The organism is Pseudomonas sp. NFACC45, from assembly GCF_900113505.1.
GTDB classification, from domain to species: Bacteria; Pseudomonadota; Gammaproteobacteria; order Pseudomonadales; family Pseudomonadaceae; genus Aquipseudomonas; species Aquipseudomonas tehranensis.
This window is the reverse complement of sequence record NZ_FOPO01000012.1, coordinates 56,441-283,142: the sequence shown is the minus strand read 5'-3', so window position 1 is coordinate 283,142 and position 226,702 is coordinate 56,441. Positions and strand designations below refer to the sequence as shown.

General features: G+C 59.5%; 224 protein-coding genes, 5 tRNA genes and 9 pseudogenes (2 of these 238 cut by a window edge). 81 read left to right on the top strand and 157 right to left on the bottom strand.

Features of this window, described 5'->3' with window-relative positions:
- On the top strand, positions 1–58 hold the 3' portion of the coding sequence (gene rhtA / locus BM132_RS22675) for a threonine/homoserine exporter RhtA (protein ID WP_092399853.1). The gene continues 830 nt to the left of window position 1, outside the view; only the last 58 of its 888 coding nucleotides appear in the window; its start codon lies off the left edge, out of view; it ends in the stop codon at positions 56–58.
- 166 nt (positions 59–224) lie between these two features.
- Positions 225–506, top strand: a complete 282-nt coding sequence (locus tag BM132_RS22670) for a hypothetical protein (protein ID WP_092458872.1) — start codon at positions 225–227, stop codon at positions 504–506.
- Between the two features lie 8 nt (positions 507–514).
- Here the strand turns inward: BM132_RS22670 and BM132_RS22665 are convergent, their stop codons facing one another.
- Positions 515–1,084, bottom strand: a complete 570-nt coding sequence (locus BM132_RS22665; RefSeq protein ID WP_092399857.1) for a TetR/AcrR family transcriptional regulator — start codon at positions 1,082–1,084, stop codon at positions 515–517.
- 90 nt (positions 1,085–1,174) lie between these two features.
- Between BM132_RS22665 and BM132_RS22660 the strand changes: the two genes are divergently transcribed.
- Together BM132_RS22660 and BM132_RS22655 are read left to right on the top strand one after the other, a co-directional pair.
- Complete coding sequence (locus BM132_RS22660) at positions 1,175–1,903, top strand: SDR family oxidoreductase (protein WP_092458870.1); 729 nt, start codon at positions 1,175–1,177, stop codon at positions 1,901–1,903.
- Positions 1,904–1,934: 31 nt separating this feature from the next.
- Positions 1,935–2,525, top strand: a complete 591-nt coding sequence (locus tag BM132_RS22655; protein WP_092458868.1) for a 2-hydroxychromene-2-carboxylate isomerase — start codon at positions 1,935–1,937, stop codon at positions 2,523–2,525.
- A gap of 9 nt (positions 2,526–2,534) precedes the next feature.
- Here BM132_RS22655 and BM132_RS22650 read toward each other — a convergent pair whose 3' ends face one another.
- The 4 genes from BM132_RS22650 to BM132_RS22635 all read right to left on the bottom strand — a co-directional run bounded on the left by BM132_RS22650 (position 2,535) and on the right by BM132_RS22635 (position 5,917).
- On the bottom strand, positions 2,535–4,343 hold the full coding sequence (locus tag BM132_RS22650) for an aminopeptidase P family protein (protein ID WP_092458866.1): 1,809 nt from the start codon (positions 4,341–4,343) through the stop codon (positions 2,535–2,537).
- 108 nt (positions 4,344–4,451) lie between these two features.
- The gene (locus tag BM132_RS22645; RefSeq protein WP_047228293.1) at positions 4,452–5,066 is read right to left on the bottom strand and encodes a LysE family translocator; all 615 of its coding nucleotides are present in this window, start codon (positions 5,064–5,066) and stop codon (positions 4,452–4,454) included.
- A 102-nt stretch (positions 5,067–5,168) separates the two neighbouring features.
- Positions 5,169–5,435 (bottom strand): hypothetical protein, encoded by a 267-nt coding sequence (locus BM132_RS22640; RefSeq protein ID WP_092399865.1) that lies wholly within the window; start codon positions 5,433–5,435, stop codon positions 5,169–5,171.
- Between the two features lie 116 nt (positions 5,436–5,551).
- A complete protein-coding gene (locus tag BM132_RS22635; protein WP_047228291.1) occupies positions 5,552–5,917 on the bottom strand; it encodes an antibiotic biosynthesis monooxygenase in 366 nt (121 codons plus the stop codon).
- 96 nt (positions 5,918–6,013) lie between these two features.
- On the opposite strand from BM132_RS22635, the gene soxR reads away from it, so the two are divergent.
- The 10 genes from soxR to BM132_RS22585 all read left to right on the top strand — a co-directional run bounded on the left by soxR (position 6,014) and on the right by BM132_RS22585 (position 13,465).
- On the top strand, positions 6,014–6,466 hold the full coding sequence (soxR, locus tag BM132_RS22630; protein ID WP_092399869.1) for a redox-sensitive transcriptional activator SoxR: 453 nt from the start codon (positions 6,014–6,016) through the stop codon (positions 6,464–6,466).
- A 105-nt stretch (positions 6,467–6,571) separates the two neighbouring features.
- Complete coding sequence (locus BM132_RS22625) at positions 6,572–7,033, top strand: VOC family protein (RefSeq protein ID WP_092458864.1); 462 nt, start codon at positions 6,572–6,574, stop codon at positions 7,031–7,033.
- Between the two features lie 276 nt (positions 7,034–7,309).
- The gene (locus BM132_RS22620) at positions 7,310–8,524 is read left to right on the top strand and encodes a PepSY-associated TM helix domain-containing protein (RefSeq protein ID WP_092458862.1); all 1,215 of its coding nucleotides are present in this window, start codon (positions 7,310–7,312) and stop codon (positions 8,522–8,524) included.
- Positions 8,521–9,063, top strand: a complete 543-nt coding sequence (locus tag BM132_RS22615; protein ID WP_092458860.1) for a thiamine pyrophosphate-binding protein — start codon at positions 8,521–8,523, stop codon at positions 9,061–9,063. The genes BM132_RS22620 and BM132_RS22615 overlap by 4 nt, the downstream gene beginning before the upstream one ends.
- Positions 9,060–9,386, top strand: a complete 327-nt coding sequence (locus tag BM132_RS22610; protein ID WP_092399877.1) for a hypothetical protein — start codon at positions 9,060–9,062, stop codon at positions 9,384–9,386. Before BM132_RS22615 ends, BM132_RS22610 begins: the two co-directional genes overlap by 4 nt.
- Positions 9,383–9,958: a DUF6162 family protein gene (locus BM132_RS22605; protein WP_092458858.1), complete on the top strand. Its 576-nt coding sequence runs from the start codon at positions 9,383–9,385 to the stop codon at positions 9,956–9,958. The genes BM132_RS22610 and BM132_RS22605 overlap by 4 nt, the downstream gene beginning before the upstream one ends.
- A gap of 35 nt (positions 9,959–9,993) precedes the next feature.
- Entirely contained in the window at positions 9,994–10,923 is a 930-nt protein-coding gene (locus BM132_RS22600; protein ID WP_092399881.1) for a metal ABC transporter substrate-binding protein, read from the top strand.
- Positions 10,920–11,672, top strand: a complete 753-nt coding sequence (locus BM132_RS22595) for a metal ABC transporter ATP-binding protein (RefSeq protein WP_092458856.1) — start codon at positions 10,920–10,922, stop codon at positions 11,670–11,672. The genes BM132_RS22600 and BM132_RS22595 overlap by 4 nt, the downstream gene beginning before the upstream one ends.
- Positions 11,672–12,571: a metal ABC transporter permease gene (locus BM132_RS22590; protein WP_092458854.1), complete on the top strand. Its 900-nt coding sequence runs from the start codon at positions 11,672–11,674 to the stop codon at positions 12,569–12,571. The genes BM132_RS22595 and BM132_RS22590 overlap by 1 nt, the downstream gene beginning before the upstream one ends.
- Positions 12,572–13,465 carry a metal ABC transporter solute-binding protein, Zn/Mn family gene (locus BM132_RS22585; RefSeq protein WP_092458852.1) on the top strand — a complete coding sequence of 298 codons (894 nt, stop codon included), beginning with the start codon at positions 12,572–12,574 and terminating at the stop codon, positions 13,463–13,465.
- A 250-nt stretch (positions 13,466–13,715) separates the two neighbouring features.
- On the opposite strand, the gene prpF is transcribed toward BM132_RS22585, so the two are convergent.
- From prpF to BM132_RS22555, 5 genes are all read right to left on the bottom strand, one after another.
- Complete coding sequence (prpF, locus tag BM132_RS22580; protein ID WP_092458851.1) at positions 13,716–14,909, bottom strand: 2-methylaconitate cis-trans isomerase PrpF; 1,194 nt, start codon at positions 14,907–14,909, stop codon at positions 13,716–13,718.
- A gap of 45 nt (positions 14,910–14,954) precedes the next feature.
- Positions 14,955–17,546 carry a Fe/S-dependent 2-methylisocitrate dehydratase AcnD gene (gene acnD, locus BM132_RS22575; protein WP_092458849.1) on the bottom strand — a complete coding sequence of 864 codons (2,592 nt, stop codon included), beginning with the start codon at positions 17,544–17,546 and terminating at the stop codon, positions 14,955–14,957.
- Positions 17,547–17,746: 200 nt separating this feature from the next.
- Positions 17,747–18,874: a bifunctional 2-methylcitrate synthase/citrate synthase gene (gene prpC / locus BM132_RS22565; RefSeq protein WP_092458845.1), complete on the bottom strand. Its 1,128-nt coding sequence runs from the start codon at positions 18,872–18,874 to the stop codon at positions 17,747–17,749.
- Positions 18,875–19,003: 129 nt separating this feature from the next.
- Positions 19,004–19,888, bottom strand: coding sequence for a methylisocitrate lyase (gene prpB / locus BM132_RS22560; protein WP_047228278.1), 885 nt, complete (start codon positions 19,886–19,888; stop codon positions 19,004–19,006).
- Positions 19,885–20,598, bottom strand: coding sequence for a GntR family transcriptional regulator (locus BM132_RS22555; protein WP_092458843.1), 714 nt, complete (start codon positions 20,596–20,598; stop codon positions 19,885–19,887). The genes prpB and BM132_RS22555 overlap by 4 nt, the downstream gene beginning before the upstream one ends.
- Before the next feature lie 283 nt (positions 20,599–20,881).
- On the opposite strand from BM132_RS22555, the gene BM132_RS22550 reads away from it, so the two are divergent.
- The 4 genes from BM132_RS22550 (at position 20,882) to pabB (ending at position 25,558) form a co-directional block, all read left to right on the top strand.
- The gene (locus tag BM132_RS22550; RefSeq protein WP_092458841.1) at positions 20,882–21,418 is read left to right on the top strand and encodes a retropepsin-like aspartic peptidase RloA; all 537 of its coding nucleotides are present in this window, start codon (positions 20,882–20,884) and stop codon (positions 21,416–21,418) included.
- Positions 21,419–21,423: 5 nt separating this feature from the next.
- Positions 21,424–22,956, top strand: a complete 1,533-nt coding sequence (locus BM132_RS22545) for an osmotic stress tolerance membrane protein RloB (protein ID WP_092458839.1) — start codon at positions 21,424–21,426, stop codon at positions 22,954–22,956.
- The gene (locus BM132_RS22540) at positions 22,956–23,942 is read left to right on the top strand and encodes an alpha-L-glutamate ligase-like protein (RefSeq protein ID WP_092399901.1); all 987 of its coding nucleotides are present in this window, start codon (positions 22,956–22,958) and stop codon (positions 23,940–23,942) included. Before BM132_RS22545 ends, BM132_RS22540 begins: the two co-directional genes overlap by 1 nt.
- A 272-nt stretch (positions 23,943–24,214) precedes the next feature.
- A complete protein-coding gene (gene pabB, locus BM132_RS22535) occupies positions 24,215–25,558 on the top strand; it encodes an aminodeoxychorismate synthase component I (protein ID WP_092458837.1) in 1,344 nt (447 codons plus the stop codon).
- Between the two features lie 43 nt (positions 25,559–25,601).
- Here pabB and thrH read toward each other — a convergent pair whose 3' ends face one another.
- Positions 25,602–26,219: a bifunctional phosphoserine phosphatase/homoserine phosphotransferase ThrH gene (gene thrH, locus BM132_RS22530; RefSeq protein WP_092399905.1), complete on the bottom strand. Its 618-nt coding sequence runs from the start codon at positions 26,217–26,219 to the stop codon at positions 25,602–25,604.
- Positions 26,220–26,551: 332 nt separating this feature from the next.
- Here thrH and BM132_RS22525 point away from each other — a divergent pair, with 332 nt between their 5' ends.
- A complete protein-coding gene (locus tag BM132_RS22525; RefSeq protein WP_092458835.1) occupies positions 26,552–27,292 on the top strand; it encodes a phosphoadenylyl-sulfate reductase in 741 nt (246 codons plus the stop codon).
- 40 nt (positions 27,293–27,332) lie between these two features.
- Positions 27,333–28,061 (top strand): aspartate/glutamate racemase family protein, encoded by a 729-nt coding sequence (locus BM132_RS22520; protein ID WP_092458833.1) that lies wholly within the window; start codon positions 27,333–27,335, stop codon positions 28,059–28,061.
- A 144-nt stretch (positions 28,062–28,205) separates the two neighbouring features.
- Here BM132_RS22520 and BM132_RS22515 read toward each other — a convergent pair whose 3' ends face one another.
- Positions 28,206–29,129: a LysR family transcriptional regulator gene (locus tag BM132_RS22515; protein ID WP_092458831.1), complete on the bottom strand. Its 924-nt coding sequence runs from the start codon at positions 29,127–29,129 to the stop codon at positions 28,206–28,208.
- A 126-nt stretch (positions 29,130–29,255) separates the two neighbouring features.
- On the opposite strand from BM132_RS22515, the gene BM132_RS22510 reads away from it, so the two are divergent.
- Positions 29,256–30,002, top strand: a complete 747-nt coding sequence (locus tag BM132_RS22510; protein WP_092458829.1) for a 3-oxoacyl-ACP reductase family protein — start codon at positions 29,256–29,258, stop codon at positions 30,000–30,002.
- Between the two features lie 69 nt (positions 30,003–30,071).
- On the opposite strand, the gene BM132_RS22505 is transcribed toward BM132_RS22510, so the two are convergent.
- The 6 genes from BM132_RS22505 to BM132_RS22480 all read right to left on the bottom strand — a co-directional run bounded on the left by BM132_RS22505 (position 30,072) and on the right by BM132_RS22480 (position 35,577).
- A complete protein-coding gene (locus BM132_RS22505; protein ID WP_092458827.1) occupies positions 30,072–30,767 on the bottom strand; it encodes an HAD-IA family hydrolase in 696 nt (231 codons plus the stop codon).
- Between the two features lie 196 nt (positions 30,768–30,963).
- Complete coding sequence (locus BM132_RS22500; protein WP_092458825.1) at positions 30,964–31,335, bottom strand: hypothetical protein; 372 nt, start codon at positions 31,333–31,335, stop codon at positions 30,964–30,966.
- A 90-nt stretch (positions 31,336–31,425) separates the two neighbouring features.
- Positions 31,426–31,629, bottom strand: coding sequence for a hypothetical protein (locus BM132_RS22495; RefSeq protein WP_092399919.1), 204 nt, complete (start codon positions 31,627–31,629; stop codon positions 31,426–31,428).
- Positions 31,630–31,698: 69 nt separating this feature from the next.
- The gene (locus BM132_RS28530; protein WP_171061338.1) at positions 31,699–31,866 is read right to left on the bottom strand and encodes a hypothetical protein; all 168 of its coding nucleotides are present in this window, start codon (positions 31,864–31,866) and stop codon (positions 31,699–31,701) included.
- Positions 31,867–32,192: 326 nt separating this feature from the next.
- Positions 32,193–32,615 carry a glycine zipper domain-containing protein gene (locus BM132_RS22490; RefSeq protein WP_092399921.1) on the bottom strand — a complete coding sequence of 141 codons (423 nt, stop codon included), beginning with the start codon at positions 32,613–32,615 and terminating at the stop codon, positions 32,193–32,195.
- A 772-nt stretch (positions 32,616–33,387) separates the two neighbouring features.
- Positions 33,388–35,577, bottom strand: a complete 2,190-nt coding sequence (locus BM132_RS22480; RefSeq protein ID WP_092458823.1) for a GAF domain-containing hybrid sensor histidine kinase/response regulator — start codon at positions 35,575–35,577, stop codon at positions 33,388–33,390.
- Positions 35,578–35,828: 251 nt separating this feature from the next.
- On the opposite strand from BM132_RS22480, the pseudogene BM132_RS29005 reads away from it, so the two are divergent.
- The 3 genes and pseudogenes from BM132_RS29005 to BM132_RS22470 all read left to right on the top strand — a co-directional run.
- Positions 35,829–35,981: pseudogene (locus tag BM132_RS29005) on the top strand (hypothetical protein); the annotation flags it as partial.
- Positions 35,911–36,099 carry a hypothetical protein gene (locus BM132_RS22475; RefSeq protein WP_225248464.1) on the top strand — a complete coding sequence of 63 codons (189 nt, stop codon included), beginning with the start codon at positions 35,911–35,913 and terminating at the stop codon, positions 36,097–36,099. The pseudogene BM132_RS29005 and the gene BM132_RS22475, both read left to right, overlap by 71 nt.
- A 487-nt stretch (positions 36,100–36,586) precedes the next feature.
- Positions 36,587–36,865: a short-chain dehydrogenase gene (locus tag BM132_RS22470; protein ID WP_092458893.1), complete on the top strand. Its 279-nt coding sequence runs from the start codon at positions 36,587–36,589 to the stop codon at positions 36,863–36,865.
- A gap of 150 nt (positions 36,866–37,015) precedes the next feature.
- On the opposite strand, the gene BM132_RS22465 is transcribed toward BM132_RS22470, so the two are convergent.
- The 7 genes from BM132_RS22465 to glcD form a co-directional block, all read right to left on the bottom strand.
- Positions 37,016–37,507, bottom strand: coding sequence for a GNAT family N-acetyltransferase (locus tag BM132_RS22465; RefSeq protein ID WP_092458819.1), 492 nt, complete (start codon positions 37,505–37,507; stop codon positions 37,016–37,018).
- 91 nt (positions 37,508–37,598) lie between these two features.
- Complete coding sequence (locus BM132_RS22460; RefSeq protein ID WP_092399927.1) at positions 37,599–39,296, bottom strand: L-lactate permease; 1,698 nt, start codon at positions 39,294–39,296, stop codon at positions 37,599–37,601.
- 253 nt (positions 39,297–39,549) lie between these two features.
- A complete protein-coding gene (locus tag BM132_RS22455; protein WP_092458817.1) occupies positions 39,550–41,727 on the bottom strand; it encodes a malate synthase G in 2,178 nt (725 codons plus the stop codon).
- A 94-nt stretch (positions 41,728–41,821) separates the two neighbouring features.
- Complete coding sequence (locus tag BM132_RS22450; protein WP_092399931.1) at positions 41,822–42,223, bottom strand: heme-binding protein; 402 nt, start codon at positions 42,221–42,223, stop codon at positions 41,822–41,824.
- A 12-nt stretch (positions 42,224–42,235) separates the two neighbouring features.
- Positions 42,236–43,453 (bottom strand): glycolate oxidase subunit GlcF, encoded by a 1,218-nt coding sequence (glcF, locus tag BM132_RS22445; RefSeq protein WP_092458815.1) that lies wholly within the window; start codon positions 43,451–43,453, stop codon positions 42,236–42,238.
- A gap of 2 nt (positions 43,454–43,455) precedes the next feature.
- Positions 43,456–44,514, bottom strand: a complete 1,059-nt coding sequence (glcE, locus tag BM132_RS22440; RefSeq protein WP_177218207.1) for a glycolate oxidase subunit GlcE — start codon at positions 44,512–44,514, stop codon at positions 43,456–43,458.
- A 5-nt stretch (positions 44,515–44,519) separates the two neighbouring features.
- Positions 44,520–46,019, bottom strand: coding sequence for a glycolate oxidase subunit GlcD (gene glcD / locus BM132_RS22435; protein WP_092399935.1), 1,500 nt, complete (start codon positions 46,017–46,019; stop codon positions 44,520–44,522).
- Between the two features lie 250 nt (positions 46,020–46,269).
- Here glcD and glcC point away from each other — a divergent pair, with 250 nt between their 5' ends.
- Both glcC and BM132_RS22425 read left to right on the top strand, forming a co-directional pair.
- Positions 46,270–47,043: a transcriptional regulator GlcC gene (glcC, locus tag BM132_RS22430; protein ID WP_092458813.1), complete on the top strand. Its 774-nt coding sequence runs from the start codon at positions 46,270–46,272 to the stop codon at positions 47,041–47,043.
- Between the two features lie 102 nt (positions 47,044–47,145).
- Positions 47,146–47,307, top strand: a complete 162-nt coding sequence (locus BM132_RS22425) for a DUF2986 domain-containing protein (RefSeq protein ID WP_076383854.1) — start codon at positions 47,146–47,148, stop codon at positions 47,305–47,307.
- Positions 47,308–47,454: 147 nt separating this feature from the next.
- On the opposite strand, the gene BM132_RS22420 is transcribed toward BM132_RS22425, so the two are convergent.
- Both BM132_RS22420 and BM132_RS22415 read right to left on the bottom strand, forming a co-directional pair.
- Positions 47,455–48,753, bottom strand: coding sequence for an SLC13 family permease (locus BM132_RS22420; RefSeq protein ID WP_092458811.1), 1,299 nt, complete (start codon positions 48,751–48,753; stop codon positions 47,455–47,457).
- Between the two features lie 34 nt (positions 48,754–48,787).
- Positions 48,788–49,612: an amidohydrolase family protein gene (locus BM132_RS22415; protein ID WP_092458809.1), complete on the bottom strand. Its 825-nt coding sequence runs from the start codon at positions 49,610–49,612 to the stop codon at positions 48,788–48,790.
- 166 nt (positions 49,613–49,778) lie between these two features.
- Between BM132_RS22415 and BM132_RS22410 the strand changes: the two genes are divergently transcribed.
- The gene (locus tag BM132_RS22410) at positions 49,779–50,516 is read left to right on the top strand and encodes a GntR family transcriptional regulator (protein WP_092458807.1); all 738 of its coding nucleotides are present in this window, start codon (positions 49,779–49,781) and stop codon (positions 50,514–50,516) included.
- A 97-nt stretch (positions 50,517–50,613) separates the two neighbouring features.
- Here BM132_RS22410 and BM132_RS28750 read toward each other — a convergent pair.
- The 6 genes and pseudogenes from BM132_RS28750 to BM132_RS22385 all read right to left on the bottom strand — a co-directional run.
- Positions 50,614–50,754 (bottom strand): annotated as a pseudogene (locus BM132_RS28750) (diaminopimelate epimerase); the annotation flags it as partial.
- Complete coding sequence (locus BM132_RS22405) at positions 50,745–51,110, bottom strand: VOC family protein (RefSeq protein ID WP_092399951.1); 366 nt, start codon at positions 51,108–51,110, stop codon at positions 50,745–50,747. The pseudogene BM132_RS28750 and the gene BM132_RS22405, both read right to left, overlap by 10 nt.
- Before the next feature lie 107 nt (positions 51,111–51,217).
- The gene (locus tag BM132_RS22400; RefSeq protein ID WP_092458805.1) at positions 51,218–51,619 is read right to left on the bottom strand and encodes a PaaI family thioesterase; all 402 of its coding nucleotides are present in this window, start codon (positions 51,617–51,619) and stop codon (positions 51,218–51,220) included.
- Positions 51,620–51,705: 86 nt separating this feature from the next.
- Positions 51,706–52,269, bottom strand: a complete 564-nt coding sequence (locus BM132_RS22395) for a GNAT family N-acetyltransferase (RefSeq protein ID WP_092458803.1) — start codon at positions 52,267–52,269, stop codon at positions 51,706–51,708.
- Positions 52,270–52,314: 45 nt separating this feature from the next.
- Positions 52,315–52,914, bottom strand: a complete 600-nt coding sequence (locus tag BM132_RS22390; protein WP_256244299.1) for a hypothetical protein — start codon at positions 52,912–52,914, stop codon at positions 52,315–52,317.
- Between the two features lie 130 nt (positions 52,915–53,044).
- A complete protein-coding gene (locus tag BM132_RS22385; RefSeq protein WP_092458801.1) occupies positions 53,045–53,500 on the bottom strand; it encodes a GNAT family N-acetyltransferase in 456 nt (151 codons plus the stop codon).
- A 92-nt stretch (positions 53,501–53,592) separates the two neighbouring features.
- Here BM132_RS22385 and BM132_RS28745 point away from each other — a divergent pair.
- Positions 53,593–53,762, top strand: a pseudogene (locus BM132_RS28745) (GNAT family N-acetyltransferase); the annotation flags it as partial.
- A 308-nt stretch (positions 53,763–54,070) separates the two neighbouring features.
- Here the strand turns inward: BM132_RS28745 and BM132_RS22380 are convergent.
- Positions 54,071–54,571 (bottom strand): nuclear transport factor 2 family protein, encoded by a 501-nt coding sequence (locus BM132_RS22380; RefSeq protein WP_256244298.1) that lies wholly within the window; start codon positions 54,569–54,571, stop codon positions 54,071–54,073.
- Between the two features lie 849 nt (positions 54,572–55,420).
- Complete coding sequence (locus tag BM132_RS22375) at positions 55,421–56,545, bottom strand: DUF3800 domain-containing protein (RefSeq protein ID WP_092458797.1); 1,125 nt, start codon at positions 56,543–56,545, stop codon at positions 55,421–55,423.
- Positions 56,546–57,311: 766 nt separating this feature from the next.
- On the opposite strand from BM132_RS22375, the gene BM132_RS22370 reads away from it, so the two are divergent.
- Positions 57,312–59,330: a hypothetical protein gene (locus BM132_RS22370; RefSeq protein ID WP_092458795.1), complete on the top strand. Its 2,019-nt coding sequence runs from the start codon at positions 57,312–57,314 to the stop codon at positions 59,328–59,330.
- A gap of 225 nt (positions 59,331–59,555) precedes the next feature.
- Here the strand turns inward: BM132_RS22370 and BM132_RS22365 are convergent.
- A pseudogene (locus tag BM132_RS22365) lies at positions 59,556–60,035 on the bottom strand (DUF4113 domain-containing protein); the annotation flags it as partial.
- A gap of 2 nt (positions 60,036–60,037) precedes the next feature.
- Here BM132_RS22365 and BM132_RS22360 point away from each other — a divergent pair.
- The 5 genes and pseudogenes from BM132_RS22360 to BM132_RS22340 all read left to right on the top strand — a co-directional run.
- A pseudogene (locus BM132_RS22360) lies at positions 60,038–60,741 on the top strand (GPO family capsid scaffolding protein); the annotation flags it as partial.
- Positions 60,742–60,760: 19 nt separating this feature from the next.
- A complete protein-coding gene (locus tag BM132_RS22355) occupies positions 60,761–61,540 on the top strand; it encodes a phage major capsid protein, P2 family (RefSeq protein ID WP_092458793.1) in 780 nt (259 codons plus the stop codon).
- A gap of 10 nt (positions 61,541–61,550) precedes the next feature.
- Positions 61,551–62,249: a phage terminase small subunit gene (gene gpM / locus BM132_RS22350; RefSeq protein WP_092458791.1), complete on the top strand. Its 699-nt coding sequence runs from the start codon at positions 61,551–61,553 to the stop codon at positions 62,247–62,249.
- Between the two features lie 92 nt (positions 62,250–62,341).
- Positions 62,342–62,506 (top strand): phage virion morphogenesis family protein, encoded by a 165-nt coding sequence (locus BM132_RS22345; protein ID WP_092458789.1) that lies wholly within the window; start codon positions 62,342–62,344, stop codon positions 62,504–62,506.
- 162 nt (positions 62,507–62,668) lie between these two features.
- Positions 62,669–63,097 (top strand): hypothetical protein, encoded by a 429-nt coding sequence (locus BM132_RS22340; protein WP_143092385.1) that lies wholly within the window; start codon positions 62,669–62,671, stop codon positions 63,095–63,097.
- 85 nt (positions 63,098–63,182) lie between these two features.
- Here BM132_RS22340 and BM132_RS28265 read toward each other — a convergent pair whose 3' ends face one another.
- Positions 63,183–64,115, bottom strand: a complete 933-nt coding sequence (locus tag BM132_RS28265) for a M48 family metalloprotease (RefSeq protein ID WP_143092384.1) — start codon at positions 64,113–64,115, stop codon at positions 63,183–63,185.
- 345 nt (positions 64,116–64,460) lie between these two features.
- Between BM132_RS28265 and BM132_RS22330 the strand changes: the two genes are divergently transcribed.
- Positions 64,461–65,033 (top strand): hypothetical protein, encoded by a 573-nt coding sequence (locus tag BM132_RS22330; RefSeq protein WP_092458783.1) that lies wholly within the window; start codon positions 64,461–64,463, stop codon positions 65,031–65,033.
- 57 nt (positions 65,034–65,090) lie between these two features.
- Here the strand turns inward: BM132_RS22330 and BM132_RS22325 are convergent, their stop codons facing one another.
- Complete coding sequence (locus BM132_RS22325) at positions 65,091–65,462, bottom strand: hypothetical protein (protein WP_092458781.1); 372 nt, start codon at positions 65,460–65,462, stop codon at positions 65,091–65,093.
- Positions 65,463–65,678: 216 nt separating this feature from the next.
- Here BM132_RS22325 and BM132_RS22320 point away from each other — a divergent pair.
- From BM132_RS22320 to BM132_RS22300, 5 genes and pseudogenes are all read left to right on the top strand, one after another.
- Positions 65,679–65,936, top strand: a pseudogene (locus BM132_RS22320) (phage baseplate assembly protein V); the annotation flags it as partial.
- Positions 65,933–66,052: pseudogene (locus tag BM132_RS22315) on the top strand (baseplate assembly protein); the annotation flags it as partial. The pseudogenes BM132_RS22320 and BM132_RS22315, both read left to right, overlap by 4 nt.
- Before the next feature lie 239 nt (positions 66,053–66,291).
- The gene (locus tag BM132_RS29000; protein WP_371264152.1) at positions 66,292–66,555 is read left to right on the top strand and encodes a hypothetical protein; all 264 of its coding nucleotides are present in this window, start codon (positions 66,292–66,294) and stop codon (positions 66,553–66,555) included.
- Positions 66,556–66,902: 347 nt separating this feature from the next.
- Positions 66,903–67,196 carry a type II toxin-antitoxin system TacA family antitoxin gene (locus BM132_RS22305; protein ID WP_092458779.1) on the top strand — a complete coding sequence of 98 codons (294 nt, stop codon included), beginning with the start codon at positions 66,903–66,905 and terminating at the stop codon, positions 67,194–67,196.
- Positions 67,187–67,675 (top strand): hypothetical protein, encoded by a 489-nt coding sequence (locus BM132_RS22300; RefSeq protein ID WP_092458777.1) that lies wholly within the window; start codon positions 67,187–67,189, stop codon positions 67,673–67,675. The genes BM132_RS22305 and BM132_RS22300 overlap by 10 nt, the downstream gene beginning before the upstream one ends.
- A 207-nt stretch (positions 67,676–67,882) precedes the next feature.
- On the opposite strand, the gene BM132_RS22295 is transcribed toward BM132_RS22300, so the two are convergent.
- Entirely contained in the window at positions 67,883–68,281 is a 399-nt protein-coding gene (locus tag BM132_RS22295; RefSeq protein ID WP_092458887.1) for a hypothetical protein, read from the bottom strand.
- A 53-nt stretch (positions 68,282–68,334) separates the two neighbouring features.
- Between BM132_RS22295 and BM132_RS22290 the strand changes: the two are divergent.
- Positions 68,335–69,502: pseudogene (locus BM132_RS22290) on the top strand (Arm DNA-binding domain-containing protein).
- A 112-nt stretch (positions 69,503–69,614) separates the two neighbouring features.
- Here BM132_RS22290 and BM132_RS22285 read toward each other — a convergent pair.
- Together BM132_RS22285 and BM132_RS22280 are read right to left on the bottom strand one after the other, a co-directional pair.
- Entirely contained in the window at positions 69,615–71,318 is a 1,704-nt protein-coding gene (locus BM132_RS22285) for an ATP-dependent nuclease (RefSeq protein WP_092458775.1), read from the bottom strand.
- 530 nt (positions 71,319–71,848) lie between these two features.
- Positions 71,849–71,938 (bottom strand) — tRNA-Ser (locus tag BM132_RS22280).
- Between the two features lie 307 nt (positions 71,939–72,245).
- Between BM132_RS22280 and BM132_RS22275 the strand changes: the two genes are divergently transcribed.
- From BM132_RS22275 to BM132_RS22265, 3 genes are all read left to right on the top strand, one after another.
- Entirely contained in the window at positions 72,246–72,935 is a 690-nt protein-coding gene (locus BM132_RS22275) for a crotonase/enoyl-CoA hydratase family protein (RefSeq protein WP_092458773.1), read from the top strand.
- A gap of 214 nt (positions 72,936–73,149) precedes the next feature.
- On the top strand, positions 73,150–73,872 hold the full coding sequence (locus BM132_RS22270) for a 1-acylglycerol-3-phosphate O-acyltransferase (protein ID WP_092458771.1): 723 nt from the start codon (positions 73,150–73,152) through the stop codon (positions 73,870–73,872).
- A 176-nt stretch (positions 73,873–74,048) separates the two neighbouring features.
- The gene (locus BM132_RS22265) at positions 74,049–75,020 is read left to right on the top strand and encodes a magnesium and cobalt transport protein CorA (protein WP_092399965.1); all 972 of its coding nucleotides are present in this window, start codon (positions 74,049–74,051) and stop codon (positions 75,018–75,020) included.
- 99 nt (positions 75,021–75,119) lie between these two features.
- Here BM132_RS22265 and BM132_RS22260 read toward each other — a convergent pair whose 3' ends face one another.
- The 3 genes from BM132_RS22260 to BM132_RS22250 form a co-directional block, all read right to left on the bottom strand.
- Positions 75,120–75,854, bottom strand: coding sequence for an amidotransferase (locus BM132_RS22260; protein WP_092458769.1), 735 nt, complete (start codon positions 75,852–75,854; stop codon positions 75,120–75,122).
- A gap of 88 nt (positions 75,855–75,942) precedes the next feature.
- Positions 75,943–78,087: a 3-hydroxyacyl-CoA dehydrogenase NAD-binding domain-containing protein gene (locus BM132_RS22255; protein ID WP_092458767.1), complete on the bottom strand. Its 2,145-nt coding sequence runs from the start codon at positions 78,085–78,087 to the stop codon at positions 75,943–75,945.
- A 25-nt stretch (positions 78,088–78,112) separates the two neighbouring features.
- Entirely contained in the window at positions 78,113–79,318 is a 1,206-nt protein-coding gene (locus tag BM132_RS22250) for an acetyl-CoA C-acetyltransferase (RefSeq protein WP_092399971.1), read from the bottom strand.
- 616 nt (positions 79,319–79,934) lie between these two features.
- Here BM132_RS22250 and BM132_RS22245 point away from each other — a divergent pair.
- Complete coding sequence (locus BM132_RS22245; RefSeq protein WP_092458765.1) at positions 79,935–80,747, top strand: c-type cytochrome; 813 nt, start codon at positions 79,935–79,937, stop codon at positions 80,745–80,747.
- Between the two features lie 95 nt (positions 80,748–80,842).
- On the opposite strand, the gene BM132_RS22240 is transcribed toward BM132_RS22245, so the two are convergent.
- The 11 genes from BM132_RS22240 to BM132_RS22190 form a co-directional block, all read right to left on the bottom strand.
- Positions 80,843–81,184 (bottom strand): ribonuclease E inhibitor RraB, encoded by a 342-nt coding sequence (locus BM132_RS22240; protein WP_092458763.1) that lies wholly within the window; start codon positions 81,182–81,184, stop codon positions 80,843–80,845.
- Between the two features lie 203 nt (positions 81,185–81,387).
- Positions 81,388–81,624, bottom strand: coding sequence for a hypothetical protein (locus tag BM132_RS22235; protein ID WP_092458761.1), 237 nt, complete (start codon positions 81,622–81,624; stop codon positions 81,388–81,390).
- Positions 81,625–81,762: 138 nt separating this feature from the next.
- The gene (locus tag BM132_RS22230) at positions 81,763–82,371 is read right to left on the bottom strand and encodes an START domain-containing protein (RefSeq protein WP_092399979.1); all 609 of its coding nucleotides are present in this window, start codon (positions 82,369–82,371) and stop codon (positions 81,763–81,765) included.
- Positions 82,372–82,409: 38 nt separating this feature from the next.
- The gene (locus BM132_RS22225; RefSeq protein WP_092399981.1) at positions 82,410–82,664 is read right to left on the bottom strand and encodes a YkgJ family cysteine cluster protein; all 255 of its coding nucleotides are present in this window, start codon (positions 82,662–82,664) and stop codon (positions 82,410–82,412) included.
- A gap of 138 nt (positions 82,665–82,802) precedes the next feature.
- Positions 82,803–83,279 carry a translation initiation factor 2 gene (locus tag BM132_RS22220; protein WP_092399983.1) on the bottom strand — a complete coding sequence of 159 codons (477 nt, stop codon included), beginning with the start codon at positions 83,277–83,279 and terminating at the stop codon, positions 82,803–82,805.
- Between the two features lie 90 nt (positions 83,280–83,369).
- Positions 83,370–84,809, bottom strand: a complete 1,440-nt coding sequence (locus BM132_RS22215) for an aminotransferase-like domain-containing protein (RefSeq protein ID WP_092399985.1) — start codon at positions 84,807–84,809, stop codon at positions 83,370–83,372.
- A gap of 201 nt (positions 84,810–85,010) precedes the next feature.
- A complete protein-coding gene (locus BM132_RS22210) occupies positions 85,011–85,820 on the bottom strand; it encodes an OmpA family protein (RefSeq protein WP_092458759.1) in 810 nt (269 codons plus the stop codon).
- Complete coding sequence (locus BM132_RS22205) at positions 85,817–86,176, bottom strand: DUF4398 domain-containing protein (protein ID WP_047228227.1); 360 nt, start codon at positions 86,174–86,176, stop codon at positions 85,817–85,819. Before BM132_RS22205 ends, BM132_RS22210 begins: the two co-directional genes overlap by 4 nt.
- Before the next feature lie 9 nt (positions 86,177–86,185).
- A complete protein-coding gene (locus BM132_RS22200) occupies positions 86,186–87,010 on the bottom strand; it encodes a substrate-binding periplasmic protein (protein WP_092458885.1) in 825 nt (274 codons plus the stop codon).
- 90 nt (positions 87,011–87,100) lie between these two features.
- Positions 87,101–88,030, bottom strand: a complete 930-nt coding sequence (locus BM132_RS22195) for an electron transfer flavoprotein subunit alpha/FixB family protein (protein WP_092458757.1) — start codon at positions 88,028–88,030, stop codon at positions 87,101–87,103.
- A gap of 2 nt (positions 88,031–88,032) precedes the next feature.
- Positions 88,033–88,782 (bottom strand): electron transfer flavoprotein subunit beta/FixA family protein, encoded by a 750-nt coding sequence (locus tag BM132_RS22190; protein ID WP_014339477.1) that lies wholly within the window; start codon positions 88,780–88,782, stop codon positions 88,033–88,035.
- 544 nt (positions 88,783–89,326) lie between these two features.
- Between BM132_RS22190 and BM132_RS22185 the strand changes: the two genes are divergently transcribed.
- The gene (locus tag BM132_RS22185) at positions 89,327–90,991 is read left to right on the top strand and encodes an electron transfer flavoprotein-ubiquinone oxidoreductase (RefSeq protein ID WP_092399993.1); all 1,665 of its coding nucleotides are present in this window, start codon (positions 89,327–89,329) and stop codon (positions 90,989–90,991) included.
- Positions 90,992–91,174: 183 nt separating this feature from the next.
- On the opposite strand, the gene BM132_RS22180 is transcribed toward BM132_RS22185, so the two are convergent.
- On the bottom strand, positions 91,175–92,065 hold the full coding sequence (locus BM132_RS22180; RefSeq protein ID WP_092399995.1) for an AraC family transcriptional regulator: 891 nt from the start codon (positions 92,063–92,065) through the stop codon (positions 91,175–91,177).
- A gap of 179 nt (positions 92,066–92,244) precedes the next feature.
- On the opposite strand from BM132_RS22180, the gene BM132_RS22175 reads away from it, so the two are divergent.
- Positions 92,245–93,297 carry an NAD(P)-dependent alcohol dehydrogenase gene (locus tag BM132_RS22175; RefSeq protein ID WP_092458755.1) on the top strand — a complete coding sequence of 351 codons (1,053 nt, stop codon included), beginning with the start codon at positions 92,245–92,247 and terminating at the stop codon, positions 93,295–93,297.
- Between the two features lie 6 nt (positions 93,298–93,303).
- On the opposite strand, the gene BM132_RS22170 is transcribed toward BM132_RS22175, so the two are convergent.
- The 5 genes from BM132_RS22170 to BM132_RS22150 all read right to left on the bottom strand — a co-directional run bounded on the left by BM132_RS22170 (position 93,304) and on the right by BM132_RS22150 (position 98,479).
- Positions 93,304–94,107, bottom strand: a complete 804-nt coding sequence (locus BM132_RS22170; protein WP_013693986.1) for an IclR family transcriptional regulator — start codon at positions 94,105–94,107, stop codon at positions 93,304–93,306.
- Between the two features lie 59 nt (positions 94,108–94,166).
- Complete coding sequence (locus BM132_RS22165) at positions 94,167–95,471, bottom strand: MFS transporter (protein ID WP_092458753.1); 1,305 nt, start codon at positions 95,469–95,471, stop codon at positions 94,167–94,169.
- A gap of 188 nt (positions 95,472–95,659) precedes the next feature.
- Positions 95,660–96,808 carry a galactonate dehydratase gene (gene dgoD, locus BM132_RS22160; protein ID WP_003179439.1) on the bottom strand — a complete coding sequence of 383 codons (1,149 nt, stop codon included), beginning with the start codon at positions 96,806–96,808 and terminating at the stop codon, positions 95,660–95,662.
- A 49-nt stretch (positions 96,809–96,857) separates the two neighbouring features.
- On the bottom strand, positions 96,858–97,478 hold the full coding sequence (locus tag BM132_RS22155) for a 2-dehydro-3-deoxy-6-phosphogalactonate aldolase (protein ID WP_092458751.1): 621 nt from the start codon (positions 97,476–97,478) through the stop codon (positions 96,858–96,860).
- Between the two features lie 17 nt (positions 97,479–97,495).
- Complete coding sequence (locus BM132_RS22150; protein ID WP_092458749.1) at positions 97,496–98,479, bottom strand: 2-dehydro-3-deoxygalactonokinase; 984 nt, start codon at positions 98,477–98,479, stop codon at positions 97,496–97,498.
- 186 nt (positions 98,480–98,665) lie between these two features.
- Here BM132_RS22150 and BM132_RS22145 point away from each other — a divergent pair, with 186 nt between their 5' ends.
- On the top strand, positions 98,666–99,298 hold the full coding sequence (locus BM132_RS22145; protein WP_092400005.1) for a glutathione S-transferase family protein: 633 nt from the start codon (positions 98,666–98,668) through the stop codon (positions 99,296–99,298).
- A gap of 5 nt (positions 99,299–99,303) precedes the next feature.
- Here BM132_RS22145 and BM132_RS22140 read toward each other — a convergent pair whose 3' ends face one another.
- The gene (locus tag BM132_RS22140; RefSeq protein WP_092400007.1) at positions 99,304–99,786 is read right to left on the bottom strand and encodes a GNAT family N-acetyltransferase; all 483 of its coding nucleotides are present in this window, start codon (positions 99,784–99,786) and stop codon (positions 99,304–99,306) included.
- 176 nt (positions 99,787–99,962) lie between these two features.
- On the opposite strand from BM132_RS22140, the gene BM132_RS22135 reads away from it, so the two are divergent.
- Positions 99,963–100,304: a hypothetical protein gene (locus BM132_RS22135; RefSeq protein WP_092400009.1), complete on the top strand. Its 342-nt coding sequence runs from the start codon at positions 99,963–99,965 to the stop codon at positions 100,302–100,304.
- Between the two features lie 65 nt (positions 100,305–100,369).
- Complete coding sequence (locus BM132_RS22130; RefSeq protein WP_092400011.1) at positions 100,370–100,750, top strand: Rho termination factor N-terminal domain-containing protein; 381 nt, start codon at positions 100,370–100,372, stop codon at positions 100,748–100,750.
- Positions 100,751–100,986: 236 nt separating this feature from the next.
- Here BM132_RS22130 and araH read toward each other — a convergent pair whose 3' ends face one another.
- The 23 genes from araH to BM132_RS22015 form a co-directional block, all read right to left on the bottom strand.
- Positions 100,987–101,955, bottom strand: a complete 969-nt coding sequence (araH, locus tag BM132_RS22125; protein WP_076383836.1) for an L-arabinose ABC transporter permease AraH — start codon at positions 101,953–101,955, stop codon at positions 100,987–100,989.
- Positions 101,956–101,964: 9 nt separating this feature from the next.
- Complete coding sequence (araG, locus tag BM132_RS22120) at positions 101,965–103,509, bottom strand: L-arabinose ABC transporter ATP-binding protein AraG (RefSeq protein WP_092458747.1); 1,545 nt, start codon at positions 103,507–103,509, stop codon at positions 101,965–101,967.
- Between the two features lie 75 nt (positions 103,510–103,584).
- The gene (locus tag BM132_RS22115; protein WP_092400015.1) at positions 103,585–104,589 is read right to left on the bottom strand and encodes a substrate-binding domain-containing protein; all 1,005 of its coding nucleotides are present in this window, start codon (positions 104,587–104,589) and stop codon (positions 103,585–103,587) included.
- Positions 104,590–104,764: 175 nt separating this feature from the next.
- On the bottom strand, positions 104,765–105,583 hold the full coding sequence (locus BM132_RS22110; protein WP_092400017.1) for an SDR family oxidoreductase: 819 nt from the start codon (positions 105,581–105,583) through the stop codon (positions 104,765–104,767).
- A 226-nt stretch (positions 105,584–105,809) separates the two neighbouring features.
- Positions 105,810–106,685: an SMP-30/gluconolactonase/LRE family protein gene (locus BM132_RS22105; protein ID WP_092458746.1), complete on the bottom strand. Its 876-nt coding sequence runs from the start codon at positions 106,683–106,685 to the stop codon at positions 105,810–105,812.
- On the bottom strand, positions 106,682–107,428 hold the full coding sequence (locus BM132_RS22100; protein WP_092458883.1) for a FadR/GntR family transcriptional regulator: 747 nt from the start codon (positions 107,426–107,428) through the stop codon (positions 106,682–106,684). The genes BM132_RS22105 and BM132_RS22100 overlap by 4 nt, the downstream gene beginning before the upstream one ends.
- 177 nt (positions 107,429–107,605) lie before the next feature.
- Positions 107,606–108,166: a DUF1285 domain-containing protein gene (locus tag BM132_RS22095; RefSeq protein WP_047228208.1), complete on the bottom strand. Its 561-nt coding sequence runs from the start codon at positions 108,164–108,166 to the stop codon at positions 107,606–107,608.
- A gap of 15 nt (positions 108,167–108,181) precedes the next feature.
- A complete protein-coding gene (locus tag BM132_RS22090) occupies positions 108,182–108,787 on the bottom strand; it encodes a DUF4823 domain-containing protein (protein WP_092458744.1) in 606 nt (201 codons plus the stop codon).
- Positions 108,788–108,976: 189 nt separating this feature from the next.
- Positions 108,977–109,945: a GTP 3',8-cyclase MoaA gene (locus BM132_RS22085; RefSeq protein ID WP_092458742.1), complete on the bottom strand. Its 969-nt coding sequence runs from the start codon at positions 109,943–109,945 to the stop codon at positions 108,977–108,979.
- A 138-nt stretch (positions 109,946–110,083) separates the two neighbouring features.
- A complete protein-coding gene (locus BM132_RS22080) occupies positions 110,084–110,722 on the bottom strand; it encodes a TetR/AcrR family transcriptional regulator (protein WP_003204240.1) in 639 nt (212 codons plus the stop codon).
- 384 nt (positions 110,723–111,106) lie between these two features.
- Positions 111,107–111,901 carry a TatD family hydrolase gene (locus BM132_RS22075; RefSeq protein WP_092458740.1) on the bottom strand — a complete coding sequence of 265 codons (795 nt, stop codon included), beginning with the start codon at positions 111,899–111,901 and terminating at the stop codon, positions 111,107–111,109.
- A gap of 11 nt (positions 111,902–111,912) precedes the next feature.
- On the bottom strand, positions 111,913–112,269 hold the full coding sequence (locus tag BM132_RS22070; protein WP_092458739.1) for a PilZ domain-containing protein: 357 nt from the start codon (positions 112,267–112,269) through the stop codon (positions 111,913–111,915).
- A gap of 42 nt (positions 112,270–112,311) precedes the next feature.
- Positions 112,312–113,298, bottom strand: a complete 987-nt coding sequence (locus BM132_RS22065; protein ID WP_092458737.1) for a DNA polymerase III subunit delta' — start codon at positions 113,296–113,298, stop codon at positions 112,312–112,314.
- The gene (tmk, locus tag BM132_RS22060; protein ID WP_092458735.1) at positions 113,291–113,923 is read right to left on the bottom strand and encodes a dTMP kinase; all 633 of its coding nucleotides are present in this window, start codon (positions 113,921–113,923) and stop codon (positions 113,291–113,293) included. The genes BM132_RS22065 and tmk overlap by 8 nt, the downstream gene beginning before the upstream one ends.
- A gap of 19 nt (positions 113,924–113,942) precedes the next feature.
- On the bottom strand, positions 113,943–115,037 hold the full coding sequence (mltG, locus tag BM132_RS22055) for an endolytic transglycosylase MltG (RefSeq protein WP_092458733.1): 1,095 nt from the start codon (positions 115,035–115,037) through the stop codon (positions 113,943–113,945).
- A 3-nt stretch (positions 115,038–115,040) separates the two neighbouring features.
- Positions 115,041–115,856, bottom strand: a complete 816-nt coding sequence (pabC, locus tag BM132_RS22050; protein WP_092458731.1) for an aminodeoxychorismate lyase — start codon at positions 115,854–115,856, stop codon at positions 115,041–115,043.
- Complete coding sequence (fabF, locus tag BM132_RS22045; protein ID WP_047228200.1) at positions 115,856–117,100, bottom strand: beta-ketoacyl-ACP synthase II; 1,245 nt, start codon at positions 117,098–117,100, stop codon at positions 115,856–115,858. Before fabF ends, pabC begins: the two co-directional genes overlap by 1 nt.
- A 109-nt stretch (positions 117,101–117,209) precedes the next feature.
- Positions 117,210–117,446 (bottom strand): acyl carrier protein, encoded by a 237-nt coding sequence (gene acpP, locus BM132_RS22040; protein ID WP_092400037.1) that lies wholly within the window; start codon positions 117,444–117,446, stop codon positions 117,210–117,212.
- Positions 117,447–117,637: 191 nt separating this feature from the next.
- Positions 117,638–118,381, bottom strand: coding sequence for a 3-oxoacyl-ACP reductase FabG (gene fabG, locus BM132_RS22035; protein WP_047228198.1), 744 nt, complete (start codon positions 118,379–118,381; stop codon positions 117,638–117,640).
- A gap of 15 nt (positions 118,382–118,396) precedes the next feature.
- Positions 118,397–119,335 carry an ACP S-malonyltransferase gene (gene fabD, locus BM132_RS22030; RefSeq protein ID WP_092458729.1) on the bottom strand — a complete coding sequence of 313 codons (939 nt, stop codon included), beginning with the start codon at positions 119,333–119,335 and terminating at the stop codon, positions 118,397–118,399.
- Positions 119,336–119,458: 123 nt separating this feature from the next.
- Positions 119,459–120,469 carry a phosphate acyltransferase PlsX gene (gene plsX, locus BM132_RS22025; protein ID WP_092458727.1) on the bottom strand — a complete coding sequence of 337 codons (1,011 nt, stop codon included), beginning with the start codon at positions 120,467–120,469 and terminating at the stop codon, positions 119,459–119,461.
- 3 nt (positions 120,470–120,472) lie between these two features.
- On the bottom strand, positions 120,473–120,655 hold the full coding sequence (gene rpmF / locus BM132_RS22020) for a 50S ribosomal protein L32 (RefSeq protein ID WP_003179396.1): 183 nt from the start codon (positions 120,653–120,655) through the stop codon (positions 120,473–120,475).
- Between the two features lie 13 nt (positions 120,656–120,668).
- Complete coding sequence (locus BM132_RS22015) at positions 120,669–121,196, bottom strand: YceD family protein (protein ID WP_003204262.1); 528 nt, start codon at positions 121,194–121,196, stop codon at positions 120,669–120,671.
- 105 nt (positions 121,197–121,301) lie between these two features.
- On the opposite strand from BM132_RS22015, the gene BM132_RS22010 reads away from it, so the two are divergent.
- Entirely contained in the window at positions 121,302–121,880 is a 579-nt protein-coding gene (locus BM132_RS22010) for a Maf family protein (RefSeq protein WP_092400043.1), read from the top strand.
- A 77-nt stretch (positions 121,881–121,957) separates the two neighbouring features.
- Here BM132_RS22010 and BM132_RS22005 read toward each other — a convergent pair whose 3' ends face one another.
- Genes BM132_RS22005 through rluC form a run of 3 tightly spaced genes read right to left on the bottom strand, consistent with a single transcriptional unit; the run spans position 121,958 to position 124,577 of the window.
- Positions 121,958–122,947 (bottom strand): S49 family peptidase, encoded by a 990-nt coding sequence (locus tag BM132_RS22005; protein WP_092458725.1) that lies wholly within the window; start codon positions 122,945–122,947, stop codon positions 121,958–121,960.
- Between the two features lie 21 nt (positions 122,948–122,968).
- Positions 122,969–123,631: an HAD-IA family hydrolase gene (locus tag BM132_RS22000; protein WP_092400047.1), complete on the bottom strand. Its 663-nt coding sequence runs from the start codon at positions 123,629–123,631 to the stop codon at positions 122,969–122,971.
- Positions 123,621–124,577 carry a 23S rRNA pseudouridine(955/2504/2580) synthase RluC gene (gene rluC, locus BM132_RS21995; RefSeq protein WP_047228192.1) on the bottom strand — a complete coding sequence of 319 codons (957 nt, stop codon included), beginning with the start codon at positions 124,575–124,577 and terminating at the stop codon, positions 123,621–123,623. Before rluC ends, BM132_RS22000 begins: the two co-directional genes overlap by 11 nt.
- A gap of 699 nt (positions 124,578–125,276) precedes the next feature.
- Between rluC and rne the strand changes: the two genes are divergently transcribed.
- Positions 125,277–128,468 carry a ribonuclease E gene (gene rne / locus BM132_RS21990; protein WP_092458724.1) on the top strand — a complete coding sequence of 1,064 codons (3,192 nt, stop codon included), beginning with the start codon at positions 125,277–125,279 and terminating at the stop codon, positions 128,466–128,468.
- 198 nt (positions 128,469–128,666) lie between these two features.
- Here rne and BM132_RS21985 read toward each other — a convergent pair whose 3' ends face one another.
- The 12 genes from BM132_RS21985 to BM132_RS21930 all read right to left on the bottom strand — a co-directional run bounded on the left by BM132_RS21985 (position 128,667) and on the right by BM132_RS21930 (position 140,149).
- Positions 128,667–129,257 carry a nucleotidyltransferase family protein gene (locus tag BM132_RS21985; RefSeq protein ID WP_092458722.1) on the bottom strand — a complete coding sequence of 197 codons (591 nt, stop codon included), beginning with the start codon at positions 129,255–129,257 and terminating at the stop codon, positions 128,667–128,669.
- A gap of 21 nt (positions 129,258–129,278) precedes the next feature.
- A complete protein-coding gene (locus tag BM132_RS21980) occupies positions 129,279–130,250 on the bottom strand; it encodes an XdhC family protein (RefSeq protein ID WP_092458720.1) in 972 nt (323 codons plus the stop codon).
- Positions 130,250–132,565: a xanthine dehydrogenase family protein molybdopterin-binding subunit gene (locus tag BM132_RS21975; protein ID WP_092458718.1), complete on the bottom strand. Its 2,316-nt coding sequence runs from the start codon at positions 132,563–132,565 to the stop codon at positions 130,250–130,252. The genes BM132_RS21980 and BM132_RS21975 overlap by 1 nt, the downstream gene beginning before the upstream one ends.
- Positions 132,562–133,032, bottom strand: coding sequence for a (2Fe-2S)-binding protein (locus tag BM132_RS21970; protein WP_047228187.1), 471 nt, complete (start codon positions 133,030–133,032; stop codon positions 132,562–132,564). Before BM132_RS21970 ends, BM132_RS21975 begins: the two co-directional genes overlap by 4 nt.
- Before the next feature lie 254 nt (positions 133,033–133,286).
- Positions 133,287–134,306 carry a UDP-N-acetylmuramate dehydrogenase gene (gene murB / locus BM132_RS21965; protein ID WP_092458716.1) on the bottom strand — a complete coding sequence of 340 codons (1,020 nt, stop codon included), beginning with the start codon at positions 134,304–134,306 and terminating at the stop codon, positions 133,287–133,289.
- Positions 134,303–134,767 carry a low molecular weight protein-tyrosine-phosphatase gene (locus BM132_RS21960; RefSeq protein WP_092400061.1) on the bottom strand — a complete coding sequence of 155 codons (465 nt, stop codon included), beginning with the start codon at positions 134,765–134,767 and terminating at the stop codon, positions 134,303–134,305. The genes murB and BM132_RS21960 overlap by 4 nt, the downstream gene beginning before the upstream one ends.
- The gene (kdsB, locus tag BM132_RS21955; protein ID WP_092458714.1) at positions 134,767–135,531 is read right to left on the bottom strand and encodes a 3-deoxy-manno-octulosonate cytidylyltransferase; all 765 of its coding nucleotides are present in this window, start codon (positions 135,529–135,531) and stop codon (positions 134,767–134,769) included. Before kdsB ends, BM132_RS21960 begins: the two co-directional genes overlap by 1 nt.
- A complete protein-coding gene (locus BM132_RS21950; protein ID WP_003179363.1) occupies positions 135,528–135,713 on the bottom strand; it encodes a Trm112 family protein in 186 nt (61 codons plus the stop codon). Before BM132_RS21950 ends, kdsB begins: the two co-directional genes overlap by 4 nt.
- Before the next feature lie 22 nt (positions 135,714–135,735).
- Positions 135,736–136,746, bottom strand: a complete 1,011-nt coding sequence (gene lpxK, locus BM132_RS21945; protein WP_092400065.1) for a tetraacyldisaccharide 4'-kinase — start codon at positions 136,744–136,746, stop codon at positions 135,736–135,738.
- Complete coding sequence (locus BM132_RS21940) at positions 136,746–137,174, bottom strand: ExbD/TolR family protein (RefSeq protein ID WP_047228182.1); 429 nt, start codon at positions 137,172–137,174, stop codon at positions 136,746–136,748. The genes lpxK and BM132_RS21940 overlap by 1 nt, the downstream gene beginning before the upstream one ends.
- Positions 137,171–137,806: a MotA/TolQ/ExbB proton channel family protein gene (locus BM132_RS21935; RefSeq protein ID WP_177193368.1), complete on the bottom strand. Its 636-nt coding sequence runs from the start codon at positions 137,804–137,806 to the stop codon at positions 137,171–137,173. The genes BM132_RS21940 and BM132_RS21935 overlap by 4 nt, the downstream gene beginning before the upstream one ends.
- Before the next feature lie 96 nt (positions 137,807–137,902).
- Positions 137,903–140,149 carry a DNA internalization-related competence protein ComEC/Rec2 gene (locus BM132_RS21930; protein WP_092458712.1) on the bottom strand — a complete coding sequence of 749 codons (2,247 nt, stop codon included), beginning with the start codon at positions 140,147–140,149 and terminating at the stop codon, positions 137,903–137,905.
- Positions 140,150–140,294: 145 nt separating this feature from the next.
- Here BM132_RS21930 and BM132_RS21925 point away from each other — a divergent pair, with 145 nt between their 5' ends.
- The gene (locus tag BM132_RS21925; RefSeq protein ID WP_092458710.1) at positions 140,295–140,810 is read left to right on the top strand and encodes a DUF2062 domain-containing protein; all 516 of its coding nucleotides are present in this window, start codon (positions 140,295–140,297) and stop codon (positions 140,808–140,810) included.
- A 101-nt stretch (positions 140,811–140,911) separates the two neighbouring features.
- Here the strand turns inward: BM132_RS21925 and BM132_RS21920 are convergent, their stop codons facing one another.
- The 4 genes from BM132_RS21920 to BM132_RS21905 all read right to left on the bottom strand — a co-directional run bounded on the left by BM132_RS21920 (position 140,912) and on the right by BM132_RS21905 (position 144,082).
- Positions 140,912–141,691, bottom strand: a complete 780-nt coding sequence (locus BM132_RS21920; protein ID WP_092458708.1) for an ABC transporter permease — start codon at positions 141,689–141,691, stop codon at positions 140,912–140,914.
- Complete coding sequence (locus BM132_RS21915; protein WP_092458706.1) at positions 141,688–142,620, bottom strand: ABC transporter ATP-binding protein; 933 nt, start codon at positions 142,618–142,620, stop codon at positions 141,688–141,690. The genes BM132_RS21920 and BM132_RS21915 overlap by 4 nt, the downstream gene beginning before the upstream one ends.
- 133 nt (positions 142,621–142,753) lie before the next feature.
- Positions 142,754–143,377 (bottom strand): glutathione S-transferase family protein, encoded by a 624-nt coding sequence (locus tag BM132_RS21910; RefSeq protein WP_092458704.1) that lies wholly within the window; start codon positions 143,375–143,377, stop codon positions 142,754–142,756.
- A gap of 45 nt (positions 143,378–143,422) precedes the next feature.
- Positions 143,423–144,082, bottom strand: coding sequence for a transglutaminase-like domain-containing protein (locus BM132_RS21905; protein WP_092458702.1), 660 nt, complete (start codon positions 144,080–144,082; stop codon positions 143,423–143,425).
- Positions 144,083–144,476: 394 nt separating this feature from the next.
- On the opposite strand from BM132_RS21905, the gene BM132_RS21900 reads away from it, so the two are divergent.
- Both BM132_RS21900 and BM132_RS21895 read left to right on the top strand, forming a co-directional pair.
- On the top strand, positions 144,477–146,924 hold the full coding sequence (locus BM132_RS21900; protein WP_092458700.1) for an acyl-CoA dehydrogenase: 2,448 nt from the start codon (positions 144,477–144,479) through the stop codon (positions 146,922–146,924).
- Between the two features lie 88 nt (positions 146,925–147,012).
- Positions 147,013–147,420 (top strand): PA2817 family protein, encoded by a 408-nt coding sequence (locus BM132_RS21895; protein ID WP_047228173.1) that lies wholly within the window; start codon positions 147,013–147,015, stop codon positions 147,418–147,420.
- Positions 147,421–147,450: 30 nt separating this feature from the next.
- On the opposite strand, the gene BM132_RS21890 is transcribed toward BM132_RS21895, so the two are convergent.
- Positions 147,451–148,407 (bottom strand): LysR family transcriptional regulator, encoded by a 957-nt coding sequence (locus BM132_RS21890; RefSeq protein WP_092458698.1) that lies wholly within the window; start codon positions 148,405–148,407, stop codon positions 147,451–147,453.
- A gap of 163 nt (positions 148,408–148,570) precedes the next feature.
- Between BM132_RS21890 and BM132_RS21885 the strand changes: the two genes are divergently transcribed.
- The 4 genes from BM132_RS21885 (at position 148,571) to BM132_RS21870 (ending at position 151,896) form a co-directional block, all read left to right on the top strand.
- Complete coding sequence (locus tag BM132_RS21885; protein WP_092400083.1) at positions 148,571–149,209, top strand: LysE family translocator; 639 nt, start codon at positions 148,571–148,573, stop codon at positions 149,207–149,209.
- A 404-nt stretch (positions 149,210–149,613) separates the two neighbouring features.
- On the top strand, positions 149,614–150,837 hold the full coding sequence (locus tag BM132_RS21880; protein WP_092458696.1) for a type II and III secretion system protein family protein: 1,224 nt from the start codon (positions 149,614–149,616) through the stop codon (positions 150,835–150,837).
- 56 nt (positions 150,838–150,893) lie between these two features.
- Positions 150,894–151,604: a tetratricopeptide repeat protein gene (locus BM132_RS21875; protein ID WP_092400087.1), complete on the top strand. Its 711-nt coding sequence runs from the start codon at positions 150,894–150,896 to the stop codon at positions 151,602–151,604.
- 22 nt (positions 151,605–151,626) lie between these two features.
- The gene (locus BM132_RS21870; RefSeq protein WP_092400089.1) at positions 151,627–151,896 is read left to right on the top strand and encodes a DUF3613 domain-containing protein; all 270 of its coding nucleotides are present in this window, start codon (positions 151,627–151,629) and stop codon (positions 151,894–151,896) included.
- 516 nt (positions 151,897–152,412) lie between these two features.
- Here the strand turns inward: BM132_RS21870 and BM132_RS21865 are convergent.
- The 12 genes from BM132_RS21865 to BM132_RS21810 form a co-directional block, all read right to left on the bottom strand.
- Entirely contained in the window at positions 152,413–153,378 is a 966-nt protein-coding gene (locus BM132_RS21865; protein WP_092458694.1) for a type II secretion system F family protein, read from the bottom strand.
- 27 nt (positions 153,379–153,405) lie between these two features.
- Positions 153,406–154,392 carry a type II secretion system F family protein gene (locus BM132_RS21860; RefSeq protein WP_092458692.1) on the bottom strand — a complete coding sequence of 329 codons (987 nt, stop codon included), beginning with the start codon at positions 154,390–154,392 and terminating at the stop codon, positions 153,406–153,408.
- Positions 154,389–155,822: a TadA family conjugal transfer-associated ATPase gene (locus BM132_RS21855; protein WP_092400095.1), complete on the bottom strand. Its 1,434-nt coding sequence runs from the start codon at positions 155,820–155,822 to the stop codon at positions 154,389–154,391. Before BM132_RS21855 ends, BM132_RS21860 begins: the two co-directional genes overlap by 4 nt.
- 3 nt (positions 155,823–155,825) lie before the next feature.
- Positions 155,826–157,046, bottom strand: coding sequence for an AAA family ATPase (locus BM132_RS21850; protein WP_092400097.1), 1,221 nt, complete (start codon positions 157,044–157,046; stop codon positions 155,826–155,828).
- Complete coding sequence (locus tag BM132_RS21845) at positions 157,040–157,534, bottom strand: TadE family protein (RefSeq protein WP_092400099.1); 495 nt, start codon at positions 157,532–157,534, stop codon at positions 157,040–157,042. Before BM132_RS21845 ends, BM132_RS21850 begins: the two co-directional genes overlap by 7 nt.
- Positions 157,534–158,013, bottom strand: a complete 480-nt coding sequence (locus BM132_RS21840; protein WP_092458690.1) for a TadE/TadG family type IV pilus assembly protein — start codon at positions 158,011–158,013, stop codon at positions 157,534–157,536. Before BM132_RS21840 ends, BM132_RS21845 begins: the two co-directional genes overlap by 1 nt.
- A gap of 8 nt (positions 158,014–158,021) precedes the next feature.
- Positions 158,022–159,359, bottom strand: coding sequence for a TadE/TadG family type IV pilus assembly protein (locus BM132_RS21835; protein WP_189674170.1), 1,338 nt, complete (start codon positions 159,357–159,359; stop codon positions 158,022–158,024).
- Positions 159,360–159,435: 76 nt separating this feature from the next.
- Positions 159,436–160,248, bottom strand: a complete 813-nt coding sequence (gene cpaB / locus BM132_RS21830) for a Flp pilus assembly protein CpaB (RefSeq protein ID WP_092458688.1) — start codon at positions 160,246–160,248, stop codon at positions 159,436–159,438.
- Positions 160,249–160,263: 15 nt separating this feature from the next.
- The gene (locus BM132_RS21825; RefSeq protein ID WP_092458686.1) at positions 160,264–161,592 is read right to left on the bottom strand and encodes a P-loop NTPase family protein; all 1,329 of its coding nucleotides are present in this window, start codon (positions 161,590–161,592) and stop codon (positions 160,264–160,266) included.
- Positions 161,593–161,594: 2 nt separating this feature from the next.
- On the bottom strand, positions 161,595–162,125 hold the full coding sequence (locus tag BM132_RS21820) for an A24 family peptidase (protein ID WP_047228159.1): 531 nt from the start codon (positions 162,123–162,125) through the stop codon (positions 161,595–161,597).
- Between the two features lie 26 nt (positions 162,126–162,151).
- Entirely contained in the window at positions 162,152–162,346 is a 195-nt protein-coding gene (locus BM132_RS21815) for a Flp family type IVb pilin (protein WP_047228300.1), read from the bottom strand.
- A gap of 156 nt (positions 162,347–162,502) precedes the next feature.
- A complete protein-coding gene (locus BM132_RS21810) occupies positions 162,503–162,697 on the bottom strand; it encodes a Flp family type IVb pilin (RefSeq protein WP_008070254.1) in 195 nt (64 codons plus the stop codon).
- A gap of 292 nt (positions 162,698–162,989) precedes the next feature.
- On the opposite strand from BM132_RS21810, the gene BM132_RS21805 reads away from it, so the two are divergent.
- A complete protein-coding gene (locus BM132_RS21805) occupies positions 162,990–163,859 on the top strand; it encodes a response regulator transcription factor (RefSeq protein WP_092458685.1) in 870 nt (289 codons plus the stop codon).
- 59 nt (positions 163,860–163,918) lie between these two features.
- Here the strand turns inward: BM132_RS21805 and BM132_RS21800 are convergent.
- The 4 genes from BM132_RS21800 to BM132_RS21785 form a co-directional block, all read right to left on the bottom strand.
- Positions 163,919–163,994: transfer RNA gene (locus BM132_RS21800), tRNA-Gly, on the bottom strand.
- A gap of 3 nt (positions 163,995–163,997) precedes the next feature.
- Positions 163,998–164,073: transfer RNA gene (locus BM132_RS21795), tRNA-Glu, on the bottom strand.
- Between the two features lie 105 nt (positions 164,074–164,178).
- A tRNA-Gly gene (locus BM132_RS21790) sits at positions 164,179–164,254 on the bottom strand.
- A gap of 2 nt (positions 164,255–164,256) precedes the next feature.
- A tRNA-Glu gene (locus BM132_RS21785) sits at positions 164,257–164,332 on the bottom strand.
- Between the two features lie 371 nt (positions 164,333–164,703).
- Here BM132_RS21785 and BM132_RS21780 point away from each other — a divergent pair.
- On the top strand, positions 164,704–165,462 hold the full coding sequence (locus tag BM132_RS21780; RefSeq protein ID WP_092400111.1) for a VHS/ENTH/ANTH domain-containing protein: 759 nt from the start codon (positions 164,704–164,706) through the stop codon (positions 165,460–165,462).
- A gap of 170 nt (positions 165,463–165,632) precedes the next feature.
- Here BM132_RS21780 and BM132_RS28995 read toward each other — a convergent pair whose 3' ends face one another.
- The 4 genes and pseudogenes from BM132_RS28995 to BM132_RS21765 all read right to left on the bottom strand — a co-directional run bounded on the left by BM132_RS28995 (position 165,633) and on the right by BM132_RS21765 (position 170,073).
- Positions 165,633–166,496, bottom strand: coding sequence for a methyl-accepting chemotaxis protein (locus tag BM132_RS28995; RefSeq protein WP_371264151.1), 864 nt, complete (start codon positions 166,494–166,496; stop codon positions 165,633–165,635).
- Positions 166,494–166,718 (bottom strand): annotated as a pseudogene (locus tag BM132_RS28990) (HAMP domain-containing protein); the annotation flags it as partial. The pseudogene BM132_RS28990 and the gene BM132_RS28995, both read right to left, overlap by 3 nt.
- A 989-nt stretch (positions 166,719–167,707) precedes the next feature.
- The gene (locus BM132_RS21770; RefSeq protein ID WP_092458681.1) at positions 167,708–169,105 is read right to left on the bottom strand and encodes an aminotransferase-like domain-containing protein; all 1,398 of its coding nucleotides are present in this window, start codon (positions 169,103–169,105) and stop codon (positions 167,708–167,710) included.
- A 206-nt stretch (positions 169,106–169,311) separates the two neighbouring features.
- Positions 169,312–170,073: an SDR family oxidoreductase gene (locus tag BM132_RS21765; protein WP_092458679.1), complete on the bottom strand. Its 762-nt coding sequence runs from the start codon at positions 170,071–170,073 to the stop codon at positions 169,312–169,314.
- A 226-nt stretch (positions 170,074–170,299) separates the two neighbouring features.
- On the opposite strand from BM132_RS21765, the gene BM132_RS21760 reads away from it, so the two are divergent.
- Positions 170,300–171,304: an NADP-dependent oxidoreductase gene (locus tag BM132_RS21760; RefSeq protein ID WP_092458677.1), complete on the top strand. Its 1,005-nt coding sequence runs from the start codon at positions 170,300–170,302 to the stop codon at positions 171,302–171,304.
- 47 nt (positions 171,305–171,351) lie between these two features.
- Here the strand turns inward: BM132_RS21760 and pyrF are convergent, their stop codons facing one another.
- On the bottom strand, positions 171,352–172,050 hold the full coding sequence (gene pyrF, locus BM132_RS21755) for an orotidine-5'-phosphate decarboxylase (RefSeq protein ID WP_160893102.1): 699 nt from the start codon (positions 172,048–172,050) through the stop codon (positions 171,352–171,354).
- 286 nt (positions 172,051–172,336) lie between these two features.
- Between pyrF and BM132_RS21750 the strand changes: the two genes are divergently transcribed.
- The 3 genes from BM132_RS21750 (at position 172,337) to xopAW (ending at position 174,796) form a co-directional block, all read left to right on the top strand.
- Complete coding sequence (locus tag BM132_RS21750; protein ID WP_092458675.1) at positions 172,337–173,095, top strand: response regulator; 759 nt, start codon at positions 172,337–172,339, stop codon at positions 173,093–173,095.
- Positions 173,095–174,138 (top strand): sensor histidine kinase, encoded by a 1,044-nt coding sequence (locus tag BM132_RS21745; RefSeq protein ID WP_092458673.1) that lies wholly within the window; start codon positions 173,095–173,097, stop codon positions 174,136–174,138. Before BM132_RS21750 ends, BM132_RS21745 begins: the two co-directional genes overlap by 1 nt.
- Positions 174,139–174,283: 145 nt before the next feature.
- A complete protein-coding gene (xopAW, locus tag BM132_RS21740; RefSeq protein ID WP_092458671.1) occupies positions 174,284–174,796 on the top strand; it encodes a XopAW family type III secretion system calcium-binding effector in 513 nt (170 codons plus the stop codon).
- 80 nt (positions 174,797–174,876) lie between these two features.
- Here the strand turns inward: xopAW and BM132_RS21735 are convergent, their stop codons facing one another.
- The 8 genes from BM132_RS21735 to BM132_RS21700 all read right to left on the bottom strand — a co-directional run bounded on the left by BM132_RS21735 (position 174,877) and on the right by BM132_RS21700 (position 181,178).
- Positions 174,877–175,914 (bottom strand): AI-2E family transporter, encoded by a 1,038-nt coding sequence (locus tag BM132_RS21735; protein ID WP_092400127.1) that lies wholly within the window; start codon positions 175,912–175,914, stop codon positions 174,877–174,879.
- 62 nt (positions 175,915–175,976) lie between these two features.
- Positions 175,977–176,783 (bottom strand): DUF4892 domain-containing protein, encoded by an 807-nt coding sequence (locus tag BM132_RS21730; protein WP_092458879.1) that lies wholly within the window; start codon positions 176,781–176,783, stop codon positions 175,977–175,979.
- A gap of 143 nt (positions 176,784–176,926) precedes the next feature.
- A complete protein-coding gene (locus BM132_RS21725; protein WP_092458669.1) occupies positions 176,927–177,778 on the bottom strand; it encodes an alpha/beta hydrolase in 852 nt (283 codons plus the stop codon).
- Positions 177,775–178,569, bottom strand: coding sequence for an alpha/beta fold hydrolase (locus BM132_RS21720; protein ID WP_092458667.1), 795 nt, complete (start codon positions 178,567–178,569; stop codon positions 177,775–177,777). Before BM132_RS21720 ends, BM132_RS21725 begins: the two co-directional genes overlap by 4 nt.
- A gap of 275 nt (positions 178,570–178,844) precedes the next feature.
- Positions 178,845–179,288, bottom strand: a complete 444-nt coding sequence (locus BM132_RS21715; protein ID WP_092400133.1) for a hotdog fold thioesterase — start codon at positions 179,286–179,288, stop codon at positions 178,845–178,847.
- A gap of 37 nt (positions 179,289–179,325) precedes the next feature.
- Complete coding sequence (gene sixA / locus BM132_RS21710; protein ID WP_092400135.1) at positions 179,326–179,778, bottom strand: phosphohistidine phosphatase SixA; 453 nt, start codon at positions 179,776–179,778, stop codon at positions 179,326–179,328.
- The gene (locus BM132_RS21705) at positions 179,775–180,122 is read right to left on the bottom strand and encodes a DUF4389 domain-containing protein (protein ID WP_092400137.1); all 348 of its coding nucleotides are present in this window, start codon (positions 180,120–180,122) and stop codon (positions 179,775–179,777) included. Before BM132_RS21705 ends, sixA begins: the two co-directional genes overlap by 4 nt.
- Positions 180,123–180,152: 30 nt before the next feature.
- Positions 180,153–181,178: an NAD(P)H-dependent glycerol-3-phosphate dehydrogenase gene (locus tag BM132_RS21700; RefSeq protein WP_092458665.1), complete on the bottom strand. Its 1,026-nt coding sequence runs from the start codon at positions 181,176–181,178 to the stop codon at positions 180,153–180,155.
- Between the two features lie 200 nt (positions 181,179–181,378).
- Between BM132_RS21700 and BM132_RS21695 the strand changes: the two genes are divergently transcribed.
- The 5 genes from BM132_RS21695 (at position 181,379) to fabB (ending at position 188,335) form a co-directional block, all read left to right on the top strand.
- Complete coding sequence (locus tag BM132_RS21695; RefSeq protein ID WP_092458876.1) at positions 181,379–183,502, top strand: TonB-dependent receptor plug domain-containing protein; 2,124 nt, start codon at positions 181,379–181,381, stop codon at positions 183,500–183,502.
- The gene (locus BM132_RS21690; RefSeq protein WP_092458663.1) at positions 183,503–184,435 is read left to right on the top strand and encodes an ABC transporter substrate-binding protein; all 933 of its coding nucleotides are present in this window, start codon (positions 183,503–183,505) and stop codon (positions 184,433–184,435) included.
- Complete coding sequence (locus BM132_RS21685) at positions 184,432–186,339, top strand: ATP-binding protein (RefSeq protein ID WP_092400143.1); 1,908 nt, start codon at positions 184,432–184,434, stop codon at positions 186,337–186,339. Before BM132_RS21690 ends, BM132_RS21685 begins: the two co-directional genes overlap by 4 nt.
- A gap of 248 nt (positions 186,340–186,587) precedes the next feature.
- Positions 186,588–187,103 (top strand): 3-hydroxyacyl-[acyl-carrier-protein] dehydratase FabA, encoded by a 516-nt coding sequence (gene fabA, locus BM132_RS21680; protein WP_047230338.1) that lies wholly within the window; start codon positions 186,588–186,590, stop codon positions 187,101–187,103.
- Positions 187,104–187,114: 11 nt separating this feature from the next.
- The gene (gene fabB, locus BM132_RS21675; protein WP_092400145.1) at positions 187,115–188,335 is read left to right on the top strand and encodes a beta-ketoacyl-ACP synthase I; all 1,221 of its coding nucleotides are present in this window, start codon (positions 187,115–187,117) and stop codon (positions 188,333–188,335) included.
- A 176-nt stretch (positions 188,336–188,511) separates the two neighbouring features.
- On the opposite strand, the gene BM132_RS21670 is transcribed toward fabB, so the two are convergent.
- Positions 188,512–188,976: a DUF3859 domain-containing protein gene (locus BM132_RS21670; protein ID WP_047230336.1), complete on the bottom strand. Its 465-nt coding sequence runs from the start codon at positions 188,974–188,976 to the stop codon at positions 188,512–188,514.
- 221 nt (positions 188,977–189,197) lie between these two features.
- Positions 189,198–190,151, bottom strand: coding sequence for an amidohydrolase family protein (locus BM132_RS21665; protein WP_256244301.1), 954 nt, complete (start codon positions 190,149–190,151; stop codon positions 189,198–189,200).
- A gap of 184 nt (positions 190,152–190,335) precedes the next feature.
- Between BM132_RS21665 and BM132_RS21660 the strand changes: the two genes are divergently transcribed.
- Positions 190,336–191,196 carry a pirin family protein gene (locus BM132_RS21660; RefSeq protein ID WP_092458659.1) on the top strand — a complete coding sequence of 287 codons (861 nt, stop codon included), beginning with the start codon at positions 190,336–190,338 and terminating at the stop codon, positions 191,194–191,196.
- Positions 191,197–191,439: 243 nt separating this feature from the next.
- Here the strand turns inward: BM132_RS21660 and BM132_RS21655 are convergent, their stop codons facing one another.
- The 4 genes from BM132_RS21655 to BM132_RS21640 form a co-directional block, all read right to left on the bottom strand.
- On the bottom strand, positions 191,440–192,168 hold the full coding sequence (locus tag BM132_RS21655; protein ID WP_092458657.1) for a dienelactone hydrolase family protein: 729 nt from the start codon (positions 192,166–192,168) through the stop codon (positions 191,440–191,442).
- A gap of 70 nt (positions 192,169–192,238) precedes the next feature.
- A complete protein-coding gene (htpG, locus tag BM132_RS21650; protein WP_092400300.1) occupies positions 192,239–194,143 on the bottom strand; it encodes a molecular chaperone HtpG in 1,905 nt (634 codons plus the stop codon).
- Between the two features lie 87 nt (positions 194,144–194,230).
- A complete protein-coding gene (locus BM132_RS21645) occupies positions 194,231–194,692 on the bottom strand; it encodes a PaaI family thioesterase (protein ID WP_092400155.1) in 462 nt (153 codons plus the stop codon).
- A complete protein-coding gene (locus BM132_RS21640) occupies positions 194,689–195,165 on the bottom strand; it encodes a PaaI family thioesterase (RefSeq protein ID WP_092400157.1) in 477 nt (158 codons plus the stop codon). The genes BM132_RS21645 and BM132_RS21640 overlap by 4 nt, the downstream gene beginning before the upstream one ends.
- 157 nt (positions 195,166–195,322) lie before the next feature.
- Here BM132_RS21640 and BM132_RS21635 point away from each other — a divergent pair, with 157 nt between their 5' ends.
- A complete protein-coding gene (locus BM132_RS21635) occupies positions 195,323–195,583 on the top strand; it encodes a hypothetical protein (protein WP_092400159.1) in 261 nt (86 codons plus the stop codon).
- A gap of 73 nt (positions 195,584–195,656) precedes the next feature.
- Here the strand turns inward: BM132_RS21635 and BM132_RS21630 are convergent, their stop codons facing one another.
- From BM132_RS21630 to sdhC, 11 genes are all read right to left on the bottom strand, one after another.
- Positions 195,657–196,394 (bottom strand): DUF599 domain-containing protein, encoded by a 738-nt coding sequence (locus BM132_RS21630; protein WP_092458655.1) that lies wholly within the window; start codon positions 196,392–196,394, stop codon positions 195,657–195,659.
- Positions 196,395–196,591: 197 nt separating this feature from the next.
- Entirely contained in the window at positions 196,592–197,905 is a 1,314-nt protein-coding gene (gene brnQ / locus BM132_RS21625) for a branched-chain amino acid transport system II carrier protein (RefSeq protein WP_092400163.1), read from the bottom strand.
- A 385-nt stretch (positions 197,906–198,290) separates the two neighbouring features.
- Positions 198,291–199,175, bottom strand: coding sequence for a succinate--CoA ligase subunit alpha (gene sucD / locus BM132_RS21620; protein WP_014339581.1), 885 nt, complete (start codon positions 199,173–199,175; stop codon positions 198,291–198,293).
- The gene (gene sucC / locus BM132_RS21615; RefSeq protein ID WP_003179235.1) at positions 199,175–200,341 is read right to left on the bottom strand and encodes an ADP-forming succinate--CoA ligase subunit beta; all 1,167 of its coding nucleotides are present in this window, start codon (positions 200,339–200,341) and stop codon (positions 199,175–199,177) included. The genes sucD and sucC overlap by 1 nt, the downstream gene beginning before the upstream one ends.
- Before the next feature lie 196 nt (positions 200,342–200,537).
- Entirely contained in the window at positions 200,538–201,983 is a 1,446-nt protein-coding gene (gene lpdA, locus BM132_RS21610) for a dihydrolipoyl dehydrogenase (protein WP_092400166.1), read from the bottom strand.
- Positions 201,984–202,092: 109 nt separating this feature from the next.
- A complete protein-coding gene (gene odhB, locus BM132_RS21605) occupies positions 202,093–203,316 on the bottom strand; it encodes a 2-oxoglutarate dehydrogenase complex dihydrolipoyllysine-residue succinyltransferase (RefSeq protein WP_092458654.1) in 1,224 nt (407 codons plus the stop codon).
- Between the two features lie 43 nt (positions 203,317–203,359).
- Entirely contained in the window at positions 203,360–206,191 is a 2,832-nt protein-coding gene (locus BM132_RS21600) for a 2-oxoglutarate dehydrogenase E1 component (protein WP_092458652.1), read from the bottom strand.
- A 262-nt stretch (positions 206,192–206,453) separates the two neighbouring features.
- A complete protein-coding gene (locus tag BM132_RS21595) occupies positions 206,454–207,158 on the bottom strand; it encodes a succinate dehydrogenase iron-sulfur subunit (protein ID WP_092400172.1) in 705 nt (234 codons plus the stop codon).
- An 11-nt stretch (positions 207,159–207,169) separates the two neighbouring features.
- On the bottom strand, positions 207,170–208,942 hold the full coding sequence (gene sdhA, locus BM132_RS21590) for a succinate dehydrogenase flavoprotein subunit (RefSeq protein WP_092400174.1): 1,773 nt from the start codon (positions 208,940–208,942) through the stop codon (positions 207,170–207,172).
- 3 nt (positions 208,943–208,945) lie between these two features.
- The gene (sdhD, locus tag BM132_RS21585) at positions 208,946–209,314 is read right to left on the bottom strand and encodes a succinate dehydrogenase, hydrophobic membrane anchor protein (protein WP_047230490.1); all 369 of its coding nucleotides are present in this window, start codon (positions 209,312–209,314) and stop codon (positions 208,946–208,948) included.
- A complete protein-coding gene (gene sdhC, locus BM132_RS21580; protein WP_024780620.1) occupies positions 209,308–209,682 on the bottom strand; it encodes a succinate dehydrogenase, cytochrome b556 subunit in 375 nt (124 codons plus the stop codon). Before sdhC ends, sdhD begins: the two co-directional genes overlap by 7 nt.
- Positions 209,683–210,046: 364 nt before the next feature.
- Here sdhC and gltA point away from each other — a divergent pair, with 364 nt between their 5' ends.
- Positions 210,047–211,336, top strand: a complete 1,290-nt coding sequence (gene gltA, locus BM132_RS21575; RefSeq protein ID WP_092400176.1) for a citrate synthase — start codon at positions 210,047–210,049, stop codon at positions 211,334–211,336.
- Positions 211,337–211,634: 298 nt separating this feature from the next.
- Here gltA and BM132_RS21570 read toward each other — a convergent pair whose 3' ends face one another.
- From BM132_RS21570 to BM132_RS21560, 3 genes are all read right to left on the bottom strand, one after another.
- Positions 211,635–213,293, bottom strand: coding sequence for a cation acetate symporter (locus tag BM132_RS21570; protein ID WP_092458650.1), 1,659 nt, complete (start codon positions 213,291–213,293; stop codon positions 211,635–211,637).
- Positions 213,290–213,601 (bottom strand): DUF485 domain-containing protein, encoded by a 312-nt coding sequence (locus tag BM132_RS21565; protein WP_092400180.1) that lies wholly within the window; start codon positions 213,599–213,601, stop codon positions 213,290–213,292. Before BM132_RS21565 ends, BM132_RS21570 begins: the two co-directional genes overlap by 4 nt.
- 304 nt (positions 213,602–213,905) lie before the next feature.
- The gene (locus BM132_RS21560) at positions 213,906–214,760 is read right to left on the bottom strand and encodes a glycine betaine ABC transporter substrate-binding protein (protein WP_092400182.1); all 855 of its coding nucleotides are present in this window, start codon (positions 214,758–214,760) and stop codon (positions 213,906–213,908) included.
- Positions 214,761–215,189: 429 nt separating this feature from the next.
- Here BM132_RS21560 and BM132_RS21555 point away from each other — a divergent pair, with 429 nt between their 5' ends.
- Both BM132_RS21555 and BM132_RS21550 read left to right on the top strand, forming a co-directional pair.
- The gene (locus BM132_RS21555; protein ID WP_092400184.1) at positions 215,190–216,488 is read left to right on the top strand and encodes an alpha/beta fold hydrolase; all 1,299 of its coding nucleotides are present in this window, start codon (positions 215,190–215,192) and stop codon (positions 216,486–216,488) included.
- Entirely contained in the window at positions 216,481–217,269 is a 789-nt protein-coding gene (locus BM132_RS21550) for an MlaA family lipoprotein (RefSeq protein WP_092458648.1), read from the top strand. Before BM132_RS21555 ends, BM132_RS21550 begins: the two co-directional genes overlap by 8 nt.
- A gap of 133 nt (positions 217,270–217,402) precedes the next feature.
- On the opposite strand, the gene BM132_RS21545 is transcribed toward BM132_RS21550, so the two are convergent.
- A complete protein-coding gene (locus tag BM132_RS21545; RefSeq protein WP_092458646.1) occupies positions 217,403–218,317 on the bottom strand; it encodes a DUF808 domain-containing protein in 915 nt (304 codons plus the stop codon).
- A 131-nt stretch (positions 218,318–218,448) separates the two neighbouring features.
- Here BM132_RS21545 and BM132_RS21540 point away from each other — a divergent pair, with 131 nt between their 5' ends.
- On the top strand, positions 218,449–219,057 hold the full coding sequence (locus BM132_RS21540; RefSeq protein ID WP_092400190.1) for a TetR/AcrR family transcriptional regulator: 609 nt from the start codon (positions 218,449–218,451) through the stop codon (positions 219,055–219,057).
- Between the two features lie 135 nt (positions 219,058–219,192).
- Here the strand turns inward: BM132_RS21540 and BM132_RS21535 are convergent, their stop codons facing one another.
- Positions 219,193–219,651 carry an REP-associated tyrosine transposase gene (locus tag BM132_RS21535; RefSeq protein WP_092458644.1) on the bottom strand — a complete coding sequence of 153 codons (459 nt, stop codon included), beginning with the start codon at positions 219,649–219,651 and terminating at the stop codon, positions 219,193–219,195.
- Positions 219,652–219,862: 211 nt separating this feature from the next.
- The gene (locus BM132_RS21530; protein WP_092458642.1) at positions 219,863–220,300 is read right to left on the bottom strand and encodes a GlcG/HbpS family heme-binding protein; all 438 of its coding nucleotides are present in this window, start codon (positions 220,298–220,300) and stop codon (positions 219,863–219,865) included.
- 265 nt (positions 220,301–220,565) lie between these two features.
- On the opposite strand from BM132_RS21530, the gene gcl reads away from it, so the two are divergent.
- The 5 genes from gcl to pyk all read left to right on the top strand — a co-directional run.
- On the top strand, positions 220,566–222,341 hold the full coding sequence (gcl, locus tag BM132_RS21525; protein WP_047229606.1) for a glyoxylate carboligase: 1,776 nt from the start codon (positions 220,566–220,568) through the stop codon (positions 222,339–222,341).
- Positions 222,342–222,476: 135 nt separating this feature from the next.
- Entirely contained in the window at positions 222,477–223,259 is a 783-nt protein-coding gene (gene hyi / locus BM132_RS21520; protein WP_092400196.1) for a hydroxypyruvate isomerase, read from the top strand.
- Between the two features lie 146 nt (positions 223,260–223,405).
- On the top strand, positions 223,406–224,296 hold the full coding sequence (locus BM132_RS21515; RefSeq protein ID WP_092458640.1) for a 2-hydroxy-3-oxopropionate reductase: 891 nt from the start codon (positions 223,406–223,408) through the stop codon (positions 224,294–224,296).
- A gap of 151 nt (positions 224,297–224,447) precedes the next feature.
- Entirely contained in the window at positions 224,448–225,728 is a 1,281-nt protein-coding gene (locus BM132_RS21510; RefSeq protein ID WP_092458638.1) for a glycerate kinase type-2 family protein, read from the top strand.
- Positions 225,718–226,702 carry the 5' portion of a pyruvate kinase gene (pyk, locus tag BM132_RS21505; RefSeq protein WP_092458636.1) on the top strand. It continues 431 nt past the right edge of the window, so 985 of the gene's 1,416 nt are visible here — the first part of the coding sequence; its start codon is at positions 225,718–225,720; its stop codon lies beyond the right edge, outside the window. The genes BM132_RS21510 and pyk overlap by 11 nt, the downstream gene beginning before the upstream one ends.

Below are 226,702 nucleotides of genomic sequence, written 5' to 3'. Positions count from 1 at the left end.
AGTCGGCGCAACGCTGACGATGGGTAGCGCCGCGAAGCCCGCCATCGCGGTTGATTGAGGCAGGATTTAACGAAGCTCTGGTATTTACCGCACATTTAGGCCATGTTTAGCCCGTAACCTAATGTCAGACATGGAATTTTCATACAGGACGTCACGAACGCTTAAAACAAAAGCGAACACAATCGCACGCAGACATAAGATCCGCGGCGGTGATAAGGACGGGAATGAAACGAATTTTGATATTGATCGTTGTGCTTGCAATTGCGGGCTGCGCAGCGACCACCAGAACTGAAGTCAAACGCGGTAAAAAGGGTTTGCACATCAACTGCTCCGGCCTGTCCTCGTCCTGGGAACAATGCGCCGCCAGCGCCGCCAATTCATGCGCCCCCAAAGGTTACAGGGTGATCGCAAAGTCGGGCGACGCCGTCGAGGAGCCGGGGGATTATCCTTTCGGACTCAACCCCGCCGGCTATACCAGCCGCAGCATGATCGTCATCTGTAAATAGCCGGCGGGTCAGTCGGGCCGCCGTTCGGCCATTCGACGACTGATCTCATCATGGCTGGACCTGAGGACATCACGCTGGACCTCTGGCGTGGCCAGCATGCGCGCGACCACCAACGCGCCCACGCATTGCGACAGAATGGCCCAGGCCAGGCTTTCGCTTCCCAGTATCCGCGCCCAGCTTTCATGCAAACGACAGATCCATGTTTGCGCCGCCTCCCTCACCTGCACATCCGATCGTGCGATCTCGGCCCCCAGCACCGGCAGCGCACAACCTGCCTCGGGCTGTTCGACGTGACTCATGCTCAGGTACTGCTTGAGACATCGCTCCAGTTTCCGTGAGTCCAGAACCTTCTCACCACTCAAGCGCTCCAGGCTTTGGGCCAACTCTCGCTCGACGATCGTCTTGAAAAGCTCATCCTTGGATGAGAAGTGACTGTAGAACGCCCCACCGCTCAAGCCGATCGCCTTCATCAGGCCATCGACACCGACGGTGGAAAACCCCGATTTCTTGGCGGACATGGCACTGCTGGCGAGCAGTTTCTCTCGGGTCTCCAATTTGTGATTGGCTGAATAACGCATATATCTGGCCTCTGATTGCCCACCTTGACGCTCGTCGGATCTTAGCATAACGTCCGTTTAGCTAACGATCGTTTACCAATGAGGCTAATCATGAATAACAAGAAGGTCGTACTGGTTGTTGGCGCAGGCGATGCAACCGGAGGCGCAATAGCCAAACGTTTTGCGCAGGAAGGTTTCGTGGCCTGTGTTACCCGCCGCAGCGCTGACAAACTCGCGCCATTGGTCGATTCAATTCGGGCTCAGGGCGGTGATGCTCATGGTTTTGCCTGTGACGCGCGCAAGGAAGACGAGGTGATCGCGCTGATCGAGCAAATCGAAAGCCAGATCGGTCCGATTGAAGCCTTTGTATTCAACATCGGCGCCAACGTGCCCTGCAGCATCCTTGAAGAGACCGCGCGCAAATATTTCAAGATTTGGGAGATGGCCTGTTTTTCCGGTTTTCTCAATGCCCGGGAAGTGGCCAAACGCATGGCCTCGCGCCAGCGCGGAACGATTCTGTTCACCGGGGCCACGGCGGGACTGCGTGGGGCTTCAGGGTTCGCCGCCTTTGCAGGGGCCAAACATGGCATCCGCGCATTGGCTCAAAGCATGGCCCGTGAACTGGGCCCGATGAATATTCATGTGGCCCATGTGGTGGTGGACGGCGCCATCGACACCGACTTCATCCGCGATAACTTTCCGGAAAAATATGCAACCAAGGATGCGGACGGCATTCTCAATCCCGAACACATCGCCGACAACTATTGGTATCTGCACACCCAACCCCGCGACGCCTGGACCTTCGAGCTGGACCTGCGTCCCTGGAGCGAACGCTGGTAACCCCCCTCACAATAACAAGAGAGCAGATACCATGAGCAAATCCGTGGAGTTTTTCTTCGACCTCGGCAGCCCGACCACCTACCTGGCCTATACCCAACTACCGACCCTGTGCGCGCAAACCAACAGCCAGTTGATCTATCGTCCGATGCTGCTTGGCGGCGTCTTCAAGGCGACCGGCAATGCGTCACCGGTTACCGTGCCGGCCAAGGGGCCTTATCTATTCAAGGATTTGAATCGCTTCGCCAACCGCTACGGCGTTGACTTCAAGCTCAATCCGCACTTCCCGATCAATACGCTGTTACTGATGCGCGCCGTGACCGGCATGCAACTGCATCATCCCGAACGATTCGAGGCCTTCATCGATTGCCTGTTTCGCGCCCTGTGGGTGGACGGCCGCAATCTCAACGACCCGGCAACAGTCGCGCAGGTTTTGAACCAAAGCAATTTTGATCCCGATCGTGTGCTGGCCCTGACGAGCAACGAGCAGGTCAAGGAAGCACTCAAGATCACCACCGAAGAAGCGATTAAACGGGGCGTGTTCGGCGCCCCGAGCATGTTCGTCGGCGACGAGCTGTTCTTCGGCCAGGATCGACTGGACTTCGTCCGTGAAGCCTTGGGCTGATGCCTTACGTCAGATCGCCAGCGTCCGCGTGTTCAGCCATTGCAGCGCGTCGCCCTCCAGCAACGGACTCAATCGACGCTGAACCTCGGCGTGGTAGGCGTTGAACCAGTCTTTTTCGTCCTGGGTCAGCAAGGACGGCTCCAAGCAGCGCGTGTCGATCGGGCACAGGGTCAGGGTTTCGAACTCGAGGAACTCGCCGAACTCGCTGCTCCCCGCCTCGCGGTTCAACACCAGGTTCTCGATGCGTACCCCCCAACGGCCCGGGCGATAAGTACCCGGTTCGATAGAGGTGATCATGCCCGCCTGCATCGCCGTTTGCGGCGCGGCGGCGGCCTGATAGGCAATCACCTGCGGGCCTTCATGAACGTTGAGAAAGTAACCGACGCCGTGGCCGGTGCCATGACCGTAATCCACCTGCTCGGCCCAGATCGGCGCGCGGGCGATGGCGTCCAGCAACGGCGACAGAATGCCCCGTGGGAATTTGGCGCGAGACAAGGCAATCACGCCCTTGAGCACGCGAGTGCAATCACGCTTCTGCTCCACGGTAGGCGTTCCGACCGGCACCATACGGGTGATGTCGGTGGTACCCCCGAGGTATTGTCCACCGGAATCAATCAGCAGCAAGCCATCGCCCTCGATGACCGCGTGGGCTTGCTCCGTGGCGTGGTAATGGGGCATCGCGCCGTTGGCGTTGAACGCGGCGATGGTATTGAAGCTCAGGGAAACAAACTCCGGCCGACGAGTGCGGGCCGCGGTCAGGTGCTCATCGATGGTCAGTTCGGTGATGCGCTCGCGACCCCAGGCGCTTTCCAGCCAGGCAAAGAACTCGCAGAGCGCCGCGCCGTCCTGCTCCATGGCCCGACGAATGTGCTCGGCGTCGGCCAGGCTTTTGCGGGACTTGGCCAGCGTCGTGGGATTGAGTCCCTCAACCAGCTTCACGCCACTGTCCAGATTATCCAGCAAACCGACCGTGACGCGCGCCGGATCGATTTGCAGGCTCGCGCCATTGGGCACTTCCCGCAATGCGGCAGCGGCCTCACTGTAATCACGCAAGGTCACGCCGTCCTGTTCAAGAACGGCACGCAGTGGTGCATCGACCTTATCCAGGGCCACGAACAGCGTTGCCTGTTGCTGGCTGATCAAGGCAAAGGAAACGAATACGGGGTTGAACGACACATCCGCGCCGCGCAGGTTGAACAGCCAGGCGATGTCATCCAGCGTGGCGATGAAATGCCAGTCGGCGCTGCGCTCCTTGAGGGTTTCGCGCAGCTTGGCGAGTTTCTCGACCCGGCTGACGGTCGCCTGCGGCGGCAGATGGGCATAAACCGGTTGGTTCGGCAGGCTTGGGCGGTCGCTCCAGGCCTCCTTGAGCAGATCCATGTCGGTGCGCAACCGCGCCCCGCGGGCCTCAAGCTTGTCGCTCAGGGTCCGGGCCGACGCCACAGCCATGACCGCGCCATCAACCGCCACCGTTGCACCTTCAGGCGTCTGTTCGGCCAGCCAATCCAGCGGGCCAGCCTGACCGGGAATGAGTTTGACCAATTCAATACCGCTGCCTTCAAGCTCCTTGGTGGCCTGCTCCCAATAACGGCTGTCGGCCCAGACGCCCGCGAAGTCCGCCGTGACGATCAGTGTCCCAACCGAGCCATGAAACCCCGACAGCCATTGCCGTCCTTGCCAATAGCCCGGCAGGTATTCCGACAGATGCGGGTCGGCCGATGGCACCAGCAATGCGTGAATGCCTTCGCGATTCATCAATTGGCGGATTCGGGCCAGGCGCTGGGGAACCAGTCCATGGGTCAAAGGCTCGGTACTCATCATTTCTCCTGATCGTAAATAGTGTTGTTCGCTGGCACCAAGGGCTCTGGATATCAACCACAGCGACTGATCAGCGAGCTTAACAGGCATCCGCCCCAAGCTCAGCCCTCAGCCGATGCTTTCGAGCAGCAACGGATACAACGAGGCGACCAACAACAGCGCCATCCCCCAGTTGAACAGGCGCAGCCAGCGACGATCACGCAAAAGATTGCGTAACAGGCTGCCGCACACCACCCACAGGCTTACGCTCGGCAGGTTGATCAGGGCAAACACCGCGGCGATAACCACCACATTGAAGAAATAACCTTGAAGCGGCGTGTAGGTGCTGATGGCGCCGATGGCCATGATCCAGGCCTTGGGATTGACCCACTGAAACGCCGCCGCCCCCCAATAGCTGATGGGCGTGCTGTCCCCTGGCCGGTTTTCAGAAACTGGCCCGGAGTGGGCGATTTTCCACGCCAGGTACAACAGGTAGGTCGCTCCGACGTAGCGCAGTACGGTGTAGAGCAGAGGGTAGGTCTGGAACACCGCACCCAGGCCAAGACCCACCGCCAGCACCAAGGAAAAGAAGCCGCAGGTGATGCCCAGCATGTGAGGAATCGTGCGGTTGAAACCGAAGTTGACACCCGAGGCCAGCAACATGGTGTTGTTGGGGCCGGGGGTGATCGAAGTCACCAGGGCAAACAGGGCGAAGCCCAGCAACAGGTCTAGCGAAAGAGTCATGGCAGGCGTATCCATTGGGACGGTCAGTCAAGTCATGACCCTACCCCACGTCCTGAGCCAAACCCATGGACAGTTAGGCAAAACTTCGAGCGGTACAGTCTCTCAGCTCGGCCGCCCCGGCAGCTTGATGGCTCGCTCGGCGCTCATTTGCCCCTGGTCGTCGAAACCCACGTTTTTCTGCGAAGGACCGAGCAACTCGGCTTTTTTCGCATGATATTCCTCGAACGACAGCCCCCGGCGATTCAAGGCTTCAAGGGCCAGTTCACGGGTTTCTTCGGCGGTGTAGGGGCGCAACTCCGGCGACGAAGAAGCGCAGCCGCTCAACACAGTGGCCGTTAACAGCAGCAAAACAGCAAAAGTCCGATTCATGGCAAGTATCCAATGTTCTGAAGTGGGGCAATGAACAAAGGCTACCCGCCGGCTCTGCACGGCAGAAATCACCCCTTTTGATAGTGGGTATCGCTGACGCGGATCGTCCGTTGCACTTAACCGACCAACTGGCAATGCAGCGCGTTGTCGGCACTGCGTTCGATGTTGCGCAACACCTGGAACGAGCCAAATGTCACGGCCTTGGCCCTATGGGCCTGGATCAGCCGCCAGAAATCCTGCTCACCGCGCTCGAAACTCTGAAACGCCGCTTCGCCCGCCTCGCGGTTTTGCCAATGCAAATAGTTGAGAACCCGTCGTCCGTCCTCGCTGACCTGAATACTGGCACTCAGAAATCCCGCATGCCCCCGGGCCAGGCGCTCGGTCTGTTCTGACAGGGCCGTCACCAGCGCCTGTTGCCATTGAGGTTCGATGTCGAACTCCATCAACTGGGTAAAACTCTGATTGTTCCTTGGTGATTGCATGGAAGGTCCTCGCTGTACGTAGGGCGGATCTTGCGGTCCGATGGCGTGCAGGGTAAAACCTCTAGTTAACTCAAGGTCAAGCAGAGAATGTAGGCGATGACACAGATAAACGCCCACAAAGAACTTACCGTCGGCCAAGTGGCCGCCCGCAGCGGCGTGGCCGTGACTGCCCTGCACTTCTATGAATCCAAGGGACTGATCAAAAGTAATCGTAACCAGGGCAACCAACGCCGCTATCCACGAGAAGTGTTGCGGCGCGTGGCGCTGATCAAGGTCGCCCAAGGCCTGGGCATTCCGTTGGCCGAAATCGGCAACGCCTTGAAAACCTTGCCGGACGACCGCGCGCCAACGGCGAACGACTGGAAGATCCTTTCAGCCCAGTGGAGCCGCGAGCTGGATCAGCGCATCAACCACTTGATGGCGCTGCGCGATCGACTCAACGGCTGCATCGGTTGCGGTTGCCTGTCGATGGAAGGTTGCCCGCTGCGCAATCAGGGCGATGTGTTGGGCAAGCGCGGGCCGGGAGCGCATCTGCTGGACCCGCCGTGAAACGCTCGTCGGGTCATGCGCCGCCCCCAACTCACTGTCCTATAGTGGATGGGCGCAAATCGGCCAAGGCCTCTGCGCCTCCCCATCACAAAAAGGAGAATCGTCATGGGTGTCAAAGCCATTCCTGAAGGTTTCCACAGCATCACGCCCTACCTGGGCATCCAAAAAGCCGCCGAAGCCATCGATTTCTACAAAAAAGCCTTCAATGCCACCGAGGTCATGCGCCTGGACATGCCGAACGGGGACGTCGGTCATGCCGAGCTGCGGATTGGCGATTGCCCGATCATGCTCGGCACGCCTTGTGACCAAGGGCCACTGCGTAGCCCCGAGCAATCAGTACCGGTAGGTCTGCATCTCTATGTCGAAGATGTGGACAATGCGTTCGCCCAAGCGATTGCCGCTGGTGGCACGGTGATTTCCGAGGTCAAGGATCAATTCTATGGTGATCGCAGCGGCACCTTGAAAGACCCCTTTGGGCATGTGTGGTTTCTGGCTACGCACAAGGAGGATCTGACTCAGGAACAGATTGAACAGCGGGCCAGGGCGATGTTTCAACAGCAGGGCTGACGGCTCACCTGCTCTTGTGGCCAGGGGATCTACCCCCTGGCCAGAGTTTTTTGCGTGTTTCGCCTATTCGGTTGGCTTCAGAATGGGTGGAAATAGCTGCGATCAGTAAACGCGAAACATTTTCTTTCATCTTTCGCTTCGGGATTTCCGTTGCTCGTTCGTCTTAATTAGATGCAGCAGGCCGCGTCGGCAAAAGCCACGGCCGGTTTTTTCAGGGTTCAAGGGATTACGAAGCCCGTAATACCGAGCCTTTCATCGAATCAAGACGTTCAAACCATGTCGAAGAAATCCCGCTCCAAACTCTGGTTCCTGGTTCATAGCTGGTTGGCACTGCCCATCTGGTTTTTCGTCCTCATCGTTTGCGTCACCGGCACGCTGGCGGTGGTCAGCCAGGAAATCGTCTGGCTGGTCAATCCTGAGATGCGCGCCAGCAAACCCTCGGACGACGCAGCGCTGCTCAGCTACGACCAGGTCGTCGCCGCCATCAAGCAAGCCCAGGCGCAAACCCAGGTGCAGAGCATCGTACGCCCGGATGAGTCGCATTTTGCCCTGGAGGTCGGCGTGACCTACCCCGACGGGCGCCCCGACAAGATCTACGTCAACCCATACAGCGGCATCATCCAGGGCTCGGCGCCGACGTTCAATTTCAAAGGCTTTACCCGTGCCTTGCATGGCTGGTGGCTGGTGCCGTTCACCAATGGTTACAGCTGGGGATGGTACCTGGTGTCACTCCTCGGCCTGCCGCTGCTGGCATCCCTGGTGACCGGGCTGGTGGTCTACAAGCGTTTCTGGAAGGGTTTTTTCCGTCCGACCCTGCGGATCCGCCACGGCGCACGCATTTTCTGGGGCGATTTCCACAGGCTCAGCGGCATCTGGTCGATCTGGTTCATCGCGGTCATTTCCATTACCGGCACCTGGTTCCTGATCGAGGCGTTGCTGTCGGACAACCAGATTTCCATTTCCAGCGCACCGGTCATTCCGGTGGTATCACGTGAAAGTGTCCCGCTGTCAGCCGACGGTACCGCGCCACCACAACTGAACCTGGACCGCGCGATTGAAATCGCCCGCCAGCAAATCCCTGGCCTGGAAACGAGTTTTGTCAGCCTCCCCGGCAACGCTTATAGCCATTTGGAAATCGGTGGACGCGGTTGGTATCCGTTGATGTTCCAGACCGCCACCATCAATCCCTATAACGGTGAGATCGCCGCTTCGCGATTGCTGTCGGACCGCACAGCGCTGGAGTTCGTCACCGAATCCATGCGTCCGTTGCACACCGGGGACTTCGGCGGCATCTGGATCAAGCTCATCTGGTTCTTCTTTGGTCTGGTCCTGAGCATGATGGTGCTCAGCGGACTGCTGATCTGGACCAAGCGCACCGCCCTGGCCACCGCAAACGCCTTCAAGCGCAACCAAAAACCCTCACGGGAGGCCCGGACTTCGTCGCTCTTGCAGCCGTCCATTCATCGTGAATCACCGGAGGGCAACCTGTGACCTCATCCACCACCGCCACGCCCCCGTCACGCCTGAGTCTGTTCTGGCACAAATGGCGATTCCACATCAACGTGCTGTTGTTGCTGATTCCTCTGGGTTTCATGCCCAAGTATTTTTCCGAGGCCGCGTTGTTCCGCGGCGATGCCGGGCTGGGTGAACGGGAAGTCGGCGAAGTCCAGGTCGGACCGTGGAGCCTGCGCCTGGCCGAATTTCGCGACGAAGCCCCTCGCCTCAACGGCCCGGCCGGGCACATGAAGCATTTCAACGCCGCGCTGTGCCAAAGCTGCATCAGCCAGGTCAAGGCCACTTATCTACGCATCGGCAAACCTCGCAGCCTGCGGGCCGCCGGGGTGATTTTCTTCGGTTCGCCCTATCGCATGGGCGCCTTGTTGCCGGTGCCGCAAAAAACCCGGCCCGACGCCGAACTGTGGATCACCCTTGAAGGCTGGGACGGTTCGATGCACCAGGCCTCCATTCCCCTGAGCCAGGCCTCCCCGGCCACTGTTGCCTGGCTGAAGTCCCAAGGAGCCCGACCATGACCCTGCGCACTTACCTCAACGGCCTGGCGCTGCTGCTCTGCGCAGGTGCCAGCAGCAACGCCCTGGCCCATAACCCGATGTGTGAATGCAAGGCCATCGACGCTGAGCAGATCCAGTGCACCGGCGGTTTTTCCGACGGCAGTGGCGCGCCCGGGGTGACCCTGGATGTGATCGGCTACGACGAAACCATCCTGGTGCCAGGCAAACTTGGCGCCGATTCCACGCTGACGTTCAAGAAGCCCAACGCCGAGTTCTACGTACTCTTCGACGCCGGCCCCGGCCACGTGGTGGAAATCGACCAAGCCGATATCGAGGCCCCATGAGCAATCCCACCACCCAAGTGATCCGCCCCGTCGGCGCCGGCCATGAAACCCTGTATGTGTTGCTGCTGTGCCTGATCATCATTCTGGTGGCCGGGTCGGTAGTGGCCTGGCACGGTGAAACCCAGGACGTCAGCGATGTGCCAGCCCATCAAGTTGACGCCCGCCGCGATCTCAGCGCTGCCGAGCAAGGCATCTATGCCGACCTGCGGGTGACCCTGGATGAGATCCGTCTGCTACGCGAAGACCAACAGTCCCTGCCCACCCCGAAAATCCTGGCCGAAGAGGGCTTTGCCCCGTTCGCTCAGGACGCCAGCTCCGTCAGTCGAGGCGGACATGTCTGGCGGCAGGTTGAGAACCGGGCCTACTTCGGCGCCAGTGCAAATCCATCCGTCGCCGGTTCATTTCTGATGCGCATCGGCGAAGCATCCGACGCCGCCCCGGACATCTGGCTCAATCGCGGCAACAGCGTCGCCGTCTCCAGCGATCTGGACGATAGCGCTTTGTCCGCCGCCGGCTGGAAACAGATCGTCGCGCAGTTCGACGCCGGCGTAACCCGCCAGCACCGGCACTGACCCCACGCCCTCATTCGAGAGAAGACCGTTTGCCCATGTCTATTGCATTTCAACGCCGCCCTTTGCTGGGCCTGCTGCTGATCGGCCTGCTCGCCTGCCTGTTTACCCCACTGGCCAGCGCCGAAGCGGCCAAGCGCCTGCGTATCGGCATCACCCTGCACCCTTATTACAGCTACGTGGCCAACATCGTCGGCGACAAGGCCGAAGTGGTACCGCTGATCCCGGCCGGTTTCAACCCTCATGCCTATGAGCCGCGTGCCGAGGACATCAAGCGCATCAGTGGTCTCGATGTGATCGTGCTCAACGGCGTAGGCCATGACGACTTCGCCGACCGGATGATCGCCGCCAGCGAAACTCCGAACGTGAAGGTGATCGAAGCCAACGAAAATGTACCGTTGCTCGCCGCCACCGGTATCGCCGCCCGGGGCGCCGGCAAGGTCGTGAACCCGCATACCTTCCTGTCCATCAGCGCCTCCATTGCCCAGGTCAATAACATCGCCCGGGAACTGGGCAAGCTTGATCCGGACAACGCCCGCGCCTACACCCAGAACGCCCGCGCCTATGGCAAGCGCCTGCGGCAAATGCGGGCCGCGGCCCTGGCAAAGCTGACCCAGGCCCCCAATGCCGAGTTGCGGGTCGCCACGGTCCACGCCGCCTACGATTACCTGCTGCGCGAGTTCGGCCTGGAGGTCACCGCCGTGGTCGAGCCGGCCCATGGCATCGAGCCAAGCCCGAGCCAGCTGAAAAAAACCATCGACCAACTGCGTGAGCTGGACGTAAAAGTGATCTTCTCGGAGATGGACTTTCCGTCCACCTACGTCGACACCATCCAGCGGGAGTCGGGGGTAAAACTGTACCCGCTCTCGCACATTTCCTACGGAGACTACAGCGCCGAGAAGTATGAAAAGGAAATGACCGGCAACCTCGACACCGTGGTCCGGGCCATTCAGGAGTCCGGCGCATGACTGTCCAGGAAACGCTCACCTTGCAACACGTCGGTCCCTTGATCGAGTTCGGCGATGTCAGCCTGAACCTGGGCCGCACCATAATTCTCGACGCGGTGGCCTTCCAGGTGCAGCCGGGCAGCATTCATGCGCTGGTGGGCCCGAACGGTGGGGGCAAAAGTTCGCTGATCAAGACCTTGCTGGGGCAGATGCCCCACCAGGGACGTTTGAGCCTGCAATGGCCGGGTGAGCCCGGTGTCATCGGTTATGTGCCCCAGGCCCTGGAATTCGACCGCGGCCTGCCTATGACCGTGGATGATTTCATGGCAGCGATGTGCCAACGCCGGCCGGCCTTTCTCGGCCTGAGCAAGCACTACGTCGGCGCCATCGGCCAGGCCCTGGAACGGGTCGGCATGCAGGACAAGCGCAAGCGGCGCATGGGCGCACTGTCCGGCGGTGAACGCCAGCGGGTGTTGCTGGCCCAGGGGCTGATTCCTGCACCGCAACTGCTGGTGCTGGATGAACCGATGTCTGCGCTGGACGAGGCCGGTATCCAGGTGTTTGAACAACTGCTGCGAGACTGGCGCCAGGCCGGCATTACGGTGCTGTGGATCGAACACGACCTGGAAGCCGTCGGGCGCCTGGCTGACCGCGTCACCGGGCTGAACCGCCGCGTGCTGTTCGATGGCCCACCGCGCCAGACCCTGACGCCGGAGCGTCTGCTGACGCTGTTCTCCACTCACCCACGCACGAACGGGAGCGCCGCCTGATGAGTTACGAAGCCTTTCGTTTGATGGTCCAGGGTTGGGCCTCGTCCGGTTATCTGCCCGAGGCGCTGGCCTACGGTTTTGTGGTCAATGCGTTGCTCGCCGGGCTGTTGATCGGTCCAGTCCTGGGAGGCCTCGGCACCCTGGTGGTGGTCAAACGCTTCGCGTTTTTCTCCGAAGCGGTGGGCCACGCGGCGCTGACCGGGGTGGCGGTGGGCATCCTGCTCGGCGAACCCTACACCGGGCCCTACGGCAGCCTGTTCGGCTATTGCCTGCTGTTCGGCATCCTGCTCAATTACCTGCGCAACCGCACCGGCCTGGCACCGGACACGCTGATCGGCGTGTTCCTCTCGGTGTCCCTGGCCCTGGGCGCCAGCCTGCTGCTGGTCCTGGCGGGCAAGATCAACGTACACATCCTGGAGAACGTGCTGTTCGGCTCGGTACTGACGGTCAATGGCAATGACCTGCTGGTGCTGGCGGTGGTCGGTTCACTGGTGATGGCGCTGGCGTTGCCGCTGTACAACCGCATCATGCTCGCCAGTTTCAACCCGCAACTGGCGGCTGTGCGCGGGGTGGCGGTCAAGACCCTGGATTATCTGTTCGTGGTGTTGGTCACGCTGATCACCGTGGCGGCGGTAAAAGTCATCGGCGCGATTCTGGTGGGGGCCTTGCTGGTGATTCCGGCAGCGGCGGCGCGCCTGCTCAGCCAGTCGTTGAAGGGTTTTTTCTGGTGCTCCGTGCTGATCGCAACCGTCAGCACCCTGTGCGGGATTCTTGCGCCGATTGTCTTCGACCTGCCGATCCCATCCGGAGCCGCGATCATCCTGGTGGCCGGCATCGCATTCGCCCTGGCCGCCATTGCCCGGGGTGTTGTCCCCAGCCTCAAAGGGAATCTTGGATAAATGGTTTTTTCATTGCGACAACTGACCCTGGCCGTCGCGTTGTGCGGCGTGGCCGTCACCTCGTCATTCGCCAGCGAAAAGGTTCGTCTGCTGGCATCGCTGCCAGTCACCTACGGCTTGGGTGAAGCGTTGCTCAAGGGCACCGATGTCAGCCTGGAGCGCGCCGCACCGGCCAATCTTCCCGGTACGCGCCAGAATGCCTACTTCAGCGGCCGTGGCGCGCCAGCCCTGAGTAAACTGGCCCGCGATGCCGACGCCGTGATCGGTCTGCGCTCGTTGTGGCCGGATGATCCGCTGTACCCCATGGCCCGACGCAGCAACATCCGCATCGTCGAAGTCGATGCCGCCCGCCCGGTGGACGGCGCCCTGCCGGGCATTGCCGTGCAATCGGGATCGGCCGATGGCCTGGCGAGCCAACCGTGGATGGCCAGCCATAACCTGGGGCGGATGGCCGATGTCATCGCCGCCGACCTGGTGCGTCTGGCTCCGACGGCCAAACCGAAGGTCGACGCCAACCTGGCGGCGCTCAAGCAACGCCTGCTCAAGCTCAGTGCCGACAGTGAAAAGCGTCTGGCCAGTGCCGACAACCTGAGCGTGGTCAGCCTGAGCGAGCATTTCGGCTACTTGATCAGTGGCTTGAATCTGGACGGGATCAACACCGATGCCCGGCCTGACGCCGACTGGACACCTGAAGCCCTCAAACAGTTGACCGCGATGCTGAAAGACAACGACGTGGCCTTGGTGCTGCATCATCGCCAACCGTCGGAGGCGCTGAACACCGCCATTACCGAGGGGGGCAGCCAATTGCTGGTGCTCAGCACCGACGCCGACGACCCCGTGGCGGAGCTGGAGAGCAATGTGGGACTGGTGGTCGCGGCGCTGGCGGGTAGTTAATCGTAGGAATGCGGTCAATTGTGGGAGCGGGCTTGCTCGCGATGGCGGTGGAACAGGCGACATCAATGCTGACTGTGCCGGCCTCATCGCGAGCAGGCTCGCTCCCACAAGGGATTTGCAGCGGACCCAGAATTCAAATCCATCACAGATTTGTGGGAGCCGAGCTTGCTCGCGATTGCGGTGGATCAGCTGTATCAATGTTGAATGTCTGACCGCTTTCGCGAGCAAGCCCGCTCCCACAGGTTTTATGTCAGCTCAGGACATCCCCCGGCACCCGTACAAAGCCTTCCATCAATACCCGCGCACTGCGGCTCATGATGGCCTTTTTCACGGTCCATTCGCCAGTGACCTGGCTGGCCTCGGCGCCGACGCGCAAGGTGCCGGAGGGATGGCCGAAGCGCACAGCGTTGCGGTCGATGCCGCCGGCCGCCAGGTTCACCAGCGTGCCGCTGATCGCCGCCGCCGTACCGATGGCGACCGCCGCGGTGCCCATCATCGCGTGGTGCAGTTTGCCCATGGACAGTGCTCGCACCAGCAAGTCGACGTCTTGCGCCTTCACCGCCTTGCCGCTGGAAGAGATGTAGTCCGCCGGCGGTGCGACAAACGCCACTTTGGGTGTGTGCTGGCGCTGGGCGGCTTCGTCCAGGTGCTGAATCAGGCCCATGCGCAAGGCGCCGTGGGCGCGGATGGTTTCGAACATCGCCAGGGCCTTGGGATCGCCATTGATGGCGTTCTGCAGTTCAGTGCCGGTGTAACCGACGTCCCGGGCATTGATGAAGATCGTCGGGATGCCGGCGTTGATCAGGGTCGCCTTGAAGGTACCAACACCCGGCACCTCAAGGTCGTCCACCAGGTTGCCGGTGGGGAACATCGAGCCACCACCGCCCTCTTCCTCGGCCGCCGGGTCCATGAATTCCAGTTGCACTTCAGCCGCCGGAAAGGTCACGCCGTCGAGCTCGAAGTCACCGGTTTCCTGCACCGCACCGTTGGTGATGGGCACATGGGCGATGATGGTCTTGCCGATGTTGGCCTGCCAGATCCGCACTACCGCCACGCCGTTTTGCGGAATACGGCCGGCTTCCACCAGACCGCTGCTGATGGCAAACGAACCGACCGCCGCCGACAGGTTGCCGCAATTGCCGCTCCAGTCCACGAATGGCTTGTCGATGGACACCTGACCGAACAGGTAATCGACGTCGTGGTCCGCCCGAGTGCTCTTGGACAGGATCACGGTTTTGCTGGTGCTGGACGTCGCCCCGCCCATGCCGTCGATCTGCTTCTCGTACGGATCCGGGCTGCCGATCACCCGCAGCAACAGCGCATCCCGGACCGGGCCGGGGACGCGGGCCGCTTGCGGCAGGTCTTGCAGACTGAAAAACACGCCTTTGCTGGTGCCGCCACGCATATAAGTGGCCGGGATTCTGATTTGCGGTGCGTGAGCCATGATGCTCCTTAAGCGGACACCCGTTGGTGTGCGCAGCAGTGATTTTTAAACGGCAACCGCCGATTCGAGAAAGTCCTGGGCGAAGCGTTGCAATACGCCGCCGGCTTCGTAGATCGACACTTCTTCGGCGGTATCGAGACGGCAGGTCACCGGGACCTCAACGCGCTCACCGTTCTTGCGGGTGATGACCAGGGTCAGCGTCGCACGCGGGGTGCGCTCGCCGATCACGTCATAGACCTCACTGCCGTCGATGCCCAGGGTCTTGCGATCGGTGCCCGGCTGGAACTCCAGCGGCAACACCCCCATCCCCACCAGATTGGTGCGATGGATACGTTCGAAACCTTCCGCGGCAATCGCCTCGACACCGGCCAGACGCACTCCCTTGGCCGCCCAGTCCCGGGACGAACCCTGGCCATAGTCGGCACCGGCAATGATGATCAGCGGCTGCTTGCGCTCCATGTAGGTTTCTATGGCTTCCCACATGCGCATGACCTTGCCTTCCGGTTCGACTCGGGCCAGGGAGCCCTGCTTGACCTTGCCGTTTTCCTGGACCATCTCGTTGAACAGTTTCGGGTTGGCAAAGGTCGCGCGTTGCGCGGTCAAGTGGTCGCCCCGATGGGTTGCGTAAGAGTTGAAGTCTTCTTCCGGCAGGCCCATTTTCGCCAGGTATTCGCCGGCGGCGCTGTCGAGCATGATGGCGTTGGACGGCGACAGGTGATCGGTGGTGATGTTGTCCGGCAGCACCGCCAGCGGGCGCATGCCCTTGAGTGGCCGCTCACCGGCCAATGCCCCTTCCCAGTACGGTGGGCGACGGATGTAGGTGCTCTGTGGACGCCAGTCATACAGCGGCGTGACTTTCGGCCCGGTGTCTTCCTGGATGGCGAACATCGGGATGTACACCTGGCGGAACTGCTCCGGCTTCACCGAGGCCTTGACCACCGCATCGATTTCTTCGTCGCTCGGCCAGATGTCCTTGAGGCGAATCTCGCGACCGTCCACCACGCCCAGCACATCCTTTTCGATGTCGAAGCGGATGGTCCCGGCGATGGCATACGCGACCACCAGCGGCGGCGAGGCAAGGAACGCCTGCTTGGCGTACGGATGGATACGCCCATCGAAGTTGCGGTTGCCCGACAGCACGGCGGTGGCGTACAGGTCGCGGTCGATGATTTCCTGTTGGATCACCGGGTCCAGTGCACCGGACATGCCGTTGCAGGTGGTGCAGGCGAACGCCACCACGCCGAAACCCAGCTTCTCAAGTTCGGAGGTCAGGCCGGCTTCATCCAGGTACAGCGCCACGGTTTTCGAACCGGGTGCCAGGGATGACTTGACCCATGGCTTGCGGGTCAGGCCCAGGCGATTGGCGTTGCGCGCCAGCAGGCCGGCAGCGATCACGTTGCGCGGGTTGCTGGTGTTGGTGCAACTGGTGATGGCAGCGATGATCACGGCGCCGTCGGGCATTTGCCCGGGCACATCGTCCCACTGACCGGAGATACCCTTGGCGGCCAGATCCGAAACCGCGACGCGGGCGTGGGGGTTGCTGGGACCCGCCATGTTGCGCACCACCGACGATAGATCAAAGGTCAAGCCGCGCTCGTATTGCGCGCCCTTGAGCGTGTCGGCCCACAGGCCAGTCTGTTTGGCGTAGGTCTCGACCAGTTGCACCTGCGCGTCTTCGCGGCCAGTGAGTTTCAGGTAATCGATGGTCTGTTGGTCGATGTAGAACATCGCCGCCGTAGCGCCATATTCCGGGGCCATGTTGGAAATGGTCGCACGGTCGCCCAGGGTCAGCGCTTGGGCGCCCTCACCGAAAAACTCCAGCCAGGCACCGACGACTTTTTGCTTACGCAGGAATTCGGTCAGCGCCAGCACCATGTCGGTGGCGGTGATGCCCGGTTGCAGCTTGCCGGTCAGCTCAACGCCAATGATTTCCGGCAGGCGCATCCACGAGGCGCGACCGAGCATGACGCTTTCGGCTTCCAGGCCGCCGACGCCGATGGCGATCACGCCCAAGGCATCGACGTGAGGGGTGTGGCTGTCAGTGCCCACGCAGGTATCGGGGAACGCCACGCCGTCACGCTGCTGAATCACCGGCGACATTTTTTCCAGGTTGATCTGGTGCATGATCCCGTTACCCGGCGGAATGACGTCGACGTTCTTGAAGGCTTTCTTGGTCCAGTTGATGAAGTGAAAGCGGTCTTCGTTGCGCCGATCTTCGATGGCGCGGTTCTTGGCGAACGCCTGGGGATCGGCCCCACCGCTTTCCACCGCCAGAGAGTGGTCGACGATCAGTTGGGTCGGCACCACCGGATTGACCTGCGCCGGATCGCCACCCTGCAGGGCAATGGCGTCGCGCAGGCCGGCCAGGTCCACCAGGGCGGTCTGGCCGAGGATGTCATGGCACACCACCCGGGCCGGAAACCACGGGAAATCCAGATCGCGCTTGCGCTCGATCAGTTGCGTCAGCGATTCGCCCAGCGTGGCCGGGTCGCAGCGACGCACCAGGTTTTCCGCCAGCACGCGGGAGGTGTATGGCAGGCCATCGTAAGCGCCCGGCCGGATGGCATCCACGGCCTCACGAACGTCGAAATAATCCAGCGAAGTGCCGGGCAGCGGTTTGCGAAATTCTGTGTTCATCGTCAGCACTCGGGTCACGGTGGTTTCAGAAGGGGCTGGCGCAACCGCTGAAGTGAACTCGATCAACTGTGGGAGCGGGCTTGCTCGCGAAGGCGGTGCATCAGTCGACATCGATGTTGAATGTCAGTCCGTCTTCGCGAGCAAGCCCGCTCCCACATGGAGGGTCGGTTCCTTCAGTCGCAGCGTCAGCGCCCTCCAGTTCAGCGTTGTTCGATTGGCACGAACTTGCGCTGTTCGACGCCGGTGTATTCGGCGCTCGGTCGGATGATGCGGTTGTTGGCACGTTGTTCGTAGACGTGGGCGGCCCAGCCGGTCAGGCGTGAACAAACGAAGATCGGCGTGAACAGCTTGGTCGGGATGCCCATGAAGTGGTACGCCGAGGCATGGTAGAAATCGGCGTTGGGAAACAGTTTCTTCTGCTCCCACATGGTCTTGTCGATGGCCTCGGAAACCGGGAACAGCACTGTGTCACCCACCTCGTCGGCAAGTTTTTTCGACCAGCCCTTGATCACCTCGTTGCGCGGGTCGTTGTCCTTATAGATCGCGTGGCCGAAGCCCATGATCTTGTCCTTGCGCTCGAGCATCCCCAAAGTGCCCTTGATCGCCTCCTCGGGCGACTTGAAGCGCTGGATCATTTCCATCGCTGCTTCGTTGGCCCCACCATGCAACGGGCCGCGTAGCGAACCGATGGCGGCGGTGATGCAGGAAAACAGGTCAGACAGGGTCGAGGCACATACCCGCGCCGTGAAGGTCGAGGCGTTGAACTCGTGCTCGGCATACAGAATCAGCGAGACGTTCATCACCTTGACGTGCAACTCGCTGGGCTTCTTGCCATGCAGCAGGTGCAGGAAATGGCCGCCGATGGAGGTTTCGTCGGTCACACACTCGATGCGCAGGCCTTCGTGGCTGAAGCGGTACCAGTAGCACATGATCGCCGGGAACGCGGCCAACAGGCGGTCGGTCTTGTCATGCTGTTCGGAGAAACTCTGCTCCGGCTCCAGGTTGCCCAGGAACGAGCAGCCAGTGCGCATCACGTCCATTGGGTGGGCGTCGGCGGGAATGCGCTCCAGCACCTCTTTCAAGGCCTGGGGCAAGTCCCGCAATTGGCTCAGCTTGCCTGTGTAGGCGTCCAGTTGCGCCTGGGTCGGCAGCTCGCCGTACAGCAGCAGGTAAGCCACTTCTTCAAATTGCGCGTCAGCCGCCAGCTCGCGAACGTCATAGCCGCGATAGGTCAGGCCGGCACCCGACTGGCCTACGGTGGACAGTGCGGTTTGCCCGGCTACCTGGCCACGGAGCCCGGCGCCACTGAGTATTTTTGCTTCGGCCATTTGCTGTCTCCCGTTTTTAGATTTGTAGAGAATGAGGGGAAAGATCGCAGCCTCGTTGCACTCGGCAGCTCCTACAGGGCGTTGCTCGGCAACGTAGGAGCTGTCGAGCGAAGCGAGGCTGCGATGGTTTCATTTTTTCGCCGCGAACAACGCATCGAGCTTCTGCTCGAAGGTGTGGTAGTCGATGCGATCGTAAAGCTCCATGCGAGTCTGCATGGTGTCGATGACGTTCTGTTGCGTGCCGTCGCGGCGAATCGCCGTGTAGACGTTCTCGGCCGCTTTGTTCATGGCGCGAAAGGCCGACAGCGGGTACAGCACCAGGGACACGTCGGCTCCCGCCAGTTGTTCGGTGGTGTACAGCGGTGTCGCGCCAAATTCCGTGATGTTGGCCAGGATCGGCGCTTTCACGCGGCTCGCGAACAGTTTGTACATCTCAAGTTCGGTAATGGCTTCCGGAAAGATCATGTCGGCGCCGGCCTCGATGCATGCGGCGGCGCGGTCCAGGGCCGATTCCAAGCCCTCCACGGCCAGGGCATCGGTACGGGCCATGATCACGAAGCTGTCATCGGTGCGCGCGTCGACGGCGGCTTTGATGCGGTCGACCATTTCCTGTTGCGAGACGATCTCTTTGTTCGGACGGTGGCCGCAGCGCTTGGCGCCGACCTGGTCTTCAATATGGATGGCCGCCGCGCCGAACTTGATCATCGACTTGACCGTGCGAGCCACGTTGAACGCCGAGGAGCCAAACCCGGTGTCCACGTCCACCAGCAACGGCAGGTCGCAGACGTCGGTGATACGGCGCACATCGGTCAGCACGTCATCCAGGCCGGTGATGCCCAGGTCCGGCACGCCGAGGGAGCCGGCCGCCACGCCGCCGCCCGACAGATAGATCGCCTTGAAACCGGCGCGTTTGGCCAGCAGCGCATGGTTGGCGTTGATCGTGCCCACCACTTGCAGCGGATGCTCGTTGGCGACCGCATCGCGAAAACGCTGGCCTGGAGTGCTGTTGCTCATGACTCACCTCGTTCAGTGGCGGCGCTGTCCTGGAAATGACGCGCGATGTTGCGTTTGGAAGCGCCGATGTGCCGGCGCATCAATAATTCAGCCAGTTCACCGTCACGGTCGGCGATGGCATCAAGAATCCGGTGGTGCTCGGCAAAGGCCTGGCGCGGACGGTTGGGCGTGGTGGAAAACTGGATGCGGTACATGCGCACCAATTGATACAGCTCGCCGCAGAGCATTTGGGTCAGGGTGCGGTTGCCGCTGCCCTGGATGATCCGGTAATGAAAATCGAAGTCGCCTTCCTGCTGGTAATAGCCGACACCGGCCTGGAACGCCGCGTCGCGCTCATGGGTTTCCAGGACCCGGCGCAGCTCGTCGATTTCTTCCACGGTCATGCGCTCGGCCGCCAGACGGCAGGCCATGCCTTCCAAGGACTCGCGGATTTCATAGAGTTCCAGCAATTCGGCATGGCTCAGGGAGACCACTCTGGCGCCCACGTGAGGCACCCGCACCAGCAGGCGCTGGCCTTCCAGGCGATGGATCGCCTCGCGCAGCGGGCCGCGACTGATGCCGTAGGTGCGTGCCAGTTCGGGCTCGGAGATCTTGCTGCCAGGCGCGATATCGCCTCGCACGATTGCGGCCTGGATACGCCGGAAGACGTTCTCGGAAAGGGTTTCCGATTCTTCCTGGGGCAGGACTGGGGATTCAAGCTGATCGAGCATATTGTCGACACCTTACAAATCTATGAGGCAAAAACTAACCAATCAACACCAATACGTCAAAGAAAAATTAGATATTGTCGACAATCGTCTAATAAGCGCCTCTGCCATAACCCCGTACGTGGGATAACCGGTAACGTCCGGGTGGCGGTGGCGTCAGAAAACCACCGTGCTAGAATGCCGCCGCCATTTGCCGCTCTGCGTCTATTAGAGAAGGCAACCCAGGGAGCTTGTGCAGTAATGCCAGGGCCTGAACCGACGAACGGAACACTGTGCATCAGGATTTATGACACTCAAGCCCTTAACTGCTGTCCTTTGTTTCACGTGCCTGCCGGGGCTTGCCCTGGCGGGTGAAAAAACCGTGTACGGCCTCAATGAATACGCCGCCCTGCAGGGCATCGACCTGGAAGTGGCCGCCAAGCTGGACACCGGCGCCAAAACCGCTTCGCTCAGCGCCCGGGACATCAAGCGCTTCAAACGCGATGGCGAATCCTGGGTGCGCTTTTACCTGGCCATCGACGCGGCGCATTCGCACCCTATCGAACGTCCGCTGGCCCGGGTCAGCAAGATCAAACGCCGCGCCGGCGACTATGATCCCGAAGAAGGCAAGAACTACACGGCTCGGCCGGTCATCGAGCTGGACATCTGCATGGGCTCGGCCCTGCGTAGCATCGAAGTGAACCTCACCGACCGCAGTGCTTTCCAATACCCGCTACTGATCGGCTCCGAAGCCCTCAAACGCTTCGACGCGCTGGTCGACCCCAGTCTCAAATACGCTGCCGGCAAACCCGCCTGCGCCAATGCCGCTCAAACCGCAGAGTAATTCCAATGCGCTCTCTTACCCTCCATTTGAAAATGCTGATCGCCATCCTGGTGGTGCTGGGCCTGTCGGTGACGGCCTATCAGATTTTCGTGCTCGGCATCCCGGTGACCGAAGACGCCACCGACGACTTGTGGAACATCGACGCCAAGATCGAGTTCGTCCCCAATGCCAAGGATCCGGTGAAGATCCAGATGTTCGTGCCGCCACTGAGCATGGACTATGTCAGCCTCAACGAGAGCTTCATTTCCAATAACTACGGTGTGGCGGTGAACCGGGTGGACGGTAACCGCAAGGTCACGTGGTCGGCTCGTCGGGCCAAGGGCAACCAGACGCTGTATTACCGCCTGGTGCTGACCAAGCGCTACACCTCGGAAAAATCCAAGATCAAGGGCCCGACCTTCCGCGACAGCATCGCCGTCGAGGGCCCCGAGAAGCTGGCCGCCGAAGCCCTGCTCGCGCCGATCCGCCAGCACTCGGCCGACGTCGAGACCTTCATCAGCGAAGCGATCAAACGGGTCAACAACCCCAACGATGACAACGTCAAGCTGCTGCTAGCTGGCGATCCGTCCATAGCCAGTAAGGCCAGAGTCGTCGAGCTGGTGCTGTCTATCGCCCACGTGCCCGTGGAGAAGGTCCATACCATCCGCCTGGTCGCCGACCAACCGCAGTCGCCTGAACTGTGGCTGCGCAGTTTCAACGGCACCGACTGGCTGTATTTCAACCCGGATACTGCTGAGCGGGGCCTGCCCAGCGACCGCCTGCTGTGGTGGACCGGTGATGAAAACCTGATCACCGTCGATGGCGGCAAAAAAGCCACCGTCACCTTCACCATGAACAACAGCGAAATGAACGCCATTCGCCTGGCCAAGCTGACGGACGAAAACACCGACGCCAGCTTCCTCGAATACTCGCTCTACGGCCTGCCGCTGCAAACCCAGCAGACGTTCATGATCATGGTGATGATCCCGATCGGCGTGCTGGTGATTCTGGTGCTGCGCAACTTGATCGGCCTGCAGACCCTGGGCACGTTCACACCGGTGTTGATCGCCCTGGCCTTCCGCGAAACCCAACTGGGCTTCGGCATCATCCTGTTCACGATCATCACGACGCTGGGCCTGTCACTGCGCTCCTATCTGGAACACCTCAAGCTGCAAATGCTGCCAAGGCTGTCGGTGGTACTGACATTCGTGGTGGTGCTGATCGCCGCCATCAGCCTGTTCAGCCACAAGCTGGGCCTGGAACGCGGGCTGTCGGTCGCGCTGTTCCCGATGGTGATTCTGACCATGACCATCGAACGCCTGTCCATTACCTGGGAAGAACGCGGCGCCAGCCACGCCATGAAGGTGGCCATCGGCACCCTGTTCGCCGCCGCCCTGGCGCACCTGATCATGAGCGTGCCGGAACTGATCTACTTCGTGTTCACCTTCCCGGCCATCCTGCTGATTCTGGTAGGTTTCATGCTGGCCATGGGGCGCTACCGCGGCTACCGCCTGACCGAGCTGATGCGGTTCAAGGCCTTCCTCAAGGCTGACTCATAATGTTCGGCCTGTGGAAGACCTGGAAGGCCCTGGAGGCCCGGGGCATCATGGGCATCAACCGGCGTAACGCCGACTACGTGCTCAAATACAACAAGCGCAGCCTGTACCCGATCGTCGATGACAAGATCATCACCAAGGAACGGGCCATCGCTGCCGGTATCCATGTGCCGGAGCTGTACGGGGTGATCTCCACCGAGAAGGAAATCGAGAAGCTCGACGAGATCATCGGCGGGCGAACCGACTTCGTGATCAAGCCGGCCCAGGGCGCGGGTGGCGACGGCATCATCGTCATTGCCGACCGCTTCGAGGGCCGCTATCGCACGGTGTCCGGCAAGATCATCAGCCATGAAGAAATCGAACACCATGTGTCCAGCATCCTTACCGGTCTGTACTCTCTGGGTGGGCATCGGGACCGGGCACTGATCGAATATCGCGTGACGCCGGACCAGATCTTCAAGAGCATCAGCTATGAAGGCGTACCGGACATTCGCATCATCGTACTGATGGGCTATCCGGTGATGGCCATGCTGCGCTTGCCGACCCGCCAGTCCGGCGGCAAGGCCAACCTGCACCAAGGCGCCATCGGCGTGGGTGTCGACCTTGCCACCGGCCTGACCCTGCGCGGCACCTGGCTGAACAACATCATCACCAAACACCCTGACACCACCAACGCGGTGGACGGCGTGCAACTGCCCTACTGGGACGGTTTCATGAAACTGGCCGCCGGTTGCTACGAACTGTGCGGGCTGGGGTACATCGGCGTGGACATGGTGCTGGATCAGGAAAAAGGTCCGTTGATCCTGGAACTCAACGCCCGACCGGGTCTGAACATCCAGATCGCCAACGACTGCGGCCTGACCTTGCGCACCCATGCAGTGGAAGCCCGCCTGGAAGAACTCAAGGCCCGTGGTGTAGTTGAGACCGTCGAGGAGCGCGTGGCGTTTGCCCAGGAGTTGTTTGGGCATATTCCGCCCGTTGAGGGTTGAAATACCCCCTGTAGGAGCTGCCGAGTGCAACGAGGCTGCGATCTTTTGATCTTGATCTTTCGCTTGAGACTCAAGTGTCTGGGGAAAGATCGCAGCCTCGTTGCACTCGACAGCTCCTACAGGGTCGCTTCGCTACCAGCGGCAGGGAGCTAGCTCGCCATGGAGATTTTCAATAGCCCCCAACTTGCCCATCTCCGACATCCCCCTAGGAGCAAATCCTACAGAGGGATTACAATCGCCACCCCCGCCTGAACGGCTGACCCACCCCGCCCATGCCAACCTGCTCTGTACACCCGCTGCCTTACCGCGCCAACCCCGCCGAGTATTTCGCGGTGATCCGTCATGCCCCGGGCAGTGTACTGCTCGACAGCGGCCGGCCAAGTGCCGAACGCGGGCGCTATGATTTGCTCAGTGCCTGGCCGCTGGAGCAGCTAGCGGTGTTGTCAGGTGAGAGCGGTGCCGATTTCCTGCAACGCTTGCGTATTCATCTGACGCAGTTGGGCCGAGCCGTACTGCCGGCCTCGGTGCAATTGCCTTTCGCTGGCGGCCTGATCGGCTACCTGAGCTACGACTTTGGCCGACATCTTGAAACCCTGCCGTCCCACGCCAAAGACGATCTGCACCTGCCCGACGCGCGGTTCGGTGTGTACGACTGGGCGCTGGTCACCGACCATCAGGCCGGGACCAGCCAGTTGGTGTTTCACCCTCACTGCACCGACAGCGAACGCCAGCGCCTGATGGCGCTCTTCAGCCAGCCGACCTCAGCGCCTGTGACCGCCTTCAGCCTTGAAGCGCCTATGGCGCCCGACCTCCATAGCGATGCCTATCGACAGGCCTTCGAACGGATCCAGGCGTATATCCAGGCCGGCGACTGCTACCAGGTCAACTTTGCCCAGCGCTTCCGCGCCCCGTGCCGGGGTGATGCCTGGGCCGCCTATCAGGCACTGCGGGCGGCTTGCCCAACGCCGTTTTCCGGCTTCCAGAGCTTGCCCGATGGCGGCGCGGTGCTGAGTCTGTCGCCAGAACGTTTCGTCAAGGTCAGCGAAGGCCATGTGGAAACCCGCCCGATCAAGGGCACCCGTCCACGCGGGGCAACCCCTGACGAAGACGCCGCCCATGCCGCCGAGCTGCTGGCCAGCCCCAAGGACCGGGCGGAAAACCTGATGATCGTCGATCTGTTGCGCAACGACCTGGGCCGCACCTGCCGCGTCGGCTCGGTGCGCGTGCCGGAGTTGTTCAGCCTGGAAAGCTATCCCAACGTCCACCATCTGGTCAGCAGCGTGACGGGCGAGCTGGCCGACGCCAAGGATGCCCTGGACTTGATCGCAGGCAGCTTCCCCGGCGGCTCGATCACCGGCGCACCGAAAATCCGCGCCATGCAGATCATCGACGAACTCGAACCGACCCGCCGCGGGCTGTATTGCGGCTCGTTGCTGTACCTGGACGTACGCGGAGAGATGGACAGTTCCATCGCCATCCGCAGCTTGCTGGTCAAGGATGGGCAAGTGTGTTGCTGGGGCGGCGGCGGGATTGTCGCAGATTCGGATTGGCAGGCTGAGTACCAGGAGTCGATTACCAAGGTTCGGGTGTTGCTCGACACCCTACAGAAGCTGTAACCCCTGTGGAGCTGCCGAAGGCTGCTCCTACAGGGGGCGGTGTTTACAGGCTTAAGTTGCGGTTCGAAGCCTTGAGGAACTCCTGCTTGAGCTCGGCAAAACTGTGCACTGCCGGGAATTGCGGGAACTCTTGAATCACATTGTCCGGCGCATGGAACAGAATCCCGGCATCGGCTTCACCCAGCATCGTGGTGTCATTGTAGGAATCCCCCGCCGCAATCACCCGGTAGTACAGGCTCTTGAAGGCCAATACCGACTGGCGCTTGGGATCTTTCTGACGCAGTTGGTAGCCGGTTACCCGCCCGCTGTCATCGGTAATCAGACGATGGCAGAGCAACGTCGGGAAACCCAACTGACGCATCAACGGCTGGGAGAATTCGTAGAAGGTGTCGGAAAGAATCACCACCTGGAAGCGCTCACGCAGCCAGTCGACAAACTCAATGGCGCCGTCCAGCGGCTTGAGGGTGGCGATGACTTCCTGGATATCGGCGAGCTTGAGGCCATGCTCATCGAGGATGCGCAACCGTTGCTTCATCAACACGTCGTAGTCGGGAATGTCCCGCGTGGTTGCCCTGAGGGATTGAATACCGGTTTTTTCAGCGAAGGCGATCCAGATTTCCGGGACCAGCACACCTTCCAGGTCGAGACAGGCAATTTCCACAAGACACTCCCATTTTTTGATGTTTATCGGTTGAGCGAACAAAAGGACTGCCGACTCTAGTGTCCTGTTTCGCAAATACGTTCCTTTTTTGACGAGTGGCTGTTTTCGTCAAGCAAGGCGCCGCGACGAGTCATAGCCCGCTATGGCGAGGAGCGGCAACGCAGCATGACGACAACAGACGCCGTCAAAAAGGAACAGTATTTATGATACAGGACACTGGCCATTCGCCGATGCCTGCGCAACGCACAGGAACGCGCCAGCCCCGACAGCTTTTGTTACCATCAGCCCCATATAGAGCGCCCAGCGCCACCGACCTGTAGGAAGCCGCCCTGATGAGCCCATCGTTTGACGTCGTGGAACTCGCCACGACCTATGCCAACAAGTCCCCACAGGACATCCTCAAACTGGCCTTCGCCGAATTCGGCGATGACCTGTGGATATCGTTCAGCGGCGCCGAAGACGTGGTGCTGGTGGACATGGCCTGGAAGCTGAACAAGAACGTCAAGGTGTTCAGCCTCGACACCGGCCGCCTGCACCCGGAAACCTATCGGTTCATCGAGCAGGTGCGCGAGCACTACAAGATCGAGATCGAACTGATCTCGCCGGACCCTGCGAAACTCGAGCCTTTCGTGAAGGAAAAAGGCCTGTTCAGTTTCTACAAGGACGGTCACGGTGAGTGCTGCGGCATTCGCAAGATCGAACCGCTGCGGCGCAAGCTGTCCGATGTCCGCGCCTGGGCTACCGGCCAGCGTCGCGACCAGAGCCCCGGCACCCGCAGCCAGGTGGCCGTGCTGGAAATCGACACAGCGTTTTCCACTCCGGAGCGCACCCTGTACAAATTCAACCCGTTGTCGCAGATGACCAGCGAAGAAGTCTGGGGCTACATCCGCATGCTGGAACTGCCCTACAACAGCCTGCATGAACGCGGCTTCATCAGCATCGGCTGCGAACCCTGCACCCGCCCAGTGCTGCCGAACCAGCACGAACGCGAAGGTCGCTGGTGGTGGGAAGAAGCCACGCAGAAGGAATGCGGGCTGCACGCAGGCAATATCATCAGTAAATCCAAGGCCTGAGAACCGCCGTTCCTGCACTTATTATGAGAAAGGAAAGCTCATGCGAATTCTTGTAGTCAACGTCAACACCACCGACTCCATCACCCAGTCCATCGCCCGGCAGGCCCAGGCCGTGGCCGCACCGGGCACCGAGATCGTCGGGCTCACGCCGTACTTCGGTGCCGACTCCATCGAAGGCAACTTCGAAAGCTACCTGGCCGCCATCGCAGTGATGGACCGAGTGATGGCCTACGATCAACCGTTTGATGCGGTGATCCAGGCCGGTTACGGCGAACATGGCCGCGAAGGCTTGCAGGAACTGCTCAATGTACCGGTGGTGGACATCACCGACGCTGGCGCCAGCACCGCGATGTTCCTGGGCCACGCCTATTCGGTGGTCACCACCCTGGACCGCACCGTGCCGCTGATCGAAGACCGCCTCAAGCTCTCCGGCCTGTTCGCTCGCTGCGCCTCGGTACGCGCCAGTGGCCTGGCAGTGCTGGAGCTTGAGCAAGACCCGCAACGGGCGGTCGAGGCCATCGTGCAACAGGCAGAACTGGCGGTCAGTCAGGACAAGGCCGAAGTGATCTGCCTGGGTTGCGGTGGCATGGCCGGGCTCGATGAGCAGATCCGCCAGCGCACTGGGGTGCCGGTGGTCGATGGTGTGACGGCGGCGGTGACCATTGCCGAATCCCTGGTGCGGTTGGGCTTGTCCACCTCGAAAGTGCGCACCTATGCCACGCCTCGGCCCAAGACCATCATCGGTTGGCCGGGGCGGTTTGGGCGGTGAGTTGACATCCTAGACCCGGGTGCGGCCTTCGCGAGCAAGCCCGCTCCCACAGTAGATCTGTGTCGTACACAACCTTATGACCCCGCAATTCAAATGTGGGAGCGGGCTTGCTCGCGAAGGCCGCACCTCGGTCCAAAGCCAAACTCAAACCGCACTGAACCGCTCCCCCAACCCCTGCTCGGCAAACTGCTCGATGATGAAGTCCACAAACGCCCGGGTCTTGCCCGGCAGCAGTTTGTGCTCGGCGTAGTAGATGGAAATGTTGCCATCGTCGACGTACCAATCCGGCAGCACCCGCTGCAACGCCCCCGATTGCAGATAAGGAACCGCCACCGGCATGCTCACCAGGCCGATGCCCAGCCCTTGGATGGCGGCGGCGCAGTCGGCTTCAGAGTCACTCATGGTCATGCGGGCCTTGAGCATGAGCGGGCTGTGCTGTCGTGTGCGGCTGGTCAGTTGCCATGAACGGATACGTCCGGTCTGGGGTGAACGGATCAGGATGCCCTGATGGTGCGCCAGATCTTCCGGTTCAATCACCGGCGCATGGCTTTGTACATAGCCCTTCGAGGCAACCAATACGCGATGAGCCACGGCCAATTTGCGCGCCACCACCCCCTGGGGCAGTTCGAAACCGCCGCCAATGGCCGCATCGAAACCTTGGCCGATCAGGTCCACCTGGCGGTTATCGAAATGCCAGTCCGGATTGATCGCCGGATAGCGCTGCAAGAACGCCCCCAGCAACGGCACCACATACAGTCGACCGAACGCCGTGCCCATGCTCACTTTCAAGGTGCCAGCCGGTTGCCCGCCGGCACTGGCAAGGTTGGCGACCGCGTTCTGGATCGTATTGAAGCTGGTGCCGACTTCTGTGAGGAATAGCTGACCGGCTTCGGTCAGCGTCAGGCTGCGGGTACTGCGCTGGAACAGGCGTACCCCCAACCGCGCTTCGAGCTTGGCCACGCTTTTACCTACTGCCGCAGGGGTCACGCTCAAGCGACGTGCAGCCTCGGCAAAACTGCCGACTTCGGCGCTCCGCACAAAGCATTCGATACTGCTGAAGGTTTTCATAAGGGCCACTCTAAACTTTTGGTTTACACAGACTGTATCTGTAAGCCTCTACTCAACCCAACACCAAATCCCGATACTCGCGCCATCAACCGCGGGCATTCCGCCCCGGCACGTTTGGAGAACATCATGAGCACTCAAACACTGAGCGGTAAAGTCGCCTTGATCCAGGGCGGTTCCCGCGGTATCGGCGCCGCCATCGTCAAGCGCCTGGCAGCCGAAGGCGCCGCCGTAGCCTTCACCTACGTCAGCTCGGCGGCCAAGTCCGAAGAACTGCAGAACAGTATTATCGCAGCCGGCGGCAAGGCCCTGGCGATCAAGGCCGACAGCGCCGACGCAGAGGCCATCCGCAACGCCGTCAATGCCACCGTCGACGCCTTTGGCCGGCTGGACATCCTGGTCAACAACGCTGGTGTACTGGCGATGGCGCCGCTGGACGAATTCAAGCTCGAGGATTTTGACCAGACCCTGGCCATCAACGTGCGCAGCGTATTCATCGCCACCCAGGCAGCGGCTCGGCACATGGGTGAAGGTGGACGAATCATCAATATCGGCAGCACCAACGCCGACCGCATGCCCTTCACCGGCGGCGCCGCCTATGCCATGAGCAAGTCCGCGCTGGTGGGCCTGACCAAAGGCCTGGCTCGCGACCTCGGCCCACGCGGCATCACCGTCAACAACGTGCAGCCCGGGCCGGTGGACACCGACATGAACCCGGCCGACGGTGATTTCGCCGCGAGCCTGATGGCGTTGATGGCGATCGGCCGTTACGGCACCGTCGACGAAATCGCCAGTTTCGTCGCCTACCTGGCAGGCCCGCAAGCGGCTTACATCACTGGCGCCAGCCTGACCATCGATGGGGGGTTCGGCGCCTGATTCAGGCCATAAAAAAACGCCGGTCATGGGTAAAACCATGACCGGCGTTCTGTTGTGTTACGTGTGTCGTCAGGCCCACTCCAGCTCTGGCAAACCACACTGGCTCGGCTGGAAGATCTTCAGGGAGCGGATGATCGCGTCGGCATGCGCGTATTTTTCGTCGGCCATGGCCGAGTCCGGAATGGCAATGGCGGTCATCCCCGCCGCTTTCGCCGCGGTCACGCCGAACGGTGAGTCTTCGAACACCAGGCAATCGCGAGGTGCAACGCCCAGGCGACGAGCTGCGGTGAGGAAGATATCCGGTGCCGGTTTCGCCGCGCCGACCTCCGGGTCATCGGCGGTGACGATGAAATCGAACAGCGCGAACCAGTCCCGGTGCAGCGTGGTTTTGAGCGCAAACGACTGGCTCGACGAACTGGTGCCCACCGCAATCGGAACATCATGGGCTTTCAAATGCCGCACCAGTTCTTCAGCGCCAGGCATCGCCAGGGCGTGAGGAAAGCGTTCGCGCATCAAGGGCTCGCGGATCACCAGGAATTCTTCCGGGGTGATCGGCAATTCCAGCGCCTGAACGACATAACGGGCCAGATCCCCGGCCCCGCGTCCGATGATGTTCTGCTTGACGCTCCAGTCAAACGTGCGCCCGTAACGCTCGGCGATGATGGACGTCACCTCGGTGTAAATGCCCTCGGTGTCCAGCAACAGCCCATCCATGTCGAATATCACAGCCTTGATCGGGCCAAACTCTTGCAGCGGTGCTTTCATGGCATCTGATCCGTTATCACAAGGTTCCAGAGATGGCTCAGGTTTGGCCAGGGCAATGTGTTCGCCTTAAAGGATTCAGCAGGATAACGAGAGAGGCTTGGCAGAGGCAACGGTAAATCTGGGTGAACGACGGGTGCAGCGAGGGAGCTTGCTCCCTCGCCATCACAAGGATCAGGTTACATTGATGGGCGATGCGTTATTGGCTCGAACCACTGGAACCACTCGAGCCGCCGTCACCGGAGCTCCCACCGCCGTCGAGGGTTCCGGATCCGGTTCCACTGCTGGAGGCATCGCCGCCCATGGAACTGCCACCGCTCATTGAACCGCTGCCGGTACCCGGGCTGGTACTGCTGCCGGTGGCATCGTCGCCATTACCGCCTTGCACCGAGCCAGGCGGCAAGGCATTGGCGTTATCACCCGTATTGGAGCCGGCCTCCATCTCGGTGGAAGGTGGCATCCCGCCCTTATCTACGGGGGGATTGCCGTCTGTAGACTGTGCAAAAACTGCCACGGAACTGATCGACAGAATCCCGGCCAGGGTCAGCGCGGTCACATTTGATTTCATCATGGTGAGTCTCCCTTTTTAAGGTTACCTACCTGATGTGTGGCAATCGTGCCTTGCCAATGGTGCCGATGAATCGACGGGCGGAACCGGCAATCAGCTCGGCTCGCCGGAGGCGTCTTTACCGGCAATGTCCGGATCGTCCGGGCTCGCCTCAATATCCTCATCCTCACTCGGCACCTGCTCTACCCCGGCTTCGTCGTCAGGCGGCCGCTGATCCCGGCTCAAGGAGTCGGTTGGTGAGGGCAGTGGGTATTCCGGGGTTTCATCGTCGTCAGGGACAGGCGAATCGGCAGTCATGGCAACCTCCTGATGACGGGACAACACGTCATTCAGTTTTGAGAACACGGGCGGTCAGCTTGAGCGACTTCAATCGTAGGACTCGTCCTCGATCTCAGCGTCTTCAACCTCTTCACCCTCGATCAAGGGCACCTGGGCGTCGTCCATCAGCGAGCCTGGGTCTTCATTGCCCGGATCATTGACGAAAGGAACGCCAGACGGGCCTTTTTCTTCCGTACCTTCGGTTTCCGGCGTCATGACGCACCTCGCAATTGCTGATGGATGTATGAATTCGAGGTGCAGCGGGGGGAAACGTTCCGGATAGGTGCGCAATTGTTCGCGGCACCTGGAGCCTGTGGCGAGGGGATTTAACGAAACGTCGCACCGCCCCGCTGGGCTGCGAAGCAGCCTTAAAACCTGAGCACGCGATATGCCAGGTAGATTGGATTCACTTCTTTTGGGACTGCTTCGCAATCCAGCGGGGCGGTGCGACGTTTCGTTAAATCCCCTCGCCACAAATGCAGCGCCCGACTTCTTTACCCGTTACCGAGCAAGGAAGTCGGGCGTCTCATCCAAACATCAGCTTAACGATGCTTGTTCTTATGCTTGTTCTTGTGTTTGTGCTTCTTGCCGCCTGAGTGACCATCGTTATCATTGGACAAGTTGCTACCCAGCGCGCCACCGGCCGCGCCGCCAATGCCCGCGCCGATGGTGGAACCGGTGGAGCCACCCAGGCTGTTACCCACAATCGAACCGCCGGCCGAACCCAAGCCACCACCAATGGCCGCTTCCGTACGGCTGCCCTTACGCGCCCCCACCGCACTGCCGGCCGCACCCCCGACACCGGCACCGATCGCCGCGCCTGTGCTGCCACCCATCTGCTGACCCACCACATTACCCAACGCACCGCCCAGACCACCGCCAACCGCAGCCGTACCGTCTCCAGCGGCCATCGCGCCCTGAGCAACCACAAGCCCAAGCACCAAGGTGGATAAAGTCAAACGCATGATAGAAACCTCAAGAATGCCGCATCGGGGAAAGATGGCCGGTACGCGCGGGCGTCAGTCTACGCCAGATAGCGTCGGGCCATGTCAGTTGGACAACAAACGGAGGGGGAGTTTTATGACAGGCAAAAAAAAGCCCGCTGGGGAAACGGGCAGGTATTGCGGTACTGCTTTCTAACGGATGAGCCAAGATTACGCGCCCGCTTGTGAAAGAAACGTGAAAGAAACCGTTGCTGGAAAAAAGATGGAAAATATTTATGCCAGAGGCTGGAAGGGTGTCGTGGCGAGAGGGCTTGCTCCCGCTCGGCTGAGCAGCAGGCGCTAGTACTGCCAGGAGTATTATTCAAGGGTGGGGGGCTGCTACGCAGCCCAGCGGGAGCAAGCTCCCTCGCCACGATGACGGGGCTGCATTGTCGGGTGGTAACGTTACTTTCTGACCGGGACCCTGGGCAAAAACTTGGCCTTTTCCCCTCGCGGCACTTTGGACACCTTGGTCCTGATGGATTTGATCGGTTCGTCGCCAAAGTCTGCTCTATAGGCCGACTGACCACACTGCAAACCTTCATTGATCGGATATGCGGCTCCGTTATCCTCGCTGTACGGTGCTCCCATCGCCTTTCCCCTTTTCGTCGAGGCCCACACCGGCAACAACCCGTTGCCTGAAAAATATCGGCCTTCACGACTTTGAGACTAGTCGGTCATCAACGGACTGATGATTCAGGAAAGCGATTGGCCGACGAATGGAGCTGCGTGATTTGCGCACGACCAGCTTCATTCAATCCGCCCCCGCCATCGTGCGGCTTAAAATCCGGGCAAGCTGATCGGCCGAATAGGGCTTGGATAGAAACTCGAAATCCTCATGGCCACGGTGGGCCAGCTCCTCGCTGTAACCCGAGGTCAGAACCACCGGCAGATCCGGGCGGCGGCGGCGCAGAGCCTTGGCCAGGGCAATACCGCTGATGCCGGGCATGACGACGTCGGAGAATATCGCGTCGAACGCCATCGCATCCGGGCCAACCATGTCCAGTGCCTCCTCGGCGTTGGTGGCCCAGGCCGTTTCGTAGCCCAGATCCTGCAGGATCTGATTGGCAAACCGCCCGACCTCCAGGTTGTCCTCCACGATCAACACCCGACGCTTGCCCTTTTCCAGCAGCAAGGGCGTGGTTTCCTCGCGGATGGGCTCATGAACTTCTTCAGGCTCGACTTCCGGCAGGTACAAGGTAAACACCGTACCCTCCCCAACGACGGTCGACACATCCACGTTGCCGCCAGACTGTTTGGCAAAGCCGAATACTTGGGACAAGCCCAGCCCGGTGCCCTTGCCCACGTCCTTGGTGGTAAAGAACGGCTCGAAAATATGCTCCAGGACTTCTGCCGTAATACCGGTGCCGGTGTCCGCCAGGGCAATCGCGGCAAAAGACTGCCCGGCCCCCGCATGACCACGGATCGGCGGCATGCCAGCGCCGCCAATGAGCCGCAGCGACAGTGTGCCTTGCCCGTCCATGGCATCCCTGGCATTGAGGGCCATATTGATCAGCGCCGTTTCAAACTGACTCAAGTCAGCGCGGATGTAACAAGGTCGGTCGCTCAGCTCAACCTTGACCTGAATCCGCGCCCCCGTAACGGTTTGCAGCATGTCACCGAGGCTTTGCACCTGCTTGCGCACATCGATGACCTGCGGTTTCAACGGCTGACGCCGGGCGAAAGCGAGCAACTGGCTGGTCAGCTTGGCGGCACGTTCCACCGTCTCGGAAACCGCCGTCATGTAGCGTTTGCGACGCTCATCAGACAGGTTGGGCATGCGCAGAAAGTCGACGGAGGAACGAATGATCGTCAGCAGGTTGTTGAAGTCGTGGGCCACGCCGCCAGTGAGCTGGCCGATGGCTTCAAGTTTCTGCGACTGGCGCAGCGCCGCTTCGGTCTGTTTCAGGCGCGCGGTGCGTTCCTCGACCCGCTCTTCCAGCGTCGCGTTCAGCTCCGCCAGGGCCGCCAGGCCCTGACGCACCGCGGCGTCCGCTCGGGTGCGCTCGATGTGCGCCCAGGATCGCTCGGTCACTTCCATCAGCAGCGCCAGATCGTTGCTGGACCAGACCCGCGGCGTTTTATCGTGGATGGCCATCAATGCGGTCAAGCGTCCGTTCTTGATCAGCGGAACGCAAATGGTCGCGGCGATACCGATCGCCTGGAACGTCGCCGCTTCCTCGGGCGCCAGCTCCTTGAGGTTATCGTTGACCACCAGTGGTTTGCCGGCCCGCAGGTTGGCAACCGCCAGCCGACCAAAATCCGCCAGCCGGTAATGCCCGACAATACTGGGTGACCCCGCCCGGGCCCAATCACCGCGAATGGTGAAGCCATCCTCGTCTTCATCCATATCCGCATAGGCGCAATTGGACAGGTTCAGGTGCGCCGCCAGAATCCGCGTGGTGGTGGCCATGATGGCCTGCGGCTCGGTGGCATTGGCCACGGCATTGCCGATGGCATCCAGCACCGCCAGGCGCTGGGTCATGAACACCGTGGAGGTGGTCTCGGTGACGGTGTCCAGCATGCCCACCACCTTGCCAAACTGATCACGGATGGGGCTGTAGCAGAACGTGAAATACGCCTGTTCCAGGCCGCCGCCACGCTCGATGACCAGGGGGAAATTCTCGATGTAAGTCGCCTGCCCCTCGAAGGCCGCCCGCACAATCGGGCCAATGTCGCTCCAGACTTCCTTCCACACTTCATCAAAGCGCCGGCCCAGGGCTTGGGGTTTATTGCCGAGGATGGGCACGAAGGCATCGTTGTACAACGTGATCAGATCCGGCCCCCATATGATGGCTTGGGGAAAATGCGAGGCGAGGCTCAGCGCTACGGTGGTCTTCAGCACATCGGGCCACTGCTTCGGCGGCCCGAGCGGGCTGGCCTCCCAGTCATGGCCGCGGACCCGTTCAGCCATCTCTCCATAGCTTTGCAGCCAGTCTGTCATTGCGATCGATCCTTCTCAGCCGCCAATACGATCAGGGGGAAGCGGTTGTGACCCCAAGCCGGACCGTATTATCCCGCGCCGGGTAGGAATGCGCGATTGGATTGTGGGATGTGTAGGGCTGTAAATGGGGGTGGAATGGCAAAACTGGCTGATTGAGCTACGGAAATATCCCACATCTCATTGGGAAACCTCCGCGCTATCAATCCCTTGCGTAGTTTTTGCGGGGATCTCTATAGTCTTGCAGCGCCCAGATGCCGACTGCATCCTCAGCCCTCTACGTGCCGGAGGTACGAAATGCTCGCTACGACTTCGAAAGTAAAACCTTCCGCGACGCTGCTGGCGGACAGCTTCTGGATGAAGATTTGGCAGAGTGGAGCTTTGAGCATCCAGGAAGCCGAAAGGCGGGCGCTGGGCTCGCAACGTTTAAAAGAGGCTTACTCGTCGGTACCCTTCTACGCCAAGAAGGCAGCTCGAGATTCGCAGTTCTGGAGCAAATTTTACGCGAGCCGCGTGAATTCGTAGAGAACGGTCATCTCACAGGGATTTTCTATTAACAATAATGAAAATCTCGCCTCATTCCTTCCCTGGCTGCGCTCGTGGCTACAGCTCCTCCCCTCCATGGCATTTACTCACCAGAAAATGTAGGTGATAGGTCTGCTGAGTTGTAGGACATGCCGCTTGAGCGCTGACAACTATGGCACCGTCCCACATATGATTGGGAATCCCCTTCCCTATCAATCCCTTGCGTATTTTTTGTGGTGACGTCTATAGTCTGGGCGTCGCCCCAAATGGCGACCGGGTTTGGCGACTCGATTGACACAAGTGCAACGGTGCTTTCTGCTGTGGCAGGAGCACCCTTGTGCTCACAGAACTGCTTTATGGCAGCTGTGCACGGGAGACCTTCGGGTCTGCCGGCTCCTTGTGTCTCCGGTTCGCCAACCTGTGTACAGCTGTCACCCTTCGTTTGGCGACGAAGTGTGACAGTTCACTCATGACACAAGGACTTGATATGAACCAATACATGAGCCTTACCAGCAACGCCGACGACCAACCCCTTTACGTCGATACCTGCGCCCCACTACACATCCTGCTTGATGCAGCCGCCTACCGAATCCGTGCCGCTACTCAGTTCCTTGAGAATTTTGCGATGCGTGATGAACAGAGCGTCGACCCTGTGACCCTTCAGGATTTGGCACAGCTTTGCTGCATTCCGTTGCGTGACGGTTGCGACGTGATGGATGTGATTGCCAGGCGGCTGGATGCGGCGCCGGCGGGTTCCAATTTATAAGCCCGTCGAAACAGCAACATTTTCAACACCAGAAACCACAAAGCCCCTGACTCAAAACGAATCAGGGGCTTTCATTTATGACTAGCCGAAGCCTTTGGCCCGTCATCATTTCCTGATTGGAACCCAGCATCAGTCCGACTTCCGGGGTGGCTATTGTCGGCGCCCCGCCCTACCGCAAGACATATGGATAAGCGCCGATCTACGATTATCCAGCGCAGTGCGTTCTTCAATCGCAAAGGGCAAAAAGCCCAGTTTCGGATAAAGCAGCAACCCCGCCGTATTTTCATTGAAGCAGGATATCTGCACCTCTGAAGCGTCATAGCGGTCGAAAGCCAGCGCTGTCATTGTCTTCACAATGAAGCTCGCCACACCTTTACCTCGTGCCTGTTGGGCGACGATGACATTGCCAATACAACAAACCCCACCCTTTTCAGCCCGATAGAAGTTGGCAAAACCGACGACGTTATTTCCCCTTTCAAAAACCGTCGAGTCAAATCGTTGGTTAATTGCGTCAGTCAACTGAGCTTCAGTCAGAGGGTATTGAGCTTTCGGGAACATATAAAACAGTTCCCGAGCGTCCTGGGGGAAACTGCAGATGGTTTTGATGTCATCAACCATTACTGGCCTGTGTCGCAATGTCATTGCACGTCCTTGAGATTCATACGCCTGGTTTTAGCCCTGCTCGACTCGCCTGACCGAAGCTACCCGCCCACCGGCGGGCAGCCTGCAGGCTTCAGGACTTCGTCAGCGGATCGCTGATCCCCAGCAAATAAAAACCAATCATGCCGATGATACCGGCCAGGACGATGTAGTACAGCGTGGGCAGCATGGTCTTGCGCAGGGTGATGCCTTCGCGACCCAGCAGGCCGACTGTCGCCGATGCCGCCACCACGTTGTGAATGGCGATCATGTTACCGGCCGCAGCGCCCACCGATTGCAACGCCACCATCAGCGCGCCAGAGATGCCCAACAGTTGCGCGGTGTTGAACTGGAACTGCGCCAGCATCAGGTTGGAGACGGTGTTGGATCCGGCAATGAATGCGCCCAGTGCGCCCACCGCCGGGGCGAAGAACGGATACACGCTGCCGACACTGTCCGCAACCAAGCGAGCCATTGCCACCGGCATCGACACCAGGTCCGATCCGTTCACCCCTGAGTTGATCAGGATACGCACCATCGGGATGGTGAAGATCAACACGAAACCGGCGCCCAGCAAGGTTTTGCTCGATTCGCTCACGGCCGCGACCAGTTCGCTGACGCGCATGCGGTGCAGGAAGAATGTCATCAGCGCAACTACGCAGAGCAAGCCACCCGGCAGGTAGAGCAACTCCAGGCTGGCGGACACGCCCGTTTCACCCAGAATGTCCTTCGCGCCGAAGCTCAAGGACAGCAGCCAGGCCTTCAGTGGTGGAATGTTGCGCGACAGCACCAACAGCACGGCCAGCAGCACATAGGGTGCCCAGGCCAGGGGGACGGAAATCGCTTTCTTGCCGGCCATGTCGTCGAGTTTCATCTCGATGGAGCCCATCCACTCGACAGGCCACTCGCTGGCCGGGGCAAAATCCCAGGTGGTCTTGGGCAACAGGAAGCGGGCTTTGGCCGCTGGGATCACAATGCTCAGGCCCACCAGGGCACCGATCATCGAGGGAAATTCCGGACCGAGGAACACGCCGGCAGCCGCGTAAGGAATGACGAAGGCCAGGCCGGTGAAGATCGCAAACGGCGCCATGACCAGACCTTCGCGCCAGGATTGGTTCTTGCCGAAGAAGCGGGTCATGATGCTGATCATGATCAGCGGCATGAGAATCCCGCAAAGGGCATGGATGATCGCCACCCGCGAGACGATCAGCTGGAAAAACACCTCCCAGTTGCTGCCCACAGCAGCCAGTTGCGTACCGAGACCGGTCTGGTCAAGACCAGCCGTGACCCCGACCACCATGGGTGTGCCGACAGCGCCGAAAGACACTGGCGTGGACTGCACCAGCATGCCGAGCACCACGGCGGCCATGGCCGGGAAGCCCAACGCAACCATCAACGGCGCGACGACCGCCGCCGGTGTGCCAAAGCCCGAGGCGCCCTCGATGAAACAGCCGAACAGCCAGGCCACGATCAGCGCCTGGACCCGACGGTCCGGGCTGATATTGGCAAAGCCGCGGCGTATGGAACTGATGCCGCCGGAATGCTTGAGGGTGTTGAGCAATAGAATGGCACCGAACACAATCCACAGGATCGCCGCCGTGAGCACCAGGCCCTGCAGCGAGGACGCCAGGACCCGATTCAACGTCATGTCCCAGGCCCCAAGGCCGATCAGCGCCGTCAGTACGAAGACCACCGGCATGGCGTATTTGGCTGGCCAGCGAAAGCCAATCAGTAACACGCCCGCCAGTACCAGCGGCACGAAGGCCAGGATGGACAGCAGTGTTTGACTCATGGTTTTGGTTCCTTTTTATTGTTGTGAACCACACAGTTTGCCGGGGGTATCCGGCGCCACGCATCCAGAGCACGTGTGCTCCGCGAAACCGCGTCGACAAGGGGTCACCCGTCGCCGCGCTTATGCTCAAGGGCCCCGGCAGCCATGGGCTGTCGGGGCCTGTTGTATTTCGCCCCTGCTAAGGCAAGGGCTTGCGGGGTTGCGGTCACGACGGACACCGCAGCACCCTCGACGATTGCAGAACGTGCCTCCCTCAGGCCTGTTGCTTGAACCGTAAACGCCAGGCGTGCAGCAGCGGTTCAGTGTAGCCACTGGGTTGTTCGCGGCCCTTGAACACCAGGTCGCAGGCGGCCTGAAACGCCATCGAGGCGGCATAGTCGGCGGCCATGGGGCGATACAGCGGATCGCCCGCGTTCTGCTGATCGACCACCTTGGCCATGCGTTCCAGGCTCTCGCGCACCTGAGTCTCACTGATGATTTTGTGGTGCAGCCAGTTAGCGATGTGTTGGCTGGAGATACGCAGGGTGGCGCGGTCTTCCATCAGGCCGACGTTGTGGATATCCGGCACTTTGGAGCAGCCCACGCCTTGCTCGACCCAACGCACCACATAACCGAGGATGCCCTGGCAGTTGTTGTCCAGCTCCTGCTGGATCTGGCTGGCGCTCCAGTCAGGCGCGGCCACCACCGGCACGCTGAGCAGGCCATGGAGCAGGTCGTCGCGCTGACCGTTGAGGTCGATGGCTTCCAGCTCGCGCTGCACCGCCTGCACATCCACCTGGTGGTAGTGCAAGGCATGCAAGGTGGCGGCGGTCGGTGACGGTACCCAGGCCGTGTTGGCGCCGGCCTGGGGATGGGCGATCTTCTGCTCGAGCATGGCGGCCATCAGGTCCGGCATGGCCCACATTCCCTTACCAATCTGCGCCCGGCCACGCAGACCACAGCTCAAGCCAACCAGCACGTTGTTGCGCTCGTAGGCCTGGATCCAGGCGCTGCTCTTCATGTCACCCTTGCGCAGCATCGGCCCGGCCTCCATGGCGGTGTGCATCTCATCACCGGTGCGGTCGAGGAAGCCGGTGTTGATGAAGGCGACCCGCGCCGCCGCGCTGGCGATACATGCCTTGAGGTTGATACTGGTGCGGCGCTCTTCGTCCATGATGCCCATCTTCAGGGTGTGCCGGGGCAAGTGCAGCAGGTCTTCGATGCGCGTAAACAACTGATCGGCAAAGGCCACTTCAGCCGGGCCATGCATCTTCGGCTTGACGATATAGACGCTGCCGGTCCGCGAGTTACCGTGGCGCTTTAGGTCATGCAGGGCGATCAGGCTGGTCATCACACCGTCGAGGATGCCTTCGGGGATCTCGTGGCCTTCGCCGTCGAGGATCGCCGGGTTGCCCATCAGGTGCCCGACGTTACGCACAAACAGCAACGAGCGGCCGTGCAGCGTCAACGCGCCGCCAGCGGCAGCGGTGTACTCGCGGTCCGGGTTGAGACGGCGCACGATGGATTTGCCGCCCTTTTCCAGCGCCTCGCTGAGGTCGCCCTTCATCAGGCCGAGCCAGTTGCGGTAGATCAGCACCTTATCGGCCGCATCGACCGCCGCGACGGAGTCTTCGCAGTCGAGGATGGTCGACAGCGCGGACTCCACCAGCAGATCCTTGACCCCTGCGCCATCGCTGGCGCCAATCGGGCTGCCGGTATCGATCTGGATTTCCACGTGCAGGCCGTTGTTTTTCAGCAGCACCGCTGTCGGGGCGCTGGCCAGGCCCTGATAACCGACGAACTGGTCGGCCTGGGCCAAACCGGTCTGGGTGCCGTCAGCCAGGGTCACCTGCAGTTGCCCCTCACTGACCCGATAATTGACCGAGTCGGCATGAGAGCCCATGCCCAGCGGCGCGGCCTGATCGAGAAACGCGCGGGCGAACGCGACGACTTTGTCACCACGCACCGGGTTGTAGCTCGGGCCCTTTTGAGCACCACCGTCTTCAGCGATGGCATCGGTGCCGTACAACGCATCGTACAAAGAGCCCCAGCGCGCATTGGCGGCATTCAACGCGTAGCGGGCATTCATCATCGGCACCACCAACTGTGGACCGGCCTGATGGGTGATCTCGCTGTCGACGTTGGCGGTGCTGACCCGCACCGCGTCCGGCTGCGGCAACAGATAGCCGATGGACTCGAGAAAGTCGCGGTAGGCCGGCATGTCGCTGATCGGGCCTGGGTGCGCGCGGTGCCAACTGTCGAGCTTTGCCTGCAGCGCATCGCGCTCGGCCAGCAATGCGCGATTGTGCGGCGCCAAGTCATGCACCAAGGCGTCGAAGCCGGCCCAGAACGCCTCGCGCTCAATCCCGGTGCCGGGCAGCACTTGCTCGTCGACAAACCGTTGCAGGTTGACGGCCACTTGCAGGCGCTGGCAGTTCACGCGTTCAGTCATTTTCACTCTCCAAAAAACAGTCGATGGCCGGCGTCAGATACCCGTGCGGATCACTGAGCAAGCGGCTCACTAAACAAGCGCCTCACCCTTGCAATCAGCCCAGTGCGGCGATACCGGCTTTGGCCACTTGGGCGTCCTGATCGGCCTTGACCCCGGAAACCCCCACCGCGCCAATCACTTGGCCGTCGACAATCACCGGCACGCCACCTTCCAGCGAAGTCAGCAGCGGCGCGGACAGGAAGGCGCTACGCCCGCCATTGACCATGTCTTCATAACCTTTGGTTTCACGACGGCCGAGGGCGGCGCTGCGGGCCTTCTCGGCGGCGATGTAGGCGGCGATTGGGGAGCAGCCATCCAGACGCTCCAGGGCCAACGGGTGACCGCCGTCGTCGACCACGCTGATGCTCACGGCCCAGTGGTTTGTCTCGGCTTCGCTGCGGGCGGCGGCGAGAATTTTGCTGACTTCGGTCTGGCTCAATACGGCTTTGCTAAGCATGCTGTTCTCCGGTTAATTCAGGGCGTCTTCGACCAGTTCGATCCAGTGCCGCACAGGGGTGCGACCGGCGCCGTCGAGGTGGGTCTGGCAGCCGATGTTGGCGGTAACGATCACCTGCGGCTTACCGCTTTCCAGGGCATTGAGTTTGTTGTCGCGCAACTGCCTGGACAGCTGCGGCTGGGTGAGCGAATAGGTGCCGGCCGAGCCGCAACACAGGTGACTGTCGGGCACAGCCGTCAAACCGAAACCCAGGCGAGCAAGCACGCTCTCCACGGCGCCACCCAGTTTCTGCGCATGCTGCAGAGTGCAAGGGCAATGGAACGCCACGCGCTTGTCGGCATGCACACCCAGTTGCTCCAGGGGTTCGACGCTGAGCACCTCAACCAAGTCTTTGGCCAGCGTACTGACGCGCCGGGCTTTCTCGGCATAGGCCGGGTCCTGCGCCAGCAGATGGCCGTAATCCTTGACGAAGGCGCCGCAACCGCTGGCGGTTTGCACAATGGCCTCGGCGCCCTGCTCGATGGCGGGCCACCAGGCGTCGATGTTCTGCCGTGCACGCTGCAAGCCTTGCGCCTGGGCGTCGAGGTGGTAGTCCACCGCGCCGCAGCAACCGGCTTCACTTATCGGCGTAACGCTGATGCCGAGGCGATCGAGCACCCGCGCCGTGGCAGCATTGGTGTTGGGTGCCAGGCCTGGCTGCACACAGCCCTCAAGCATCAGCACACGGCGTGCATGGCGTGGCTCGGGGCGGGGCTTGGCGGCTCGGGCAGTGCGCGGCAATTTGGCCTTGAGGCTGGCCGGCAACAGCGGACGAAAAACCTGGCCGACCTCAATCAACCCTTTGAACAACCGCGCATGGGGCACCACGGCCCGCAGGCTTTGACGCAAGACGCGCTGAGCCAGCGGGCGCGGCACGGCGGCATCGACTACCGCGCGTCCGATATCCAGCAAATTGTGGTACTGCACACCCGACGGGCAAGTGGTCTCACAGTTGCGACAGCTCAGACAGCGATCCAGATGCAGTTGGGTCTTGGCAGTGACTTCGTTGCCTTCCAGCACTTGCTTGATCAGGTAAATACGCCCGCGCGGGCCGTCCAACTCGTCACCAAGGAGCTGATAGGTCGGGCAGGTGGCGTTGCAAAAGCCACAATGCACACAACTGCGCAGGACGCGTTCGGCTTCCTCGGCGCGCGGCAGATGCTTGGACTGTTCACTCAGATGGGTCTGCACAGCTACACCTCGCGATACATACGGCCAGGGTTGAAGATGCCCTGGGGGTCAAGCTGGGTTTTGAGCTGTCGGTGGTAGCGCAGCAACGGGGCAGCCAGCGGATGGAACGGACTGTCGCAGTGACCGGCGGTGAAACAGGTGGCGTGGCCACCGACTTCGGCGGCGGCCTGGCGGATCAGCGCGACATCGGCATCGGACTTGAGCCAGCGCTGGGCGCCTCCCCAGTCGATCAGTTGCTCACCGGGCAGCGCCAGCACGCCGGTATGGATCGGCACCGACAAACGCCACAGCGGGCGCGGGTCCGCGAAGAAATCCAGGCGCTGCTCGCGCAGGTCAGCCCAGTACGAGCTGTCAAGCAGCTCACCACCGAGGCGCTCTCGGGCCGCCGCGACCGAGCCTTCGCCGCCTTCCAGGCGCAGGTGCAGCGCCTGACCATCATGGCTGGCGGCGCTCAAGGAAAGGGGTTGCTGGCCCCACTCGGCCAGTTTGCGCAAGGCCAGGGCCGCGTCCATCTCAAGCCGAAGACTCAGGCACTGGCGCGGCTTGGGCAGCACTTTGAGTGACACCTCGGTCATCACCCCCAGGCAGCCAAAGCTACCGGCCAGCAGCCTCGAGAGGTCGTAGCCAGCCACGTTTTTCATCACCTCGCCGCCAAAACGCAGGTGCTTGCCCGTGCCGGTGATCAAGCGGGTGCCCAGGACCAGGTCGCGAACCGCGCCGGACCAGGGCCGGCGCGGGCCCGACAGGCCTGCCGCAACCATCCCGCCGAGGGTCGCGGCGCCGGCAAATTGTGCAGGCTCGCAGGTGAGCATCTGCCCGGCCGCGTCCAGCGCCGCCTCCAGCTCAGCCAGCGGCGTGCCGGCGCGGGCGGTGATCACCAACTCGGTCGGGTCGTAGCTGACGATGCCGCGGTGGGCACGGGTATCGAGCACTTCGCCTTCGACCTTGCGACCGAGAAACGCCTTGCTGTTACCCCCCTGAATGCGCAACGGCGTAGCACTATTGAGGGCGTGATTGACTTGTTCCAGCAACGCCTCGCTGGCGTCGCAGTCATGCTGCATCACCATTAGAAACGCTCCAGTTCAGGAAAAGGCAGTTGGCCGTGGTGCACGTGCATGGCACCGAATTCGGCACAGCGGTGCAGGGTCGGAATGTTCTTGCCGGGGTTGAGCAGGCCACGCGGATCGAAGGCGGCTTTCACCGCGTGGAACAGGGTCAGTTCATCACTGTTGAACTGCACACACATTTGATTGATCTTCTCGCGTCCCACGCCGTGTTCGCCGGTGATGCTGCCGCCCACCTTGACGCAGAGTTCGAGAATCTTGCCGCCCAGGGACTCGGCCCGCTCCAGCTCGCCGGGTTGGTTGGCATCAAACAGAATCAAGGGGTGCATGTTGCCGTCACCGGCATGGAACACGTTGGCCACACGCAGGCCGAACGTCTCGGACAGCTCGCTGATGCCCTTGAGCACCCCGGGCAGTGCACGCCGTGGAATGGTCCCATCCATGCAGTAATAGTCCGGCGAGATGCGCCCGACGGCCGGGAAGGCGTTCTTGCGCCCCGCCCAAAACTTGACCCGTTCAACCTCATCGCGAGCCATGCGCACTTCGGTGGCGCCGGCCTCGCCCAGCACCGCGCGAACACGCTCGCAATCGTCGTGCACGTCGGCCTCCACGCCGTCCAATTCGCACAGCAGGATAGCCTCGGCGTCCACCGGATAACCGGCGTGAATAAAGTCCTCGGCGGCGCGAATGGCCAGGTTGTCCATCATCTCCAGGCCGCCAGGGATGATCCCGGCCGCGATGATTTCACCGACTGCGCGCCCGGCTTTCTCCACCGAGTCAAAGCTGGCCAGCAACACCTTGGCCACCTGTGGCTTGGGCAGCAGCTTGACCGTGACTTCAGTGATGATCCCCAGCATGCCTTCGGAGCCAGTAAACAAGGCGAGCAGGTCGAAGCCGGGCGAATCCAGGGCATCGCTGCCCAGGGTCATGCGCTCGCCTTCAACCGTGAGGATTTCCACCTTGAGCAGGTTGTGCACGGTCAGGCCATATTTGAGGCAGTGCACGCCTCCGGCGTTCTCGGCGACGTTACCGCCAATCGAACAGGCGATCTGCGAAGAGGGGTCCGGTGCGTAATACAGGTCGTAAGGGGCGGCAGCCTGGGAGATCGCCAGGTTACGAACGCCCGGCTGAACACGAGCGAAACGCCCTTCTGGATTGACTTCGAGGATGTGCTTGAAGCGCGCCATCACCAGCAAAATCCCCTGGACCAACGGCAACGCACCACCGGACAAGCCCGTCCCTGCCCCGCGAGCCACCACAGGCACACGGCGTTGATAGCAGAGTTTGAGCAGGCGTTCGACGTGTTCGATGCGTTCAGGCAATACCACCAACATCGGGGTGGTGGTGTAGGCAGAGAGCCCGTCGCACTCGTAGGGTTTGAGGTCTTCCTGGGTGTGCAGCACTTCCAGGTCTGGAAGCTGCTGGCGCAGTTCCGCCAGCAGCGCAGACTTATCCACCTCGGGCAGCGCCCCATCAACGCGCTCGTCGTACAAAATACTCATGGCAGGCGTTCTCGCTTTATTGTTCTTTTGTGCGGCGTCGGTAGCGAGCCGGCCGCTTGTTATGCGCTATATGTAGAGCCTTGCAGAAGGGTCGTCCATGAGTGAATGAACTGGTATGACCAGTTTTTTCAAGCCAACCTCTAACCAGTCTTTGCCAATGGCCTTACATATAAAGGGCTTGGTGGCTATATTAGGCGCGGCGTGAATGACCATTTAGAACTGGTACTACCAGTTAGCCGAGGCCTCTGACATGCTCGAAGAAACATCCGGTGTTCGCCGTCAGGTCAGTGATGTGGTCGCCGAGCGGATCGAACGATTGATCGTCGATGGCGTGCTCAAGGTGGGCCAGGCGCTGCCCTCGGAGCGCCGCCTATGCGAAAAACTGGGAATATCCCGCTCGGCCCTGCGTGAAGGGCTGAAAGTGCTACGTGGGCGCGGCATTATCGAGACCGCCCAAGGCCGTGACTCACGGGTGGCGACCCTGAACGGGAACCGCGATGCCAGCCCACTGATGCACCTGTTCAACTCGCAGCCGCGCACCTTGTTCGATCTTCTGGAAGTGCGCGCACTGCTGGAAGCCGAATCAGCGCGCCTGGCCGCCTTGCGCGGCACAGACGCGGACTTTGTCCTGCTCACCCGACGCTATGAAGAAATGCTCGCCGCCCACAGCCAACCCGTACCTGCCGAGCCGCGCGAACATGCCCGCCTTGACCACGCCTTCCACCTGGCGATCTGCGAGGCCTCGCACAATCCGGTGTTGCTGCACACCCTGCAGTCGTTGACCGATTTGATGCTCAGTACGGTGTTCGCCTCGGTCAACAACCTCTACCATCGCCCTATGCAAAAACGCCAGATCGACCGCCAGCACACCCGGCTCTATCACGCCGTCATCGAGCGCCTGCCGGAACAGGCTCAGCGCGCTGCGCGTGAACACATCCACAGCATCCGCGACAACCTCAAGGAGATCGAACAGGAGGAGCAACGCCTGGTCCGTGCGACCATGCGTCTGGAGGGTTGGGGGTAGGTTTCTGGGTAGCAGGGCCGCCTGGGAAGCGCAAAATCAATGCTTGGCTTCACACCCAAACTTTCACCATCATCCAAGTCTTTGCAAACCGAGTAGAAAAGTATGAATCGTCGTAAAAAAATAAATCAGTTACTCAAAGCTCATGCAAAAAAGGCGAGTGCCAAACTGGCCCCGCCAAAGAAATCCAAATACATCAGTAAGGCTGACCGGTTAAAGCTGGCTGCTGAACCCGCTCCTGAGTCAGTCATCACTCCTGAGAGCTGAGTCTTCGATCTTAAGCGCCAGTCGAATCAGCAATCGCGGTGGAGGTGGGGGCTGCTGCGCAGCCCAGCGGGAGCAAGCTCCCTCGCCACAGTGGTTCAGCAGGCCTTGAGTGAATGGCACCTCCCGGACCTGCCAAGCGAAAACTCTTTAGATAAAAGTCAGCGCAAGGTTAAACAGCATCGCCGCGACGAAGCCGATGGGCGCGGCACGCAGCAGCAATTGAGGAAATAGCCGGGTTCGGCTCTGCTCATCGGCGCAGGAGCTCAGGATCAGGCTGCCGCCGGAGGAGAACGGCGAGATAGAGGTGGCTTGGGCGCCAACCACGATGCTGATGAACAGCACCATAGGGTCGATTGACATGGCCGCGGCCAGCGGCGGCACCATGGGAAACAACGCCGGCGTGACCACGCCCAAGGTGCTGGCGAAGATCGACATCAGCGCAGCGACGACACCGAATACCAGGGCTACCAGCACCGGTGGGATATTGCCGCCGATCCACGATGCCAACGCGTCGATGGCGCCGGCCTTGATCGCCACCGAAATCAGCATGCCCACACCGCAGATCATGATCAGCGTGCCCCAAGGCAGCGAGGCGATGGCTTTGCGCTCGTCGCCCAGCTTGAGCATCAGCGCGATCACCGAGAACACGCTGGCGATCAGGCCGATGTCCACCTTGGAATTGACGAACGTCACCGTCGCGTTGTCGGGGAACAGGATGTGCGCGATGGGCCCGGCCAACACGATCAGCATCATCAGCAAGGTCAGCCACAAGGTGATTTTTTGCTCACGGTTGAGCGGGCTCGGCGTCTCGATCGCGACCGCCGCATTCTTCAGCGCACGGCCGTGGCCGGCAAAGAACACGAACGCGGTGATGACCACCAGCGGAATGACCATGGTGCTGGCGAAAATGGCCAGGCCATTGATGAAGGCTTCACTTTCGGGAACACCCAGGCCGGTCATCAGGCCACGGAAGATGATGCCGCTCTGGCTGGAAACAAAGTTGGCACCGCCCAAGGCTCCGTAGTTCACCGCCATGCCACCGAGTATCAGGCTCATGCCCGTGCGCTGGCACAGCAGCAGCGTCAGCGGGGCCATGAAAGCCAGCACCGTGTAGTAACCCGCGCCGAGCCCGGCAATCAGGCAAGCGGTCAGGAACACCGCATAAGGCAACAGGTGCGGCACGTTACGACAGAGATAGAGCAGGTGTTCGGCCAGCTTCTCCAGCGTGCCGTTGACGATGGCGAAGCTGTAGAACAGGCAGACCGAGAAGATGATGAAGAAAATCTTCAACGGCCACATGCCGATGATTTCGGAAGGACTCAAGCCCATGCCGAAACAGCCCAGTAGATAGGCAAAGGCGATGGCGAACAGGCCGATGTTGATTTTGGTGGTGTATCCCAGCGCGACAGCAAGAACGATCGCGGCGACGACGTACAGGCTCATCATGATGTGTGTTCCGTATTATTTTGTTATGGGAAGTTCAACGCGTCGACGCAGCAAAGCCGAACAGGATCGTGGGGTTATCCACCAACACCTGCCGGCGCTCAACCGGGTCGGGAAACAAGGCGTGCACAAAGGCCAACTGCGCGTCGTAGCCGGTGCGCGATTCGAACTGGGTATGGGGCCAATCGCTGCCCCAGACAAAACGATCGATACCGCCACACGCCTGGCGCAATTGCGCCAACACGCCAACCGCGCGGGGCAGGTCTGACTGACTGCGATAGGCGGCAGACAACTTGATCCACAGCCTGTCCTCGCCGAGCAAGGCCAGGAAGCCGTGATGGGCTGGGTTACTCGGGTCGATACCCTGGGAGGGAAGACCGAAGTGGTCCACAACCACCGTGACGCCGGTCGCCAGAACGAACGGGACAATCAGGACCAAGGCGTCGAAGCCACACTGGATTTCAACCTGCCAGCCAAGCCGGGCCAGTCGCTGGTAAAAAGTCTGCCAGCGCACATCGGTGTAGTCCTGCGGCGCCTTGCCGATCAGATTCAAGCGAACGCCTACCACGCCCGCCTTGGCTAATGCTTGGAGTTGCGCATCCTCGATGTCCGGCTCGACCACCGCGATGCCGCGCAAACGTTGCGGGTAACGTTGCAGGGCCTCGACCATGAAATGGTTGTCGGTGCCCAGAAAGCTCGGCTGGATGAGCACGCCATGGGCAAGGTTGCTGCGATCCAGGTGCCCCAGATAGTGCTCGGTCAAGGCGTCGTAATCAGGGCTGTAGCGACGATCACTCGCCATGGGCAAGTCATGCCGGAAGATGTGGGCGTGGGTATCTATGCCTTCGAACGACAGGGACATCAGGAAGCTGCCTTTGTTGATTTTTGTGGGAGCCCGCCAGGCATGTAAGGCTATTACAGACCTGAAATTCATATAGATGACTGGATGACCATATCTATAAACAACCATCCCTGTCAACGCGATGACTGGGGTAAAGTGACGCATTACCTGGAATCGGATTGACGGTATGGCCCTCACACACCTTGGACATGACGAGCGACTGCCGCTCTACCAACGACTGCGCGAAGAGATGCTGGCGAAAATCGCCGCAGGTGAATGGCTGCCCGGTGAAGCCATTCCCACCGAGGCAGAACTGACCCGCCACTACGGCGTTGCCGTGGGCACGGTGCGCAAAGCGGTGGAAACGCTGGTCGGGGAAGGGTTGCTGCTGCGCGTCCAGGGCCGTGGCACGTTCGTGCGTCGGCCCAACTTCGACGGTTCACTGTTTCGATTCTTTCGACAGGTCGATGCCAGCGGTCAATCGCAAGTGCCGCAAAGCCGCATCCTGAGCCGCACCCAGGAAATCCCGGACGCCCACGTGCGCCAAGCGCTGAATCTGACCGAGCACGACTCCACCATCCGCCTGGAGCGCCTGCGCCTTATGGATGGCAGGCCGCTGTTCCACGAGCAAATCTGGCTGCCAACCGCTCGCTTCGGCGCCCTGCTCGACACCGATCTGAGCGACTTCGGCACCCTGCTCTACCCTTTCTATGAAGAACGCTGCGGCATGCGTGTAGCGTCTGCGCGAGAAACCCTGACCGTCGCCTCGGCCGATGAGCCACTGGCCGCCACGCTGGGAGTCACCGTCGGCAGCCCAGTGGTGGTGGTCGAACGGGTGGCCCTGGGCTACGACCGGCAACCACTTGAATACCGACTGTCGCGGGGTGCTGCCGATACTTTCCGTTATCAGGTGGAGATTTGCTGACAAAAGGCACGGCGCCGCTATCCCTCTCGGCAGCGACTCTTCGCAGCCTCAGCTTCGCGACGCCGCTATTACGATGTAGTCGCTAACAGCATCACTGCAATTGATTGAAACCGATGCCTCGATGGCGATCACCCATTCGCCGGGCCATGGCACTGGTTAGAGAATTTTTTGAGTTTCGCGAATCCACGAGGATGAAATCATCGCCATTGGCGTGCATCTTATGAAAGCTCAGTGGCATGCAAACGCTCTACTGGAGATAGAAATGGCATTGCCATCAGGGTCTTTGGCATTGGCGAATGAATAACCGTCGGCCTGGTGGATGGCGCCAAACTTCAAGCCTTGGGCCATGCACTTTTCCTTGAAGCCCTCAACATCCCGGGTATCAAAAACAAGCTTGACCGTGACTTGTCCCGTTTTAACGGCCTTCCCTGCCGGGTGAACCATCAGAATCGCGCCACCGTTTACAGACCTCAATTGCGTGACGCGATCATCAGCATGTTTTTCACTGACAAAGCCGAAATGACGCTCATAAAAAACGCAGGTCGCCTGGACGTCCCGTACATACAGCATTATTCGATTAAGTAGCGGTTCCATGCGTTCTTCCTTGATCACTGCTGACGGAGAAACCAAGCGCCCCGCGGATCATCGCAGTGGGAGCTCGGATGTAAGACTGGACGTTGGTAGTGCGTCTCCAGATGCTTTCAACCCACCACAAGAAAAGACGCGCTGGCTCGCACCACGCGCTCCCCTCCAGCGCTTATATAGGTATTAGCGAAAACCAGTCGACGACCGGTTTTTTGAATATCAACGGCAGCCTCCAACCAATCGCCGACCTTAGCGGAGCCGGCAAAATCAGTGGTCATTGTGGTCGTTACGAGCTTCAGAGGAGGATCTTTCGAAAAGGCCGCGCTGTAGCCCAAAGCAATATCAGCCAGCGCCATGAACAACCCGCCGTGAGCGAGTCCACGCGCATTGGTGTGTTTCTCCTCGACCCAAATCCCAACGGTAAAACCTTCAGAGTTTTCCCGATAGTAGAAAGGGCCTAGTAGATCAAGGAAAGGACTGCTCCTAAATAACGGTTTGAAACCCTGTGGAATATCCATTTCACACTCCTTGACCCTGTAGACATACTCAGGTCTGGCGACTGTAGTTGATGGTCGTTAAAGACGGCCTGGTTCATTTGCCCTACTCAATTCGTCCTAGAAGCAGCTTTTTTCTCGAGCCACGCTTCCCGCGTCATTTCCCAAACTTCCTTAAGCAACGAACCACAGACAAATTCCCCCTGCTGCGTTGCAATCATACGCATCCCTTCATGCTCCGAAACCTTGCGCGAAGCATGATTGCCCATCGCCTTGGGCACTTGCATGACGGGACGCCCCAGGGTTTCAAACCAATAGGCGTTGATAACTTCACAGGCTTCGCGCATGTAGCCCTTTCCCTGCCACTGAGGTGCCAGCCAAAAGCCTCGGTTGTTGCCCGGCTGATCGTACAGGCTGATGCTGCCAATGCACTGTGCCGCGTCTTCAGCGATACGAATCATCCAATGCCATTCGCGCCCTGCTGCAATGGCAGGGAGTGCGTGGTCGCGAACGTAAGTCAGCGCGCCGTCAGCGGGGTAAGGCCATGGCACGCGACTGTCGAGATAACACACCACTTCCCAATGGGGAAACAGCTGTTGAATAGCCGGTGCATCGGCCAACTGCACAGGCGTGAGGATGAGACGGCGGGTCTGGAGCGTGGGGATGGTTTCCATAGTGAAGTCCTTTTCAAACGTTATCGCACCCTGGAAATGTCCACTCTAAAAGTTATCCGTCACTCTGCACAATTTGCTTTCCTTCAGCGGGACCGAGGAATACCGCACTGTTGCGCCGGCCATTTGCTTGAGTGTGACCCCACACCGGTAAAACCCCATGGCGTCCAGTTGGTAATCCGCCCCTGCCTTAGGGACAAAGCTGAACATGTTGTAGCACTGATCACCAATGTAATGAAAAGCGATGGGCTGCCCAGCAGGCACCAGCAGCTCGGTCATGACAGTAGCGGATGAGCGCTCGCTGACAGCCGGCATGCCCAGGCTTTCACCGTTGCGATTGGCGTAGCCATCCCGGTACGCCACCATCACACCGGCGCCCGACAGACGAAAGTCGACGCAGTCGGACTTGGGCACGCCCCGGATCATACCGTCGCTGATCACCCGCAATCGTGCTGTCTCACCACCGTCAGGTGTCGAGTAGGGCGTGGAGAAAGAACGGACATCCGTCAACGCTCCGCATCCGCTGAGCAAGGCCAGGAGGCTGATGCCCCAGGCATGTTGCAGCAGCCCAATACTCGGCAGGCGGAACGATGGGGTATTCGAAACGGTGCGAGTCAGGGATTTGAGGGGGCGAGAAGATTCGCTCACGATGATGCTCCATGCGGGTCAACTATCCAGAGGTCAACGACCACCGAAAGGGTCGCGATGTCAGCGTGGGTTTTATAGAGGGTTCACAGGCCAGCTGCAATGCCTGCCCTGAGCAGGAGTTGAGCAGGCACTACTTCAACAACAATTTGCGCATGATAATCGTGCGCTCGGCGCCGTGGAGTTCGTCACGTACCTTTTGAAATCCCAGCGCCGTGTAAAAGCCCTCTGCCGTGATGGAGGAAGGCACGTGCAAAACGTCCAGGTCCCTGTCGAGAGCATCTGAACAAATGACAGACATTAGTTGTTTGCCGATGCCTTCTCCCTGGCACCGCGGTTCGACAAAAACACTTCTGACAACACCCCCATCGAGGCTGGCCGTGGCGACGACACATTGTTCGACAGACGCCACATAAACCCGACGCTGCTCCATCAATAGCTGAACCGCCTGAGCAGAGAAGCTGCGCTCCACCTGGGCGATGACCTCGGGTGGGTAATCGTTGGCGTTGGATTGACGCAAGGCGCTGATCACAACGTTGCTTATCGCTTCTGCATCCTCAGGTGTTGCGAGACGAATGTGGGCTTCCATCTTGAGTGCTTGCTCCAGTAACCAGCGATCAATGCAGCTGTTCAATCCGAAATAGCCAGGTTATCTATAAGGATCGTCCCAGGATGATATAAGAAATATTCAACGAGGCGGATGCCGCTGCGCTGCCTGTCCGGGTAGGCGCTCTCAAGAAAGCGCGTCGAATCGTTTTTATATCCGCCACGGTTTCCAACTCGTCGAAAGCGGCGAGTTCGACACTTATTATCTGCGAGAGAACGGTCCAGCAGCCGACCCAAATCGTTAGCCGTCGACACCTTGCTGCCTTGATGACTTCCATAAAAAAAACGGCTCGTCTATTCGACGAGCCGTTTTTTATGACAACCCAATGCCGGTTTTCGCTGCGCATCAGCGCAGAATCAACACGGCGGCCACCGCTATCACCAACACCACCCCGAATTCAATCAGGCTCATTACTCAACCTCGGAGCGAGTTGAATTTTTTACCTAAAAGACTGCTCCACTTTCGTTTTTTGTTCTGAGCCAATCTTAGCCGATGCGCGAGGATGAGCCTGCATTCATAGAGCGATGAGCAACGGGTTGCCGACGGATCCGATTACTGCACAGGCTTTACCCGCTCCATCAGATCATTCAACACATAGGTGTCCAGAAAGGCTTTCACCTCTGTGATCTGGCCATCTTTGAATGTCATGTGCCACATGTAAGAGTTGTTGTAGGGCTTGCGGTCAAGCGCCATGGCTTCACCCTTCCAGAGAACCACCACGACATCGTCCTCGGCCACAATGCTCTGGACGGTCGGGGAAATGGGCGTCGCCAGCCGAGCGGTGATGGGTCGTACGGCTCGTTCGATTAAATCCGTCTTGCTGCTGTACACACCGGAAACCGGGCTTGATCCAGATACGGTCCACGTTGCGTCGGGTGCCAGCAGATCGAAAACCGTGCCTTGGCCTTGCTGCCAGTTAGTAAACGCTTGGCGCACCAAATCGGCATTGATGTTTTGGTCAGCGGCTTGCGACGCTGAAACCGTGTTCGTTGAAAGCACCAAACACAGCACGACAGCCTGAAGGCGCACAGCCAAACTCATCCATGGGGTCATGATCTTTCTCTCACAACAATATCGTTGATAGGAACCTCTTCAAGAGGAACCTTAACGGCATGGGCTCGGAAGCTTTTGCTCGATACTGCTGTGAGGTTGCCTGATGCTGCTTGGTGGAACGGCGCGGAGACCTGCGTCTGGTTCTTATGCGTGGTTGCCGCCAGCACGCGGGTATTCGCCCTCCGGTCCCATATTATTCCCATATCGCCCTTTTTCAGACACCAAAAACCACAAACCCCCGACTTTCTCTAGGAAAATCAGGGGTTTGTGTTTACAGAATATGGCGGTGAAGGAGAGATTCGAAAGCACCCGATTGGCAATTTCAGCGAGTGAAGCGCCGGTTTATAAGGGTTTCAGGCCGATAGTTTGCGCGCAAACGTTCCCATGGCAGTCCCATGGAATCTGTGCGTCGATAGGAATGGTGCTGGCGTACGGGGCGTCATGCGATTTTCGGGAACGACATCGGAAATGAGTATTTTCAGTAACTTCACCGATAAAGACGCCCTGATGGGCTTGATTCCAGTTGGGCTGCACTCGCTCGGCACAAGGTAATTTTTAACAATGTAAAAGTAACCTAGTTACTCTGAGCACAGTAATTTATCGCTCGTACCAGCTTCATAAAAATCAATCACTTAAACAAAACTAACTCTCTAAATTACCAAAAATCTCTTGCTAAGGTATGTCAGAAAAACCGACTGCCGGGGGCCTTCAGCCTCGTATAGATGCACGAACTCTTACATTACCTTGTTCCGAGTGCGTTCCTGAAAATCGTCGCCGAATGGTGATTCATGGTTGGCGAACGCCCACACCTGAAGCCCGCGTCAGCTACAAAACCCGTCGGGTTAAAAATTAAATGCCTTCCAAATTTTTTTTGCGCTCCACTTCGCTGATCATCCTTGCCGCCTTCATTTTTTCTTCTTCAGCTTCCGAAAGATGAGGTAAATCCGCAAAGAATTTCTTCCAACGTTCTGAAATAGCCTCAAGTGAAACTTGATCGGTGTATCCGATATTAAACTGTTTGCCGATTAATTTTGCTAGAGGCTCGCTAAGAGGTTTACCTTCAAAGAAACGCTTGAATAGCCAGAGATAAATATCTACCAATTCTAGACCTACGTTCGCGGTTCCCGGGACACAAGAAATAGCAACATCGGGAATGTGTCTTAGATCCATTACAGGCAACCCAGGACCAACCTCCATCGGAATTTCTCGAGCCTGCTGATAAAAACCCGTAATCCATTTTTGGGCCTTATTGAATTGCGACTGCTGGTCTACTACCACACTCAGCGCCTTCCCACCGTCACGTTTCAATCTGGATGCGATCCCATGGAGGACAGATTGGAAACCAATCAGATTTGGTGATATTTGCAAAAGGTCTTTTTTGCTATACACACTGTAATGAATTTCTTCAGGATACTTGATGGCCCAGCGAAACGCATCGCTGATAATTTCCTTCATGCGCGGATCGTCAATGCTCTCAACTCTTTCAAGCAATACTTGCAGCACCTCAACAAGGATTTCATTTGCCCTGTGCTCATTTCTCTCAATCCGAGCTTCCCATGATCGCTTGAGGGTATGGTAGTCAAATAAGGCTGCTACTTGCAATAAGATAGGGTATCGTAATGGAGTCCAATATGAAGACCAAGGAACAGCCTTATTAAGTCCCTGATCGAAAACCTGGTCAAAAAAACTAATGGCCGCATGGTCAGGTTTATTTATGCGATAGATATCAAAACAGATATCATTTTTTCGCTGTATGGTGTCTAGCTGACGGCATATGGTCGTGAGCTTGTCGATTCCCAGTTCATTGGCATGAAGTCGCTCCACACCTAGCTGATTCCTCAGGCGTTCGACATGTACTTTAGCGTGGATATTTAAATCTATTGGAGAAGACAGCACTCCGTAATATAGTATCGGTTGATCCTCATCAAATAGGTTCAGTCCCGTCTGCCCACTTTCATCTACATAAAAATACATAGTTTCATCCCTATTAATATAAATTCATGCACACAAAATAGCACTATGCCATTGCTTAATTTAGTAGTCCAGCCAGATCAAGGTCAGTTATAGGATTTTTTGCCGGTCTTCACTACTAGCAGACCGGTCAATGGATAGCTAAAGGTGGTTGGCATGATGCGATTGGTCAGTGGCGATGCAAATGGGTAGTCAAGTCCACGCAATTGGTCAGCCTTACTTTCGCAGAAATTCGCAGGCTTTTACCCCGTCCGATCATCATGAGCGCGCCCAGCAGTGGCTGCGCTCAGCCTTGTGCAGGACTGCGGAAAAAGAAGCTCATTTAGACCAGAGGCGTGGTGGGGGGCTGACGGCGCGCCGGGATCTACTGGAGCCTACGAAGCTTACCGCGGCCCCTAAATGAATTTATCGCCGCCACCGGATAGCTCTACTGTGCTCCACATCCGTATCCATATCCAAGTAGGCGTCTGGCCATTCACCTTTTCGAACTCCAGCATTAAGGGCGATAGTGGCCCTGAGCGATGCAGCCGCACATGCTTGGAGGGTTATGTCGGAGCTGAATGGCCCTGCAGCAAAGCTGCTCAATCCGTCATGAAGCGGATTTGGAGTAGCGGGCAGCGTAGGGATCGGTTTTGACGAGCTGTTGCCTCCTTCGGATTATTGATTTCACGGCTTCAAGAAGCACGAGCCTCAGACATAAGTAGAGTGGAGCCAGCAATATCAAAGTGCTATATTTCTTGCGCAAATTTACGAAGGATTTGGGAACGTTATGGACGATATTACTTTCGTCACGATATGTGACGTTTTTTTCAACGGCCACGAAGCCGTAGAATATCGAACCAGAAATGGTTATGAAAAGGTATATGAGAAAGCCAGGCAGCAGATTAGCGATACCGGCCAAGTGCTTTCGACAATAATTTACCTGCGGCAAAAGCTTGTAATCCTGCATCATCAAAAGAAACTAGACTACTCCAAATATAGCCCAGTACTGGACTCTATTCGCGAGATTGCTAGAAGGCAACTGAAACCTAGTTTGTCTCCGTTGCCTGAGACCAACTGGGATCAACTGATCAGAATAGTTATAGAGAATCGCAAAGAACTTCACTTTTTTGAGATCGCAACACCCCCCCAGCTTGAGAGCAAGTTACATACGTTTGCCTATTCATATCTTAGGTTAAAAAGTATTGGCGTTGAATTTATCGAGAATGATTACAATTTTTATATATCAAGCAGTAGTCATGAGCTCATCAATACTAATATTGAGCGGATTTGCCGCGAGTATGGAGGCGAGGAACTGTTAAGCGCCTTGCTGGATCGTCTTGGAAAAACATACAGCGCTATTAGTGGGCGCTTCATGGAGTACCGCCAAGTTTCAATGGGCACAACAGAAGTTCACGCGGCAATGCCATTCGGTTATCTCCTGGCTATAGCATCAAAGTATGCAGGCACCCGCGGAAATAAGGATCCTAGACTTTTAGATCATTTGTTGATGTTGATTGCGGATATTATTGTTGTCTATGAGATACAGCCTTACAGCCAGCTTGAGGCTATGTATATCAAGGAAGAGGGGCTTATTGAATTCATTAGAACCAACATCTTGTATGACAATTTTGTTGGTATTGCGCAGACAAAAGCGAGTTATGCCTCGTCCCTAATAAAGCTCTTGCATACTAAATTTGATGGAGCTAAATATGAATCATTTGGTGTGCCAGTAAAGGATGTCGCCAGGGTAGCCCTTGCGTTGATTTCTAAAGCTGAGCCTAAAAAATTTATCACTGTGACTGCCAAAGACCTTGCTTTGAAAACAAGGATACCTGAGTTCAAAGTTGTAGCGGCAATGGATAATCTATTGAGCGTGGCTTCTGGAGACGTAAATTCAGGCCTGCAGTTTCCGCCTTCAAGCCTAGACATAGATCATTATTTCAAGCCAGCAATAAAAACAGGAAAAACATATAAAATCTTCCCAAAAAGTATTGCTTCACTAGGCTGCATTAATACAGTCTGTGCTTCTATCGCCCTTCCAAATGGTAGATGGGCAAATGAAATCGATAGCGAACTAGGTTATGCCATCGAAGAGTATCTTCGGAGAGCCTTCGTCGATAAAGGTATAAGCATCACCTATGGCGACCGATTCGGTGGCGATTCTGATCTAGAAGTGGACTTGTTATGCGAGACCGATAAAGATATTTATATATTTGAGATGAAGAAAAAAGGACTCACTCGTCAGGCTCAATCTGGGGATGAGAGCAAGATTCTGACGGATCTCGCCGATAGTGTCCTTGCATCTCACTTTCAAGCCATGCGTATCGAGAACGTACTAAAAAATAATGACTCTTTACATCTGATTAACAAGGAGGGCGAGCAAACTGTTCGCTTGAACAACCGGCAGGTGCAACGAATTTCTGTGAGCCTTCCGGATTTCGGTGCATTACAAGATAAAACAGTATTACAAAGACTTCTTACTATTGCGGCACTCAGTCATGCTAGTCACCCGAATAGCGATGAGGATAAGAAGTTGAGAAAATGGAGAGATTACTCGGAAAAACTAAAAGATCTTGCCATGGCAAATGGAGAACTGGATGAACACAGAATGCCATTTCATAATTCTCTATTCATGAGCATTCCGCAGATTATAATGATCCTTGAAAAATCGGATAACGCAAATGATTTCTTCAAACACATTAAGAGTTTTATAGGGATGACTACAGGTAGTAGAGACACATATACAGAATTTTTGAATCGTCTTACATTCCTAGATAGATGTAAGGCTGAGGGTTTGCCTGTCTGACTGCGCGGAAGTAAATGGTGCCTTTTGATGCCGGCTAACGGAATGGGCAAATCACATCGTCAGCCTCAACCGATATTAGTTTCCGTAGATGACCAGTCAGGGCAAAGTGAGAAATAGTCGGCTTCCTCTCACTCAGCCTATGACTTACCGCTTATGGCCGATACCAGCCCGTCATCCTGCCATCTGACTTAGATGTTGGATCTCTCGGAACGGGGCAGTTGTCGCCTAATTACAAGCAACAACCCATAATTGATCCAGTCTCGTTGTAAAACTCCGACTCATCATCTCCCGACGCATACCCCAATCTGGATTGACGGGCACGCTGGCTGATCGGAGCGTCCCCCTGCCCCATCGCCCGTTGATCTGGTCCAACACCGCCATTAACTTCGTGGCGTCGGCTGGTTGGGAGGCGGCAAACAGGTCGTCGGTGTACTCTCCCTGCTGACAGAGATTCATCAACAACACCTCAGCCTTGCTGTACTTGAAGCCTGGCCGGAAGACTCGGTCGAGCGCGTCCACCGCAGCCTTGGTCAGCAACCGAACATCATCGGTGGGATACGGCAGGTCAATCAGCACTCCGTTGGCGTACTTCGCCTCCTCGGGGTTGAACATGCCGGTGCGGATGCTGACGCGGATCTTCTTGCACTGCGACTGCTGCGCCCTGAGTTTTTCCGAAGCACGCATCATGTAGGTAGCCACCGCTTCCCCGTATCTGGCTGGAACATTTCCGCAGCCTGTTGCCCGATAGCCCGTTCAAGCCTACGGCGATGTCCTGGCAGTGAAAACCGAAGAGGTGGACGTCAACGGCCAGAAGAAACTGGCCCTGTTCGCGAAGGTCGAGCCCACCAGCGACCTGATCGCCATGAACAAGGCTAAGCAAAAGATCTACACCTCCATCGAGATCGATGAGAGCTTTGCCGACACTGGCGAGGCCTACATCGTTGGCCTGGCGGTCACCGACTCGCCCGCCAGCTTGGGCACCGACGTCCTGACGTTCTCAGCGCAGAAACCCGAATCCAGCCCGTTCCAGGACCGTCACTATTCGGAAACTTCCATGTTCACCGAAGCGGTCGAGACCGAGCTGAAATTCGAGGAGATCGACGAGAAGCCGAGCATCGGCGCCCAGCTATTCAACAAGGTGCAAGCGCTGTTGAGGGGCAAGCAGGCCAGGGATGACAGCGAGTTCTCCCAGATCGGTGAAGCGGTCGAAGCCATCGCCGAACACGTCAAGGATTTGCCCGACCAACTGGCCGCCGAGAAGCAATTCTCCAAGGGGCTACAAACCCGGCTCGATCAAGTCAGCACCGAACTGACTGAGCTGAAAAACCAGCTCTCCACCGCCCAGGACCCCAACCAGAAAACGCGCCCGCAGGTATCCGGCGGCGGGAACCAGGTCATGACCGACTGCTGACTCATCAAGGGCGATCAACATGCGTAACGACACCCGAGTACTGTTCAACGCCTACCTGCAGCAACTGGCGCAACTGCATGGAGTGGCTGACGTCACCACCAAATTCACCGCAGACCCGAGCGTTGCTCAGACGCTAGAAACCCGAAAATTCAAGGATTTCCAAGCGCGCATTCGCGACGCCATCATCAAGGCTCAGGCCCTCAACCGAATCATGATCGGTTGGAACGGTATCAGCCGCGCCGCGACATCCAATCCAACCATCAACAAACTGCTCCAAGACGTGAACATCGGCTGGCTGCAAAAGATGCGCGAGGAAAACCCTGCCCGGGTCATGACCGAAGTGAAAGACGGCAGCGGTAAAATCGAAATCGGCGCCAACAAGGACTTCGAAAACATCGACGCTCTGGTCGTCAGCATGGTCAACGAGTTCATCGAACCCTGGTATCAGGAAGACACCGAGCTAGTCGTAATTTGTGGTCGCCAACTGCTGGCCGACAAATACTTCCCCATCATCAACACAGTGCAGACACCGACTGAAATGTTGGCCGCCGACATCGTTACCAGTCAGAAGCGCCTCGGCAACCTGCCGGCGGTGCGAGTGCCACACTTCCCGGCCAGCGGCCTGATGGTCACTCGCCTCGACAACCTGTCGCTGTACTGGCAGGAAGGCACGCGCCGCCGCACCGTCGTCGACAACGCCAAGCGCGACCGCATCGAAAACTTCGAGTCGGTCAACGAAAGCTATGTCATCGAAGACCTGGGCTGCGCCGCCCTGGCCGAAAACATCACCCTGAGCTGAGGCGGCCACCATGACCAACCCCTGCCGCCATCACTTTGAACGCGTCACCGCCGCTGTTGAAGCGGCGGCCACAGACCCCACCCAAACCATGGCCGGTGCCACGGCTTACGAGCATCAGTTAAATCAGCTACTGCAAGACCGCCTGCGCCTGAAACAAGTCCAGTCCAACCAGGGCAAGGCCGAACTCAAGCGCCAACTACTGCCGTGCTACGAATCTTACGTGCAAGGTATGCTGGAAGGTGGCAAGGGCGCTCAGGACGAAGTGATGACCACTGTCATGGTCTGGCGCTTCGATGCCGGCGACTTCACCGGTGGGCTCGATATCGCGACCTACGTGCTGAAGTACAGGATGGTCATGCCGGACCGCTTCGCCCGTACCGTGGGTTGCTTGGCCGCCGAGGAAGTCGCAACCGCGGCGTTCAAGGCCCAAAAGATCGGCGAACCGTTCGACCTGGCCATCCTGCATCGCACCGCCGAACTCACCGACGCCGAAGACATGCCCGACCAGGCCCGCGCCAAGCTGTTTCTCGCCATGGGCCGCGCCACGCTGGAAGGCATCACCGAAGAGGCCCCAGGCCAACCCGACCAACTTCAAGCCGGTGTGGATCTGCTGAAAAAAGCCATCGCCCTGCACGACGCCTGTGGTGGCAAGAAAGATCTGGAGCGGGCCGAACGCCTGCTCAGAAAATTTGCCGGCCCTGCCGGCTAACCGAGCGTCCCCACGCACCCCGCCGGCTCGGGGCGGATCGGTAAGGCGACATACCTAAACGTGAAGCCCCGACCACTGGCGACCTTTTTTGAGTGCTGTTCCATGAGCGGATTTCCAGGGTCCATCAGGACGGGTTGCGTGATCGCGCAGAGCGCGGTGCTATAAACGTGAAGTACTGTCGGCGCCAGTTGCTCGGCCTCACTGATTCTGATTTCGATCTCATCAGAGAGAGCTTACGCAAACACCTCCGTCTATAATTCCAGACTTTGAGGACCAGATAGTCTGCATTCAACTATTTCGCATAGGAAATAAATGAAAGACATTCGAGAAGAATACCTACGTAAAACGATTGAAAAAAACCGTCGATTGAAAAAGATGACCCTGAAGCCTTAGAAGGATTGAAAAGAGGTCTCAAAGCTTTGCCAGACAAAATGGTTACAGATCTTTTCTATATGGCACACGGATTTTCGGATATTACCGACCTTGACTTTATGGTTATTCGCGCAGACATCCTTGTTGACAGGGCGAGGCGAGATTTGGCCGAAACGATTGCCTTTAAGCCTATCCCTGAACAAATGGGATCTAGCGCAGTGCGAAATTTTGTAAACCTAATGACATATGAAGATCTACCTCTACTTAAAGCAGCCAAACATTTAAGTGATGCTCGCAATATTATTGCACACAAACTCCACGGCAATTATGACAATCACCTAAAACAGTTTTATAAAGCATTAGAGGTTCATCAAACCGAGGATCCCGACTTTTTCAACGCAGCCGTGATAATCATGCTAACAATGATTTCAAACGAACGCGACAGCTGGGAAGAAAGAAAACAAAACCGCTCATAAAGCAATTATATTTCAATCTTTTCGGTATATCACCAAACTAATCCATGGCGCCAATGCGCCATGGCGAGTTTGAATCCCTACTACATCATGGATTTGTAACATAACCAACTTGTAAGGGCATACCATTCGGATACCTACCCCATATCCTTCCTTGACTATCAACACCATAACTAACGTACCCCGTAGCATACATCCACACAAAATCAGGCATTGTCGGTGGTGTTTTACGCCCCACAGGCACAACTTGATTTTGTGGAGTTATCGCAACTATGTCATTGGTAGAGGTAACATAGTAAGAGTAAGGATCTTGTGGGAAAACAGCCCTGAGCACATAGGCTGGAGTTGTAGGCTGAGTTGGAGATGGACCGGTGCTTGGCGATGTCGGCACCGGCTGTGGGGTAGGTGTGCTATTTGGCACCGTATCGCTGGGCTTGTTTGTGTTCAAATCACGTGCAGCCATCCAGCCATTTGCAATCGCAGCAAGTCTAGCCTGCTTGGCCGGATGGGTCGGGCTCCCCTGCTCAGAGCCAATCGCTCTCATAGCTGTTTGCGCATTGTCTAAAGACGCCCCCATTCTCTGGAGAATAAAGCCAGAATACTTATCAGCCTCTAACTCAATTTCCGGCCTGCTGCCACCGGCTTGGAGAGTATGGCCTTGAAGATGGTGACCAATTTCGTGTGCCAAAATGCTTATTTTTACCCAGTCGTTTTTGGTAGCGTCTTGGATTCCCTCCATAAAGGTCTGATTATAGAGAATCATCCGCTGAGGTCCCTGGATGACAGCAGCCGCATTCGGCACGTTTGCGGCTTTGATAACAAAATTCGGTTCTAAACCAGCGTATGACATCACCTTTCCTAGGGCTTTGGTTGCTTCGTTGTCTGAGGCGAAACCATAAACGTCCTCGGCATAGGCTGTTCCCTCATAATTACAAGATTGCTCCATGTCAATTCGATCTATTGCAGAAGCCGAAGACATGGAGCCTAGAGCTACCACGAGCGCTATTAATTTCCCGTTCATTTGGCTTAACCTCCATTCTTGGCTGGAAATACAATGATGCTAGTCGGTAAATATCACTTTGCCAGCCCTCAACTCAATCGATAATAAATATCATCCCCGACTGGTCGCCACCTCACGGGACGCCCATCGCGCGCGCAACCTGAAGCCATTCAACAAACAGCCCAATGGCGGCGAATCAAGACTCCCTTGGTTGGGCCCATCCCAGTTGCCGGGAAACGTGTCGTGGTTAAGGATACGATCGTCAACCAACACTCAACACGAGGCGTCGCTGTATCAGGGCTTCAATAGATCGCTTCAGGCGAATGAATGCTCTAGTCTAATTTTAATGCTAAGGATTGTATAAAAATGAACAGAAGCAGAAGTTATCGGCTCGCCACACTAATGACAACGGCAATTTTATTCATGTTCGTCATTTCACCACTAATCGGTTTTTTTGAACATCAAAGACTGGCTTTAAATCTAGCGATGCTAGGCACATTTGTCTGCTTCATTATTTTGCTAGAAATGAGACAAGACCGGGTATTAAAAGGGGTATTTCTTATCGGGTTTGGTGTTCTATACCAACTTGTCTACCCTAAATACCTTTTTGCCTTTGTAGATAAAACCCACACCCCACAAGATGCTCTTGAGCATTTCGAGGTAATTGGTCAGGTGATGCTACTAGCTTGCTCTGGCGCTGGCGGCAGCATCATTGCCTTGCATGCTGATAAATCCTCAAGCGATAACGAATCCACCCTCGATCACACGCCGACGATAAACACCAACTTAGAAAAAGCAATATTAGACAACACGACACGCATCGAACAAGTAACCAAAACGACAACACAAATAACAAAAAGCATCAACATAATAATTATAGTAACTACTTTCAACCTTGTCGCAACGATGGTACTATTGGCCTTAGCCATATTGAAATGACCGTATTGCTGAGCAAGTGACGCCAAATTCGGCGCCACTCTGAACACTAAGATCCATTCATGTCCAGCTGGCTGGCAAGCCGTTCGGAACAATTTTAATCGAATAGCTTCCTCCCATTTTTTCTTTGGAGTCACCCTCAATAATTAATGAGTTATCGGCAGGATCAAAAGCGTAAGATTGGAACCTATGAGATAGCTCTAGGTGATGAGTCTCTGCTGACAGCTCATCACCTTCCATAATATTAACCGTCCCGTCTTTATTTCCATTTCTAATAATATGCACAGCGTTTACGCTATGTTCTTGCCCGCGCCTCGCAGATTGGTAAATAACATTTGCAGAAAAAAACAGGTGACCCGCGCCTTGAACTTTAAAATTACTGGCACCGTCCCACGCTTCTCTTAACTCTGTAACAGCCATCAACCCTTTCATTTTCCATCCTTACAATCGGCACGACGCCACTTACGTTTGAACGCGAATTAGAAGTCTAATTTCAGCGCCTGTAAAGACTATCGATACAAGCTCTTCTAGATGAAAGCCTGATCGTGGAACGTCAACATGCCATGAACAACCTACTCACCCTCACCCGCCTAATCGAAAACCTCATCCGCTACGGCACCATCGCCTCCGTCCAGATGATGCCTCCACGTGATTGAGTACGACAGCACTATCCACCACCTCAAAGCCACCCTCACCGATGGCGGCAGCACCACTCTGATCAGCCCCGGCGGCATCAACCTGATCGGCGACATCACGCACAAGGGCGATTACACCCAAACCGGCAACCAGACAGTCACCGGAAAGGTCACCGTCTCGGAGGACGTGGTGGCCGCCGGCATCAGCCTGGTAAACCACCCTCACAGCGGCGTCACGCCTGGCAGCGGCATGACGGGGAACCCCGTATGAACCGATATACCGGCTCGCCCCTTACCACTGAAGAAAGCATCGCCCAATCAATGAGCGACATCCTCAGCACGCGCCTCGGTACCCGGGTCATGCGCCGGGAATACGGCAGCCTGTTAGGAGGCTTTGATGTCGGATTTGAAAACACGGGATACCGCAGCTCCTGGCAAGTTGAACTCAACCCCGTCAACCGGGCTGTGCTTGCCGATCAATTTTCCCATGCGCGCCAGTTCGAAGACGTGCGCCAGTGCGGCGCCCATAACCTCTCTCCTGTCGATGTCTCAGCGAGCAGGTTAACGACGACTTTGAGGCAGTCATCCGGGCCCTTGCGGACTGCGGGTATGTGGGATTTTGACGAGTGCTTAATGCTCAATATTTCGGAGTCCCCCAGCAACGTCGTCGAATATTCCTGGTCGCAGGTTATCGACGCTTGCCCCCCTTCGAGTTCCTGGCTGACGCCGCGCCAGTGGACGCAATACCTCCAGCGTCTCTCGATCCAATGGCCACGCCCCGCGGATACCTGGGCTGCCAATACTCTATTGGCAAACAAAGCCGGATCCCAGTTCGCTTTGGGCTGTACCACTTTCGTCGCTCACCCGAACGGATGGGATCAGATGGCTGAGCGACAGCGAGCGGCTGAGGATGATGGGTTCTGCCTCGGACTGGATGCGGCCAACCTTGCGGAGGCTTTCAGTGCCGGAAACGCCGTTGTTACGCAGGTGGCGGAGTGGGTTGGGCGGATCTTGAACCATCCATAGGCAAGACAGAAGATGTAGCTACAAGCTACACGCGTATATACATTAGCTACACAGCCAGGATAGAATCATCCCAAGGCTACCCTCATGGCCTGAACCTCAACGATCCACTTCACGACCGGAAGGATTCCACGATGAAAATTACAACTTCACCAACCCTACCCTAGTCATAAGGAGAGCGAGGCACTTCCTCAAACCAGCTCATAGGTGAAACATGACAGTAACAATTGAAAGCATTGAAAGATCCAAACCCGTTCCTATCAACATGAGAGCGGACGAAAAAAAACGGAACCTGATCGATCTGGCAGCTGCTATGTCCGGTCGTGATCGAACCAGCTTTATCCTGGAAGCTGCTTGTCAGAAAGCAGAGGAAGTCATTCTGGATAAGCGTCTGTTCCTTCTCGACGACGTTGCATTTGACGCATTTGAACAGGCAATGGAAGCCAACCCGATTCGAGGTAACGAGTGCCTACATCAACTTCTCGAAAGGCCCAAACGGTGGAGCTGAGAGCTCCCGAAAAGCTGAACGACGAACACATCCTGGATGAATTCGATTCGGGCGTGACGTCGATCAACGATTACCTTCAAAGGCAAGCCCGCAAAGCTCAGGCGGCAAAACAGGCCGTGGTCTATGTGGTCTGCCGCAAGGATACGCCTGTCGTGATGGGGTACTACACCCTATCCAGCGGATCGATCGCCCGGGAAAACGTTGTCCCCAAGAGTCATCAACGCAACTCGCCAAGCGTGCATCCCGTGACACTGTTGGGCCGGATGGGGATCACTTTGGCGGCTCAAGGCCAAGGCTTTGCGATTGACCTGCTGCAGGATGCAATCGAGCGGGCGATCACGGCGTCTGCCACTATTGGTTCTACCGCCATGATCGTGCATCCGCTTAATGAGCGGCTATCAGACTTCTATGCCAAATATGCTGGGTTTATACCGTGCCCTGGGCTTTCGCCTATCACGTTAATGCTGCCGCTCCGGTAATACGTCGGTCCCGCACGGATGAACTGCAGGGATACCTAGGACTAGGGTGTGGTCATTGCGACCACAGCCCCTTTGCAGGCTCTACCTGAAACTTCTTAACTCTCTGCACAGCTTATCCGGCGGCCGCCTCATGGCAGCCAGGACGAGTGCTGCTGGTGCTTTGATACTGGGTCGTCACTCCGACGATTGGGGCATTTACTCTCGCGTCTAAGCCATAAATGCCAGCACGGGAATAATTTCCTGTGGGACACGGCCCGTCAGCACGAGTAAGCGCCGCCAACCCCCATAGGACGGCGCCTTGCTGCCATCTTTGAAAGCCCTCACCCGACGATCCGATGACAGCCCCAACAGCGTCGCCAACTTGGCATCCGTGTTGTAGGCCGGAAAATGCATCTGAAAATGCCGGAAATATGCGCCGATCAGATCCCGGTGCGGTGGCTCCCACCCCTCCCGCTCGGTCAGCAAATGGGTACGCGGGTACTGGTTTTCGTCTACCTCGGTTTGCCCTGGCAGTTTCGGTGCCTTCAGGTTGGCTTGGAGCTGCGCAACGCCCGCCTTCGTCGCCACCTCGAACTCTTTAACACGGAGCCCGAAAACGAACGCAATACGGAAAGGCCCGTCAATGGGCCCTTCCTCGATACGTTGCAAAGGGGAAGCACATGACACAAGGAGTAGAGGCTCGAGGCAATTCCATACGAGTCTATTTTCGTTTTAATGGGAAGCGGTACAGGGAGCTTATACCGGGCGGAAACACGGCAGCCACCCGGGAGCAAGCGCAGCGCCTGGTGAATATCATCGAATACGAGATCCAGGCCGGCACCTTCAACTACAGCCGGCATTTCCCTAACTCAGCCAACCTGGTTGAGAACACCTTCGGTCACTACCTAGATCTGTGGCTGAAGATCAAAAGCAACAGCGTTGCCGCTACGTCTTATCGCGGCTATGCCAATAAGGCCTAGGTACATGTCCGGCCGCGCTGGGGCAAGGTGCAGATCGATCAAATTGATCATTTGGATTTGCAGGAATGGGTGCAGGACACGCTGTCGACGCGGCTGAAGAATAAGACCATTCGGGACATCATCAGCAATGTGCGACAGCTCTTTAGGCTTTACCGGACTCGCAAGAAGGTTGCACATGATCCGACTGAGGGGGCTGTTTGTGCGCCTGCCGGATCCTGAAGCACCGGACCCATTCACCAGGGCGGAGATCAAGCAGATCCTTGAGACGCCGACGCATCGCGTGCAAGAACTGTTGATGATTCAGTTCATGATTTGGGCGGGGCCGCGGGTATCGGAAACGATTGCGTTGGCTTGGGAGGACGTCGATTTGCAGCATGGGACGGTGACGTTTCGCCGCTCCAAGGTGCGTGGCGCTTATCGAGTAACGAAAACCCGGCGCTCGACTCGGAAGGTGCGGCTTCTGGAGCCAGCGTGAGATGCGCTACGCAAGATCGATGCGATGAATCCGGCTAAGAAAGCGCAGACGGTCGATATCGTTGAGCGGGACAATAAGACAGTACGACAGCATAAGTTGCACTTTGTGTTTCTGAACACCAAAAGCGGTCTGCCGCACGTGAGTGACTTCGTTGTGCGAGATCGTTTCTTCAAAGCTCACTTGAACGCGGCCGAGGTTCGCTATCGCGGGCCTGGTCAATGCCGACACACGTACGCTAGTCAGCTTCTGACAACAGGTATTGCCTCAATCGATTGGATCGCCGAGCAGATGGGACATACCAACGGAAACATGATCCGTCAGCATTACGGGATATGGATCAACGAGGATGGACCCGACGTGGTGGGGATGTTGCAACTCGCATTGAAAATTTAGTCCTGTAGACTCTACATCTATAATCGAAGTTCAATGTCCGAAACAATCATTCACCCGAGCTAGCGGGCTGAGTGTAGGGAACTTCCCCATACCTTAGCCCGCGCACCCGCACTTATACATCTAACAATTTTCTAAACTCTTCGCAACTCAATGCATTTGAAATAGTCAATATCTTATTGGGATCTTCTTTTAATTCCACCTGCGCGAAATTTTTAACTTTACCCAACAACTCTTTACCAGGAGTGAGTTGCTCACCGTATTGACCATACCATTCATCAACGAGCTTATTTACAACCGCTATGTCTTGCTGACCCGCTCTATTCAAACTTAGATCTTTACGATATCTTAAGATAAAATTCGAAAGCTTTCGCTTAGTTTCACCTTCAAGCTCAGCTATAAATTGTTTATATTTTTCTTCTGCCCTCTCCAATGAAACCCCATATACTTCATGCATATGTAATGGCGTACAAAAATACGACTCAATCTCCTGAAACTTGGTCATGAAAAAAATCAGATCATTTTTTTGACAGTCATCAATTAATTTTAACAGATCTCTATCGCCGTCTACCCTTTGATCTCGATCAATATGTACAATTACTTTCACTACCGGAATCTGCTTCCGAACAAAACCTTGAAGTATTTTTGCAAAATCTACTTTCGTACAGCCTTCATATGAATGCAGTACAAATTCATCCTCAATCAAACCGTTAGCAAGTAAAAACTTTCTCAGAAAATCTTTTTTCTCATCGATGTCATCGACTTTATCCTCTGTCACGACAATGTACTTTAAGGCCTTCTTCGAAAACAGATAGTCTGCATCTGCCGCGCCGATATCCAATAAGATCTTGCTACCTTTGACATCTTGAAAAACAGTACCATCCTGAAAATGAACGACATTTGCTTTATCTTCTAAAGCGTCCAATATGTATCTTGAGTGAGTTGAAAAAACAACCCTTAAATCGGGATTATCATTAGCACGTCTAGAAAGCTCTTTGGCTAGTAGCTTTTGTTTGGTGGGATGTATATGAGAATCCGGTTCATCCAGCAAAATTACCCTGGGGTTGAAATATTCTATATATGCAAAGATTTGAATTACCTGAAGCAGTCCAGTACCGACAGAATCCAAAGGCAATTCAAGATTGCCGTCAAATACAAAAACATGAATAAATTCTGATTTATGCTCATCAAACTTCGCAAGAACATCAATATTGGGATAAATACAATTCACCGAACCCTTGAACGAACTCCATCTTTCCGCCTCCTTACTTATGGAATATAAAATATTTCGCAGGTAATTATTACTATCACCGCGAGTAGCAGATTTCTTAACCGTAATAGCTACTTCGTATTTTTCTTGCGTAGGAACGCCAGCAATTCCTGGCACATATACACAATAAGGCTTCTCGATATCGCTTAGCTTTTCTCCCAAATCTCGCCCACTCAGGCTCGTTGTAAAACCACCATTTTTTCCTTTTGATATTTTTAACGTTGAAGTCTTACCATCGGAAAGTATGAACTCAATCCAGCTCCTAGCTTGCTTTGTTCGAGACCCCGTCAGTCGCTTCCCATGATAAAGATACTCAATATTATTGGTTGGAGTATAAAGATACTCGCTTGAGTCTAACGAGAGAGTTTTGATGCCTTTCCCCCACACCCCACCTTTAAGACTTAAAGTCTGACAACCCGAAATAGCGAATTGAATCCCTTGTATAAAGCTGCTTTTCCCAGAGTTATTTGCACCAATGAAAATATTTAGCGACGCCAAAGTGACAGCCACATCATCAATCTTTTTAAATTTCTTAATCCGAATATCCATATAATCTCAGCTCTGCACTGTTTTGTTAAATTGGCTGCGCGCCTATCTTAACCGCACTCAATATATTATTTACCTAAACAGGCCTGTCGGTAGTCCCGACACCGAGATCGGCTAGCCTGTTTAGGGAAAGCGCAATTATTGATGACGCGAAGGCCGAATACTCAGCTCAAGCTCATGGGCGACCTTTTCTTCAGGAGTGAGGGCCTTCGTGGACAACACAGCGCTAGTCACCTCACTGCTCACCTTCGTACCACAATTAGGGCAGTCAATGCTTTCACGCTCCTTACCTCCAGGAAACGTGCCACTCAGGTAAACGACTTTGAACAGCTCAGTACAGCTCGGACAGGCATATACAGTCATGGCAACCCCCTCTAGGTGATGGCCAATTGTATGCACACCTAGACAGGAATTGGGATGCTGCTTTTGGGTTGAAAACCATCAACTGTCCCATATCGCCCTTTTTCCAGACGCCAAAAACCACAAACCCCCGACTTTCTCTAGGAAAATCAGGGGTTTGTGTTCTCAGAATGTGGCGGTGAAGGAGAGATTCGAACTCTCGATACAGTTTCCTGTATACACACTTTCCAGGCGTGCTCCTTAAGCCACTCGGACACTTCACCGTGTCTCGGCAAACTGTTCAGTCTGTCGAGGCGCGCTAATGTAGTCGAAAGCTTTTCCGATGGCAAAGGTTTTTTTCAGAATTTTCATGCGGTTAAGGTGATCGGGCATTTCAAACGCGGCGGAGCATGGCAAACCGGCCAATCTTCGGGTTTGTGCGCGCAGTGTTCTATGGAGCAAGGCGCGGGCGATGGGGCGGCCAGACGGTTTATGGGGGCTGGGGGCTGACCGGTGAGTCAGTCACGGCGCTTTACCTGGCCTGCGGCGGTGGGTAACGTCTGCGTCACTTCTCTTACAAGGAATAGCGCCATGAGCGACCTGATTGCCTACCATCTCGAAGACGGTATCGCGACCCTGACCTTGAACAACGGCAAGGTCAATGCCATCTCGCCGGATGTGATCGCCGCGTTCAACACTGCGCTGGATCAGGCTGTGGCGGATCGGGCGGTGGTGATCATTACCGGGCAACCGGGGATTTTGTCCGGTGGTTACGATTTGAAGGTGATGACCGCCGGTCCCAAGGAAGCGGTGAGTTTGGTCACGGCCGGCTCGACCCTGGCCCGTCGCCTGTTGTCGCATCCCTTCCCTGTTGTTGTCGCGTGCCCTGGGCATGCAGTGGCCAAGGGTGCGTTCCTGCTGCTGTCGGCGGATTACCGCATCGGTGTCGATGGACCGTTCAGCATTGGCCTGAACGAGGTACAGATCGGCATGACCATGCACCACGCCGGTATCGAGCTGGCCCGTGATCGCCTGCGCAAATCCGCGTTTCATCGCTCGGTGATCAATGGCGAGATGTTCAACCCGCAGAGCGCTGTGGATGCCGGCTTCCTCGACAAGGTGGTGTCGACCGATGAACTGCAAGGTGCGGCGCTGGAGGCGGCGCGTCAGTTGAAAAAAATCAACATGACCGCCCACAAGAACACCAAGCTGAAAGTGCGCAAGGCCCTGCTGGAGACGCTGGACAGTGCAATCCTGCTGGATCAGGAGCACATGGGTTAACCCTCCGCAGAACAAAACGAAAAGCCCGACTTCAGCGTCGGGCTTTTTCTTACGCGCGTCGTTTAAAAAACGACAACCGCTCTAGCCTGCTTCTGACACGCCAATCGGAAACATGCGCTCAAACATCGCCCATCTCCTACCTCTATAGCGGCAATTGCCGAAAATAGTGCACATCCGTACACTGCGCCACCTTTTGTCCCGATGGGGCCTGTAGATGCTCTTTGTATTGCGTATGTTGTTGATGGGTCTGCATTTTGTGCTGGCGGGTGTGCTCGGGGTGATCCTGGGGCTGTGTCGGCCGTTCAATCCAGACAACAGCCGTTTATGCGCCAGGCTGTATGCGTGGCCCGCCATGTGCATTTTGCGTCTGCGGGTGAAGGCCGAGGTCGACACGCTGGTAAACAAGTCCCAGAGCTGCGTGATCATTGCCAACCACCAATCCAACTATGACCTGTTCGTGTTCGGCAACGTGGTGCCCTACCGCACCGTGTGCATCGGTAAGAAAAGCCTGAAGTGGGTGCCGTTGTTCGGGCAATTGTTCTGGCTGGCGGGCAATGTGCTGATCGACCGAGGGAACGCGATCAAGGCGCGCCAGTCGATGTTGACCACTACTCATACGTTGCAGCATGAGGACACATCGATCTGGGTGTTCCCGGAGGGCACGCGCAATCTCGGCGAGGATCTGCTGCCCTTCAAGAAAGGTGCTTTCCAGATGGCGATCGCCGCCGGGGTGCCGATTATTCCAGTGTGCGTCAGCAGTTACATCAAGCACATGCGCCTCAATCGCTGGCGCAGCGGTGACATTCTCATACGCTCGCTGCCAGCGATTCCTACAGCAGGATTGAGCCTGGATGACATGCCCCGGCTCATCGCCCAATGCCGTGAGCAAATGCGCGAGTGCATCGCGGCGATGGACCGGCAGGTGCAGGCTGTTTGACGACTCAGTTAAAACAATAGCCAGCCGGGCACAGAAGCCCGATCGACTCTGTTACCTGCATGGCATTTGACTCTACCGGCGAACTCGGCGGATTTTGCTGACTCTCAAGCAGCAAGGCACACTAAGCTACTGATTGCCTGCCACTGCCATTTTCCAAGAAGAAGTGAACCACCATCATGGGTAGAGTCGTTGCTGCTGCGGTTTACAGCGCCGGTAAGAAAGTCACCAACATCACCCTCGACGAAGGCAGCGCCTGGGCAGCCAAACCAGGTCATTTTGTGTGGATCGGCCTTGAAGAGCCCAGCACCCAGGAGCTGACCAATCTGCAGCGCCAATTCAACCTGCATGAGTTGGCGATTGAAGACGCGATGGAAAAGCACAGCCGCCCCAAGCTGGAGACCTTTGGCGATGCGCTGTTTATCGTCACGTATTCGCCGGTGCGCAGGGATGGCAAGCTGCAGTTCATCGAGACGCATATCTTCGCCGGCAACGGCTACATCATCACCGCCCGCAATGGCCACTCGGCGTCCTACGCCCACGTGCGACAGCGCTGCGAGGCGCGGCCCATTCTGCTGGAGCACGGGGAAGACTTCGTTCTCTATGCCATCCTGGATTTCGTCATTGAAAACTACCAGCCGGTGGGTGAAGCCATCCATGCCGAGATCGATGAGCTGGAGCGCAACGTACTGTGCAGTGCCCTGAACGAGCGGGATATTCAGAACTTGCACAGCTTGCGCCGTGACGTATTACGCCTGCGTCGTTATGCAGCACCGATGGTGGAAATCAGCGAAGAATTGCAAAGACTGGACTTTCCCTTCATCGACAAAAACATGAGTCCGTATTTCCGCGATGTGCAGATTCATGTCACGCGGCAAATGGAAGACCTGGCGACGTTGGCGGACATCGCCAGCCAGACCATTGAAATCGGCGTGCTGCTCGAAGCGTCGCGCCAGAGCGTGGTGCAGCGCAAGTTCGCCGCATGGGCGGCGATCCTGGCGTTCCCCACGGCGGTCGCCGGCATCTATGGGATGAACTTCGAGAACATGCCGGAATTGACCTGGCACTACGGGTATTTTCTAGTGCTGGGATTTATTGCGGTGGGCTGTACCGCGTTGTGGGGGAGCTTCAAGCGATCGGGGTGGTTGTAGACGGCTTGTATGCCGTTGAGGCTGGGGTGACATTCATCGCGAGCAGGCTCGTTCCCACACTTGATCGTCTGCCTATCAAGCATGGGAGGCGATGGTGTTTTAGTCTTGGGCCGCTGCGGTCTCAGGCTTGTGCGCGACGAAACGCATCATCCATTCAGCCACTGTCGTGCCGTGATGCGCCTGTTCAAGACTGGCCATGCCTTGGCTGTAGATCTGCTCGCCCAGGTGTTGCTGGCGAATCTCCAGCAGCGCCCGGGAATAATCGTGGATGAATTCCGGGTGGCCCTGGAAGCACAGCACCTGATCGTTGATGTGGTAGGCCGCGAACGGGCAAAAATCGCTGGACGCGATGACCGTGGCGTTTTCCGGCAGTTCGGTGACCTGATCCTGATGACTGATCAGCAGGGTCAGCTCTTCCATCACCGGGCTCATCCATGGCGCCTTGGCCGCGAGCTTGTAACGGTGGGTGCCCACCCCCCAGCCCTGAGTGGCGCGCTCGGCCTTGCCGCCTAGCAACAGCGCCAGCAGTTGATGACCGAAGCACACGCCCAGCAACTTGTCGCCGCGCTGGTAGCGCTCCAGCAGGAAGGTCTTGAGGGTTTCAATCCAGGGATCGGTGCCGAAGGAATCGGCTTTGCTGCCGGTCACCAAGTAAGCGTCGAACGCCTCATCGTCGTTGGGGTATTGCCCCTGCATCACGTTATACACAATGAACTGAGCCGCGACGGGCTGTTGTGAAAACAGGCGCTGGAACATCTGCCCGTAACCCTGATATTGGTCGATCAGTTCCGGACGCAGGATATCGGTTTCCAAAATGCAGATGCGCAACGACATAAAAAATACCTGACACGATGATGGGAATATTGCACACCCTGAGCGTGCCTTGAAACACCGTCCCAAGGCAAGCCCCTTCCCCTGCCAGTCAGAACCGTTCTTGCCGGGCGGCTTTCTCCAGTAACAAGGCCGGCGGTGAAAAACGCTCGCCATACTGCTCGGCCAGGTACTGAGCGCGGGCGACAAAATCCAGCAGGCCGTACTGGTTGATGAACTGCAAGGCTCCGCCAGTCCAGGCGGCGAAACCGATACCGAAAATCGAACCGACGTTGGCGTCCGCCGTGGAGGTGAGCACGCCCTCCTCCACGCAGCGCACGGTTTCCAGGGCCTGGATGAACAGCAGGCGATCGCGGATGTCCTGTGGCGAAATCTGCCCGTCAGCTTTCTCGAAACGATTCTTGAGCTCCGGCCACAGGTGTTTCTGCCCGTCAGCCGGATATTCATAGAAACCGGCCCCGGCTGCTTTGCCTGGCCGCTTGTATTCGTTGAGCAGCAAGTCAATCACGGCGAACGCCGGGTGCTCGGTCGGCGTTTTCCCTTCCGCTTGCAGGTCCTTGCCGGTTTGCGCGCGGATATGGCTCATCAGGCTGAGGGACACTTCGTCAGAGATTGCCAGAGGCCCCACTGGCATGCCGGCCTTGCGCGCCTCGGTCTCGATCATCGGCGCGCTCACGCCCTCACCCAGCATGGCGATGCCTTCGTTGGTAAAGGTGCCGAATACCCGGGAAGTGAAGAAGCCTCGACTGTCGTTGACCACAATCGGCGTCTTGTTGATTTGCAGAACGAAATCGAAAGCGCGTGCCAGGGTTTCGTCGCTGGTGCGGGCGCCCTTGATGATTTCCACCAGGGGCATTTTTTCCACCGGGCTGAAGAAATGCAGGCCGATGAACTTCGTCTGATCCGGTACAGCCGTCGCCAGGCCGGTGATGGGCAGGGTCGAGGTGTTGGAGGCGATCACCGCGTCCACCCCAACTACCGCTTGGGCAGCGGCTGTGACACTGGTTTTCAGGGCACGGTCTTCAAACACAGCCTCAATGACCAGATCGCAACCGGCCAGGTCCGCGTCGCTGTCAGTGGTTTGAATCCGCGCCAGCGTGGCTTCGCGCTGCTCGGCGGTGAGCTGCCTGCGGGCGACCTTCTTATCCAGCAGCGCCGCCGCACGGGCCTTGCCCTTCTCGGCGGCGGCAAGGCTGACGTCCTTGAGCACCACCGCAATGCCGGCCATAGCGCTGACGTAGGCGATACCAGCCCCCATCATGCCGGCGCCGAGCACCGCGACTTTTTGCGTCAGATAAGGTGCAAAGCCCTGCGGGCGCGAACCGCCGGCCTTGATTTCGTTGAGCTGGAACCAGAACGTGCCGATCAGGTTCTTGGCCACCTGGCCGGTGGTCAGCTCGGTGAAGTAGCGGGTTTCAATCATGTGGGCGGTGTCGAAATCCACTTGGGCACCTTCCACCGCCGCGCAGAGAATTTTCTCCGGCGCGGGCAGGCAACCCTGGGTCTTGTTGCGCAGGATCGAAGGGGCTATCGCCAGCATCTGCGCGACTTTCGGATGCGACGGTGTGCCACCCGGAATCTGATAGCCCTTCGCGTCCCAAGGCTGGACCACGCTGGGGTTGGCGAGAATCCAGGCCCGGGACTTGTTCAGCAGGTCCTCGCGATCCACCGCCAGCTCATCGATCAGACCGGCCTGCAGCGCCTGTTGCGGGCGTACCTTCTTGCCCTCGAGCAAATACGGCAAGGCTTTCTCCAAGCCAAGCAAGCGCACCATCCGCACCACCCCGCCGCCACCCGGCAACAGGCCCAGGGTGACTTCCGGCAGGCCAATCTGCACCGACGGATGATCCAGCGCCACACGGTGATGGCAGGCCAGGCAGATTTCCCAGCCGCCGCCCAGGGCCGCGCCATTGATCGCAGCCACCACCGGTTTTCCCAGGGTTTCCAGGGCACGCAGTTGCGTCTTGAGCCCGAGAACCATTTCATAGAATGCCTTGGCTTGGGGTTTCTCAACCTTGACCAATTCGTTGAGGTCGCCGCCAGCGAAGAAGGTTTTCTTGGCCGAGGTAATGATCACTCCGGCAATCGAGTCTTTTTCGGCAATCAGCCGGACGACGCAGGCGGCCATGGCCTCGCGATACGTCGCATTCATGGTGTTGGCGCTCTGGCCTGGCATGTCCAGGGTCAGGACGACAATCCGGTCCGGGCCGGTTTCGTAGCGGATGGCATCGCTCATGAAAAGTATTCCTTGAAGTCGGGGCTCAGAGACGTTCAATAACGGTGGCAATGCCCATGCCGCCGCCGACACACAGCGTCGCCAGGCCATAGCGCAGGCGACGCGCCTCCAGCTCATCGAGCAAAGTGCCGAGGATTGCGCAGCCTGTAGCCCCCAAAGGATGCCCCATGGCGATGGAGCCGCCATTGACGTTGACCTTAGCGGGGTCGATGGCCATGTCCTTGATGAACTTGAGCACCACTGAGGCGAACGCTTCGTTGACTTCGAACAGGTCGATGTCCTCCACCCGCAGCCCCGCCTTGACCAGAGCCTTGCGGGTAGCCGGCGCCGGGCCGGTGAGCATGATGGTCGGATCGGTGCTGGTGACCGCCGTGGCGACAATCCGCGCCCGCGGTTGCAGCCCCAGGGCCTGCCCCTTGGCTTCGGAGCCGATCAGCATCAGCGCCGCCCCATCGACGATGCCGGAACTGTTGCCCGGCGTGTGGACATGGTTGATCCGTTCCACATGGCTGTAGACCCGCAGCGCCGTAGCGTCGAAACCCATCTGGCCCATGGCTTCGAAACTCGGCTTGAGCTTGCCCAGGCCCTCCAGGGTCGAGTCAGCACGGATGAATTCGTCGTGATCCAGCAGCACGATGCCATTCTGGTCCCGCACCGCCACCAGGGATTTGTTGAACGAACCGTCGGCCCGGGCCCGGGCGGCCTTTTGCTGGGAGTGCAGCGCGAAAGCATCGACGTCCTCGCGGCTGAAGCCCTCCAGGGTGGCGATCAGGTCGGCACCGATGCCCTGAGGCGTGAAGTGGCCCTGCAGGTTGGATTGGGGGTCGAGCGCCCAAGCGCCGCCGTCGCTGCCCATGGGCACGCGCGACATGGATTCGACACCGCCGGCCACCACCAAGTCCTCGAACCCTGAGCGCACTTTCATGGCCGCCAGATTCACCGCTTCCAGGCCCGAGGCACAGAACCGGTTGAGCTGCACGCCTGCCACGCTGACATCCCAGTCGGCGATCAGCGCGGCGGTCTTGGCGATGTCGGCGCCCTGATCACCGATCGGCGTCACGCAACCGAGCACGATATCGTCTACCTGGCTGGTGTCCAGGCCCATGCGCTGCTGCAGGGCAGTGAGCAGGCCGCCCACCAGGTTCACCGGTTTGACGCTGTGCAAAGCGCCATCGGCCTTGCCCTTGCCACGGGGGGTGCGTAATGCGTCAAAAATCAAAGCTTCGGTCATGACATCCTCAAACCACTGGGACAATGCAATGGCTCCAACCATAAGCCCAGCGGCCCGAGATTCAATGACCGCAGTGCTCAACGACGTTGACGGCCACGCTCAGACGAACGGTAGCCTGCTATCGGGTTAACCGATTCAGGTGAGCAAAGTGTCTAGCAAAAGGGCCTTCACGAAGGTGGCACTAGGCCTCATATCTTTTTAAGAACAGTTGGTGGCTAACTCATACGAATTGGATCTAAGCCAAGGCGGCTGCGGCCCCTAATGTAATCCTTGTACAAGATAGTCGTCGGGTTTTGCCGAGGCGCTTGTCAGACAGGAAGTGCAACGCCAGCCGCCAGGAGATATGCAGGCTGGCCTCAGGAAATAACAAAAAGGCGGGTCAGCCATGTTCAAACATTCGAAAGTTCGTCAAGCCGGACTCATTCTCTTCGCCACGACGCTGCTGTTGATTGTGCCGAATATCACCAAGATGATCGGCTGAATCCTGCGCGCGGGCGCCTGTATCATCGGCAAGCGCTATCGCTTGTATCGTCAAAAAATGTGACAGGTTCGTTGTTCGAGTCGCAGCAGCTGTGCCAACCTTTGCGGCACTCCCTCGACATGGAAGACGACCCTCGTGAAAGCTCTCATTGTGTTCGGCGCGCTGCTGCTCAGCACGCCCTTGTTTGCCGCGCAGCTGGTGCTGGAGCTGGGCACGACTGCTCGCACCTGGCAGACCGCCGAACTGCTCCAGCATCCTGAAGCCCGAACGATTCAGATCGCTGAAGACGTTTCCTACAAAAAGCCGATGAGTTATCGCGCCGTGCCGCTGACCGCGTTGTTGACCGGGGTACGCCCCGACGACCATCTCCAGGCCGTGGCGCTGGACGGATTTGCCGCCGAATTGCCCGCGGCACCGCTACTCAACAGCACCGGTGCTCGAGCCTGGCTGGCGATTGAAGACCCGGCCCAACCCTGGCCCGCGCTGGGTGAAGGCAAGGGCAGCGCCGGGCCCTTCTATCTGGTCTGGACCCACCCCCAGGCAGGTCACATCAGCCCCGAACAATGGCCGTACGCGGTGGCGACCATCAAGCGCCTGTCAGCGGTAGCCGAGCGCTTCCCTGCCCTGTTGCCAGCGCCCGCGGTGACCCAGGGTGATCCGGTCTATAAGGGCTTTGAACTGTTTCAGAAAAACTGCCTGGCCTGCCATCGGCTCAATGGCGCAGGCGACGCGCAGTTTGGCCCGGACCTGAACATCCCTTTCAATCCTACCGAGTACTTTTCCGGGGAGTTCCTCAAGCGCTATATCCGCGACCCACAAAGTCTGCGGCGCTGGCCCCAAGGGAAGATGCCGGGGTTCTCGGCCACGGTGCTGCCGGATTCGGAGCTGGAGCTGCTGGTGGGATATCTCAAGCATATGGCGGGGCGTAAACAGCCGTTGGCCCCATGAGTCAGCGTTGTGGCTGAGGTGACCTTGTGGGAGCACACCCTATGAAAACGGCCGACACATAGGTCAGCCGTTGCTCGGGTTGCGTGAATGAACGATCAGGCGTGCAGGCGCCGTATTTCCTGTTTGACACCCCAACCTTCGATGATGCCACCCAAAGGCTCCACCACGGCCTCGAAGTTTTGTTCGAAGTCTCCAATGTCATCGTAGGTGGCGTACATCACCCGGCTCAACTCCAATGACCAGGCCCCGTCGTCCCGGGCGCTGATCTGTGCATTCAAAGACTCACCCCGAAAATGACCTGCCGCCCTGCGCGCCCGCTCCTCATCCGGGAAAATGGCGTAGAACTCGATGGGATGGAATTGTGAGAAATCGAAACCGCCTTCTTTCATGCGGCGAAGCACACTGGTGCTGATGTCTTCTTGATAGGCTGTGCTCATGAAACGTCCTCCTCAAACCGATGGATAGACTTTCCGTCTTCCCGTGCGGGCAACCCTGTGGATTGCAGCGTTACGGCATCAAATGACCGTCGGGACACAAGCATGTAGCTGACAAGACCGGACCTAAGCGATCCTTTCGCTGATCTCAATTGCAGAGTAGCCGCAAGTCGTGGTCGCTGCCAAGCGGGGCCAGGCAGTGAACTTCATGAAATCGGTGTAATGCTGATGATTTCGATACTGTGCTGGGATTTGAGACTCTTGACCGTAGGGTCTGCGGTGCGCCCTTCCAGGTCATTGAGATCAAGCTTGGCGGGTACTGGAAGCAGCTTTTGGCGAATCAATTGCGCAGCCTGCTCCATGGAGGGCTCCTGATCATAGTCGAACTGCTCGGCGATGGCTTCGCCGTGATCATCAACGAAAGTGATCTCCCACTTTTGCATCGGTGTCTCCTCGATCAATTCAGGGCCTGGCTTACCTCTATCTCGACATTGAGGGTTGAACAATCGTTCCGCTCAGTCGGTGGACGGCAGCCATGAAAAAACCGCCTCATGGGCGGTTTTTTCCTGCAACGCCCGCGATTATTTCTCGGCACGTTCTTTCAAGGCTTTCAACGTATTGAACGGCGCATCCACTACGAACTTGTTGGCCAGCCAGGAAGGAACATCGCCACCCGGTTCGGTGTGGACCTGATAGATCACTTCGATCTGACCGGCGTCCTTGGGCGTGAATTTCCAGAAGCCTTCGACCTGAGTGACCCGTACAAACCCCTTTTTTTCCGGCAGGTAGGTGGGCACGCCTTTGAGGTTGCGGGTCAGGCTGCCATCGGCACCTTTGACGGTGGTCACTTGCAACACCGAGTCCCGCGGGGTAACCGGCCAGGGCGTATTGAACTGGGTATAGGTCCAGCTCTGGTCGCCTTCATGCTTGAGCAGCTCCTGGCTCTCGCATTCGTGAATCCAGGCACAGGCAGCCGAAACATCTTCCTGAAGAGCTTGCAGCTTGGCCATAGTGGTTTTCATGACGGTCACGCCTTGGTAGGCCTTGTACTTGGAACCGGCCACTTCACTGAGGGAAACCTTGATGCCGTCCTCTTCCTTGGCGACTTTCCAGTCTTCTGCCTGGGCGGTAGCCGTTGCCAGCAGCACGGTCAAACCACACAACACAGCCATACGATGCAGCGAACCCATAGTTTTTTTCCTTGTTATCGAAGTTCCGAACTGGCCCATTACGCTGCCGTGATTTGCTCCCACCAACCGATCAGCCGGATGGCGTCTTCAGTGCTGTTGCCGCAAACCTCTATGTCGGCCCCAAACGCCGAGCACACTATCGGCCGCTCCGGCTGGCCAAAGATCCGGCACAGGTTATCGACTGACAGCTGCACGCAACGTTCGCCCGCCGGTTTGCCGTGGGGCATGCCAGGAATCGGCGAACTGATGGAAGGGGCGATGCAGCAGGCGCCACAGCCCTCGCGGCATTTCATGACGACAACATCCTCACGACAAGTAATGATTGGTAACAGAACACAGAGTAACGGCTAAAACACTCGTTTTAAATTACCGTCCGTGTGTTTTTTCTTTTACGCCAGGATGACCATACAGTCAGCGACGAGATGGGAGGATTACTGCTTGAATTCGAAATCCAACGCCGCACCTTCGACTTCATTGCGCTCTTGATTGCGCAAAGGCAATTGCATTTCATTGCTCAGCAAGCGGCCATTGAGTTGAAACGGTCCCGGTTTTTCCCCAAACATGGAGGGCAACAAAGGCTCACGCTTGGGTAACGGCACCGCACCCGGAGGCTGCAGATCTTCAACCATGTCTTGAGGCAGGCTCAAATCCAGCTTGGCCGGCGGTAACCGGGTCTTGGCGACCTCGCGGGCAGACTTGCTCTTGGAGGCGACCGGGGCACGTTTTTTCTTCGCCGCTGCGGCTTTTTTAGCGGGGGCTTTTTTAACCACTGCCGGTTTTTTCTTCGACGCGTTTTTAGTGGCGCTGGCGGCCGGCTTCTCCTGCACCGACGCAGCCACGACACCTTCCGAGTGGAAGGCAGTCAACAGGCCGATCAAAACCCAGGCGGCAGGAGCAATGGCTTTCATAGACACTACGGCGCTTACGGCAGAGATCCCCATGCTCGCCTGTTAATCAGTCGCTGACAAGCACATCAGGTCGGGTTCGCCCAGTTTCGATCAGTAACCGCTGACGGTCTCCTGGCACAGTTGGGTGGCCAGCAGGCCTAGCGTCATCAAGGCCCGTTCGGCTTCGCGGTTCCAAGGCGTACCGCAATTGAGGCGGATGCAATGGTTGAACTGTTCGGTGTTACTGAAAATCAGCCCTGGCGCAATGCTGATACCTTGCTGCAGCGCCCGTACATGCAACTCCTGAGTGTTGACCCGTCCCGGCAGGCTGACCCATAGAATGAAGCCTCCAGTGGGACGGCTCATTTGCGTACCTTCGGGAAAGTACTGCTGCACTGCCAACTGAAAGGCACTGAGGTTTTTGCGGTACTCCTGGCGGATATAACGCAAATGCCGATCATAGCCGCCATTTTCCAGGTACGCCGCAATGCCCATCTGCGTGACGCTGCATGCCGAGTGCGTGCTGAAGGTCTGGAGCCGTTGGATTTCCTGCTGGAATTTACCGGCAATCATCCAGCCAATGCGCACGCCCGGTGACAACGTCTTGGAAAAACTCGAACAGTAAATGACCCGGTCCAACCGGTCATAGGCCTTGAGCGCCTTGGTGCGTCCTTGCTCGAACATCAACTCGCCATAAATATCGTCTTCAACGACCTGGATGTCGAAATCCGAGGCCAGGCGCAACAGTTGTTTTTGCCGCTCCTCGGGCATCGTCCCGCCGAGGGGGTTGCTCAAGCGCGTGGTCAGCACCAGCGCCTTGATCGACCACTGGTTGGCCGCCAATTGCAGGGCTTCCAGGCTCATGCCAGTGACCGGGTCGCTGGGGATCTCGATGACCTTGAGGCCCAGCAGATCCGCCAGTTGCAGCAAGCCGTAGTAAGTCGGCGATTCGGCGGCGATCAGGTCTCCTGGCCGGGTCAGCACTCGCAAGGACATTTGCAGGGCATCCACGCAACCGTGAGTGATCACCACCTCGGAGGGATCCACCACGACCCCGGCATCGCGCATGCGAATCGCCACCTGACGCCGTAAGGGTTCAAAGCCCGGGCTGAACATGTAACTGAACGCCCGCGGGCTGTGGAAGCGCGTGACCTTGGCCAATTGCTGGTGCAGCGCCCGTACAGGCAGGTAGTCGACGCTCGGCACCGCCGCGCCCAGGGGAAATACCCCTTCGCGGCGCGACTCAACCAACACCTGCTGGATGATGCTGCTGCGCGTGACCAGCCCCGGACGCTCTACCCGCGCGATGTCCGGCGTCGGCGCCGTCAGAGCCGGGGTTTGATGCACGTAATAACCGGACTGCGGCCGCGCGCGGATCAGCCCCTGATCTTCAAGGTTGGCGTAGGCCTGCAGCACCGTCGCATGGCTGACGTTGAGCTGCGAGCTCATCTTGCGCACCGAAGGCACACGTTCACCGGGCTGATACACACCGCGCCGGATGTCTTCAGCCAGTTGTTGGGCAATACGTTGATAGAGCAAGAGGTTGGTCATGACGCAGCACTCGATTTCACGGGCATTTTATTTTTGTGACAGATAATACCGGAACAGTTTAGAAGTGTACTGGGACAGTTGCCAGATTACTCGACCCTACAGGGCAGTGACAGCCCCAACTGTTACTCATGAATCACTGATTCGCAGGCCCAAAAAAACCCGGCGCCTCTGAAGGGGCCGGGTTTTCCAGCAACGCAACCCTTAGCGGGCGGCGCCGAGCTGGCCTTTCTCGTCGGAGAACACAATTTCAACCCGACGGTTCTGTGCCCGACCACGCTCGGAAGCGTTGACGTCGACCGGGAACTCATCTCCGTAGCCTTCGACCTGAATGCGCTTTTCGTCGATCCCCAAGTCCACCAGCACGTCCGCCACCGCCTGGGCCCGGTTACGGGACAGCTTGAGGTTTTCCTGCTTGCCGCCGGTGCTGTCGGTGTAACCTTCGATGCGCACCACACGCTTGGGGTTGAGCTGCAAGAATTGCACGATCTTGAGCACAACCCGGTTGGCCGAGTTCTTCAACTGCGCCTGGCCGGTGTCGAACAGCACGTCACCGAGCGTCATCACCAGGCCGCGATCGGTCTCGGTGGTCGCCATCGCCATGATCTGCTCTTCCAGCCACTTGCCCTGTTGCTGGACACTCAGCAACTTGGACTCGCGCAGGGCCAGTTGCAGGCGCTGGCGCTCCAGTTCGAGCTTCGCCGCGCGCTCTTCGTTGAGCACCTGATTGCTGTGCTCACGGGCGATCTCACTGTAACGCTGGCTCAGGTAGGCGTAATGCAGCACATCCTCGCTGCTGCCCCAGTAGCTGGACAAACGATCGGCCCGGGCCAGGGATTCGCCGGCGCGGATGACGTCCTTGGGCGCGGCTCGCAATACGTTGGAGTCTTCCTTGACCTTCTGGAAGTCGGCACCGGCCTTTTCCAGCGCCGCTTCGCTGCGCTGACCCGCGCAACCGTACAAGCTGGCCAGGCCCGCGAGAATCAGGCCGCCAAATACTTGGGACTGCTTCATTGGGCGTCATCTCTCAACTGTTTGCGCAAGCGCTCGATGCGGGTGTTAAGCACGTTCAGATGTTCCTCGCCTTTGAGGGTCAGCACCTTCGCTTCGGCCAGGCGTGCATCCAATTCGGCTTGCTCAGCGCGCATGCGGGCCTTCTTGAACGACTCATCGGCCATGTTGGACTGGGCGCGGGCGAACTTTTCTTCGGCGAGTTTCAACTCGGGCACTTCTTCGGATGTGGCGCCCACGGCGCGGGCTTGCTCCAGCGCCTGTTCGGTCAGGCGAATCTGTTCATTCGGCGCCGGATCGGCTGCGCAACCCGCCAGAGCCAGTACGGCCAGGGCAGCGAAAAGAGGTCGAATAGTCACTAATGTTCCCTACTGTTTTGGGGCACCAACAGGTGGCTGCAACTGTGTTTTCCAACGCTCGATATTGCGCTGCAACACAGCCTCCGTCAGGCCGGACGCGGCCAATTCTGTCATCTTTTGCGCCAGCTGTCCGCGCAACCATGGGTCATTGCAGGCGGAGTTATGGGAAACCGCGAGGAACAGCCCCGGGGCATCCACCGGTTGCGGCGCGGCCTGCAGGTCATTGGCCATGCCCAATGTCTGGGCCATCGCCAGGCCCGAGTAACGCCCTGCCAGGACATACTCCACCTCCCCCAACAGCAGTTTCTGAAAGGCTTCAGTCAAGTTGGGGGTACGGGTCAGGGACAATTGCTGCTCGGCAAACACGCCAAAGGCCTGGGTCATTCGCGCCTTTTGCGACAATGCCCCGGGATGCCCATGAAGGTCCTCGGGCTGAGTGATCACCAATGTCGAATCCTTGCGGGTCCACACCAGGTAATCGTTATTGAGCAAGGGCGGGTGAACATAGTCCAGGGTTTCAAGCTCGCTGATGGTCAGCGCGGCGTCGACGAGCAGGTCCATGCGTCCGCTGCGCACTTCGTCCAGTGCCTGGGCACGCTTGCCGGCATAGAGCAATTCGATCTTGATCCCCAGCTCCGTCGCCACTTGCGCCAGCAGGTCGGCGCTGGCGCCGATCAGGTGCTTGGGGTCCTGGGGGTCTTGCCATAGGTAGGGCGGCGCATCCGGGCTACCGGTGGCGATCAGGCGTTCACATTTGCCGGCGGCTACAGACAGACCTGGCACGACGGCCAGCGCCCACAGCAACGACACGCCAGCCAAACGGCGAAGATCCATGGCGATATGCTCCCCTTGCAGTGACAACAACGTGCAGATAATAAAAAACCCGGCCAAAGGGCCGGGCTCTTTATAAGTGAAGACGCCGGATTAGACCAGCTTCTCCAGCTCAGGGATGGCTTCGAACAAGTCCGCTACCAGGCCATAGTCGGCCACCTGGAAGATCGGCGCTTCTTCGTCCTTGTTGATCGCGACGATCACCTTGGAGTCTTTCATGCCGGCCAGGTGCTGGATCGCGCCGGAGATACCGACGGCGATGTACAGCTGTGGCGCAACGATCTTGCCGGTCTGGCCGACCTGCATGTCATTGGGTACAAAACCTGCGTCGACCGCGGCGCGGGAAGCACCGACGGCTGCGCCCAGCTTGTCGGCCAGGGCGTACAGGTGCTTGAAGTTGTCACCGTTCTGCATGCCACGCCCGCCCGAAACGACGATCTTGGCAGCGGTCAGTTCCGGACGATCGGACTTGGCCAGTTCTTCGTTGACGAAGCTGGAGATACCGGCGTCGTGGGCAGCGCCTACGGCTTCAACGGCAGCCGAACCACCTTCTGCGGCAACCGGGTCGAAACCGGTAGCACGTACGGTGATGACCTTGACCGCAGCATTGGACTGCACGGTAGCAATGGCGTTACCGGCATAGATCGGACGCTTGAAGGTGTCGGCACTTTCCACCGAGATGATCTCGGAGATCTGGTCGACGTCCAGCGCAGCGGCAACGCGCGGCAGGATGTTTTTACCGTTGGACGTGGCGGCAGCCAGGATGTGGCTGTAACCCTTGCCCAGCTCAGCGACGAGCGGAGCAACGTTTTCCGGCAACTGGTGCGCGTAAGCGGCATTGTCAGCGCTCAGGACTTTGCTCACGCCCGCGATTTTCGCAGCCGCTTCAGCCACGGCGCCAGCGCCCTGCCCAGCTACCAGGACGTGGACATCGCCACCGATTTTGACAGCGGCAGCAACAGTGTTCAGCGTGGCCGGAGCCAGCACTTTGTTGTCGTGTTCAGCGATTACCAAGATAGTCATAATTAGATTACCTTCGCTTCGTTTTTCAGTTTCTCGACCAACTCAGCAACAGACTTGACCTTGATGCCCGCGCTGCGTGCAGCCGGCGCTTCGACTTTGAGGGTCTTGTTGGTGGAGGCGGTGGAAACGCCCAAAGCGTCCGGAGTCAGCACTTCAAGCGGCTTCTTCTTGGCTTTCATGATGTTTGGCAGGGACGCGTAGCGCGGCTCGTTCAAACGCAGGTCGGTAGTGACGATGGCCGGCAGTTTCAGGGAAACTGTCTGCGCGCCGCCGTCGATTTCGCGCGTCACGGCAACGCTGTCGCCGGACACTTCAACCTTGGACGCGAACGTGCCCTGACCGTAGCCGCTCAATGCCGCGAGCATCTGGCCGGTCTGGTTGTTGTCGCTGTCGATGGCCTGCTTGCCGAGGATCACAAGCGAGGGCTGTTCCTTGTCGACCACAGCCTTGAGCAGCTTGGCCACGGCCAGGGAAGTCAGGTCTTCGGCGGATTCGACGAGGATGGCACGATCAGCACCCAGCGCCAGCGCGGTACGCAGTTGCTCCTGGGCAGTGGTCGGGCCGATGGAGACGACGACGATCTCAGTCGCCACGCCTTTTTCTTTCAGGCGTACGGCTTCTTCTACGGCGATTTCGCAGAAAGGGTTCATCGACATCTTGACGTTGGCGAGGTCGACGCCGGAGTTGTCCGCCTTGACGCGAACCTTGACGTTATAGTCGACCACTCGTTTGACAGCTACAAGAACCTTCATGGATTCCTCGTTACTCTCCGGTGAAAAGAAAGTCGCCTAGGCGAACCTGGCGGTTGATGCTCATGGGCGCAAGGGCACCTCTAAAAACGCCGGCATAACCACACATGACCTTGCTCACGGGAGTGAAGACCGTTCGTCAGTGATGACCGACAAGTCATTCATTATCGCGGCGTGTAAACTGCGCGTCCGAACCACGCAATACGTCACTTTGTGCTGCCTTCGCCCTGTCTTTAGAGGTGCTCTTGGAACCAACAGTCAGCCTACGGCGAGCGCAAAACCGCCCGTATCTTGACCGGAACGCCCATTCCGGTCAATACGGCAAAATGGTCAGTCATAAGCCGTACGTCAGTGATTTATCAGGCCTGCGGCTATTTCAAACAAACGTTTGTATTGGACCCTGAGAGTGGTGTAGATATAATGCGCCGCTTAAGAGAGAAGCGCGGGTCATTCATTGCCGCTTTCGTCGATTTCGCGAAGCAGATCGTGGATGCAACGCCAAACCTCCAATTAGAAAAACTGTTGAGCCTTGAGTAGGAGATAGCCTGTGGAACGCGAATACATGGAATTCGACGTGGTCATCGTCGGTGCCGGCCCCGCTGGCCTGTCTGCCGCTTGCCGACTGAAACAGAAGGCCGCCGAAGCCGGTAAGGAAATCAGCGTCTGCGTGGTCGAAAAAGGCTCCGAAGTCGGTGCGCACATTCTCTCCGGTGCGGTATTCGAACCCCGCGCCCTGAACGAACTGTTCCCGGACTGGAAAGAACTCGGGGCACCGTTGAACACGCCCGTCGTGCGCGATGACATTTATGTCCTGAGAAACGCCGAGACCGCGAGCAAAATCCCTGACTTCTTTGTGCCCAAGACCATGCACAACGAAGGCAACTATATTATTTCCCTGGGCAACCTGTGCCGCTGGCTGGCCCAGCAGGCCGAGAACCTGGGCGTGGAAATCTACCCGGGCTTCGCCGCCCAGGAAGCGCTGTTCGACGAAAATGGCGTCGTACGCGGGATCATTACCGGTGACCTCGGTGTGGACCGTGAAGGCAAGCCGAAGGAAGGCCTCTACACCCCTGGCATGGAGCTGCGTGGCAAATACACGCTGTTCGCCGAAGGCTGCCGTGGTCATATCGGCAAGCAACTGATCAAGCGCTTCAACCTGGACAGCGACGCCGACGCCCAGCACTACGGCATCGGCCTGAAGGAAATCTGGGAAATCGACCCGGCCAAGCATCAACCGGGCCTGGTGGTGCACACCGCCGGCTGGCCGCTGGACATCATGGGCACCGAAAATACCGGGGGCTCTTTCCTTTATCACCTGGAAAACAACCAGGTGGTGGTCGGCCTGATCGTCGACCTGTCCTACAGCAACACTTTCCTGTCGCCGTTCGACGAGTTCCAGCGCCTCAAGCATCACCCGGTGCTCAAGCAGTACCTGGAAGGCGGCAAGCGCGTCAGCTACGGTGCTCGTGCTATCTGCAAGGGCGGCCTGAACTCGCTGCCGAAAATGGTCTTCAAGGGCGGCGCGCTGATCGGTTGCGACCTCGGCACCCTGAACTTCGCCAAGATCAAAGGCAGCCACACCGCCATGAAATCCGGCATGCTCGCCGCCGAGGCGGTGGCCGATCGCCTGTTCGCCGAATCCGAAGGCGGTGATGAACTGACTGCTTACGTCGACAGCTTCAAGAACAGCTGGCTGTATGAAGAGCTGTTCGCCAGTCGTAACTTCGGCCCAGCGATCCACAAGTACGGCGCCATCATCGGCGGCGGCTTCAACTGGCTCGACCAGAACATCTTCGCCGGCAAGCTACCGTTCACCTTGCATGACACCAAACCGGACTATGCCTGCCTGAAACTGGCGGCTGACTGCAAGAAGATCGACTACCCGAAACCGGACGGCAAGCTCAGCTTCGACAAACTCAGCTCGGTGTTCATCTCCGGTACCAACCATGAAGAAGAACAGCCCTGCCACCTGAAACTGACCGATCCGAGCATCCCGATCAGCAAGAACCTGCCGCTGTATGACGAACCGGCCCAACGCTATTGCCCGGCCGGGGTGTACGAAGTGGTGACCAAGGAAGACGGCGAGAAGCGCTTCCAGATCAACGCCCAGAACTGCGTTCACTGCAAGACCTGCGACATCAAGGACCCTGCACAGAACATCACCTGGGTTTCGCCGGAAGGCGCCGGCGGGCCGACTTACCCGAACATGTAAGCCGATTCGCTGAACATCAAGGCTCCCGACATGGGGGCCTTTTTGTTGCCTGCGATTCTGACAACCACACCGAACACATGTGGGAGCGAGCCTGCTCGCGATAGCGGCGTGTCAGTCGACATCCATCTTGAATGATAAAGCGCTATCGCGAGCAGGCTCGCTCCCACAAGGAATTCTGAGTGATCAAGCCGCGCGCTCTTCCCCGGGACTGCGCTCAAAGTAACGCTTGTACTCCCGGCTGAACTGCGACGAACTCTGATACCCCACCTGGTGCGCAACCTGGGCCACGCCCATGCCCTCGATCAGCAGCAACCGCTGAGCCTTGAGCAGACGCAGGCGCTTGAGGTACTGCACCGGTGACAACAGCGTGCTGCGTTTGAAATGTTCATGGAAGGTCGAAGCACTCATGTTCGCGCAACTGGCCAGCGTCTCGACGTTCAACGGTTCGGTGAAATGCGCGTGCAGATGGCTCAGTGCAGCGGCAATCCGGGCAAACTGGCCTTGCTGCTCCACCAGCGCGCGCAGTACGTCGGCCTGGGGCCCGCGCAAGACGACGAACAGCAACTCGCGCAGTCGCGCCTGGCCCATGACCTGACACTCCAACGGATCGTGCAAGCAGTGCAACAGCCGTTCGACACACCCTCGCATAGCACCATCGAGCGTGGCGATGGTCATGGATTCCGGCGTCTGCGCCGCCAGGCTTCGCCCCGGCGTCAACCCCATGGCCAGCACCAGCTCCCCCAACATCGCCCGATCAATCGCCACGGAAATCCCGAGCAACGGAGCATCGGGCAGGGCATAGGTTTCGCATTCGAACGGCACCGGCAACGCCTGGATCAGGTAATGCCCAGCGCCGTACTCCAGTGTGCGAGGTCCCAGGTAAGCCAGTTTGCTGCCTTGGGCAATGATCACCAGGCTTGGCTCGTAGAGCTGCGGACCTCGGGCGATGTCCTGGCTGCACCGCAGGACTTGTACGCCAGGCAGCGGCGTAGGAACAAAACCGTCACGGGTCGCCAGGGGTTCGATCAGCGAAACCAGCGCCGCGTTGGCATCGAGATGGCGGGTCAACTTCATGAGAAAAACTTCGCGAAAAAAGGGATGAAAACATCATCGCAGGTCTGACGCCTGGCAGGATCAAACCATAGCCAACGTCGGAGGAATAGGCATGACATCCGTAGAAATTGCCATCGCCCCGAACCGACAGGACTCGCAGAATGAACCCTCTCACCGTTCACAGCCAAGCGAGGTCCATTATGTACACTGCCATCGGATATGCCGCCCAATCGGCCACCACTCCCCTCGCCCCGATGAAGTTCGAACGCCGCAGCCCGCGAGCCGACGATGTGGCGATCGACATTCTCTACTGCGGTGTCTGCCATTCCGACATCCACCAGGCCCGCAATGAATGGGGTATTGCCGTTTATCCGTTGATGCCCGGCCATGAGATCGTCGGAAAAGTCACCGCCGTCGGTGCGAATGTCACCCGCTATAAGGTCGGCGACCTGGTGGGCGTTGGCTGCATGGTCGACTCCTGCCGCGAATGCGAAGCCTGTCGCGCCGACCTGGAGCAATACTGCTACCAGGGCATGACGCAGACCTACGCCAGCCCGGATCGCATCAGCGGCGGCCACACCATGGGCGGTTATTCCAACAGCATCGTGGTCAGCGAGCACTTCGTGCTGCGCATCCCGGAAACCCTCGATCCGGCCGGCGCCGCGCCAATTCTCTGCGCTGGCATCACCACCTATTCGCCCCTCAAGCACTATGGCGTGAAGGCCGGCGACAAGGTCGGCGTGCTGGGCATGGGCGGCCTGGGTCACATGGGCATCAAGTTCGCCAAGGCCATGGGCGCAGAAGTGACGCTGTTCACCCGCTCGGCGAGCAAGGCTGACGAGGCCCGTCGCCAGGGCGCCGACCATGTGATCGTGTCCACCGACGCCGAGCAAATGGCCGCTGCCGCCGGTCATTTCAACTTCCTGCTGGACACCATTCCGGTGCAGCACGACCTCAACCCCTACCTCAGTACCCTGCGGTTCGACGGTGTACACATCCTGGTAGGCTTGGTCGAGCCGATCGATCCGCCAGTCCACGCGGCCAACTTGATCATGGGCCGGCGGGTCCTGGCCGGCTCGTTGATCGGTGGTGTTGCCGAAACCCAGGAAGTGCTGGACTTCTGCGCCGAACACAACATCAGCTGCGACATCGAAATGCTCGACATCCGCCAGATCAACGAGGCCTACAGCCGCATGATCGCAGGTGACGTGAAGTATCGCTTCGTCATCGACATGGCAACCCTCAAAGCCTGACGTTCGTCAGACCTTCGCGCCAAGTTCGGCCGACAGCCGGGCTGTGACCCCTTTGACCAGGGGAATCAGCTCGGCCATTTTTTCCAGCGGCATATACGGTACGGTGCTGGCGATGCTGATACCGGCGACGATACGCTTGCCGGCGTCTCGGATCGGCGCCGCCACACAACGAATCGACGGTTCGTTGTCTTCCAGATCGAAGGCATAACCACCGGCTACATACTCCACCATCCGCTGCTGGAACTGCTCCCAGGATTGCTCCTGATGCTGAGGCCAGAACTGATTCTTCCCACCCGCCGGCAAGCTGATTTCATACAGCCTTTTCCATTGTTCCTGAGAATCATCGAGCATCAGCGCCTTACCGATCCCGGTACGCGCCAGCGGCATGCGATGGCCCACGCGCGAACGCATTTCCGGGCCATTGCGCCCCGGATTTTTCAGCAGGTACAACACCTCGTCACCCTCGCGAATCGCCAGGTGAACCGTGTCACCGGTAAGCGCCGACAACTCGTCCAGATACGGCCCTGCCAGACTCACCAGCGGCAACTCTTCCCGGGCCTGAAAACCCAGCTCGATCAGCTTCGGCCCCAACAGATAACCCACTTGCGGCACCACGCGCAGGTAGCGTTCATCCACCAGGCAACTGGCCAGGCGATGGGTGGTGCTGCGGGTGGTGCCGATCAACCGGGCGATTTCCTTCAAGTCACGGGCACCGCTGGCGACCGCCTGGACCACACCCAGACCCCGCAGCAGTGTCTGGGTGCCTGTGGGCGCCGCGTCCTTGGTGATTTTTGGATCGTCTTGCTGCATATCCGGCCTTCAACAGTGAGCGGGGAACGGGCGGCATTATGGTCGCCCGCCCCGTCGGACTACAACTCGATGCGCTCGACCTTCCCCACCAGCAGGATGTAGGACAGCGCACCAATCAACGCCAGCACGGCGATATAGGTGATGGCCGGGGCAAACGAATCGCCGCTGGCGAGAAAACCGATGACGATGGGCGTGGCAATGGCCGCCAGGTTACCGATGAAATTGAACACCCCGCCCGTCAACCCGAGCAACCGCGCGGGCGCCAAGGTCGACACCAGCGACCAGGTGATCGACGCCAGGCCATTGCCGAAAAATGCCAGGGCCAGGAAAGCGATCACCAGCGGTGTCGACTCAACAAAGTTGGCGCCGATGATCGCCGTAGAGATCAGCAGCCCGCCGATGATCGGCAGCTTGCGGGCAAACCCCACCGTGGAACCGCGACGGATCAACCAGTCGGAGAAGAACCCGGAACACAACACACCGACAAACGCGGCGAGGAACGGCAACGACGCCAGCAAGCCGGACTTGATGAAGTCCATGCCGCGATATTTCACCAGGTAGGTCGGGAACCACGTCAGAAAAAACCACAGTGTGGAATTCAAGCAGAACTGGCCCAGGTAGATGCCCCACAACTTGCGCTGGGTCAGGACGATCCCCAGGTCCGCCCAACTGAACTTGGCCTTGGCTGTATCGGCTTGTATATCCACCAACCCGCCGCCTTCGCGGATCAGTTCGATCTCGGCGGCGTTGACCCCTTTGAAATCCCGCGGTTCGCGATACACCGCGTACCAGATCACCGCCCAGAGAATGCCCACCGCACCCGTGGCGACAAACACCATGTGCCAACCGAAAGCATGTTGCAGCCACGCCAATACCGGCGTCAGGAAGGCCAGCCCGACGAACTGCCCGGACGTGTAGAAACCAATGGCCGTAGCCCGCTCACGCTCAGGAAACCAGGTGGTGACCACGCGGCTGTTGATCGGGTACGCCGGCGCTTCCAAAGCACCGACCGCCATGCGCAGGACGAACAACGCAATGAAGCTGGCGGCAAAACCGAGCATCACCGTGGCCACCGACCACAGCAACAGTGCAACGCTATACAAAATACGCGGGGGCACCCGGTCCACCAGCCAGCCACCCGGGATCTGCATGGCGGCGTAGGTCCAGCCGAACGCCGAGAAAATCAGCCCGACGTGGATCGGGTCGATGCCCAGCTCACTGGTCAGCGCGGGGGCGGCGATGGAGAGGTTGCTGCGGTCCAGGTAGTTGATCACCACGGTGATGAACAGCAGGACCATGATGAAAAAACGCTTGCGGCTGGGCGTCACCAACGACGCTTGCGCGCTCAGGGTGTGCGCTTGCATGTGAGTGCCTCTTTTTATGTTTATTGAGGAAACGGGGGCATTGCTGGAGATCTCCCTGCAGAAGAAGATCCAGTGTGGGAGCGGGCTTGCTCGCGAAGACGGCGTATCCGTTGGCTGATGTATTACTGACACACCGCCTTCGCGAGCAAGCCCGCTCCCACATTTAAACCGAGAGAGTCAGGACCAAATCACCACTCAGCAAAACTGCCATCGGCATGACGCCAGATCGGGTTGCGCCAGCGGTGGCCGATGGCCGCGCGTTCGATCACGTACTCCTCGTTGATCTCGATGCCCAGGCCCGGGCCGTTAGGGATTTTCACGAAGCCCTTGTCGTAGTCGAACACCTGCGGATCCTTGATGTAATCCAGCAGGTCGTTGCTCTCGTTGTAATGGATGCCCAGGCTCTGCTCTTGGATGAACGCGTTGTAGCAAACCGCATCCAGTTGCAGGCACGCCGCCAGGGCAATGGGCCCCAGTGGGCAGTGCAGTGCCAGCGCCACGTCGTAGGCCTCGGCCATGTTGGCGATCTTGCGGGTTTCGGTGATGCCACCGGCGTGAGACGCATCCGGCTGGATGATGTCCACGTAGCCTTCGCTGAGCACCCGTTTGAAATCCCAACGCGAAAACAGCCGCTCACCCAAGGCAATTGGCGTGCTGGTCAAAGGCGCCAGCTCCTTGAGGGCTTCGTAGTTTTCACTGAGCACCGGCTCTTCGATGAACATCAATTTGTACGGATCAAGTTCCTTCATCAGCACTTTGGCCATCGGCTTGTGCACCCGGCCGTGGAAGTCCACGCCGATGCCGACGTTCGGCCCGACTGCGTCCCGCACCGCCGCGACGTTGGCCAGGGCCAGATCGACTTTTTCAAAGGTGTCGAGAAACTGCAGCTCTTCGGTGCCGTTCATCTTCACCGCCGTGAAGCCCCGCGCCACGGCTTCTTTCGCCGCTCGGGCGGTGTCCGCCGGGCGGTCGCCGCCGATCCACGAATACACGCGGATCTTGTCGCGCACCTGACCGCCGAGCAAATCGCTGACCGACACGCCCAAGGCTTTGCCCTTGATGTCCCACAGCGCCTGGTCGATACCGGCCAAGGCGCTCATGTGAATGGCGCCCCCCCGGTAGAAGCCGCCGCGATACAACACCGTCCAGATATCTTCGATGTTGCGTGGGTCTTTGCCAATCAGGTAGTCGGACAATTCCTCAACAGCCGCAGCCACCGTGTGGGCGCGGCCTTCGACCACGGGCTCGCCCCAGCCGGTGACACCTTCATCGGTTTCGACTTTGAGGAAGCACCAGCGCGGCGGAACGATAAACGTGGTCAGTTTGGTGATTTTCATCGTGTTGTCTCTCTTATCAGATGCAGCGCGCGGGGCGCTGGAAAAGTCTTCAGTTCAAGGCATTCCACGCGGCCACGTAGGCCTTGGCGCGCACCGCCACTTCGTCAGCCGTCAGGCCCGGCTTGAACAACCCGGAGCCGAGGCCAAAGCCCTTGACGCCGGCCTCGACGAATACCGCCATGTTGTCCGGGGTAATCCCGCCCACCGGCACCAGCACGGTTCCGGCCGGCAGCACCGCGAGCCAGGCCTTGACCACCGCTGGGCCCATTTGCTCGGCCGGAAACATCTTCAACACGTGGGCACCTTCGGCCAGCGCGGCAAAGGCTTCGGTGGGCGTGGCAACACCGGGCGACAAGTAGAGCCCTGCCGCTTTCGCCGCCCGCAACACCTTAGGATCGCTATGGGGCATAACGATGACTTGACCGCCGGCGGCTTTCACTTGCTCGACCTGTTCCGGCGTGAGTACCGTGCCGGCCCCGATCAGACAATCGGCGGGCAAGGTACTGCGCAGGATGCGGATACTTTCGTACGGTTCGGGGGAATTGAGCGGTACTTCGATGACGCGAAATCCGGCGCCATAAAGGACATCGCCAATAGCGGCGGCCTCTTCCGGACGCAGACCGCGCAAAATGGCGATCAGCCCGTTGTGCGCCAGTGCTTGTGTGAGCATGTCAGACCTCCAGTCGTTTAACGCGATGCGGTGGAATCGAGCAGCCCAGCCGCCACGGCCAGTTGCCACAAACCACGCTCGGTGGCCTGTTCGGCCAGGGTCACCCGGGCAAAACCGCAGGCGTCGAGGGCCCGTTGATAACGGGCACAGAGTTGCGAGTTGCCGATCAGCACCACCATCGGCAGATGGATGGTGTCGCGCCGTCGGCGTTGCACGGTGGCCAGGGCCATCAGTTCATGACCGATCAGGAGGCCGGAAAGATAATCCGCCTGGGCGCTGGCACTGAGCTCACCAGTCAAGCCCAGACTGCGGGCACTGAACACGGTGGACAACGGGCCGATCTGGCCGTCCACCGACAACGCCACCTGCACGCCGCGATCAAAAGCCAGGCTATCGAACGCCATACCACGTTGCTGGGTGCGGCCGAGAATGCTGTGGTCGCTGAGCACAGCGAAAATCTCGCCAGTCATGAAAGTGTCGAAATGCACGATGCAGCCATCGGCGACCTCCACCCATTTCGAATGACTGCCAGGCAGGCCGATCAGCACCGCTTCGTTCGGCAAACGGTGCAACGCGCCGAGCACCTGGGTTTCTTCGCCGCGCATGACATTGGGTAACCGCGACCGCTGGATCACCCCCGGCACGATGTGCACATCGACGCCGCGAAGACTGCGAATTATTTGTAGGGAATGTCCGAGATTGGCGACGTTGGCGGGCGTGTCGCAGTAAGGCGCTTCACGCCAGCCCTGGGCGCTACCGACCATGCCGCAGGCGATGACCGGCAAACCTGGCTGAGCGTCGAGCCAGTCGCCGCAAGCCTCATCGAACGCCAATTCGAAGCCATCGATGCACACCCGGCCGGCCAGGGTTCGCGGCCCGGAGGGCAACTGCATGATCCCCGTCGACAGCGAGCGCTGTTCGAGCACCTCGCCACCAGCGGCGAGTTTGTAAGCCCGTAATGAGGTGGTCCCCCAATCGAGCGCAATCAATTGCGCCTGCATCCGCTTCACCTGTTTTGTTTTTTGGCAGTGAGTGCACGGACTATAAACCTGGACGCAGAAAAATCTCAATATATAAATATCACTCCCATATATTGGGATGACCGTATTTCACGCAAAGTTATCGTCATTCACCCACGAACCCTGCTACGTTTTCTGCCGGACGCCTTAGAACTCAGGGAAATGTTTATGGGACAACTACTGAAAATCCTCGGTCGCACCTCCTCTATCAATGTCAGAAAAGTGCTGTGGACCTGCCAGGAACTGGAAATAGCCTATGAACGCGAGGACTGGGGCATCGGTTTTGCTTCGACCCATGATCCCGAATTCCTGGCTCTCAACCCCAACGCCCAGGTACCGGTGATCATTGACGAGAACGGTGTGCTGTGGGAGTCCAACACCGTTTGCCGCTACCTGGTGGGCAAGCATGGACGTAGCGATCTGCTGCCCGTCGAACCGGCCGCCCGGGCGCGCGTTGAGCAGTGGATGGATTGGCAGGCGACCGAACTCAACCCGTCTTGGGGTTATCCGTTTTACGCGTTGGTGCGCAAGGATCCGGATTGTCAGGATCCCCAACGTATAGCCGCAGGGATTAAAGGCTGGAACGAAAAGATGGGGTTACTGGAGGATCAGTTGAACCGTACTGGCGCCTACGTGGCCGGTGCGGATTTTTCCCTCGCGGATGTGCTCATCGGGCTGTCGGTGCATCGCTGGCGCCAGACGCCCATGGAACGTCCCGACTACCCGGCCGTGGCCGCTTATTGCAAACGACTCGAACAACGGCCGGGGTTTGCCGAGTACGCGGGCGCCGCGTACTCCTGAACCGCTCAGTTGCCTTGGGCGAAATCCCGTAGCACCTTGCCGTCCATCCGGTAGCGCACCCACTCTTCCTGAGGTTGCGCGCCGAGGGACTTGTAGAACTCGATCGCCGGCGTGTTCCAGTCCAGCACGCTCCACTCGAAGCGACCGCAATCGTTGTCGCAGGCAATTTTCGCCAGATGCCGCAGCAGCGTCTTCCCTGCCCCGCCGCCGCGCTGGTCAGGCGTGATGTACAGGTCTTCGAGGTACAGGCAGTTGCTGCCCAGCCAGGTGGAATAACTGAAAAAAAACACCGCATAACCGATGGGCACGCCATCTCGCAGACAGATCAGTCCATGGGCAGTGGAGCCCTCGCTGAACAGGCTGCGCTGAATGTCCGTCACGCTGGCAATGACTTCGTGGCGGGCCTTTTCGTAATCGGCAAGTTCAGTGATGAAGGCGAGGATTTGAGGCGCATCACTGGGTTGCGCAGGGCGAATCTGGATCGACATGAACGAGCCTTGTAGCCAATGGAAAACGCCATACTAAGCCGTCGCGCTGCACTCGTCACATCTCAAGAAAAATTTACGTGATGCTTCCAGGGGACCGTTCGTCGTCCGCGAGGCACCAACTCCGATTCAGGGCAGCCCAAAATCAGGCAAGCATTCTGAAAAATGGAGGCGACACCATGATTTCATCAAGGCTGACTGCATTCACACTTGCCACGCTGCTGTCTTCGGCCGCTTTCGCGGCGAGCACTTCAGGCACCGGGCCGACCGATCCGGTGCAAGCGCCCAATTCCCCCGCTACGCAAGGCCTGCCCACGTTGAATACCGACGGTACCGGCGGCGGTCTGAACAATGGTCAGCCTCCCGCCAACGGCACCGATCCGCGGGTGCAGGGCAATGATGCGGGTCGTCAGGGCGGCATGAATACGCCGGACTCCAATGCCCCTGATAATGCCGAGACCGGCACGGGCTCGAAAACCACCACCGGCGGTTCGGGTTCCGAGGGTGGCGCCAGCCAGTAACCCCGGGGAGCGAGCGATCCGCTCCTGGCGGGTGGCTCTGCTCACGCACTTGAGGAGAGATTCCCATGCCTCGTGGAAGCAAAGACAAATACACAGCCGAGCAAAAGCGCAAAGCCGAACACATTGAAGCCAGTTATGAGAAAAAGGGTTTGTCCGAGGACAAGGCCGAGGCGCGAGCCTGGGCCACGGTGAACAAGCAGTCTGGCGGCGGTGAACGCGCTGGCGGGTCGGGGAAGGCCAAACCGGCCGCGCAAAAGCAAACCGACCGCAAGGAGTCGGCCCGTCGCGCCGCCAAGACCCGCGAAGGTCAGCCGCGCACCAGCCAGGCCTCCCGCGCGACCCAGACTGTGGATAACCTGATGAAAGAGGCCCGGGCGAAGAACATTCCCGGACGTTCGAAGATGCGTAAGCAGGAACTAATCCAGGCGTTGCGCAAGGCGGGTTGATCGCCGGCGTTCACCCGGACGCCATCGCGAGCAGGCTCGCTCCCACACTGGATCTGCGATGAACCAGGTAGTGCTGACTGGCACACCCTCCCGTGGATCTGCGGTGGCCCAAGTGTTGTGCGTGGCGCCAAGCCCGCTCCCACACTGGATCTGTAATGAGCCAAGTAGTTCTGACTGGCACAAATCCTGTGGGAGCGAGCCTGCTCGCGATGGTGACCTGCCCGGTCGGGCAGGTTTCAGCGTTGTTTCATTCGGTCGATCACCACCGCCAGCAACAGGATCGAGCCCCGGATGACGTATTGGTAGAAGGTGTCGATGTTCTTCAGGTTCATCGCGTTTTCGATAATCGCCAGAATCAGCACCCCGGCAATGACATGGCGAATCATGCCGATACCGCCGCTCAACGACACCCCACCCAACACGCAAGCCGAGATCACGGTCAGTTCAAAGCCCTGGCCGATCATCGGTTGGCCCGAGGTCATGCGTGAGGCCAGGATCACACCCGCCAAGGCACCGATCACACCATGCACGGCGAAGATGATGATCTTCGTCCGATCAACGTTCACCCCCGCCAACAACGCCGCCTCCTGGTTGCCACCAATGGCCATGGTGTTGCGCCCGTAGGTGGTGTAGTTCAACAACCAGCCGAAAAACAGAAAGCAGACAATGGTGATCAGGATCGGTACCGGCACGCCGAACATTTGGCCGTTACCGAACACGAAGAACGATTCCTGGGACACGCCCACCGCCTTGCCATTGGCAAAGATGTAGGCCAGGCCCCGGACGATCTGCATGGTCGCCAGGGTGGTGATCAACGCATTGACCCGCAGCTTGGCAATGACGATGCCGTTGATCAGCCCGACGATCAGCCCCATCACCAGCGCTGCGCTGACGCCGAGGAACACGCTATTGGTGTCACGCATCACCACCGCCGCGACCACACCGGCACAGGCAATCACCGAACCCACCGACAAGTCGAAGTGCCCGGAAGCCAGGCAATACAACATGGTGCAGGCCGCGATACCCGTGGTGGAAATCGCCAGACCCAGGCCTCGCATGTTCAGGGGTGACAGGAAGTTGTCGATCATCAGGGTGCAGAGCACGAAGATTGCGACAGCCGCCAGCAGCATGACCCAGTCGTCCAGGAAGCGCCGCAGATCCAGGGGTTTGCGTGCCGTTGGCAGTGCATTGTTTTGAATGGTCATGTTTACCTCTCAGTTCGCCGCGTCGGCAACGCGTTGGCGTGGCAGCGCCAGTTGCAGCAGGTTGGATTCATTGGCCTGGTCACGCGGCAGCTCGCCGCGCATGGCCCCTTCGCAGAGCACCAGGATTCGGTCGGAAATGCCCATCACTTCCATCAGATCGCTGGACACCACAATCACCGCAATGCCATCGGCCGCCAGGTTGTGGATGATCTGATAAATCTCGGCCTTGGCGCCGATGTCGATACCGCGCGTGGGCTCGTCCAGCAACAGGACTTTCATCGGCATCGACAGCCAGCGGCCGAGAATCGCTTTCTGCTGATTGCCGCCGGACAGGTACATGATTTTCTGACCCGCAGACGGGGTCTTCACTTTCAGCGCCTTGATCTGCTTGTCGGCGTTACCCCGCTCCCATTCACCGCGCAACAAGCACCTCAGGGTGGAATGGCTCGCACGGGCACTGATGTTGATGTTCTCGCCGACGCTGGCCAGCGGCATGATGCCTTCCTTCTTGCGGTCCTCCGGGCAGAGCAATACGCCCGCGGCAATGGCATCCCGGGGCGAACGCAGTTTCAACGCCTGGTCATGCAGAACCAGGCGCCCATCAGTCTGGCGTTCCAGCCCACTGAGCAAGCGCAGCAACTCGGTACGACCGGCGCCAACCAGCCCGAACAGGCCGAGGATTTCGCCTTTATGCACCTGGAAACTCACCGGTTCGCGCAGGCCCGGGCCGAGCAGCCCCTCAACCTTCAACGCCACATCGCCGCGCTCGCGAGGGCGGTAATCGTAGATGTCCTGGATGTCGCGACCGACCATGCAGGTGACCAACTGATCGTGGGTCAACTCGCTCATGTTCTCGAAGGTACGCACGTAACGGCCGTCCTTGAACACCGTGACCGCGTTACAGATGCGGAACACCTCTTCCATGCGGTGGCTGACATACAGCACCACTTTGCCCTCGTCCCGCAGGCGGGTGATGATCGCCATCAGGCGGTCGATTTCCCGTGCCGAGAGGCTGCTGGTGGGTTCATCGAAGGCAATGACATGGGCGCCACGGGACAAGGCCTTGGCGATTTCCACCAGTTGGCGCTGGCCGAGGGACAGGCGACCGACCTTTTCCTGAGGGTCGATTTCGTCGGCCAGGCCTTTGAGCAACGCCAACGCCTGCTGGCGCAGTTGCCCGCGATTGACCAGGCCGAAACGGGCCGGCAAATGCCCCAGGAACAGGTTTTCGGCAACGGTCATTTCCGGCACCAGGTGCAGCTCCTGATGAATCACCGCCACGCCGCTGGCAATGCTGTCGGCGGTGCCTTTGAAAGCCATCGTCTGCTCGCCGATCTGCAGGTCGCCGCTGCTGGGGATGTAGGCACCGCCGAGGATCTTCAGCAACGTGGACTTGCCCGCGCCGTTCTCGCCCATCAAGGCATGGACCTGTCCCGGATGAGCAACGAAACTGATATTGGCCAGCGCCTGCACGCCGGGAAAGGATTTACCAATCCCGTTGAACCGCAAGCTACCGCCCATGTTGTGTTGCTGTGTCGCTGTTTGCGCTTGCATAACCACCTCGAACTCACAGAGATCAAGCGACCCCGACACTCGTCAAGCCAGGGCCACTTTTGAATCAACCGACCCTCAGTTCCACAGGCCGATCTTCTCCAGCTCTTGCTTGAAGTTCTCCCGAGTGATCAGCGTCACCTCGTCCATGGCGGTGTACTTCGGTGGCTCTTTGCCGGTGGTGATCCACTCGTACATCATCTCGGCAGTCTTGTAGCCTTCGATGTGTGGGCTTGGCAGCATCGAACCGAAGAAACCACTGTCGGCTTTCTTCAACTCGCCGATGGCGTCGGTGCCGTTGATGCCGATCCCGATCACATTGGCCGCCTTGAACCCGGCGCTTTCGGTAGCGCGCACGCCGCCCAGCACCGTGTTGTCGTTCATGCCGCCAATGATCAGGTTTTTCGCCCCGCTGGGCAGTTTCACCAGGGCCGAGTTAGTGGCGTCCATGCTGCCCGGCACGTCGAGGGTTTTCAGCGCGGTATAAAGGATGTGATCGTCTGGAAAGCCGGCCTTCTTCAGGGCGTCGACGGAACCGTCGGTGCGCTTCTTGCCCGTATCCAGTTCGTTGTAGGTGTTGATCACGGCATAGGTGTCTTTCCAGTCCCAGCCGCGCTTTTTCGCCTCAGCGGCCATCGCGGCGCCCTGCTTCTGGCCCACTTCGAATGCGGCCATGCCCAGGTACGGCACGTCTTCCATGAACTTGCCATCGGAACCGACGAAGCGGTCATCCACAGCAATCACTTTCATGTCGTTGAGCTTGGCCTTGGCCATGATGGCCGGACCGAGGGCCACGTCCGGTGGGCAGATCACAAAGCCCTTGGCACCGTTAGCGGCAAGGCTGTCGATAGCCGAGAGGGTCTTCTCGCCGTCCGGCACGGCGATCTTGATCACCGTGAAGCCGCGGTCCTTACCGGCCTTTTCGGCGAACGCCCATTCGGTCTGGAACCAGGGCTCCTCGGCCTGCTTGACCAGAAAACCGATCTTCACTTCCTCGGCCGCCAGCAAGGTGCTGCTGAGGCTGACCGCAGTAACCGCCAGGGCGGCACGGCACAGGGAACGGATCCCACGACGATGATTCATAGCTGTCTCCTTGTTTTTTTTATTGAAAGCCAAAACGTCCAGGGCCCTGCTCCAACATCAGTGGGAATGTGCAGGCTGGGCGGTCAAACATGTTGCTGTACAGCATAGGTTCAAATAGTCATATCGTATGATGATTGGATTACAGGCGAAGTTTCCGACTGAAATCCCGGCATATTCAGTCGTGGTACATGACCGAACGTCCACCATCGATGGTGATGCACGAGGCGTTGATGAAAGGGGCTTCATCGCTGGCCAGGAACACCGCCGTCATTGCCACTTCGATCGGTTGGCCGATTCGGCGTGGCGGGTGCAGATCCAGCGCACGCTGGCGTTCGGCATGTGGATCGGCGAAGCCGTTCCAGTAGTCGATATTCAATTGGGTTTCGATGTAACCCGGCGCTATGGCATTCACCCGCACGCCTTTGGGCGCGTATTCGATACCCAATGCGCGGGTCAGGCCGAGCAGTCCGTGCTTGGCCACCGGGTAAGGGAAACAGCCGGGAATGATGTGGGATGAATGGGTCGAGGCGATATTGATGATGCTGCCCCCGCCCTGCTCAAGCATCTGCGGCAACACAGCCTTGCAGCCGTACCAGGCGCCATCCAGGTCGATAGCGAAGCAGCGGCGCCAGTCCTCTTCGGTCATTTCCAGCGGGTCACGGAATACGTTCACGCCCGCGCAGTTCACCAGGACGTCGATGCGACCGTGCAGCTCGACGGCGCGACGGGCCATGGCATGCAGGTCCTGCTGGTTCGACACATCGGCTTTGAGTGCCTGCACATCCGCCCCGCGTTCACGCCAGAGGGCAGCGACGTTCTCAACCTTGTCAGCCTGGATATCACTGATGACCAAACGAGCCTGCTGCGAGGCGAACGCGGCGACGATCGCCTCGCCAATGCCTTGGGCGGCACCGGTCAGCAGCACCACTTTGTTTTTCAGGCGTTCGCCTTTCGCAGGTTCAGGCATCGGTGACAAGGACAGGGTCTGGGCCATGACTCAAGACTCCTGCCGGTCAGCACGACGAAAATCGGACATCCAGAGAGGGCCGGGCGAAAGGCTTTTGGAATCGCGTACGCCGTCGGGCGGTACGGAGGAAGATCGTGGCATCACTTCACCTGTCTTGTTTTTTTAGTGTGAGTGCGTGTCGCTGATGGGACCGACTATAAACCCGCTCGCCGAATAATCTCAATATATATATTTACATCCCATATTTTGGGATTCACCCTGCAAACCGCGTACAAGCTACACCCGGTACATCGACCCGCATCGACAACACCGCGCCGTCGAGTGGATGGTTAAGCGGGCTCGCCGCACTGGTGATGTACAAAGTCTTAAGGTCTTCACCGCCGAACACGCAGCTGGTGGGACGACTGACCGGCAGCTCGATTACCCGATCAATCTGCCCGTCCGGGTCCAGCCGCAGCAGGCAACTGCCGTCCCAGCGAGCATTCCAGACGAAACCGCTGGCATCCATTGCCGAGCCATCGGGCCCGCCGCGCGGGTGAGGGCCAAACCAGACCTCGGCGGGGGCCAGACTGCCGTCGGGATAAATGAAGTGACGGTAAAGCGTGCCGTCGAGACTTTCTCCGAAGTACACCGTCGTGCCATCGGGGCTCCACAACAACGTATTGGGAATGCCCCGTTCACGCAGCAGAGGCTTTACCCGGCCATCGGCACCAATACGAAACAGGCCGCCGGATCGCCGTTCAATGGGCAGGTCTTCGCTGTTTTCGCCGATGTTGTTTTGCATGGTGCCGAGCCAGAGTTGGCCCAGGGCATCGCAACGGGCCTCGTTGGCACGATTGCCAGGCTGGGGATCGGCCATGCACAGCAACTTCAGGCGCGGTTCCAGACCCGACGACTCCAGGTCCAGCCGATAGACACCGCTGCTCAGGGTCACCAAGGCGTCGCCGCTGTGTGTCGGAATGAAAGCGGATACATGTTCGGGCATCTGCCAGATTTGCACATTGGCGCCGATCAGTCGCAGCGCCTGCTTACCGGCGATGTCGACCCAATACAAGGCCTGGGTCGGCTCATCCCAGAAGGGGCCCTCGCCCAATGTCGCCCGGTGTTCCGTCACAGCCGTCCACATTATTGAAAACTCCTGTTTGCTGCTTGACCGGCGATCTCTGTCCGCCCGGCCATGACGTTAGGGTAAAAGCGCTTGATCGCCAGGTCAGCGTTATCGATCAAGGTCATGCAGGCCCAGACGCCCCGCGCCGCATCACGGGCAGCGATGGCTTCGGCAATATCCTTGTGAATCGGCAACGTGCGGCGCAGTTCATCCGGGTCGGCGGCGGACACCTCGAACGACACCGCCAGCAGCGCGCCCAGGGCCGGGACCATCTGTTCGATGAATTGGTTATGGCTGGCGGCGAGGATGCATTCATGGAAGAACTGGTCGGCGCGGTTGTAATCGGCGCCGCTGTCCACGGCACGCTCCAGGGCATGGTAGGCCAGACGGATCGCCTGCACCTGGTCGGCGGTGGCTCGTTCGCAGGCCCAGCGCACCGCCATCGGTTCAATGGTGCGCCGCAGGTCCAGCAGGTCGTCGACAAAATTTTCCGGCAGCCCGCTGCGCGACAGCCAACCAACCACCTGCGGGTCAAACAGGTTCCAGCGGCGCACCGGCAACACCCGCGTACCGACTTTCGGTCCGACTTCCAGCATGCCTTTGGCCACCAGGGTCTTGATCGCTTCGCGGATCACCGTGCGACTGACGCCCAGTTGCTCGCCGAGGTCCGCTTCAACCTTGATGGTCTGCCCAGGCTTGACCTGACCGGCGGCTATCCAGCCCCCCAGCCAATCGACGGTCGATGCGTGAAAACTGCTGGACATGAACACCCCATGAACCACTCTTTATAGAGGCCCAAACTAATCATCATATGATTGGGTGTCAATTTGAATTTTACGGCTTCACCCGGGTGGGAGCGAGCCTGCTCGCGATAACGGTGGATCAGTTAAGACAAGTTGGTCATGCTGCCGTCATCGCGAGCAGGCTCGCTCCCACAGGGATCAGGGTTCCAGGCCGATCGGGAAAAATACCCCACCACTCCACACCCCCAGCCAGCGCTGACCGTCGATCTCGCGACTGACCGCCAGCTCCACCAGTTGGTAGAACACATTGCGATGGATCAGCGCTTCGAGGTTACTGCGTACGTGCACGTAGGGCGCGGGCTCTTGGGTCTGCGGATCGATCACCACCCGCATCGGATGTTCGCCGCCGGCCTCAGTGGTTTCCTCGACGTTGGTGGTGAAGCGCAGTCGCTGCTGCTCACCCTGCCCTTCAACCTCCAGGGTCACCGCCACAAACGGCGCATCGTCGACTTTGATGCCAACTTTTTCCACAGGAGTGATCAGGAAGTAATCATCGCCGTCGCGGCGGATGATGGTAGAGAACAACTTGACCATTGGCTTGCGCCCGATTGGCGTGCCCAGGTAGTACCAGGTGCCATCCCGGGCGATGCGCATGTCGATATCGCCGCAGAAGTCAGGATTCCACAGGTGGACTGGCGGCAAACCTTTGGTCTTGGGGATCTGCCCCAGCAAGTCATTGGCTTTTTGCGGTCCGCTCATGGTGACTCCTTGAGTTTACTGATCGCTCACTCCCAACAGGCTGCGGGCATATTCGCGCAAAGGGGCAGCGATCAGGTCTTCTGGCTGTTTGTCGTGCAACGTCAGTAAACCGCCACGACTCTTGATGCGTGCAGTATCAATCAAATACTGGGTACTGGTCTCGATCAACATGATTTGAATGACGCTGGTGTCGACACCCAAGCGGTCCACAGCCTCTTCATCCAGCCACTCATCGGTGTTGCCGATGCGGTTGTCGGCCTTGGCGAAGCGCGTGTACAGCAAGTAATGAGCACCGGCGGCACGGGCTTCGCCCATGGCCTGGTCCAGGCCCTCCGGAACGCGGGCGCGACGCACCATGGGGAAATACTCGATGAAACCGTTGAAGGCCTCTTCGGCGACAACATTGGGCCGCGGGTAGGCACTGCCGGGAGGCGCAAACGCGCCCTGAGCAATGTAGATGAACGAATCCGGCTGGATGCGCAGGTTATTCACACGACGGCTGTCGCTGTGGTCCAGCAAACCGGCGTCGCTCATGTGATAGCGGACGCCCTCCCCCATGTCGCTGACATTCATGCAGCCACCAAGCGCCAAAACGGCCAGCAGCAAAACCAGGCTACGCATCCTACCCTCCAAAAACCGGTGACGGAAAACCGGCGAATGGCCATGGGATGCAGCTTTTGCGCCAGCTCATCGAAATAGGGGGTGTCAGACACATCCAAGTGAATGGGAAATTGCTATCGCGGGCAAGCCTTGCTCCCACAAGGTGAACACCGTACCTGTGGGAGCAAGGCTTGCCCGCGATAGCATTCGTCAACCGCCGATGATTTTCATGATGGTCGCGCCGCCGGAGAAGGCCACTTCCTGCTTGTCCCCCAACGCCTTGACCAGCAAGCGCTGAAGGGCCGGCAAGGCCTGATGACGGGGCTTGTCCAGAAGATCGCCGACAAAATGCCGGTTGCTCGACGACAGGCAGCCATGCAACCAGCCGGTGGAGGACAGCCTCAAACGCGAACAGGTACGGCAGAACGGCACGCTTTCGTTGGCAATCACGCCGAAGTGCCCCTGCCCCGGAATTTCATAGCGCACGGCGGTGGCATCCACCGGTGCGTCGGCTTGCAGGTACTCGTACTGGTCGCCGATCAGGCTCAGCAACTGCTGAAGGCTGACGAATTGCTGCAGGAACGCGTTGGAGTCGCTGGCCAGGTGCCCCATGCGCATCAGCTCAATGAAGCGCAGCTCATAGCCGCGCTCCAGGCAGTACTCGAGCAATGGCATCACCTGATCCAGGTTCTGCCCGCGCAACGGCACCATGTTGACCTTAATCTTCATTCCCGCCGTACGGGCCTGTTCCATCCCGTCGAGTACGGTTGCCAGATCGCCACCGCGGGCGATGCTGCGAAACGCCACAGGGTCCAGGGTATCGAGGGAAACGTTGATGCGGCGGATGCCGGCATCTACCAGCAAAGGCAGCTTTTTGGCCAGTAACTGACCATTGGTGGTCAGGCTGATGTCCTCCAGGCCCATCTGCCCCACCGCCATCATGAAGCTCTCAAGCTTGGGGCTGACCAGCGGCTCGCCGCCGGTGATGCGCAGCCGCTCGATACCGGCCGCTTCGATCAGGTAGGCCACACCGCGCGCCATGGCCTCGGCCGACAGTTCATCCTGCGCAGCCACTAGCCGCTTGCCGTTGGGCACGCAGTAGGTACAGGCGTAATTGCAGGCTGAAGTCAGGCTGATTCGCAAATTGCGAAAACGCCTGCCTTGACGGTCAACGATCATGGATCACTCCGGCGAAAGAAGAATCGGACTTACGAAACTTGACCCAGAACTCAAGTTTTCGCAAGGCCCAAGCCTGAGTATATTCCTGGGACACTGCGCCATGTAAGCGGACATGGCGCAATCAGGCAGCTGAATGACTTAGCTGCTCGGAACGTCGGTGTCACGCTTGCGCTTGTTGCCCATGCGAACGCCTATGTCCATCAGGAACTGGAAGAAACCTTCCTGGTCTTCCAGCACGTTGCTCCAGAACGGCGAGTGATACAGCGCCACCGCGCCGTGCACTAACGCCCAGGCGGCGCAGTAGTGGAAATAGGGCGGCACGTCTTCGAGCTTGCCTTCACTGATCCGGCCTTTGATCAGCAGGGTCAGGCGTTCGAAGTTCGAGGCGCGGATCTTGTGCAGTTCCTCGACCATCTCCGGCACCTGGTTGCCCTTGACCACCTTCTCTTCCAGGCGGTCGAACAAGCGATAACGCTGCGGATCGCGCATGCGGAATTCGAAGTAGGCCCGGGACAGGGCCTCCTTGTCCTTGTCCACATCGGCCGAATGCAGCAGCTCATTCAAATCGCGCTCGTAATCAAGCATCAGGCGCAGGTAGATCTCCGCCTTGGATTTGAAATGTTTATAAATCGTGCCTTTGCCGATACCCACGGCATCCGCAATCATCTCGACGGTGACGCTGTCTTCACCCTGGTCGAGGAACAACTTGAGCGCGGTGTCGAGAATTTCCTGCTCGCGGCGACGAAACTCACGGACCTTACGGGGTTCTTTGTGCATAAGAAAAAGGTCTGAAGGGTCAAAATTCGAAGCCGAGTATTATGCCTAACTTACGCAAAAATGCACGGATCATCCGTTCCCAACCACAGTTCTTCACAAAACCGTGCAGCTGCGGCTTCCTGTCGTTCGCTTCGCCGCACCGTAACGACTGGCTTTGACGGCAGTGAGAACTTATCCGAAGCGAGCGTATTCCAAATTTGTTTAAAAACCAGCCCGGCCAAACTGGACGCGTCAGCATACTGATCAATACTTGAACTGTCGGCGCGACATCTCCCCCAAGTGACGCGCCGGTAAAGGTACCAACGGACCGTGTGCCTTTGTTTTACTCCTAATGGTCTTAACCCGGATTCACCCCCCAGAACCCGGGTTTTTTTTGCCTGAAATTCAGGCTTGCGCCGAGCGGACATGGGCCAGCGGAAACAGCCGCTTGAAGTTCTCCGTAGTCTGTTCGGCAAGCCGCTCGTAGGACTCGCCCCGCAACATCGCCAGGAATTCCGCCACTTCCCTCACATATTGCGGAAGGTTCGGCTTACCCCGATACGGAACCGGCGCAAGGTACGGGGAGTCGGTTTCCACCAACAGACGATCGACCGGCACTTTGCTGGCCACATCCCGCAGAGCGTCGGCATTGCGAAACGTGACAATGCCGGACAAGGAAATGTAATAGCCCATGTCCAGCGCGGCTTTGGCCATGTCCCAGTCTTCGGTGAAGCAATGCAGCACACCCGCCTGGGGCAGCGCGGCCTCACGCAACAAGGCCAGGGTGTCGGCCCGGGCGCCGCGGGTGTGGATGATCACCGGTTTTCCGGTCTGTTGCGCAGCCTCCAGATGCAGCCGGAACGAAGCCTGCTGAACCTCGGCGGCTTGCGGTTCGTAGTGATAGTCCAGGCCGGTTTCGCCAATGGCGACCACCCGCGGATGGTCGAGCTCGCGCAACAGCCAATCCAGGGCAGGCGTAGCATCGGGCTGGACATCCAGAGGATGGATGCCGACTGAACAATCGACATCTGCATAGCGTTCGGCCAGGGCTTTGACGTCGGCGGCATTGTCGGCGCTGACGCCGATGCACAGGAAATGACCGACGCCGCGATGGCGGGCGGCATCCAGTGCAGCATCCAGAGAGCCGTCGTGAGCCGCGAGGTCGAGCCGATCAAGGTGACAATGGGAATCTACAAGCATAAAGGGTCGGGCTACATCGTATGGGTGGGACGGTCGGACTTCAGGGCTCCGGCCAGGTGGGTTTCGATCTGATTACGGGCTGAGTGGTCGCCGTCGTTGAACTGCACACCGACACCGGCAGCCCGGTTACCCTGGGCGCCTTTGGGCGTCATCCAGATCACCTTGCCGGCGACCGGGATCTTCTCCCCTTCGTCCATCAGGCTCAAGAGCATGAACACCTCATCGCCCAAGCGATAATTCTTGTTGGTGGGAATGAACAGGCCGCCGTTCTTGATGAAAGGCATGTAGGCGGCGTAGAGCACCGACTTATCCTTGATGGTCAAGGACAGGATGCCATTGCGTGGCCCGGGACTGACGGGTTCGTTCATGCTGATCTCCGCTGCGATTGAGCTGAGTTTAGGCAGTGTCTGTCAGTTTCGACCAGGCAAACTCGCCCATTGCACCAACAGCGCCTCGAGCAACAGCACCCGATTGAGGTTCGCCTTGCTCAGCACCTTCTGACGTTGGGCAAGAATCCAGTCCTGAATGTTCAAGATTTTATCCTGGCTGCTTTTTTGCGCCAGGTACTGAATCACCTTGCGCATGTCCGCCAATCCCAGGCCGGTTTCGTCCTCGGTGAGCTGGTAGCGCAGGATCAGGCTCGACCAATCGCAGAACCAGTCAAAGAGCAGAAGCAGTGGGATGGCGTTCCAGCCTTCAGCCAGTTGCGTGGGAGACTGTTGCTGCTTGAGCAGCTTTTTCACGCCATCCACCACCAGCGCCCGTTGTTCACGCACGCCCTGGGCCTGGAGGCTGACGGCCGCCAGAGGCGAACCGGCGGCGAGGGTCAGCAACTCGACACGTTCTTCGTCGCTGCTGTCCGGCAAGGCCTCGGCCAGCCACTTCAAGCTCATCGCTTCACTGGGCAACGGACAGGCCTGCTGCACGCAACGGCTTTTGATGGTTGCCAGCAAGCGGCTCGGCTGGTGACTGACCAGCAATAGCACGGTATCGCCGGAAGGCTCTTCAAGGCTCTTGAGCAAGGCGTTCGCGGCATTGATGTTCATCGACTCCACCGGCTCGATCAGCACCACCTTGCGCCCGCCCATCTGCGAGGTCTGGACCACGAAACTGACCAGATCCCGGACCTGGTCGACCTTGATCGCCTTGTCCGCCTCCTCCGGCTCCAACACATAGTTGTCAGGATGACTGCCAGCCTTGAGCAACAGACAGGACTTGCACTCACCGCACGCGTTCGAGACACCCGGACGCTGGCAAAGCAGGCTGGCCATCAGACGCTCGGCCAACGCCCGCTTACCGATACCGACGGGGCCGTGCAGCAGATAGGCATGGGCATGCTGCGCCCTTCCGGCCAGTTGCTGCCAGAGTCCGTCCTGCCAGGGATAGGCTTCAGCCACGGGCACGCTCCAACAAACGCGGCAACAAACCGTCCAGCGCCTGCTGGACTTGCGCCAACGGCTGAGCGGCATCAATCAACAGATAACGCGCCGGATCGACCTTGGCTCGACTCAAAAAAGCATTGCGCACCGCGTTGAAGAACGCCTGCCCTTCCAGTTCGAAACGATCCAGCCGGCCCCGGGCGCTGGCGCGGGCCAGGCCGATTTCCACCGGTAGATCGAACACCAAGGTCAGGTCCGGCCGCAGGTCACCCTGAACGAAGCTTTCCAGCGCGGCGATGCGCTCCAGGGACAAGCCCCTTCCACCGCCCTGATAGGCATAGGTCGAATCGGTAAAACGATCGCAAAGCACCACCGCGCCACGGGCCAGCGCCGGGCGAATCACTTCGGCCAAGTGCTGCGCCCGAGCGGCGAACACCAGCAACAGCTCGGTGTCAGGGTTCATGACTTCTTCGATCGGTGCCAGCAGCACCTCGCGAATCCGCTCGGCCAGCGGCGTACCTCCGGGCTCGCGGGTCAACACCACCTCAATGCCAGCGGCTCGCAGGCGTTCGGCCAGGTATTCGCGGTTGGTGCTCTTGCCGGCGCCTTCAGGGCCTTCCAGCGTTATAAACAAGCCAGTCACGGGCGATCCTTAAACAAAGTCATTGCGAGCGCGGCGGCTCGCTGGTGTTCGGTTCGTCGACAGGCTCCTCGTCCGGCACAGTAGGGGCCGGACTGGAGCGATAATCGGCTCGGCGCTTGAGCTGATATTCGCGCACGGCGTTATTGTGCGCATCCAGGTCATCGGAGAACACGTGGCTACCATCACCACGGGCGACGAAGTAAAGGCTATTGCCGGCAACTGGGTTCAACGCGGCGTGAATCGCCTCGCGCCCCACCATCGCAATCGGTGTCGGCGGCAGGCCAGGAATCAGATAGGTGTTGTAGGGGTTTTCTTCCCTCAAGTGAGCACGGGTGAGTTTGCCGTTGTAGCGCTCGCCCAGGCCGTAGATCACGGTCGGGTCGGTTTGCAACAACATGCCCAGGCGCATACGGCGCACGAACACACCGGCGATCTGCCCACGCTCCTCAGGCACACCGGTTTCCTTTTCCACCAGGGACGCCATGATCAGCGCCTGATAGGGCTGGGAGTAAGGTAAATCGGCGGCGCGTTGCGCCCACTCTTTGGCAAGCACGTCTTCGAGCCGGTCGTAGGCAATTTTCAGCAGGTCAGCGTCCGATGTGCCACGCACGAAGCGATAGGTGTCCGGGAAGAACCGTCCCTCGGGGAATATCCCGGAATGCCCCAGGCGGTCCATCACCTCGCTGTCGCTCAGACCGGCGAGGGTCTGCTGGAGTTTTTCATCCTTGGCCAACGCCGCGCGAACCTGACGAAAATTCCACCCCTCCACCAGTGTGACGCTGTACTGCACCACCTCCCCGCGCTTCCAGACCTCGATCAGGCTTTCCATCGTCATGCCCGGCACCATCCGGTATTCACCGGAATGCAACGGTTGACCGGCAAGATTGAAGCGCCAATAGACGCGCAACCAGAGCGCGTCCTTGATCAGGCCGTCCGCTTCGAGGCGCTTGAGGGTTCCGGTGGGGGTGGTCCCATTGGGGACGTCCAGCAGTTCTTCCTGGGTGATGTTCAGCGGTTGTTGCAACGCCGAATGAATTTTCCAGGCGCAAGTGCCCAACAGCAGCACCGCCAGAACCAGTCCGGTTTCCAGCAGAAGCAAGAATTTACGTCTCACGAATCAAACATCCAATAGCGTGCGGGCAAGGGTCTGCAGTTTACGGGTGAGCGGCCCGGTCGACCAGCGCGCCGAACCGCATGCACGGACCGGCCATACGCCATAAACGCTGTTACAGACGAAGACTTCGTCGGCCAGGTGCAGCTGTTCGAGGCGGATGTCGGTGATGTGCGTGACGATGCCTTGAGACTCGGCTTGATACAATAATTCGGCCCGCATCACGCCGGCCACGCCACAACGGCTCAAGTCCGCCGTGACCAATTCACCCTCGCGTACCAGAAAGAGATTGCTGAAGACGCCTTCGATCACTCGCCCGGACGTGTCCAGCATCAAGCCTTCGGCGTGCTCGGCATCGCGCCATTCGGCGCGGGCCATCACTTGCTCAAGACGATTGAGGTGCTTGAGACCAGCCAGCAAGGGTTGCTCGGACAAGCGGGTGGCACAAGGAAACAGGCAAACGCCCTGCTCGGCATGCGCGACAGGATAGGCGGCCGGCGGACTGCCTTGCAGAATGCGACGGGACGGCGCCGAGGGATCAGCGCCATAACCGCGAAGACTGTCACCGCGGGTCACGATCAGCTTAAGTACGCCGTCACCCAGGCATTGCGCGTAGGCGCGCAACTCAGCCTCCAACGCCCCCATGTCAACCTGGAGCATCAACCGCTGACAACCTAGCGCCAGACGCTGCAGATGACGCTCAGGCAACACCGGTTTGCCTGAGCGCACAGCGATGGTTTCGAACAACCCGTCGCCGTAAGCCAGGCCGCGGTCCTTGAGCGACAGAACGTCGGCAGGCTGACCGTCGACCCAGCTTTCCATCAACCAGCGAACCGGCGGAACACCAGGGAGCCGTTGGTACCGCCAAAGCCGAAGGAGTTGGACAGCACCACATCGATGTCCATGCCACGCGCCGTATGGGGCACGAAGTCCAGATCGCAGCCTTCGTCCGGCTCGTCAAGGTTGATGGTCGGTGGCGCGACCTGGCTGTTGATCGCCAGTACGCTGAAGATCGCTTCCACCGCGCCCGCGGCACCCAGCAGGTGACCGGTCATGGACTTGGTCGAGCTGACCGCCAGTTTGTAGGCGTGCTCGCCGAACACGGTCTTGATGGCCTGGGCCTCGGCAAGATCGCCCGCCGGGGTCGAAGTGCCGTGGGCATTGATGTACTGCACCTGCTCGGCGTTGACCTTCGCGTCACGCAATGCGTTGGTGATGCAGCGGGCAGCACCGGCACCATCGGCGGGTGGCGAGGTCATGTGGTAGGCATCGCCACTGGTGCCAAAGCCAATCAGCTCGGCATAAATGGTCGCGCCGCGCGCCTTGGCATGTTCCAGCTCTTCGAGTACCAGCGCACCGGAACCGTCGGACAATACGAAGCCGTCTCGGCCCTTATCCCACGGCCGACTGGCGCGGCTCGGTTCGTCGTTGCGGGTCGACAGCGCACGGGATGCGCCGAAGCCACCCATGCCCAGCCCGCAGGCCGCCATCTCTGCGCCGCCGGCAATCATCACGTCGGCCTCGTCGTACATGATGTTGCGCGCGGCCATGCCAATGCAGTGGGTGCCCGTGGTACATGCCGTAGCAATAGCGTAATTAGGCCCCTGCACACCCAGGTGGATGGACAGGAAACCGGAAATCATATTGATGATCGAGCCCGGCACAAAGAACGGAGAAATCCGTCGCGGCCCCGACTCGTGCAGCGTTCGGCTGGTTTCTTCGATATTGGTCAAGCCGCCAATACCCGACCCCATGGCCACGCCGATACGTTCACGGTTGGCATCGGTGACTTCAAGACCGGCATTACGTACGGCCTGGAATCCGGCTGCCAAGCCGTATTGAATGAACAGATCGAGCTTGCGGGCCTCCTTGACCGACAGGTACTCCTCGACATTGAAACCCTTTACCGAGCCGCCAAAACGGGTGGAATAGGCAGAAAGGTCGGTGTGTTCGATCAGACCAATGCCACTACGGCCAGCCAGAATGCCCTGCCAACTGCTCGGCACATCCGTGCCCAGTGGCGACAACATACCCATACCGGTGACTACGACGCGTCTACGCGACACAGCACTCTCCTTTATTCTAATGACGACTTTGCATCAGGCCTAAAGAAAAAACCGCACGCCGTGATGGCAGTGCGGTTTTTCCATGACAGCTAGCGACGACTAAAAATAATTAAGCCTGATGCTTATTGATGTAGTCGATAGCCAGCTGAACAGTAGTGATTTTTTCAGCTTCTTCGTCAGGGATTTCGGTCTCGAATTCCTCTTCCAGAGCCATCACCAGCTCAACGGTGTCAAGGGAGTCGGCACCCAGGTCTTCAACGAAGGCAGCTTCGTTCTTCACTTCGTCTTCTTTGACGCCCAGTTGCTCGGCAACGATTTTCTTGACGCGCTCTTCGATGGTGCTCATACCTTGTTTTCACTCCTAATGGACAAATTCAGGCAGCTGGCCGGTGGGTAAGTGTATAGAAAGACTTTTCGGTTTTTCAACCGAAAGCTTCACTCCTCAAACCCAGCAGCCCGCCGCCTATAAATAGATTGCAGCTTTATAACGGATTTTAGACAGCTCGTATGACATTTTTTTGAAGCAATCCGTCACATTTAACTCATGTACATCCCGCCGTTTACCGGGATTGTAGCCCCAGTCACGTATGCCGCACCATCCGACGCAAGAAAAGCGACCACGGACGCGATTTCTTGAGCTTGCCCCAGACGACCCAGCGGAATTTGTGTCAACAAGGCTTCACGCTGCGCTTGCGGCAGCTCACGGGTCATGTCGGTATCGATGAAACCCGGGGCTACCGAGTTTACCGTAATCGAACGCGAACCCACTTCCCGCGCCAGGGCACGGCTGAAACCTTCCAGACCGGCTTTGGCCGCAGCATAGTTTACTTGGCCTGCGTTGCCCATGGCACCCACAACCGAACCGATACTGATAATTCGACCCCAACGAGCCTTGGTCATGCCACGCAGAACGCCCTTGGACAGCCGGTACAGACTGTTCAGGTTGGTATCGATCACGTCGAACCACTCGTCATCTTTCATGCGCATCATCAGGTTATCGCGGGTGATACCGGCATTATTGACCAGGATCGCCGGCGCACCGAACTGTTCCTGAATGCTCGCCAGCACCGCCGCAACGGACTCATCGCTGGTGACGTTCAGTTCAAGACCGGTACCTTGAATATCGTTTTCCTTCAGGGTCGCAGCGATGCGCTCGGCGCCCGAAGCGGAAGTCGCGGTGCCAACAACGATGGCGCCTTGACGACCCAGTTCCAGGGCAATGGCCTGGCCGATGCCACGGCTTGCACCGGTCACCAGTGCAACTTTACCTTGCAGACTCATGCAAGCTTCTCCTGTTCAGGCCTGCGCTGCACGGGCGGCAGCGAAAGCATCTGGGGTATTGAGATTGGAAGTCGATACGCCTTCGGCGCAGCGTTTGTTCAGACCGGCCAGCACCTTGCCAGGACCGCATTCAACCAGCTCAGTCGCGCCCCTGGCGGCCAGGGTCTGCACCGATTCGACCCAGCGAACCGGCTTGTAGAGTTGCTCCAGCAGATCGCGCTTGAGGGTCTCAAGATCCGCAGCCACATCGGCGCTGACGTTCTGTACCACTGGAATCTGTGGCGCCTGCCAGTCAATGGCAGCTATGGATTCGGCAAAACGCTCAGCGGCCGGACGCATCAGTTCGCAGTGCGACGGCACGCTGACGGGCAACGGCATGGCACGCTTGGCACCACGGCTCTTGCACCCTTCAATGGCGCGTTCCACAGCAGCCTTGGCACCGGCAATCACCACCTGGCCCGGTGAATTGAAGTTCACAGCGCTGACCACTTCGCCTTGCGCGGCTTCGGCGCAGGCTGCCAGCACATCGGCATCTTCAAGGCCGAGAATCGCGGCCATGCCGCCCTGCCCGGCCGGAACGGCCTCCTGCATCAACTGGCCACGACGCTCTACGAGCTTCACCGCATCACCCAGGCTCAGACTGCCAGCAGCCACCAGAGCGCTGTATTCGCCCAGACTGTGTCCGGCAACGAATGCCGGACGCGCACCGCCCTCAGCCAGCCAGAGGCGCCAGAGTGCGATCGAGGCGGTCAGAATGGCCGGCTGGGTTTTGTCGGTTTGATTGAGTTGCTCTTCCGGCCCTTGCTGGGTCAGTGCCCACAGGTCATAGCCCAGAGCCTCGGAAGCTTCTTTGAATGTTTCGAGGATCAACGGGTATTGCGCGCCCAGCTCGGAAAGCATGCCGAGGGACTGCGAACCCTGCCCAGGAAAGACGAATGCGAGAGAAGCAGACATGAAAACAAAGCCCCTAATGATCTTGTCGTCAAAAATTGACGCCCCAGGGGGCGCTAGGAAACTGACAGTTGGATGGCGGCTTGAACCGACCGGTCACATTTAAGCATTGTCAGACGAAAACGCCTAAGTTAACAAATCTTCGAGGCGCCCATGAAGACGCTCCGGCAGGTTTTCCTGGATTTCGATCAGCGCGCGATTGATCGCACTTTGAAACCCCTGCACGCCCGCCGAACCATGACTCTTGATCACAATGCCCTGCAGCCCGAGAAAACTTGCACCGTTATGCCGCGCCGGCGCCAGATCTGCCTGCAGCCGACGCATCAACGGCAACGCGAGGGCACCGACCATCCGCGAGGCCAGGTTCTGCCTGAACAGCTTCTCGATACGCGTGCCGATCATGGTCGCCAGGCCTTCGCTGGACTTGAGCAAAATATTGCCGACAAAACCGTCACACACCACCACGTCCGCCTCACCCCGGTACAACCCATCGCCCTCAACGAATCCGATGTAATTGATGCCCCGCGCAGCCTGCAACAACGTGGCTGCCAGCTTGACTTGCTGGTTACCCTTGATGTCTTCGGTACCGATGTTCAGCAGCGCGACACGAGGACGCACGATACCCAGGGTTTCAGCCGCCACCGAGCCCATTACTGCAAATTGCAGTAGATGCTCGGCACTGCAATCGACGTTGGCGCCCAGATCAAGGAGCTGGCAAAAACCACGCTGGGTGGGGATGGCCGCGACCATCGCCGGCCGGTCGATGCCCGGCAAGGTCTTGAGCACGTAACGCGACAGCGCCATCAGTGCACCGGTATTGCCTGCACTGACACACGCCTGGACCTTGCCATCGCGCAGCAGCTCAAGGGCTACACGCATCGAGGCGTCAGGCTTGCCACGCAGGACCTGGGCGGGTTTTTCGTCCATGGTGATGATTTCGGACGCAGGCGCGATCGTCAGGCGCGAACGATCCACAGCCGATTGGCCGTTGAGCATTTCTTCTAGAAGGGAGGGTTGACCGACGAGGGTCAGGTGCAGCGAGGGCGTCGCATTCAGACAAGCAAGGCTGGCCTGAACAATGCTGCGGGGACCGAAGTCCCCGCCCATTGCGTCAATCGCGATGACTTGAGCGGACAAGGATTACTCGTCAGCGCCCTTGTCGATCACTTTACGACCACGGTATACGCCTTCTGGCGATACGTGGTGACGCAGGTGAACTTCACCGGTGGTTTTTTCTACAGACAGGGTGCTAGCCTCGAGAGCGTCGTGCGAACGGCGCATGTCACGGGCAGAGCGGGATTTTTTGTTCTGCTGAACAGCCATAATTGATTAACTCCTAAACGTTTGGGTCACGCTTTAACTGCGCCAATACACTGAACGGGTTGGACCGCGTTACCTCGTCCTCGCTCGGTTCGGGCTCATCTGCTCCCGCCGGCTGCTGGCATTCTTCCGGATGATGAGCAGGCACAATGGGCAAGGCGAGCAGAAGCTCCTCCTCGATCAGTGACTGCAGATCCAATGGATCTTCGCCCAGTTCCAGCACGTCATAACCTTTCGGTAACGACTGGGTATTCGCACCCTCCTTCACCACGGCGTAACTGCATTCGCTGTGGATCGGCAGGGTGACCAGCTCAAGACAACGCTGGCAAACCATTTTGACTTCAGTGTCGATAAAGCTGTGGATTACCACAGATTTACGTTCATCTCGTTCAAAAACGAATTTGGCCTGGACCGTACCGACATCGTCGGAAAGCGGGTCGCAGAGTCTCTTCAAATCGGCCAGCAGCAGCTCACCTTGAAGGGTGGTGCCACGGTCAGCCAATTTGCGCGGGTCAACGTGAGGTGGAATCGGGTCATTCAACATAGGCGCAGCATTATAGGGATGCACCCGGCCATGTCAAAGGAAATTCAGCCCTGTCCGTCACTTGCGCGCCTCGCTAGAATTCGCCCCTGCCCTTTGGAGATGCCCATGCTGCCTTTATTACTCGCCTCAAGCTCAGTGTATCGCCGGCAATTGCTTGCCCGTCTGGGGCTACCGTTCGTCTGCAGCTCACCGGACATCGACGAAAGCCGTCGGCCTGACGAGCCGGCACTCGACCTGGTAAAACGCCTGGCCCGAGAAAAAGCCTTGGCCCTGGCAGACAGCCATCCGGGACACCTGATCATCGGCTCGGACCAGGTGGCTGTGCTCGGCGAGCAAATCCTTGGCAAGCCCCATACGTTCGAGAACGCTCGCGAACAACTGCTGGCTGCCAGCGGCACCCGGGTCAGCTTTCTGACCGGCCTGGCGGTACTTAACAGCCAGACCGGTGCCTGCCAGGTCGATTGTGTTCCGTTTACCGTTCACATGCGCACGCTGGACCCGGCGCGCGTCGAACGCTACCTACTGGCCGAACAACCTTATGACTGCGCGGGCAGCTTCAAGGCCGAAGGGCTTGGCGTGAGCCTGTTCCAGAGCACGGAAGGACCGGACGCCACCAGCCTGGTGGGCCTGCCACTGATTCGCCTTGTGGATATGTTGCTGGCCGAGGGCGTGCAAATCCCCTGAAGCCCGGACCTGCACACACCTGTGGCGAGGGAGCTTGCCCTCTCGCCACAGGGGATCGGTGCGATCTTTCAGGACAATCAGCGCAACGTCGGCCCCTGGAACCCCATCCACATCGCCAAATGCTCGGCAATGCTCGCCCCCAGCTTCTTCGAGAAGCGATCAAACGGCGATTCTTCGATGGTGAAGTCCACCAACTCCTTCTCACCAATCACGTCCCGCGCCACCGAACTGGCGCTACCCAAGCCATCGATCAAGCCCAGCGGCAAGGCCTGCTCCCCAGACCAGACCAAGCCGGAGAACAGCTCGGGATGCTCCTTGTCTTTGAGCCGCTCACCCCGCCCCTTCTTGACGCTGGCAATGAACTGCTTGTGGGTCGTGTCGAGCACGCCCTGCCAAAACACGGTCTCTTCAGGCTTTTGTGGCTGGAACGGATCAAGGAACGACTTGTGCTCCCCTGAGGTGTACACCCGACGCTCCACGCCAAGCTTCTCCATCGTCCCGACAAAACCGTAGCCGGCCGCCGTCACACCAATGGAGCCCACCAGGCTCGCTTTGTCGGCATAGATCTGATCGGCCGCGCTGGCAATGTAGTAAGCACCGGAAGCCCCCAGATCGGAAATGACCGCGTAGACCTTGGTGTTCGGGTGCAGCGCGCGCAACCGGACGATCTCGTCGTAGACATAACCCGACTGCACCGGGCTTCCACCCGGACTGTTGATGCGCAATATCACACCCTTGACCTTGGGATCCTCGAACGCAGCCCGCAGGCTACCGACGATATTGTCCGCACTGGCTGGCTCCTTATGGGCAATCATGCCTTCGATGTCGATCAACGCCGCGTACCCGGAGCCCCGCACGGCACTTTTTTCCATGTCAAACAGGGGCGTGAACAGCAATAGCGCGACAAAGAGATAAACAAACGTCAGCAGCTTGAAGAAAATGCCCCAGCGACGGGAACGACGTTGCTCCTGCACACCGGCCAGCAAGGTCTTCTCCAACAGCTTCCAGCTTTTGTCGTCACCGCTCTCGGCGCTCGCCTTGGCCGGTGCCTTCCATTCGTCGGTCATGCAAGTATCCCCAGCAAAAACTTAATTGGCCCGCTGGCTCAGCCAGGCGTGCAATTCAGGAAAATGGTCGATCGCCAGCCGCGGCTCGAAGGCCTGCAGCGCCGCGATCGTCTGCGCGCCGTAGCTCACCGCGACCGACCCCATGCCGGCGTTACGCGCCATCTGCAGGTCGAACGAGGAATCCCCCACCATCAACGCCTGCTCCGGCTGCATGCCGCAGTGAGCCAGGATTTGCTCGAGCATCAGCGGATGCGGCTTACTGGCCGTTTCGTCCGCAGCCCGGGTGATATCGAAATAATCGTCCCAACCATGGGATTTCAGCACCCGATCCAGCCCGCGACGCGCCTTGCCGGTGGCGACAGCCAGGCGATACCCCTCGCCCCTCAAGGCTTCAAGCGTGTCTACCACTCCGTCAAACAACGGCGAAGGCTCAGCCTCCAGCGCAATGTAGTGATCAGCGTAATACTGGCGAAAAACCAGCAACTCAGGGTCACTGATCTCCGGGTACAGACTGCGGATCGCTTCCGGCAAGCCGAGGCCGATGATGCCCTTCACGGCAAAATCATCACACCTGACAAAACCCGCACGGTCAGAGGCGGCATGCATTGCCTCCACAATCCGACCGATGGAGTTCGCCAGAGTGCCGTCCCAATCGAAGATCAGCAGCTTGTATTCAGGATGCACTCAACCGCTCCACGGTCTTGGCCCACATTTCATCCACTGGAGCCTGCAATTTCAGCTCACCACCATCGGGCAACGGCACGGTCAACATGTAGGCATGGAGAAACAGGCGCTTGCCACCCAGATCACGGATTTCGCGGGTGAAGTCGTCATCGCCGTACTTGCTGTCCCCAGCGATGCAATGCCCGGCATGCAGCGTGTGGACGCGAATCTGGTGGGTGCGGCCGGTCACCGGCTTGGCCTCGACCATGGTGGCGAAATCACCAAAGCGGCGCAGCACCTTGAACACCGTCAGGGCCTCCTTGCCTTCTTCGTTGACTTCCACCATGCGCTCGCCGGAACGCAGGTTGCTCTTGAGCAACGGCGCACGGACTTGCTTGATGGACGTATCCCAACGCCCCCGCACCAGCGCCATATAGCGCTTGTCGACGCCATCGCCGCGCAATTGCTCATGTAAATGCCGCAACATGCTGCGTTTCTTGGCGATCATCAGCAGGCCGGAGGTGTCGCGATCCAAGCGATGGACCAACTCCAGCTCCTTGGCGTCGGGGCGCAACTGACGAAAGGCCTCGATCACGCCGAAATTCAGGCCGCTGCCGCCGTGAACCGCAATGCCCGCAGGCTTGTTGAGCACAATCAGCGCCTTGTCTTCGAAGACGATCGAGGCTTCCAGGCGCTGCAACAGACCCTGGGCCAGGGGCACGGGCTCATCGCGCTCGGGCACGCGAACCGGCGGCACGCGCACGATATCGCCCGCCTGAAGCTTGTACTCGGGCTTGATCCGACCTTTGTTCACCCGCACTTCGCCCTTGCGCAAAATGCGATAGATCAAGGTCTTGGGCACGCCTTTGAGTCGGGCTAGAAGGAAGTTATCGATTCGTTGGCCGGCATATTCCGGCGAGACCTCGAGCAGTTGAACGCCAGGGGTCGAAGGGGCAGTAGTCGTCATGGCGGCGATGATAACAATTTTTTATGGAATTGAAGCACTTAATCATTGCTGCTATAGTCGCGAACGCCGCCAAAAGCGGCTGGACAGCGGACTAACGGTCAAAAACCGGCCCTGACCAACGCAATTCACGAGGACGAGAGGCCGTCCTACGGGGCTTTTGCTAGATAACGGCAGAGTTTGCAGGTGTAACGAGCGCAGGTGACATGAGGCCTGAAATACGCGGCAAAGCAGAGTTTTGACTCGCCTTGCGCGCCACATTCACGGCCAGTTCACAAAGTGCAGTCACCGGTAGACGACCCCGAGCGAGAGCTTCGGAAACAACGCCTAAATTAGCCATGATGCGTGACCTCCCCTTTCGGAGCTCACGGTAAATGCCAACCCGCTGCGGATTCTGCGCGCGGCAGCACCCGATTATCAGGGATACGTGTAGGGTGGAGATGTACAACCGTCGGACTGTGTAGCACTAGGCTTATATTTAGACGCTTCATCTCGTCCACAGGCGCCGGTTGATTCCTCCTCCTGACTGAGTGCTTGAACAGCCAGCAAGCAGGACGCGTCCGTCGCGACTTCGCCATCATTGGGTCGAACTCGCTGGACACTGGAATGGCCCGGCCACTTCCATGACGCACCTGACACCGACCGTGAGAAGTCGTGTGTGCCGAACGCCGTTTCCGGCAGCCCGGAAACCGACGGTACTACATGAAAAGAATGCTGATTAACGCAACTCAACCCGAAGAGTTGCGTGTTGCACTGGTAGACGGCCAGCGCCTCTACGACCTGGATATCGAATCCGGTGCACGCGAGCAGAAGAAGGCCAACATCTATAAAGGCCGGATTACTCGCATCGAACCAAGCCTTGAGGCTGCCTTTGTCGATTTCGGCTCCGAGCGCCACGGCTTCCTGCCCCTCAAAGAAATCTCCCGCGAATACTTCAAGAAGGCTCCTGAAGGCCGCGTCAACATCAAGGACGTCCTGAGCGAAGGCCAGGAAGTCATCGTCCAGGTCGAAAAAGAAGAGCGTGGCAACAAGGGCGCAGCCCTGACCACCTTCATCAGCCTGGCGGGCCGTTACCTGGTCCTGATGCCGAACAACCCTCGCGCCGGTGGCATCTCCCGCCGCATCGAAGGCGAAGAGCGCAATGAACTGCGCGAAGCCCTCAACGGCCTGGTTGCCCCGGCCGACATGGGCCTGATCGTTCGCACCGCCGGCCTTGGCCGCAGCAGCGAAGAAATGCAGTGGGACCTCGATTACCTGCTGCAACTGTGGACCGCCATCAAGGAAGCCTCGCTGGATCGCTCCGCGCCGTTCCTGATCTACCAGGAAAGCAACGTCATCATCCGCGCGATCCGCGACTACCTGCGCCAGGACATCGGCGAAGTGCTGATCGACAGCGTTGAAGCCCAGGACGAAGCCCTGACTTTCATCCGCCAGGTCATGCCGCAATACGCCAGCAAGATCAAGCTTTACGAAGACAGTGTTCCGCTGTTCAACCGTTTCCAGATCGAAAGCCAGATCGAGACTGCGTTCCAGCGCGTCGTCGAACTGCCGTCCGGCGGCTCCATTGTCATCGATCCGACCGAAGCCCTGGTGTCCATCGACATCAACTCGGCGCGCGCCACCAAAGGCAGCGACATCGAAGAAACCGCCCTGCAGACCAACCTTGAAGCCGCCGAAGAAATCGCCCGTCAGTTGCGCCTGCGCGACATCGGCGGCCTGATCGTCATCGACTTCATCGACATGACCCCGGCCAAGAACCAGCGCGCCGTGGAAGAAAAGGTCCGTGAGTGCCTGGAAGCCGACCGCGCCCGCGTGCAGGTCGGTCGTATCTCGCGCTTCGGCCTGCTGGAAATGTCCCGTCAGCGCCTGCGTCCTTCCCTGGGCGAGAGCAGCGGCATCGTCTGCCCGCGTTGCAACGGCACCGGCATCATCCGTGACGTCGAGTCGCTGTCCCTGGCGATCCTGCGCCTGATCGAAGAAGAAGCCCTGAAAGACCGCACCGCCGAAGTTCGCGCCCAGGTGCCGATCCCAGTGGCGGCGTTCCTGCTCAACGAAAAACGCAACTCGATCACCAAGATCGAACTGCGCACCCGCGCCCGTATCGTCATCCTGCCGAACGATCACCTCGAGACGCCGCACTTCGAAGTGCAGCGCCTGCGTGATGACAGCCCGGAAGCCCACACCAATCAGTCCAGCTACGAAATCGCTGCTGCCGCTGCAGAAGTGGAAGAAGTCCAGCCGGCTGCCGCCACTCGCACCCTGGTTCGCCAGGAAGCCGCGGTCAAGACGGCTCCAGCCCGCGCCAATGCACCGGTTCCGACCGAAGCCGCCGCGCCGGCACCGGCACCTGCCGCCGCACCTGAACCCAGCCTGTTCAAAGGCCTGGTGAAATCCCTGGTCAGCCTGTTCGCCACCAAGGAAGAGCCGGTTGCGCCGACCGTTGTCACCAAGCCAGCGACTACCGAGCGTCCAGCCCGCAACGAAGAACGTCGCAATGGTCGTCAGCAGACCCGCAACCGCAACGGTCGTCGTGACGAGGAGCGCAAACCCCGTGAAGAACGTGCACCGCGTGAAGAGCGCGCGCCACGTGAGCCACGTGAAGAACGCCAGCCTCGCGAAGCCCGTGAGGAAGCGCCAGCCGTAGCCCGCGAAGAACGCGCGCCGCGTCCGCCGCGCGAAGAGCGCCAACCGCGCGCACCTCGTGAAGATCGCAAGCCACGTGGCGAGCGTGAAGAACGTGTTCGCGAGCTGCGCGAACCACTGGATGCCGCTCCCGCCGCCGCTGCCGTCACCGCTGAAGAGCGTCCGGCCCGTCAGCCTCGCGAAGAACGCGCACCGCGTCCGCCACGTGAAGAGCGTCAACCACGCGCCGAGCAGGCTGCCGCTGCCAGCGAAGAGGAAGTACTGAACAGCGAAGAGCAACTGCAGGAAGACGGTCAGGAGAACGCCGAAGGCGATCGTCCACGCCGCCGCTCCCGTGGTCAACGTCGCCGTAGCAACCGTCGTGAGCGTCAACGCGACGCCAACGGCAATGTGATCGAAGGTTCGGAAGCATCCGAATCCACCGAGAACACCGAAGCGCCAAGTGCTGCCGACCTCGCCGCCGGCCTGGCCGTCACCGCTGCGGTTGCCAGCAGCTCGATCAGCGCCCCCGCTGAAGCCGAGGCGCACGAACAGGCCGAACGCGCTACCGCCGTGGTGGAAAACGCGCCGGTTGAAGCGCCTGTGGTCGAAGCCACTACCCCGGTCGTCATGACTGCTTCACCAGAAGTGGAAGTTGCACCGGTTCGCGAAGCCGAGCCTCAGGCAGAAGCAGTTTCCGAGCCCGCACCGGTCATCGAGCAACCTGTGGTTGCCGCTGAACCTGTGGTCGAGCCTGCAGCCGAGGAAAAAGCCCCGGAGCCGGTTCGCGAAGAGCAGACCGCGTTCAACTGGCACGCCGAGCCAGCCGCCCCCGTCGTTGAGGCCGAACCGGCAGCAGAGACGGTGAAAGCGGTAGAGCCGGCAGTGGTCGAGCCAGCTCCAGTGGTCCAGCCTGTGGTTGTCGAAGCGCCAGCCCCGGTAGAGGCGCCTGCACCTGCCAGCGCCCTGACCCCCAACGGTCGTGCTCCGAACGATCCGCGTGAAGTGCGTCGTCGCAAGCGTGAAGCTGAGCGCCTGCAGAAGGAAGCCGAACAAGCTGCCGCTGCCGCTGCTCAAGCGCCTGTGGCCGAGCCGGCACCTGTGGAGCAAGCAATCGAGGCAGCCCCTGCCCCGGTTGCAGAAACCACAGATGAACCCGCTATCGTTGAAGCGGCTCCGGTGATCGACGAACCTCAGCACTCCGCTGAAGAAATCGAACCTCGCCACACTGAAGCACTGGAAAAAGAGCACGAGCCAAAACCTCACGCTTGATTCCATCGCCCAGTAAAAAGCCCCGCCTGGTTGTGATACCAGGCGGGGCTTTTTTATGTCTTCAGACTTATCCACATAAGTGTTGGGATTCTATGGGAGCGGGCTTACTCGCGAATGCGGTAGCACAGTCAACATCGATGCAAGCTGACCCAATGCTTTCGCGAGCAAGCCCGCTCCCACAGGGATCCGCGTCGGCCGTTATTTGAAGATCAGTGCTTCTGGTACGTCCACATCCCAAAGCACACCAGGATCATCCACGGTGACCTCAGCCACATGCGTCCCGGCAAACAGCGTCCTGGCGCCGCGATCTCCGGTCAACGCCATCAACTTCGGCCCGAACGAGCGCCCGAATCCAACCGGATGTCCATACTCACCTGCCAATACGGGCACACTGATGCCATCCTCGCTGATCTGCGCCACCACCTGCTCGATGCTCGACGGCAGGATGAACGGCATATCACCCAGCACGATCAGCCAACCATCAAGGTCCGGGCAAGCCTGGACGCCAGCGGCAATGCTGTCCCCCAAACCGGGCGAGTCCAGCTCCACGAAATCGCAGCCATAGGCCTGGGCCATGCGAATAGCCTGCGGACGATCCTTGCTCGTCACCAGCAGGCGTTTTTCCAGGGCGGCAGGTAAATTCACCAGCACCTGCTCGATCACTGACCGGACAGCGCCGTCACGCCCCGTGCAATCGGCCAGCAGCTTATCTTTGTCCTGGCCGGCAACCTTACGGAAACGGCTGCCCGATCCTGCCGCGAGAATGATCACGCCAATCGACTCAGACATCCCCGCCTCCTCGCCCGCCGATTACAGCGGCTTTTTCTGACGCAACTCGACGCCATTCTTGATCGCCACGATTTCAGCCAGCAACGACAAGGCAATTTCCGCCGGCGTATGGCTGCCGATGTGCAAACCGATCGGCCCATGCAGCCGTTCGATAGCCTGTGCAGACAAGCCTAGCTGAGCCAGGTTATCCCGGCGCTTCTGGCTGTTCACCCGAGAGCCCAGGGCCCCGACATAAAACGCCTTGGAGTCCAGGGCCGTGAGCAACGCCATGTCGTCCAACCGTGGATCATGGGTCAGGGCGACAATGGCGGTGCGCTCGTCGGTCTGGATGCTCAACACCGCTTCGTCGGGCATGCCGGAAACGAAGCGGCCATGCTGCTCTTCCCAACCGTAGACAAATTCCTTGCGCGGATCGCAGATCAACACCTCGAAATCCAGCAATCGGGCCATTTCTGCCACATAACGCGACAGTTGCCCCGCGCCGATCAACAGCAGCCGCCAGCGCGGGCCGTAGATGGCCCGCAGGACTTGGCCGTCGAATACCAATGCGTCGGTTTTGCTGGCGGGCGTCAGCAGCACTTCGCCTGTGGCGACGGTCAGCTCACGGGCGACAATCTCATGGCCTTCGCAGCGTTCCAGCAGTTGCGCCACCCATTGCGGATCGCCGACCCGTTCTTCGCTCAGGCGCAAGGTACCGCCACACGGCAGGCCGAAGCGCGCCGCCTCCTCACGAGTCACGCCATAGGTGATGAGCTGCACGGGTGGACCGTCCGCTGGAATACGCCCGTCATGCAGCCGGGCGATCAGGTCATCCTCGACACAACCGCCCGATACCGAGCCAATCACCACGCCGTCCTCGCGCAGGGCCAGCATCGCCCCCGGAGGCCTGGGTGCCGTGCCCCAGGTCTGGACCACGGTGAACAACACCACCCGTTGCCCGGCGCGACGCCACTCAAGCACGCTGCGCAGGACATTCAGATCAACGCTGTCCATCAGGCTTTAGCCTGCTGCCAGCCCTGCAACTGATAACGCACGGGCAGCTCGCGAATGCGCTTGCCGGTGGCGGCGAAAATCGCGTTGCACAGCGCCGGTGCAATCGGCGGCACACCCGGCTCACCCACCCCACCCAACGGCACCTCGCCCGGCGGCGTGACCAAGTGCACTGCGACCTCCTTGGGTGCCAGGGACATGCGCGCCACTTCGTACATGTGGAAGTTGTCTTGCTGGACCTTGCCGTCCTTGAAGCTGATCTCTCCCACCACCGCATTGCCCAGGCCCATGACGCAGGCGCCTTCGAACTGGGAGCGGATACGCTCGGGGTTGATCTGCGGGCCGCAGTCCACGGCAATGTCGGCCTTGTGCACGATCAACGTACCATCGTCCTTGACCTCCACCTCAAGCGCTGCTGCCACGTAGGTGACGAAGCTGTAATGCACCGCCAGCCCCAGGCCACGGCCCTTGGGCAGTTTGCGGCCCCAACCGGCGGCCTTGGCGGCGGTTTCCAGCACGGTGCGGATCCGCGCCGTATCGATGGGATAACGCTCGGGGGATTCGCCGTAGTTCCATTCTTCATTCAAGGTGCGCGGATCGATCTTACGGTCCGGGCCAAGCAATTTGACGTGATACGCCAGTGGATCCTGGCCGGCCTTGTGGGCCAATTCGTCGATGAAACTCTGAATCGCAAAACCATGGGGAATGTTCGATACCGAGCGGTACCAGCCAACCCTCGTATGGGCCACCGCTTCAGGGTTCTCCAGGCGCATGTTGGGAATCGCGTAGGCCATATTGGTCACGCCCATGCCCACTTCGAACGGCGCTTCGTGGATCATGCCCGGCGCAAACAGTGCGGTAATGGTCGGGGCTACGGTGCGATGCAGCCAGCCGGACGGCATCCCGTCCTGGTTCAGGCCAGCCTTGAGGTATTCGGCCGATACGGTGTGGAAATACGAATGATGAATGTCATCTTCGCGGGTCCATTGCACCCGTACCGCCTGGCCTGGAAACTCCTTGGCCAACACAGCCGCCTCGAGGACAAAATCGGGCTTGGACTTACGCCCGAAACCGCCACCCAGCAGCGTGATGTGTACCGTAACCTTGTCGAAAGGGATCCCCAATCGTTCGGCGACGCGTTCACGGGTGACCTGCGGGGCCTGGCTCGGTGCCCAGGCTTCACATTGGCCATCCTTGAACCGGGCGACAGCAACCATGGGCTCCATCGGCGACTGAGACAGGTGCGGCAGGTAATAGGACGCTTCCAGGGTCGCGTCGGCCTTGGCCAACGCGTCGTCGAGGTCACCCGTGCTGCGCAGGACTTTCCCGGGCTTGAGAGCAGCGGCTTCCAGTTCCTGGCGATAGGCGACGGAGTCATAACCGGCATTCGGGCCGTCATCCCACTCGATTTTCAGCGCTTCGCGGCCCTTGATCGCCGCCCAGGTGTTTTTCGCCACGACCGCCACGCCGCCCAGCGGCTGGAACTCGGAGGGCAGCGGACGTCCTTCGATCTGCAGCACCTTGACCACGCCCGGTACTTTCAGCGCCGCGCTGCTGTCCACGCTCTTGACCTTGCCACCATAGACGGGCGGGCGAGCCACGACGGCATAGAGCATGCCATCGAAATGTACATCAGCCCCGAACACGGCACGACCGTTGACGACGTCTTCGCCATCGATGGCCCGGCTCGATTCCTTGCCGATGTAGCGAAACTCCGAAGGCTGCTTGAGGCGCAGGCTGTCACGGGCGGGAACTGGCAAGGCACTGGCCGCGGCGGCCAACGCACCGTAGCCCAGCTCCCGACCGGAAGGCTGGTGCACGACTTTGTGCAATTGGGCACGACACTCGTTCGCCGGGACATTCCACTGGGCAGCGGCGGCCAGTTCCAGCATGGTCCGGGCGGCGGCCCCGCAACGACGCATTGGCTCGTACCAGTGGCGCATGCTGCGCGAACCGTCGGTGTCCTGGTTGCCGAAGCGCACCTCATCAGCCGGTGCCTGCTGCACCTTGACCTGCGCCCAGTCAGCGTCCAGTTCATCGGCCACCACCATGGTCAGGCTAGTCCGCACACCCTGGCCCATTTCCGAACGGTTGCAGATCACTGTCACGCTGCCATCGGCGGCGATGCTCACGTACACCTTCGGGTCGTCGATCACACCATTGGGCATGCCCTCGCCGCCGAACTTCTTGTCCTCGGCAAAGGCGTCCGGCAGGCCCCAACTGGCGGCCAGCACCAACACACCAGTGGCGCTTGCGCCTTTGAGGAAACCACGCCGGCTGAGGTTGCTCAGCACAAAATCATTGGGCAAGCGGCTCATGCCTTGGCCTCCTTCAGATGGGTGGAAGCCTGGCGGATCGCCGTCTTGATCCGGTTATAAGTGCCGCAGCGGCAGATGTTGCCAACCATGGCCTCTTCGATCTGCTCATCGCTCGGGTTGGGATTGGTCTTAAGCAAGGCGGTCGCGGACATGATCTGCCCGCCCTGGCAGTAGCCGCACTGGGCTACGGCGGTATCGAGCCAGGCCTTCTGGACAATTTGCCCGACCGGGTCGACGTGCAGGGCATCGATGGTGGTGACATTCTGGCCTTTCACCGAGCCGATCGGGGTGATGCAACTGCGCGCCGGGGCGCCGTCGATGTGAATGGTACAGGCGCCGCACAGGCCCATGCCGCAGCCGAATTTGGTGCCGTTGTAACCGGCCACATCCCGGATCGCCCACAGCAGCGGCATGTCCTCGGTCACATCCAGTTGGTGATCTTTTCCATTGAGTTTCAGGGTAATCATGGGCACGCCCGCACAGTGATCGAGTGATGGGGTCGAGCAATCTGCCGTTTGGGCAACGGTTCGGTTGGCGCAGACTGACTCAGGCTAATCGGGCTCTCTTGTGCAAACACGCAAGCGTCTGCACCGGGCCTTCAATAATGCGATGGTCGCATCGTTAGCCCACTAAATTAACCCAGGATTAAGCAAAACGCCCTGCACAATCCTGCACAAATGATCCTTGTGCGAAGTGTGCAGGGCGCTCGGGAAAGCCAGGTTCAGTACCGATTGGGCTCCATTTCCAGATCGACCTGAAAACGTTCGGCAATGTCTTTCTGGATACGCTGGGCCAGATCCAGCAATTGCGCACCGGTGGCGCAGCCGTAGTTGACCAGCACCAAGGCCTGCAACTTATGCACCCCGGCGTCGCCTTCGCGAAAGCCCTTCCAACCGGCGCGCTCGATCAGCCAACCGGCGGCGATTTTCATCTGCCCTTCGGGTTGTGGATAAGCCACCAGATCCGGGTATTGCAGCTTGAGTTGCGCGACATGCGAAGCCGGCACCAGCGGGTTCTTGAAGAAACTGCCGGCATTGCCCAGCACGGCCGGGTCCGGGAGCTTTTCACTGCGAATGCTGCAGATGGCCCGGCTGACATCCGAGGGAGTCGCCTGCTCGATGCCCAGTTCGGTCAACCGCTGGCGGACCGGACCGTACTCCAGATGCAGATGCGCGGCGCGACTGAGGGCAAAGCGCACCCGCAGGATCAGCCAGCGACCCGCTTGCTGCTTGAACAGGCTGTCGCGGTAGGCGAAGCGGCATTCTTCGAGGGTGAAATCGCGCTGCTCACCGGTTTGCCGATCCAGGGCGGTGAGGCCGGCGAACACATCCTTGATCTCCACGCCGTAGGCACCGATGTTTTGCATCGGTGCAGCCCCCACCGTACCCGGGATCAGGCTGAGGTTTTCCAGCCCCGACCAGCCTTGGGCCAGCGTGTACTGGACGAAGGGGTGCCACGGTTCGCCTGCTTCGGCTTCGATCAACACCCGCTCGCCCTCATCGCTGAGCAGACGAATCCCTTGGCTGGCCATGCGCAACACCAGCGCGTCGATATCACCAGTCAGCAGCAGGTTGCTGCCGCCACCGATCACCAGCAACGGCACTTCATTGGCGCTGGCATAGGCCAGCGCCTCGCGAACATCTGCATCGTTGTGAGCTTCGGCGAATAACCGGGCGCTGACGTCCACGCCAAAGCTGTTGAACGGCTTGAGACTGACGCCGGCCCGCACCTGGAAGGTCATAGCCGGCCCTTCAATTCGATCACCAGGCGGTCCGTGGCTCGCTCGATCAGGTCCAGCACTTGCTCGAAACCCTGTTCACCGTCGTAGTACGGGTCCGGCACGTCATCGAGTTCAGCCTCGTAGCGGCGCAGGAACAGATCCAGTTCGGCCCTGCCATTGCTCGGTTGCAGGGCTTTTAGATTGCGCAGGTTGCTGCCGTCCATCGCCAGGATCAGGTCGTAAGTGGCGAAATCGGCCCGGCTGACTTGGCGGGCACGCTGGGCCGACAGGTCATAGCCGCGTCGCAGGGCCGCAGCCTGGCTGCGCTTGTCCGGGGCCTTGCCGACGTGCCAGTCACCGGTGCCGGCGGAGGCGACTTCCACCTGCTCGGCCAGCCCGGCCTCGCGCAGCTTGTGCCGCAGGATGCCTTCGGCGGTGGGTGATCGGCAGATGTTGCCGAGGCAGACAAACAGAACCCGCATCAGGCCTCCAGCAGGCGACGAACGCGCTCGAGGTCTTCCACGGTGTCGACGCCGGTCGGCGGAGCAATCAGCGCATCGGCGACGTGGATTCGCACGCCGTGCCACAGGGCACGCAATTGCTCCAGGGATTCGGTGTTTTCCAGCCAGCACGGGCCCCAGGCGACGAAGTCCTGAAGGAAACCGGCGCGGTAAGCGTAGATGCCGATGTGACGGCGGTACGGCACGCCGTCCGGCATCGCGTCGCGACTTTGCGCGAATGCATCACGCGCCCAGGGCAAGGTGGCGCGGCTGAAGGTCAGCGCCAGGCCATTGAGATCGCTGACGACCTTGACCACGTTGGGGTTGAACAGGGTTTGCACATCCTCGATCGGCTCGGCCAGGGTGGCCATGCGCGCTTCGGGATGGACTGCCAGATTGTTTGCAACCTGATCGATCACACTGGGCGGGATCAACGGTTCATCGCCCTGCACATTGACCACGATGGCGTCGGGTTCCAGGGCCAACTTGGCGGCGACTTCGGCCAGACGGTCAGTCCCGGAGTTGTGATCCTCGCGCGTCAGCACCACTTCGGCGCCAAAACCCTTGCACGCCTCCACGATGCGCGCATCGTCGGTCGCCACTACCACGCGCTGGGCGCTGCTTTTGCAAGCCTGTTCCCATACGTGCTGGATCATCGGCTTGCCGGCGATCAACAGCAACGGCTTGCCGGGCAGGCGCGTCGAGGCAAAGCGCGACGGAATGACAACGGTAAAGGCTGCGGTCATTTATCCAAGCGCTCGTCGGTGGTCAGGGTACGGGCCTCGCTTTCGAGCATCACCGGGATGCCATCGCGAATCGGATAGGCCAGGCCGGCGCCTTTACTGATCAGCTCGGTTTTGTCGGCGCTGAGTTTGAGCGGGCCTTTGCAGACCGGGCAGGCCAGAATGTCGAGCAGTTTGGTGTCCATGATATTTCCCTGGATAAATGTTTTAGGGCAAAAGCCGGTCCGGCAAAAGGCGCATCAACTGGGTGTCGAACCAGTCCGCGAAAGCTGGCGACGGCGCGGCGTCCACCGCCAGGTACCACCAGTCGGGGGCGGCAAAGGCACGGCATTTGACCGCGTCCTTTTCCGTCATGACCACCGGCAGCGATGGCGTGAAACTCAATGCCTGGGCGCTGTATTGGGCGTGATCGGCAAACCCGTGCGGTATAGGTCGCCAGTGTAGCGTTTCGAGGGTCTTGAAGAAACGCCGGGGATTGCCGATGCCGGCCACGGCATGCAGGGCCTGGCCGGGCGGAAAATGGTCGAGTGGCCGTCGTTCACCGCTGGCCAGGTTCACCAGGGCTGTGGGACGCAACTCGAAGGCATAGCCGTCTTCGCGGTCGGCGCTGGCGCCGTTGTACAGCACGGCATCGACCGTTTGCAGACGCTCCACGGGCTCCCGCAGCGGACCGGCAGGCAGACAACGCCGGTTGCCCAAGCCCCGGGCGTTGTCGATCAGCACCAGCTCAAGATCCCGCGCCAGGCGGTAATGTTGCATGCCGTCGTCGGACAGGATCAGGTCCAGCGGTTGAGTCTCCAGCAGCGCCCGCACCGCTCGACTACGATCCGGATCGATCATCAATGGCACGCCGCTGCGCTGGACAATCAGCAGTGGCTCATCACCGGCGACGTCGGCGCCCTGCCCGGCTTCGACTCGCCAGGGCAAATGGGGTGGTTTGGCGCCATAACCCCGGCTCACCACGCCGACCCGCAGGCCACGGCGCTGGCAATGCTGGATCATCCACAGGATCAATGGGGTCTTGCCGGTGCCACCCACCGTGATGTTCCCCACGACCACCAGCGGCACAGGCGGTTGGTAAATCTCACCCTCGCCCGCCAGAAAACGCTCGCGTTTACCCATCACCACCCGCCGGTACAACCACTCCAGTGGCCGCAACAGCGTCAGGGCCGGGTGACCTTCGTACCAGGCGGCAAGCAATCGATCAGACATGGCCATCAGGGTGCCGGCGCCGCCTCGACGGTGGTCATGCGCAGATGGCTGAAGCCGAGCTTGCCGGCCGCGTCCATGGCGGTGATGACGGATTGATGAGGGGTCTTGCCGTCGGCGCTGATGGACAGCGGCAGGCTGGTGTCGCCGCCGGACTCCTTCTGCAGCGCATCGATCAGGCTCGCCAGGTCGCTCTTGGGCAGCAACTGATTGTTCACCGAAAACGTCCCTTCGGCACTGATCGTGACTTCCAGGTTCTTGAGTTGCTGGTCTTCGGCAGGCGAGCCGCTGACCGCTTCCGGCAGCTCCACCTTGAGCTGGGTTTCCCGGGTGAAGGTAGTGGTCACGACGAAAAACAGCAGCAGGATGAACACCACGTCAATCAGCGACGCGAGGTTGATCTCGACGGTTTCCCGTGGTTTGCGGCGGAATTTCACTTCTTGCCCTCGGCCAGGTCCACGTCACGGTCGCCTTGCACCACCTCGACCAGCTTGATGGCTTCCTGCTCCATGCCCACCACCAACTCATCGATGCGCCGTTGCAGGAAGCGATGGAAAAACACCGAAGGAATCCCCACCATCAACCCGGCGGCCGTGGTGATCAAGGCCTTGGAAATCCCCCCTGCCAGCACCGAGGCATTGGCGGTCATGCCTGCGCCGGTGAACGAACTGAAAATGTCGATCATGCCCAGCACCGTGCCCAGCAGGCCCAGCAACGGGGCCATGGCGGCAATGGTGCCCAGGGCATTGATGTAGCGTTCCAGCTCATGGATGACCCGGGCGGCGGCTTCTTCGATGCATTCCTTCATGATCTCGCGACCATGCTTGGAGTTTGCCAAGCCCGCGGCGAGGATTTCACCTAACGGTGAACTGGCCCGCAGCTCCTTGAGCCGGTCCTTGTTCAGTTTCTTGTCCTTGATCCAGACCCAGACCTGACCGAGCAAATGCTCCGGGGTCACCCGGCTGGCCCGTAGGGTCCACAGGCGTTCGGCAACAATTGCCAGTGCCACGATGGAACTCAGAATGATCGGCAACATCATCCAGCCGCCGGATTTGACCAATTCCCACACAGTGACAGCCCCCTCGAAAAAGTGCGCCACTTTATCATACAGACGCACCTTGCAGACCCGCCCCGCCGATTACACCGTCATGGAAGATGACCCGGGTCAAGGTTGCGGCCATGGTCCCGCAGACGGCGGGTCGCGCCAGTAGCGCCGTTGGCCGGCCTGCAGGTGCGGTGGTTCGAAGGCCCCCAGTTGCAGACGAATGGCACCCTGTTCGGCACTGTCGTAGATCGCCATGCCCAAGCGGCGATAGCGAGCCATGACCCGCGGATGAGGATGACCGAACGCATTGCCCTGGCCCCGGGAGATCAACACCGAATGGGGTTTGAGCCGTGACAGCAGCAACATCGACGATGAACTGCGGCTACCGTGATGGGGCGCCGCCAGCCACTGGACCGGCACCGCCAGAGGCCCGTCGAGCAACGCGCGCTCGGCATGGCTATCGATGTCTCCGGTGAGCAACAACCGCTCACCGCCCGCCTCGACCAGCAGAACGCAGGATCGCTGGTTGCTTTCAAGGGCGGATGACCATTGCCACAGCTCGAACCTGACCCCGTCCCACTCCCAGCGCGCACCACTGTCGCACGCATCTGCCTGCAAAGTGGCAGGCAACGCGGCCGGGTCTCCACTGACCACCCGGACCGTTGGCAACCCGTTGCGCACCGCTTGGGCGCCTCCGGCGTGATCGGCGTCGGCATGGCTGAGCAGCATCAGGTCCAACCCGGTTACGCCCAGCTTGCGCAAGGTGGGCAGCACGACGCGCTCACCCGCGTCGGCCTCGCCAAAGCGCGGCCCCGCGTCGTAAAGCAAGGCATGGCGACGGGTGCGTACCAATACCGCCAACCCTTGGCCCACGTCCAGTTGCCAGATTTCGGCGTGCCCCGGGGGCACTTCCTCGCGCGGAGGAAAAACCACCAGCAGCAACATGGGCCAGCCCAGTACCCGCAGCGGCACGCCTTTGGGCAGCAACAGTAATAAAGCCCCAAGAGCGGCCATGCACCATGCCCATACGGGGATAGCCGCAGGCACCCATGCCGGTATTCGCCCGGCCACCAGCGCCAACCCCTTGAATAGCAGATCGAGCAACCCGCCGGCGATCCAAAGCAGCCCTTCACCCACGAACGGCACCGGCAGCAATGCCGTACCGAGCAGCGCCGGCGGCAACACCAGCAAGCTGACCCAGGGCACCGCCACCAGGTTCACCAAAGGGCCGCTGAGGCTGATCGGCAAACCCAATATCAACAGTATCGGGCACAGTCCGACTGCCACCAGCCATTGAGCACGGGTCCAGGTTTGCCACCAGCGCCAGGGGCCCAAGCGTGCGCCGAAAGTAAACATCAGGATCGCCACCGCGGCGAACGACAGCCAGAACCCCGGCCGCAGACTGGCCAATGGATCGAACACCAGCACCCCATTAAAAGCCAGCAGCCACGCCCACCAGGGGTCCGGATGCCGGTAACGCAAACGCCACAGCAGCACCAGGCCGATCATCGTGCAGGCGCGCCGCACCGGTACTTCGAAGCCAGCGAGCAAACCGTAGCCCAGGGCCGCGACAAAGGCCAACGCGCAGGCCCAGGGCAACCACGGCAGACGCGCCGGCCACATGCCATAGCGCGCCGCACCTGCCACCAGCAGGTACACCAGTGCGGCAAGCAGACCGATGTGCTGCCCGGAGATCACCAGCAGATGGACCGTACCGGTGTCCTGCAGTACTTGCCAGTCATCACGACTCAGCCCGGCGCCATCCCCCAGAACCAATGCCGCCAGCGCCCCGGAACGGCCCTGGGCATCGACTTGCGCCAGCGCCTGACGCACGCCGTCGCGCCAGGCACCTTGGGCAGGTTGCCGGAGATGACCGTCCTTGACCGTGCCAGTCGCGCCGATGCCCCGGCTCAACAGCCAGGCCTGGTAATCGAAGCCATGGGGGTTCAGTAGTCCGGTGGGGCGTTTGAGCTTCACCGCCAGTCGCCAACGTTCGCCGCTGCTCACAGGCGGTCCACCGAACCAGGCCAGACGCATCGACGACGGCAGCCGTGTGCGGCGAGAATGGGCATCGGCCAGTTCGAAGCGCACCACACCCTCGTTATATTGCGGCAAACCGACGACACGCCCTTCGACCCAGCGGGTTTCTCCGTCCAGTGCGGCAGACAACCGGTCGTCCAGGGCCAGTTGCGCCGACAGACAGGCCCAAGCCAGCCCAATCAGGAAGAAACCCAGCGGATGAGTTCGAAACGGCAAAACCATCAGCGCCAGCACGGGCATGACCGCAATCAGCCACAGCGGCGGCAGCGCCGGGCAAAAAACCGGGGTCAGCAGCCCGAGTGCAAGCGCGACCATCCCTGTGCGCATAAGCCTGTCCTTGAGAGTCTTCTCTTCAGGCATAGTCGGTCTACGGCACGGTGCGCGTTAACAATTGTCACAAAGTCTGAATCAGTCCGCCGTAGAATGCGGACATACTTGCGGCCTCACCGCTTTGAACCGACCGAGAAGCCTTATGCCCCGGCGCCTTTTCAAACGTTACATGCCTGACCCAGCGAGTATTCGGGAACATAAGTCCTTACGTTTTCTCGGTTCCTTGCTGCACGACCCCAACCTTTGGCACCTCAACCGACATTCAGTGGCACGCGCCATGGCCGTTGGTCTGTTCGCGGCCTTTTTGCCGATTCCTTTGCAGATGCTGCTGGCCGCGGCGCTGGCCATCACGGTGCGCGGCAACATACCGATTGCGGTGAGCTTGGTTTGGCTGACCAACCCCATCACCATGCCCGCCGTGTTTTTCTGCACCTACCAGACCGGGGCCTGGTTGATGGATGTGCCTGCCCGCACGTTGCCGGATGAGCTGACCTGGGAATGGATCACCAACCAGTTGTCTACCTTGTGGCGGCCGTTTCTGCTGGGGTCGGTGGTGACGGGCCTGGTGCTCGGCGCCCTGGCCTATTTCATGACCATGATCTATTGGCGCTGGTGGGTGGCGCGGCAATGGAAACGGCGCAAGAAAAGCCGGATGTGAGATACCAAAAGGCCTCCACTGAATGGAGGCCTTTTTTTGCGCTTCAATGTGGGAGCGAGCCTGCTCGCGATAGCGGCATATCAATCAACACACCTGCTGGATCAGGTCCGCATCCCCCGCCCACTGACCAGTAACCGCGCGCACCCCACATAAAGCACTAGGGTTGCCACCAGCATGAAGGTGATGGCGATGCTGATCTTGATGTCCGAAACCCCGAGAATGCCGTAGCGAAACGCGTTGACCATGTGCAACACCGGGTTGGCCAAGGACACGGTCTGCCAGAACGGTGGCAGCAGGGAGATCGAGTAGAACACTCCGCCCAGGTAAGTCAGTGGCGTGAGCACGAACGTCGGGATGATGGAAATGTCATCGAAGTTGCGCGCAAACACGGCATTGATGAACCCCAGCAGCGAAAAGATCGTGGCGGTGAGCACCACCACCAATATCGTCACGCCCAAATGGTGCACTTGCAGATCGGTGAAGAACAGTGACAACAAGGTCACGATCAAGCCCACCGCCAACCCGCGCAGTACGCCGCCCAAGGTGTAGCCGATCAGGATCGTATGGGGCGAAACCGGCGAGACCATCAGTTCCTCGATCGAGCGCTGGAACTTGCTGCCGAAGAAACTCGAGACCACGTTACCGTAGGAGTTGGTGATCACCGACATCATGATCAGTCCCGGTACGATGTAGTCCATGTACGTGAAGCCACCCATGTCGCCGATCTGCCGACCGATCAGGTTGCCGAAAATCACGAAGTACAAAACCATGGTGATGGCCGGCGGCAGCAGGGTCTGCGGCCAGATCCGCATGAAACGGCGGACTTCGCGATAAACGATGGTATTGAGGGCGATGAGGTTGGGTCGCAGTTCGGAACTCATACCGCCACCTTCGCCAGATTTTTCTCCACCAGAGACACGAACAACTCCTCGAGGCGATTGGTTTTGTTGCGCAGGCTCTGCACTTCAATGTTTTGCAGCGCCAGTTGGGAGAACAAGCCGGTAATACCGACGGCTTTATCCACCTGGACTTCCAGTGTGTGATGGTCCACCAGCCGGGCCGGATAGCCGATCAGTTGCGGCGCGGTCTTCAGATCGTTCTTCAGGTCCAGCAGGAACGTCTCCACATGCAGTTGGCTGAGCAACTGTCGCATGCTGGTGTTCTCGACGATGGTGCCGTGGTCGATGATGCCGATGTTGCGGCACAGCTGCTCGGCCTCTTCCAGGTAATGGGTAGTGAGGATGATGGTGATGCCTTTCTGGTTCAGCTCGGTCAGAAAGGTCCACATCGACCGACGCAGCTCGATGTCGACGCCCGCGGTCGGCTCGTCAAGAATCAGCAGGCGCGGTTCATGGACCAGGGCACGGGCAATCATCAGGCGCCGTTTCATGCCGCCGGACAAGGAACGGGACGGCATATCGCGCTTGTCCCACAAACCCAATTGCGTCAGATACTTCTCGGCGCGCTCATTGGCGATCTTCGGCGGGATACCGTAGTAACCCGCCTGGGTCACGACGATGTCGAAGGTCTTTTCGAACTGGTTGAAATTGAATTCCTGGGGCACCACGCCGATGCAGCGCTTGAGCGCAGCGGGCTCACGGTCCAGGTCATGACCGAAGATATTCACCGTGCCGCTGGTTTTGTTCACCAGGGTGGAAAGAATGCCGATGGTGGTGGACTTGCCGGCACCGTTGGGACCGAGCAAAGCGAAAAAATCACCTTCGGCGACGTCCAGATCGATACCACTCAAGGCCTGGAAACCGTTGCCGTAGGTTTTGGTTAGCTGCCGGATGGACAGAGCGGAACTCATATCGGATTACGCACCAAGAAGGGGAAGAAACAATTAGATAAGGGCGCACGGCGAGCAATACAACCACGGCGCACGAAGGCAATGGTGCGTGGCGTCGCCGCACAAGTACAGTCAAGCGTGTCGATAGTAAGTATTAAGTCAACGCGGTCATGACCGCCTTGCGATAGGCCGGACGCTGCTGCAGCCGGGCGTACCAGGCCTGCAGATGAGGCAGCGCAGCCCGCTCGATGGGCATCTCGAACCAGGCATAAATGAAACTGCCCAAGGGAATATCGCCCATGCCGATTTCATCCCCCGAGAGGTAGGGTTGCTCGCTCAACGTCTGGTCTGCCATCGCCAACAAGCCATCGCAGACCTTGATCGCCACATGGATGGCCGCCCAGTCCTGCTGCTCGGCGGGAGTGCGCAAGACGCCCCAGAATACGGTGCGAAACGGATCGGCAAACGAGGAAGTGGTCCAGTCCATCCATTTTTCAGCCCGGGCCCGAGCCTGGGGATCGGCCGGATACCAGGCCGAACCCGGAGCATGGCAAGACGCCAGATAACGCACGATGGTGTTGGACTCCCAAAGCACGAAACCGTCATCTTCGATCATCGGAACACGGCCGTTGGGGTTCTTGGCGCGATACTCGGGCGTGTCCACCACGCCGAACGCCCCCCCGGCGTCGATAGCCTCGTAGGCCAGCCCCAGTTCCTCGGCGCACCACAGCGCCTTGCGCACATTCGATGAGTTTTTCCGACCCCAGATCTTCAGCATCACGGCTTGCTCCGATGGATAAATGCCGCAGCAGCATACGCCGGATCAGCCGCGACTCAAATCGCCCTGCATGTCGCCAAGCAGGGGCGGCAGTTGCTCGCCGAACAGGTGCGGGTAGCATTTTTCCAGGTGCTGGAAGAAGAACGCTTCGGGCACATCGGCGAATTGGCCGTGGTCGGTGACGTACTCCATCAGCTTGGCGCCCTGGCGATTGAACGGGTGGAAAACGCTGTCTTGGAGGCCATCGAATTCCAGGGGTGCCACATCGAACAACTCACACAAACCTTGATTGAAGGCCGGCGTGGCCTTGACCCAGCGCTCGTTCAGGTAGAGCTCGGTATAACCGTGCATGGCGAACACATCACTCTTGAGCAATTCCAGCAGGCGCGGTGTGGACAAGTGATTGCGCACATCCGCCAGACCGATGCGCGCCGGGATACCACAATGACGGGCGCCGGCGGCCAGTAAGGTCGCCTTGGGCACGCAATAGCTTTCGCCGCTGAGCAATGCATAACTGCCCCGCAAGGTGGCAGGATCGCGACTGAAGGTGTAGGGGTTGTACCGTACCGCCTCGCGCACGGCGTAATACAGACTGACCGCCTGGGCCAGCGGGTCGCCATCGGTGCCACGGTGGGTTTCGGCGAACTCAATGACCGCAGGGTGATCGCTGTCGATGAAGCGGCCGGGGTTCAGGTATTGCTGCATAAATGGAGGCCTCTGGAGAAACATCACCGTCGGTAGGAGCTGTCGAGTGCAACGAGGCTGCGATCTTTCCCCAGACAATTGAATCCTGAGCGAAAGACCGACAGATCAAGAATCAAAAAATCGTCCGAACGCGGCCCCAGCCTTCGGCAGCTCCTACAGGAGAGCTTGCCACGAGTTTATCCACAGCCCTCCCCCAGCGATAACGGCATTCCGGCCAAACAATGGCGCTTTCTCACTTTGTTAACGAACGATTTCCCACGGCTGTTGCCAACCAGACTGGCGCAATGCATCCAGGGTTTCCCACGAAATCAATCACATCGCGCCGACCGCCGGTTTTGCAGATGCCGTCTAAGCTCTGAGGGTCGGTTTTGCCCTGGTTCACGGAGGATTACTTATGCTGTTGTTGTGGATACTGGTTCTGGTCGTCGGGAAAGCCTGGCTGGCGCATCGGCGCACCGCCCCGCTGCCCGCGCTGGGCATCATCGCGGTCTACCTGCTGGCCATGAACCTCTTCAGCCCCGCTCCCGGTTGGCTGATGCTGATCTTCTGGGTCGTGCTCGCCGCCGTCGCGGCCCCACTGCTGCTGCCGGACCTGCGCCGCAAGTATTTCAGCGCGCCGATGTTCAACTGGTTCCAGAAGACCCTGCCTCCCATGTCAGAAACCGAGCGCGACGCCATCGACGCCGGTACGGTGTGGTGGGACGGTGAACTGTTCAGTGGCCGGCCGGACTGGGATACGCTGCTGGCCTACCCGAAGGTGCAACTGACCGAGGAGGAACAGGCTTTCCTCGACGGCCCCACCGAAGAGCTCTGCGCCATGGTCAGCGACTGGCAGATCGGTCAGGCCATGGACCTGCCACCCGCCGCCTGGGCACACATCAAGGAGCACGGGTTCTTCGCGCTCATCATCCCCAAGGAATATGGAGGCAAGGGCTTCTCCGCCTATGCCCACTCCCAGGTGGCGATGAAACTGGCCACCCGTAGCGGCGATCTGGCTTCCACCGTGATGGTCCCCAACTCCCTCGGCCCGGCCGAACTGCTGCTGCACTACGGCACCGACGAGCAACGCAACCACTACCTGCCACGGCTGGCTCGTGGCGACGATATTCCCTGCTTCGCCCTGACCGGGCCGCTGGCTGGCTCCGACGCCGGGGCGATGCCCGACACCGGCATCATCTGCAAGGGCCAATGGCAAGGTCAGGAAACGGTGGGCCTGCGCCTGAACTGGGAAAAGCGCTACATCACCCTCGGACCGGTAGCCACCCTCCTCGGCCTGGCCTTCAAGGCCTATGACCCCGATCACCTGCTGGGGGATGAAGAGGACCTGGGCATCAGCCTCGCGCTGATCCCCACCGACACCCCTGGCGTCAATATCGGCCGTCGTCACCTGCCCCTTGGCGCCGCTTTCATGAACGGACCGAACTGGGGCAAGGACGTGTTCATCCCGCTGGACTTTCTCATCGGCGGCCAGCCCATGCTCGGCAAGGGCTGGATGATGCTGATGAACTGCCTGTCGGTCGGCCGGTCGATTTCCCTCCCGGCGGTGGGTACCGGGGCGGCGAAGTTCACCAGCCTGGTGACCGGCCAGTACAGCCAGGTACGCGAGCAGTTCAACGTGCCATTGTCGGCCTTCGAAGGTATTCAGGAGGCCATGGCCCGTATCGGTGGCAACGCCTGGATGATGGACGCCGCCCGTATGCTGACCGCCAACGCGGTGGATCTGGGAGAAAAACCTTCGGTGCTGTCGGCGATCCTCAAATACCACCTGACCGAGCGCGGTCGCGAATGCATCAGCCACGCCATGGACGTGCATGGCGGCAAGGGCATCATCATGGGGCCCAATAACTACCTGGGGCGTAGTTGGCAAGGTGCACCGATCTTCATCACGGTCGAAGGCGCGAATATCCTGTCACGTAACCTGATGATCTTCGGCCAGGGTGCGATTCGCTGCCACCCTTTCGTGCTCAAGGAAATGGCCTTGGCCACGCGACAAGACAAAGACCAGGCTCTGATCGAATTCGACGGGTTGTTGCTCAAACACATCGGTTTTGCCATCAGCAACGCCGCCAGCACCCTGGTGCTGAACCTGGGCCTGGGGCGTTTCGAAAGAGCCCCCGGCAACGCCTTGAGCCAGGGTTATTTCCGCGCCCTCAACCGGCAGGCGGCGGCATTCGCGCTGCTGGCGGACCTGAGCATGATGCTGCTGGGCGGCGAACTCAAACGTCGCGAACGCTTGTCGGCGCGCCTTGGGGATGTATTGAGCAACCTCTACCTCGCCTCGGCCGCGCTCAAGCGCTACCACGACCTGGACTCGCCGGACCACATGGAACCGCTGTTCACCTGGGCCATGGAAGAAAGCCTGGGCCAGGCTGAGCGGGCCCTGGACGAACTGCTGGACAACTTCCCGAACCGGGTGCTGGGTGGTCTGTTGCGCGGGGTGGTATTCCCCTTCGGCCGCCGCCACAAAGGTCCGAGCGACAGGCTGGACGCAGAAGTGGCCGCGGTGATCGGTCGGGGCAAGGGCGATCCGACCCTCGAGGAGCTGCTGCAGGGTTGCTATCGCCCGCAATCGGTCGACGATCCGGTGGGTGCACTGCAGCACGCGTGCGACCTGCTGGTCGCGGCTCATCCGCTGCACAAGAAACTGCACGGTGCGCTCAAACAGGGTCAGCTGACCCCCGCCCCTGGCGAACAGGTCATCGACGCGGCCCTCGAAGCTGGCGTGCTACAGGCCGGCGAGGCCCAGACCCTGCGCGAGGCCGAAGCGGCCCGACGTAAAGTGATCGACGTGGATGATTTCGACAAGGAGGAACTCACGCTCGCCGAGGACAAGGTCCGTTGATCCTGGCGACCCTGTGCTCTGTGCCATGTAAAAACGGGCGCAAGCGCTTTATACTCCTGCGCCCGTTTTGCTCTTGAGGACTTATCTCGTGTCCAACGTCGTTGCCGATCACCTTGTCTTGCTTGACCACTTGCGCAGCATCCTGGTCGCCGTGGGTGAGGCAGACCAGGTTCCCGAAGAAAGCCATGCCCTGTTTCTGGAGCGCTTCGACGAATTGCGCGCGCAGTTGCCCGTTGATCCGATCGAAAGCCAGTACCTGGGCCAGGACCTGATGTGCCAGGTGATCGTGCGTTATCCACAGATCGCCCACCTGGTGCCTCGTGACCTGCTGTGGTACTTCGCCGGTGACTGCCTGCATTACATGCCCGACGAAGAAATCGCCTTGTACCAGGCTCTGGAAGAACGTCGTTTCGAAGCCGAACAAAACGACGAACCCTTCGACTGGAACCAGGAAAAGCAATTGCTGGCGATGTCGGATCAGGACAGCAAGCACTGATTGCGATCAGTCATGCCAAGGCCCGCACGGTTAATCCGGCGGGCCTTTTTTGTGGCCCGCCTTGTTCAAAGTGGGCTCTTTCGCCAGGCACTCCACCAGATAATCAATGAACACCCGCAACTTCGGCGGCAGGTAGCGGGTAGGCGAATGCAGCAGCCACAACCCACCCTGGTAGGAGGCCAGGAACGTCCAATCCGCCAGCACCTGTACGATCAACCCTTGCTCCAGCGCATGACGGGCGGTGAAGTACGGCAAGCTGCCGATGCCAATGTGCTGCAAGACAGCCTCCAGCCGCACGCCCGTATGATTGGCGGCATAGCGTCCACGCACACCCACGTGGACGGACCGGGTGCCTTTCCTGAATTTCCAGCGAGCGTCGTGTGGGGTTTCTCCCAGGTAGATGCAGCTGTGCTCCAACAGGTCATGGGGATGCTCGGGGATGCCGTGTTCGGCCAGGTAGCGCGGCGTGGCGCAGAGCAGGTGGTCAATGGTCAACAACTGACGTCCCACCAGCCCGACCGGCGGCTGGTCGGTGATCCGCAGAGCCAGGTCAACATGATCGTCGATCAGATCGACCTGCCGATCCTCCAGCAGTAACTCCACATCGACCTTGGGGTAACGACGCAAGAATTCGGGTATGTGGGGATGAATGACAAAGCGCCCCACCGCCTTGGGCACGCTGACCCGGATCCGCCCCTCGGCTTCATGGGTGAACTGGCCGCTGATTTCCATCACCGAGCGGGCGGCGGCGACCATCTCCCGACAACGCTTGAACACTTCCTCCCCGCCATCGCTCAAGCGCAGCTTGCGCGTGGTGCGTTGCAGCAAGCGGGTGGCCAAGGCTTTTTCCAGACGCGAGATGCTTCGGCTGACAGCCGACGGGGACAAGCCTGACTGCCTGGCCGCTTCGGAGAAACTGCCGGTCTCCACGACCTTGACGAAAATGGCCATTTCGGCGAGCAAGGCCAGTGATTGATTTGTGCTCATGGCGCAAAAGCTCTATGAAATTTCAACGGATTATCACCCATTCCCACACAACTTATAATCCCGCACACATTCCGATGCGGGTATGGAATATCCGCGCCTGAGCCTTTTCTCTTTTTTTATCGGTCATCGCCGCGATGCCGCGCCCTGACCGTTCGGAGTTGAAATGCTATCGAGCTACCTTGGCGAATTCCTGGCCCTGGCCACCGTCCACTTTCTTGCGGTGGTCGCACCCGGCCCTGATTTCGCCGTGACGATCCGCCAAAGCGTCCGTTTTGGCCGCTGGATCGGGATCTGCACAGCGCTGGGCATAGGCGCCGGCATCTCGGTACATGTGATCTACACCTTGCTCGGCGTAGGTGCGCTGATGCACACCTTCCCCTGGTTGCTGATGGTCGCCAAGGTGGTGGGGGGTGCCTACATTCTTTACCTGGGGGTCAGCCTGCTGCGCAGCCAACCCAAATCCACGCTTGAAGGCGTACACAGCAACGATCAAGACACTACTGGGCAAACGCCATTCAAAGCGTTTGTCACCGGGTTTCTGACCAACGCCACCAACCCGAAAGCCACGCTGTTTTTCCTGGCCATCTTCACCACGCTGATCAGCACCACCACACCGCTGCAGATCCAGGCGTTGTACGGGCTCTGGATGTGCCTGGTGAATGCACTGTGGTTTGTCCTCGTCGCGTTGTTTTTTTCCAGCGCCCGAGTGCGGGAAGTGTTTATGCGCATGGGACATTGGTTCGAACGGAGCATGGGCGTCATCCTGATTCTTTTTGCCGGACGGTTGATCCTGTCCCTGTAAACACGCCCTCAAAATCAAACAAAAGACAAATTATTGACGGAGACTTTACCGAGAATTTCCCTCCCGTCACTTTTTAGTCGTTTTTTTCGTTTATGGCGTGGCGCTTTGCCATGCATGAACTACCTTCAAAAAGAAGCGGGCACGGCGGTGAATAAATCACCCCTAGGGCGACCCGATCAACACCGGTCACCCTGCTCGTCACCCCGCTATCGCGGGGCTCAAAAAGTTTTTTCGAAAGCTGCCTGCCATTCAGTCAGGCCGGTGGGATGCGCTCGCTTGTAGCGACGAGGCGGTCACCGCCGCCACTCAATGGTCTGGTGCAATACAAGGGGCAGCCCGGGCCCCTTAAGTGATCCGAGGCATTTGTTAAGCCTAGGGACGGCCTCTCTGTCGAGGATCACTTCATGAGCTATCGTACCCCGCCCGCGTTAAAGCAATTGATGCATGGCCTGTTCTGGATCGGCCTTGGCCTGGAAGCGGCCCAGGCCGCAACGGCAAACTGTTCTCAGTTGGACAATTTGCCAGCGACCTTCGAGGTTGGCCAAGGGCTTCAGAATGAATTGCGTATCCTGGCCCCCGTGACGAAACTGGCGGTGGGTGACCCGAAAATTGCCGACGTGCAACCCAGCGGTAGCGACGCCTTTATTCTTACAGGCCTGGCGCCCGGCGCTACCAGCCTGATGGTCTGGACGGCCTGCTCGAAAAACCCGCGCCAGAGCATGATTTTCGTCAAAGGCAGAGCCACTGCGGCACTGACCAGCGCAGCGAGCGTGCCCTCCGAAGACCCTATGCTGCTCGCCCAGGTGCAGACCGACATCCGTTTCGTCGAAGTCAGTCGGACCAAGCTCAAGGAAGCTTCGACCTCTATTTTCGGCAGCCGTGGCAACTTCCTGTTCGGCGCGCCGAGAACCCTGCCCACCATCGGTGGCGTGGTGCGGCCTTCATTGCCGGTCAACAACGACATGTTCAACCTGTCCTTTGCCACCGGACAAACCCTGCTGATGATCAATGCGCTGGAAGGCAGTGGCTTTGCCTACACCCTGGCGCGGCCGAGCCTGGTGGCCCTGAGCGGGCAGAGCGCGAGCTTCCTGGCCGGCGGCGAAGTGCCGATCCCGGTGCCCAGTGCCGGCAGCGACAACGTGTCCATCGAGTACAAGGAATTCGGTATCCGTCTGACCTTGACGCCCACCGTCGTCGGAACCAACCGCATCATGCTCAAGGTCGCACCGGAAGTCAGTGAGCTGGATTTCACCAACGCGGTGAACATCGCCGGCACACTGGTTCCGGCGCTCACCGTCCGCCGTACCGATACCAGTATTGCCCTGGCCGATGGCGAAAGCTTTGTCATCAGCGGCCTGATCAGCACGCGCAATGCCTCTCAGGTGAACAAATTACCGGGGCTGGGTGATGTTCCGATTCTCGGTGCGTTCTTTCGCGATAATTCCATCAATCGCGAAGAACGCGAGCTGCTGATGATCGTCACGCCGCATCTGGTCCAACCGTTGGCCGCCGACGCACAACTGCCGACGTTGCCGGGCGAACAGCTGCGCAATTACGACCCGAACTTCTACCGCATGTACTTCCTTGAAAACGGCGAGTTCGACAACCGTAACGGGCTGTCCCAATGAGCCGGCGCCTGAAGTGCAGTCGTCCACGTGTTCAACCTGATACGAGGGGGCATTCAATGAAAGCGGTGATCGCGATAGCTGCAACGGTGCTGCTGGTCGGCTGCGCCAGCAACGGCGTGGCTTCACGCCCGACCAGTTGCGCCAAGCCCGGCTCCGATCAGGAACTGGCGCTGAACCTGGCTGATGACATGGCCAATGACGGACGTTTGTATGCAAGCTTGGCGAACCTCGAAGGGCTGCCGCAAGATCTGGTCCAGGTCCGTCTGCGCAAGGCGCGCGTGCTGCGCCTGATGGGACGGAACGAGGCAGAGCCGTTGTACCAGAGCCTGCTCGGCACTTGCCTGGCCGCCGATGGCGAGCATGGCCTCGGCCAGTTGGCTGCCGCCAGACAGGATCATGCTGGCGCCACTGAACACCTTGAGCGCGCTGTGAAAATGTCCCCCACCGAAGGGAAAATCCGCAATGACCTGGGGGTTGTCTATCTCAATCAGCGACGGATCCCCGAAGCCCGCTTCGAGTTCATGACCGCCATGGAGCTCAGACAGTCAGACTCACTGGCCGCCTTCAACATGGTGACGCTGCTGATTTACCAGGACAACTGGAAGCAGGCAGCCGAACTGGCAAACATGGCCAACCTGAGCCCCAAACAAGTGGCGGATGCTCAAGCCCGGGCGGAAAAAATCAGAGGTTCGGCCCCTATCGGGGCGACATCTCCCGTGAACCGTTTGAGCGATGTAGCCGACGCCTCATCCGATGCGGTCAAGTAGAGCCTTACGAGGAGTCCAAGAGATGAAAACCAGACAACTGTTGATCGTGTGCATGACTTGCCTGTCCACCACCGCCTGGGCCATTGAACCAGGCCCCTCTTCGGCTGCGCAACAGGGCACGGAAAGCTGGATGCAGCTGCAGATTCGCGGGGTGGTGGCCTCAACCCACCTGCAAACCGCCTCGGCCACCGAACGGGAATTGGCCATGCAGCGCTGGCTCAATAGTTTCAATTACCCGATCCCGGAATTCTTCGAACAGGACTCGGGTGGGGAAATCACCAGCAGCAACTGAAACACAGTGGAAAAACAAAAGATCGCAGCCTTCGACAATGCCTACATCCGATCCGGTGTAGGGCTTTTCGAAGGCTGCGATCTTTTGTTCTGCCTTGCATCAAGCTGAACGCGCCTGGTTGTGGCGAAGGGATCTATCCCCGCGGGGTTGCTCAGCCCTCCAGCAAATCCCCACTCAACTGAGTCATGCGCGGGTCCGGCCAATGGGGGGTACTCCGTATTCCGGTTTTCAGGACCGCCACGCGTCCCAACAGGGATCAATCCCCTCGCCACGGGTTGGTATTCGGTTGGGTATGGACGTTCAGGTGAGGATCTTTGTGTGCCCGGCGGGGTGTTGACTGTCAGGTGATAACCCTTGCGTGCCTGTCTGAGTGTTGGCTTTCAGGCTGTCACTATCGTGGCAAGGGAGCTTGCTCCCGCTCGGGTGCGCAGCAACCGCAAACCGGGGCCGCTGCGCTGCTCGAGCGGGAGCAAGCTCCCTCGCCACAGGCTTGTACAACCGGGACCGTATGTCCCTCTACATATTTCCAAAGGCCCTGAACACGCCGATCATGGCCGGGCCGATGGCGACCAGGAAGAAGCTTGGCCAGAGGCAGAAGATCAGCGGAAAGATCAGCTTGGTGCCGATCTTGGCCCCCATTTCCTCGGCCGCCTGGGTGCGCCGGTCACGGAACTCATCGGCGTAGATACGCAGGGTGTCGGCCACGCTGGTACCGAAGCGGATGCTCTGGGCCAACAGGCTGACCAGGCCCTGGATATCCTCCAGACCGGTGCGCAGGGCCAGTTGCTTGAGCGCGTCGGTGCTGGTGATACCTGCGCGGATCTGCGCGTTCACCAAGGCCAGCTCTTCGGCCAGCTCAACCTGGCTGACCGACATCTCTTCCGCCACCCGTTCTATGGTGGTGGGCAGGGCCAGGCCTGACTCGACGCACACCACCATCAGGTCCAGCGCATCGGGAAATGCCGCCCGCAGCCGCGCTTGTCGCGCCTGCTTGCGCTTGCCGACGTACAGCGCCGGCAGCAACCATCCAATACCCGCCATCAAGGTCGCCACCAGCAAACCGACAATCAAGGACACCTTGATCAGCGGCAGCAGCAGTAACGTAACGCCAAGCAGCAGTAACGGCAGCATCAGGCGCACGGCCCAATACATCTGCACCGCCGACGCGGAACGGTAGCCGGCGTGGGTGAGCAGGGTCAGGGTAGCGCTGGCCTGGGTCGGGTCAGTCGCGGCGAAACGCTGGCCGACCCGCTCCAGCAAGAGTTGCAGGTTACCTGGCGCCTCCTGCCCTTGCGCACTGCCGGAATACCCCCGTTTGATCAGCGCCAGACGCCGTTGCACCGGATCCTGCAGGCCGAGCATCAGCAGGATCATGGCGACGACCGCCAGTACCGTACTGAGGCCGATCACGGCGATGAACAACAGCCGTGCCATTTCTTCGCTTCCGGTAAACCGACTGAACAACCCGAGCAGAAAATCCATGACTGATACCTCTCGCCGCGAGGGCGCTTAAACCTGGATCCGGATGATTTTTCGTATCCAGAGAATCCCCAACAACATGGCGCCGAACGCGAACATGATCAGCTTGTGGCCTATAGGGTCATTGATCAGCACCGGCATGTAGCTGGGGCTTGTGAGCACGATGGCGATCGCCAGCACGAAGGGGATCGCCACCAGCACCCAGGCCGACATGCGCCCTTCCGCCGACAAGGTCCGGATCTTGCGCTGGAAGCGAAAGCGCCCGCGGATCAAGCGGCTCAGGCGCTCCAGCACTTCGGTCAGATTGCCGCCGGTTTCGCGGTGGATAAGTATGGAGGTCACCAGCATCATCACCGTCATGCTCGGCATGCGTTCCAACAGGCCGAGCATGGCCCGGCGCACATCATTGCCATAGTTGATGTCGGCGAAGGTCATACCGAACTCCTGGGCGACCGGCCCCTTGTGCTCCTCGGCGACCAGACGCAGGGTTTCGTTGAACGGGTGCCCGGCGCGCAAGGCCCGGCACATGGCGTCCAGCGCGTCCGGCAAACCTTCCTCGAAGGCGGCGAAACGCTTGCTGCGGTCGTGCATGATTTTCAGCACCGGCAACCAGGTCACCACAGAGGCCACCAGCAGCGCCACCCACCATACCGGCCAGAACATCAGCACCACGGCACCGGCCGCCACGCCCAGGGCCAGGCCGAGCATCATCACCCGATAGGCCCGGTATTCGTGGCCGGCCTGCTCGATCAACTGGGTCAGGTTGGCCATGAGCGGCAACTGTTCAAGCCGGGCTTCCAGGGGCGACAAGCGCGTCAGGTACTTCTGCCGCAACACGGTCTGCATGTTGGGCAGATGGTTGGCTTTCTCCAGCACATGCAGGCGCCCACGGATGCGCTTGCGCATTTTGCCGGCCTCGCCGAACACCGGCACCACCACCCCCTGGGACAGGAGGAAGACGGCGATGAACACCATGGCAAGAAAAATCAGGATGAACTCGCTGGGGATGTTGTTCATGACGACCGAGCCTCCATCCACTCAGGACGAAACAGAGTCAGCGGCAACTCGATGCCGCGCCTGGCCAACACGTCGCGAAAGGCCGGGATCATCCCGCTGGGCCGATAATCACCCAGCACCTCGCCGTTTTCCCCGATGCCTTGGCGCGTGAAAGAGAAAATTTCGGTCATGGTGATGATCTCCCCTTCCATGCCGTTGATCTCTTGCATGCTCACCACACGTCGTTTGCCGTCTTCTTGACGCTCCAACTGGATCACCACATCGATGGCAGAGGCAATTTGTTGACGCATGGCCTTGATCGGAAAAGTCGCGCCGGTCATCGACACCATGTTCTCGATTCGCCCCAAGGCATCGCGCGCGGTATTAGCGTGGATCGTGGTCAGGGAGCCGTCGTGGCCGGTGTTCATGGCAGTGAGCATGTCCAGCGCTTCGGCGCCACGCACTTCGCCGATGACAATGCGGTCCGGACGCATCCGCAGGCTGTTACGCACCAGTTCCCGCTGGCTCACCTCGCCGCGCCCCTCGATGTTCGAAGGCCGGGTTTCCAGGCGTACCACGTGAGGTTGTTGCAGTTGCAGTTCGGCCGAATCCTCGATGGTGACGATACGTTCGTTGTGGGGGATGAAACTGGACAGCACGTTGAGCATGGTGGTCTTGCCACTGCCGGTGCCACCGGAAATCAGCACGTTCAAGCGCCCGCGGACAATCGCCTTGAGCAACAAGGCAATGGCTGGGGTCATGGTGCCCACCTGGATCAGGCTGTCGGTGTTGAGCAGGTCCACCGCGAAGCGCCGGATCGACATGCTCGGACCGTCGATGGCCAGCGGCGGGATGATTGCGTTGACCCGCGAGCCGTCCTTGAGCCGGGCATCCACCAGGGGTGACGACTCATCGATGCGTCGCCCCAGGCTGGAGACGATACGGTCAATGATGTTCAGCAGATGCTGGTCGTCGCGAAAGCGCACGTCGGTTCTTTGCAGCTTACCGAAGCGTTCGACATAGACCGAGGCGAAACCGTTGACCAGGATATCGGACACGCTATGGTCGGCCAGCAACGGTTCCAAAGGCCCCAGCCCGAGCACTTCGTCGGTGATCTGCTTGATGATCAACTGACGGCTGGCCGAGCTTACCGGCGCCGAATGCTCATCGAGCAGACGTTGGCAAATATCGCGTATCTGTCTCGTGGCTTCGGCCTGCTCGAGGGAATCGAGCAAGGACAGGTCCATGACCTTGAGCAGTTGCTGGTAGATTTTTTCCCGCCATTGGGCTTCCACCGGGGTGACCTGGCTACGGGTTTCGTAGAGCACGTCGGGAATGGCATGCTCCCAGGCCATCAATTGCTCTGTCGGATCCGGCAGGCTGTCGCCAGTCAGCTCAATGGCAGGTTTACCGGACTGTTTACGCAAGCGGTTGCGGAAGTCGCTGATCATGGGTCATCCCCCGAAAAAACGGTTGAAGGCACGTTTGAGCAGGCCTTTGTCTGCGGCCATCTGGTGACCGACCAGGTCTTCGGTCAAATCGCGCAGGGCAACGGTGATGGCCGCCCTCGGCGCATGCAGCCCCAACGGCACGCCAGTGTTCTGACTCTGGCTGACCAGGTTGAAGTCATTGGGTAATTTCGACAGGTTGGTGCACCGCAGGGCTTCGGCGACATCCTTGAGGCTGACCGCGGCCGCCTTGTCATAGCGATTGACCACCACCTGCAACTGGTCTGCGCGTATGCCCAGGTCCTCGCGAAGGATCCGCACCAGGGCGCTGGCATCGCGCAGATGGCTGACACTTTGTTGAACCACCACGTAGACCCGGTCGACCTGCTCCAGCACGGAGCCGGTGAGGTGGTCGATCTGCCGCGGCAGGTCCACTACCACCCAGTCATAGCTGGCACGGGCCAATTGCAACAGGGCGTCGAGTTGTTCGGGCTGAGCGTCCTGTGGCAGGCACAACTCGCCGCTGCGGCCACCCAGCACGTGCAGGGTCGGACTGAAATGGCTGCAAAAACCCCGCAAGGCGATACTGTCCAGGTCTTCGACCTGTTGCAGCACTTGCAGATGGCTATGGGACTGGGCCACATCCAGATAATGGGTGACGCTGCCAAATTGCAGGTCCATATCCAGCAACAGGGTGGTACCGGCCTGGGCGCTGAGTTGCTGGGCCAGGTTGCAGGCCACCAGGGTTGCACCGGAACCACCCTTGGCGCTGATCACGGCGACCAGCTTGCCTTCGGCACCATGGCCGACGCGGACCTCCGCCACCAGACGATTCAGGGCGGCCACCAGCTCCGTCTCGGCGAAGGGCTCTGGCAGCACGTCCCGGGCACCGGCCTGCATTGCCAGCCGCATGCCTTCCTGCTCGCCCATCAGACCGCATACCAGCATCGGTGGACGCTCATGGGCCGGACGCTGCAGCAACGCCGCCAGCTCTTCGCGCCACAAGTGACTGACCCGCAACAACAGCAGGTCGGGCATTCGCTCCAGGCCATAAAGCGGATCGACATGGCCGTTGCTCACCAGGCGCGTGCTCACTTCCAGGCAAGGCATGCGCTGGCAGACGCATTGCAGGTCGCGCAGGGACGAAGCGTCACGACTGCTGATCAGTAGCCGCAGCCCGGCTTTGCCGGTAACGGTCGACAGTGGAGTTTCCCTGGTATTCAGCATGGTGTGATCTCCCCGGAATCGGAATGACGCCCAAGGCTTTCGCGTGGCAAGGTCGCCCTGAATGTGGGCAAAGTAATGGGCACGCCAAACCCGGGAATGAACAGATTGAAAACGAAGTTCTGCACGCTCAACTGCACGTAACGGATCGCGCGAAAGCCATTGGCGCTGACCGTGTCGGCGGGGTTCGCCACCACGGCGCCGTTCACATCCAGATAGGTCAGCGCCAGGTTCGAAGTGGCGAGACTGCTGATCAGTTGGCTGGTACCTGAATCTGTCGCGGCATTGAAGATGGCGCGGCGCAACACCACCGGATCGTTGATGTTGCACACCGCCGCCAGCCGCGCGCCGCGTCGCGCGGCTTCATCCAAGGCATTGGCGGTGAAATACAGCCGGCCCATTTCCACCACGCCGAACAGGAGGATGAACACCAGCAGGCCAACGAAGGCGAATTCCACGATGTAGGTGCCTTGCATGTGCTTGTTGTTCATCACAACGCCCTCATGACGGTGGTCGCCACCAGTGGAATGCCCAGGGCAATGGCATTGCCGAAGAAACCGGGAATTGCTCCACCGCAATTACCCGCTCCTATCACCGGGCAGAAGGTGTAGGTGATGGTGACACGCACATGATCAACACCCACCGCGGCGACCTCCACGTTCGCCGTGGTCAAGCCGGCCACCACCGCGGCGCCGGCCTGACTCGGAGTGCCATACACCGCGACATTTTTCGTCTGGGTCTGCAGCGTGTTGTTCAGGGCGATGGTGCCCAGGGTGGTATTCCAGGCCTGGCTGGCGACGAATCGATTGGCATCACGGCTGGCCTGTAGCAGCACGTTGTATTGAAAGAGCATGCGGCCGAACTCGCCAAAGGCCAGCAACAGCAGCAGCAACAACGGCAGTACCAGGGTGAATTCCACCAGCGCCACGCCTTGCTGGGCCTGCGCTGCTTTGAAATGGGCAAGTCGCATGACGCCTCCTACGAGTCGGTGCTCGGAGTGCCGCTGCCGTTGAGATAGGTTTTGTAGAGCTGAATGACCTGCGGCCCGGTATCGCTGACCGGCGTGGGGCCAGGCACGTTATCGCCTTCGCATTCCTGGACGAACTGGCCAAAGATGATGGAGTCCGAACCTCCGCCATTAACCGGTTGCACGACGAAATAGCAGCCAAACCCCAGGACGGGAATCGAGGTTGAGCCGCTCAGTTTGCCGGTGCAGTCACCGATCACGATCTTGAGCATCCGCCGCTCGAAAACCCCGTTGCTTTCACAGCCACTACCGGCCCCGGCCACGCAAGCGGCGACCGCCGTTTTCCAGTCGTTGTAGTCCAGTATTGCCTCACCAGCGCCACTGAGATCGCCATTGTTCGAGGTGATGGGCTGTCCTTTGTATTGCGCCTGGGAGAGCGCGTCGTCATAGGTCATCGCCGGGTTGCTCGATGTAGTGACCAGGTCCGGTGGATAGTCCGAAGCGCTGACCGGACCGTTATAGATACCGAATCGCGTATTCAAGCCTTGGGACGTCGGGCCGGCTTTGTTGCCCGGCGCGGTCTGGACGTTGTCCCCGACACTGCGGCAGATCGAACCACCGCCCGCCAAGTCTTCGCGCACCGCGCTGCCGCCGGAGCCGAAATCAAGCAGTTGGAAATTGCCTGGCCCGATGGGCGAAGTGTTGCCCGCGGCCGTCTTCAGCACCGTCAGGTCGCCAAAGCGATAACTCCAGAAATTTCCGGCAGCCGGGTCGTATTGACTGGTGTCGCCGCAGACCATCAAGGGCGCCAGATCACACGGAGCCGTGGGGCTGGGGCCTGCAGTGGCGATCGCCGCCACGGCCTTATTGCCCAGGCCGGCACTGCCCATCGTTTGAACGAAACTCCAGAAAAAACCGCTCAACTGATAACTGGACACTGACACGCGTACGTACTTGGCATCCGACGGCCCGGGATAGGAAAACGGGCCATAAACGCTGCTGGCCAGCTCCACTGCGGCGAACGCACCCGGGTTGCCGGCGACGGCGGTTGCCAGTTCAGCGTTGCCCGCGGCGTCAGCATTTCGTGTCAGCGTGTCCAGGGCGGCGGCCCGAGTCGTACTGGCCATGTTGAGCCCCCCCGCCACCTGGCTCAGGGTCTTGGCGCCGCTCAAGGCGGCGGCATCCACGGCATTTTGCAGACGGGTCTTGTTGAGCAACATGTGTCCGCCATCCAGGGCCAATGCCGCCATCATGGAAATCGCCATTAACGCGATCACCATCAATACACTCACTGCTCCTTCCTGGCGCCGAGGCGTCGCAGTGACAGGCTGCCGGATACTGGGATTCATGATCGAGCCCTCGTTTGCCGACGCGTGAGGATCGGCATTGCCATGGCCGAAGGACCAGGCATTTTTTCTACGCGTTTCAGTGAACGTTGACGACGCTGCTTTCAACTCCACGGATTACCGTGATCCCGCTGCTCTGCGCTTTGGGGCTGCGCTGCACCACGGGCCTTGGCACCACAGCGGTCGCTGCCGCCATCACCGGAGCCGGAGGGGGCGCCACGACGACGGCTTTTTTCTCCAGGTTCAGCGGATTACGCAAGGCCAGCTGCAACTTGCCTTCGGTCTGCGCAGTCACCAGGGCCTCTGCTTCAGTGGCCGACATTTCCAGCGTTACGGCCCGCACCACCACCGGCTGGGTCTTGTCGGTGCCCGCTGTCTGATCCACCGCCAGCACCCGCAGGTTTTCAAGGATGGTCCGGGACACGGCGTTGTTACTGCCGGCGCTGGTGGTCTTGGTAGCCAGCACGTCGACCCGGTTCCCCGGCAACAGGAACCCCCCCACACCGACCACATCATCGACCCGTACCGATATGGCGCGTTTGTCAGGATCGATCAGCGACGCCAGGGTGCTGCCACCCAAATGCTCACTCAGACGCGCGCCCCGCACGATGTCACCGCGCAGAATGTCGAACGTCGCGATCTTGCCTACGGCCTGTTCGCTGGAGTCAAAGGCATCGTCCGGGATCGTATCCATGGGCATGCGCACGGTGGTGACCTGCTGGGCCTCGACCATCTGCCCGAAGGCAATTGGCACGGTGGCAACCACCACGCTGCGCAAATGGTCATCGGGTTTGGCGTTAAGTCGTGCGCTCAGCCAGGAGTCAGCCATCCATGCGGCACCCAGGCCCATGACCAGGGAAACGCCAATCAGCGAAAACGTACGAGAGCTCATGTTGGTATCTCCGATTCAAAGGAAGTCGAGCTGAACGAAGTAGTTGTGCCAGGCCCATTCCAGCTCTTGCGGCAACAGGGGCCCGGAACCGCCCAGGTAACGCTGGCGGTCGAGCGCCATGTTCAACAGGTCGCGGGGATGGCAAGGCACCAGCGGCATGCCCTCGCCCGCATAAAGCTGCTGCAGCACATAGCGCACCAGCAGCGGGTCGTGGGGGATGCCCAGGCGTTCGCACTCCTGGCGCCAGATGCGCTCGTATTCTTCGGGCTTGAGGTAACCGAACTGCACCTTGTAGCCAATGCGGCGCAGAAAGGCTTCGTCGGCCAGTTCCAGGGGGTTGAGGTTGGTGGAAAACACCAGGACCAGATCGAACGGCAACTCGCAATGGCGACCACCGCCCAGGTTGATGAAGTCGCGCTTCTCTTCCATCGGCACGATCCAGCGATTGAGCAATTCGGCCGGGGCCATGCGCTGGCGTCCCATGTCATCGATGATGAACAGGCCGTTGCTGGCCTTGAGCTGCAACGCGGCCTGGTACTGGCGGGTAAAGGGGTCGTAGCGAACATCCAGTTGCTCCATGTTCAACTCGCCGCCCGTGATGACAATCGGGCGTTTGCAGCACAGCAGCCGACGGTCAATGCCTTCATTGAGCATCAGATTGTTCGATTGGCCCTTGTCATCCAGGCGCTGATGCACCTGCGGGTCGTAGATCTCGATCACCGACTCGTTGATGACGATGGCATGGGGCACCCAGATGGCCTCGGCGAACAGACGGATAAGACGGCTGCTGACATAGGTCTTACCGGTGCCCGCGGGGCCGTAAATCATGATCGCCCGCCCTGAATTCAGCGCCACCCCCAACTGATCGAGCATGCCTTGCGACAGCACCATGCCGGCCAGGGCTCGTTGCATGTCGGTGGCGGTGATTCGACCATGGTGAATGGTCTGGATCTTGATCAGGGACCGATAGGTACTCACCGGGAAAGGTGCCGCACCGATATAGCCACTGCGAGACAGGGCGTCGCGAGCGGCACTACGGCCGCGTTCGGTCAGGCCGTAACGCAAGGCCTGTACACTCGTTTGCCCGAGCTGGCCGAGCACTTCGACACGACCGTCCTTGCGCAGGAACGCCAGGACTTCTTCCAGCACCGCGCCGGTCAGCGCCAGGCGCTCCACCAGCCGCGTCATGTCCAGTACACCAGCGTCGTGCAGATGCTTGCAGACCAGCTCGCCGAGAAAACTGTCAGTCAGGCCGGTGTCTTGAATCGTGCATGGCTGAGGGGCCAGGCGTTGCACCGCTTCCCGTTCACTAGGGTAGGCATCACTATCTTTGATGACGTGCATGACTAGACTCCCCAGCCATCGGCAATCAGCTGCCAGTAGACGCTGTTCAAGGTGCCGATCAGGATCGCGATCGAATAAGGAAAAGGTTTGCCGGCCACTTCATCCGCGGTAGGTGCCAGGTAAGCCTGGGCCCGCACGATCAGCCAGTAACGCTGCAGGGTCTGGAGCAACTGACCGCGGGCCAGCACGATCAGAAAACCGCACACACCACCGGCGATCAGACTGAACAGCGCAGCCCACAATGCGTAATGAACCGGCAGGAAACTGCCCACCATGGCCATCAACTTGACGTCACCGGCGGCCATGCCACCCACCGCATACATGGGCAAAAACAGCGCGAAACAGACCAGCATGCCCAGCAGGCTATCGCCCGTTCCGCTGATCCCGCCTGTATAAGTCTGACCGGCCAAGCCCAAGGCCAGGCCCAACAGGACCAGCGTGTTGGGGATGCGGTGGCGGAGCAAGTCACTCACCACCGCCACGCCCAGCAGTCCCAGCAGCAGTACCGTCGACACCAGCAATTCCATGGACATGGCGCGTCTCCCTGTTGCAGTTATCGTTAGCAGGCCACGTTGCCGTTGACGGCCTGGCACAGCGCACGGATCTTGGTGTCCACCGCGCCGCCCAAAAGAACGAAGGCTGCCGCCACCAACACCGTGATCAAACCGCCCGCGACGGCGTATTCAACAATGGTCAAGCCATCTTCATCTTTGGCGAACCGGCTGATCGAAGTTCTTATTGTGTGCAGAGTCATTTTCTTCACCTCGCCTTTGAATAAAGGCTGTACCGCCATGAACTAAGTTGTCGGGGACAACGCCAAGTCCATTTGAGTGATTCGTTGTACTCACAGCAAAAGAGTCGCAAGCGACGCTTCCTTGAAAGACGCCGTGTCCCCACGCCGTTGTCGCTGTCAGCAGGCGACGTTGCCGTTGACGGCCTGGCACAGCGCGCGGATCTTGGTATTCACGGCACCGCCCAGAAGCACAAAGGCGGCGGCCACCAACACCGTGATCAACCCACCGGCCACGGCGTATTCCACAATGGTCAGGCCGTCTTCATCTTTGGCGAACTTCAGCACCGAAGCCTTGATTGTTTGAAGAGTCATTTTGCGCACCTCATCAGGGTTGTTTTCAGGGGCAGTACATTTGCAACTGCCTGATGCAACCCTAGTCAGCGGGTGGGGATAGCCGTTAGGAGGATTTTGCACATCGCTAGGATTATTTTGCGGGGGGAGCCAGGCACGCCTTGCGATTGCAACTCGCAACGATTCGCGCTCTGCCGTTCTGAGCCTGTGGCGCTTAAAAAAACGGCTTTTATAAAAAAATTATTCGGCGAAGTGATGGCACATTGGCAATACTGCAAGCTTAAGGGCAGTCATCACGCTGAGTGGTAGGCACATGATCTCGAGTCTGACCAGAAAGCCAAAGCTGTTGTGGTTCGATCTGACTCACGATCGGTCCACCCAGGAACTTGTCAGCCAGTTCGAGGACACTTGCGACTGCACCCAGGCAAAAGATGCCCTGCTGCCCGGCGGGGAACAGGCAGACATGATCTGCATCCATTTCGATCGCCCGGATACGCCGGGCCTGCGGCGGCTGCTGGAGATCAAGCGCACCGTCCCTGCCACGCCCATCACCATGTTCACCGTGCAGCACTCCGAAGAACTGGCGGTCTGGGCCATGCGCTCAAGTGTATGGGAATACATGGTACTGCCCCTGTCAGCCACGGAGAGGAAGCGCTACCTGACTGCCCTGGTGCAATTATGCGAGTTACGCCGCTACAGCTGTGGCCCGCGCAAGACTTCGCTGATCGACCACGCGCCAACCCTGCCGGACAGCATCCGCCTGACCTCCGGGCACCAGAAACACCAGGCCCTGAGCCATATCATGCTGTACATCGACCAGCATTTTCGCGACAGCATCGATCAGCGGGACCTGGCCAAGCGATGCGGCATGACCACGTTTCGCTTCAGCCGTGTGTTCAAGGAAGCCAACGGACTTGGTTTCACCGATTACGTGCTGAACAAACGCATGAGCTTTGCCAAGGAACTGCTCGACAATAGCCAGATGCCTATCACCAGCATCGGCTATGAGGCCGGGTTCAAGGATCCCTCCTACTTCGCCCGCGCCTTCAAGCAGTACGCCAACTGCACACCCAGTGAATACCGCCTGGCGCGGCAGATGCGAACAATGATTCCCGCTCCCGATCTACCGGAAAACGAGCGTGCAGACGCACTTGAGAGCCTGGTGGAGAGCCTCGAAGATTGAAGCGTGCTTTTTCACGGACGAAAAAAAACGCCGCTCATTGAGCGGCGTTTTTTTGAATTTGGAGCGGGAAACGAGACTCGAACTCGCGACCCCGACCTTGGCAAGGTCGTGCTCTACCAACTGAGCTATTCCCGCAAATGGCGTCCCCTAGGGGACTCGAACCCCTGTTACCGCCGTGAAAGGGCGGTGTCCTAGGCCACTAGACGAAGGGGACACGCTGCCCGGAACACATGGTGTGTGTTCCAGTGCCCAGATCCGTACCCGAAGATATCGATTCTGGTTTCACTCAGCCCTGCCCGAAGGCAACGCTGTTTAAAATTGGAGCGGGAAACGAGACTCGAACTCGCGACCCCGACCTTGGCAAGGTCGTGCTCTACCAACTGAGCTATTCCCGCATTGGCGTCCCCTAGGGGACTCGAACCCCTGTTACCGCCGTGAAAGGGCGGTGTCCTAGGCCACTAGACGAAGGGGACACACGTACAACATTCACTGCTTATCGCGTTTGGCTAAGTGCTTTACGCTGTAAGTGGCGCGCATTCTATGGATGGATTGCTGGGTCGTCAACCCCCAGATATAAATTTATTTAAATCAATGACTTCGCCCGGTTTGGGGGCTGTTCGCACATTTTGCCCGTCCGGTCTCTGGCGCCTATATTCTGTCATCCGCCAAGACGTTATAGTCGTGCCTGACAAATGGTGGCAATGTGCATCTATCTTCGCCGCACTTCCATACGCAGCGCCACGCCTGTCTAATCGCATCGCGCAGGCCTATGCGCTTAAAAGCCAAGCCACTACACTCTTGATATGCGAACCCCAATAAAGAGGTCTTACCGGTGACACCACTCATGATCACCCTGCTCGTCGTAGCCGGGATCGCACTGTTGATCGCCATTGGCTACATGAACCATGTGGTGGAAAACAACAAGCTGGAAAAGGCCCGTACCAAGGTTGAACTCAACGACCGCTTGCGTCGTTGTGGCGAGCTCACTGAAACCTTTCCCGGACAATTGATGACCCCGGCCCTGAAGCTGTTGATCACGCGTCTTGAGATCAACGTCTGCCAGCGCCTGCTGAACCTGGAGAAAACCAATACAGCGGTCAAGGCGCGCCTGGACGAACTGAATGCGCTCGCCGCCCAGGGTGAATCGATTCCGGTGAACAACCCACCGGCACCGATCCAGACCGAAGCCAAGGCCAAGGATGTGCGGTTTCTGCTCGAGGCCCTTCACGGTCAGATTACCCGCGCCGCCCAGGACGGCTTCCTGCCGCCCAACGAAGCCAAGCGCTGGATCCGCGAAGTGCGGCACATTCTGGTGCTGTTGCACATCGAGTTCTTCAATAATCTCGGCCAACACGCCTTGCAGCAAGAACAACCGGGGCAGGCCCGCCTGGCGTTCGAACGGGGCGTGCAGTACCTGCGCAAGCAACAGGAACCGCAGGTCTATGCCGAACAACTGGACTACCTGGAAAAACTCCTGGCCCGCGCCAATGCCATGGTTCTGGCCAGCACCCAGCCAGTCGAAGGCGAAGTCAACCAGTTGACCGAAGGGCTGAAGGACGCCGAAGTAAACGACGAGTGGAAGAAGAAGAAGGTTTACGACTGATATACGGGTTGGGCTCTCAAGCCTGACTCCTGTGTGGCGAGGGGATTTATCCCCGCTGGGCTGCGTAGCAGCCCAAGTCATTGCTGACTGATATTAAACCTTGAACAGTCGGGGCCGCTGCGCGACCCAGCGGGGATAAATCCCCTCGCCACAAGTGCTTCGCCGACAGCTCACAGCCTGAAATGCCCCACCATTCCCTTGAGTTCAACCCCCAACTGCGCCAGCTCAATGCTCGACGCGGCATTGCCCTGCATCGCCAGCGAAGATTGATCGGCACTGGCGCGGATGCTGGTGACACTGCGGTTGATCTCTTCAGCCACCGAGCTCTGTTGCTCGGCCGCCGCCGCGATCTGCTGGTTCATCTGCTGGATCAGTGACACCGCCGCCGCAATGCTCCCCAAGGCGCTTTCGGTTTGCAGTGCATCACTGACCGCCATCTTCACCAGCTCGCCACTGCTCTGGATCTGCTGCACGGAGGTCTGGGCTGCTGAGCGCAAGGCACTCACCAGTCGTTCGATTTCCTCGGTGGACTGTTGCGTGCGCTTGGCCAGGGCCCGCACTTCATCGGCCACCACCGCAAAGCCCCGGCCCTGCTCACCGGCCCTGGCGGCTTCGATGGCCGCATTGAGCGCCAGCAAGTTGGTCTGCTCAGCCACACTCTTGATCACGCTCAACACCGTACCAATGTTCTGGATCTCAGCGCTGAGGCTTTCGATACTGCTACTGGCTGAAGTAGCCGAGTCAGCCAATTGTTCAATGCGCACCATGCTCTGACGCACCACCTGCTGACCGCTTTCAACCTTATCGTCAGCGGTCTGGGCCGCCTGGGCCGCCTCTTCGGCATTGCGCGCCACGTCGTGCACGGTGGCGGTCATCTGGTTCATGGCCGTGGCGACCTGCTCGGTCTCCTCCTTCTGGCTGCTGACTTCCAGGTTGGTCTGCTCGGTCACGGCCGACAGCGATTGGGCAGAGTTGGCCAACTGTTCGATACCGGCCTGCAAACCGCTGACGATACTGCTCAGGCCCGCCCCCATCTGTTGCATGGCGAGCATCAGTTGTCCGATCTCATCCTGGCGTGTCACTTGCACCGTTGCGCTCAAGTCGCCCGAGGCAATCTGCTGCGCAACGCGGATGACGCTACGCAACGGCCCGACGATCAACCGGGTAATGACCCAGGCTGCAATCAGTCCCACCAGCAGCGCCAGGGCCGACGAGCCGATGATCAGCAGCGAATTTTTCTTCAGTTCCGCCTGCATGGCCGCGTCTTCGGCGGTATAAGCCTGGTCAACCCGCTCCACGACCTGGGAGGCACGCTCGTGCAGTTGCTGGTAGACGATTTTCTCCTGGGCCAGCAGGCCGGTGTATTCAGCAAGTTTTTCGTTGAAACCGGCGATGTGCCCGGCCACTTCGTTAAGCACGGTCTGGTATCCGGGGTCCTTGACGGTGGTCTTGAGCACCTCGGCCTGCTTCATGGCTTGCTCTGCCTGTTCGATCGTGCCCTGCCCGCCCTCTTCAGAGCCTTTGCGGCTTTGATCCAGGCGTACCCGCGCTTCGTTCATGGCCTGCAACATCAACCGTGACACTTCGCTGACCTGATTGGCCTGCTCAATGAACTCGGCGCCCTCCTTGCCTTCGGATTCTTTCAGGGTATAAGCGCCATCATCCGCCAGCCCCGCTTGCAGCACATCCAGGTTATTGGCAACGCTGGACACCGACCAACTGGCCATTTCCAGTGCCAGGTCTTTGCTCTGGCTCAGCTCGACGAATTCGTCGAACGCCTTGCGATAGGCCGCCAGGGCCTGCTCCACATCATTCATCACTGGCACGTTGGCCGCTGATTGCGCCTTCAGCTCGGTGGCCTGGGCAATCAACCCGTCCACGCCCAGCCGCAAGGCATCGACCGTTTTGGGGTCGGAGCGCAAGGCGTATTCCTGCTCAAGCAGGCGGACCTTGAGCAAGCCGCTGTTGAGGGATGACATCTGCTTCAGGCCATCGAAACGATGGCTGATGGTCTGCAGGGACCAGACACCGATGGCCGCCACCACGGCGGTAAGCAGCAGCACCAGGACAAACCCCAGGCCCAGTTTCTTTGCCATACCCAAGTTGGCAAAACGTCTTTGCACGGCCGAAATCATTGCGCCCAGTCCTCTGCCAGTGTGTGTTGATTGCAGATTCGCAACGAGACACCCTGTAACACAAGATGCTGGCGTCGGAATAATGGCAAAAAGCTACAGCGCCGTCGTTTTCAGGACAATTGAGGTCGATCCAGAGCCGCCGCGCGGAAGAATGCCAGTGCCCTCGAATCACAGGCATGGGCCACGTTGATCCGTAGCCAGTCGCTGACAGCCCCCGACGGGCTGAACGCTGTACGGGAAGAAAGCACCACACCGAACCGCTTGGCCAGACGCTGCAATGCAGCGTAGTCGCACAAGGGTGCCCGCGCCCAAATGAACAGACCGCCGGCGGGTCGGCCAAAGACTTCCCAATCCGCATCCTCCAACACCTGCAACACCGCTGCCATGTCGACACTCAAACGTTGCCGCTGACGCTGGACCAATTTGCGATAGGCACCGCTGGCCAGAAGATTGGCCAGCACTGACTCACAGAACCGAGAGCTGCCCATGCTGGTAATATCCTTGACGTCCCTCAGGCGTGTGATGACAGACGAGCCGGCCACTATGAAACCGACTCGCAAGGAACTGCTCAGGGTTTTCGAGAAGCTGCCCACGTACACCACGTCGCTATCCAGCGCTGCCAGGCGGGTGCGGGTTGAACTCTGGAAGTCGGCATAGACATCGTCTTCGACCACCAAAATGGCGTGTTTTTTCGCCAGTTGCAGCAGTTGCTGAGCCACGGCCGGGGCCAGACTGCTGCCGGTCGGGTTATGACAGGCGCTGTTGACGAACAGGGCGCTGGGCCGGCGGGTCGCCAAGAGGCATTGAAATGCATCGACATCCGGGCCGCGCGGAGTCCTGGGCAGTTCGATCATGTCGATGCCATGCAACCTGAGCAGGTCGAACAGCTTCGAGTACCCCGGACTCTCCACCACGACGCAGCATCCAGGCTCGAGCAGTGTGCGTACAATCAGGTCCAGACCGTGGGTCGCCCCCGTGGTGGTCAGGATCAGGTTTGCATCGGCCTGGATATTGAATTGTTTCAGGCGCCTGGACAGTTGCTCGCGCAGAGCGGGCAGCCCCATCGGCGTACTGTAATTGAACAACCCCGCCATGTCGGTGCGGGTGACCTGACGGATCGCGTAGCCCAAATCATCGCTTTCGCGCCAGCTCTCGGGCAGCCCGCCACAGCCCAGTTTCAGTTCCCACTGCGAGTTCCGGGGCACGCTGTCCTGAGTGAGCTGCACGTCTTCCAGCCAGTCGTTGTCGGAGGGCTCGTAGCTGGACGACGGGGGCGGAGCGACGAAAAAACCCGAGCCATGGCGCGCCGCCAACACTCCTTGGGCCACCAGGCGTTCACACGCCTCATTGACACTGGACTGACTGAGCAAATTCTCCCGGGCCAATTGGCGAATGGAGGGCAGTCGGGTTCCCGGTTGCACCCCATCCTGTCGAATCCAGCCGGCCAGCGCGTCGACAATTTGCTGCACGACAGGCACCAGGGCCTGCCGGTCGATTCTCAACTCCATGAGTAACCAAGCTCCTAAGCAACTGTTTTATCTCTGGAAACAGTTAAGCACAGGCCGTCTCCGGACGATGTACGACAACGTCACCAAAACGGTCGATTCTCACCCTTTGAAACACATTCAGGGGCTGACACGGGTCATTTTTAACCCCCAAAGAAAAAGCCCACAACAAGTGCGGGCCTAGTCCTACAAGCTAAACACTACGCTCTTCAGAAAGCCGTGACGCCGCCGTCCACCGCCAACGAATGACCGGTGGTGAATGCAGCGCCATCGCTGCACAAATACAGCACCGCGCTGGCGATTTCCTCGACCTTGCCGATGCGTCCTACCGGATGCATGGCGTTGGCGAACTCAGCTTTTTTCGGATCCGCTTCATAGGCACGACGGAACATGTCGGTGTCGATCACCGCCGGGCAAACCGCGTTCACGCGGATTTTCTTCTTGGCGTATTCAATCGCCGCCGATTTGGTCAGGCCGATCACCGCGTGCTTGGAGGCTGCATAAATGCTCATCTTCGGCGCCGCCCCCAGACCCGCCACCGAGGCAGTATTGACGATGGCACCTCCCCCCTGGGCCAGCAGCAGCGGCAATTGATACTTCATGCAGAGCCAGACGCCCTTCACATTGACGCCCATGATGGCGTCGAACTCATCGAGGGTGCCGTCAGCCAACTTGCCCTTTTCGATTTCGATCCCCGCGTTATTGAAGGCGTAATCGAGGCGGCCATAGGCATTGATCACTTCGCTCATCAGGTTCTGCACGTCGCTTTCCAGCGTTACGTCGCAGCGCACGAACAGCGCTTCACCGCCCGCCTCACGAATCGACTGCACCGTGCCCTCGCCGCCCGCCACGTCCAGGTCGGCCGCCACCACTTTCAGGCCCTGCGCCGCGAATGCCTGGGCCGTCGCACGGCCAATGCCCGCGGCTGCGCCCGTGACCACGGCGACCTGTCCGGAAAACGTCATGCTCATTGTCAAATCCTCGAAGAGTGCGGGAGATGGCGCCAGTCTAGTCACAGGTCCGGAAGATGCGGCAGCACTATCCAGTTGCCGTTTGGGCATTCATGGGCGCCAGTGATAACGGCCCCGGCGCCATTATCACTGGGCTCGATCGAACTGCATTCGCTGCATCAGCAAACCTTGCGACAAACCCCTCGAAGGTCTATCAACAAGGCTTCATTCATCTTGAGTGCCAGCCATGACTGCCCAGACCAATCGCCAGTTCCTGCTCGCCAAACGCCCGGTGGGCGCTGCGACCCGCGAGACTTTCACCTATCAGCAAGTACCGGTCGGCGAGCCGGCAGCCGGCCAGATTCTGGTGAAGAACGAATATCTATCCCTGGATCCGGCCATGCGCGGCTGGATGAACGAAGGCAAGTCTTACATCCCGCCGGTTGGCATTGGAGAAGTGATGCGCGCCTTGGGCGTAGGCCAGGTGGTCGCCTCGAACAACCCGGGCTTCGCGGTCGGTGACTACGTCAACGGTGCACTGGGAGTGCAGGATTATTTCCTCGGCGAGCCGCGAGGTTTCTACAAGGTCGATCCGAAACTGGCGCCATTACCGCGCTACTTGTCCGCATTGGGCATGACCGGCATGACCGCCTATTTCGCCCTGCTGGACGTGGGCGCACCCAAGGCCGGCGAGACGGTAGTGCTCTCAGGGGCCGCCGGTGCGGTGGGCAGCATCGCCGGGCAGATCGCCAAGATCAAAGGTTGCCGCGTGGTGGGCATCGCCGGCGGGGCCGACAAATGCAAATTCCTGGTCGATGAACTGGGCTTCGATGGCGCCATCGACTACAAGCATGAAGACGTCCATGCCGGTCTCAAGCGCGAATGCCCCAAAGGCGTGGATGTGTACTTCGATAACGTCGGCGGCGACATCCTCGATGCGGTGCTCAGCCGCTTGAACCTCAAGGCCCGCGTAGTGATCTGCGGTGCCATCAGCCAATACAACAACAAAGAAGCGGTGAAAGGCCCGGCCAACTACCTGTCGCTGCTGGTCAACCGGGCGCGCATGGAAGGCTTCGTGGTCATGGACTACGCCTCTCAGTTCGCCGCCGCCGGGCAGGAAATGGCCGGTTGGATGGCCAAGGGGCAGCTCAAGAGCAAGGAAGACATCGTTGAAGGACTGGAGACATTCCCCGAGACACTGACCAAGTTGTTCAGTGGGGAGAATTTCGGGAAGTTGGTACTTAAGGTCTAGTCACAAACACCGGTGGGAGCGGGCTTGCTCGCTCCCACAAGGGATCTTCAGGCCAGTTCGGCGACTACGGCCGCCAGTGCCTTGGCCGGATCAGCCGCCTGGCTGATCGGTCGGCCGATCACCAGGTAGTCGGAACCGGCATCCAGTGCCTGACGCGGGGTGAGGATGCGGCGTTGATCGTCCTGGGCACTGCCCGCCGGACGAATCCCCGGGGTCACCAGTTGCAGCGACGGGTGCGCCGCTTTCAGGGCGCTGGCCTCCAGGGCCGAGCAGACCAGACCGTCCAGGCCAGCCTTCTGCGCCAGTGCCGCCAGGCGCAGCACCTGTTCCTGAGGCTCGATATCCAGGCCGATACCTGCCAGGTCCTCGCGCTCCATGCTGGTCAGCACGGTCACGCCGATCAGCAGCGGTTTCGGGCCGCTGCGCTGATCCAGCACTTCGCGGCAGGCCGCCATCATGCGCAGGCCGCCGGAGCAATGGACGTTGACCATCCACACGCCCATTTCAGCAGCCGCCTTGACGGCCATGGCAGTGGTATTGGGAATATCGTGGAATTTCAAATCCAGGAATACTTCAAAACCCTTGTCACGCAGGGTCCCGACAATTTCCGAAGCGCAACTGGTGAACAGCTCCTTGCCGACTTTGACCCGGCACAGCTTGGGGTCCAACTGATCGGCCAGCTTCAGGGCGGCGTCACGGGTAGGGAAATCCAAGGCAACGATGATGGGCGTCTGGCAGGCGGACATGAGCGGGCTCTCAGGCAAGTCGAAATCGGCGCGCAGTGTAGCGCAAGAGGCGCCCGTGCGGGACCCGGTGATCGGTAAATCATCAGCGAGCCCGAGCAGCACGGACGATGCCGGCCTATGTGTCGAAGTCGATACACTCATGACACGCATGCAACACGCCTGCACGCTACCCTGCGCCGCACCCGTCCTTTCAGCGCTTTGCGCCTCGCGGCCCGAAGCCTATGCTGGAGCCACTACCTCGCCGCCTTCTTTGTGGTTGGCAGCTTACCTGGCAGATGATGCACCCATGCAGAACACCCCTGTTGCAAATTCTGACGATCAAAAAGCGTCCGACGATGACAAGCGCTGGAGTACCCGGGCGTTGATCGTCGATGACGATGTGCCGATCCGCGAGCTGCTGATCGACTACCTGGCCCGTTTCAACATACGCGCCAGCGGCGTGACCGATGGCGCGGCCATGCGCCGGGCGATGCAGGCCGAGCGCTTCGACGTGGTTGTGCTCGACCTGATGCTGCCGGGTGAAGACGGCTTGCAATTGTGTCGCTGGCTGCGCGCCGAATCGGACATCCCGATCCTGATGCTCACCGCCCGGTGCGAACCCACCGACCGTATCATCGGTCTGGAACTGGGCGCCGACGACTATATGGCCAAGCCCTTCGAACCCAGGGAACTGGTGGCGCGGATCCAGACGATTCTGCGTCGGGTACGCGACGACCGCACCGAACAACGGGCCAATATTCGCTTCGATAACTGGCGACTCAACAGCGTACTGCGCCAACTGATCTCCGCCGACGGGCTGGTGGTGCCGCTGTCCAATGCCGAGTTCCGGCTGCTTTGGGTGTTCATCGAACGACCGCGCCGGGTACTGAGCCGCGAACAGTTGCTGGATGCCGCGCGTGGGCGCTCCATCGAGGCGTTCGACCGCAGCATCGATCTGCTGGTCTCGCGCCTGCGCCAGAAACTGGGTGACGACCCCAAGGCACCGCAACTGATCAAGACCGTGCGCGGTGAAGGCTACCTGTTCGACGCCCGGGACATCGGCTGATGCGCTTGCGCCTCGACACCTTGTTCGGCCGCCTGTTTGGCGTGCTGTTATTGGCGATCGTCCTGGCGCACCTGTTGGCCTTTGCCTGGTTTTCTCAATACGACAAACCGCCTTTGGGGCCACCCCCCGAATTTTCCCGGCAAGGCCAGCAAACTCCGCCCATGGGGACCCCGCCCAACCGCCCTCCGCGCCCTTGGTTCGGTGGGCCGGTGGTACCGCTGACGTTTCAGTTTGTGTGCCTGATCGTCGCCGCCTGGTACGGCGCCAAACTGCTGACCCGGCCCATCCAGCGCCTGAGCGATGCGGCCGAACGCCTGAGTGAAAACCTCGACAGCCCACCGTTGGAGGAAACCGGCCCCCGGGAGGCCCGCCAGGCTGCTCATACGTTCAATCTCATGCAACAGCGAATTCGCGAGCAGGTGCAGCAGCGTTCGCGCATGCTCGGCGCGGTGTCTCATGATCTGCGCACTCCGCTTTCACGGCTCAAGCTGCGCCTGGAACAGATCGATGACATCAAGCTGCAGGGCCAGATGCGCCAGGACCTGAACGATATGATTGGCATGCTCGACGCCACCCTCACCTACTTGCACGAGCAACGCACCAGCGAAGCGCTGCAATGGATGGACGTGCAAGCGTTGGTGGAGTCGCTGAGCGAAAACGCCCAGGACCAGGGTGCCGACGTGCAAACCAGCGGTGGCTGCGCGCCGTTGCGGGTGCAGCCGATGGCGTTGCGCTCGTGTATCAACAACCTCATGGACAATGCCTTGCGCTACGCCGGCCATGCATTGATTGCGCTGCAAGACCAAAGCGACCAGGTAATAATTCGGGTGATCGATCACGGCCCCGGGATTGCGGCGGATAAGCGCGAAGCGGTGTTCGAGCCCTTCTATCGCCTGGAAGGCTCACGCAACCGCAACTCCGGCGGTGTCGGCCTGGGCATGACCATCGCCCGGGAAGCCGCCGAACGCTTGGGCGGGCAGTTGAGCCTGGAAGAAACGCCGGGGGGTGGATTGACGGCAGTGATCCGCTTGCCGCGCGCCTGAAACAACCTCAATCCCATGTGGGAGCCGCGCCGGGGGCTGAGTTTGTACACCCGCCGGTACAAACTCCACACACCCACGACAACTGCCCCGCCGACGCTGCATAAGCCGGTGCACCCACCGGCATTCCAGCCCAAGGAGAGCGCCCATGATCGGTAGCGTCAGCAGTTACTCGCCCTATACCAGTACCAGCAGCACCACGACCAGCAGTGCCCGTAGCCAGCAGTTTCAAAAGGAGTTGCTCAGCAAGCTCGACAGCAACGCCGACGGCTCGGTCGATCAGGATGAATTGAGCACTGCCCTGTCGCAAAAGAGTGACGACGGCATCCTGGTCAGCCTGAGCGATAATTTCAGCGACCTGGACAGCGACAGCAGCGGGGACCTGAGCAGTGATGAGTTGGCTGCGATGGCACCACCGCCTCCGCCACCGCCACAACAGGCCTCCGGTGAGGCATTGCTCAGCCTGCTCGACGCCGATGCTCAGAACAGCCTCGACACCCGCGAACAGACCAGCGCGTTGCAGGCCAACCGCAACAGCGACAGCTCCACCGAGCAGCCCCATGTCAGTGAAGCGTTGAACAGGATGATCGCCAACCTCAGCCGACAATACTCACTGGATGATGTCGCCCCCGTGGGGAAATACCTGAACGTGGCCACTTGATTGACCCGCAAGCCTGGCCTTTCGGAGCCGGGCTTGCCTGCCTGGATCAAAGCCCGTTTGTGCTGGACTCAGGCGTGGGATTATCGCGCCTGACTCTTGCTCCAGTCCGTCAGCAAGCTGTAGGCCACCGCCAGCAGGGTCGGGCCGATGAACAGCCCGATGAAACCGAAGGCAATCAAGCCACCGAACACCCCCAGCAACACGATCACCAACGGCAGGTTTCCGCCACGGCTGATCAGGTAGGGTTTGAGCACGTTGTCCACACCGCTGATGATGAAGGTGCCCCAGATCCCCAGGAACACCGCCATTCCGTATTCGCCCTTCCAGGCCAGCCACGCCGTGGCCGGGATCCAGACCAGAGGCGGCCCCATGGGAATCAGGCTGAGCAGGAAGGTGACGATGCCCAGTACCAACGCCCCCGGTACGCCGGCGATCAGGAAACCGATCAGCGCCAGCACCGCCTGGGCCGCTGCGGTGCCGATCACGCCGTTGACCACACGCTGCACCGTACCGGCCACCAGTTCGATGTAGTAACCGGCACGGTCGCCAATCAGGCGTTCCAGCAACTTGTGCACGAACACCGCCAAGCGCGGGCCGTCACGGTAGAAAAAGAATACGAACACAATGCTCAGGGTCAGTTCGAGAATGCCACCGCCGATTTGGGCACTGCGAGCCAGCAGCCAGTTGCCGACCTGCCCCAGGTAAGGCCTGACGGACACCATCATGGCCGCACCCTGCTGATCGATGCTGTTCCAGATGCCCACCAACCGCCCGCCCACCAGCGGTACACCCGCCAACCATACCGGGGCATCGGGCAGCCCATCGACCTGCACATTCTTGATAAATGCCGTGGCATCGCGCACATGGTCGGCCAGGTTGAAGCCCAGCCACACCAGCGGCACCGCCACCAGCACCATCCAGCCCACGGTCAGCAATGCCGCCGCCAGCGATTCGCGACCATTGACCCAGCGGGTCAGCAGGCGCATCAGTGGCCAACTGGCAAACGCCAGCACCGCGCCCCAGAACAGCGCCGACCAGAACGGCGCCATTACCCAGAAGCTTGCACCGAACAACACCAGGAGCAGGATCTGCACCAACAGCCGATCGTTATTGAGCATGTCAGGTCTCGAAATAAAAACAGGGCCGGGATGACGGCGTGAAGCGCGTCACCCGAAACAGCTTAACGCAGCAGCTCAAGATGCAGGCCCGCCGCATCGCCCCTGGCGGCCTCCATTCGCGCCGCCCGGACACCCTGGTCAATCAATGCTTGCCGCCAGGCCTCGGCCTGGGGTCCGGCGACAGTGACGCGAAGGCCCGTGTCCAGGTTCAGCGCCCGGGACAGCAGGCGCAACCAGGTGTCGTCCGGTTCGCCGACCAGACGCGGCAAGTCCAGCACGCCGGTATCCTTGAGCTGGCGCAACAGCGTGGCCGATGTGGGCAGCAGGTTCCCCAGCGAGGCGTTTGCCTCGAACTGTTCGACGTGCAGGTAGGCCTTGCGATTGCCGCGAGTGATGCCATACAGCGCAATCAGCGTGTTGTCCGCCGGCGGCGCCAGGCGCAGCAGCAGGTAAGCCTGACCGTTATCGGCGCCGTAGAGCTTGGCATTGCCGAACACTTCGTTAGCCCACAGGCTGCTTTCGCCGCAATCGCGGGCCTGGCACCAGAACAACAGTTGCGCGTCCTGCTTCTGCAAGGCTTCGCGGGCGGCGGTAAAGGCCTGGGTGGCGGAGTGTTCCGGCGGCAGTTCATAGGTCACCGACGTGGTGTTGCCACGGGCATCGACCTGCTCATCGAAGCGCAACTGGCCGCTGATCCTGCGGATCGAACCCAGGGGATAAATCCGCTCCAGGTCAGTGGTTTGCCGGTAATCGACAATTTGCGCGTCGGGCATGCGGGGCACCCGCTCCAGGTCCCGACTGCCGGAAACATCGGCGGCAAATGACGCCGGGCTGAAGCAGGCCAGCGTAAGCAAGGCGAGTGAATGAATGGATATTTTCATCGGATCGGCATGGCCTGGGTCTCTGGGGTGAGGCCGGTGCCATCTATGCGCTGCGAGGCCGCTAAACAGAGATCTGTCATGGTTGTCTCCCTTTTTCAACCCGCCCAGCCTCGACAGTTGCCAGGCGCAAGTCAAGAAACGGTGAAGAACCGATTGAAACAGTCTGCTACAAGCGCCGCGCCAGCCTCGTCGTTCAGGTGCAAATGATGACCGCCGGGCAACCGTTCATGACTGAAGGGTAGACGCTCCAGCAACTCGGGGTGGCGGGCAAGCATGCCGTCGGCAGCCACCACCAGGTGCGCGGGGCAAGCGATCCGCGCCACGAAGGCCATGGCCTGCTCATCGGTCAGGCGTAGCGGCGATGGCAAGGTCAGGCGATTGTCGGTGCGCCAGGTGTAGCCTCCCGGCACCGGCATCAGGCCGCGCTGGGCCAGTAACTCGGCGGCTTCGCGGCTGACCGCCACCAGCCCTTTCATGCGGGCCTCAATGGCCCGGTCGAGGGTTTTGTAGACCGGCTTTCGTTTCTGTTGCAAATCCAGCTGCGCCTGCAGAGCCATGCCCATGCGTTCGGCGGCGTTTTCGCCTTTGTCCGTGGGCGGGATCACCCCATCGATCAACCCCAGGTGCGTGACCCGTTCGGGCAAGGCGCCGGCGAGCACCAGCGAGACGATCGCACCCATGGAATGCCCCAGCAGGGCGAAACGCGCCAGGCCCAGTTGTTCGGCGACTTGCAGCACATCATGGGCATAATCCCACAGGGCATAGCCGGCACCGGGCGGACGATGCCCGGAGTGACCGTGACCGGCCATGTCCAAGGCAATGACCCGCAGGCCCTCAAGCCGGGGGGCCAGTCGGGCGAAGCTGTTGGCGTTGTCCAGCCAGCCGTGCAAGGCGATCACTGGCCGGCCATCCTCCGGCCCGAACAGGTGGGCCGCCAGTTCAATGTGCGGCAGGCTCAGACGGACTTCTTCAACCCCACTCATAAGCTGCGCCCTTCCCAGCGCTCAAAGAGGTCCTTGAGCAGCCTGGCCGTGTCCTGCGGACGCTCTAGGGGAAACATGTGGCCGCCGGGCATGCTCAGGGATTCGCCATGGGGCATACGGCCCACCGAGCGGGTGTGATGGCGCATCACCACACGACTCTGCCGGCCGCGCACCACCGCCAGCGGCACTTTGAGCATACGGGCCCGGCCGGGACTGGTGTGCGGCACGCCGCGGTAAATACTGATTTCCGTGGCCGGATCGAAGCGCAGCCGCAGGCGGTCGCCGACTGGCTGCAAACCATGTTGCAGGTAAGCCTCGAAGCAATCCGGGTCAAACCCGCGGAACAGCGTCTTGGCGGAAAAATACTGCCGGGCCGACTCCAGGTCAGCGAACTCTTCACGCCGCCCCAACGTCCGTCCCGCCGGAGTCAGACGATCGATGAACCCCAGGCGCTTGGCGGCCAGGATCACCCACTGATCGGCGCGGGTCAGCACTGGTGAGTCGAGCATGACCACGCCACGATACAACTGGGGGTAGCGCAATGCGGCATGCAGATGCAGAACGCCACCCAGGGAATGGCCGACGCCCCACACCGGTTCAGGTTGTTGTTCCAGGTGATGGATGAGTTCGTCCACGAGGTTGTGCCAGTTATCGTCCGCCGGAAACCGCGGGTCATGACCGTGCAATTCGAGATGCGCGACCTCGTACTGCGGCGCCAGCGCGGCGAACAGCTTGCCGTAAGTGGCCGAGGGAAAACCATTGGCGTGGGCGAAAAACACCTGTTGCGACATGACGGTGGATCCATGGGGAAACTGGGACCGATTGTCCGCACATCCCGGCGGCGCGGCAATGACCGTAACTGACAGCAATGGTGACAGGCACGGCTGGGTTATGAACCCGGCCCCATGCAAGAAAACGCTGCCCCCTGTAGGAGCTGTCGAGTGCAGCGAGGCTGCGATCTTTTCCCAGGCAACTGAGGCGAGAGTGAACGCTCATGGATCAGGATCAAAAGATCGCAGCCTGCGGCAGCTCCTACAGGGAAGGCGCCGCATGGTCCAACCAGGCTTCAGCGCGCCGGCGGCTGTTCGCCCAGCGGCACCACGGCCATGGTCAGGCGCGACACACAGTTGACCTTGCCTTCGTCGTTGGTCAGGCGGATGTCCCAGACCTGGGTGGTGCGGCCCAGGTGGACCATCCGGGCCGTGGCTGTGACCCGACCGCTGCGCACACCGCGCAGGTGGTTGGCATTGATTTCCAGGCCCACGCAATAGAACTTGCTGGTGTCCACGCACAGATAGGCCGCCATGGACCCGACCGTTTCAGCCAGCACCACCGACGCACCCCCATGCAACAGGCCGAATGGCTGGTGGGTGCGGTGATCGACCACCATGCTGGCGGTCAGGGACTCGTCGTCGAAAGATTCGAAACGAATGTCCAGCACTTCGCTGATGGTGTTTTTACCGGCAGCGTTCAACTGCTCGATGTTGGGGGTGGTGCGCCACAGACTCATCGTTGCCTTTCCTTTGAGATTTTCAGGGTGCTCAATCTTAGGGGCGCTTGATGCCCTTGAGCGTCATAGACCCAGCCAAGGGCAGCTCGCCCTCCAGCTCCGCCAGCCCGGCCGTTTGTACCTGTTCTGGTTGTTGCAAGTGCCCATGCTGCAGAAAGCCCAAGAGACTGCCCACCAGCGGGTTATGGCTGACCAGCAGCACATCATCCTGATCCTTGAGGTGTTCCAGGACGGTTTGCGGCCGGGTTTCTGGCGTAAGCCAGTCAACCGTGATCAGCGCCGGCTCGAAACCCAACGCTTCACGCACCAGGTGCGCGGTCTGCTGTGCTCGCACATAGGGGCTGGCGTAGATGGCCCGTAAAGGCTCACCCATCAACCGGCCGGCACTGCGTAGCACCTCTTCACGGCCATGGAGGGTCAGGGTTCTCTCGGGATCAGGCCGGGCGCCATGGGGCTCGGCCTCACCATGACGCAATACCCAGAGTTTCATAGTTTCGGCTCCTCGTCCCGAACCGGATGCGGGGCCGGAGCCACGGCGTGAGGCGTTTCACCTTCCGGCGTGCGCGGGGTTGGCCAGTCCGCGAACGGCCAGGGTTTCTGGTCGCTATGAAAAGTGCCGAAACGGCCGATCTGCGCCAGGAACTGGCTCAGGCTGTCACCAAAGTTCATCAGGCTGGCACTGGGCGCGCCATAGATCAGCCGGTAGATCAGTTGCACCAGCACCACGGCGCCCAGGATGAATTGCGCCACCTGCCACACCAGCAGGTAAATCACCATCCACAACACACGCAACAGGATGGATTCGTATCGGGCCTGCTCTTTTGGATCGTTCATGGTTTGCTCCCGCTTCTGATCAATAGAGGCTCAGTTGAAGCCACTGGTGGAAATGAAATCGACGTCGGTCTTGGGTTCGCCGCGCATCAACAGTTCGATCACCTGTTCCAGCGTGCGCCCTTCGAACAGAATCGCATGCAGCCCCGCGACCAGTGGCATGTAGACCCCGGACTCCTGAGACTTGGCCTTGAGCACCTTGAGCGTATTGACCCCTTCGGCCACTTCACCCAGGCGCGACACAGCCTCGTCCAGGCTCAACCCCTGACCGAGGGCGAAGCCGACCTGATAGTTGCGGCTCTTGGGTGAGGAACAGGTGACGATCAAATCACCGACCCCGGCCAACCCCAGGAAAGTCATGGGATTGGCGCCCTGGCTGACGGCAAAACGGGTCATTTCCGCCAGCGCCCGGGTGATCAGCATGCTCTTGGTGTTCTCCCCCATGCCCAGCGCCACCGCCATGCCGGCGATGATTGCATAGACGTTCTTCAGCGCCCCGCCCAGTTCCACTCCGAAACGGTCGGCACTGGCGTAGACCCGAAAGGTGCGGCCATGCAGCGCGGCCTGGACCCGCTGGCACAGTTCTTCGTCTTCACTGGCGACCACGGTGGCGGTCAGCGCATGCTCGGCGATCTCGCGCGCCAGATTTGGCCCGGAAATCACGCCGATTCGAGCCTTTGGGGCGATTTCTTCGAGAATCTCGCTCATCAGCTTGAAGGTCTGGGCTTCGATCCCCTTGGTCAGGCTCACCAGCAGTTTGCCGCTCAAGCGTTCGGCTTGGGGCGCCAGCACCGCCCGCAGGGCACTGGACGGCAAGGCGACGAAAAACAGGTCGCAGTCCTGCAAGGTGGCCTGCAAGTCAGTCACCGGTTCGACTTCAGGGCGGATCTTGATGCCCTTGAGGTAACGCGGGTTCTCGCGATTGACCCGGATGGCCTCGGCCTGCTCCGGGTCACGCATCCATTGGCGCACCGGGTGGCCGTTCTCGGCCAGCAGATTGGCCACGGCGGTACCGAAACTCCCGCCCCCCAGGACCGCAATCGGGCGCTGTTCAGTCATATGCAATCCGTTCATCCATACCAAGTGGCAATGCCGGGCATTATACGGAGCGGCCACACCGCGACCAGCCCCGACTACAATTACCGGCAGTTGTAGGAAGCTGACCATCAATTCCTAGGAAAATGCTGTCAACGTGAATGGAAAAGTCACTCACCTCGGTTAACATGCCCGCCATCCTTTCCCTAATCAAAGGCTGTGTCGTGTCCGTTGGCCCCTCCCGTTCAGGCTCGTCGCTACTATTGGCGCTGTTCATCAGCCCGCCAGTGCTGGCCCACGACCTGTTTGTCGACAGCCAGCCCCTGCCCCAAGTGTTGACCGCTACGCGCCTGAAGCAATCGCCGGCGGCGGTCCCCGGCAGCATGACCGTGTTGGACAGCGAATTGATCAAGGCCAGTGGCGCCCGGGACATCAGCGAACTGCTGCGCCTGGTGCCGGGCATGATGGTCGGCAATATCAGCGGTAACCAGGCCGCCGTGAACTACCACGGCACCAACGCCACCGAAGCCCGGCGCATGCAGGTGCTGATCGATGGCCGTTCGGTGTATCGCGCCGGCCTGGCCACGGTGGACTGGAGCGATATTCCAGTGGCCATGGAGGACATCGAGCGGATCGAAGTTTTCCGCGGCCCCAACACCGTCAGCTACGGCGCCAATGCACTGATGGCGGTGGTCAATATCATCACCCGCGCGCCGGCCGACAGCCATGGCACCCGCCTGAAAATCACCCGGGGCCAGCGTGGCATCAGCGACTGGTACGCCAGCCAGGGCAGCGGTTGGGAGGGCGGTGACCTGCGGCTGTCACTGTCCGGCCAGGAAGACGACGGCTTTGACAGCAACCGCAACGGCGCCGATTACCGCGACAGTCGACGCTTGAACCGTTTCAACCTGTCCGTCAGCCAGACCCTGAACGAACAACAGAGCATCGACTGGCAACTGAACGCCAAGGACGGGACCAATCAGCGACCTTATACCTACCGTCCAGTGTTCGCCGGGATTACGGCCGCCGGGGATAACTCCGACGTCGTAGCCAAGGACTACGCCGGTTCGCTGCGCTGGAACCTCGACCTGAACCCCAACCACAGCCTTTATGTACAAGGCTCGGTCCAGCACTGGGATCGCCAGCAGACCTGGCGCGCCTGCGATGCCGAGGTCTCCTTCAGCCCGCAGTTGACCGATCTGTGGTTGCTCAACCCTAACTACGCCGAGAAGCTGGCGCGCAATATTCCCAGCTTCACCGGCACCGGTGCGCCGCCCGGTACCCCGCAGGAACAGGCGCTGGCCAATCAGGTGCTCGATCAATGGCGCAACGGCGCCTCGCAAACCTTGTGCGGCGATATCGACCAGAGCGCCCGTGAGTCGCGCTACGACTTGGAAATCCAGGACACCCTGAGCCTGTCCGACAGCCTGCGACTGGTCACCGGGGCAAACTATCGCTACGACCGGGCCGACTCCGAGACGTACTTCAACGGCACGCTGGACGACACCACCTGGCGCTTGTTCGGTCAACTGGAGTGGCGGGCCAGCGAGCATTGGTTGGTACAGGGCGGTGCGATGTTCGAAGACACCCACCTGACCGGCAGCTCGCTGACGCCGCGGGTGGCGGTCAACTACCTAATCACACCACGCCATGGCCTGCGGGCGGTGTACTCCGAGGCAGTGCGCTCGCCGGACATGTTCGAGAACAATGTCAATTGGAGTTATCAGGTCACCAACCTCAAGCCCACCGCCTTCGGTCAGAGCAGTGCCCGTTATTTTGTCCAGACCAGAGGGCCGGGGAACCTGGACCAAGAGCACATGCGCTCCCGGGAACTGGGCTACAACGGTTATTTCATGAACCTGGGGCTGACCGTCGATGTGAAGCTGTTCCATGACGAAATCACCGGCATGATCAGCGAACCCCTGCGCAACAATCAGTACATTGCCAGCAATGCCAATGAGTCACAGTTTTCCGGGGCCGAAACCCAGTTCGACTGGCGTATCACCAGCGCCGACCGCCTGCGCCTGACCTATGCCTACGTCGATGCCCTGGCCAGCAACGCCCTCGACGAACAGCCGACCGCCCGCAATAGCGGTTCGGCCGGCTGGTTGCGGGACTGGGGCCGAGGCTGGAACAGTGCGGTGTTCTATTATGGCGCCGACGATCTTAACGGCTATCGCTTTGAACGAATCGACACCCGCCTGGCCAAGCGCATTCCTATGGGCAAGGCCAACCTGGAACTGGCGGGCATCCTGCAACAGCGCCTCGACAATCAGCCCACCACGTTTGTCGACAACCGCTATGACTCCCGTCACGTGCTGTATTTCACTGCGGAGTTGTCGTTCTAGATGTTGCGGGGTCGATCGCGCAAGACGCCCTTTCGTGGCCGCCTGCCGCTGGCGCTGTGCCTGGTGTTTGCCGGTTGGCTGGCAACGATCCAGGTCCGGGCGGCCGAGATTGTACTGACCGGCGTCCATAACAGCCCAGGGGTGCAGTCTTTCACTCAGGCCCTCAAGGCCCTGCGTCCCGAGGACGAGGTCAGGTTTACTCCGCTGGCCAGCCTGCCCGCGCCCGGCAAACTACCGCGTAATGTTCGCCTGGTCTTGCTTGACCTGCCCAGCCTCGACTGGCGCCTGCAGGAAACCCAGGGGCCGGCCACCCTGGTATTGCGAATCAGCCGCCAACAAGCTCGGGACCGCCTGGGCGCGACAACCCCCGATCACCTGAGCCTGTTGTGGAGCGATCCGCCGCTGGCGCGGCAATTGCGCCTGATTCGCGCGATCCTTCCGCAAATACGCAGGGTCGGCGTGCTGTTCGACGGGCACAGCGAGTTCCTGCTCAAGGAAATCCGCCAGGCAGCGACCCCCTTGGGACTGGAAATCGTGAGTGAACGCTGGGACGACACCAGTGACAGCCGCCCTCTGCAAAAACTGCTGAGCCACAGCGATGTGTTGTTGGGGCTCGACGACCCCGATCTGTACAACCCCAAGACGGTAAAGAATCTGTTGCTCAGCAGCTACGCCCGGCAACGTGCGCTGATCGGGCCCAACGCCGCCTTCGTCAAGGCCGGCAGCCTGGCCAGCACCTACAGCGACCAGGAGGATTGGCTGGCAATTCTCGACGATTTGCTTGACCGCCCCGCCGCCACCTGGCCCCGCACCCTGTATCCGGCCCGCTTCAAAGTCCTGAGCAACCAGCAGGTCGCCCGCTCACTGGGGATCGAGCCGATTGACGCCGAATCCGTCGCTGCACAGCTGGCCGAAGGAGAACCACGCCCATGACCTTGCGTCGCCGCTGGGACATCAATACCCGCACCCAGCTTATCGCCCTCGGCCCGGCCTTGCTGCTGACGGTGCTGTTGATCAGCTTCTTTACCTTCGTGCGAATCCAGGACCTGCGCCAGGAACTCAACCACACCGGGCAGTTGATTGCCAACCAACTGGCCCCAGCCACGGAATATGGGGTGATCTCGGGCAATAACGAGGTGCTGGAAAGCCTGCTCACCGCCACCCTGGCCACACCTCATGTGCGTTTCCTGGAGGTGCAGGACAGCTCGGACCGGGTAGTGGTGTATGTCGAACAGCCCGCGCAAAGCCGCAATCACTCCCAGCAAATCGAGGTTTTCCAGGCGCCGGTTCGCCTGCAGCGCATTGCCTTGAACAATGATTTCCTGCAAGGCAACAGCACGACCATCGAGGCCCCCAGTGAGGATTACCTGGGCCGGGTGATCGTCGGCATGTCCAGTGACGCCTTCAGCCAGCGACAGCAGGAAATTCTTCTCAAGGCCGCGATCCTGGCGCTGTTCGCCCTGCTGTTCACCTTCCTCGTGGCGCGTCGCCTGGCGTCCAACCTGTCCCGGCCGATCCGCGACATCGGCAACGCAGTCATGGCGATCCAGCAAGGCGACTACGGCACACCGCTGCCCATCGTCGACGATGCCGAACTGGGGGCCTTGTCACGGCATATCAACAATCTGGCCGACGGTCTCGAGCAAGCCAGCCGTGAACAGCACCAGGCCATGGCGCAGTTGATCAAAACCCGGGAAGAGGCGGAGAAGGCCAACAGCGCCAAGTCCGAATTCCTGGCGATGATGAGCCATGAACTGCGCACCCCCATGAACGGTGTACTGGGCATGCTGCAACTGCTGGAAACCACCGAAATGACGGAGGAGCAATTCGAGTACACGGCGCTGGCCAGCGAATCCACCGAGCACCTGCTGAAGGTCATCAACGACATCCTCGACTTTTCGCGCATCGAACGCTCGGCCCTGGAGTTGGAACACATCCCGTTCAATCTGGCGGAACTGGTCGCCAGTTGCGCCCAGTCGTTCCAGCACAGCGCCGCGCAACGCAAGCTGGGCCTGGACCTGCTGATCCCTGATGACATGCAGGCTTTGCAGGTGCAAGGCGACCCGACGCGGATCCGGCAGATCCTGGTCAACCTGATCGGCAATGCCCTGAAATTCACCGAACAAGGCCGCGTCACCGTGCAATGCCAGTGGCAGGCACTGGATCACGAACTCCTGTGGTTTACCTGCACGGTGCGCGACAGTGGCATCGGGATTGCGACCGAAAGCCTGGAGCGCATGTTCGATGCCTTCCAGCAAGCCGACAGTTCGATTTCCCGGCGCTACGGTGGCACCGGCCTGGGGCTGCCGATTGCCCGCACCCTGGCTGAGCGCATGGGGGGCACATTGCGCGCCCAGAGCGAAGAAGGCCAGGGTTCGGTGTTTACCCTGGAGATCCCTCTGGCCCTGTCGCAAAAGGCACCGATAGCCCTGGCGCCAAAGCTCCCGGACGGCATCGGCAGCGGTCATGGCGAGGGCCGCAACGTGCTGCTGGTGGAAGACAATCCGGTGAATCAGACCGTGATTGAAGCCATGCTGCGCAGCCTGGGCTTCACCGTCAGCATCGCCGCCGACGGCGCCCAGGCCATCCGCAGTGCCGAAAGTCTGATTTTCGAGGCGATTCTGATGGATTGCCGGTTGCCCATCATCGATGGCTACGAAGCCACGCGACAGATCCGCCAGTTACCCGGCTGCGCCGAGGTGCCCATCATCGCCCTGACGGCCAATGCGCTACAGGGCGATCGCGAAGCCTGTCTCGCGGCGGGCATGAACGATTACCTGGCCAAACCGTTCAAAAGAGCTGATCTGCAGCAAATTCTGCAGCGCTGGGTGCGTTAGTGCAGGCGTTTAGACCATCTGCGACTGGCGTGAAAGGCGAAAGTGCGGCAGTCTTAAGCACCCGAACAAGTCCCGATTGGGGCTTGAATAAAAATTTCAGTGCACAGGTGTACATTCATTTCCCGTGTGCTGTGACTTTCACTACAACGCAATAGTCTATGAGTAGGCTGTCGATTCGAGGCATGAACGCTTCGATCGGCCGGGAAGATTTGCCCCACCCTGCCGCATGGGACTATTGAGGAGCTCGCATGACCAAACAAAACGCCTTTACTCGGGAAGACCTGCTGCGCTGCAGTCGCGGTGAGCTGTTCGGCCCAGGTAACGCGCAACTGCCCGCCCCGAACATGCTGATGGTGGATCGCATCACCCATATCAGCGAAGAGGGTGGCAAGTACGGCAAAGGTGAATTGGTCGCCGAGCTGGACATCACTCCTGACCTGTGGTTTTTCGCCTGCCACTTCGAAGGTGATCCGGTGATGCCGGGCTGCCTGGGCCTGGATGCCATGTGGCAATTGGTCGGTTTCTTCCTCGGCTGGCAAGGCCTGCCGGGTCGCGGTCGCGCCCTGGGTTCGGGCGAAGTGAAGTTCTTCGGTCAGGTTCTGCCGAGCGCGAAGAAGATTACCTATAACATTCATATCAAACGCGTCCTCAAGGGCAAGCTGAACATGGCCATTGCCGATGGTTCAGTGGCTGTGGATGGTCGCGAGATCTACACCGCCGAAGGCCTTCGGGTCGGCGTTTTCACCTCCACTGACAACTTCTAAGGGTTATCCGCATGCGCCGCGTCGTTATCACTGGTCTGGGCATCGTTTCGTGCCTGGGCAATGACAAAGAGACCGTCTCCGCTAACCTGCGTGCAAGTCGCCCTGGCATCCGGTTCAATCCGGAATATGCCGAAATGGGTCTGCGTAGCCAGGTTTCCGGCTCCATTGACCTTCCCCTCGAAGAGCTGATCGATCGCAAGATCTACCGTTTCGTCGGCCACGCGGCGGCTTACGCCTACCTGGCCATGAAGGACGCCATCGCTGACTCCGGCCTGACCGAAGAGCAGGTGTCCAACCCGCGCACCGGCCTGATCGCCGGTTCCGGTGGTGCCTCGACCTTGAACCAGATGGAAGCGCTGGACATCCTGCGCGAAAAAGGCGTCAAGCGCGTCGGCCCGTACCGCGTCACGCGGACCATGAGCAGCACCGTTTCCGCCTGCCTGGCCACGCCATTCAAGATCAAGGGCCTGAACTACTCCATCGCCTCTGCCTGCGCCACCAGTGCACACTGCATCGGTACTGCCATGGAGCAGATCCAGATGGGCAAGCAGGACATCGTATTCGCCGGCGGCGGCGAAGAAGAACACTGGAGCCAGTCGTTCCTGTTCGACGCCATGGGCGCCCTGTCCAGCAAGCGCAACGACACCCCGGAAAAAGCTTCCCGCGCCTACGATGCCGACCGTGACGGCTTCGTCATTGCTGGCGGTGGCGGCATGGTGGTGGTCGAGGAGCTGGAACACGCTCTGGCCCGTGGCGCGAAAATCTACGCGGAAATCGTCGGCTACGGCGCCACTTCCGATGGCTACGACATGGTCGCCCCAAGCGGCGAAGGCGCCATCCGCTGCATGCAGATGGCTATGTCCACCGTTGACACGCCTATCGACTACCTGAACACCCACGGCACTTCGACCCCGGTCGGTGACGTCGCGGAAATGAAAGGCGTGCGCGAAGTGTTCGGTGCCAACGCCCCGGCCATCAGCTCCACCAAGAGCCTGTCGGGTCACTCCCTGGGCGCCGCGGGCGTTCACGAAGCGATCTACTGCATGTTGATGATGGAAGGCAACTTCATCGCCGGTTCGGCCAATATCGACGAACTGGACCCGGAAGTGGCCGACCTGCCGATCCTGACCAAGACTCGCGAAGACGCCAAAATCGACACCGTAATGAGCAACAGCTTTGGCTTCGGCGGCACCAACGCCACGCTGGTGCTGAAGCGCTGGCAGGGCGCGTAGGAGCTGCCGCAGGCTGCGATCTTTTAAGCGAAAGATCGCAGGCTTGGCCAGCGTCTACCCAATCAATAAAAAACGCCCCGACTGGTTCGGGGCGTTTTTTTGCCTGGCAAATATACCTGAGTTCAATGTGGGAGCGGGCTTGCTCGCTTCCACATGAGGCCTTCAGTGGATGGAGTTCAGCGCACGACAAACCGCTGCTGCGCCAGCAATCGATCGCCCTGGAACACCATGAACCGCCACTCCCCCGGCACCACTTCGTGGCTCTCGGTGAATTCGTAGGCCATCACATCCTGAGGTGCACCGGGCACCAGTTTCTGGGTGACTTCGAATTTATCGTGGCGCACGCCATCGGGAGTGCGAATGCCGGGGGTGAAATACAACAGGGTCAATGGCTGGTCGTCAGCCACCTTGTCCGCCAAGCGGTAGCGCAGACCGAACTTGGTGCCCAGCTTGGCCGGTACACTTTCAGTCTGGCGGATCTGCTCGTTGCTGCGGCGCAGAACCCGCTCCCCCGATTGCAGTTCGGCTTGAGGCCCTTCGAAGATACCGTACTCCACCGGGCCTTCGACACGGACTTCTGCCTGGGCCAGGCCGCAGACCGACAACAGCGCGACCAGTGCGCTTGAACGGGTGAGGTGCATAGTGCGCTCCTTGATTGTGATGAGCGCGAGGGTATGACGCGGCGGTGACAGGCTGATGACAAACCCTGCACACCGATACGCGCCCGCTCGATTCTGTAGGAGCTGGCGAAGGCTCGGGCCGCGTTCGGACGATCTTTTGATCTTTCCCTTGAGACTCAATTGGCTGGGGAAAGATCGCAGCCTCGTTGCACTCGACAACTCCTACAGCCACAAAGGCGGACTTAACGGGCGACTGAACGAGGCAATACCGTTAGGAAATTATCCCGCGCCACCTTCCTGGCCACCTCTTCCGGCAACGCATCCAGGAACGGATCGAAGCTGCGCAATTCCTTACCGACCTTGTCGAAACGCCCCACTACATCCGACCCCAACATAAAGCGCTCCGGAAAGCGTTCCACCAGCCTGATCCACGCCTCGCGGGGTTTGCCCGCCTCGTCCAGCAAGTAAGGCGTGAGCACGCTCCAAGACAGGTCTATGTACAGGTTCGGATAGGTCTCCAGCATCCGGGTCAGTGTCGGCAACAGAAAATCCAACCGCGTCTGGTGACGATGAATCTCCATGCTGGTGCCGGCATGGGCCCAAATGAACCGCGTGTGAGGATGGTTGCGCAGCGGCTCTTCAATTTCCGGCAAATACAGCGCGTTTTTCTCACGCTTGGAGGTAATGTTGGAATGCAGCAGCACCGGCAGATCGTTCTCCGCCGCCAGGTGATAGATCCGCGTCATGGCCTCGTTGTTGGCCCGCGGGGTGTCCCCCGACGTCAGTGCCGTCAGATCGTCATGGCGGGTGAACACCTCACCAATGCCTTGCCACAAGCCCGGATACAGATCGAGCATGCGCTGGATATGCATGGCGGAGTTCTTGTCGTTGGGGTTGAAACCGGACAAAAAAGGATGAAAGTGCTGGCGTTGTTCAGCGGTCAACTTACTCACCGCCGCCGCCACAATCACATCGGTGGCGCTGTACCAATAGGCGTCCGCATCGTCACCGGCGTAGTAACGCGGGCGCTTGGGCTCATCCTCATGCCATTTCTTGGCCACCGGTATGCCTGAAATCATCACATGCTCGATGCGATTGTCGGCCATGGCCTTCAATAACTCGGACATGCCGGCGGTTTCCTGAAAGAAATCGACGTAATGCAGGTGCGCATCGCTGTAGGTGTATTCGCGGGCCATGACGCCGCTGCTCGAAACGGCCAGCAGCCAGGCGAAGATCAGACGGGTCAAGGGCACGGGTGGACTCCAGAAGATTATGAACAGGATAGACCCCGACCGTCGCGTCCGGGTTCACGGCGCATGTGCCGTCAGTTGTCACGGCGGGTTATGCTTTGCCCATCCGTTGTTCAACCTGGAAGACATCATGACCATGCCCCTGACCATTCGCCCACGCGCAGAAGATGTGGAAGGCCAGCCGATTCTTCGCCCGCTGCCATCCGCCAAGTGTCGCAGCGTCGGACCGTTCGTTTTTTTCGACCACATGCTGCAAACCTCCTACAAGGCCGGTCAAGGCATGAACATTCGTCAGCATCCCCACATCGGGTTGTCCACCCTCACCTATCTGTTCGAAGGGAAGCTCCAGCACAAAGACAGCCTTGGCTCCGATCAAGTGGTGGACGCAGGGGATGTCAGCTGGATGACCGCGGGCAGCGCCATCGCCCATGTCGAGCGCACGCCCGAATCACTGCTGGGCAGCGATTTCGTCATGCACGGCTTGCAAGTCTGGCTGGCCTCGCCCCAATCCCACGAACAGGGGCCTGGGCACTACAGCCATCATCCGGCGCACACCCTGCCGGTCAGCGATAACCTGGGGGTAAAGATCCGGATGATCGCCGGGTCGGGGTTTTGCCTGGAATCGCCAGTCCCGACACTCTCTCCGACCCTGTACGCCGAGCTGCACCTGCAAACCGCAACGACCCTGCTGATTCCCACCGAGCATGAAGAGCGGGCACTGTATGTGTTGAGTGGCGAGGCGTTATTGGAAGGCGAGCCGGTAGAAGCCCATTCCCTGGTGATATTGCCCACAGGGGAAGAGATGACGCTGTTTGCCGACAGCGACTGCCATGCCGTGCTGTTCGGTGGCGCACCACTGGATGGACCGCGACGGATGAACTGGAACTTTGTCTCCAGCGACCCGGCCCGGATCGACGAAGCCCGCCGGCGCTGGGCAGCCGGAGACTGGCCAACGGTGCCAGGGGAAAGCGAGCGGATCGAGTTGCCCTAGATTCATATCGACCGAGGCGAGGGAGCCTGCTCCCGCTCGGCTCTGTAGGAGCTGGCGAAGCCTGCGATCTTTTGATCTTTTGATCTTTCGCTTAAGACTCAAGTGTCCTTGAAAAGATCGCAGCCTCGTTGCACTCGTCAGCTCCTACATAGCTCCTACATAGCTCCTACATAGCTGCTACATAGCTGCTACACAGGCCCAGCGGGAGCAGGCTCTCTCGCCACGGGGTTCTGCTTGAAGCACTCAACCCCTGAGCACTTCATCCAGCAAATTATGCATCGACCTGAACGCCCGGGCGGCAACCTTGGCGTCGTACATCATCTTGCCCGGAACATTGGCCTGTGGATCGGTGAACGAATGCACCGCGCCACCGTAGCTCAGCAGTTGCCAATCCACCCCGGCGGCATTCATTTCATCTTCGAAGGCCGGCAGTTGCTCCTTGGGCACCAACGGGTCCGAGGCGCCATGCATGACCAGCACCGCCCCCTTGATGTTCTGCGCATCCGCCGGATTGGGTGTGTCCAAGGTGCCATGGAACGAAATAGCAGCCTTCAACGGTGCGCCTGTGCGTGCTAGCTCCAGGGAGCAGCAACCGCCGAAGCAGAAACCGAAGGTGGCCAATCTCGACGCATCGACCTGCGCCTCACCCTGACTTTGCAACTGCTCGAACGCCGCCTGCATGCGCTTGCGCAACAAGGCACGGTCATTCTTGAGCGGCATCATCGCAGCCCCGGCTTCATCGGCATTGGTCGGGCGCACGTCCTGGCCGTAAAGATCGGCGATCAACACAACATAGCCGTTGGCCGCCACCGACTTGGCGATTTCCTCGGCCCCCGCCCCTACGCCCATCCAATTGGGCGCCATCAGCAAACCCGGGCGCGAGCCCTGCTGGCTAACGTCGAAGGCCAGGCGGCCTTCATAGGTTTGACCATCGATCTGATACACCAGCGAACGAACCGTAACCTGACTCATGACGGACTCCTCTTGGAACGGAACACCAGAAATGAAAAAACCCGCCGAAGCGGGTTTTTCCTGCACTTGATTAAGCTGACAGTTCAACCAACAGCTTGTTCAGACGGCGTACGTAGGCCGCCGGGTCCTTCAGGCTGTCACCCGCCGCCAGGGCGGCTTGATCGAACAGGATGTGCGACAGGTCGCCGAAACGCTCTTCGCTCTGCTCATTGTCGAGCTTATCCACCAGCGGGTGGGCCGGGTTGAATTCGAAGATCGGCTTGGAGTCCGGGACTTTCTGGCCGCTGGCTTCAAGGATCTGCCGCATCTGCAGGCCAAGGTCCTGTTCACCGATGGCCAGGATCGCCGGGGAGTCCGTCAGGCGGTGAGAAACCCGCACTTCGCTGACGGCATCGCCCAAGGCCGTCTTGATCCGCTCAACCAGGCCTTCCTTGCTCTTGGCGACTTCTTCGGCAGCTTTCTTGTCTTCTTCCGAATCCAGGTTACCCAGGTCCAGATCACCACGGGCCACGTCGACAAAGCTCTTGCCGTCGAACTCGCTGAGGTAGCTCATCAGCCATTCGTCGATGCGGTCGGTCAGCAGCAGCACTTCGATGCCTTTCTTGCGGAAGACTTCCAGGTGCGGACTGTTCTTGACCTGTGCATACGTTTCACCGGTCAGGTAGTAGATCTTGTCCTGGCCTTCCTTGGCGCGGGCCAGGTAGTCGGCCAGGCCAACGATCTGTTCGCCATCGTCACCCTGAGTGGAAGCAAAGCGCAGCAGGCCAGCGATTTTTTCTTTGTTGGCGAAGTCCTCGGCAGGGCCTTCCTTCATCACCTGGCCGAAGTTCTTCCAGAAGCCCTTGTACTGCTCGGGCTCGTTTTTCGCCAGTTTTTCCAGCATGTCCAGGACACGCTTGGTCAGCGCCGATTTCATGGAGTCGATGATCGGGTCTTTCTGCAGGATTTCCCGCGAAACGTTCAGGGACAGGTCATTGGAATCGACCACGCCCTTGATGAAGCGCAGGTAGAGCGGCAGGAACGATTCGGCCTGGTCCATCACGAACACACGCTGCACGTACAGCTTCAGGCCGCGTGGAGCTTCGCGCTGGTACAAGTCAAATGGCGCACGGGCCGGCACGTACAACAGCGAGTTGTACTCCAGCTTGCCTTCGACCTTGTTGTGGCTCCAGCTCAGCGGGTTCTCGTAATCGTGGGCGATGTGCTTGTAGAACTCCTGGTATTCCTCGTCTTTCACCTCAGTGCGTGGACGGGTCCACAGGGCGCTGGCGCGGTTGACGGTTTCCCACTCCACTTCCGGCTTTTCTTCGCCTTCGGCCGCGGTCACTTCCTTCGGCAGCTCGATCGGCAAAGCGATATGGTCGGAGTACTTCTTGATGATGTTGCGCAGACGCCAGCCATCGGCGAACTCGTCTTCACCGGACTTGAGGTGCAGCACGATGCGAGTACCGCGATCAGCCTTGTCGACGGTGGCGACTTCAAACTCGCCCTCGCCCTTGGACGACCAATGCACGCCTTCGCTGGCAGCGAGGCCGGCACGGCGGCTGAACACTTCAACCTGCTCAGCGACGATGAACGCGGAATAGAAACCGACACCGAACTGGCCGATGAGGTGGGAGTCTTTTTTCTGGTCGCCGGAAAGGTTCTTCATGAAATCGGCGGTGCCGGACTTGGCGATGGTGCCCAGGTGAGTGATCACCTCTTCGCGGCTCATGCCGATGCCGTTATCTTCGAGGGTGACGGTCTTGGCGTCCTTGTCGAAGCTCACGCGGATTTTCAGCTCGGCGCCGCCTTCCAGCAACTCTGGCTTGGACAGGGCTTCGAAACGTAATTTGTCGACAGCGTCAGAGGCGTTCGAAATCAGCTCGCGAAGGAAAATTTCCTTATTCGAATACAGCGAGTGAATCATCAGGTGCAGCAGTTGCTTCACCTCGGTCTGGAAGCCCAGGGTTTCCTTTTGAGTTTCCACGCTCATGGTCATCAAACTCCAAGTGGATGGTGGTGTCCGCCTCGCTGAGATTGGCGGCGGGATGTCCTCAAGGTGGGGGCAACGGTGATGATTTCAAGGGCAATGCGTTTTTGAAGACTCCTGAATCTTGAAATGCGCCCGGGCGGTAGCAATGGGCTGGGCCTCGGCGTCCTGCCAGGCGGTGATCGCCACATTGGCTACCCGGCGCCCCTGGCGCCAGACCTGGCATCGGGCATACGTGTCGCGAAACTGCCCGGCACGCAGGTAATCCAGAGAGAAGTCGATGATTTTCGGCACGCCCGTCGCATGGGTGGCAATCAGCAGATACACCGCGGCCGACAACTCCATGAAACCGGCGATGACGCCGCCGTGGATGGCCGGCAATAAAGGGTTACCAATGTTGTCCTTGTTGGCCGGCAGGCGAAACAGCAGTTCCTCGCCCTGACGCGAGCATTCGACACCGATCAGCCGTGCATAGGGAATCGATGCCAGTAGCAGCGCGTAGTCGCCCCGCTCGCAGGCGTGGCGCAGTTGTTCCTGAGTGATCTCGGTCATGGCGTGTCTACGGCAGCCAAAGGGCCACCCCTTTTGATTCCCCTGGCGTGCTGTCCCAGGCGCATGAAGGTGCCCACCACATGGGCAATGGGTTGTTCAGGGTCGTCCTGATAGGCAAATCCACGGCTGAAGATCACGTCCTGAGTGACCCGGTAGCATTGGGCGAAGCCATAGACATCCTTGTTCGGCTCAGCGGCGTGCATGTAGTCGATGCGCAGGTCCAGGGTCGGACAGACCTCGAACTGCGGCAACACGCACAGCGTCGACATGCCACACGCCGTGTCCATCAGCGAGGTCAACGCGCCACCATGGATGATACCCGTGAGGGGGTTGCCGACGATCTGGGGGCTGTAGGGCAGGATCACGGTCAGCCCCTCGCGACTGGCACTGTGCAACTTCAAGCCCAATATCTGGCAATGTCGCAGCGCGGACAAAAAACGTGTCGCACGCTCAAAAACGGAGTCTTCAGCCATTGAATCAACGCCTTTATCAGTGAACAGTCGCGATAACCGGCACGCCCTGTAAAGTTCCGTTCCCCTGCAAAGTTATATATCTGTAGCAAAAGAGGAACTTAATCCGAGAGGGGGCGTTCAAAAGGCCAGTAGTTATTTCCATAAGGAGAAACACCCCATGCGTAAGACTTTAGCTATTGCCTTGATGTTGGCCGCCTCCCTCGGTCTCGCTGCCTGCGATAAAAAATCCGAGGACAAAGCTCAAGATGCCAACGAACACGCTGAGCAGGCTCAGGAAAAAATGAGCGAAGCACAGGATAAAGTGAACGACGCAGCGGAAGAAAACGCCGAAGCCGCCAAAGATCAGGCCGAATCGAACGAAGCGGCTACTCAGGAAGCACCTGCAACAGCGCCCGCCACCGCACCGGCCACCAACTAATACGGTTTGAGCTTAAAAGAAACCCGCCTGGTGCGGGTTTTCTTTTGTCTGCCATTTGACAGTGACCGTCCTGTCAGGCCGGGTCTTTGCCTGCATCAGGCAATGGCGCCTCGGTGGGGGTGTAAACCATGACCTGCAGCACATCGGAATGAAACTCCCGGCGGTACAGCACCAACACCACTCCAGCACTCATCAACATGAATAACCAAGGGCTGACGAACCACGCCAACATGGTCATGCCGAAGTAATAAGCGCGCAGGCCAAAATTGAACTGGTTGGCCGCCATGGAGATCACCCGCGCCGCCCTGAGCGCGAAGGCCTTGCGCTCCTGCGCCGATACATGTCGCTCGCCGATCATCGGTGCCGATCCCACCAAAACCGCCGCAAAGTTGTATTGGCGCATGCACCAACTGAAGGTGAAGAAGGCATACACAAACACCAGCGCCAGGCACAGCAACTTGGCCTCCGACATGCCCTGGGATGCCTGCTGCACCATCGGCAAGTCCGCCAGCAACGACACCGCACGATCGGAGGCCCCGAGCACCGTCAGGATGCCTGCCAGGATGATCAGCGTGCTGGAGGCGAAGAATGACGCGTTGCGCTCCAGATTGCCGATCACGCTGGCATCGGCGATACGGTTTTCGCGCAGCAACATGCGGCGCATCCAGTCTTCGCGATACAAGTGCATGACGCTGGCCAGACAGGCCGTATCGCGGGCTTTCAACGAGGCATAACGGGTGTAGCCGCCCCAGCAGACGACGAACCAGACAGCGGCCAGAAGATGGATCAGATTGGCTTGGATGAATGACATTCGATTTCCTGTATGACGACAAACTAAGCTCAAGCAATACTCGCAGTGCCCGCTCCCACAGGTCCTGCAAGACAATGCTTCGACGTTAGTCCAAGGAAAAAGACACTGCACCGGTGCCATAAAAAAATGCCCCGTATCAATCGATACGGGGCATTTGTTTTTTACCGGCGGCCTCGCTTGTGGCTGGCCGCGGTCACTCAGGCCAAGGCTTCGCTGCGCTTGCCCAGCAGACGATCGCACACCAGCGCAACCGCCAGGGTCATCACCGACGGCACGAGCCAGGCCAAGCCCTGCGCGCTCAATGGCAGGTGGGCCATTTGCGTCGGCATCCAATCCGCCAGTCCGGCGCCTTTAAGCGCATCGATCAGACCAAACAGGAACGACACCAGCATGACCGGGCCGACAATGCGCCCCTGCTCATGCCAGAAGTCTTTGCAGAAGCTCAAGGCCACCAGGACAATGCACGGTGGGTAAATCGCGGTCAGGACCGGGATCGAGAAAGCGATCAGCTTGGTCAGTCCGAGGTTCGACACCAGCAGCGAAAACGCCGCCAGGATGACCACCAGTGTTTTGTACGACAGCGGCAAGACACGGCTGAAGTACTCGGCACAGGCGCACGTCAGGCCCACGGCAGTGACCAGGCATGCCAGGGAAATCAGCACCGCCAGGAAACCACTGCCCAGGCTACCGAACGTGTGTTGCACATAGGCATGCAGCACCGCCGCGCCGTTGCTCGCGCCCGCGGCCACTTCATGACTGCCAGACCCCAGGCGGAACAGACTGACATAGACCAGCGCCAGCCCGACCCCAGCGATCAGCCCGGCGATGATGGCGTAGCGGGTGATCAAGGCGGGCGATTCAACGCCCCGGGAACGGATCGCATTGACGATAACGATGCCAAACACCAATGCGCCCAGGGTATCCATGGTCAGGTAACCGTTGATAAAGCCTTGGGAGAACGGTGCCGCGACATATTCAGGGGTCGCCACGCCAATATCACCGGCGGGCAAGGCAAACGCGGCAATGCCCAGTACGGCCAGAGCGATGATTTTCAACGGTGCGAGGAATCGCCCGACGGTGTCCAGCAAGCGGCCCGGATAGAGCGAGATGAAGAACACCAGCAGGAAATACACCGCGCTGTAGAGAAACAACGCCAGCGGGCTTTCGCCGGTCAACGGTGCCAGCCCGACTTCAAAGGAGACGGTGGCGGTGCGCGGCGTGGCGAACAGCGGTCCAACGGCCAGGTAGCACACAGCCGCCAGCAGGCCACCGGCAACCTTGCCGATAGGACTGCTCAAGGCATCCATCGCCCCGCCGACCTTGGCCAGCGCAACGACCGTGATGACCGGTAGCCCGACCGCCGTGACCAGAAAGCCCAGCGCTGCCATCCAGACATGGGGCCCGGACTGCAAACCGACGATGGGCGGGAAGATGATGTTGCCTGCCCCGACGAACAGGGCAAATGTCATGAAACCAAGCGCCAGGATGTCCTGACCTTTCAACACTTTCATTTTAAGGAAACCACACTGCTGAATCGGAATTTAGAGAGGGACTTCCCTTGAGGATGGAGGGAAATGCTGCCGATCCGTATAAGACCAACCCGTTAGGCGCTCCGCTTCCTTGTGGGCAGCGGTCGCAAAAATGGCGGGTAGCCTAACGAATTAGTGTGAGTAACGCACTGTTAGGGGGCAAACTATCCGATGCACGACATCTTCGTGTCGCGTTTACGTATCTTTTTTACCTTGCAGATCAAAAGATCGCAGCCTTCGGCAGCTCCTACACGGGATTGCATTCCAACCGTAGGAGCTGCCGAAGGCTGCGATATTTTGATTTTCAGAAACGACAAAGGCCACCCGAAGGTGGCCTTTGTTGCTGGAGCAAAAAGTCAGCCGAAGCTTACTTCTTCATTTCCCAGCCAGTCAGCTCGGCCAGGGCCTTGCCGATGTCTGCCAGCGAACGCACGGTTTTCACGCCTGCGTCTTGCAGAGCGGCGAATTTCTCGTCCGCAGTGCCTTTGCCACCAGAGATGATTGCGCCAGCATGGCCCATGCGCTTGCCCGGAGGAGCAGTCACACCTGCGATGTAGGAAACAACCGGCTTGGTCACGTTAGCCTTGATGTAGGCAGCCGCTTCTTCTTCAGCCGAACCGCCGATCTCACCGATCATGACGATCGCTTCGGTCTTCGGGTCTTCCTGGAACAGCTTCAGGATGTCGATGAAGTTGGAGCCTGGGATCGGGTCACCGCCGATGCCGACGCAAGTCGACTGACCGAAACCGGCGTCAGTGGTCTGCTTGACGGCTTCGTAAGTCAGGGTGCCGGAACGGGAAACGATACCGACCTTGCCTGGCAAGTGAATGTGACCTGGCATGATGCCGATCTTGCATTCGCCTGGAGTGATCACGCCTGGGCAGTTAGGGCCGATCAGGGTGATACCCAGCTCGTCGCACTTGACCTTGGCTTCCAGCATGTCGATGGTCGGGATGCCTTCGGTGATGCAGACGATCAGCTTGATGCCGCCGAACGCTGCTTCAAGGATGGAATCCTTGCAGAAAGGAGCTGGAACGTAGATCACGCTAGCGGTGGCGCCAGTGGCAGCCACAGCGTCTTTGACAGTGTTGAAGACAGGCAGGCCCAGGTGCTCGGTGCCGCCTTTGCCCGGAGTTACGCCGCCAACCATCTTGGTGCCGTATTCCAGAGCTTGCTGGGTGTGGAAACTACCTTGCGAACCGGTAATACCCTGGCAGATAACCTTGGTGTCTTTATTGATCAGGACGCTCATTATTTGCCCTCCGCAGCTTTAACGACTTGTTGAGCAGCGTCGGTCAGGCTGGTAGCAGCGATGATGTTCAAACCGCTTTCTGCCAGTACTTTAGCGCCCAGCTCAGCGTTGTTGCCTTCGAGGCGAACAACAACCGGGATTTTCACGCCGACTTCTTTCACGGCGCCGATGATGCCTTCGGCAATCATGTCGCAACGAACGATGCCGCCGAAGATGTTGACCAGTACTGCAGCGACGTTAGTGTCGGACAGGATGATCTTGAACGCTTCGGTTACGCGTTCCTTGGTAGCACCACCGCCCACGTCGAGGAAGTTGGCTGGCTTGCCGCCATGCAGGTTGACGATGTCCATGGTACCCATGGCCAGGCCAGCACCGTTGACCATGCAGCCGATGTTGCCTTCCAGGGCCACGTAGTTCAGTTCGAACTTGGCAGCGTGCGCTTCGCGCGGATCGTCTTGCGACGGATCGTGGAAAGTCTTCAGCTTAGGCTGACGGTACATGGCGTTGGCGTCGATGTTGATCTTGGCATCGAGGCAGTGCAGATCGCCGTCGGCCTTGATCACCAGCGGGTTCACTTCCAGCAGCGCCAGGTCGTGGTCCTGGAACAGCTTGGCCAGACCTACGAAGATCTTGGCGAACTGAGTGACCTGCTTGCCTTCCAGGCCCAGCTGGAATGCCAGCTCGCGACCCTGGAATGGCTGGGCGCCAACCAGTGGATCGATAGTGGCCTTGAGGATTTTCTCAGGGGTATCGTGAGCGATTTTCTCGATGTCCACGCCACCTTCGGTGGAAGCCATGAACACGATACGGCGGCTCGAACGGTCAACGACAGCGCCCAGGTACAGCTCTTTAGCGATATCAGTGCACGATTCAACCAGGATCTTGGTGACTGGCTGACCGTTGGCGTCAGTCTGGTAGGTCACCAGACGCTTGCCCAGCCACTGCTGTGCGAAGGCTTTGGCGTCTTCTTTGCTGCGAACCAGCTTGACGCCGCCCGCTTTACCGCGACCACCGGCGTGAACCTGGGCTTTGACGACCCATTCGCTGCCGCCGATTTTGTCGCAAGCTTCTGCTGCCGCTTCCGGGGTGTCTACCGCGTAGCCGGTGGATACTGGCAGGCCGTACTCAGCGAACAGCTGCTTACCCTGATACTCGTGAAGATTCATGCTTATTACCGTCTTCGTTAGGTACTGCGCATTCGGTGCTGCACCGTTATGGTGCCGCACCACCTGTGACTGCTGCTTGCGTAGCGTTCCAGATAACCGGTACCGCTACGCAAGGCTGCGTCCAGCGGATATTCCGCGGTGAGTCTTGCTCGCAAGGCTCACGACGGGCCATACCGCCGTGGTTTCTTATTGTCTATTAACGCTTTTTGCGGTTGGCCACGTGGATGGCGCCGCCATTTACGGCCAGAGCCGCTTCGTGCAAGGCTTCGGACAGGGTCGGATGGGAGAAGACCATCATGCCCAGATCTTCAGCGCTGGTGCCGAATTCCATACCGATCGCGCCTTGCTGTACCAGCTCGGCAGCGCTTGGGCCAATCACGTGAACGCCCAATACGCGATCCGTCTTGGCATCGGCGATAACTTTCACGAAACCACCGGTATCGTTGGCTGCCATGGCACGGCCGGAGGCTGCGAACGGGAAGGTGCCGACGTTAACTTCAACACCTTCGTTTTTCAAGGTTTGCTCGGTCTTGCCGACCCATGCGATTTCCGGGTGGGTGTAGATAACCGACGGGATCAGGTCGTAGTTGATCTGGGCTTTGTGGCCCTTGATGCGCTCGACCACCATGATGCCTTCTTCGGACGCTTTGTGCGCCAGCATCATGCCGCGTACCACGTCACCGATGGCGAAGACGCCCGGTACGTCGGTTGCGCACTGATCATCGACCGCGATGAAGCCGCGCTCGTCGAGAGTCACACCGCAATCGGCGGACAGCAGGTCAGTGGTCACTGGGCGACGGCCAACCGCAACGATCAGTTTGTCGAAGGTGATGGTCTGTTCGCCGTTGGCGTCGGTGTAGTTCACCACCACTTCTTCGCCATTGACCTTGGAACCGGTCACGCGAGCGCCCAGCTTGATGTCCAGGCCTTGCTTGGTCAGGGTTTTCAGCGCTTCCTTGGAAACCGCGGTGTCGGCGGCCATCAGGAAGGTGTCCAGTGCTTCGAGGACGGTTACTTGCGCGCCCAGGCGCGACCATACCGAACCCAGCTCCAGGCCGATAACACCAGCGCCGATCACGCCCAGGCGTTTTGGTACGGATTGGAATTCCAGAGCGCCGGTGGAATCGACGATCACGTTCTGGTCGACCGGAGCCGGCGGAATGTCGATCGGACGCGAGCCCGGTGCCAGGATGACGTTCTCGGCTTCGATCACTTCAACCGAACCGTCTGGCTTGGTCACTTCGACCTTCTTGCCCATCAGCAGCTTGCCGTGACCCTGGATCGAGGTCACGCCGTTGGCCTTGAACAGGGTGGCAACGCCAGAGGTCAGGCCTTTGACGATGTTGGCCTTGCGGCCAACCATGGCAGGCACGTCAATGGTGACGCTTTCGCGGTTGACACCGCCAATGCCATGAATGGCCAAGCCATCTTGCGCTTCGTGGAACTTCCAGGAGCTGTCCAGCAGCGCCTTGGATGGAATGCAACCGACGTTCAGGCAAGTACCGCCGAGGGCCAGTTTGCCCTCCTTGTCGGTGTATTTCTCGATGCAGGCAGTGGTGAGGCCCAGTTGCGCAGCCTTGATGGCCGCTACGTAGCCGCCAGGGCCCGCACCAATCACTACCACGTCGAATTTCTGAGTCATGAGTCATTCCTTCTCGAATCAAACCGGACGGTCACTTGTGGAGACCGCCGTGGGACGAAACCGGTTATTTCAGCAAGAGGCCGGTCAACCGACCGGCCCTCGCGGCGAATCAGATATCCAGCAGCAGACGAGCCGGATCTTCAAGCAGGTTCTTGATGGTTACCAGGAAAGTCACGGCTTCTTTACCGTCGATCAAACGGTGATCGTAGGACAGTGCCAGGTACATCATCGGACGAATCACGACCTGACCATTGATCGCCATCGGGCGTTGCAGGATGTTGTGCATGCCCAGGATCGCCGCTTGTGGCGGGTTGACGATCGGGGTCGACATCATCGAACCGAATGTACCACCGTTGGTGATGGTGAACGTACCGCCGGTCATCTCTTCGATGGACAGCTTGCCGTCACGGGCCTTCTTGCCGAAGGTGGCGATGCCGCCTTCGATTTCAGCCAGGCTCATCAGTTCGGCGTTACGCAGGACCGGAACCACCAGGCCACGGTCGCTGGAGACCGCAACACCGATGTCGGCGTAACCGTGGTAAACGATGTCGGAGCCATCGATCGACGCGTTGACGGCCGGGAAGCGCTTGAGTGCTTCAGTGGCAGCCTTGACGAAGAACGACATGAAGCCCAGGCGTACGCCGTTGTGGCTCTTCTCGAACAGGTCCTTGTACTTCGAACGCAGGGCCATGACTTCGGTCATGTCGACTTCGTTGAAAGTGGTCAGCATTGCCATGTTCGACTGGGCTTCAACCAGACGTTCGGCAACCTTGGCGCGCAGGCGGGTCATCGGAACGCGTTTTTCAACGCGATCACCGGCAGCGAACACCGGAGCGGCAGCGGCAGGCGCGGCAGCCTTGGCTGGCGCAGCGGCCGGAGCGGCTTTCTTGGCGGCAACGGCGGCAACCACGTCTTCCTTGGTCACACGACCACCCTTGCCGGTGCCGGCAACGGAAGCGATGTTGATGCCATTCTCTTCGGCGATCTTGCGAGCGGCCGGGGCAGCGACTGGATCGTCTTCGCCATCGGCAGCAGGAGCAGCGGCCTGGGCAGCGGCAGGCGTAGCAGCAGCGGCCGGAGCAGCGGCGGCAGCACCGCCCTCTTCGATCGAGCCCAGTACCTGGTTGGACAGGACGGTAGCGCCCTCTTCGGCAACGATTGCGCCGAGCACGCCGTCAGCTTCGGCCAACACTTCCAGAACAACTTTGTCGGTCTCGATGTCGACGATCAGGTCGTCACGCTTTACAGCATCGCCTGGTTTCTTGTGCCAGGTGGCAACGGTGCCATCGGCAACCGATTCCGGGAATGACGGGGCTTTGATTTCGATAGCCATTATCTGTGGGTCCTTAAAATTCGGTTTCAGTCAGCACGAAGGCTTAAACAGTGAAAGCATCTTGCAGCAGTTTTTCCTGCTGCTCGGCGTGCATCGACGCATAACCACACGCCGGTGCCGCGGAAGCATCACGGCCGGCATATTCCAGGCCCAGGGCCTTGTTATGGTTGCCAATGCTGCGACGCAGGTGATGCTGGCTGCTGTACCACGCACCCTGGTTCATCGGTTCTTCCTGACACCACACCACGTGGGTGAGGTTGGTGTAAGGCGCGATGGCCTCCATCAGGTCTTCTTCCGGGAACGGGTACAGCTGCTCGATACGCACGATGGCGATGTCTTCGCGGCCTTCGGCACGACGTTTTTCCAGCAGGTCGTAGTAAACCTTGCCACTGCACAGGACCAGGCGAGTCACCTTGGCCGCTTCCAGCGTATCGATTTCCGAAATAACGGTCTGGAAGGAGCCTTCGGCCAGATCTTCGAGCGTGGAGATCGCCAGTTTGTGACGCAGCAACGACTTGGGTGTCAGCACGATCAGCGGCTTGCGCAGCGGACGGATGACCTGGCGACGCAGCAGGTGGTAGATCTGTGCCGGAGTCGTCGGTACGCAAACCTGGACGTTGTGCTCGGCACACAGTTGCAGGTAACGCTCCAGACGTGCAGAGGAGTGCTCCGGCCCCTGCCCTTCATAACCGTGTGGCAACAGCATGGTCAGACCGCAGAGACGGCCCCACTTGTGCTCGCCGCTGGTGATGAACTGGTCGACAACCACCTGGGCACCGTTGGCGAAGTCGCCGAACTGGGCTTCCCAGATCACCAGCGCATTTGGCTCGGTGGTGGAGTAGCCATATTCGAACGCCAGGACGGCTTCCTCGGACAGCAGCGAGTCGTACAGGTCGAAACGTGGCTGGCCTTTGTACAGGTGTTGCAGCGGGATGTAGGTGCTGGCGTCTTTCTGGTTGTGCAGCGCCGCGTGGCGGTGCGAGAAAGTGCCGCGGCCTACGTCCTGGCCGGTGATGCGGATCGGGTGACCTTCGAACGCCAGGGTCGCGTACGCCATGGTTTCGGCGTAACCCCAGTTGATCGGCAGGCCGCCGGCTTGCATCTTCTGCCGGTCTTCGTAGATTTTCGCGACCTGGCGCTGAACCACGAAGCCTTCCGGGATTTCCAGCAGCTTGGCGGACAGCTCCTGCAAGGTCTTGAGGTCGAAGCGGGTGTCGTGACGAGCGGTCCAGGCATGACCCAGGTACGGGCGCCAGTCCACGAACAGCTCTTTGTTCGGCTCTTTGACCAGGCTTTTTACAACGTGCAGGCCATTGTCCAGGGCATTGCGATATTCATCGACTTTTTCCTGGACGCGCGCTGCATCCAGTACACCGCTCTGGGTCAGGCGCTCGGCATACTGCTCACGGGTGGTGCGCTGCTTGGCGATCTGCTGGTACATCAGAGGCTGGGTGCCGCTTGGCTCGTCGGCCTCGTTGTGGCCGCGACGACGGTAGCAGACCAGGTCGATCACCACATCACGCTTGTACTGCATGCGGTAGTCGATGGCCAACTGGGTCACGAACAGCACGGCTTCCGGATCATCGCCATTCACATGGAGAATCGGCGCCTGGATCATTTTCGCGACGTCGGTGGCGTACTCGGTGGAGCGCGAGTCTTCAGGGTTGCTGATGGTGAAACCGACCTGGTTGTTGATCACGATGTGCACGGTACCGCCGGTCTTGAAACCGCGGGTCTGCGACATCTGGAAGGTTTCCATGACCACGCCTTGACCGGCGAATGCCGCGTCACCGTGGATGGAGATCGGCAGCACCTTCTCGCCGGTCGGGTCGTTGCGGCGATCCTGACGGGCACGGACCGAACCCTCGACCACCGGGGAAACGATTTCCAGGTGGGACGGGTTGAAAGCCATCGCCAGGTGGACTTCGCCACCAGTGGTCATCACGTTGGACGAGAAACCCTGGTGGTATTTCACGTCACCGGAGCCCAGCTCGACCTTCTTCTTGCCTTCGAACTCGTCGAACAGCTCCCGCGGGTTTTTACCGAAGGTGTTGACCAGTACGTTCAGACGACCACGGTGGGCCATGCCGATGACGACTTCCTTGGTGCCGTAGGAACCCGAACGCTGGATCAGCTCGTCGAGCATCGGAATCAGGCTTTCGCCGCCTTCCAGGCCAAAACGCTTGGTACCCGGGTACTTGGTGCCCAGGTATTTCTCCAGACCTTCACCGGCGGTGACGCGCTCGAGCAAGTGGCTCTTGATGTCGGCGGAGTACGTCGGACGGCCACGAACGCTTTCCAGACGCTGCTGGAACCACTGGCGCTGCTCGGAATCGGTGATGTGCGTAAATTCAGCGCCGATGGTGCGGCAATATGTCTGCTGCAACGCTTCGTGAATTTCGCGTAGGCTCGCTTCCTCTTTGCCGATGAACAGGTCGCCGGCACGGAAGGTCGTATCAAGATCGGCATTGGTCAAGCCGTAGTGAGTGATCGACAGGTCTGCAGGTGCAGGACGCTGCCACAGCCCCAGCGGGTCCAGCTGGGCTGCCTGGTGGCCGCGCATCCGGTAGGCCTGGATCAGTCGCAGCACTTCAACTTGCTTCTTCTCGTGCTCACTGCTCACGCTGCCGGCAGACACCGGTTGAGCGCGGCGCTGGTTCTTTGCCAGCAGCACGAAATGATCGCGAATTGTCGAGTGCGAAACATCAGTGGCAGAGTTACCGTCAGCCGGCAACTTCTGAAAGTAGGTGCGCCACTCTTCTGGCACAGCGTTAGGGTCGTGCAGGTAGAGCTCGTAGAGCTCTTCCACATAGGCAGCGTTACCACCGGAGAGGTGGGCACTGTTCCACATGCGCTGCATCACGCTTTCTTGCATGCTTGGTCACCCTCGATTTGGGGAACACCATCGGCGAAAACACCGAGCAAACTTGCAGAAGTCCGAGTGCAGCGACTAAAACAAGCCACTTAGGATCACGCTGATAGTCCGGGTACCAGCCCGGATGCCCCTGCTTGTCTCATTTCTTCAAAATAAGAACTGCCGCTTTGTGAGCGGCGGTTCTGGTTATAGCCAGGACGCGGGTTGAAGCCCGCGCCATAGCCTCTGCGGGTACAGCGGTTCTACGGGTACAGCAGCTGAATCACACGCCGCTTTGCAGCAGCATGTTACGTACGTGACCGATGGCCTTAGTCGGGTTCAGGCCTTTCGGGCAGACGTTGACGCAGTTCATGATCCCGCGGCAGCGGAATACGCTGAACGGGTCATCCAGTGCAGCCAGACGCTCGGACGTCTTGGTGTCGCGGCTGTCTGCCAGGAAGCGATACGCTTGCAGCAGAGCGGCCGGGCCCAGGAATTTGTCCGGGTTCCACCAGAAGGATGGGCACGAGGTCGAGCAGCAGGCGCACAGGATGCACTCGTACAGACCGTCGAGCTTTTCACGCTCTTCCGGGGACTGCAGACGTTCGATGGCCGGAGCCGGCGAATCGTTCTGCAGGAATGGCTTCACCTTCTCGTATTGCTTGTAGAAGATGCTCATATCGACGACCAGGTCACGAATAACCGGCAAACCTGGCAGCGGACGAACGATCAGCTTGTTGCCCTTGACCACGGCGGACAGCGGCGTGATGCAGGCCAGGCCGTTCTTGCCGTTGATGTTCATGCCGTCGGAGCCGCAAACGCCCTCGCGGCAAGAGCGACGATAGGAGAAACCTTCGTCCTGCTCTTTGATCAGGGCCAGCACGTCCAGCACCATCAGGTCTTTGCCGTCGGTTTCAACCTGGAAATCCTGCATGAACGGCGCAGCGTCCTGATCAGGGTTGTAGCGATAAACACTGACTTGCAACATGGCGGCCACCCTTAATAAGTCCGAATCTTAGGTTCAAAAGTCGGAACAGTCTTCGGCGAGAAGTTCACCGCACGCTTGGCGACGCGCTTGTCACCCGGGAAATACAGGGTGTGGCACAGCCAGTTTTCGTCGTCACGGTCTTCGTAGTCTTCGCGGGCGTGAGCACCACGGGACTCTTTGCGCACTTCGGCCGCGATGGCGGTGGCTTCGGCCACTTCCAGCAGGTTCTGCAGTTCCAGCGCTTCGATACGTGCAGTGTTGAACGCCTGCGACTTATCGTTGATCTTCACGTTGGCGATTCGTTCACGCAACTGAGCCAGCTGAGCGATACCCTTCTGCATGTACTCGCCGGTACGGAACACACCGAAGTAGTTCTGCATGCAGTTTTGCAGCTCGCGACGCAGGGTCGCCACGTCTTCGCCTTCGGTACGCGCATTCAGAGCGGACAGACGCGCGAGTGCGGCTTCGATGTTGGCGTCGGTGGCATCGTCATACTCGATACCGTCGGTCAGCGCTTTTTCCAGGTGCAGGCCGGCAGCGCGGCCGAATACCACCAGGTCGAGCAGCGAGTTGCCGCCCAGACGGTTGGCACCGTGAACCGATACGCACGCCACTTCACCCACTGCGAACAGGCCAGGGATGATTTCGTCCACGCCTTCGGCGTTCTGGGTGATCGCCTGGCCGTGAATGTTGGTGGCAACGCCGCCCATCATATAGTGGCAGGTTGGAACTACCGGAACCGGCGCGACGACAGGGTCGACATGAGCAAAGGTCTTGGACAGCTCGCAAATGCCTGGCAGACGGCTGTGCAGCACTTCCTCGCCCAAGTGATCGAGCTTGAGCATCACGTGGTCGCCATTGGGACCGCAACCGTTGCCGGCGATGATTTCTTTCACCATCGAACGGGCAACCACGTCACGACCGGCAAGGTCTTTGGCGTTCGGAGCATAACGCTCCATGAAACGCTCGCCGTGCTTGTTGATCAGGTAACCGCCTTCACCGCGGCAACCTTCGGTGACCAGTACACCGGCGCCGGCGATGCCGGTCGGGTGGAACTGCCACATTTCGATGTCTTGTACCGGCACGCCAGCACGCAGCGCCATGCCGACACCGTCACCGGTGTTGATCAGGGCGTTGGTGGTGGAAGCGTAGATACGGCCAGCACCGCCGGTGGCCAACACGGTAGCCTTGGCGCGGATGTAGGTGGTTTCGCCGGTTTCGATGCAGATCGCGATCACACCGACGAAAGCGCCATCCTGGTTTTTCACCAGGTCAACGGCGTAGTACTCGTTCAGGAACGTGGTACCGGCCTTCAGGTTGCCCTGATAAAGGGTGTGCAGCAGTGCGTGACCGGTACGGTCGGACGCCGCGCAAGTACGCGCAGCCTGGCCGCCCTTGCCGTAATCCTTGGACTGACCGCCGAACGGACGCTGGTAGATACGGCCGGTTTCGGTCCGCGAGAACGGCAGGCCCATGTGGTCCAGTTCGAACACTGCGGCCGGACCTTCCTGACACATGTATTCGATAGCGTCCTGGTCACCGATGTAGTCGGAACCCTTGACGGTATCGTACATGTGCCAGCGCCAGTCATCGTTCGGGTCAGCCGAAGCAATGGCACAGGTGATGCCGCCCTGGGCGGAAACAGTGTGCGAACGGGTCGGGAAAACCTTGGTGATCACGGCAGTCTTGTGACCGCCCTGTGCCAGTTGCAGCGCAGCGCGCATGCCGGCACCGCCGCCACCAATAATGATGGCGTCGAAAGAAATCGTAGGAATGTTAGCCATGAATCAGATACCCCAAAGAATCTGCACACCCCAGACGAAGTACGCAAACATCGCGACGCCGCATACAGCCTGGAAGAGGAAACGTACGGCAGTCGCCGACTTGCCGAACGCCATCGGCGTCAGGTAGTCGGTCGCGATGGTCCACATGCCGACCCAGGCGTGAGCGCCCAGTGCGACAAGCGACAGCAGACTGAAGATACGCATCCAGTTGTTTGCGAACAGTTCGTGCCATTGGGCATAGCCAAGGCCAGGGTTTGCTACGACATATCCGATCAGGAAAATGAAGTAAGCCGCGAGAACGACCGCAGACACACGCTGCGCCATCCAGTCATAGAGGCCCGAACGGGAAAGGTTCGTGACGTTGGTTACCATATCCAGACTCCTGCCAGAACGATTACCACCACGGAAACGGCGATAACGATTTTCGAGCCCAGCTTGCCGCCTTCCAGCGTCTCACCGATGCCCATGTCCATGATCAAGTGGCGCACACCGGCAACCAAGTGATACAGCAAGGCGGACAGGATGCCCCAAATCACTAGCTTGGCTAGCGGACTGGTCAGACACGCTTTCACCTGACCGAAGCCTTCTTCCGAATCGAGCGACTTGTCCAATGCATAAAGCATGATGGCCAGGCTGACGAAGAGGATGACACCGGAGATACGGTGAAGAATGGACGTGTAAGCAGTGACTGGGAGTTTGATGGTCCTTAGGTCTAGGTTTACAGGTCGTTGGCTTTTCACGGCTTTTTTTCACACTGAAGAGCCCCTAACAATCAGGGCAAAGTTGTTGGGGCGCGCACTGGTCAGGTACTCACCACCCAGGGAGTGACGACCCCCAAGAAAGCAGGCCCAAAAGCCCCTGGCGGTCGGTGGCCGAGTATAGACAGTTAGGCTACTAATGACAACGCGTTCACCTTCCCCTAATAGCGCATTGCACATATGAAGCAAAAGGCGTAAACGGCAGTCAATTTCGCGGAAAAAGTCCGGTTAAAGCCTTCTGGAGCAAGACTTTAGGCAAATTGACATTCGAATTTATCTCACTATAGTGGTGCGGGCCCTGCGTGGGGGGTCTGTCTGATGATTCCAAGCATTAATAGGAGGCCACATGGCTGACAAAAAAGCGCAGTTGATCATCGAGGGCGCAGCCCCCGTCGAGCTGCCCATTTTAACCGGCACCGTTGGTCCCGATGTAATCGACGTACGGGGCCTGACGGCCACGGGCCGTTTCACCTTTGACCCAGGTTTCATGTCGACCGCTTCGTGCGAGTCGAAGATCACCTATATCGACGGCGACAACGGCATCCTGCTGCACCGCGGCTACCCGATCGAACAACTGGCCGAAAAGTCGGACTACCTGGAAACCTGCTACCTGCTGCTCAACGGCGAGCTGCCAACCGCAGAGCAAAAGGCCCAGTTCGTCAGCACCGTGAAGAACCACACCATGGTTCACGAACAGTTGAAGACCTTCTTCAACGGCTTCCGTCGCGATGCCCACCCGATGGCCGTCATGTGCGGTGTTGTCGGCGCCCTCTCGGCCTTCTACCACGACTCCCTGGACATCAATAACCCCCAGCATCGCGAAATCTCCGCGATCCGCCTGGTGGCGAAGATGCCAACCCTGGCAGCCATGGTTTACAAGTACTCCATGGGCCAGCCCATGATGTACCCGCGCAACGACCTGACTTATGCAGAAAACTTCCTGCACATGATGTTCAACACCCCGTGCGAGATCAAACCGATCAGCCCGGTGCTCGCCAAGGCCATGGACCGGATCTTCATCCTCCACGCCGACCACGAGCAGAACGCCTCCACGTCCACCGTGCGTCTGGCAGGCTCCTCGGGTGCCAACCCGTTCGCCTGTATCGCCGCCGGTATCGCCGCACTCTGGGGCCCCGCCCACGGCGGTGCCAACGAAGCGGTACTGACCATGCTCGATGAAATCGGCGATGTTTCGAACATCGACAAGTTCATCGCCAAGGCCAAGGACAAGAACGATCCGTTCAAGCTGATGGGCTTCGGTCACCGGGTCTACAAGAACCGCGACCCGCGCGCCACCGTCATGAAACAGACCTGCGACGAAGTGCTCAAGGAACTGGGGATCAAGAACGATCCGCAACTCGAACTGGCCATGCGCCTGGAAGAGATCGCCCTGACCGACCCGTACTTCATCGAGCGCTCGCTGTACCCGAACGTCGACTTCTACTCGGGGATCATCCTCAAGGCGATCGGCATTCCAACCAGCATGTTCACCGTGATCTTCGCCCTGGCGCGGACCGTGGGTTGGATCTCCCACTGGAAGGAAATGCTCTCCAGCCCGTACAAGATTGGCCGCCCGCGCCAGTTGTACACCGGCTACGAGTCGCGTGACATCACCCGACTGGAAGACCGCAAGTAAGACCTGCCTTGCGCTAGGTCCCAAGCTGCACCGAAACGGCCTCCGCTTCTTATATAAGAGCGGGGGCCGTTTTGTTTGTACCCTACCTCGTCTTCTTCGCCCGACCCGACGCAATCGCGAGCAGGCTCGCTCCCACATTGAAATGCATTCCCCTGTGGGAGCGAGCCTGCTCGCGATTGGCGGCAAGCCTGCCGCCCCTCAAACCCAACACAAAAAAATACCCCAGCCTCTCGACCGGGGTATCTCTTCAAACGCACTGCGTTAACTTGAAGCTTTCAACTTGCAGCTCGCCGCTGCTTTAGTGACTCACCGCCCCACTCGCCCCCAGACCAGTCTGCGAACGCACAAACTGCGGGAAGAACAATGCACGCTCGTTCACACCTTCAGCCGACTTGTCGGTGATGGAGAAGAACCAGATGCCGACGAAGGCAATGGCCATTGAGAACAGCGCCGGGTATTCATACGGGAAGATCGCCTTCTCGTGACCCAGGATCTGCACCCAGATGGTCGGACCAAGCACCATCAGGCCCACGGCACTGACCAGGCCCAGCCAGCCGCCGACCATGGCGCCACGGGTGGTCAGCTTCTTCCAGTACATCGAGAGCAGCAGTACCGGGAAGTTGCAGCTTGCCGCGATGGAGAACGCCAGGCCCACCATGAACGCGATGTTCTGCTTCTCGAACAGGATACCCAGGCCGATCGCCAGCACTGCCAGGGCGATGGTGGTGATCTTCGAGACGCGAATCTCGTCCTTTTCGTTGGCCTTGCCTTTCTTGATCACACTGGCATACAGGTCATGGGACACCGCCGAGGCACCGGCCAGGGTCAAGCCCGCGACCACCGCCAGGATGGTGGCAAAGGCCACGGCCGAGATGAAGCCCAGGAAGATGCTGCCACCCACCGCGTTAGCCAGGTGCACCGCCGCCATGTTGTTGCCACCGAGCAATGCACCTGCCGCGTCCTTGAAGGCCGGGTTGGTGCTGACCAGCAGGATCGCGCCGAAGCCGATGATGAAGGTCAGGATGTAGAAATAACCGATGAAGCCAGTGGCATACAGCACGCTCTTGCGAGCTTCCTTGGCGTCACTCACGGTGAAGAAGCGCATCAGAATGTGCGGCAGGCCAGCGGTACCGAACATCAGCGCCAGACCCAGGGAGAACGCCGAGACCGGATCCTTGACCAGGCCACCAGGACTCATGATTGCTTCACCCTTGGCGTGAACCTTGACCGCCTCGGAGAACAGCATGTTGAAGTCGAAGTTGACGTGCTTCATGACCATCAGCGCCATGAACGAAGCGCCCGACAGCAACAGCACCGCCTTGATGATCTGCACCCAGGTCGTCGCCAGCATGCCGCCGAACAGCACGTAGAGGCACATCAGGATACCGACCAGAATCACCGCAACGTGATAATCCAGGCCGAACAGCAGCTGGATCAGCTTGCCGGCACCGACCATCTGCGCGATCAAGTAGAACGCCACCACGACCAGCGAGCCGCTGGCGGACAAGGTGCGGATCTGGGTTTGCCCCAGACGATAGGAGGCCACGTCGGCAAAGGTGTATTTACCCAGGTTACGCAGGCGCTCGGCGATCAGGAACAGAATGATCGGCCAGCCCACCAGGAAACCGATGGAGTAGATCAGACCGTCATAACCGGACGTGAACACCAGCGCGGAAATGCCCAGGAAGGACGCCGCCGACATGTAGTCGCCCGCGATTGCCAGGCCGTTCTGGAAGCCGGTGATCTTGCCGCCGGCCGCATAGTAGTCGGCCGCCGAATTGTTTTTCTTGGACGCCCAGTACGTGATGTACAGGGTCGCGCCAACGAAGGCCACGAACATCAGGATAGCCGCGACGTTAAGCGGTTGTTTCTGCACGGCACCGGTCAGGGCTTCAGCCGCCCAGGCCCCCGGTGCGAAAGCTGCGACGCTCAACAGAGCCATTAGACGCCGGATCATTGCTGAGCCTCCTTGAGAATCGCATTGTTCAGGTCGTCGAACTCGCCGTTGGCGCGTCGCACGTAGATACCGGTCAGGACGAAGGCCGAAAGAATCAGGCCGACACCGATGGGGATACCCCAGGTAATGGTGGACTCGGGCGAAATCTTGGCCCCGAGAACATGCGGCCCGTAGGCAATCAGAAGAATGAAGCCGGAATACAGCCCAAGCATGATCGCCGAGAGAATCCAGGCGAACTTTTCTCGTTTTCTCACCAGCTCCTTGAAGCGCGGGCTGTTTTGAATCGAGAGGTAAATGCTGTCGTTCATTGTTTTTATCCTCGCAGCACAGATTAAATTGGAACAGCTCTACTCTATGCGGCTGAAGGCCAGGTTCCAGACGACCTTAGTATTAGAACGACATGACGCCGATTGATGACGCGCACTGTTACCCCTTGTGGGAGCGAGCCTGCTCGCGATGACGGCGGCACATTCGACAGCTGTACCCACAGATCCACCGCCATCGCGATCAGGCTCGCTCCCACAAGGACTTGGGTGGGGCTGAAAACCGGCAGGCACAAAAAAACCGCATGACGCCAAGTCATGCGGTTTCGAGGATGTTAAACCGGGCGGATTACTTGCCGGTCCACTCCTTCACGCGGTCCGGGTGCTTGGCAACCCAATCCTTGGCAGCAGCGTCCGGCTTGGCACCTTCTTGGATCGCCAGCATGACCTCGCCGATTTCGTCTTTTGAGTTCCACTGGAACTTCTTCAGGAACGCGACCACTTCCGGCGCCTTGGCGTCCAACTCCTTGCTGCCGATGCTGTTCACGGTTTCAGCCGCGCCGTAAACGCCTTTCGGGTCTTCCAGGAAGCGCAGTTTCCACTTGGCGAACATCCAGTGCGGCACCCAACCGGTGACGGCGATGGATTCTTTTTTCTTCTCGGCACGGGTCAGCTCGGCAATCATGCCGGCGCCGGAACTGGCCTTGAGTTGATACCCGGTCAGGTCGTAATCCTTGATGGCCTGCTCGGTCTTGATCATGACACCTGAACCGGCGTCGATACCGACAATGCGGTTCTTGAAGCTGTCATCGGTCTTGAGGTCGGCCACGGACTGGGCCTTGACGTACTCCGGCACGATCAGGCCGATTTTTGCATCCTTGAAGTTCGGACCGTAGTCGACCACCTGGTCCTTGTTCTTGGTCCAGTAGTCACCATGGGTCACCGGCAGCCAGGCCGAGAGCATCGCGTCGAGTTTGCCAGTGGCTACGCCTTGCCACATGATCCCGGTCGCAACCGCTTGCAGCTTCACGTCATAGCCCAGTTTCTGCTTGATGACTTCGGCCGCCACATGGGTGGTCGCGACGCTGTCGGACCAACCGTCGACATAACCGATGCTCAGGGTTTTGGTTTCGGCGCTGGCCAGTGTGGAGCTGATCGCCAGTACCAGTGCGGCACCTGCGCCCAAGAGTCGTCGCATTCTCATCGTTACTTCCCCGAAAGTGCTGCGCCCGACGGATGCCGAGCGGCGTCAACGTATTGTTATGGTGCACAGCGCCCCCATCACGCTCGCCTGCAAAACCGGTTCGAACGTCAGTGGAGTACTGACTCGTTGATCATCAACCTGCGCCGATCTGGAACCTGCTCTGCCTGCGACGTTGAAGCAACGAGAAACGACATCAGAACGCCAGCTATCTGCCTCAGCCATTCGGCCCCACAAAAAAGCTGTCCTGCGTGCCCTGTCAGAATCCGGCAAGCCGCCAGATAACTAGCCGCTCCCCCACGCAAACGTGTATCGTCCCGCTACTATCGCGCCCCGTTTGTGCCTCTTTTGTGTGCGTCATGGCACTTGGCTTCACTTCGGCGGTCATAGCCTGCGAACTTCATTCGGCATCTTCCTCTAAGGGATCCAGTCATGCTCCATTCCTTGCGCTTCGCTGCCCTCGTCGGCGGCCTTATTCTGAGTGCGTCCGCGCTGGCGGTGGATATCGATGCCGCCAGCTATGGCTACCCCTTGACCAACCCGTTCGAGGCGACCATCGCCACTACGCCACCGGACCTGCGCCCGGAGCTGCCCCCGATCGAGGACATCAACCAGGCTGACCATAGCCTGACCCTGCGCCCGGAACGCGAGTTCATCCTGCCGGACAATTTCTGGCCGGTGAAAAGCCTCACCTACCGCATGGCGACCCAGGACAAGCCCGCACCGCTGATCTTCCTGATCGCCGGCACCGGTGCGCGATACGACAGCAGCCTCAACGAATACCTCAAGCGCCTCTATTACAAGGCCGGTTACCACGTGGTGCAGCTGTCGTCGCCCACCAGCTTTGACTTCATGAGCGCCGCTTCACGCTTCGCCACACCCGGCATCACCAAGGAAGACGCCGAAGACATGTACCGGGTGATGCAGGCCGTGCGGGCGCAGAACCCCAAGTTGCCGGTGACCGAGTATTACCTCACCGGCTACAGCCTCGGCGCCCTGGACGCGGCCTTCGTCGCCCATCTGGACGAAACCCGACGCAGCTTCAACTTCAAGAAAGTGCTGTTGCTCAACCCTCCAGTCAACCTCTACACCTCGATCACCAACCTGGACAAACTGGTCCAGACCGAAGTCAAGGGCATCAACAACACCACCACTTTTTATGAATTGGTGCTCAACAAGCTGACCCGCTACTTCCAGCAGAAAGGCTACATCGATCTCAACGATGCCCTGCTCTATGACTTCCAGCAGTCCAAACAACACCTGAGCAATGAGCAGATGGCGATGCTGATCGGCACCTCGTTCCGCTTCTCGGCGGCCGACATTGCATTCACCTCGGACCTGATCAACCGTCGCGGCCTGATCATCCCGCCCAAATTCCCGATTACCGAAAGCACCAGCCTGACGCCGTTCCTCAAGCGCGCGCTGCAATGCGACTTCGACTGCTACCTCACAGAGCAAGTGATTCCGATGTGGCGCGCGCGCACCGACGGCGGCAGCCTGTTGCAACTGATCGATCAGGTCAGCCTGTATGCGCTCAAGGATTACCTGCATGACAGTCCGAAGATTGCCGTCATGCACAACGCCGACGACGTCATCCTTGGCCCGGGCGATCTGGGCTTCTTGCGCAAGACCTTTGGCGACCGGCTGACGGTTTACCCATTGGGCGGTCACTGCGGCAACCTAAACTACCGCGTCAACAGCGACGCCATGCTGGAGTTCTTCCGTGGCTAAATATCTCCTGCTTATCGCTGCGTTAATGAGTGCCGGCATGGTCCACGCCGATAACAGCAAGGCCAACGCGCCTGTGGTGGTGGACTCCGACGGTTTCAAGGAGCCGTTGAGCAAGCTCAAGTTCAACCCCGGGCTGGACCAGCGTGAGTTCGAGCGTTCGACCCTCAACGCCCTGAACGTCTATGACCCGCTGGAGTCCTGGAACCGCCGCGTCTATCACTTCAATTATCGATTCGATCAGTGGGTGTTCCTGCCAGTCGTCGATGGCTACCGTTACATCACGCCTGGTTTCCTGCGCACCGGGGTGAGCAACTTCTTCAATAACCTGGGAGACGTGCCGAACCTGATGAACAGCCTGCTGCAATTCAAGGGCAAGCGTTCGATGGAAACCACGGCGCGACTGCTGCTCAACACCACCATCGGCATCGCTGGCCTGTGGGATCCAGCCACCGCCATGGGCCTGCCGCGCCAGAGCGAAGACTTCGGCCAGACCCTGGGCTTCTATGGCGTGCCCGGCGGCGCGTACTTCGTCCTCCCGATCTTTGGCCCTTCAAACCTGCGTGATACCTCGGGGTTGCTGGTGGACTACACGGCTGAATCGGCGATCAACTTCCTCAACGTTTCAGAAGTCAGCGCCAACCACCCGGAACTGCTGCTCCTGCGCGCCGTGGACAAGCGCCACCAGACCAGCTTCCGCTATGGCCAACTGAACTCGCCATTCGAATATGAGAAGGTGCGTTACGTGTATACCGAGTCGCGCAAGTTGCAGATTGCCGAGTAACTCCCGGCCACCCCAAAACCCACTGTGGGAGCGAGCCTGCTCGCGATAGCGGTCTACCAGCCAACATAAATGTTGAATGGCAGGCCCTCATCGCGAGCAGGCTCGCTCCCACAGTTGTTTTGTATTGCCAGACTCAGCTTTTCAGCGCTTTCCAGACCTTGCCAACCACCATCACACCCGCCAACACCACCGCCCCGGCGACAATCCCCGCCACTGCATTAAGCAGCAACGGCACGATGAACCCGGCGCCGCCAGCACTGGCTGTCAGGCCTTCGATCCAGTGATGCACCACCGGCACGCCATGGGTCAGGATGCCGCCGCCCACCAGGAACATCGCCGCCGTGCCGATCACCGACAGGCTTTTCATCATGTAGGGCGCGGCGCGCAGGATGGCGCCACCGATGCTCTTGGCGAGTTGCCCCGGCTTCTGCGTCAGCCACAACCCCAGGTCATCGAGCTTGACGATGCCGGCTACCAGACCATAGACGCCGACGGTCATGACGATGGCGATGCCCGACAGCACGATCACTTGTTGGGTCAGCGGTGCATCCGCGACGGTGCCGAGGGTGATGGCGATGATTTCCGCCGAGAGGATGAAATCGGTGCGTATGGCGCCTTTGATCTTGTCCTTCTCAAAGGCCACCAGATCGACCGCCGGGTTGGCAACGGCCTCGACCAATTGCGCATGCTCGGCCTGGTCTTGCGCCTTGCTGTGAAGAAACTTGTGGGCCAGTTTCTCGAACCCTTCGAAACACAGGTAGGCGCCCCCCACCATCAGCAATGGCGTGACCAGCCAGGGTACGAAAGCGCTGATAGCCAACGCCGACGGCACCAGGATCAGTTTATTGATGAACGATCCCTTGGCCACCGCCCAGACCACCGGTATTTCCCGCTCGGCACGCACGCCTGAGACCTGCTGGGCATTGAGCGCCAGGTCATCGCCGAGCACGCCAGCGGTTTTTTTGGCAGCCATTTTGGTCATCAAAGCAACATCGTCGAGCACCGTGGCGATATCGTCGATCAGTAACAACAAACTGCTTCCGGCCATGGAAGAACTCCTTGAACAATAATGCTGCGCAGCATAGCGCGCCCGACGTGGCCTCGGGGCATTCTTGAGCGCTTCGCGAGGCCGGTGCTACCATGCGCCACCGCCAGAACAGGCAAGGAACCCCTGGGTTTATGAGCACTATCCGCGAGCGCAACAAAGAACTGATCCTGCGTGCCGCCAGCGAAGAATTTGCCGACAAGGGCTTCGCGGCGACCAAAACCAGCGATATCGCGGCCAAGGCGGGCCTGCCCAAACCCAACGTCTACTACTATTTCAAATCTAAGGAAAACCTCTACCGCGAGGTGCTGGAAAGTATTATCGAGCCCATCCTTCAGGCCTCGACCCCGTTCAACGCCGACGGCGTGCCCGGCGAAGTGCTGAGCCACTATATCCGCTCCAAGATCCGCATCTCCCGCGACCTGCCTTTCGCCTCAAAAGTCTTCGCCAGCGAAATCATGCACGGCGCCCCGCACCTGAGCGCCGACCTGGTGGAACAGCTCAACGCCCAGGCCCGCCATAACATCGACTGCATCCAGACCTGGATCGACCGAGGTCAAATCGCCCCCATCGACCCCAACCACCTGATGTTCAGCATCTGGGCGGCCACCCAGACCTACGCCGACTTCGACTGGCAAATCTCCGCAGTGACCGGCAAGGCGAAGCTGGACGAAACGGATTATGAGGCCGCGGCGCAAACGATTATTCGGCTGGTGTTGAAGGGGTGTGAGGTGGATCGCTAGGCTTGGGAGCGCATCGCCTTCATCGCGAGCAGGCTCGCTCCCACAAGGGTTCTGCTGTGAACTCAAATTTTGTGAACAACTGAGATACCTTGTGGGAGCGAGCCTGCTCGCGAATGGCGGCAACTCGATTTCAAGTCATACCCAGATGGCATCCCAAAGCGGATATTCGCCAAGTCGCTCCACCAAACCTGCCCGCAACGGGTTGGCAACTACATACCGAGCCAGTTTTATCAATTCATCCTCCCGCCGTAATGCACAGTCATGGTATCCCTGCTGCCAGAGATTCCCCGTCCTGCCAACCGCCTCGTTGACCCCCTTGGCACTTAAGGATTTCACCTGGCACATCAACTGCCCCAAGGATCCGCGATACAGTTGGATCAACCAATGGAAATGATCAGGCATCACGACAAAAGCCAGGGAATCAGCAATGCCGTGCTCCTGTACCTCCTTGAATTGACGGATGACTATCCTGCCCAAACCATAGTCCTTAAAGACAGGCTCGCGACCGCGCGTATTGGCTGTCAGTAAATAGATGCGGTTTTGCTCTGCATAGCGACCGATGCGCAGACGGTGTGAAGCTGAACGTAAAGGCATCCATTGCCCTCCTTTCCCAGTGAAGTTTTGAAAGGCTAGCGCTGTGAATGCAGCATCATGGTCAAACTTTTAGCTGGATGTGTCTGCTCGATTGCTTTCGCGAGCAAGCCCGCTCCCACACTTGATCTGCGGTATTCACACATTTTGTGTCCATACCAAAACCTGTGGGAGCGGGCTTGCTCGCGAAAGCGGCAGTCGCGTCACCGCAGCATCAAGCCACCCCCGCATCCGCCTTCAACCCCACCCCCTCCACAGCCCTGATCGCCACCTGCTCATCAATGTCCGAGGTGTCGCCACTGATGCCGATGGAACCCAGCACCCGCCCATCCTCGCCTTTGATCAACACCCCACCCGGTGCCGGCACGACGTTGCCCTGCCCCAGGCCGTTCAACGCGGCGAAGAAGGCCGGGCGTTGGTGGGCGTCCTGGGCGAGCAGGCGCGAGCCCTTGCCCAGGGCGATGGCGCCCCAGGCCTTGCCGATAGCGATCTGAGGACGAAGCAGGCTGGCGCCGTCTTCGCGTTGCAAGGCAATCAGGTGGCCGCCGCTGTCCAGGACCGCAATGGTCAGCGGTGCAGCGCTGATTTCACGGCCTGCGGCAAGGGCTTGCCCCGTCAGGTTGATGGCGACTTTCAAGGTTAAAGCGCTCATGAGTGCTGTCCTCTTTTGTTGTGGGAAGCGTTCCAGGCAATGCCTTCGGCAAAACCAGACGCAAATAATAGAACACAATAGAACATATTTTTGTATACAATAATTCCAACAACACGACCATAGCGACGAAGCACCGCCGTATTTACGGCCTTCCGACGAATGAAACAGGTGCTTGAGGAAATGGATTGACCTGCGCCGTCCGCCGTGAATAAACTCTGCGCAAAGCCACTTGTATACAATTATAAAACGTAAGAGGCACAAAACCATGAGCAAAATGAGAGCAATCGAAGCCGCCGTTCTGGTGATGCGCCGTGAAGGCGTGGACACCGCCTTCGGCATCCCGGGTGCCGCGATCAACCCGCTGTACTCTGCCCTGCAAAAGGTGGGTGGCATCGATCATGTCCTCGCTCGCCACGTTGAAGGCGCCTCCCACATGGCCGAGGGCTACACCCGCACCAAGGCCGGCAACATTGGCGTGTGCATCGGCACCTCGGGCCCGGCGGGGACCGACATGGTGACGGGGCTCTACAGCGCTTCGGCCGACTCGATTCCGATCCTGTGCATCACCGGCCAAGCGCCCCGTGCCCGCCTGCACAAGGAAGATTTCCAGGCGGTGGATATCACCAGCATTGTCAAGCCGGTGACCAAGTGGGCCACCACCGTCCTGGAACCGGGCCAGGTGCCGTACGCGTTCCAGAAGGCCTTCTTTGAAATGCGTTCCGGCCGGCCGGGTCCGGTGCTGATCGACTTGCCGTTCGACGTGCAGATGGCCGAGATCGAGTTCGACATCGACGCCTACCAACCGCTGCCGCTGGCCAAACCTGCCGCCAATCGCGTGCAGATCGAAAAGGCCCTGGCCATGCTCGATCAGGCTGAACGCCCATTGCTGGTGGCCGGCGGCGGCATCATCAACGCCGATGCCAGCGAGCTGCTGGTGGAATTCGCTGAACTGACCGGTATCCCGGTGATTCCCACACTGATGGGCTGGGGCACGATTCCCGACGATCACCCATTGATGGTGGGCATGGTCGGCCTGCAAACCTCCCACCGTTATGGCAATGCGACGCTGCTCAAGTCGGACGTGGTACTGGGCATCGGCAACCGTTGGGCCAACCGCCACACCGGTTCGGTGGATGTCTACACCGAAGGGCGCACCTTCATTCATGTGGACATCGAACCGACCCAAATCGGCCGCGTGTTCACCCCGGACCTGGGCATCGTTTCCGACGCTGCCTCGGCACTGACTGCGTTCATCGAAGTCGCCCGCGAATGGCAAGCCGCCGGCAAACTGAAAAACCGCAGCGCCTGGCTGCAGGACTGCCAGCAACGCAAGGCCAGCCTGCAGCGCAAGACGCACTTCGACAACGTGCCGGTCAAACCCCAGCGTGTGTACGAAGAAATGAACCAGGTCTTCGGCAAGGACACCTGCTACGTCAGCACCATCGGGTTGTCGCAGATCGCCGGGGCGCAGTTCCTGCACGTCTACAAACCGCGCCACTGGATCAACTGCGGCCAGGCCGGCCCGTTGGGCTGGACTATCCCGGCGGCGCTCGGGGTGGTCAAGGCCGACCCGAGCCGCAAGGTCGTGGCGTTGTCGGGGGACTATGACTTCCAGTTCATGATCGAAGAGCTGGCGGTCGGCGCGCAGTTCAAGCTGCCGTACATCCACGTGGTGGTGAACAACTCCTACCTGGGGTTGATCCGCCAGGCCCAGCGCGGGTTCGACATGGACTACTGCGTGCAACTGTCCTTCGACAACCTCAACGCGCCGGAACTCAACGGCTATGGCGTGGACCACGTCGCCGTGGCCGAGGGCCTGGGTTGCAAGGCGCTGCGGGTGTTCGAACCGTCCGGCATCCAGCCGGCGCTGCGCAAAGCCCAGGAGTTGATCGAGGAATTCAAGGTGCCGGTGATCGTCGAGATCATCCTGGAACGGGTGACCAACATTTCCATGGGCACCGAGATCAACGCCGTCAACGAATTCGAAGACCTGGCACTCGTGGGCAACGATGCACCGACCGCAATTTCGTTGCTCGATTGAGTGCTGAATCCTCCTGTGGGAGCGAGCCTGCTCGCGATAGCGGTGGGTCAGTGTCGGTGATGTTGGCCGTACAGCCGTCATCGCGAGCAGGCTCGCTCCCACAGGGACTTTGAAAATATTTACAGGAGACCCACCATGCCGCGTTTCGCAGCCAACCTGTCCATGCTGTTCACCGAGCAGGATTTCCTCGCCCGTTTCGAAGCGGCCGCCAAGGCCGGTTTCACGGGTGTCGAATACCTGTTCCCGTACGACTACAGCAGCGCCGAGCTCAAGGCGCTGCTCCAGGCCAATGGCCTGACCCAAGTGTTGTTCAACCTGCCGGCCGGCGACTGGGCCAAGGGCGAGCGCGGCATTGCTTGTCTGCCGGACCGGGTTGAAGAGTTCCGCTCGGGCGTTGACCTGGCAATCGCTTATGCCCAGGTGCTGGGCAACACCCAGGTCAACTGCCTGGCCGGGATTTGTCCGCAGAACTGCGACAAGGCCCTGGTGGAGAAAACCTTTGTCGCCAACCTGAAATACGCTGCCGAGAAACTGCAGGCCAAAGGCATCAAGCTGGTGATGGAAGCCATCAACACCCGCGACATTCCCGGTTTCTACTTGAACAACACCGCCCAGGCCCTGTCGATCCGCGAGCAAGTAGGCAGCGCCAACCTGTTCCTGCAATACGACATCTACCACATGCAAATCATGGAAGGCGACCTGGCCCGGACCCTCTCGGCGCACCTGGACCAGATCAACCATGTGCAATTGGCGGACAACCCGGGACGCAACGAGCCGGGAACCGGCGAGATCAACTACCGCTTCCTGTTCGAACACCTGGACCGCATCGGTTACCAAGGCTGGGTCGGCTGTGAATACAAGCCACTGACCAGCACCGAAGCGGGCCTTGGCTGGCTGAAAAGCCATAACGCGGTTTGACCCAATTTTCCTGTAGGAGCTGACGAGTGCAACGAGGCTGCGATCTTTCCCCTGACATTTGAGTCCCGGGAGAAAGATCAAAGGATCGCAGCCTCGCTTCGCTCGACAGCTCCTACGAGCAGCGATCACAACAAGAGGATTTTCTCATGGCTAAAATCGGATTCATCGGCACCGGCATCATGGGTCTGCCCATGGCATTGAACCTGCAAAAGGCCGGGCACAGCCTGCTTCTGAGTCAGCACCACGACCCGGCCCCCGCCGATCTGCTGGCCGGCGGCGCGGTGGCGCTGGCCAACCCGAAAGAAGTCGCCCAGGAAGCCGAGTTCATCATCGTCATGGTCCCGGACACCCCGCAGGTCGATGACGTGCTGTTTCGCGCCGATGGCGTGGCGGCGGGCGTGGGCGCGGGCAAGGTGGTCATCGACATGAGCTCGATCTCCCCTACCGCCACCAAGGCCTTCGCGGCCAAGATCAATGAAAAAGGCGCGCAGTACCTGGATGCCCCCGTGTCCGGTGGTGAAGTCGGCGCCAAGGCTGCCACGCTGAGCATCATGGTCGGCGGCGACAGCGCCGCTTTCGAGCGCGCCCTGCCGCTGTTCCAGGCCATGGGCAAGAACATCACCCTGGTGGGTGGCAACGGCGACGGCCAGACCGCGAAAGTGGCGAACCAGATTATCGTCGCGCTGAACATCCAGGCCGTGGCCGAAGCCCTGCTGTTCGCCGCGAAAAACGGCGCCGATCCGGCCAAGGTTCGCGAAGCGTTGATGGGCGGTTTTGCCTCCTCGAAGATCCTGGAAGTACACGGCGAGCGCATGATCAAGGGCACCTTCGATCCGGGCTTCCGCATCAGCCTGCACCAGAAGGATCTGAACCTGGCCCTGCAAGGCGCCAAGGAGCTGAACATCAACCTGCCCAACACCGCCAACGCCCAGCAAGTGTTCAGCACCTGCGCAGCCATCGGCGGCAGCCACTGGGATCACTCGGCGCTGATCAAGGGCCTGGAGCACATGGCGAATTTCTCTATTCGCGATAACTGATGCGTCACAAAACCCTGTGGGAGCGAGCCTGCTCGCGATAGCGGATTGTCAGTCAACATTGATGCTGAATGTCAGGCCCTATCGCGAGCAGGCTCGCTCCCACAGGAAATCGAGTTGCCCTGCCTAACAACAAAAATATCGGGAGTCCGCCATGTCGGTCGATCCGCAACATTTGCTCCGCGAGCTGTTTGCCGCAGCCATCGATGCCGCCCATCCGCAGCATGTCCTTGAACAGTATCTGCCCAGCGACCGCAGCGGCCGAGTGATCGTCATCGGCGCCGGCAAGGCCGCAGCGGCCATGGCGCAGGTGGTCGAGCGTTGCTGGCAAGGCGAAGTCAGCGGTTTAGTGGTGACCCGCTACGGCCATGGCGCGCCCTGCCAGAAGATCGAAGTGGTGGAAGCCGCGCACCCGGTGCCTGATGCGGCGGGCCTGGCGGTAGCCCAACGGGTGCTGGAGCTGGTCAGCCACCTTAACGAAGACGACCGGGTGATTTTCCTGCTGTCCGGCGGTGGCTCGGCGCTGCTGGCGCTACCGGCCGCTGGCATCACCCTGGCTGACAAGCAATCGATCAACAAGGCGCTGCTCAAGTCCGGCGCCACCATCGGCGAGATGAATTGCGTGCGCAAACATCTTTCGGCGATCAAGGGCGGACGCCTGGGCAAGGCTTGCTGGCCGGCGACGGTCTACACCTACGCGATTTCCGATGTGCCCGGCGACCTCGCCACGGTCATCGCCTCCGGCCCCACCGTGGCCGACCCCAGCACATCGGCCGAAGCCTTGGCGATCCTCAAGCGCTACAACATTGAAATACCGGCTTCGGTGCGCAACTGGTTGCAAAGCCCGGAATCGGAAACCGTCAAACCCGGCGACCCGAGCCTGGCCCGCAGCCACTTCCAATTGATCGCCCGCCCCCAACAATCACTGGAAGCGGCGGCGGTGAAAGCCCGCCAGGCCGGTTTCAGCCCGTTGATCCTCGGCGACCTGGAAGGCGAATCCCGGGAAGTGGCCAAAGTCCACGCCGGTATCGCCCGGCAAATCGCCCTGCACGGACAGCCTCTGGCGGCGCCATGCGTGATCCTCTCCGGCGGCGAAACCACGGTCACCGTGCGCGGCCATGGCCGGGGCGGACGCAACGCAGAGTTCCTGCTCAGCCTGACCGACAGCCTCAAGGGTCATCCCGGCATCTACGCCCTGGCCGGCGACACGGACGGCATCGACGGTTCCGAAGACAACGCCGGCGCCATCATGACCCCGGACAGCTATCGCCGTGCCGCCGAACTGGGCCTGAGCGCCAGCGACGAGCTGGACAACAACAACGGCTACGGCTACTTCGCCGCGCTGGAGGCGTTGATCGTCACCGAGCCGACGCGTACCAACGTCAACGACTTTCGCGCCATCCTGATTCTTGAGAACCCCAAACATGACGCCTGATAAAAAGGTCAAGATTCTCGCGACCCTTGGCCCCGCTACCCGTGGGATCGATGACATCCGTGAACTGGTGCAGGCCGGTGTGAATATTTTTCGCCTGAACTTCAGCCACGGCGAGCATGCCGATCACGCCCAGCGCTACCAGTGGATTCGTGAGGTCGAGCAACAGCTCAACTACCCACTGGGCATTCTGATGGACTTGCAGGGCCCGAAACTGCGCGTGGGCACCTTCGCCGACGGCAAAGTGGCGCTGCAACGCGGCCAGGCCCTGCGCCTGGATCTGGACGCCACGCCCGGCGATGAACAGCGGGTCAACCTGCCCCACCCACAGATCATCGCGGCCCTGGAGCCCGGCATGGACCTGCTGCTGGACGACGGCAAGCTGCGCCTGCGTGTGACCGCCAAGCACGCCGATGCCATCGACACCCAGGTGCTCAATGGCGGCGAACTGTCAGACCGCAAAGGCGTGAATGTGCCTCAGGCCGTGCTCGACATGAGCCCGCTGACCGCCAAGGATCGTCGCGACTTGAGCTTTGGCCTGGAGTTGGGCGTGGACTGGGTGGCGCTGTCGTTCGTGCAGCGCCCCGAGGACATTCGCGAGGCGCGTGCGTTGATTGGCGACAAGGCATTTTTGATGGCCAAGATCGAGAAACCGTCGGCGGTGACCCGGCTTCGGGAGATCGCCGAACTGAGCGACGCGATCATGGTTGCCCGGGGGGACCTGGGTGTCGAAGTGCCGGCCGAAAGCGTGCCGCAGATCCAGAAGAACATCATCGGCACCTGCCGCGCCCTCGGTAAACCGGTGGTGGTGGCCACGCAGATGCTCGAATCCATGCGTTTTTCTCCCGCGCCCACCCGAGCCGAAGTCACCGACGTGGCCAACGCCGTGGCTGAAGGCGCCGATGCGGTGATGCTGTCGGCGGAAACCGCTTCCGGCGATTACCCCCTCGAAGCCGTGCAGATGATGAGCAAGATCA

Bases quoted from the DNA above. Each gene is read 5' to 3' on its own strand.
- BM132_RS22670 (WP_092458872.1), top strand. From the start codon at position 225: ATGAAACGAATTTTGATATTGATCGTTGTGCTTGCAATTGCGGGCTGC.
- BM132_RS22665 (WP_092399857.1), bottom strand. From the start codon at position 1,084: ATGCGTTATTCAGCCAATCACAAATTGGAGACCCGAGAGAAACTGCTC.
- BM132_RS22660 (WP_092458870.1), top strand. From the start codon at position 1,175: ATGAATAACAAGAAGGTCGTACTGGTTGTTGGCGCAGGCGATGCAACC.
- BM132_RS22655 (WP_092458868.1), top strand. From the start codon at position 1,935: ATGAGCAAATCCGTGGAGTTTTTCTTCGACCTCGGCAGCCCGACCACC.
- BM132_RS22650 (WP_092458866.1), bottom strand. From the start codon at position 4,343: ATGAGTACCGAGCCTTTGACCCATGGACTGGTTCCCCAGCGCCTGGCC.
- BM132_RS22645 (WP_047228293.1), bottom strand. From the start codon at position 5,066: ATGACTCTTTCGCTAGACCTGTTGCTGGGCTTCGCCCTGTTTGCCCTG.
- BM132_RS22640 (WP_092399865.1), bottom strand. From the start codon at position 5,435: ATGAATCGGACTTTTGCTGTTTTGCTGCTGTTAACGGCCACTGTGTTG.
- BM132_RS22635 (WP_047228291.1), bottom strand. From the start codon at position 5,917: ATGCAATCACCAAGGAACAATCAGAGTTTTACCCAGTTGATGGAGTTC.
- soxR (WP_092399869.1), top strand. From the start codon at position 6,014: ATGACACAGATAAACGCCCACAAAGAACTTACCGTCGGCCAAGTGGCC.
- BM132_RS22625 (WP_092458864.1), top strand. From the start codon at position 6,572: ATGGGTGTCAAAGCCATTCCTGAAGGTTTCCACAGCATCACGCCCTAC.
- BM132_RS22620 (WP_092458862.1), top strand. From the start codon at position 7,310: ATGTCGAAGAAATCCCGCTCCAAACTCTGGTTCCTGGTTCATAGCTGG.
- BM132_RS22610 (WP_092399877.1), top strand. From the start codon at position 9,060: ATGACCCTGCGCACTTACCTCAACGGCCTGGCGCTGCTGCTCTGCGCA.
- BM132_RS22605 (WP_092458858.1), top strand. From the start codon at position 9,383: ATGAGCAATCCCACCACCCAAGTGATCCGCCCCGTCGGCGCCGGCCAT.
- BM132_RS22600 (WP_092399881.1), top strand. From the start codon at position 9,994: ATGTCTATTGCATTTCAACGCCGCCCTTTGCTGGGCCTGCTGCTGATC.
- BM132_RS22595 (WP_092458856.1), top strand. From the start codon at position 10,920: ATGACTGTCCAGGAAACGCTCACCTTGCAACACGTCGGTCCCTTGATC.
- BM132_RS22590 (WP_092458854.1), top strand. From the start codon at position 11,672: ATGAGTTACGAAGCCTTTCGTTTGATGGTCCAGGGTTGGGCCTCGTCC.
- BM132_RS22585 (WP_092458852.1), top strand. From the start codon at position 12,572: ATGGTTTTTTCATTGCGACAACTGACCCTGGCCGTCGCGTTGTGCGGC.
- prpF (WP_092458851.1), bottom strand. From the start codon at position 14,909: ATGGCTCACGCACCGCAAATCAGAATCCCGGCCACTTATATGCGTGGC.
- acnD (WP_092458849.1), bottom strand. From the start codon at position 17,546: ATGAACACAGAATTTCGCAAACCGCTGCCCGGCACTTCGCTGGATTAT.
- prpC (WP_092458845.1), bottom strand. From the start codon at position 18,874: ATGGCCGAAGCAAAAATACTCAGTGGCGCCGGGCTCCGTGGCCAGGTA.
- prpB (WP_047228278.1), bottom strand. From the start codon at position 19,888: ATGAGCAACAGCACTCCAGGCCAGCGTTTTCGCGATGCGGTCGCCAAC.
- BM132_RS22555 (WP_092458843.1), bottom strand. From the start codon at position 20,598: ATGCTCGATCAGCTTGAATCCCCAGTCCTGCCCCAGGAAGAATCGGAA.
- BM132_RS22550 (WP_092458841.1), top strand. From the start codon at position 20,882: ATGACACTCAAGCCCTTAACTGCTGTCCTTTGTTTCACGTGCCTGCCG.
- BM132_RS22545 (WP_092458839.1), top strand. From the start codon at position 21,424: ATGCGCTCTCTTACCCTCCATTTGAAAATGCTGATCGCCATCCTGGTG.
- BM132_RS22540 (WP_092399901.1), top strand. From the start codon at position 22,956: ATGTTCGGCCTGTGGAAGACCTGGAAGGCCCTGGAGGCCCGGGGCATC.
- pabB (WP_092458837.1), top strand. From the start codon at position 24,215: ATGCCAACCTGCTCTGTACACCCGCTGCCTTACCGCGCCAACCCCGCC.
- BM132_RS22525 (WP_092458835.1), top strand. From the start codon at position 26,552: ATGAGCCCATCGTTTGACGTCGTGGAACTCGCCACGACCTATGCCAAC.
- BM132_RS22520 (WP_092458833.1), top strand. From the start codon at position 27,333: ATGCGAATTCTTGTAGTCAACGTCAACACCACCGACTCCATCACCCAG.
- BM132_RS22515 (WP_092458831.1), bottom strand. From the start codon at position 29,129: ATGAAAACCTTCAGCAGTATCGAATGCTTTGTGCGGAGCGCCGAAGTC.
- BM132_RS22510 (WP_092458829.1), top strand. From the start codon at position 29,256: ATGAGCACTCAAACACTGAGCGGTAAAGTCGCCTTGATCCAGGGCGGT.
- BM132_RS22505 (WP_092458827.1), bottom strand. From the start codon at position 30,767: ATGAAAGCACCGCTGCAAGAGTTTGGCCCGATCAAGGCTGTGATATTC.
- BM132_RS22500 (WP_092458825.1), bottom strand. From the start codon at position 31,335: ATGATGAAATCAAATGTGACCGCGCTGACCCTGGCCGGGATTCTGTCG.
- BM132_RS22495 (WP_092399919.1), bottom strand. From the start codon at position 31,629: ATGACTGCCGATTCGCCTGTCCCTGACGACGATGAAACCCCGGAATAC.
- BM132_RS28530 (WP_171061338.1), bottom strand. From the start codon at position 31,866: ATGACGCCGGAAACCGAAGGTACGGAAGAAAAAGGCCCGTCTGGCGTT.
- BM132_RS22490 (WP_092399921.1), bottom strand. From the start codon at position 32,615: ATGCGTTTGACTTTATCCACCTTGGTGCTTGGGCTTGTGGTTGCTCAG.
- BM132_RS22480 (WP_092458823.1), bottom strand. From the start codon at position 35,577: ATGACAGACTGGCTGCAAAGCTATGGAGAGATGGCTGAACGGGTCCGC.
- BM132_RS22470 (WP_092458893.1), top strand. From the start codon at position 36,587: ATGAACCAATACATGAGCCTTACCAGCAACGCCGACGACCAACCCCTT.
- BM132_RS22465 (WP_092458819.1), bottom strand. From the start codon at position 37,507: ATGACATTGCGACACAGGCCAGTAATGGTTGATGACATCAAAACCATC.
- BM132_RS22460 (WP_092399927.1), bottom strand. From the start codon at position 39,296: ATGAGTCAAACACTGCTGTCCATCCTGGCCTTCGTGCCGCTGGTACTG.
- BM132_RS22455 (WP_092458817.1), bottom strand. From the start codon at position 41,727: ATGACTGAACGCGTGAACTGCCAGCGCCTGCAAGTGGCCGTCAACCTG.
- BM132_RS22450 (WP_092399931.1), bottom strand. From the start codon at position 42,223: ATGCTTAGCAAAGCCGTATTGAGCCAGACCGAAGTCAGCAAAATTCTC.
- glcE (WP_177218207.1), bottom strand. From the start codon at position 44,514: ATGCAGCATGACTGCGACGCCAGCGAGGCGTTGCTGGAACAAGTCAAT.
- glcD (WP_092399935.1), bottom strand. From the start codon at position 46,019: ATGAGTATTTTGTACGACGAGCGCGTTGATGGGGCGCTGCCCGAGGTG.
- glcC (WP_092458813.1), top strand. From the start codon at position 46,270: ATGCTCGAAGAAACATCCGGTGTTCGCCGTCAGGTCAGTGATGTGGTC.
- BM132_RS22425 (WP_076383854.1), top strand. From the start codon at position 47,146: ATGAATCGTCGTAAAAAAATAAATCAGTTACTCAAAGCTCATGCAAAA.
- BM132_RS22420 (WP_092458811.1), bottom strand. From the start codon at position 48,753: ATGATGAGCCTGTACGTCGTCGCCGCGATCGTTCTTGCTGTCGCGCTG.
- BM132_RS22415 (WP_092458809.1), bottom strand. From the start codon at position 49,612: ATGTCCCTGTCGTTCGAAGGCATAGATACCCACGCCCACATCTTCCGG.
- BM132_RS22410 (WP_092458807.1), top strand. From the start codon at position 49,779: ATGGCCCTCACACACCTTGGACATGACGAGCGACTGCCGCTCTACCAA.
- BM132_RS22405 (WP_092399951.1), bottom strand. From the start codon at position 51,110: ATGGAACCGCTACTTAATCGAATAATGCTGTATGTACGGGACGTCCAG.
- BM132_RS22400 (WP_092458805.1), bottom strand. From the start codon at position 51,619: ATGGATATTCCACAGGGTTTCAAACCGTTATTTAGGAGCAGTCCTTTC.
- BM132_RS22395 (WP_092458803.1), bottom strand. From the start codon at position 52,269: ATGGAAACCATCCCCACGCTCCAGACCCGCCGTCTCATCCTCACGCCT.
- BM132_RS22385 (WP_092458801.1), bottom strand. From the start codon at position 53,500: ATGGAAGCCCACATTCGTCTCGCAACACCTGAGGATGCAGAAGCGATA.
- BM132_RS22380 (WP_256244298.1), bottom strand. From the start codon at position 54,571: ATGACCCCATGGATGAGTTTGGCTGTGCGCCTTCAGGCTGTCGTGCTG.
- BM132_RS22375 (WP_092458797.1), bottom strand. From the start codon at position 56,545: ATGTATTTTTATGTAGATGAAAGTGGGCAGACGGGACTGAACCTATTT.
- BM132_RS22370 (WP_092458795.1), top strand. From the start codon at position 57,312: ATGGACGATATTACTTTCGTCACGATATGTGACGTTTTTTTCAACGGC.
- BM132_RS22355 (WP_092458793.1), top strand. From the start codon at position 60,761: ATGCGTAACGACACCCGAGTACTGTTCAACGCCTACCTGCAGCAACTG.
- gpM (WP_092458791.1), top strand. From the start codon at position 61,551: ATGACCAACCCCTGCCGCCATCACTTTGAACGCGTCACCGCCGCTGTT.
- BM132_RS28265 (WP_143092384.1), bottom strand. From the start codon at position 64,115: ATGAACGGGAAATTAATAGCGCTCGTGGTAGCTCTAGGCTCCATGTCT.
- BM132_RS22330 (WP_092458783.1), top strand. From the start codon at position 64,461: ATGAACAGAAGCAGAAGTTATCGGCTCGCCACACTAATGACAACGGCA.
- BM132_RS22325 (WP_092458781.1), bottom strand. From the start codon at position 65,462: ATGAAAGGGTTGATGGCTGTTACAGAGTTAAGAGAAGCGTGGGACGGT.
- BM132_RS22305 (WP_092458779.1), top strand. From the start codon at position 66,903: ATGACAGTAACAATTGAAAGCATTGAAAGATCCAAACCCGTTCCTATC.
- BM132_RS22285 (WP_092458775.1), bottom strand. From the start codon at position 71,318: ATGGATATTCGGATTAAGAAATTTAAAAAGATTGATGATGTGGCTGTC.
- BM132_RS22275 (WP_092458773.1), top strand. From the start codon at position 72,246: ATGAGCGACCTGATTGCCTACCATCTCGAAGACGGTATCGCGACCCTG.
- BM132_RS22270 (WP_092458771.1), top strand. From the start codon at position 73,150: ATGCTCTTTGTATTGCGTATGTTGTTGATGGGTCTGCATTTTGTGCTG.
- BM132_RS22265 (WP_092399965.1), top strand. From the start codon at position 74,049: ATGGGTAGAGTCGTTGCTGCTGCGGTTTACAGCGCCGGTAAGAAAGTC.
- BM132_RS22260 (WP_092458769.1), bottom strand. From the start codon at position 75,854: ATGTCGTTGCGCATCTGCATTTTGGAAACCGATATCCTGCGTCCGGAA.
- BM132_RS22255 (WP_092458767.1), bottom strand. From the start codon at position 78,087: ATGAGCGATGCCATCCGCTACGAAACCGGCCCGGACCGGATTGTCGTC.
- BM132_RS22250 (WP_092399971.1), bottom strand. From the start codon at position 79,318: ATGACCGAAGCTTTGATTTTTGACGCATTACGCACCCCCCGTGGCAAG.
- BM132_RS22240 (WP_092458763.1), bottom strand. From the start codon at position 81,184: ATGAGCACAGCCTATCAAGAAGACATCAGCACCAGTGTGCTTCGCCGC.
- BM132_RS22235 (WP_092458761.1), bottom strand. From the start codon at position 81,624: ATGCAAAAGTGGGAGATCACTTTCGTTGATGATCACGGCGAAGCCATC.
- BM132_RS22230 (WP_092399979.1), bottom strand. From the start codon at position 82,371: ATGGGTTCGCTGCATCGTATGGCTGTGTTGTGTGGTTTGACCGTGCTG.
- BM132_RS22225 (WP_092399981.1), bottom strand. From the start codon at position 82,664: ATGAAATGCCGCGAGGGCTGTGGCGCCTGCTGCATCGCCCCTTCCATC.
- BM132_RS22220 (WP_092399983.1), bottom strand. From the start codon at position 83,279: ATGAAAGCCATTGCTCCTGCCGCCTGGGTTTTGATCGGCCTGTTGACT.
- BM132_RS22215 (WP_092399985.1), bottom strand. From the start codon at position 84,809: ATGACCAACCTCTTGCTCTATCAACGTATTGCCCAACAACTGGCTGAA.
- BM132_RS22210 (WP_092458759.1), bottom strand. From the start codon at position 85,820: ATGAAGCAGTCCCAAGTATTTGGCGGCCTGATTCTCGCGGGCCTGGCC.
- BM132_RS22200 (WP_092458885.1), bottom strand. From the start codon at position 87,010: ATGGATCTTCGCCGTTTGGCTGGCGTGTCGTTGCTGTGGGCGCTGGCC.
- BM132_RS22195 (WP_092458757.1), bottom strand. From the start codon at position 88,030: ATGACTATCTTGGTAATCGCTGAACACGACAACAAAGTGCTGGCTCCG.
- BM132_RS22190 (WP_014339477.1), bottom strand. From the start codon at position 88,782: ATGAAGGTTCTTGTAGCTGTCAAACGAGTGGTCGACTATAACGTCAAG.
- BM132_RS22180 (WP_092399995.1), bottom strand. From the start codon at position 92,065: ATGAAGTTGACCCGCCATCTCGATGCCAACGCGGCGCTGGTTTCGCTG.
- BM132_RS22175 (WP_092458755.1), top strand. From the start codon at position 92,245: ATGTACACTGCCATCGGATATGCCGCCCAATCGGCCACCACTCCCCTC.
- BM132_RS22170 (WP_013693986.1), bottom strand. From the start codon at position 94,107: ATGCAGCAAGACGATCCAAAAATCACCAAGGACGCGGCGCCCACAGGC.
- BM132_RS22165 (WP_092458753.1), bottom strand. From the start codon at position 95,471: ATGCAAGCGCACACCCTGAGCGCGCAAGCGTCGTTGGTGACGCCCAGC.
- dgoD (WP_003179439.1), bottom strand. From the start codon at position 96,808: ATGAAAATCACCAAACTGACCACGTTTATCGTTCCGCCGCGCTGGTGC.
- BM132_RS22155 (WP_092458751.1), bottom strand. From the start codon at position 97,478: ATGCTCACACAAGCACTGGCGCACAACGGGCTGATCGCCATTTTGCGC.
- BM132_RS22150 (WP_092458749.1), bottom strand. From the start codon at position 98,479: ATGCAGGCGCAATTGATTGCGCTCGATTGGGGGACCACCTCATTACGG.
- BM132_RS22145 (WP_092400005.1), top strand. From the start codon at position 98,666: ATGGGACAACTACTGAAAATCCTCGGTCGCACCTCCTCTATCAATGTC.
- BM132_RS22140 (WP_092400007.1), bottom strand. From the start codon at position 99,786: ATGTCGATCCAGATTCGCCCTGCGCAACCCAGTGATGCGCCTCAAATC.
- BM132_RS22135 (WP_092400009.1), top strand. From the start codon at position 99,963: ATGATTTCATCAAGGCTGACTGCATTCACACTTGCCACGCTGCTGTCT.
- BM132_RS22130 (WP_092400011.1), top strand. From the start codon at position 100,370: ATGCCTCGTGGAAGCAAAGACAAATACACAGCCGAGCAAAAGCGCAAA.
- araH (WP_076383836.1), bottom strand. From the start codon at position 101,955: ATGACCATTCAAAACAATGCACTGCCAACGGCACGCAAACCCCTGGAT.
- araG (WP_092458747.1), bottom strand. From the start codon at position 103,509: ATGCAAGCGCAAACAGCGACACAGCAACACAACATGGGCGGTAGCTTG.
- BM132_RS22115 (WP_092400015.1), bottom strand. From the start codon at position 104,589: ATGAATCATCGTCGTGGGATCCGTTCCCTGTGCCGTGCCGCCCTGGCG.
- BM132_RS22110 (WP_092400017.1), bottom strand. From the start codon at position 105,583: ATGGCCCAGACCCTGTCCTTGTCACCGATGCCTGAACCTGCGAAAGGC.
- BM132_RS22100 (WP_092458883.1), bottom strand. From the start codon at position 107,428: ATGTCCAGCAGTTTTCACGCATCGACCGTCGATTGGCTGGGGGGCTGG.
- BM132_RS22095 (WP_047228208.1), bottom strand. From the start codon at position 108,166: ATGAGCGGACCGCAAAAAGCCAATGACTTGCTGGGGCAGATCCCCAAG.
- BM132_RS22090 (WP_092458744.1), bottom strand. From the start codon at position 108,787: ATGCGTAGCCTGGTTTTGCTGCTGGCCGTTTTGGCGCTTGGTGGCTGC.
- BM132_RS22085 (WP_092458742.1), bottom strand. From the start codon at position 109,945: ATGATCGTTGACCGTCAAGGCAGGCGTTTTCGCAATTTGCGAATCAGC.
- BM132_RS22080 (WP_003204240.1), bottom strand. From the start codon at position 110,722: ATGCACAAAGAACCCCGTAAGGTCCGTGAGTTTCGTCGCCGCGAGCAG.
- BM132_RS22075 (WP_092458740.1), bottom strand. From the start codon at position 111,901: ATGCTTGTAGATTCCCATTGTCACCTTGATCGGCTCGACCTCGCGGCT.
- BM132_RS22070 (WP_092458739.1), bottom strand. From the start codon at position 112,269: ATGAACGAACCCGTCAGTCCCGGGCCACGCAATGGCATCCTGTCCTTG.
- pabC (WP_092458731.1), bottom strand. From the start codon at position 115,856: ATGGAAAGCTGGGTCGACGGTCAGCCTGCCGACGTTCTGTCGCTCAAG.
- acpP (WP_092400037.1), bottom strand. From the start codon at position 117,446: ATGAGCACCATCGAAGAGCGCGTCAAGAAAATCGTTGCCGAGCAACTG.
- fabG (WP_047228198.1), bottom strand. From the start codon at position 118,381: ATGAGTCTGCAAGGTAAAGTTGCACTGGTGACCGGTGCAAGCCGTGGC.
- fabD (WP_092458729.1), bottom strand. From the start codon at position 119,335: ATGTCTGCTTCTCTCGCATTCGTCTTTCCTGGGCAGGGTTCGCAGTCC.
- rpmF (WP_003179396.1), bottom strand. From the start codon at position 120,655: ATGGCTGTTCAGCAGAACAAAAAATCCCGCTCTGCCCGTGACATGCGC.
- BM132_RS22015 (WP_003204262.1), bottom strand. From the start codon at position 121,196: ATGTTGAATGACCCGATTCCACCTCACGTTGACCCGCGCAAATTGGCT.
- BM132_RS22010 (WP_092400043.1), top strand. From the start codon at position 121,302: ATGCTGCCTTTATTACTCGCCTCAAGCTCAGTGTATCGCCGGCAATTG.
- BM132_RS22005 (WP_092458725.1), bottom strand. From the start codon at position 122,947: ATGACCGACGAATGGAAGGCACCGGCCAAGGCGAGCGCCGAGAGCGGT.
- rluC (WP_047228192.1), bottom strand. From the start codon at position 124,577: ATGACGACTACTGCCCCTTCGACCCCTGGCGTTCAACTGCTCGAGGTC.
- rne (WP_092458724.1), top strand. From the start codon at position 125,277: ATGAAAAGAATGCTGATTAACGCAACTCAACCCGAAGAGTTGCGTGTT.
- BM132_RS21985 (WP_092458722.1), bottom strand. From the start codon at position 129,257: ATGTCTGAGTCGATTGGCGTGATCATTCTCGCGGCAGGATCGGGCAGC.
- BM132_RS21980 (WP_092458720.1), bottom strand. From the start codon at position 130,250: ATGGACAGCGTTGATCTGAATGTCCTGCGCAGCGTGCTTGAGTGGCGT.
- BM132_RS21975 (WP_092458718.1), bottom strand. From the start codon at position 132,565: ATGAGCCGCTTGCCCAATGATTTTGTGCTGAGCAACCTCAGCCGGCGT.
- BM132_RS21970 (WP_047228187.1), bottom strand. From the start codon at position 133,032: ATGATTACCCTGAAACTCAATGGAAAAGATCACCAACTGGATGTGACC.
- murB (WP_092458716.1), bottom strand. From the start codon at position 134,306: ATGACCTTCCAGGTGCGGGCCGGCGTCAGTCTCAAGCCGTTCAACAGC.
- BM132_RS21960 (WP_092400061.1), bottom strand. From the start codon at position 134,767: ATGCGGGTTCTGTTTGTCTGCCTCGGCAACATCTGCCGATCACCCACC.
- kdsB (WP_092458714.1), bottom strand. From the start codon at position 135,531: ATGACCGCAGCCTTTACCGTTGTCATTCCGTCGCGCTTTGCCTCGACG.
- BM132_RS21950 (WP_003179363.1), bottom strand. From the start codon at position 135,713: ATGGACACCAAACTGCTCGACATTCTGGCCTGCCCGGTCTGCAAAGGC.
- lpxK (WP_092400065.1), bottom strand. From the start codon at position 136,746: ATGGCCATGTCTGATCGATTGCTTGCCGCCTGGTACGAAGGTCACCCG.
- BM132_RS21930 (WP_092458712.1), bottom strand. From the start codon at position 140,149: ATGCGCACAGGGATGGTCGCGCTTGCACTCGGGCTGCTGACCCCGGTT.
- BM132_RS21925 (WP_092458710.1), top strand. From the start codon at position 140,295: ATGCCCCGGCGCCTTTTCAAACGTTACATGCCTGACCCAGCGAGTATT.
- BM132_RS21920 (WP_092458708.1), bottom strand. From the start codon at position 141,691: ATGAGTTCCGAACTGCGACCCAACCTCATCGCCCTCAATACCATCGTT.
- BM132_RS21915 (WP_092458706.1), bottom strand. From the start codon at position 142,620: ATGAGTTCCGCTCTGTCCATCCGGCAGCTAACCAAAACCTACGGCAAC.
- BM132_RS21910 (WP_092458704.1), bottom strand. From the start codon at position 143,377: ATGCTGAAGATCTGGGGTCGGAAAAACTCATCGAATGTGCGCAAGGCG.
- BM132_RS21905 (WP_092458702.1), bottom strand. From the start codon at position 144,082: ATGCAGCAATACCTGAACCCCGGCCGCTTCATCGACAGCGATCACCCT.
- BM132_RS21900 (WP_092458700.1), top strand. From the start codon at position 144,477: ATGCTGTTGTTGTGGATACTGGTTCTGGTCGTCGGGAAAGCCTGGCTG.
- BM132_RS21890 (WP_092458698.1), bottom strand. From the start codon at position 148,407: ATGAGCACAAATCAATCACTGGCCTTGCTCGCCGAAATGGCCATTTTC.
- BM132_RS21885 (WP_092400083.1), top strand. From the start codon at position 148,571: ATGCTATCGAGCTACCTTGGCGAATTCCTGGCCCTGGCCACCGTCCAC.
- BM132_RS21880 (WP_092458696.1), top strand. From the start codon at position 149,614: ATGAGCTATCGTACCCCGCCCGCGTTAAAGCAATTGATGCATGGCCTG.
- BM132_RS21875 (WP_092400087.1), top strand. From the start codon at position 150,894: ATGAAAGCGGTGATCGCGATAGCTGCAACGGTGCTGCTGGTCGGCTGC.
- BM132_RS21870 (WP_092400089.1), top strand. From the start codon at position 151,627: ATGAAAACCAGACAACTGTTGATCGTGTGCATGACTTGCCTGTCCACC.
- BM132_RS21865 (WP_092458694.1), bottom strand. From the start codon at position 153,378: ATGGATTTTCTGCTCGGGTTGTTCAGTCGGTTTACCGGAAGCGAAGAA.
- BM132_RS21860 (WP_092458692.1), bottom strand. From the start codon at position 154,392: ATGAACAACATCCCCAGCGAGTTCATCCTGATTTTTCTTGCCATGGTG.
- BM132_RS21855 (WP_092400095.1), bottom strand. From the start codon at position 155,822: ATGATCAGCGACTTCCGCAACCGCTTGCGTAAACAGTCCGGTAAACCT.
- BM132_RS21850 (WP_092400097.1), bottom strand. From the start codon at position 157,046: ATGCTGAATACCAGGGAAACTCCACTGTCGACCGTTACCGGCAAAGCC.
- BM132_RS21845 (WP_092400099.1), bottom strand. From the start codon at position 157,534: ATGAACAACAAGCACATGCAAGGCACCTACATCGTGGAATTCGCCTTC.
- BM132_RS21840 (WP_092458690.1), bottom strand. From the start codon at position 158,013: ATGCGACTTGCCCATTTCAAAGCAGCGCAGGCCCAGCAAGGCGTGGCG.
- BM132_RS21835 (WP_189674170.1), bottom strand. From the start codon at position 159,359: ATGAATCCCAGTATCCGGCAGCCTGTCACTGCGACGCCTCGGCGCCAG.
- cpaB (WP_092458688.1), bottom strand. From the start codon at position 160,248: ATGAGCTCTCGTACGTTTTCGCTGATTGGCGTTTCCCTGGTCATGGGC.
- BM132_RS21825 (WP_092458686.1), bottom strand. From the start codon at position 161,592: ATGCACGTCATCAAAGATAGTGATGCCTACCCTAGTGAACGGGAAGCG.
- BM132_RS21820 (WP_047228159.1), bottom strand. From the start codon at position 162,125: ATGTCCATGGAATTGCTGGTGTCGACGGTACTGCTGCTGGGACTGCTG.
- BM132_RS21815 (WP_047228300.1), bottom strand. From the start codon at position 162,346: ATGACTCTGCACACAATAAGAACTTCGATCAGCCGGTTCGCCAAAGAT.
- BM132_RS21810 (WP_008070254.1), bottom strand. From the start codon at position 162,697: ATGACTCTTCAAACAATCAAGGCTTCGGTGCTGAAGTTCGCCAAAGAT.
- BM132_RS21805 (WP_092458685.1), top strand. From the start codon at position 162,990: ATGATCTCGAGTCTGACCAGAAAGCCAAAGCTGTTGTGGTTCGATCTG.
- BM132_RS21780 (WP_092400111.1), top strand. From the start codon at position 164,704: ATGATCACCCTGCTCGTCGTAGCCGGGATCGCACTGTTGATCGCCATT.
- BM132_RS28995 (WP_371264151.1), bottom strand. From the start codon at position 166,496: ATGGGGGCGGGCCTGAGCAGTATCGTCAGCGGTTTGCAGGCCGGTATC.
- BM132_RS21770 (WP_092458681.1), bottom strand. From the start codon at position 169,105: ATGGAGTTGAGAATCGACCGGCAGGCCCTGGTGCCTGTCGTGCAGCAA.
- BM132_RS21765 (WP_092458679.1), bottom strand. From the start codon at position 170,073: ATGAGCATGACGTTTTCCGGACAGGTCGCCGTGGTCACGGGCGCAGCC.
- BM132_RS21760 (WP_092458677.1), top strand. From the start codon at position 170,300: ATGACTGCCCAGACCAATCGCCAGTTCCTGCTCGCCAAACGCCCGGTG.
- pyrF (WP_160893102.1), bottom strand. From the start codon at position 172,050: ATGTCCGCCTGCCAGACGCCCATCATCGTTGCCTTGGATTTCCCTACC.
- BM132_RS21750 (WP_092458675.1), top strand. From the start codon at position 172,337: ATGCAGAACACCCCTGTTGCAAATTCTGACGATCAAAAAGCGTCCGAC.
- BM132_RS21745 (WP_092458673.1), top strand. From the start codon at position 173,095: ATGCGCTTGCGCCTCGACACCTTGTTCGGCCGCCTGTTTGGCGTGCTG.
- xopAW (WP_092458671.1), top strand. From the start codon at position 174,284: ATGATCGGTAGCGTCAGCAGTTACTCGCCCTATACCAGTACCAGCAGC.
- BM132_RS21735 (WP_092400127.1), bottom strand. From the start codon at position 175,914: ATGCTCAATAACGATCGGCTGTTGGTGCAGATCCTGCTCCTGGTGTTG.
- BM132_RS21725 (WP_092458669.1), bottom strand. From the start codon at position 177,778: ATGAGTGGGGTTGAAGAAGTCCGTCTGAGCCTGCCGCACATTGAACTG.
- BM132_RS21720 (WP_092458667.1), bottom strand. From the start codon at position 178,569: ATGTCGCAACAGGTGTTTTTCGCCCACGCCAATGGTTTTCCCTCGGCC.
- BM132_RS21715 (WP_092400133.1), bottom strand. From the start codon at position 179,288: ATGAGTCTGTGGCGCACCACCCCCAACATCGAGCAGTTGAACGCTGCC.
- sixA (WP_092400135.1), bottom strand. From the start codon at position 179,778: ATGAAACTCTGGGTATTGCGTCATGGTGAGGCCGAGCCCCATGGCGCC.
- BM132_RS21705 (WP_092400137.1), bottom strand. From the start codon at position 180,122: ATGAACGATCCAAAAGAGCAGGCCCGATACGAATCCATCCTGTTGCGT.
- BM132_RS21700 (WP_092458665.1), bottom strand. From the start codon at position 181,178: ATGACTGAACAGCGCCCGATTGCGGTCCTGGGGGGCGGGAGTTTCGGT.
- BM132_RS21690 (WP_092458663.1), top strand. From the start codon at position 183,503: ATGTTGCGGGGTCGATCGCGCAAGACGCCCTTTCGTGGCCGCCTGCCG.
- BM132_RS21685 (WP_092400143.1), top strand. From the start codon at position 184,432: ATGACCTTGCGTCGCCGCTGGGACATCAATACCCGCACCCAGCTTATC.
- fabA (WP_047230338.1), top strand. From the start codon at position 186,588: ATGACCAAACAAAACGCCTTTACTCGGGAAGACCTGCTGCGCTGCAGT.
- fabB (WP_092400145.1), top strand. From the start codon at position 187,115: ATGCGCCGCGTCGTTATCACTGGTCTGGGCATCGTTTCGTGCCTGGGC.
- BM132_RS21670 (WP_047230336.1), bottom strand. From the start codon at position 188,976: ATGCACCTCACCCGTTCAAGCGCACTGGTCGCGCTGTTGTCGGTCTGC.
- BM132_RS21665 (WP_256244301.1), bottom strand. From the start codon at position 190,151: ATGGCCCGCGAATACACCTACAGCGATGCGCACCTGCATTACGTCGAT.
- BM132_RS21660 (WP_092458659.1), top strand. From the start codon at position 190,336: ATGACCATGCCCCTGACCATTCGCCCACGCGCAGAAGATGTGGAAGGC.
- BM132_RS21655 (WP_092458657.1), bottom strand. From the start codon at position 192,168: ATGAGTCAGGTTACGGTTCGTTCGCTGGTGTATCAGATCGATGGTCAA.
- htpG (WP_092400300.1), bottom strand. From the start codon at position 194,143: ATGAGCGTGGAAACTCAAAAGGAAACCCTGGGCTTCCAGACCGAGGTG.
- BM132_RS21645 (WP_092400155.1), bottom strand. From the start codon at position 194,692: ATGACCGAGATCACTCAGGAACAACTGCGCCACGCCTGCGAGCGGGGC.
- BM132_RS21640 (WP_092400157.1), bottom strand. From the start codon at position 195,165: ATGGCTGAAGACTCCGTTTTTGAGCGTGCGACACGTTTTTTGTCCGCG.
- BM132_RS21635 (WP_092400159.1), top strand. From the start codon at position 195,323: ATGCGTAAGACTTTAGCTATTGCCTTGATGTTGGCCGCCTCCCTCGGT.
- BM132_RS21630 (WP_092458655.1), bottom strand. From the start codon at position 196,394: ATGTCATTCATCCAAGCCAATCTGATCCATCTTCTGGCCGCTGTCTGG.
- brnQ (WP_092400163.1), bottom strand. From the start codon at position 197,905: ATGAAAGTGTTGAAAGGTCAGGACATCCTGGCGCTTGGTTTCATGACA.
- sucD (WP_014339581.1), bottom strand. From the start codon at position 199,175: ATGAGCGTCCTGATCAATAAAGACACCAAGGTTATCTGCCAGGGTATT.
- sucC (WP_003179235.1), bottom strand. From the start codon at position 200,341: ATGAATCTTCACGAGTATCAGGGTAAGCAGCTGTTCGCTGAGTACGGC.
- lpdA (WP_092400166.1), bottom strand. From the start codon at position 201,983: ATGACTCAGAAATTCGACGTGGTAGTGATTGGTGCGGGCCCTGGCGGC.
- odhB (WP_092458654.1), bottom strand. From the start codon at position 203,316: ATGGCTATCGAAATCAAAGCCCCGTCATTCCCGGAATCGGTTGCCGAT.
- BM132_RS21600 (WP_092458652.1), bottom strand. From the start codon at position 206,191: ATGCAAGAAAGCGTGATGCAGCGCATGTGGAACAGTGCCCACCTCTCC.
- BM132_RS21595 (WP_092400172.1), bottom strand. From the start codon at position 207,158: ATGTTGCAAGTCAGTGTTTATCGCTACAACCCTGATCAGGACGCTGCG.
- sdhA (WP_092400174.1), bottom strand. From the start codon at position 208,942: ATGGCTAACATTCCTACGATTTCTTTCGACGCCATCATTATTGGTGGC.
- sdhD (WP_047230490.1), bottom strand. From the start codon at position 209,314: ATGGTAACCAACGTCACGAACCTTTCCCGTTCGGGCCTCTATGACTGG.
- gltA (WP_092400176.1), top strand. From the start codon at position 210,047: ATGGCTGACAAAAAAGCGCAGTTGATCATCGAGGGCGCAGCCCCCGTC.
- BM132_RS21570 (WP_092458650.1), bottom strand. From the start codon at position 213,293: ATGATCCGGCGTCTAATGGCTCTGTTGAGCGTCGCAGCTTTCGCACCG.
- BM132_RS21565 (WP_092400180.1), bottom strand. From the start codon at position 213,601: ATGAACGACAGCATTTACCTCTCGATTCAAAACAGCCCGCGCTTCAAG.
- BM132_RS21560 (WP_092400182.1), bottom strand. From the start codon at position 214,760: ATGAGAATGCGACGACTCTTGGGCGCAGGTGCCGCACTGGTACTGGCG.
- BM132_RS21555 (WP_092400184.1), top strand. From the start codon at position 215,190: ATGCTCCATTCCTTGCGCTTCGCTGCCCTCGTCGGCGGCCTTATTCTG.
- BM132_RS21545 (WP_092458646.1), bottom strand. From the start codon at position 218,317: ATGGCCGGAAGCAGTTTGTTGTTACTGATCGACGATATCGCCACGGTG.
- BM132_RS21540 (WP_092400190.1), top strand. From the start codon at position 218,449: ATGAGCACTATCCGCGAGCGCAACAAAGAACTGATCCTGCGTGCCGCC.
- BM132_RS21535 (WP_092458644.1), bottom strand. From the start codon at position 219,651: ATGCCTTTACGTTCAGCTTCACACCGTCTGCGCATCGGTCGCTATGCA.
- BM132_RS21530 (WP_092458642.1), bottom strand. From the start codon at position 220,300: ATGAGCGCTTTAACCTTGAAAGTCGCCATCAACCTGACGGGGCAAGCC.
- gcl (WP_047229606.1), top strand. From the start codon at position 220,566: ATGAGCAAAATGAGAGCAATCGAAGCCGCCGTTCTGGTGATGCGCCGT.
- hyi (WP_092400196.1), top strand. From the start codon at position 222,477: ATGCCGCGTTTCGCAGCCAACCTGTCCATGCTGTTCACCGAGCAGGAT.
- BM132_RS21515 (WP_092458640.1), top strand. From the start codon at position 223,406: ATGGCTAAAATCGGATTCATCGGCACCGGCATCATGGGTCTGCCCATG.
- BM132_RS21510 (WP_092458638.1), top strand. From the start codon at position 224,448: ATGTCGGTCGATCCGCAACATTTGCTCCGCGAGCTGTTTGCCGCAGCC.